The sequence below is a fragment of the Paraburkholderia youngii genome (assembly GCF_013366925.1).
Classification (GTDB): Bacteria; Pseudomonadota; Gammaproteobacteria; order Burkholderiales; family Burkholderiaceae; genus Paraburkholderia; species Paraburkholderia youngii.
In genome coordinates this window covers 3,950,917-4,181,602 of sequence record NZ_JAALDK010000001.1, presented here as the reverse complement: position 1 = coordinate 4,181,602, position 230,686 = coordinate 3,950,917, and the positions used below count along the sequence as shown (strand labels likewise).

General features: G+C 63.8%; 197 protein-coding genes, 4 tRNA genes, 1 pseudogene and 1 riboswitch (2 of these 203 running past the window's edge). Of the genes and pseudogenes, 81 read left to right on the top strand and 121 right to left on the bottom strand.

Annotated features, from left to right (window positions below):
- Positions 1-2,433 carry the 3' portion of a glycoside hydrolase family 31 protein gene (locus G5S42_RS19215; RefSeq protein WP_176108247.1) on the top strand. It extends 3 nt beyond the left edge of the window, so the window shows 2,433 of its 2,436 coding nt (coding positions 4-2,436); its start codon lies beyond the left edge, outside the window; the stop codon is at positions 2,431-2,433.
- Between the two features lie 97 nt (positions 2,434-2,530).
- Positions 2,531-3,715 (top strand): porin, encoded by a 1,185-nt coding sequence (locus G5S42_RS19210; RefSeq protein WP_176108246.1) that lies wholly within the window; start codon positions 2,531-2,533, stop codon positions 3,713-3,715.
- A 133-nt stretch (positions 3,716-3,848) separates the two neighbouring features.
- Here the strand turns inward: G5S42_RS19210 and G5S42_RS19205 are convergent.
- The 6 genes from G5S42_RS19205 to cysS form a co-directional block, all read right to left on the bottom strand.
- Positions 3,849-3,942, bottom strand: a tRNA-Ser gene (locus G5S42_RS19205).
- A 180-nt stretch (positions 3,943-4,122) separates the two neighbouring features.
- On the bottom strand, positions 4,123-5,373 hold the full coding sequence (locus G5S42_RS19200; RefSeq protein WP_018435472.1) for an aspartate kinase: 1,251 nt from the start codon (positions 5,371-5,373) through the stop codon (positions 4,123-4,125).
- Positions 5,374-5,788: 415 nt separating this feature from the next.
- Positions 5,789-7,264 carry a tRNA lysidine(34) synthetase TilS gene (gene tilS, locus G5S42_RS19195; protein ID WP_176108245.1) on the bottom strand — a complete coding sequence of 492 codons (1,476 nt, stop codon included), beginning with the start codon at positions 7,262-7,264 and terminating at the stop codon, positions 5,789-5,791.
- Positions 7,265-7,317: 53 nt separating this feature from the next.
- Positions 7,318-8,289, bottom strand: a complete 972-nt coding sequence (locus G5S42_RS19190) for an acetyl-CoA carboxylase carboxyltransferase subunit alpha (protein WP_090800690.1) — start codon at positions 8,287-8,289, stop codon at positions 7,318-7,320.
- A gap of 128 nt (positions 8,290-8,417) precedes the next feature.
- Positions 8,418-9,521 carry a DNA-3-methyladenine glycosylase family protein gene (locus G5S42_RS19185; protein ID WP_176108244.1) on the bottom strand — a complete coding sequence of 368 codons (1,104 nt, stop codon included), beginning with the start codon at positions 9,519-9,521 and terminating at the stop codon, positions 8,418-8,420.
- A 47-nt stretch (positions 9,522-9,568) separates the two neighbouring features.
- Positions 9,569-10,966, bottom strand: a complete 1,398-nt coding sequence (gene cysS / locus G5S42_RS19180; RefSeq protein WP_176108243.1) for a cysteine--tRNA ligase — start codon at positions 10,964-10,966, stop codon at positions 9,569-9,571.
- Positions 10,967-11,216: 250 nt separating this feature from the next.
- Between cysS and G5S42_RS19175 the strand changes: the two genes are divergently transcribed.
- The 4 genes from G5S42_RS19175 to G5S42_RS19160 all read left to right on the top strand — a co-directional run bounded on the left by G5S42_RS19175 (position 11,217) and on the right by G5S42_RS19160 (position 14,134).
- Entirely contained in the window at positions 11,217-12,008 is a 792-nt protein-coding gene (locus G5S42_RS19175) for a tetratricopeptide repeat protein (protein WP_176108242.1), read from the top strand.
- A gap of 50 nt (positions 12,009-12,058) precedes the next feature.
- Complete coding sequence (locus tag G5S42_RS19170) at positions 12,059-12,640, top strand: peptidylprolyl isomerase (RefSeq protein ID WP_018435468.1); 582 nt, start codon at positions 12,059-12,061, stop codon at positions 12,638-12,640.
- Between the two features lie 138 nt (positions 12,641-12,778).
- Positions 12,779-13,273, top strand: coding sequence for a peptidylprolyl isomerase (locus G5S42_RS19165; protein ID WP_013089755.1), 495 nt, complete (start codon positions 12,779-12,781; stop codon positions 13,271-13,273).
- A 63-nt stretch (positions 13,274-13,336) separates the two neighbouring features.
- Positions 13,337-14,134, top strand: coding sequence for a UDP-2,3-diacylglucosamine diphosphatase (locus tag G5S42_RS19160; RefSeq protein WP_176108241.1), 798 nt, complete (start codon positions 13,337-13,339; stop codon positions 14,132-14,134).
- Positions 14,135-14,179: 45 nt separating this feature from the next.
- Here G5S42_RS19160 and cysE read toward each other — a convergent pair whose 3' ends face one another.
- Both cysE and G5S42_RS19150 read right to left on the bottom strand, forming a co-directional pair.
- The gene (cysE, locus tag G5S42_RS19155; RefSeq protein WP_176108240.1) at positions 14,180-15,022 is read right to left on the bottom strand and encodes a serine O-acetyltransferase; all 843 of its coding nucleotides are present in this window, start codon (positions 15,020-15,022) and stop codon (positions 14,180-14,182) included.
- Between the two features lie 261 nt (positions 15,023-15,283).
- Positions 15,284-16,114 carry an RNA methyltransferase gene (locus G5S42_RS19150; protein ID WP_176108239.1) on the bottom strand — a complete coding sequence of 277 codons (831 nt, stop codon included), beginning with the start codon at positions 16,112-16,114 and terminating at the stop codon, positions 15,284-15,286.
- Between the two features lie 334 nt (positions 16,115-16,448).
- On the opposite strand from G5S42_RS19150, the gene G5S42_RS19145 reads away from it, so the two are divergent.
- From G5S42_RS19145 to G5S42_RS19130, 4 genes and pseudogenes are all read left to right on the top strand, one after another.
- Entirely contained in the window at positions 16,449-17,252 is an 804-nt protein-coding gene (locus G5S42_RS19145; RefSeq protein ID WP_176108238.1) for an inositol monophosphatase family protein, read from the top strand.
- A 214-nt stretch (positions 17,253-17,466) separates the two neighbouring features.
- Positions 17,467-18,765 (top strand): lysophospholipid transporter LplT, encoded by a 1,299-nt coding sequence (gene lplT / locus G5S42_RS19140; protein ID WP_176108237.1) that lies wholly within the window; start codon positions 17,467-17,469, stop codon positions 18,763-18,765.
- Positions 18,766-18,872: 107 nt separating this feature from the next.
- The gene (gene mutS / locus G5S42_RS19135) at positions 18,873-21,560 is read left to right on the top strand and encodes a DNA mismatch repair protein MutS (RefSeq protein ID WP_176108236.1); all 2,688 of its coding nucleotides are present in this window, start codon (positions 18,873-18,875) and stop codon (positions 21,558-21,560) included.
- Positions 21,547-22,960: pseudogene (locus G5S42_RS19130) on the top strand (hypothetical protein). Before mutS ends, G5S42_RS19130 begins: the two are co-directional and overlap by 14 nt.
- Here the strand turns inward: G5S42_RS19130 and G5S42_RS19125 are convergent.
- The gene (locus tag G5S42_RS19125; protein ID WP_129959440.1) at positions 22,940-23,482 is read right to left on the bottom strand and encodes an FKBP-type peptidyl-prolyl cis-trans isomerase; all 543 of its coding nucleotides are present in this window, start codon (positions 23,480-23,482) and stop codon (positions 22,940-22,942) included. The pseudogene G5S42_RS19130 and the gene G5S42_RS19125 sit on opposite strands and share 21 nt — an antisense overlap.
- 32 nt (positions 23,483-23,514) lie before the next feature.
- Between G5S42_RS19125 and G5S42_RS19120 the strand changes: the two genes are divergently transcribed.
- Together G5S42_RS19120 and G5S42_RS44365 are read left to right on the top strand one after the other, a co-directional pair.
- Positions 23,515-24,768 carry a cupin domain-containing protein gene (locus G5S42_RS19120; RefSeq protein WP_176108235.1) on the top strand — a complete coding sequence of 418 codons (1,254 nt, stop codon included), beginning with the start codon at positions 23,515-23,517 and terminating at the stop codon, positions 24,766-24,768.
- 231 nt (positions 24,769-24,999) lie between these two features.
- Complete coding sequence (locus G5S42_RS44365; RefSeq protein ID WP_035491217.1) at positions 25,000-25,248, top strand: hypothetical protein; 249 nt, start codon at positions 25,000-25,002, stop codon at positions 25,246-25,248.
- 201 nt (positions 25,249-25,449) lie between these two features.
- On the opposite strand, the gene yoaA is transcribed toward G5S42_RS44365, so the two are convergent.
- The 3 genes from yoaA to G5S42_RS19105 all read right to left on the bottom strand — a co-directional run bounded on the left by yoaA (position 25,450) and on the right by G5S42_RS19105 (position 29,147).
- Entirely contained in the window at positions 25,450-27,702 is a 2,253-nt protein-coding gene (gene yoaA / locus G5S42_RS19115; RefSeq protein WP_176108234.1) for a DNA repair helicase YoaA, read from the bottom strand.
- Positions 27,703-27,766: 64 nt separating this feature from the next.
- A complete protein-coding gene (locus tag G5S42_RS19110) occupies positions 27,767-27,985 on the bottom strand; it encodes a DUF465 domain-containing protein (protein ID WP_013089766.1) in 219 nt (72 codons plus the stop codon).
- Positions 27,986-28,136: 151 nt separating this feature from the next.
- Positions 28,137-29,147, bottom strand: coding sequence for a coiled-coil domain-containing protein (locus G5S42_RS19105; RefSeq protein WP_217709920.1), 1,011 nt, complete (start codon positions 29,145-29,147; stop codon positions 28,137-28,139).
- Between the two features lie 259 nt (positions 29,148-29,406).
- Here G5S42_RS19105 and G5S42_RS19100 point away from each other — a divergent pair, with 259 nt between their 5' ends.
- On the top strand, positions 29,407-31,758 hold the full coding sequence (locus G5S42_RS19100; protein WP_176108233.1) for a Tex family protein: 2,352 nt from the start codon (positions 29,407-29,409) through the stop codon (positions 31,756-31,758).
- Between the two features lie 153 nt (positions 31,759-31,911).
- Here G5S42_RS19100 and G5S42_RS19095 read toward each other — a convergent pair whose 3' ends face one another.
- The 17 genes from G5S42_RS19095 to ndk all read right to left on the bottom strand — a co-directional run bounded on the left by G5S42_RS19095 (position 31,912) and on the right by ndk (position 51,463).
- Positions 31,912-33,798 carry a potassium transporter Kup gene (locus G5S42_RS19095; protein WP_176108232.1) on the bottom strand — a complete coding sequence of 629 codons (1,887 nt, stop codon included), beginning with the start codon at positions 33,796-33,798 and terminating at the stop codon, positions 31,912-31,914.
- 234 nt (positions 33,799-34,032) lie between these two features.
- Positions 34,033-34,605, bottom strand: a complete 573-nt coding sequence (locus G5S42_RS19090; RefSeq protein WP_013089770.1) for a phosphoribosyltransferase — start codon at positions 34,603-34,605, stop codon at positions 34,033-34,035.
- A gap of 18 nt (positions 34,606-34,623) precedes the next feature.
- Positions 34,624-35,970, bottom strand: a complete 1,347-nt coding sequence (locus G5S42_RS19085) for an adenylosuccinate synthase (protein ID WP_176108231.1) — start codon at positions 35,968-35,970, stop codon at positions 34,624-34,626.
- Between the two features lie 220 nt (positions 35,971-36,190).
- A complete protein-coding gene (locus G5S42_RS19080) occupies positions 36,191-37,342 on the bottom strand; it encodes an ATP phosphoribosyltransferase regulatory subunit (RefSeq protein WP_176108230.1) in 1,152 nt (383 codons plus the stop codon).
- Between the two features lie 219 nt (positions 37,343-37,561).
- A complete protein-coding gene (locus G5S42_RS19075; protein ID WP_176108229.1) occupies positions 37,562-37,753 on the bottom strand; it encodes a DUF2065 domain-containing protein in 192 nt (63 codons plus the stop codon).
- 43 nt (positions 37,754-37,796) lie between these two features.
- The gene (gene hflC, locus G5S42_RS19070; RefSeq protein WP_176108228.1) at positions 37,797-38,702 is read right to left on the bottom strand and encodes a protease modulator HflC; all 906 of its coding nucleotides are present in this window, start codon (positions 38,700-38,702) and stop codon (positions 37,797-37,799) included.
- 15 nt (positions 38,703-38,717) lie between these two features.
- Complete coding sequence (hflK, locus tag G5S42_RS19065) at positions 38,718-40,121, bottom strand: FtsH protease activity modulator HflK (RefSeq protein WP_176108227.1); 1,404 nt, start codon at positions 40,119-40,121, stop codon at positions 38,718-38,720.
- A gap of 49 nt (positions 40,122-40,170) precedes the next feature.
- On the bottom strand, positions 40,171-41,358 hold the full coding sequence (gene hflX / locus G5S42_RS19060) for a GTPase HflX (protein ID WP_176108226.1): 1,188 nt from the start codon (positions 41,356-41,358) through the stop codon (positions 40,171-40,173).
- Positions 41,359-41,416: 58 nt separating this feature from the next.
- Complete coding sequence (gene hfq, locus G5S42_RS19055) at positions 41,417-41,653, bottom strand: RNA chaperone Hfq (protein WP_006051315.1); 237 nt, start codon at positions 41,651-41,653, stop codon at positions 41,417-41,419.
- Positions 41,654-41,828: 175 nt separating this feature from the next.
- A complete protein-coding gene (der, locus tag G5S42_RS19050; protein ID WP_013089777.1) occupies positions 41,829-43,166 on the bottom strand; it encodes a ribosome biogenesis GTPase Der in 1,338 nt (445 codons plus the stop codon).
- A 467-nt stretch (positions 43,167-43,633) separates the two neighbouring features.
- Positions 43,634-44,779, bottom strand: a complete 1,146-nt coding sequence (bamB, locus tag G5S42_RS19045; protein WP_176108225.1) for an outer membrane protein assembly factor BamB — start codon at positions 44,777-44,779, stop codon at positions 43,634-43,636.
- 78 nt (positions 44,780-44,857) lie between these two features.
- The gene (locus G5S42_RS19040; RefSeq protein ID WP_176108224.1) at positions 44,858-45,487 is read right to left on the bottom strand and encodes a YfgM family protein; all 630 of its coding nucleotides are present in this window, start codon (positions 45,485-45,487) and stop codon (positions 44,858-44,860) included.
- A gap of 66 nt (positions 45,488-45,553) precedes the next feature.
- Positions 45,554-46,894 (bottom strand): histidine--tRNA ligase, encoded by a 1,341-nt coding sequence (hisS, locus tag G5S42_RS19035; RefSeq protein ID WP_176108223.1) that lies wholly within the window; start codon positions 46,892-46,894, stop codon positions 45,554-45,556.
- A gap of 21 nt (positions 46,895-46,915) precedes the next feature.
- Positions 46,916-48,232, bottom strand: coding sequence for a flavodoxin-dependent (E)-4-hydroxy-3-methylbut-2-enyl-diphosphate synthase (gene ispG, locus G5S42_RS19030; RefSeq protein ID WP_176108222.1), 1,317 nt, complete (start codon positions 48,230-48,232; stop codon positions 46,916-46,918).
- An 85-nt stretch (positions 48,233-48,317) separates the two neighbouring features.
- Complete coding sequence (locus tag G5S42_RS19025; protein ID WP_176108221.1) at positions 48,318-49,454, bottom strand: helix-turn-helix domain-containing protein; 1,137 nt, start codon at positions 49,452-49,454, stop codon at positions 48,318-48,320.
- A 213-nt stretch (positions 49,455-49,667) separates the two neighbouring features.
- Positions 49,668-50,819: a dual-specificity RNA methyltransferase RlmN gene (gene rlmN / locus G5S42_RS19020; protein ID WP_176108220.1), complete on the bottom strand. Its 1,152-nt coding sequence runs from the start codon at positions 50,817-50,819 to the stop codon at positions 49,668-49,670.
- 218 nt (positions 50,820-51,037) lie between these two features.
- Positions 51,038-51,463 (bottom strand): nucleoside-diphosphate kinase, encoded by a 426-nt coding sequence (gene ndk / locus G5S42_RS19015; protein WP_008923116.1) that lies wholly within the window; start codon positions 51,461-51,463, stop codon positions 51,038-51,040.
- Between the two features lie 269 nt (positions 51,464-51,732).
- Here ndk and G5S42_RS19010 point away from each other — a divergent pair, with 269 nt between their 5' ends.
- On the top strand, positions 51,733-52,431 hold the full coding sequence (locus G5S42_RS19010) for a Bax inhibitor-1/YccA family protein (protein WP_018417558.1): 699 nt from the start codon (positions 51,733-51,735) through the stop codon (positions 52,429-52,431).
- A 145-nt stretch (positions 52,432-52,576) separates the two neighbouring features.
- Here the strand turns inward: G5S42_RS19010 and G5S42_RS19005 are convergent, their stop codons facing one another.
- The 10 genes from G5S42_RS19005 to G5S42_RS18960 form a co-directional block, all read right to left on the bottom strand.
- Positions 52,577-53,350, bottom strand: coding sequence for an MBL fold metallo-hydrolase (locus G5S42_RS19005; protein ID WP_176108219.1), 774 nt, complete (start codon positions 53,348-53,350; stop codon positions 52,577-52,579).
- A gap of 7 nt (positions 53,351-53,357) precedes the next feature.
- Positions 53,358-54,497: an NlpB/DapX family lipoprotein gene (bamC, locus tag G5S42_RS19000; RefSeq protein ID WP_176108218.1), complete on the bottom strand. Its 1,140-nt coding sequence runs from the start codon at positions 54,495-54,497 to the stop codon at positions 53,358-53,360.
- A 123-nt stretch (positions 54,498-54,620) separates the two neighbouring features.
- Positions 54,621-55,538 carry a 4-hydroxy-tetrahydrodipicolinate synthase gene (gene dapA, locus G5S42_RS18995; RefSeq protein WP_176108217.1) on the bottom strand — a complete coding sequence of 306 codons (918 nt, stop codon included), beginning with the start codon at positions 55,536-55,538 and terminating at the stop codon, positions 54,621-54,623.
- A 43-nt stretch (positions 55,539-55,581) separates the two neighbouring features.
- Positions 55,582-56,184 (bottom strand): class I SAM-dependent methyltransferase, encoded by a 603-nt coding sequence (locus G5S42_RS18990; protein WP_176108216.1) that lies wholly within the window; start codon positions 56,182-56,184, stop codon positions 55,582-55,584.
- A 28-nt stretch (positions 56,185-56,212) separates the two neighbouring features.
- Complete coding sequence (locus G5S42_RS18985) at positions 56,213-57,415, bottom strand: tryptophan--tRNA ligase (protein ID WP_176108215.1); 1,203 nt, start codon at positions 57,413-57,415, stop codon at positions 56,213-56,215.
- Positions 57,416-57,421: 6 nt separating this feature from the next.
- On the bottom strand, positions 57,422-58,084 hold the full coding sequence (locus G5S42_RS18980; protein ID WP_176108214.1) for a site-2 protease family protein: 663 nt from the start codon (positions 58,082-58,084) through the stop codon (positions 57,422-57,424).
- A 56-nt stretch (positions 58,085-58,140) separates the two neighbouring features.
- Entirely contained in the window at positions 58,141-58,776 is a 636-nt protein-coding gene (locus G5S42_RS18975; RefSeq protein ID WP_018435435.1) for an L-threonylcarbamoyladenylate synthase, read from the bottom strand.
- Between the two features lie 113 nt (positions 58,777-58,889).
- Positions 58,890-59,720: a 3',5'-nucleoside bisphosphate phosphatase gene (locus tag G5S42_RS18970; protein ID WP_176108213.1), complete on the bottom strand. Its 831-nt coding sequence runs from the start codon at positions 59,718-59,720 to the stop codon at positions 58,890-58,892.
- A 176-nt stretch (positions 59,721-59,896) separates the two neighbouring features.
- A complete protein-coding gene (locus tag G5S42_RS18965; protein ID WP_176108212.1) occupies positions 59,897-60,781 on the bottom strand; it encodes an alpha/beta fold hydrolase in 885 nt (294 codons plus the stop codon).
- Positions 60,782-60,853: 72 nt separating this feature from the next.
- Positions 60,854-61,756, bottom strand: coding sequence for a ferritin-like domain-containing protein (locus G5S42_RS18960; protein ID WP_176110568.1), 903 nt, complete (start codon positions 61,754-61,756; stop codon positions 60,854-60,856).
- A gap of 281 nt (positions 61,757-62,037) precedes the next feature.
- Here G5S42_RS18960 and G5S42_RS18955 point away from each other — a divergent pair, with 281 nt between their 5' ends.
- From G5S42_RS18955 to G5S42_RS18945, 3 genes are all read left to right on the top strand, one after another.
- Positions 62,038-62,562 carry a gamma carbonic anhydrase family protein gene (locus G5S42_RS18955; protein WP_176108211.1) on the top strand — a complete coding sequence of 175 codons (525 nt, stop codon included), beginning with the start codon at positions 62,038-62,040 and terminating at the stop codon, positions 62,560-62,562.
- 63 nt (positions 62,563-62,625) lie between these two features.
- Positions 62,626-63,576, top strand: a complete 951-nt coding sequence (gene hslO, locus G5S42_RS18950) for an Hsp33 family molecular chaperone HslO (protein ID WP_176108210.1) — start codon at positions 62,626-62,628, stop codon at positions 63,574-63,576.
- Positions 63,577-63,780: 204 nt separating this feature from the next.
- Entirely contained in the window at positions 63,781-64,143 is a 363-nt protein-coding gene (locus tag G5S42_RS18945) for a hypothetical protein (protein WP_176108209.1), read from the top strand.
- Between the two features lie 94 nt (positions 64,144-64,237).
- On the opposite strand, the gene ftsB is transcribed toward G5S42_RS18945, so the two are convergent.
- From ftsB to G5S42_RS18900, 9 genes are all read right to left on the bottom strand, one after another.
- A complete protein-coding gene (ftsB, locus tag G5S42_RS18940) occupies positions 64,238-64,675 on the bottom strand; it encodes a cell division protein FtsB (RefSeq protein ID WP_176108208.1) in 438 nt (145 codons plus the stop codon).
- A 113-nt stretch (positions 64,676-64,788) separates the two neighbouring features.
- Positions 64,789-66,072: a phosphopyruvate hydratase gene (eno, locus tag G5S42_RS18935; protein WP_176108207.1), complete on the bottom strand. Its 1,284-nt coding sequence runs from the start codon at positions 66,070-66,072 to the stop codon at positions 64,789-64,791.
- A 215-nt stretch (positions 66,073-66,287) separates the two neighbouring features.
- Positions 66,288-67,142 carry a 3-deoxy-8-phosphooctulonate synthase gene (kdsA, locus tag G5S42_RS18930; RefSeq protein ID WP_176108206.1) on the bottom strand — a complete coding sequence of 285 codons (855 nt, stop codon included), beginning with the start codon at positions 67,140-67,142 and terminating at the stop codon, positions 66,288-66,290.
- On the bottom strand, positions 67,139-68,800 hold the full coding sequence (gene pyrG, locus G5S42_RS18925) for a CTP synthase (protein WP_176108205.1): 1,662 nt from the start codon (positions 68,798-68,800) through the stop codon (positions 67,139-67,141). The genes kdsA and pyrG overlap by 4 nt, the downstream gene beginning before the upstream one ends.
- Positions 68,801-68,943: 143 nt before the next feature.
- Positions 68,944-69,747 carry an alpha/beta fold hydrolase gene (locus G5S42_RS18920; protein ID WP_176108204.1) on the bottom strand — a complete coding sequence of 268 codons (804 nt, stop codon included), beginning with the start codon at positions 69,745-69,747 and terminating at the stop codon, positions 68,944-68,946.
- 117 nt (positions 69,748-69,864) lie between these two features.
- Complete coding sequence (locus G5S42_RS18915; protein ID WP_176108203.1) at positions 69,865-72,495, bottom strand: DNA internalization-related competence protein ComEC/Rec2; 2,631 nt, start codon at positions 72,493-72,495, stop codon at positions 69,865-69,867.
- Between the two features lie 113 nt (positions 72,496-72,608).
- Positions 72,609-73,397 (bottom strand): TatD family hydrolase, encoded by a 789-nt coding sequence (locus tag G5S42_RS18910; protein WP_176108202.1) that lies wholly within the window; start codon positions 73,395-73,397, stop codon positions 72,609-72,611.
- A 115-nt stretch (positions 73,398-73,512) separates the two neighbouring features.
- Entirely contained in the window at positions 73,513-74,268 is a 756-nt protein-coding gene (gene lolD / locus G5S42_RS18905; protein WP_176108201.1) for a lipoprotein-releasing ABC transporter ATP-binding protein LolD, read from the bottom strand.
- The gene (locus G5S42_RS18900; protein WP_176108200.1) at positions 74,261-75,514 is read right to left on the bottom strand and encodes a lipoprotein-releasing ABC transporter permease subunit; all 1,254 of its coding nucleotides are present in this window, start codon (positions 75,512-75,514) and stop codon (positions 74,261-74,263) included. Before G5S42_RS18900 ends, lolD begins: the two co-directional genes overlap by 8 nt.
- Before the next feature lie 306 nt (positions 75,515-75,820).
- Here G5S42_RS18900 and G5S42_RS18895 point away from each other — a divergent pair, with 306 nt between their 5' ends.
- The 5 genes from G5S42_RS18895 (at position 75,821) to G5S42_RS18875 (ending at position 82,702) form a co-directional block, all read left to right on the top strand.
- Positions 75,821-76,939: a regulator gene (locus G5S42_RS18895; RefSeq protein WP_176108199.1), complete on the top strand. Its 1,119-nt coding sequence runs from the start codon at positions 75,821-75,823 to the stop codon at positions 76,937-76,939.
- Positions 76,940-76,955: 16 nt separating this feature from the next.
- A complete protein-coding gene (gene recJ, locus G5S42_RS18890) occupies positions 76,956-78,662 on the top strand; it encodes a single-stranded-DNA-specific exonuclease RecJ (RefSeq protein ID WP_176108198.1) in 1,707 nt (568 codons plus the stop codon).
- Between the two features lie 110 nt (positions 78,663-78,772).
- Positions 78,773-79,877 (top strand): peptide chain release factor 2 gene (gene prfB, locus G5S42_RS18885; RefSeq protein WP_013089810.1). Its coding sequence is split into 2 segments (ribosomal slippage): positions 78,773-78,853 and positions 78,855-79,877, totalling 1,104 coding nucleotides; the frame shifts between segments, so codons are not numbered across the junction.
- A 174-nt stretch (positions 79,878-80,051) separates the two neighbouring features.
- Entirely contained in the window at positions 80,052-81,608 is a 1,557-nt protein-coding gene (gene lysS / locus G5S42_RS18880; RefSeq protein WP_217709919.1) for a lysine--tRNA ligase, read from the top strand.
- Between the two features lie 344 nt (positions 81,609-81,952).
- A complete protein-coding gene (locus G5S42_RS18875; protein WP_176108197.1) occupies positions 81,953-82,702 on the top strand; it encodes a glycine zipper 2TM domain-containing protein in 750 nt (249 codons plus the stop codon).
- 111 nt (positions 82,703-82,813) lie between these two features.
- Here the strand turns inward: G5S42_RS18875 and iscX are convergent, their stop codons facing one another.
- The 10 genes from iscX to G5S42_RS18825 form a co-directional block, all read right to left on the bottom strand.
- Complete coding sequence (gene iscX, locus G5S42_RS18870; RefSeq protein WP_008922031.1) at positions 82,814-83,011, bottom strand: Fe-S cluster assembly protein IscX; 198 nt, start codon at positions 83,009-83,011, stop codon at positions 82,814-82,816.
- Positions 83,012-83,026: 15 nt separating this feature from the next.
- A complete protein-coding gene (gene fdx / locus G5S42_RS18865; protein ID WP_176108196.1) occupies positions 83,027-83,368 on the bottom strand; it encodes an ISC system 2Fe-2S type ferredoxin in 342 nt (113 codons plus the stop codon).
- Between the two features lie 146 nt (positions 83,369-83,514).
- Positions 83,515-85,386 (bottom strand): Fe-S protein assembly chaperone HscA, encoded by a 1,872-nt coding sequence (gene hscA, locus G5S42_RS18860; RefSeq protein ID WP_176108195.1) that lies wholly within the window; start codon positions 85,384-85,386, stop codon positions 83,515-83,517.
- 181 nt (positions 85,387-85,567) lie between these two features.
- Positions 85,568-86,095 carry a Fe-S protein assembly co-chaperone HscB gene (hscB, locus tag G5S42_RS18855; protein ID WP_176108194.1) on the bottom strand — a complete coding sequence of 176 codons (528 nt, stop codon included), beginning with the start codon at positions 86,093-86,095 and terminating at the stop codon, positions 85,568-85,570.
- A gap of 138 nt (positions 86,096-86,233) precedes the next feature.
- Positions 86,234-86,557, bottom strand: coding sequence for an iron-sulfur cluster assembly protein IscA (iscA, locus tag G5S42_RS18850; protein ID WP_129959361.1), 324 nt, complete (start codon positions 86,555-86,557; stop codon positions 86,234-86,236).
- An 81-nt stretch (positions 86,558-86,638) separates the two neighbouring features.
- The gene (iscU, locus tag G5S42_RS18845) at positions 86,639-87,052 is read right to left on the bottom strand and encodes a Fe-S cluster assembly scaffold IscU (protein ID WP_013089817.1); all 414 of its coding nucleotides are present in this window, start codon (positions 87,050-87,052) and stop codon (positions 86,639-86,641) included.
- Between the two features lie 72 nt (positions 87,053-87,124).
- A complete protein-coding gene (locus tag G5S42_RS18840) occupies positions 87,125-88,348 on the bottom strand; it encodes an IscS subfamily cysteine desulfurase (RefSeq protein ID WP_176108193.1) in 1,224 nt (407 codons plus the stop codon).
- Between the two features lie 83 nt (positions 88,349-88,431).
- Positions 88,432-88,962, bottom strand: coding sequence for a Fe-S cluster assembly transcriptional regulator IscR (gene iscR / locus G5S42_RS18835; RefSeq protein WP_013089819.1), 531 nt, complete (start codon positions 88,960-88,962; stop codon positions 88,432-88,434).
- Positions 88,963-89,160: 198 nt separating this feature from the next.
- Complete coding sequence (locus G5S42_RS18830; protein ID WP_176108192.1) at positions 89,161-89,658, bottom strand: low molecular weight protein-tyrosine-phosphatase; 498 nt, start codon at positions 89,656-89,658, stop codon at positions 89,161-89,163.
- A gap of 67 nt (positions 89,659-89,725) precedes the next feature.
- Positions 89,726-90,019, bottom strand: coding sequence for a hypothetical protein (locus G5S42_RS18825; protein WP_246392034.1), 294 nt, complete (start codon positions 90,017-90,019; stop codon positions 89,726-89,728).
- Between the two features lie 276 nt (positions 90,020-90,295).
- On the opposite strand from G5S42_RS18825, the gene G5S42_RS18820 reads away from it, so the two are divergent.
- Entirely contained in the window at positions 90,296-90,796 is a 501-nt protein-coding gene (locus G5S42_RS18820; RefSeq protein ID WP_176108191.1) for a hypothetical protein, read from the top strand.
- A 90-nt stretch (positions 90,797-90,886) separates the two neighbouring features.
- Here the strand turns inward: G5S42_RS18820 and G5S42_RS18815 are convergent, their stop codons facing one another.
- Both G5S42_RS18815 and G5S42_RS18810 read right to left on the bottom strand, forming a co-directional pair.
- Positions 90,887-92,302, bottom strand: a complete 1,416-nt coding sequence (locus tag G5S42_RS18815; RefSeq protein ID WP_176108190.1) for a lactate utilization protein B — start codon at positions 92,300-92,302, stop codon at positions 90,887-90,889.
- Between the two features lie 130 nt (positions 92,303-92,432).
- Entirely contained in the window at positions 92,433-93,155 is a 723-nt protein-coding gene (locus G5S42_RS18810; protein WP_176108189.1) for a (Fe-S)-binding protein, read from the bottom strand.
- Between the two features lie 179 nt (positions 93,156-93,334).
- On the opposite strand from G5S42_RS18810, the gene G5S42_RS18805 reads away from it, so the two are divergent.
- Positions 93,335-94,168, top strand: coding sequence for an IclR family transcriptional regulator (locus tag G5S42_RS18805; protein WP_018435412.1), 834 nt, complete (start codon positions 93,335-93,337; stop codon positions 94,166-94,168).
- Positions 94,169-94,319: 151 nt separating this feature from the next.
- On the opposite strand, the gene pbpG is transcribed toward G5S42_RS18805, so the two are convergent.
- On the bottom strand, positions 94,320-95,534 hold the full coding sequence (gene pbpG, locus G5S42_RS18800; protein ID WP_176108188.1) for a D-alanyl-D-alanine endopeptidase: 1,215 nt from the start codon (positions 95,532-95,534) through the stop codon (positions 94,320-94,322).
- 781 nt (positions 95,535-96,315) lie between these two features.
- Between pbpG and G5S42_RS18795 the strand changes: the two genes are divergently transcribed.
- A complete protein-coding gene (locus G5S42_RS18795) occupies positions 96,316-96,891 on the top strand; it encodes a phasin family protein (protein ID WP_013089827.1) in 576 nt (191 codons plus the stop codon).
- 320 nt (positions 96,892-97,211) lie between these two features.
- On the opposite strand, the gene lpdA is transcribed toward G5S42_RS18795, so the two are convergent.
- The 3 genes from lpdA to aceE form a co-directional block, all read right to left on the bottom strand.
- Entirely contained in the window at positions 97,212-98,984 is a 1,773-nt protein-coding gene (gene lpdA, locus G5S42_RS18790; protein WP_176108187.1) for a dihydrolipoyl dehydrogenase, read from the bottom strand.
- A gap of 131 nt (positions 98,985-99,115) precedes the next feature.
- Positions 99,116-100,780 carry a dihydrolipoyllysine-residue acetyltransferase gene (aceF, locus tag G5S42_RS18785; protein WP_176108186.1) on the bottom strand — a complete coding sequence of 555 codons (1,665 nt, stop codon included), beginning with the start codon at positions 100,778-100,780 and terminating at the stop codon, positions 99,116-99,118.
- Positions 100,781-100,863: 83 nt separating this feature from the next.
- The gene (gene aceE, locus G5S42_RS18780; RefSeq protein ID WP_176108185.1) at positions 100,864-103,569 is read right to left on the bottom strand and encodes a pyruvate dehydrogenase (acetyl-transferring), homodimeric type; all 2,706 of its coding nucleotides are present in this window, start codon (positions 103,567-103,569) and stop codon (positions 100,864-100,866) included.
- 275 nt (positions 103,570-103,844) lie between these two features.
- Between aceE and fixL the strand changes: the two genes are divergently transcribed.
- From fixL to G5S42_RS18760, 4 genes are all read left to right on the top strand, one after another.
- Positions 103,845-106,361 (top strand): PAS domain-containing sensor histidine kinase, encoded by a 2,517-nt coding sequence (fixL, locus tag G5S42_RS18775; RefSeq protein ID WP_217710116.1) that lies wholly within the window; start codon positions 103,845-103,847, stop codon positions 106,359-106,361.
- The gene (gene fixJ / locus G5S42_RS18770) at positions 106,358-107,002 is read left to right on the top strand and encodes an oxygen response regulator transcription factor FixJ (RefSeq protein ID WP_008922736.1); all 645 of its coding nucleotides are present in this window, start codon (positions 106,358-106,360) and stop codon (positions 107,000-107,002) included. The genes fixL and fixJ overlap by 4 nt, the downstream gene beginning before the upstream one ends.
- A gap of 438 nt (positions 107,003-107,440) precedes the next feature.
- A complete protein-coding gene (gene folD, locus G5S42_RS18765; RefSeq protein ID WP_176108183.1) occupies positions 107,441-108,304 on the top strand; it encodes a bifunctional methylenetetrahydrofolate dehydrogenase/methenyltetrahydrofolate cyclohydrolase FolD in 864 nt (287 codons plus the stop codon).
- A gap of 325 nt (positions 108,305-108,629) precedes the next feature.
- Complete coding sequence (locus G5S42_RS18760) at positions 108,630-110,735, top strand: M3 family metallopeptidase (protein WP_176108182.1); 2,106 nt, start codon at positions 108,630-108,632, stop codon at positions 110,733-110,735.
- Positions 110,736-110,809: 74 nt separating this feature from the next.
- Here G5S42_RS18760 and G5S42_RS18755 read toward each other — a convergent pair whose 3' ends face one another.
- A complete protein-coding gene (locus G5S42_RS18755) occupies positions 110,810-112,111 on the bottom strand; it encodes an amidohydrolase family protein (RefSeq protein WP_176108181.1) in 1,302 nt (433 codons plus the stop codon).
- A gap of 163 nt (positions 112,112-112,274) precedes the next feature.
- Between G5S42_RS18755 and G5S42_RS18750 the strand changes: the two genes are divergently transcribed.
- From G5S42_RS18750 to G5S42_RS18705, 10 genes are all read left to right on the top strand, one after another.
- Entirely contained in the window at positions 112,275-112,973 is a 699-nt protein-coding gene (locus G5S42_RS18750) for an aspartate/glutamate racemase family protein (protein WP_176108180.1), read from the top strand.
- 335 nt (positions 112,974-113,308) lie between these two features.
- On the top strand, positions 113,309-114,622 hold the full coding sequence (locus G5S42_RS18745) for a site-specific integrase (RefSeq protein WP_176108179.1): 1,314 nt from the start codon (positions 113,309-113,311) through the stop codon (positions 114,620-114,622).
- Between the two features lie 358 nt (positions 114,623-114,980).
- Positions 114,981-115,367 (top strand): helix-turn-helix transcriptional regulator, encoded by a 387-nt coding sequence (locus G5S42_RS43835; RefSeq protein ID WP_217709918.1) that lies wholly within the window; start codon positions 114,981-114,983, stop codon positions 115,365-115,367.
- A gap of 10 nt (positions 115,368-115,377) precedes the next feature.
- Positions 115,378-116,298, top strand: a complete 921-nt coding sequence (locus G5S42_RS18735) for a hypothetical protein (RefSeq protein WP_176108178.1) — start codon at positions 115,378-115,380, stop codon at positions 116,296-116,298.
- Positions 116,295-117,455, top strand: a complete 1,161-nt coding sequence (locus G5S42_RS18730) for a hypothetical protein (protein ID WP_176108177.1) — start codon at positions 116,295-116,297, stop codon at positions 117,453-117,455. The genes G5S42_RS18735 and G5S42_RS18730 overlap by 4 nt, the downstream gene beginning before the upstream one ends.
- A gap of 132 nt (positions 117,456-117,587) precedes the next feature.
- Complete coding sequence (locus G5S42_RS18725) at positions 117,588-118,334, top strand: hypothetical protein (RefSeq protein WP_176108176.1); 747 nt, start codon at positions 117,588-117,590, stop codon at positions 118,332-118,334.
- A 29-nt stretch (positions 118,335-118,363) separates the two neighbouring features.
- Positions 118,364-118,696: a hypothetical protein gene (locus G5S42_RS18720; protein WP_176108175.1), complete on the top strand. Its 333-nt coding sequence runs from the start codon at positions 118,364-118,366 to the stop codon at positions 118,694-118,696.
- Between the two features lie 15 nt (positions 118,697-118,711).
- Positions 118,712-118,903, top strand: coding sequence for a hypothetical protein (locus G5S42_RS18715; RefSeq protein WP_176108174.1), 192 nt, complete (start codon positions 118,712-118,714; stop codon positions 118,901-118,903).
- 146 nt (positions 118,904-119,049) lie between these two features.
- The gene (locus G5S42_RS18710; protein ID WP_176108173.1) at positions 119,050-119,595 is read left to right on the top strand and encodes a hypothetical protein; all 546 of its coding nucleotides are present in this window, start codon (positions 119,050-119,052) and stop codon (positions 119,593-119,595) included.
- A gap of 456 nt (positions 119,596-120,051) precedes the next feature.
- Positions 120,052-121,350, top strand: a complete 1,299-nt coding sequence (locus G5S42_RS18705) for a HEPN domain-containing protein (RefSeq protein ID WP_176108172.1) — start codon at positions 120,052-120,054, stop codon at positions 121,348-121,350.
- Between the two features lie 335 nt (positions 121,351-121,685).
- On the opposite strand, the gene G5S42_RS18700 is transcribed toward G5S42_RS18705, so the two are convergent.
- Together G5S42_RS18700 and G5S42_RS18695 are read right to left on the bottom strand one after the other, a co-directional pair.
- Positions 121,686-122,531: an HNH endonuclease gene (locus tag G5S42_RS18700; protein WP_176108171.1), complete on the bottom strand. Its 846-nt coding sequence runs from the start codon at positions 122,529-122,531 to the stop codon at positions 121,686-121,688.
- On the bottom strand, positions 122,518-124,161 hold the full coding sequence (locus G5S42_RS18695) for an AAA family ATPase (protein ID WP_446686556.1): 1,644 nt from the start codon (positions 124,159-124,161) through the stop codon (positions 122,518-122,520). Before G5S42_RS18695 ends, G5S42_RS18700 begins: the two co-directional genes overlap by 14 nt.
- 683 nt (positions 124,162-124,844) lie before the next feature.
- Between G5S42_RS18695 and G5S42_RS18690 the strand changes: the two genes are divergently transcribed.
- From G5S42_RS18690 to G5S42_RS18680, 3 genes are all read left to right on the top strand, one after another.
- The gene (locus tag G5S42_RS18690; RefSeq protein ID WP_217709917.1) at positions 124,845-126,389 is read left to right on the top strand and encodes a TM1812 family CRISPR-associated protein; all 1,545 of its coding nucleotides are present in this window, start codon (positions 124,845-124,847) and stop codon (positions 126,387-126,389) included.
- 12 nt (positions 126,390-126,401) lie between these two features.
- A complete protein-coding gene (locus G5S42_RS18685; protein WP_176108168.1) occupies positions 126,402-126,620 on the top strand; it encodes a hypothetical protein in 219 nt (72 codons plus the stop codon).
- Positions 126,621-126,745: 125 nt separating this feature from the next.
- On the top strand, positions 126,746-128,068 hold the full coding sequence (locus G5S42_RS18680) for an IS5 family transposase (protein WP_176108167.1): 1,323 nt from the start codon (positions 126,746-126,748) through the stop codon (positions 128,066-128,068).
- 136 nt (positions 128,069-128,204) lie between these two features.
- Here the strand turns inward: G5S42_RS18680 and G5S42_RS18675 are convergent, their stop codons facing one another.
- The 4 genes from G5S42_RS18675 to G5S42_RS18660 form a co-directional block, all read right to left on the bottom strand.
- On the bottom strand, positions 128,205-129,257 hold the full coding sequence (locus G5S42_RS18675) for a 5-methylcytosine restriction system specificity protein McrC (RefSeq protein ID WP_176108166.1): 1,053 nt from the start codon (positions 129,255-129,257) through the stop codon (positions 128,205-128,207).
- The gene (locus G5S42_RS18670) at positions 129,258-131,231 is read right to left on the bottom strand and encodes an AAA family ATPase (RefSeq protein ID WP_176108165.1); all 1,974 of its coding nucleotides are present in this window, start codon (positions 131,229-131,231) and stop codon (positions 129,258-129,260) included.
- A 365-nt stretch (positions 131,232-131,596) separates the two neighbouring features.
- Complete coding sequence (locus G5S42_RS18665; RefSeq protein ID WP_176108164.1) at positions 131,597-131,893, bottom strand: hypothetical protein; 297 nt, start codon at positions 131,891-131,893, stop codon at positions 131,597-131,599.
- A gap of 240 nt (positions 131,894-132,133) precedes the next feature.
- Positions 132,134-132,210 (bottom strand) — tRNA-Met (locus tag G5S42_RS18660).
- Positions 132,211-132,470: 260 nt separating this feature from the next.
- Here G5S42_RS18660 and xth point away from each other — a divergent pair.
- A complete protein-coding gene (gene xth / locus G5S42_RS18655; protein WP_176108163.1) occupies positions 132,471-133,247 on the top strand; it encodes an exodeoxyribonuclease III in 777 nt (258 codons plus the stop codon).
- A 51-nt stretch (positions 133,248-133,298) separates the two neighbouring features.
- On the opposite strand, the gene G5S42_RS18650 is transcribed toward xth, so the two are convergent.
- The 4 genes from G5S42_RS18650 to glnA all read right to left on the bottom strand — a co-directional run bounded on the left by G5S42_RS18650 (position 133,299) and on the right by glnA (position 139,889).
- Entirely contained in the window at positions 133,299-135,416 is a 2,118-nt protein-coding gene (locus G5S42_RS18650; protein WP_176108162.1) for a prolyl oligopeptidase family serine peptidase, read from the bottom strand.
- Between the two features lie 140 nt (positions 135,417-135,556).
- Complete coding sequence (ntrC, locus tag G5S42_RS18645) at positions 135,557-137,095, bottom strand: nitrogen regulation protein NR(I) (protein WP_176108161.1); 1,539 nt, start codon at positions 137,093-137,095, stop codon at positions 135,557-135,559.
- Positions 137,096-137,131: 36 nt separating this feature from the next.
- Positions 137,132-138,274: a nitrogen regulation protein NR(II) gene (glnL, locus tag G5S42_RS18640; RefSeq protein WP_176108160.1), complete on the bottom strand. Its 1,143-nt coding sequence runs from the start codon at positions 138,272-138,274 to the stop codon at positions 137,132-137,134.
- Positions 138,275-138,473: 199 nt separating this feature from the next.
- A complete protein-coding gene (glnA, locus tag G5S42_RS18635) occupies positions 138,474-139,889 on the bottom strand; it encodes a type I glutamate--ammonia ligase (protein ID WP_176108159.1) in 1,416 nt (471 codons plus the stop codon).
- A gap of 454 nt (positions 139,890-140,343) precedes the next feature.
- Here glnA and G5S42_RS18630 point away from each other — a divergent pair, with 454 nt between their 5' ends.
- Complete coding sequence (locus tag G5S42_RS18630; RefSeq protein ID WP_013089841.1) at positions 140,344-140,808, top strand: rhodanese-like domain-containing protein; 465 nt, start codon at positions 140,344-140,346, stop codon at positions 140,806-140,808.
- A 176-nt stretch (positions 140,809-140,984) separates the two neighbouring features.
- On the opposite strand, the gene G5S42_RS18625 is transcribed toward G5S42_RS18630, so the two are convergent.
- The 4 genes from G5S42_RS18625 to G5S42_RS18610 form a co-directional block, all read right to left on the bottom strand.
- A complete protein-coding gene (locus G5S42_RS18625; RefSeq protein ID WP_018435396.1) occupies positions 140,985-141,833 on the bottom strand; it encodes a competence/damage-inducible protein A in 849 nt (282 codons plus the stop codon).
- A 19-nt stretch (positions 141,834-141,852) separates the two neighbouring features.
- On the bottom strand, positions 141,853-142,686 hold the full coding sequence (locus G5S42_RS18620; protein ID WP_176108158.1) for an EI24 domain-containing protein: 834 nt from the start codon (positions 142,684-142,686) through the stop codon (positions 141,853-141,855).
- A 210-nt stretch (positions 142,687-142,896) separates the two neighbouring features.
- The gene (locus tag G5S42_RS18615; protein WP_176108157.1) at positions 142,897-143,895 is read right to left on the bottom strand and encodes a sterol desaturase family protein; all 999 of its coding nucleotides are present in this window, start codon (positions 143,893-143,895) and stop codon (positions 142,897-142,899) included.
- Positions 143,896-143,977: 82 nt separating this feature from the next.
- Complete coding sequence (locus G5S42_RS18610) at positions 143,978-144,997, bottom strand: YVTN family beta-propeller repeat protein (protein WP_176108156.1); 1,020 nt, start codon at positions 144,995-144,997, stop codon at positions 143,978-143,980.
- A gap of 580 nt (positions 144,998-145,577) precedes the next feature.
- Here G5S42_RS18610 and G5S42_RS18605 point away from each other — a divergent pair.
- Entirely contained in the window at positions 145,578-147,995 is a 2,418-nt protein-coding gene (locus G5S42_RS18605; RefSeq protein ID WP_176108155.1) for a YadA family autotransporter adhesin, read from the top strand.
- Between the two features lie 83 nt (positions 147,996-148,078).
- On the opposite strand, the gene hrpA is transcribed toward G5S42_RS18605, so the two are convergent.
- Together hrpA and G5S42_RS18595 are read right to left on the bottom strand one after the other, a co-directional pair.
- Positions 148,079-152,416 carry an ATP-dependent RNA helicase HrpA gene (hrpA, locus tag G5S42_RS18600; protein ID WP_176108154.1) on the bottom strand — a complete coding sequence of 1,446 codons (4,338 nt, stop codon included), beginning with the start codon at positions 152,414-152,416 and terminating at the stop codon, positions 148,079-148,081.
- Positions 152,413-152,553 (bottom strand): hypothetical protein, encoded by a 141-nt coding sequence (locus G5S42_RS18595; RefSeq protein WP_176108153.1) that lies wholly within the window; start codon positions 152,551-152,553, stop codon positions 152,413-152,415. Before G5S42_RS18595 ends, hrpA begins: the two co-directional genes overlap by 4 nt.
- A gap of 210 nt (positions 152,554-152,763) precedes the next feature.
- On the opposite strand from G5S42_RS18595, the gene argA reads away from it, so the two are divergent.
- The 3 genes from argA (at position 152,764) to proP (ending at position 156,763) form a co-directional block, all read left to right on the top strand.
- Positions 152,764-154,152, top strand: a complete 1,389-nt coding sequence (gene argA / locus G5S42_RS18590) for an amino-acid N-acetyltransferase (protein ID WP_176108152.1) — start codon at positions 152,764-152,766, stop codon at positions 154,150-154,152.
- 131 nt (positions 154,153-154,283) lie between these two features.
- On the top strand, positions 154,284-154,556 hold the full coding sequence (locus G5S42_RS18585; RefSeq protein WP_026228676.1) for an oxidative damage protection protein: 273 nt from the start codon (positions 154,284-154,286) through the stop codon (positions 154,554-154,556).
- 737 nt (positions 154,557-155,293) lie between these two features.
- Positions 155,294-156,763, top strand: a complete 1,470-nt coding sequence (gene proP / locus G5S42_RS18580; protein WP_176108151.1) for a glycine betaine/L-proline transporter ProP — start codon at positions 155,294-155,296, stop codon at positions 156,761-156,763.
- 67 nt (positions 156,764-156,830) lie between these two features.
- Here proP and G5S42_RS18575 read toward each other — a convergent pair whose 3' ends face one another.
- The 8 genes from G5S42_RS18575 to G5S42_RS18540 all read right to left on the bottom strand — a co-directional run bounded on the left by G5S42_RS18575 (position 156,831) and on the right by G5S42_RS18540 (position 164,621).
- Positions 156,831-157,319 carry a metallophosphoesterase family protein gene (locus tag G5S42_RS18575; RefSeq protein ID WP_176108150.1) on the bottom strand — a complete coding sequence of 163 codons (489 nt, stop codon included), beginning with the start codon at positions 157,317-157,319 and terminating at the stop codon, positions 156,831-156,833.
- The gene (locus G5S42_RS18570) at positions 157,316-158,134 is read right to left on the bottom strand and encodes a hypothetical protein (protein WP_176108149.1); all 819 of its coding nucleotides are present in this window, start codon (positions 158,132-158,134) and stop codon (positions 157,316-157,318) included. Before G5S42_RS18570 ends, G5S42_RS18575 begins: the two co-directional genes overlap by 4 nt.
- A 2-nt stretch (positions 158,135-158,136) precedes the next feature.
- Positions 158,137-158,712, bottom strand: coding sequence for a TMEM175 family protein (locus G5S42_RS18565; RefSeq protein WP_176108148.1), 576 nt, complete (start codon positions 158,710-158,712; stop codon positions 158,137-158,139).
- Positions 158,713-158,859: 147 nt separating this feature from the next.
- Positions 158,860-159,213, bottom strand: a complete 354-nt coding sequence (locus G5S42_RS18560) for a cupin domain-containing protein (RefSeq protein WP_176108147.1) — start codon at positions 159,211-159,213, stop codon at positions 158,860-158,862.
- A 28-nt stretch (positions 159,214-159,241) separates the two neighbouring features.
- Complete coding sequence (locus G5S42_RS18555; RefSeq protein ID WP_176108146.1) at positions 159,242-160,639, bottom strand: FAD-containing oxidoreductase; 1,398 nt, start codon at positions 160,637-160,639, stop codon at positions 159,242-159,244.
- 162 nt (positions 160,640-160,801) lie between these two features.
- The gene (locus tag G5S42_RS18550; RefSeq protein ID WP_008922008.1) at positions 160,802-160,990 is read right to left on the bottom strand and encodes a hypothetical protein; all 189 of its coding nucleotides are present in this window, start codon (positions 160,988-160,990) and stop codon (positions 160,802-160,804) included.
- A 135-nt stretch (positions 160,991-161,125) separates the two neighbouring features.
- Complete coding sequence (locus G5S42_RS18545; RefSeq protein ID WP_176108145.1) at positions 161,126-163,441, bottom strand: putative bifunctional diguanylate cyclase/phosphodiesterase; 2,316 nt, start codon at positions 163,439-163,441, stop codon at positions 161,126-161,128.
- Positions 163,442-163,724: 283 nt separating this feature from the next.
- Positions 163,725-164,621 carry an SH3 domain-containing protein gene (locus G5S42_RS18540; RefSeq protein WP_176108144.1) on the bottom strand — a complete coding sequence of 299 codons (897 nt, stop codon included), beginning with the start codon at positions 164,619-164,621 and terminating at the stop codon, positions 163,725-163,727.
- Between the two features lie 260 nt (positions 164,622-164,881).
- Between G5S42_RS18540 and G5S42_RS18535 the strand changes: the two genes are divergently transcribed.
- On the top strand, positions 164,882-165,475 hold the full coding sequence (locus G5S42_RS18535) for a lysozyme inhibitor LprI family protein (protein WP_176108143.1): 594 nt from the start codon (positions 164,882-164,884) through the stop codon (positions 165,473-165,475).
- A 66-nt stretch (positions 165,476-165,541) separates the two neighbouring features.
- On the opposite strand, the gene G5S42_RS18530 is transcribed toward G5S42_RS18535, so the two are convergent.
- Together G5S42_RS18530 and G5S42_RS18525 are read right to left on the bottom strand one after the other, a co-directional pair.
- Entirely contained in the window at positions 165,542-165,832 is a 291-nt protein-coding gene (locus G5S42_RS18530; protein ID WP_176108142.1) for a helix-turn-helix domain-containing protein, read from the bottom strand.
- Positions 165,833-165,879: 47 nt separating this feature from the next.
- A complete protein-coding gene (locus G5S42_RS18525) occupies positions 165,880-167,301 on the bottom strand; it encodes an aminotransferase-like domain-containing protein (RefSeq protein ID WP_176108141.1) in 1,422 nt (473 codons plus the stop codon).
- A gap of 140 nt (positions 167,302-167,441) precedes the next feature.
- Between G5S42_RS18525 and G5S42_RS18520 the strand changes: the two genes are divergently transcribed.
- Positions 167,442-169,778 (top strand): FdhF/YdeP family oxidoreductase, encoded by a 2,337-nt coding sequence (locus G5S42_RS18520; RefSeq protein ID WP_176108140.1) that lies wholly within the window; start codon positions 167,442-167,444, stop codon positions 169,776-169,778.
- 38 nt (positions 169,779-169,816) lie between these two features.
- Here G5S42_RS18520 and G5S42_RS18515 read toward each other — a convergent pair whose 3' ends face one another.
- On the bottom strand, positions 169,817-170,320 hold the full coding sequence (locus G5S42_RS18515; protein ID WP_176108139.1) for a M48 metallopeptidase family protein: 504 nt from the start codon (positions 170,318-170,320) through the stop codon (positions 169,817-169,819).
- 253 nt (positions 170,321-170,573) lie between these two features.
- On the opposite strand from G5S42_RS18515, the gene relB reads away from it, so the two are divergent.
- Complete coding sequence (relB, locus tag G5S42_RS18510) at positions 170,574-170,834, top strand: type II toxin-antitoxin system RelB family anti-toxin (RefSeq protein ID WP_376776883.1); 261 nt, start codon at positions 170,574-170,576, stop codon at positions 170,832-170,834.
- Between the two features lie 73 nt (positions 170,835-170,907).
- On the opposite strand, the gene G5S42_RS18505 is transcribed toward relB, so the two are convergent.
- A tRNA-Leu gene (locus tag G5S42_RS18505) sits at positions 170,908-170,992 on the bottom strand.
- A gap of 141 nt (positions 170,993-171,133) precedes the next feature.
- Between G5S42_RS18505 and G5S42_RS18500 the strand changes: the two genes are divergently transcribed.
- Positions 171,134-172,201 carry a LacI family DNA-binding transcriptional regulator gene (locus tag G5S42_RS18500; RefSeq protein WP_176108137.1) on the top strand — a complete coding sequence of 356 codons (1,068 nt, stop codon included), beginning with the start codon at positions 171,134-171,136 and terminating at the stop codon, positions 172,199-172,201.
- A 157-nt stretch (positions 172,202-172,358) separates the two neighbouring features.
- Here the strand turns inward: G5S42_RS18500 and G5S42_RS18495 are convergent, their stop codons facing one another.
- Positions 172,359-173,465 carry an IS5 family transposase gene (locus G5S42_RS18495; RefSeq protein WP_376776852.1) on the bottom strand — a complete coding sequence of 369 codons (1,107 nt, stop codon included), beginning with the start codon at positions 173,463-173,465 and terminating at the stop codon, positions 172,359-172,361.
- A 189-nt stretch (positions 173,466-173,654) separates the two neighbouring features.
- On the opposite strand from G5S42_RS18495, the gene G5S42_RS18490 reads away from it, so the two are divergent.
- From G5S42_RS18490 to G5S42_RS18455, 8 genes are all read left to right on the top strand, one after another.
- Positions 173,655-174,737 (top strand): ABC transporter substrate-binding protein, encoded by a 1,083-nt coding sequence (locus tag G5S42_RS18490; RefSeq protein WP_176108136.1) that lies wholly within the window; start codon positions 173,655-173,657, stop codon positions 174,735-174,737.
- On the top strand, positions 174,734-175,558 hold the full coding sequence (locus G5S42_RS18485; protein WP_176108135.1) for an ABC transporter permease: 825 nt from the start codon (positions 174,734-174,736) through the stop codon (positions 175,556-175,558). Before G5S42_RS18490 ends, G5S42_RS18485 begins: the two co-directional genes overlap by 4 nt.
- A gap of 14 nt (positions 175,559-175,572) precedes the next feature.
- Positions 175,573-176,502: an ABC transporter permease gene (locus tag G5S42_RS18480; RefSeq protein ID WP_176108134.1), complete on the top strand. Its 930-nt coding sequence runs from the start codon at positions 175,573-175,575 to the stop codon at positions 176,500-176,502.
- On the top strand, positions 176,499-177,545 hold the full coding sequence (locus G5S42_RS18475; RefSeq protein ID WP_176108133.1) for an ABC transporter ATP-binding protein: 1,047 nt from the start codon (positions 176,499-176,501) through the stop codon (positions 177,543-177,545). Before G5S42_RS18480 ends, G5S42_RS18475 begins: the two co-directional genes overlap by 4 nt.
- 55 nt (positions 177,546-177,600) lie before the next feature.
- Positions 177,601-178,425 (top strand): phosphodiesterase, encoded by an 825-nt coding sequence (locus tag G5S42_RS18470; protein WP_176108132.1) that lies wholly within the window; start codon positions 177,601-177,603, stop codon positions 178,423-178,425.
- 142 nt (positions 178,426-178,567) lie between these two features.
- The gene (locus tag G5S42_RS18465) at positions 178,568-179,767 is read left to right on the top strand and encodes an MFS transporter (RefSeq protein WP_176108131.1); all 1,200 of its coding nucleotides are present in this window, start codon (positions 178,568-178,570) and stop codon (positions 179,765-179,767) included.
- A 228-nt stretch (positions 179,768-179,995) separates the two neighbouring features.
- On the top strand, positions 179,996-180,427 hold the full coding sequence (locus G5S42_RS18460; protein WP_176108130.1) for an STM2901 family protein: 432 nt from the start codon (positions 179,996-179,998) through the stop codon (positions 180,425-180,427).
- On the top strand, positions 180,427-180,780 hold the full coding sequence (locus tag G5S42_RS18455; protein ID WP_176108129.1) for a DUF1493 family protein: 354 nt from the start codon (positions 180,427-180,429) through the stop codon (positions 180,778-180,780). The genes G5S42_RS18460 and G5S42_RS18455 overlap by 1 nt, the downstream gene beginning before the upstream one ends.
- 22 nt (positions 180,781-180,802) lie before the next feature.
- Here the strand turns inward: G5S42_RS18455 and G5S42_RS18450 are convergent, their stop codons facing one another.
- The 5 genes from G5S42_RS18450 to G5S42_RS18430 all read right to left on the bottom strand — a co-directional run bounded on the left by G5S42_RS18450 (position 180,803) and on the right by G5S42_RS18430 (position 183,260).
- Positions 180,803-181,234, bottom strand: a complete 432-nt coding sequence (locus tag G5S42_RS18450; RefSeq protein WP_176108128.1) for a response regulator — start codon at positions 181,232-181,234, stop codon at positions 180,803-180,805.
- A gap of 16 nt (positions 181,235-181,250) precedes the next feature.
- Positions 181,251-181,883 carry a response regulator gene (locus G5S42_RS18445; protein ID WP_062129555.1) on the bottom strand — a complete coding sequence of 211 codons (633 nt, stop codon included), beginning with the start codon at positions 181,881-181,883 and terminating at the stop codon, positions 181,251-181,253.
- A 181-nt stretch (positions 181,884-182,064) separates the two neighbouring features.
- On the bottom strand, positions 182,065-182,610 hold the full coding sequence (locus G5S42_RS18440) for a ferritin-like domain-containing protein (RefSeq protein WP_176108127.1): 546 nt from the start codon (positions 182,608-182,610) through the stop codon (positions 182,065-182,067).
- Positions 182,611-182,828: 218 nt separating this feature from the next.
- Positions 182,829-182,990 carry a DUF1328 domain-containing protein gene (locus G5S42_RS18435; RefSeq protein WP_006052455.1) on the bottom strand — a complete coding sequence of 54 codons (162 nt, stop codon included), beginning with the start codon at positions 182,988-182,990 and terminating at the stop codon, positions 182,829-182,831.
- 93 nt (positions 182,991-183,083) lie between these two features.
- A complete protein-coding gene (locus G5S42_RS18430) occupies positions 183,084-183,260 on the bottom strand; it encodes a DUF1328 family protein (protein ID WP_026225929.1) in 177 nt (58 codons plus the stop codon).
- Between the two features lie 40 nt (positions 183,261-183,300).
- On the opposite strand from G5S42_RS18430, the gene G5S42_RS18425 reads away from it, so the two are divergent.
- Both G5S42_RS18425 and G5S42_RS18420 read left to right on the top strand, forming a co-directional pair.
- The gene (locus G5S42_RS18425; protein ID WP_176108126.1) at positions 183,301-184,938 is read left to right on the top strand and encodes a sensor histidine kinase; all 1,638 of its coding nucleotides are present in this window, start codon (positions 183,301-183,303) and stop codon (positions 184,936-184,938) included.
- A gap of 218 nt (positions 184,939-185,156) precedes the next feature.
- A complete protein-coding gene (locus G5S42_RS18420; protein ID WP_013089876.1) occupies positions 185,157-185,294 on the top strand; it encodes an entericidin A/B family lipoprotein in 138 nt (45 codons plus the stop codon).
- A gap of 258 nt (positions 185,295-185,552) precedes the next feature.
- Here the strand turns inward: G5S42_RS18420 and G5S42_RS18415 are convergent, their stop codons facing one another.
- A complete protein-coding gene (locus G5S42_RS18415) occupies positions 185,553-186,353 on the bottom strand; it encodes a DUF4397 domain-containing protein (RefSeq protein WP_176108125.1) in 801 nt (266 codons plus the stop codon).
- A gap of 308 nt (positions 186,354-186,661) precedes the next feature.
- On the opposite strand from G5S42_RS18415, the gene G5S42_RS18410 reads away from it, so the two are divergent.
- Positions 186,662-188,704: an NADPH-dependent 2,4-dienoyl-CoA reductase gene (locus tag G5S42_RS18410; RefSeq protein ID WP_176108124.1), complete on the top strand. Its 2,043-nt coding sequence runs from the start codon at positions 186,662-186,664 to the stop codon at positions 188,702-188,704.
- Positions 188,705-188,739: 35 nt separating this feature from the next.
- Here the strand turns inward: G5S42_RS18410 and G5S42_RS18405 are convergent, their stop codons facing one another.
- From G5S42_RS18405 to G5S42_RS18380, 6 genes are all read right to left on the bottom strand, one after another.
- Positions 188,740-189,669, bottom strand: coding sequence for an EamA family transporter (locus tag G5S42_RS18405; RefSeq protein ID WP_176108123.1), 930 nt, complete (start codon positions 189,667-189,669; stop codon positions 188,740-188,742).
- A gap of 435 nt (positions 189,670-190,104) precedes the next feature.
- On the bottom strand, positions 190,105-190,353 hold the full coding sequence (locus G5S42_RS18400) for a pentapeptide MXKDX repeat protein (RefSeq protein WP_176108122.1): 249 nt from the start codon (positions 190,351-190,353) through the stop codon (positions 190,105-190,107).
- Positions 190,354-190,446: 93 nt separating this feature from the next.
- Entirely contained in the window at positions 190,447-191,250 is an 804-nt protein-coding gene (locus tag G5S42_RS18395) for a molybdopterin-dependent oxidoreductase (RefSeq protein WP_176108121.1), read from the bottom strand.
- Positions 191,251-191,325: 75 nt separating this feature from the next.
- Complete coding sequence (locus tag G5S42_RS18390; protein ID WP_176108120.1) at positions 191,326-191,976, bottom strand: cytochrome b/b6 domain-containing protein; 651 nt, start codon at positions 191,974-191,976, stop codon at positions 191,326-191,328.
- A gap of 49 nt (positions 191,977-192,025) precedes the next feature.
- Positions 192,026-192,889, bottom strand: coding sequence for a DUF1223 domain-containing protein (locus G5S42_RS18385; RefSeq protein WP_176108119.1), 864 nt, complete (start codon positions 192,887-192,889; stop codon positions 192,026-192,028).
- 108 nt (positions 192,890-192,997) lie between these two features.
- Positions 192,998-193,456 carry a hypothetical protein gene (locus tag G5S42_RS18380; protein WP_176108118.1) on the bottom strand — a complete coding sequence of 153 codons (459 nt, stop codon included), beginning with the start codon at positions 193,454-193,456 and terminating at the stop codon, positions 192,998-193,000.
- Positions 193,457-194,048: 592 nt separating this feature from the next.
- Here G5S42_RS18380 and G5S42_RS18375 point away from each other — a divergent pair.
- The 6 genes from G5S42_RS18375 (at position 194,049) to G5S42_RS18350 (ending at position 200,866) form a co-directional block, all read left to right on the top strand.
- The gene (locus tag G5S42_RS18375) at positions 194,049-194,450 is read left to right on the top strand and encodes a GreA/GreB family elongation factor (RefSeq protein WP_176108117.1); all 402 of its coding nucleotides are present in this window, start codon (positions 194,049-194,051) and stop codon (positions 194,448-194,450) included.
- Between the two features lie 141 nt (positions 194,451-194,591).
- A riboswitch (TPP riboswitch) is annotated at positions 194,592-194,709 on the top strand.
- Positions 194,710-194,797: 88 nt separating this feature from the next.
- A complete protein-coding gene (gene thiC, locus G5S42_RS18370) occupies positions 194,798-196,729 on the top strand; it encodes a phosphomethylpyrimidine synthase ThiC (protein ID WP_176108116.1) in 1,932 nt (643 codons plus the stop codon).
- A 150-nt stretch (positions 196,730-196,879) separates the two neighbouring features.
- On the top strand, positions 196,880-197,104 hold the full coding sequence (locus G5S42_RS18365; protein ID WP_176108115.1) for a YMGG-like glycine zipper-containing protein: 225 nt from the start codon (positions 196,880-196,882) through the stop codon (positions 197,102-197,104).
- 244 nt (positions 197,105-197,348) lie between these two features.
- The gene (locus tag G5S42_RS18360) at positions 197,349-197,828 is read left to right on the top strand and encodes a hypothetical protein (protein WP_176108114.1); all 480 of its coding nucleotides are present in this window, start codon (positions 197,349-197,351) and stop codon (positions 197,826-197,828) included.
- 218 nt (positions 197,829-198,046) lie between these two features.
- A complete protein-coding gene (locus tag G5S42_RS18355) occupies positions 198,047-199,645 on the top strand; it encodes an L-lactate permease (RefSeq protein WP_176108113.1) in 1,599 nt (532 codons plus the stop codon).
- Positions 199,646-199,936: 291 nt separating this feature from the next.
- On the top strand, positions 199,937-200,866 hold the full coding sequence (locus G5S42_RS18350) for a DMT family transporter (RefSeq protein ID WP_246392032.1): 930 nt from the start codon (positions 199,937-199,939) through the stop codon (positions 200,864-200,866).
- 83 nt (positions 200,867-200,949) lie between these two features.
- Here G5S42_RS18350 and bamC (G5S42_RS18345) read toward each other — a convergent pair whose 3' ends face one another.
- Positions 200,950-202,179 (bottom strand): NlpB/DapX family lipoprotein, encoded by a 1,230-nt coding sequence (gene bamC, locus G5S42_RS18345; RefSeq protein WP_176108111.1) that lies wholly within the window; start codon positions 202,177-202,179, stop codon positions 200,950-200,952.
- A gap of 399 nt (positions 202,180-202,578) precedes the next feature.
- Between bamC (G5S42_RS18345) and G5S42_RS18340 the strand changes: the two genes are divergently transcribed.
- Together G5S42_RS18340 and G5S42_RS18335 are read left to right on the top strand one after the other, a co-directional pair.
- Complete coding sequence (locus G5S42_RS18340; protein WP_176108110.1) at positions 202,579-203,043, top strand: DUF2844 domain-containing protein; 465 nt, start codon at positions 202,579-202,581, stop codon at positions 203,041-203,043.
- 70 nt (positions 203,044-203,113) lie between these two features.
- Positions 203,114-204,367, top strand: coding sequence for a DUF3443 domain-containing protein (locus G5S42_RS18335; RefSeq protein WP_176108109.1), 1,254 nt, complete (start codon positions 203,114-203,116; stop codon positions 204,365-204,367).
- Between the two features lie 50 nt (positions 204,368-204,417).
- Here G5S42_RS18335 and G5S42_RS18330 read toward each other — a convergent pair whose 3' ends face one another.
- Positions 204,418-204,861, bottom strand: coding sequence for a hypothetical protein (locus G5S42_RS18330; protein WP_176108108.1), 444 nt, complete (start codon positions 204,859-204,861; stop codon positions 204,418-204,420).
- A 145-nt stretch (positions 204,862-205,006) separates the two neighbouring features.
- Between G5S42_RS18330 and G5S42_RS18325 the strand changes: the two genes are divergently transcribed.
- Positions 205,007-205,624, top strand: coding sequence for a cadmium resistance transporter (locus G5S42_RS18325; protein ID WP_176108107.1), 618 nt, complete (start codon positions 205,007-205,009; stop codon positions 205,622-205,624).
- Between the two features lie 44 nt (positions 205,625-205,668).
- Here the strand turns inward: G5S42_RS18325 and G5S42_RS18320 are convergent, their stop codons facing one another.
- Positions 205,669-206,001: a hypothetical protein gene (locus tag G5S42_RS18320; protein WP_176108106.1), complete on the bottom strand. Its 333-nt coding sequence runs from the start codon at positions 205,999-206,001 to the stop codon at positions 205,669-205,671.
- Between the two features lie 330 nt (positions 206,002-206,331).
- Here G5S42_RS18320 and leuA point away from each other — a divergent pair, with 330 nt between their 5' ends.
- A complete protein-coding gene (leuA, locus tag G5S42_RS18315) occupies positions 206,332-208,038 on the top strand; it encodes a 2-isopropylmalate synthase (protein ID WP_176108105.1) in 1,707 nt (568 codons plus the stop codon).
- 128 nt (positions 208,039-208,166) lie between these two features.
- Here leuA and G5S42_RS18310 read toward each other — a convergent pair whose 3' ends face one another.
- The 5 genes from G5S42_RS18310 to G5S42_RS18290 form a co-directional block, all read right to left on the bottom strand.
- Complete coding sequence (locus G5S42_RS18310) at positions 208,167-208,946, bottom strand: amino acid ABC transporter substrate-binding protein (protein ID WP_176108104.1); 780 nt, start codon at positions 208,944-208,946, stop codon at positions 208,167-208,169.
- A 112-nt stretch (positions 208,947-209,058) separates the two neighbouring features.
- Positions 209,059-210,297 carry a benzoyl-CoA 2,3-epoxidase subunit BoxA gene (gene boxA, locus G5S42_RS18305; RefSeq protein ID WP_176108103.1) on the bottom strand — a complete coding sequence of 413 codons (1,239 nt, stop codon included), beginning with the start codon at positions 210,295-210,297 and terminating at the stop codon, positions 209,059-209,061.
- A 59-nt stretch (positions 210,298-210,356) separates the two neighbouring features.
- Complete coding sequence (boxB, locus tag G5S42_RS18300; RefSeq protein ID WP_176108102.1) at positions 210,357-211,784, bottom strand: benzoyl-CoA 2,3-epoxidase subunit BoxB; 1,428 nt, start codon at positions 211,782-211,784, stop codon at positions 210,357-210,359.
- A 97-nt stretch (positions 211,785-211,881) separates the two neighbouring features.
- On the bottom strand, positions 211,882-213,561 hold the full coding sequence (gene boxC / locus G5S42_RS18295; RefSeq protein WP_176108101.1) for a 2,3-epoxybenzoyl-CoA dihydrolase: 1,680 nt from the start codon (positions 213,559-213,561) through the stop codon (positions 211,882-211,884).
- Between the two features lie 116 nt (positions 213,562-213,677).
- Positions 213,678-214,679, bottom strand: coding sequence for a helix-turn-helix transcriptional regulator (locus tag G5S42_RS18290; protein WP_176108100.1), 1,002 nt, complete (start codon positions 214,677-214,679; stop codon positions 213,678-213,680).
- A 229-nt stretch (positions 214,680-214,908) separates the two neighbouring features.
- Between G5S42_RS18290 and G5S42_RS18285 the strand changes: the two genes are divergently transcribed.
- The 3 genes from G5S42_RS18285 to G5S42_RS18275 all read left to right on the top strand — a co-directional run bounded on the left by G5S42_RS18285 (position 214,909) and on the right by G5S42_RS18275 (position 217,911).
- Entirely contained in the window at positions 214,909-215,376 is a 468-nt protein-coding gene (locus G5S42_RS18285; RefSeq protein ID WP_176108099.1) for a DUF4863 family protein, read from the top strand.
- A 73-nt stretch (positions 215,377-215,449) separates the two neighbouring features.
- Positions 215,450-217,039, top strand: coding sequence for a benzoate-CoA ligase family protein (locus tag G5S42_RS18280; protein WP_176108098.1), 1,590 nt, complete (start codon positions 215,450-215,452; stop codon positions 217,037-217,039).
- Positions 217,040-217,050: 11 nt separating this feature from the next.
- Positions 217,051-217,911, top strand: coding sequence for an alpha/beta fold hydrolase (locus G5S42_RS18275; protein WP_176108097.1), 861 nt, complete (start codon positions 217,051-217,053; stop codon positions 217,909-217,911).
- A 51-nt stretch (positions 217,912-217,962) separates the two neighbouring features.
- Here the strand turns inward: G5S42_RS18275 and G5S42_RS18270 are convergent, their stop codons facing one another.
- Complete coding sequence (locus G5S42_RS18270; RefSeq protein ID WP_176108096.1) at positions 217,963-218,328, bottom strand: hypothetical protein; 366 nt, start codon at positions 218,326-218,328, stop codon at positions 217,963-217,965.
- Positions 218,329-218,464: 136 nt separating this feature from the next.
- On the opposite strand from G5S42_RS18270, the gene G5S42_RS18265 reads away from it, so the two are divergent.
- Entirely contained in the window at positions 218,465-220,582 is a 2,118-nt protein-coding gene (locus G5S42_RS18265; RefSeq protein WP_176108095.1) for a phosphocholine-specific phospholipase C, read from the top strand.
- A gap of 110 nt (positions 220,583-220,692) precedes the next feature.
- On the opposite strand, the gene G5S42_RS18260 is transcribed toward G5S42_RS18265, so the two are convergent.
- Together G5S42_RS18260 and G5S42_RS18255 are read right to left on the bottom strand one after the other, a co-directional pair.
- A complete protein-coding gene (locus G5S42_RS18260; protein WP_176108094.1) occupies positions 220,693-221,073 on the bottom strand; it encodes a DUF5594 family protein in 381 nt (126 codons plus the stop codon).
- Between the two features lie 49 nt (positions 221,074-221,122).
- Positions 221,123-222,799 (bottom strand): acyl-CoA synthetase, encoded by a 1,677-nt coding sequence (locus G5S42_RS18255; protein WP_176108093.1) that lies wholly within the window; start codon positions 222,797-222,799, stop codon positions 221,123-221,125.
- A 327-nt stretch (positions 222,800-223,126) separates the two neighbouring features.
- On the opposite strand from G5S42_RS18255, the gene G5S42_RS18250 reads away from it, so the two are divergent.
- Entirely contained in the window at positions 223,127-223,993 is an 867-nt protein-coding gene (locus G5S42_RS18250; RefSeq protein ID WP_176108092.1) for a hypothetical protein, read from the top strand.
- 10 nt (positions 223,994-224,003) lie between these two features.
- Here the strand turns inward: G5S42_RS18250 and G5S42_RS18245 are convergent, their stop codons facing one another.
- Positions 224,004-224,912, bottom strand: a complete 909-nt coding sequence (locus G5S42_RS18245) for a LysR family transcriptional regulator (protein WP_176108091.1) — start codon at positions 224,910-224,912, stop codon at positions 224,004-224,006.
- A 126-nt stretch (positions 224,913-225,038) separates the two neighbouring features.
- On the opposite strand from G5S42_RS18245, the gene G5S42_RS18240 reads away from it, so the two are divergent.
- From G5S42_RS18240 to G5S42_RS18230, 3 genes are read left to right on the top strand one after another with little or no spacing between them, the layout of a single operon-like run.
- Complete coding sequence (locus tag G5S42_RS18240; protein WP_176108090.1) at positions 225,039-227,159, top strand: 3-hydroxyacyl-CoA dehydrogenase NAD-binding domain-containing protein; 2,121 nt, start codon at positions 225,039-225,041, stop codon at positions 227,157-227,159.
- A gap of 30 nt (positions 227,160-227,189) precedes the next feature.
- Entirely contained in the window at positions 227,190-228,398 is a 1,209-nt protein-coding gene (locus G5S42_RS18235) for an acyl-CoA dehydrogenase family protein (protein ID WP_176108089.1), read from the top strand.
- Positions 228,399-228,410: 12 nt separating this feature from the next.
- Entirely contained in the window at positions 228,411-229,574 is a 1,164-nt protein-coding gene (locus tag G5S42_RS18230) for an acyl-CoA dehydrogenase family protein (RefSeq protein WP_176108088.1), read from the top strand.
- 101 nt (positions 229,575-229,675) lie between these two features.
- On the opposite strand, the gene G5S42_RS18225 is transcribed toward G5S42_RS18230, so the two are convergent.
- From G5S42_RS18225 to G5S42_RS18215, 3 genes are all read right to left on the bottom strand, one after another.
- Positions 229,676-229,752, bottom strand: a tRNA-Pro gene (locus G5S42_RS18225).
- A 76-nt stretch (positions 229,753-229,828) separates the two neighbouring features.
- On the bottom strand, positions 229,829-230,245 hold the full coding sequence (locus G5S42_RS18220) for a MerR family transcriptional regulator (RefSeq protein WP_176108087.1): 417 nt from the start codon (positions 230,243-230,245) through the stop codon (positions 229,829-229,831).
- Between the two features lie 43 nt (positions 230,246-230,288).
- A protein-coding gene (locus tag G5S42_RS18215; protein WP_176108086.1) for an integration host factor subunit alpha crosses the window boundary here: on the bottom strand, positions 230,289-230,686 show its 3' portion. The gene runs 13 nt beyond the window's last position; only the last 398 of its 411 coding nucleotides appear in the window; its start codon lies off the right edge, out of view — the gene reads right to left on this strand; the stop codon is at positions 230,289-230,291.

The window sequence follows — 230,686 nt, the reverse complement described above, 5'->3', positions numbered from 1 at the left end:
CGTTCACAGATCAATCTCAAACATCCGCCGCGCTTCGCACTCGCCTCCAACGCTGGCAACCCCGCGGCCAACCCGGTCGTGCTGAGCGCGCAGCCGAATTGCCGCATCGAGCTATTCGTGCTCGCCGAGGACATCATCCGCGTGCTCGTGCTGCCGGACGGCGAAACGCACGGTCCGCGCACGTGGGCGATCGCGCCCGGCGCGGACGACGTGCCGCTCGAAGGCCGCGAGCGCCGCGACCTGAGCGGCTTTACGCCGCCGCCGTTCACGGTGAACGAAGCAGCCGGCCACGTGGCGATCGAAACGGCGCGCGTACGCGTGAGCGTCGCGCTCGAAGGCGGCGCCTGCGCATGGGACATCCTGCACGAAGGCACGTGGCATCGCGTGATGAGCGATCGCAAGACCCAGGCGTACAACTTCGGCTGGTGGGACTCGCGCGTCTATCACTACGTCGAGCGGCGCCGCGACGAAATGTACGTGGGCCTCGGCGAGCGTGCCGGCTCGCTCGATCGCGCGCAGCAAAGCTACGAGATGCGCAACATCGACGCAATGGGCTACAGCGCACGCACCACGGACCCGCTATACAAACACATCCCGTTCTACGTGACGTGGCAGCCGCAGACGTCGACCGGCTTTGGCCTGTTCTACGACACGCTCGCCGATTGCCGCTTCGACATGGGCCGTGAGCTCGACAACTATCACGGTCACTATCGGCACTTCATCGCCGAGCATGGCGATCTCGACTACTACTTCATCGCGTCGCCCGGCTCGCCGCTCGACGCGGTGCGCCGCTTCACGTGGCTCACCGGACGTCCCGCGTGGATGCCGAAATGGGGCCTCGGCTACTCGGGCTCGACGATGAGCTACACCGACGCACCGGACGCACAACAGCAGATGGGCGAATTCATCGAGCGCTGCCGCGAGCACGACGTGCTGTGCGACTCGTTCCATCTGTCCTCGGGCTATACGTCGATCGGGCCGAAGCGCTATGTGTTCAACTGGAACCACGAGAAGTTTCCGGACATCGAAGGCTTCGTACAGAGCTATCTCGATCACGGCGTGCGTCTATGCGCGAACATCAAGCCGTGTCTGCTGCAGGATCACCCCGCGTTCGACGACGTCGCGCAGGCCGGCCTGTTGATCGAAGCGCCCGACGGCGAGCCCGCATGGGTGCAGTTCTGGGACGAAGTCGGCGCATATCTCGACTTCACGAATCCCGCGACGATCGACTGGTGGAAGGCGCGCGTGAAGGACGCGCTGCTCGAATATGGCATCGCGGCCACCTGGAACGACAACAACGAGTTCGAGATCTGGTCGCCGCATGCAATTGCGCGCGGCTTCGGCAAGCCGTATCCGGCACATCAGGCTAAGGTGCTGCAAACGCAGCTGATGATGCGCGCGTCGCACGACGCGCAGCGCGAGCATGCGCCGGATAAGCGTCCGTTCCTCGTATCGCGCTCGGGCGGCGTGGGCATGCATCGCTATGTACAGACGTGGTCGGGCGACAACTACACGTCGTGGGAAACGCTGCGCTTCAATCTGAAGATGGGCCTCGGGCTCGCAATGTCGGGCGTGTCGAATAGCGGCCATGACATCGGCGGCTTCTCGGGTCCGGCGCCGCAGCCGGAGCTGTTCGCGCGCTGGGTCGCGTTCGGCATTTTCCTGCCGCGCTTTTCGATTCACTCGTGGAACGACGACGGCACCGTCAACGAGCCGTGGATGCATCCGGAAGTCACTCGGCACGTGGCGGACCTGATCAAGCTGCGCTATCGGCTGATCCCTTACCTGTACGAGCTGCTGTGGCAATCGCATAGCGCATACGAACCGGTGCTGCGGCCGCTGTTCGCGGAGTTTCCGCGCGATCCGCGCTGCCTCGTCGACGGCGACGACATGATGCTCGGCTCGTCGATGCTGGTCGCGCCGGTGGTCGATCCGGGCCGGAGCACGCGCGACGTGTATCTGCCCGCCGGTTCGCGCTGGGTGTCGTACTGGAGCGGCGAAGCATTCGACGGCGGCCAGACCGTCACGCTGCCCGCGCCTATCGAGCGGCCGGTGTTCTTGCTGCGCGAAGGCAGCGTGATTCCGCTCAACATCGCCGAACAGCATTTCGGCCGCCCCGCCGACGAGCGCGCATTCCTCGCGGTGCCACATGCCGGCGCGGGCACCGCGCAAGGCGGCTCGATCGAGGACGACGGCGAGACCGAAGCCTGGCGCAATGGCGAGCAAGGCCGCTGGAACGTCACGCTGACGGGTGACGCAAACACGTTGCGCGTGACGCTCGAGCGTCCGCAATGGAAGCATCGCACGCAGCTCCGAGTGCGTGTGTTCGTGCCGATGCATGAGACACGCGCGATCGTCTGCACGAACGGCACGCTCGACGCCGACCACACCGCAAACGGCTGGCGCTGCCTGACGATTTCGCTGCCGCACTGACACACAAAAGCACCGACTCGCGCTACTAGGCACTGAACGACACACCGCACCGGCCTGAGGAATCAGGCCGTCCCTTCAGTCTGGAGACATCCCAATCATGAAAATCAGCCAGCGCGCGCGCACCCGCGCGTTCGTCCTCTGCTGCCTGCCGTTCGCGGGCGCCGCGTTATCGACCAGCGCGTCGGCGCAAAGCAGCGTCACGTTGTACGGCGTCATCGACAATGCGTTCGCCTATGCCAGCAACCAGAAGGGGCATTCGAACTTCTACATGAGCCAGGGCAATCTGCAGGCGAGCAAGTTTGGCTTCCTCGGCTCGGAAGATCTCGGCAGTGGCACGAAGGCGATCTTCCGGCTCGAGAGCGGTTTCAATTCGCTGACCGGCGCGCAAAGCACCGCGGGTTACCTGTTCAACCGCCAGGCCTACGTCGGCCTCGCGAACGACCGCTATGGCACAGTGACGCTCGGTCGCCAGTACACGCCCTACTTCCAGATGGTCGGCGCGCTCGGACCGACCGGCGTGCTGACCGGCGCGACCGGCGCGCACCCGGGCGATCTCGACGCCCTCGACACGACGCTGCGCTTCAACAATTCGGTTACCTATCTATCACCGACGATCGCGGGCCTGCAGGCAAGTGCGCAGTACGGTCTCGGTGGCGTGCCCGGCAGCGTCGCGAACGGCAGCCTGTTCAGCGCGGCACTGCGCTATGACTTCCAGCCGGTATCGCTCGCAGCCGGCTACGTGAAGCTGAAGGACATCGCGACGAGCGCGGCGCTCGGCAGCTTCGCGATCAACTCGCCGGTCAACAACGGTTATGCGAGCGCGCGCAGCGCGCAGCTGTTCGCCGCGGCGGGCCGCTACACGTGGCACGATCTGATGGTGGGCGTCAACTACTCGAATGTGCAGTACGCGCCGGGCCACGGCTCGCTGTTCTTCGACAAAGCCGTGTTCAACACGTACGGCGCGATCGCGACGTACCGGATCACACCGAGCGTGACCGTGGGCGGCGGCTATAGCTTCACGCAGGCAAGCCAGGCGAATGGCATCACCGACCCGGCGCACTATCATCAGATCTCGCTCGAACAGACCTATAGCCTGTCGACGCGCACCACGCTGTACGCGCTCGAGGCCTATCAGCATGCGGGCGGCAAGTCGCTGATCGCGTCGGGCAGCGGCGTGACCATCGCCGACGCGGTCGCGGTGGTCGGCGACTCGCAGAACACGACGCCGTCGTCGGGCCCGTCTCAGTTCGTCGGCATGGTGGGGTTGCGGCACGCGTTCTAAGCGACGCGGGTTCAGAGCGCCATGCAGTGATCAGGATGCCTGCATAACTGGCAGCGAGAGGAAACGAAACAGCGGTCGCCGAAAAACAAAAACCCCGCAGAGCCTAGACTCTGCGGGGTTTCACCACCATTGCTGGCGGAGACGGAGGGATTCGAACCCTCGATCCAGGTTTTGGCCCAGATGCTCCCTTAGCAGGGGAGTGCCTTCGACCTCTCGGCCACGTCTCCCAAACTTTCTGTCGCACAGGGAGTCAGTGCGACGAAGCCAAGATAATAGCGGGCCGGGCCGATAAGGTCAATGTCTCGCGAACATTTTTTGTGCCAACGAGGTGTCTCGCGACGCAAATCGTTCACATGAACGCCCCAAAACAAACGGGGCGCTCTAGAGCGCCCCGTTTTTCACACGATTTATGCCTGATCGAGTTCGAAGGCCTTATGCAGCGCGCGCACTGCGAGCTCCATGTACTTTTCGTCGATCAATACCGAAATCTTGATTTCGGAAGTCGAGATCATCTGAATGTTGATGCCCTCTTCCGACAGCGTGCGGAACATCTTGCTCGCGATGCCGACGTGCGAGCGCATCCCAACGCCGACCACCGACACCTTCGACACCTTCGGGTCGCCCAGCACCTGCTCGGCCTGCACGTGCGCCTTGACCGTGCCGGTGAGGATCTCCATTGCGCGCGCATAGTCGCCGCGGCCAACCGTGAACGTGAACGCTGTCTTGCCCTCGACGCTCTGGTTCTGAATGATCATGTCGACGTCGATATTCGCGTCCGCCACCGGGCCGAGAATCTGATACGCGATGCCCGGCTTGTCGGGCACGCCCATCACGGCGATACGAGCTTCGTCGCGCTGGAACGCGATGCCCGAGATGACTGCTTTTTCCATGGTCTCGTCTTCTTCAAAAGTAATCAGGGTGCCCGACTTCATTTCGTCGTCGAGCGGCATCAGCGGATCGGTCAGGCTCGACAGCACGCGCGTCTTCACCTGATATTTGCCGGCGAATTCCACCGAGCGGATCTGCAGCACCTTCGAACCCAGGCTGGCCATTTCCAGCATTTCTTCGAACGTCACGCGGTCGAGCCGGCGCGCTTCTTCAACGACGCGCGGGTCCGTCGTGTACACCCCGTCGACGTCCGTGTAGATCAGGCACTCGTCGGCCTTCAGCGCGGCCGCGACCGCGACCGCCGAGGTGTCCGAGCCGCCGCGGCCGAGCGTCGTGATGTGGCCATCGGGGTCGATACCCTGGAAACCGGTGATCACGACCACCCTACCGGCCGCGAGGTCTTGCTTGACGCGCTCGCCGTCGATGTCGCTGATGCGCGCTTTCGTGAACGCGCTATCGGTTTTGACCGGTACCTGCCAGCCTGCATAGCTGACCGCTTCGACGCCGGCTTCCTGCAGCGCGATCGCGAGCAGACCCGAGCTGACCTGCTCGCCGGTGGCGGCGATCATGTCGAGTTCACGCGGGCTCGGTTGAGTCGTGATTTCTTTCGCGAGGCCAAGCAGGCGATTGGTTTCGCCGGACATCGCCGAGGGCACGACGACCATCTGGTGGCCGGCCTTGTGCCATTTCGCGACGCGCTTGGCGACGTTCTTGATGCGCTCGACCGAGCCCATCGAGGTGCCGCCGTATTTGTGTACGATGAGTGCCATTGTCGTTCTGAACTGGAAGATAAACCGCGCTGGCGCGCTGGAGACGACCGCACAGAAAGCACAGGGGCGCAACGTCTCGTGAACGGCGGCAAAGTGTGTGGCGGCGTAGATGCAGCACGCGTGCAGCACGCGCGGATTTGCCCGGGATGAAATCGCAAATGGCTGATCGGATTTGAACGGCGACGACGGATCACGCACGCCTGCCGGCACTAACGACCGATGGCGACAAAAGCGACGGCGAAATCGGGTCGGGCAAACAAGCTAAAGTACCTGATTAGGCACAAAAAGACAAGACGCACAGAGCGTTCAAATGCGTCAAATCAGGCCCGCAATGGCCTGTTTTATCGTTGATTTGCACCCTATTTCACTATTACGACATGCGCCCGCGCGGCATGCGCGACTGCCCGACCGGCACTCAGGCGATCAGCAGATCTTCTCGCCAGGCGATTTTCACGCGCGTTTCGCGCTCGGATGCGTCGCGCACCGTCCGACGATTCACGCCGATCAGCGGCACGAACAGCAGTTCATCGCCGACGTAAAGCAATGGCACGTCGCGCTTCCATGCGGGAATGCCGCGCTCCTGAAACAGGTTCTTCAGCGTGCGGCTCGACGTGTTCGACGCACCGACGCGCATGCGCTCGCCGCCGCGGCGCGCCCGCACGCTTAGAGAAGCACGTTGCAGGACGCTGACGGGAACGGTATCCAATGCTTCGTCGCGTGGCGCTTCGTGCAATGCGTCGGCGACGTCGGAGGCAGCGGCGGCTGCATCCACCACCGCGAACACGAACGTGCCGCGCCATTGCGGCAGATGCCAGACCTCTTGCCCCTGCCACGCGAGTTCGCTGATCTCACGCTCGGCGAGCGCGGTTTCGTCGGCGGGCTCGCTGCTGTCGCCGGCCTCCCAGTAGACGAGGCCGCGATAACTGCGCAACGCATGCCCCGCATGATCGATACGCAGACGATGTCCGTCCTGTCCCGCACCGACTTCGCGCAACTGCCGCAGCGCATCCGCGACACGTGCGCTCGATGCCGCGACGAAGCCGAGCGTGCGCATCCAGTAGCGCAGCAGATTCAGCGCGCGATCGTCGTCGAGAGCGAGCAGCGCGTCGTGCGCGAGCGCGCGTCCTTCATCGCGCGCCGCGCTCTTCATGTCCGCGCGCGCGAGCGTATCGAGCAAGCGCTGCGCGGATGCTGCATGCGCGGCCGTGCGCGCGAGCGCATCGCGAAAGCCCGGAAAGTGCACCGCGAGCACCGGCATCACCTGATGACGCAATGCGTTGCGCGCGTAACGCGTGTCCGTGTTCGATTCGTCGTCGATCCAGCGAAGCTTGCGCGCGCTCGCATAATGTTCGAGTTGCGCGCGCAGCAAATGCAAAAGCGGCCGCATACGTGTCGTCGACGCACCCGTCGGCAGCGAGCCGGGCGCCATCGCCGCGAGCCCCGCGAGACCCGCGCCGCGCAGCAGTTGTAGCAGCACGGTCTCGGCCTGATCGTCCGCATGCTGCGCGAGCCATAGCGTGCTGATTCCGCGCGTTGCGCACATCGCGTCGAGCGCGCGATAACGCGCGTCGCGTGCCGCAGCCTCGATGCTCACGCCCGGCGCGCGCGAAACGTCCGCGCGTCGCGCGTCGAATTCCACGCCACGTTCGCGCGCGAATGCCTCGCAATGTGCGAGCCACGCATCGGCATTTGGACTCAATCCGTGATGCACATGCAGCGCGACACAACGCGATGCGCCGGCGACGCGCACCGCCGCATCGAGCAGCACGCTCGAATCGACGCCGCCGCTGAATGCGAGCGCAATCCGCGCGTTCGGATCGAGCCCGGACAGCGCCGCGCCGAGCGCCTCGATCACGAGGCGCTCGGCGGATGAGTCGGCGGTGGTGGTCACGTCGTTAGCGCGGCAAGCGCCGGTGGACGATGAAGACAGGTCAACGCGCGGGCTTATGCGCCCGGCGTCGTTTCCTTGAATTTGCCGTACGCCATCAGCCGTTCGAAACGGCGTTCGCGCAGGTCGTTGGTGCTCATGCCCTGGAACTGGCGCAGCGAATCGGCGAGCGCGCGGCGCAGCATCGCGGCCATGCCCTTCGGATCGCGGTGCGCACCACCGAGCGGCTCGTTGACGATCTTGTCGATCAAACCGAGCGCCTTCAGACGATGCGCGGTCAAGCCGAGCGCTTCCGCTGCTTCCGGCGCCTTCGCGGCACTCTTCCACAGAATCGACGCGCAACCCTCCGGCGAAATCACCGAGTAGGTCGAGAACTGCAGCATCAGCACGCTATCGCCCACTGCGATCGCGAGCGCGCCGCCCGAGCCGCCCTCGCCGATGATCGTCGCGATCAGCGGCGTCTTCAGCTCGGCCATCACGTACAGATTGCGGCCGATCGCTTCGGACTGGCCGCGCTCTTCCGCGCCGATGCCGGGGTACGCGCCCGGCGTGTCGATGAACGTGAAGATCGGCAGGCCAAACTTCTCGGCGAGGCGCATCAGACGCTCGGCCTTACGATAGCCTTCCGGACGCGGCATGCCGAAGTTGCGCAGCGCGCGCTCCTTGGTGTCGCGGCCCTTCTGATGACCGATCACCATGCACGCCTGGCCGTTGAACCGCGCGAGACCGCCGACGATCGACAGATCGTCCGCGAAATTGCGGTCGCCATGCAGTTCATGGAAGTCGGTGAACAGCTCGCTCACGTAGTCGAACGTGTACGGACGCTGCGGATGACGGGCGATTTGCGAAACCTGCCACGGTGTGAGGTTCGCATACAGATCTTTGGTGAGCTGCTGGCTCTTCTTGGACAGCCGCTCGATCTCTTCCGAAATATCGACGGCCGAGTCGTCCTGCACGAAGCGCAATTCTTCGATCTTCGCTTCGAGTTCAGCGATCGGCTGTTCGAAATCCAGAAACGTGGTCTTCATTGGTTGTAATCCTTGGACTTACCGGGCAGCGCGTATTCTAACCGCGCGAGCCGATGTCAAAACCATTTCTCAACTATCGACATGATATACACGATAGTCTTTGAAACGGCTTCGCCTCCTGTTCTTCTTCAGTAGTCGACCGGCAACGGATCGAGACTACGCCACATGTACCAGGTCGCCACGGTGCGCCACGGCTCCCAGTTCGCGGCAACTTCGCGCGCTTCACTGCGCGTGACGGGTTCGCCGCTGAAATAGTTGACGCTGATCGCGCGGATCAGGCCGAGGTCGTCGAGCGGCAGCACGTCGGGACGCGACAGGTTGAAGATCAGGAACATCTCCGCGGTCCAGCGGCCGATGCCGCGAATCTGCGTGAGTTCGGCGATCACCGACTCGTCGTCCATCGACGTCCATTTGCCGACGTGCAATGCGCCCGACACGAAATGCCGCGCGAGATCGAGCACGTACTCGGCCTTGCGTTTCGACAGACCGCACGCGGTCAGCTTCTCGAGACCGAGCTTGATGAACTGCTGCGGCACGAGCTTCGGACACGCGGCTTCGACCTTCGCCCACACCGCCTGCGCCGACGCGACCGAAATCTGCTGGCCGACCACCGAGCGCGCAAGCGTGACGAACGGATCGCCACGACTCAGAAGATGCACAGGACCGAACTTCGGAATCAGCTTTTTCAGAATGCGATCGCGCTTGACGAGGTCCGCACACGCCTTATCCCAATACGCGGGACGCGTGACTTCAGGCGCGAGGCCGCCGATCTGCACCGGCACCGCGACTTCGTTCGCGAGCGATGCGACACCGGCCGCTTCGCCGCCGGCGCTGACCGTGCTCGCCGAGGTGGCCGACACACGTGTCTTGCGCACGACTTCGCCTGCGTTCGTATCGCGTGCGAGTTCCTGCACGTCGCCGGCGAGCTCGGCCGGCACCGCGCCATTGCCCTTCGCCCGCGACGCCGTTTTCGCGCGCTTCGCAACCGGCGCGTGCGCGGCTTCAGCGCCCGCGCCGCACGCGCCATTGAGCGAGCGTTTGGCCGCGCTCTTCTTTGCCGCGGCCGAGCCGGCTTTCGCCGCCCCGCCCGCTATCGATGACGCTTTGTCTACCGCGCCATCGCCCGCGCGAGTCGACGCACGCGTCGACTTGGCTGCGGCAGCCGATGGTGCGGCTGCCGCACTGGTTTGAGACGCCGCGCGTTTAGCCGGCGTCTTCGTGGCCGTTGCCATCCTGCCTCCTGCCTGGCGAGTCGTTCAGAGGGAAGTACGAGGTGCGCTCACACGCGCCGCCACTCGGTCAACCCGCCGGGTTTGTCTTCGAGGGCAACGCCGGCCTCGAGCAATTCAGCTCGGATCCGGTCTGCTGCCGCATAGTCTTTTGCCTGCTTGGCGGCGATGCGCGCGGCGATCTTCGCTTCGATCGCGGCGGGCTCGAGCGCGCCTTCGGCTGCAGCACCCGCTGCCTGCTGCAGGTATGCACGCGGTTCGCGTCCGAGCAACCCGAGCACCGCGCCAAGCGCGCGCAATTGACGGGCCAGCGCGGGCTCGCGCGTGCGATTCACTTCAGTGGCCAGTTCGAACAGCACCGACACGGCCACCGGCGTGTTGAAGTCGTCGTTCATCGCTGCCTGGAAACGCTGCGCGTACGCTTCGTTCCAGTCGAGCGCGGCACTATCGGGTGACACGTCTTTCAACGCCGTGTACAAACGCGCGAGTGCATTGCGCGCGTCGTCGATATGCACGTCGCTGTAGTTCAGCGGCGAGCGGTAGTGCGCGCGCGCGATGAAGAAACGCACCACCTCTGCATCGTACTGCGCGAGCACTTCGCGAATCGTAAAAAAATTGTTCAACGACTTCGACATCTTCTCATTGTCGATCTGTACGTAGCCGTTGTGCATCCAATAATTGACGAATGTTTGTCCGGTCGCGGCCTCGCTTTGCGCGATCTCGTTTTCGTGGTGCGGAAACTGCAGATCCTGGCCGCCACCGTGAATGTCGAACTGTTCGCCGAGCAGCGTGCAGCCCATCGCCGAGCACTCGATGTGCCAGCCGGGACGACCGCGCCCGTACTTCGAATCCCAGCCGGTGTCGGCCGGTTCATCGGGCTTCGCCTGCTTCCACAGCACGAAGTCGAGCGGGTCCTGTTTCGCGTCGTTGGCCGCGACGCGTTCGCCCGCACGCAGGTCTTCGAGCGACTTGCCCGACAGCTTGCCGTAGCCTGCGAATTTGCGTACCGCGTAGTTGACGTCCCCGTCGCTCGCCTGATAGGCGTAGCCGTTTTTCTCGAGCGCCTCGATCATGCCGAGCATCTGCGGAATGAAGTCGGTCGCGCGCGGCTCGATGTCCGGACGCTCGATGCCGAGCGCGTCCGCGTCTTCATGCAGCGCGGCGATGAAGCGATCAGTCAGCGATTTGATGGTTTCACCGTTCTCGACTGCACGCTTGATGATCTTGTCGTCGATATCGGTAATGTTGCGCACGTAGGTCACGTTGTACCCAAGCGCGCGCAACCAGCGCTGCACGATGTCGAACACGACCATCACCCGCGCATGACCGACGTGACAATAGTCGTACACGGTCATCCCGCAGACGTACATCCGCACGACACCTTCGCGCAGCGGCACGAAAGTCTGTTTGTCACGCGCGAGCGTGTTGTAGATGCGCAGAGATTCCATAGAGAGCGGTGCGTGGGCCGAAAGAAGTCCGCATTGTGCTTCATGCGCGCCGCGACCCGCGAAACCAACAGGACAACGGGTGCGTCGCATACAGCTTAAACCGGCGCACCTCGTGCGGCGATCAGGCTGCAGACGATACTGCGAACCGGGCGGAGACGGCCACGAGTGGCGAAAAGACAGTCGGCGGTTCGACGGAACGCGCAGACCTTTTGTTAGAATGGCTCGGAGTATAACATCCTGACCTGAGCCTATGAAACACTCCAGCGGCCGCGCGCGCAGCGCTGCGACCCTCGCCGCGACTGCGTTTGGCGACGTTGTTGGTGGCGTTACTTTCGAAGCGGCGCGCGCCCTCGCGTGGCGTATCACCGTCGTTGCCGCGCTAGCCGCGGTGCCGGCTGCGAGCGCTTTTGCGCAGAAGGCGGCGGTGATGCCGCAAGGTCCCGCCGTGCGCGACAACACGCCGGAAATCGACGCGTCGATCGCGCAGAAAAACTGGCAAGCCGCGCTGACCCAACTCGATGCGCGCGTCGCCGCAAACCCGCGCGACGCACAAGCTAAATTCAAACGCGCAAACGTGCTCGTGCATCTGAATCGCGACGACGAAGCGATCACCGCGTTCACCGAACTCACGCAGTTGTATCCCGAGTTGCCCGAGCCGTACAACAACCTCGCCACGCTCTTCGCAAGACAAGGCCGCCTGACCGAAGCGCGCGCCGCGCTCGAAATGGCCACCCAGGTCAATCCGAACTACGGGCTCGCGTTCGAGAACCTCGGCGACCTCTATCTGCGCCTCGCCGATGCCGCGTACCGTCGCGCGGAAAGCCTCGGCAAGGCTGGCCCGAGGACCGCCCAGCGTCTCGCGGACATCCAGAAGGTCGTGTCGCCGGCGGCGCCCGCTGCCGCGGCGTCGCAGCCCGCCGCCGAACAGACGACCGGGCCCGCCGCGCACCCCACGTCGAACATCACGGACAGCCCGAGCTTCCAGTTCGGCGGCCCGAACGGCTCGCTCGCCATGCCGCCGTACATGGCGCCGTCGCGCTGAGCGCCGGGCTCGTTGCTTGCCGCACGTTTTCTCCAACCCCGAGGATTTTCATGAAATGGTTGATGTTGGCGCTCGGCAGCGCCGCCCTGATCGCAAACGCACCCGCCTTTGCACAGTCCGGTTCGCAGGCCGCTCATCCTTCCGTGCTGTTGAAGACGTCGGAGGGTGACATCCGCGTCGAGCTGTATCCCGAGAAGGCGCCAAAGACGGTCGCGAATTTCCTCGACTACGTGAAGGCCGGCCAATATAGCGGCACGATCTTTCATCGCGTGATTCCGGGCTTCATGATTCAGGGCGGCGGCTATACGCAGAGCTTCGCCGAGAAGCCGACGCGCGCGCCGATCCCGCTCGAGAGCCGCAACGGTCTGAAGAACACCGCGGGCACGATCGCGATGGCACGCACCAGCGACCCGAATTCCGCCACCGCGCAGTTCTTCATCAACACGGTGGACAATGCCAATCTCGACTACCCGAATCCGGACGGCAACGGCTACGCGGTGTTCGGCAAGGTCACGAGCGGCATGGACGTCGTGAAGCGCATCGAAGCCACGCCCACCACCACGCGCGGCCCGATGAGCGATGTACCGCAGAAACCGGTCGTGATCCAGTCGGCGACGGTGGTGAGCAAGTAACGACGAACCAGCGGGCGCACGAGCAAGCGAATCCGCGCGGCCGAAGCCCGGCCCCAACCAACGCCCCGGCGCGGCCTGTCGTCAGCGCATGACGACGCGACGCGCCTTTTACCCACCTGTTCATCAAAGGATTCCATCATGGTTGAACTGCATACGAACCACGGCGTCATCAAACTCGAGCTGAACGCCGAAAAGGCGCCGAAGTCGGTCGAGAACTTCCTGAACTACGTGAAGGCCGGCCACTACGACAACACGGTGTTTCACCGCGTGATCGACGGCTTCATGATCCAGGGCGGCGGCTTCGAACCCGGCATGAAGCAGAAGCCGACGGCCGAGCCGATCACCAACGAGGCAAACAACGGTCTGAAGAACGAGAACGGCTCGATCGCGATGGCGCGTACCAACGACCCGCATTCGGCGACCGCGCAATTCTTCATCAACGTGAACGACAACGACTTCCTGAACCACTCGTCGCCGACGCCGCAAGGCTGGGGCTACGCGGTGTTCGGCAAGGTCGTCGAAGGCATGGACGTGGTCGAGAAGATCAAGAAGGTCAAGACCGGCTCGAAGGGCTTCCATCAGGACGTGCCGGTCGATGACGTCGTGATCGAAAAGGCTGTCGTCGTCGGCTAAGCCGTGAGTGAGTCGCGCCCCATGCGGGCGTCGACTCGTTTGAACTGAAATCAGGCACCTTCAATGCTGCAAGAGACGCCGCTGCGAAGCATCGCCGCGGGCGTGCCAGGCGAGGGCCCACGCCCGCACGCCGCGCGCCCTTTTTTCTTCCTCTCCGATCTACATCTGAGCGAGGCGATTCCGCGCACGGTCGCCGCGTTCGAGCACTTCATCCGGGTGAACGCGGAAGCGGCCGACTCGGTTTTCATCCTCGGCGACCTGTTCGAATACTGGGTCGGCGACGACATGCTGAGCGAGCCGTTCGTCGCCCGTATTGCCGCATTGCTGCACACGCTGTCCGAGCGCGGCATCGCGCTCTACATCATGCACGGCAATCGCGACTTTCTGCTTGGCAAGCGCTTCATGAAAGCGGCCGGCGCGATCTGGCTCCCCGATCCATTCGTGATCACCGCGTTCGGCACGCGCATTGCGCTCGCCCACGGCGATGGGCTGTGCACCGCGGATCGCGGCTATCAGTTGTTCAGGTGTTTCGCGCGCAATCGACTCGCGCAGACACTGTTTCTCGCGTGGCCGTTTCGCTGGCGTCGCAAGCTCGCCGAGAATATGCGCTCGAAGAGCGAGCACGGCCGCACGCGGCCGATGTCGGTCAAGTATGACGTGACCCCGCGAGGCGTCGCCGCGCTGTTCCGGAAATCGAAGAGCGCGACGATCATTCACGGGCATACACATCTGCCCGCGCGGCATCGCGAACCGGGCGGCACGCGTTGGGTTCTGCCGGACTGGGATCTCGATCACGGCGAGCGCCGTGGCGGCTATCTGAAGATCGATGCCGACGGGATTCGGGCGTTGCCGCTGGATTGACGTGGTAAGTACGGCGTGCGCTTCGCGCTGTCGAAGCGCCGATACCTAGTGCTCCGCCGCCACCCCTTCCACCTTCCCCGCGATCGCCGCCGATAGGCGCCGCAGATCGAGCAACGCCGCATCCGCGCCTTGCAGCCCTTCGAGGCTCGTGCCGAGCCGCTCGAGCGCATCGACGATTTCATCGATACGCCGCGCCTGGGTAGCCGCATGATCGATCAGACCGTGAATCGCGAGCGAAACCGGATCGTCCGCATTGGGCGTGATGCCGTAGGCGCAAAACGCGCTGATTTCGCTGCCACGCTTCGCGTCACGCGCGGCGTTGTCCGCATTCGTGTTCGCACCCTTGGCGCCGTTCGCATCCGCGGCGACCGACGCCGGTACGATGATCCGCGCCGGATTGCCGACCGCCGTGCCACGCGCCGGTACCGGCTTCGTCACCACCGCGTTCGAGCCGATCTTCGCGTCCGCGCCGATCGTGAATCCGCCGAGCACCTTCGCGCCCGCACCGACGATCACACCACGCTCGAGCGTCGGATGCCGCTTCGCGCCGCGCGTGAGCGACGTGCCACCGAGGGTCACGCCCTGGTAGATCGTGCAGTCGTCGCCGATCTGCGCGGTCTCGCCGATCACGACGCCCATGCCGTGATCGATGAACACGCGCCGCCCGACGGTCGCGCCCGGATGGATCTCGATGCCGGTCATGAAGCGCGCCATCTGCGACACGAAACGCGCGAGCCAGCGGCGCTTCGCGCGCCAGCACGCGTGCGCGATCCGATGCAGCACGAGCGCGTGCAGCCCCGGATAACACGTGAGCACTTCCCATGCGCTGCGGGCGGCGGGATCGCGCTCCCGGATCGTGGCGATGTCTTCGCGAAGTCTCGTAAACATGGCTGGGACTGTGTTGTTTTGGGGGAAAAGAAAAACCGTCTGCGTGGGCGGGTCCGCGCGCTTAGTGCTCGCGCGGGCTTGTGCATTTCGCGCCGCATGTGACGGCATGCCTGCCGCTTAGCACGGCGGCAGCTTTGCTTCTAACGTTTCGTGGATTGTAGGGCGATTGCGCGAAACCTGCCGGAAGTCCCCGTCACCTACAAGGTTGTCGTCAGATGAACGCGGCGCAACAGGTGCGCCGCGACGGGCCGTCAACGAGCGTCAGCCGGTCCGCCCGGTCTTGAGCAGGATGTGCTTGGCGATGCCGCGCACGATATTGACCTCTTCGCGCTCGAGGCCCGAGCGCGCGAAGAGCCGCCGCAGCCGTGACATCAGCTTCTTCGGATTGGCCGGATCGAGAAACTCGAGCGCGACCAGCGCGCTTTCCAGATGCGCGAACATGCTCTCGATCTCGTCGCTCGCTGCCATCTGCGCGCGCGTACCGGCGGATTCGGCCGGCGCTACGCGTGCCCCTGCGGCGGGCGCACCGTCGGTCGCTTCATCGGCGCCGAGATACGCGGTGCGCAGCTCGTAGGCGAGCACCTGCACCGCCTGCGCGAGATTGAGCGAGCTGTAGGCCGGATTGGCCGGAATATGCGCGATGGCGCTGCATCGCTCGACGTCCTCGTTCGACAAACCCGTGCGCTCGTTGCCGAACACCAGCGCGATCTCGCCGTGCATCGCCTCTGCGTGCGCGGCGGCGGCAGCCGCACGCGGCGTCCATTGCGGCGGACCGTATTCGCGCAGCCGCGCGGTCAGCGCGATCGACCAGTGCACGCCGGTCAGCGAATCGGCAAGCGACGGCACCACGTGCACGGAGGCGAGCACGTCGTCCGCGCCGCTCGCCATCGCGATCGCTTCGGGATCGTTCTGCACGTTCGGCACGCGCGGCGACACGAGCACGAGCCGCGAAAAGCCCATGGTTTTCAGCGCGCGCGCCGCGGCGCCGACATTGCCCGGATGGCTGGGCTCGACCAGCACGAAACGCGTCGACGTGAAGCCGCCGCGCAAATCGGCCACGGCGGGGTCGGAGGAATGGTGGGTGTGATCCACGATGAAACTCGGCTGGCTAGAACTCAAGACGCGTATGGTAGCGCCAACGGGCGCCCGTGCGGCACATCCGCTCCACGTTAGCGAGCACCTGCGCGAGGGCGGCCGGACTCAGGTAAAATACCGCTTTTCGCGTCCGGCGCCGACGTTTGCTGAAGCCTTCGTCGAACCGGCCGCACCGTTCTTATTCAATTCGTCTCCGTCGACGGAATGCGCTCCGGCTGGATAGCCGGCTGCCGTTCCGTGCTGTTTTTGCGTCGTTGCGGCGCCCGTCAGCGCAGGTTTCGCGCTTATTTACCGGCCGGCAGCCGTGCTGCCCCGGCACAAGGATCAGTTTATGCATCCCATGCTCAATATCGCTGTGAAGGCCGCGCGCCGCGCAGCTCAGATCATCAACCGCGCATCGCTCGATCTCGACCTGATTCAGGTCAGCAAAAAGCAGCACAACGATTTCGTCACGGAGGTCGACAAAGCGTCCGAAGCGGCGATCATCGAAACGCTGAAGACCGCCTATCCCGATCACGCCATCCTCGCCGAAGAATCGGGCAAGTCGAACGACGATTCCGAATACCAGTGGATCATCGATCCGCTCGACGGCACCACCAACTTCATCCACGGCTTCCCGTACTACTGCGTGTCGATCGCGCTCGCGCACAAGGGCATCGTCACGCAAGCCGTCGTCTACGACCCGACCCGCAACGATCTGTTCACCGCATCGCGTGGCCGTGGCGCGTTCCTCAACGATCGCCGCATCCGCGTCGCCAAGCGTGACCGCCTCGCCGACTGCCTGATCGGCACCGGCTTCCCGTTCCGCGCGCAGGACAGCCTCGAATCGTACGGCCGCCAGTTCGCCGAGATGACGCAAGCTTGCGCGGGCCTGCGCCGCCCGGGCGCCGCCGCGCTCGATCTGGCCAACGTCGCGGCCGGACGCATGGACGGCTTCTTCGAGCAGGGCCTGAACGCATGGGACGTCGCAGCGGGCAGCCTGCTGATCACCGAAGCCGGCGGTCTGGTCGGCAACTACACCGGTGATTCGGATTTCCTGCACGTCGGCGAAGTCGTCGCGGGCAATCCGAAGGTCTACGCGCAGATGATCCCGATTCTGTCGCGCTACAGCCGCACGCGTCAGCAGTCGGCGTAAGGTGCACCGCCGTGGCCGGTCCGCGGCCACGGATTACAGTTGTGCGGAAAAGCGGCTTCGGCCGCTTTTTTGTTGGCGGCGCTGCGGCGCGTGCGCGGCGTCGCGCCAAAAAGCCGCGGTGACTCGGGACGGGACTCGGCCGGGACCGTTCTGTGCTCCATACCGCTTTGACCCTGTCCGACTTTCACCCCGGGCGCAGCCTCCAACCGGCCCCATGAAAAAAGGCTTCCATACGATCATCGCGGCGCAGTTCATTTCGTCGCTGGCCGACAATGCGCTGTTGATCGCAGCCATCGCGCTGCTTTCCGTGATGCGCTCCGCCGCGTGGGTTACGCCGCTCTTGCAGATCTTCTTCACGATCTCGTACGTGCTGCTCGCGCCCTTTGTCGGCGCGTTCGCCGATTCGATGCAAAAGCGCCACGTGATGTTCATCTCCAACGCGCTGAAGGCGAGCGGTTGCATGATGATGATCCTCGGCGTTCATCCGATGATCGCCTACGGCGTGGTCGGCTTCGGCGCGGCCGCGTATTCGCCCGCCAAGTACGGCATCCTCACCGAGCTGCTGCCCGCCGAAAAGCTCGTGCGCGCAAACGCGTGGCTCGAATCGGCGACGGTGCTGTCGACGATCGTCGGCACGATGCTCGGTGGCGCGCTGATCAGCACCGTCGTCGAGCATTTCGTCACGCGCATGCATCTGCCGCTGATGCACTCCGCCGCCGATCTCGCGATGTCCGCGGTCATGCTCACCTACGCGATCGCCGCCGCAATCAATATCTTCATTCCGGATACCGGCGCGCGCTATCCGAACCGGCTGACCGAGCCGAGCAAGCTGCTCGGCGATTTCCATCACTGCTTCCGCGTGCTGTGGGCCGACAAGCTCGCGCAGATCGCGCTGTGGGTGACCACGCTGATGTGGGGCGCCGCGGTGACGATGCAGCTGCTGGTGCTCAAATGGGCGAACGTGAACCTCGGGCTGTCGTTGTCGAAAGCCGCGGTGATGCAGGGCGTGACCGGCGTCGGTATCGCGATCGGCGCGGCGGGTGCGGCCGCGCTGATTCCGTTGCGACACTCGCTGAAGGTTTTGCCGGTCGGCGTGCTCACAGGTGCCGTGGCGATCGCGATGGCCTTCTACAACAAGAACCTGTTCCCGCCGGGCGCGGGCCTGCGCTTCGGCACGCACGTCGCGCCCTACTACATTCTGCTGGCCTATCCGCTGATGATCGTGCTCGGCGGGCTGTCGGGCTTTTTCATCGTGCCGATGAACGCGGTCCTGCAGCATCGCGGCGCGACGCTGCTTTCGGCCGGTCACTCGATCGCCGTGCAGAATTTCAACCAGAACCTCGCGGTGCTGCTGATGCTCGGCGTGTACACGCTGCTGCTCACGGCAAAGATGCCCGCGCAGTGGATCATCGTCGTGTTCGGCAGCTTCATTACGCTGCTGATGTGGCTCGCGAAACGCCGCAGCGCCACCAACGAACGCAGAGTGGACATGCGGGCGATGATCGAGGAATGAACGCATCCGGCTCCCGGGTTGGGCATCGTCCGTTCGGCCAGGGTCCGCTCGTCGCGCCGGCGGGTTAAACTCACGCCCTGAGCATCTACCGCAAAAAGACACGAAGGATGGGCATTCAAACCGCAGCGGCCAACGACGTCGCACAACACACGCCGATGATGCAGCAGTACCTGCGCATCAAGGCGGAGCATCCGGGCACGCTGGTGTTCTACCGGATGGGCGACTTCTACGAACTCTTTTTCGACGACGCGGAAAAAGCCGCGCGTCTGCTCGACCTGACGCTCACGCAGCGCGGCGCATCGGCAGGCAATCCGATCAAGATGGCCGGCGTGCCGCATCACTCGGTCGAACAATATCTGGCCAAGCTCGTGAAGCTCGGCGAATCGGTCGCGATCTGCGAACAGATCGGCGACCCGGCCACCTCGAAAGGCCCGGTCGAGCGCAAGGTCATGCGCGTGGTCACGCCCGGCACGCTGACCGACGCCGCGCTGCTGTCCGACAAGAGCGACGTCTATCTGCTCGCGCTGTGCGTCGCGCACAATCGCCGCGGCGTCGCGACGAGCGTCGGTCTCGCGTGGCTCAATCTCGCGAGCGGTGCGCTGCGCCTCGCCGAAGTCGCGCCCGATCAGGTCGCCGCCGCGCTGGAGCGCATCCGTCCCGCGGAAATTCTGGTCGCCGATGCCGCCGCCGACTCGACCAGCTGGACACCGCCTGTCAATGCGAGCGCGCTCAAGCGCGTGCCGGCCTGGCACTTCGATATCACGTCGGGCACGAAGCGCCTGTGCGATCAGCTCGAAGTCGCGAGCCTCGACGGCTTCGGCGCGCATTCGCTCGGCTGCGCGTGCGGCGCGGCCGGCGCGTTGCTGCTGTATGCGGCGTCTACGCAAGGCCAGCAGCTGCGTCACGTGCGCAGCCTGAAGGTCGAATCCGAATCCGAATACATCGGCCTCGATCCGGCCACGCGCCGCAACCTCGAACTCACGGAGACACTGCGCGGCACCGAATCGCCAACGCTGTGCTCGCTGCTCGACACCTGCTGCACGACAATGGGCAGCCGCCTGCTGCGTCACTGGCTGCATCATCCGCCGCGCGATTCGGCGGTGGCGCAAACCCGCCAGCAGGCGATCGGCGCGTTGCTCGACGCACCGCCAAGCACCGATCTCGATACGTTGCGCAGCGCATTGCGGCAGATTTCCGACATCGAACGGATCACCGGACGTCTCGCGTTGCTGTCGGCGCGACCGCGCGATCTGTCGAGCCTGCGCGATACCTTCATCGCGCTGCCTGCTTTGCGCGCGCAGCTCGCGGCGGTGGCAGCGAACGCGGATGCGCTCGCGCGCATCGACGCGGCGCTCGAACCGCCGCACGCGTGCGTCGATTTGCTGAAGCTCGCGGTCGCGCAGGAGCCGGCCGCGATGGTGCGCGATGGCGGCGTGATCGCGCGTGGCTATGACGCCGAGCTCGACGAACTGCGCGATATTTCGGAGAACTGCGGACAGTTCCTGATCGATCTCGAAACACGCGAACGCGCACGCACCGGCATCAACAATCTGCGCGTCGAGTACAACAAGGTGCATGGCTTCTATATCGAAGTCACGCGCGGCCAGACCGACAAGGTGCCCGACGACTATCGCCGTCGGCAGACGCTGAAGAACGCCGAGCGCTACATCACGCCCGAGCTGAAAACCTTCGAGGACAAAGCGCTGTCCGCTCAGGAACGCGCGCTCGCGCGCGAACGCGCGCTGTACGACGCGTTGCTGCAAGCGTTGCTGCCGTTCATTCCCGACTGTCAGCGCGTCGCACTCGCGCTTGCCGAACTCGATCTGCTGGCCGCGTTCGGCGAACGCGCTCGCGCGCTCGACTGGGTTGCGCCGACGTTCTCGGCGAACGCCGGCATCGACATCGAGCAGGGGCGGCATCCGGTGGTCGAGGCGCAGGTCGAGCAGTTCATCGCCAACGACTGCACGCTCGCGACCGAGCGCAAGCTCCTGTTGATCACCGGTCCGAACATGGGCGGTAAGTCGACTTTCATGCGCCAGACCGCATTGATCGCGCTGCTCGCATATGTTGGCAGCTACGTGCCGGCGCGGCGCGCGGCCTTCGGACCGATCGACCGTATCTTCACGCGCATCGGCGCGGCCGACGACCTCGCCGGCGGCCGCTCGACCTTCATGGTCGAGATGACCGAAGCCGCCGCGATCCTCAACGACGCGACGCCGCAAAGCCTCGTGCTGATGGACGAGATCGGCCGCGGCACATCGACGTTCGACGGCCTCGCGCTCGCGTGGGCAATCGCGCGTCACCTGCTATCCCACAACGGCTGCTACACGCTGTTTGCGACGCACTATTTCGAGCTGACGCAACTGCCCGCGGAGTTTCCGCACGCAGCCAACGTGCATCTGTCGGCGGTCGAGCATGGGCACGGCATCGTGTTCCTGCATGCTGTCAACGAAGGACCGGCCAATCAGAGCTACGGTCTGCAGGTCGCGCAACTCGCCGGCGTACCCAACGCGGTGATTCGCGCGGCGCGCAAGCATCTCGCGCATCTGGAACAGCAATCGGCCGCGCAGCCCGCGCCGCAACTCGATCTGTTTGCGACGCAGCCTGCCATGTTCGCCGAAGATGCGGACGACGACCTCGAGGCGGCGGGCGACGCAACGCCTGCGCCGCCCGCGATTCAGACGCTCGTCGAGCGTCTGCGCGGCATTGATCCGAACGATCTGCGGCCGCGCGAAGCGCTCGATCTGCTGTACGAACTGCATGAACTGGCCGTCGCGCCGGATGCGGACCACTGACATGCGCAGACGCCCGTCGCGACCGCGAGGGATTCGCGCGGCGCTGCGTCACGTGCTCGCACCGGCAGGGGGCATCGTCGTGCTCGCAATGGTGTGCGCTTGGGGCGCGCCGGCGCACGCCGAGGCCTCGCGCTTCGGATTCGCGGTGATTTCCGGCACGATGCACAGCCCCGCCGACGAAGCCGCCACACAACGGTTGCTCGATGCGATCGGCCGCGAGCGCGACGTGCGCTTCATCGTCTACGACGGCAATCTGAAGGGCCCGAAGGAAGTTTGTCGCGACGCGTTGTTCGAGCGCCGTCAGGCCTTGCTCGACAGCTCGCGCACTGCCCTCTTCTTTATCCCCGGCCAGCATGACTGGGCCGATTGCGGCACGGCGGAAGCCGGTGGCTTCGATCCAGTCGAACGGCTCGACCAGTTGCGTCAAACGCTGTTCGCCGATCCGACCTCGATGGGACAGAACCCGCTCGCGTTGACGCGCGAGAGCGAGGTATCGCGCTTCCGTCCTTTTCGCGAAAACGTGCGCTGGGTGGTCAACGAAAAAGCGAATACCAAAGGCGGCGACGTCGTCTTCATCGGTTTGAACGCGCCGGGTCCGAACAATCACTACCTGAGCGCGGGCGGCCGCAACGGCGAGTTCGAAGATCGCGTGATCGCCAATGCATTCTGGCTCGAGCACGCGGCCGAATACGCGAAGCGCCGCGACGCGCGCGATGGTCGTATTCATTCAGGGTGATTTCGACCCGGAGCGCTATGAGCGACCCGAACGGTTCGCCTGGCTGCACTTTGCGCACAGTCCGCGCCGCGACGGCTTTCTCGAATTCAAGCGCAGTCTGGTCAAGCTCGCGCAGATTTTCCCCGGACCCGTGGTCGTCGTTCATGCAGACGACGAACGGCAGGCCGGAGCTTTCGTCATCGATCAGCCGCTACGCAACGACAAGGGGATGGTCGTGACGAACCTCACGCGCATTGCGCTCGCGCCGCGTGATCGTCTCAACCAATGGATTCAGATAGAAGCGGACTTCGCCTGGAAGCCGCCGTTCAGAGTCAGCGTGCGCGACGTGCCGAAGCAGATGCCGCTGCCCACCACGCCGCCGGTCTTGCCACCCGTATCGCCGCGTGACGAATCCGGCGCGTCGATGCCGGCTGCACCAGAGATGCCGAATGTGGAAGGGTTCGGGCCGGGGTCAGAATTGCCGCCCGTATTGCAGACACCTGGAGAGTCGCAGGACCAGCAGCCGCACATCCCGTCCGACCAGGGCGGCGGCGACTACGGGCCCGCGATCTCGATGCCGCCGGGGTCGATACTGCCAGCCTCGCCGGCGTTGCCGGCATCGGTGCCGCCTGCCCCCGCGACGACACCTCGCACGCCCGCAAGCTCAGTGCAGGGTCGGTTTTGAGTTATCTTCTTCGTCCTCGTCTTCGTCGTCGTCGAGGACTTCGAGGCCGTCCGCGCCATGCGCGTGTTCGTGCTGGATTTCGTCTTCAGTTGCCGGACGCACGTCCTTGACGGTCAACGCGAAACGCAGCGCCATGCCGGCGAGCGGATGGTTGCCGTCGAGCACGACCTTGTCTTCGGCGACGTCGGTCACCACGTAGACCAGCGCATCGATTTCCTCGTCGCCATCTTCCGGGGTGCCTTCGAACTGCATGCCGACTTCAAGAGGTTCCGGGAAGCGATCGCGCGGCTCGATCTTCACAAGCTCGGGATCGTATTCGCCGAACGCGTCTTGCGGTTCGAGCTGGATCTGGGTTTCGAAGCCAGCCTCGTGGCCGTCGAGCTCTTCCTCGATCTTGGGGAACGTGCCATCATAGCCGCCGTGAAGATAGACCATCGGCTCTTCGCTTTCCTCGATCAGATTGCCTTGCGCATCCGACAGCTTGTACGCGACCGACACGACGGTGTTCTTTGCGATTTTCATTCGATTCTCCAGAATACAACTCACATTATACGATGCCCAGGCGGCCCACTCATCTCCCGGCCGATGCACATTCGGCAAGCAATTCGCCGTCTGCTGCAAAGCCGGCCACGCAGCCCATTCTTCCGCCCTCGCCCGACATTCCGACCGCACTGCTCGGCCATCTGAGCCCCTCGCAATTCATGCGCCGCTATTGGCAGAAAAAGCCATTGCTGATCCGTCAGGCGATTCCGGACGTCGAAGCGCCGCTGTCGCGCGACGAATTGTTCGAGCTGGCCGATCAGGACGACGTCGAAGCGCGCCTGATCACGCACTTCCGCAACAAATGGCAGCTGGAGCACGGCCCGTTTGCGCCCGACGAACTGCCGTCCGTCAAACAGCGCGCGTGGACACTGCTCGTGCAGGGCGTGGACCTGCATGACGATCGCGCCCGCGCGTTGCTCGACCGTTTCCGCTTTGTGCCGGACGCGCGTCTCGACGACCTGATGATTTCGTATGCGACCGATGGCGGCGGCGTCGGTCCGCACTTCGATTCCTACGATGTGTTTCTTTTGCAAGTAAAAGGCAAGCGCCGCTGGCGTATTAGCGCGCAAAAAGACCTGACACTGCAGCCTGGCTTGCCGTTGAAAGTTTTACAGCATTTCGAGCACGATGAAGAGTGGGTGCTCGAGCCCGGCGACATGTTGTATCTGCCGCCGCACATCGCGCACGATGGCATCGCCGAGGGCGAATGCATGACCTGTTCGATTGGTTTTCGCGCCCCGTCCGAGACAGAGCTGACCGCGCAGTTCCTGTACCACCTGGCCGAGCGTGGAGAGGCCACCCGCAAGGCCGGCACCCTCTACAGCGATCCACGGCAGGCCGCCGTCGAGCGGCCGGCCGAACTGCCCGCGGCGCTCGTCGAACGGGTGGGCGCGATGCTTGCTAAAGTGCGATGGAATGAGCAGGACATTGCGTCGTTCCTCGGTACGTATCTCAGCGAACCGAAGCCGAGTGTCGTCTTTGATCCGCCGCAACGGCCGCTCAACGAAGCCCGTTTCATCGGCGTCGCATCGAAATCCGGTCTACGGCTCGATCGCAAGACTAACCTGTTGTATGAACGTCGTTTTTTCTTCGTAAATGGAGAAGAAATGACGTGGAACGGTGCGAAAAGATGGCTGTTTGATCTCGCGAATCAGAGGTCCATGAGTGCGAAACGCTTTGTAACACTATCGCACGATTCATCTGTGACATCCCTGCTACACGAGTGGTATCGTGCGGGCTGGATACAGGTGGGCGAGCTTGCGTAACTCTGCCCACGTGCTATACCGTACAGTGAAATTTTGTATGAGAAAGACAACGTATTGACCCCGGATTTATCGACTGTCAGTACGAAAGTGCATATAATTTCCGCCCAAGCCGTAGGGAAGATTCCAGCTCTCGAAAGAGCATCTCCACCAGCGGCCCAGGTCGGTGTTGGAGCACATTACCGGTTTTATTTTGCGCTGTTGCTTACCTTTAAACCATAAAAGGACGTGATCATGAAGAAATCCCTCCTCGTAGCATCCCTGTTGGCAGCTGTGGCACTCGCTGCATGCAATAAGAGCGAACAAGCCGCTGCTCCGTCAGATGCTGCGTCCGCGCCTGCTGCCGCGTCCCCGGCAGAAGCAGCATCGCCGGCAGTCGCAGCATCCCCGGCAGAAGCAGCATCGCCCGCAGAAGCAGCATCCCCGGCTGAAGCAGCATCGCCGGCAGTCGCAGCATCGCCGGCTGCAGGCGCAAGCCAGTAAGCTGCGCTTGCTCGACGTTGCGACGGCTCCCGTCGCAGCTAACGTCGATGCGGGAGGCTGCTCAAACCGGCAGCCCCCGGCAAGCAGCATTAAAAAAGCCACGAATGCAAATTCGTGGCTTTTTTGTTTGCGATGCACCGCGCACGCGGCACACGTCGTTGGGTCGCTGCGTCACCCGAACGCAGCAACCGATCAAGATATTCAACCGCGTTCGACCGGTTCCTCGAAGAACTCCCGGACCACCTCTATCTCGCGGGTGCGTTTGAAGGGCGGCAGACTCTGCCAGATACGGCGGCCATACGGTTTATCGACGAGACGCGTATCGCAGATCATCAGCACGCCACGATCCGTCTCCGCGCGAATCAGTCGGCCCGCGCCCTGCTTCAGCGTGATCACGGCTTGCGGCAGCTGATGCACGGCGAACGGACTCAAGCCCTTCTTCGTCAGTGCGTCGAGCCGCGCGGCCAGCACGGGATCGTCTGGCGGCGCAAACGGCAGCTTGTCGATCACGACCAGCGACAGCGCGTCGCCGCGCACGTCCACGCCTTCCCAGAAGCTCTGACTGCCGACCAGAATCGCATTGCCGTACGCGCGAAAGCGATCGAGCAGTTCCGTGCGGCTCGCATCGCCCTGCACCAGCAGCGGATAGTCCCAGCCGCGCGACTCGATCGCGTCGCGCAGCTTCGCCGAGATACGGTCCACCGCGCGTAGCGTGGTGCACAGCATGAAGACGCCGCCACCCGATGCTTCGATCGCGGGCAATGCCGCATCGAACACGGCATCGGTGAACATCGGCGACGACGGCTGCGGCAGATTTCGCGGCACGTACAGAAGCCCTTGCGACGGATAGTCGAACGGGCTCGGCAAGGTCATCGAGCGCTTCGAGTTCAAGCCCATCTGCGCCGCGTAATGCGTGAAGTCGCCCCGCACCGACAGCGTCGCCGATGTGAAGATCCACGCGCGCGGCACGCCGGCGCGCTGCTTCGCGAAAATCGGCGCGACCGACAACGGCGTTTCGTGCAACTGCACCGTGTGCGAGAACACCTCGATCCAGCGGACCTTTTCGTTCGGATCGGTGCGCTCGGCACCTGCGTCGCCTTCGCGTGTCGCAACCGCGTCGCGTTCCGCGCTCGTGGGCGGCGTGGTCCAGCCGCTCAGCACGTCCTGCAGCTCGCGCGCGCGACGCAGACACGCGCCCAGCGATTCGGCTCGCTCGGCCTGCCCCGCCAGCGCCGAGGCCAATGCGTCGAGCTCGGCTTCGAGCGTGTCGAGCGCGGGGAATAGCGGATGATCGTCGGGCAACTGGCCGATCGACAGACGCACCGTGTCTTCCTTGAATGCGAGCCGCACGTCGCGCGCGGCGCGCTCGAGCGTCGCGCCGAGCTTGACCCAGTCAACCGCATCGCGTGCGTGACCGAGCCCTTCGGCCACCGAATCGCGCGCGAGCTCGAGGAACTGCGCGGTCGATAGCGTTTCGCCGAAAAACAGCGTGGCGGTTTCGGGCAGTTGGTGCGCTTCGTCGAAGATGACCGTGTTCGCAGTCGGCAGCAACTCCGCCATGCCAGTATCGCGCAGCATGATGTCGGCGAAAAACAGATGGTGGTTGACCACCACGATATCGGCCTGCTGCGCTTCGCGGCGCGCCTGCATCACGAAGCAGTCCTTGTAGTGCGGACACTCCTGGCCGAGACAGTTGTCGCGCGTCGAGGTGACCATCGACCACACTTGCGCGGTCTCCGGCACGCTCGCCAGTTCGGCCTTGTCGCCGGTGCGCGTGATCTTCGCGAAGCGCACGATGTCCTGCAGATACGAGGTTTCCTGGCGCGACGGCAGACGGCCGTTGTCCGCGGTGCGTTGCAGGTAGTAATGGCACAGATAGTTCGCGCGGCCCTTCAGCATCGCGACCGACACCGGCACCGCGAGCGCGTCGCGCACGGTCGGAATGTCGCGCTGGAACAGCTGATCCTGCAGATGCTTGGTGCCGGTCGAGACGATCACCTTGCCGCCCCACAGCATGGCCGGCACGAGGTACGCATAGGTCTTGCCGGTGCCGGTTCCGGCTTCGACGATCAGCGTGTTCTCACCCGCATCGACACCGTCGGCTTCGGCGTTGCTGTCGGTCGACTCAGAGGCGGCCTCAGCGCCCGTCTGCTGCAGGCGCCGTGCCGGGCGCTTCTGCGCCTCGAACATCACGGGCTCGGGCATCGCGCGACCCGAAGCCTCCATCGCCGCGGCAACCGCGCGCGCCATTTCGATCTGCGACGCACGGGGCCGATAACCGTCGATCTGCCGCGCGAGCAGACCGTTGTCGGCGAAGATGTCGTCGAGCTCGCTCGCGCGGCGCCGACTCAGCGACACACCTGGCACCGGTGCTGCCGCACGCGGCGAGGGCGTGCCCGAAGCAGATGCGTTGTCCGGCGCGGCCCGGGATGAAGTGTCATGCGATGAATTCAAGGCAAGCGTTCCTGCTAAGTCCGGCTCGCGCGCTGCGCGCCCCAGCACCTGCCAGGCCGCGAACTCAGGCGCGCGCGTCCGGTTCGAGCTGCAATTGCAGCAAGATGATGGTGTCCTTGACTTTGAGTTTGCGCTTTTTCAGGCGCTGCAACTCGAAGTCGTCGATGCCGGGTTCATCCGACATCCGGTCGATCAACCGGTCGAGTCCACTATGCTCCGATTCCAGTTGCAGAATGCGGTCGCGAAGTGTGTTTGCGTCGATGACATGATGACGATCGCGCATGCTCGCCTCCTCTGGTCGGCGGCACCAACCGCGTGCGCGCGGTCCGATGCCTGAGGTTGCTGTCCGGCTCAAAACGCATTACGGCGACTACGGCGGCCGTGGCCACGACCGCCACGGCTCACTCTACGGCACTGCCACTACAGCACGCTTACTATTGCTGTTGCTGTTGCTGCTGCTTTTGCTGCTCTTCGAGCTGTTGCTGCTTCAACTGGTCCTGACGCTTCTGCTCGGCCTTTTCGGCAGCCTGCTTTTGACGCGCTTCGACATCGAGCTTGTGCTGCGCGGCCTCGGCCTGCTTCCGCTCAAAATTCTCCTGTTTCTGCTGGCGCTCCACGGCCTGTTGCGCGCCCTGCCGACGCGCTTCCTCGAGCTTGCGCTGGTAGTCGCTCTGCTTCTGGTCGTAGGCCTTCTGATTGGCCGCCGACTGCGACGGCGTGACACCACGCTGCGCCTGGTCGAGCGCGTGCTGGCGCTGCTTCTCTTCGTAGGCCTGCGCATTGGCCTGGTGCTGCGGTGCCGCGGCGTTGCGCTGCGCCTGCTCGAGCGCGTGCTGACGCTGCTTCTCTTCGTAGGCCTGCGCATTGGCTTCGCGCTGCGGCGCCTCGGCGTTGCGCTGCGCCTGATCGAGCGCGTGCTGACGCTGCTTTTCCTGATACGCCTGCTCGTTACGCGCGTCTTCGGCGGCGCGTTGCGGCGCTTCCGCCTCGTTTTGCGCGCGCCGTAATGCTGTGCGTTCGTCGCGCTCGCGGGCGCGCTGCGCACGCTGCTCGGCGTCGAGCGCGAGCTGCTCCTTGCGGATGTCCGCCTGCACGCTGCGCATCGCGTCGCGCGCACGATTCAGACAGTGATTGACGAAGAAGCGGCTGTAGCAGTTGTGTTGCGCGACAGCGAATTGATAGTTGTTGTCGTCGGTGCGCTGGTTGAGCACCTGTTGCCGCTCGTCGAACGACTTGTCCAGCGCGGCTGCATCACTCGCGCTTTGAGGGCTGCCGGCCGTTGCGGCGACTTGCGGGCCCGAGGCCGCGACGGGCGCCGCACCTTGCGCGGGTGTCGCGCTCTGCGCCGCGGCCGGCACCGGCGCGGCAAGCGCTGCGGCGATCACGCACGACGCAGCCGCCGTTACGACCGACGGACTGAACCAGCGCAACGAAACCAGCGGCAATTGAGACGAACCCCGAGACGAACCCGGCAGCGAACCTGACGCCAGCGAAGAGACCAGGCGGTTGAGGGACAAGGAGATTGGCAACGTCGTAGAGGGTCAACGGAACATGCCCGAAATTCTAACACCCCGCGGTTGAGCCCTTTGGCATTTATGGCAAAATGCCCCGCTCTAGCAACCTGTTCGCGGCACACGCCCGGCCTGTCCCGAATTGCCGCCCGCGCGCGGCCCATCACTGAGTCCGCAGGAATACCAAGACCTTATGACGGAAACCGTAGCACTCAAGATCGTCCAGCGCATCGCCACCGAACTGTCCGTCCAGCCGCGCCAGGTCGCGGCCGCGGTGGAACTACTCGACGAAGGCGCGACCGTTCCGTTCATTGCCCGTTACCGCAAGGAAGTGACCGGCAATCTCGACGATACGCAACTGCGTAATCTCGAGGAACGCCTGCTCTATCTGCGCGAGCTGGAAGACCGGCGCGCGGCGATCATTGCGAGCATCGACGAACAGGGCAAGCTCACCGTCGAGCTGCGTAGCGCGATCGAAGGCGCCGACAGCAAACAGGTGCTGGAAGACCTCTATCTGCCGTACAAGCCGAAGCGCCGCACGCGCGCGCAAATCGCGCGTGAAGCCGGTTTGCAGCCGCTCGCTGACGCGCTGCTCGGCGATCCGCTGCTCGATCCGCAAACCGAAGCCGCGGCGTACGTGGACGCCGAGAAAGGCGTCGCCGATGTGAAGGCCGCGCTCGACGGCGCGCGTGACATCCTCTCCGAGCAGTTCGGCGAAACCGCCGAACTGCTCGGCAAGCTGCGCGACTATCTGTTCAACCAGGGCGTGGTGTCGTCGAAGGTCGTGGAAGGCAAGGAAACGGCGGAGGAAGAGAAGTTCCGCGACTACTACGACTACGCCGAAACGATCCGCACGGTGCCGTCGCATCGCGCGCTCGCGCTGTTCCGCGGCCGCAATGCCGGCGTGCTGATGATCAAGCTGGGTCTCGGCGAAGAGCTCGACGCGCAGGTGCCGCACCCGGGTGAAGCGCTGATCGCGCGGCACTTCGGCATCGCCAATCAGAACCGCCCCGCCGACAAGTGGCTCTCCGATGTGTGCCGCTGGTGCTGGCGCGTGAAGGTGCAGCCGCACCTGGAAAACGAGCTGCTGACCAATCTGCGCGACGAAGCCGAACACGAAGCGATCCGCGTGTTCGCACGCAATCTGAAAGACCTGCTGCTCGCGGCGCCCGCTGGGCCGAAGGCCGTGATCGGTCTCGATCCGGGCTTGCGCACCGGCGTGAAAGTGGCGGTGGTCGACCGCACCGGCAAGGTGCTCGCGACCGACACGATCTACCCGCACGAGCCGCGCCGCGACTGGGACGGCTCGCTCGCGAAGCTCGCGCGCCTTGCCGCGCAAACGCAGGCCGAGCTGATCAGCATCGGCAACGGCACCGCGTCGCGTGAGACGGACAAGCTCGCGAGCGAGCTGATCGCGCGTCACCCGGAGCTAAAGCTGCAGAAGATCGTCGTGTCGGAAGCGGGTGCGTCCGTGTACTCGGCGTCCGAACTCGCGGCGAAGGAATTCCCCGACATGGACGTGTCGCTGCGCGGCGCGGTGTCGATCGCGCGACGTCTGCAGGACCCTCTCGCCGAGCTCGTGAAGATCGAGCCGAAGGCGATCGGCGTCGGCCAGTATCAGCACGACGTGAACCAGCGCGAACTCGCGCGCTCGCTCGACGCGGTCGTCGAAGACTGCGTGAACGCGGTCGGCGTCGATGCGAATACCGCGTCGGTCGCGCTGCTCGCACGGGTCTCGGGCTTGAACGCGACGCTCGCGCGCAACATCGTCGACTATCGCGATGCGAACGGGCCGTTCCCGTCGCGCGAGCATCTGCGTAAGGTGCCGCGTCTCGGCGACAAGACCTTCGAGCAGGCCGCTGGCTTCCTGCGCATCAACAACGGCGAGAATCCGCTCGACCGTTCGTCGGTGCACCCGGAAGCTTATCCGGTCGTCCAGCGCATTCTCGCGAAGATCAGCAAGCAGGTCGGCGAAGTGCTCGGCAATCGCGACGCGTTGCGCGGACTGTCACCCACTGAATTCGTCGATGAACGCTTCGGTCTGCCGACCGTGCGCGATATCCTGGTCGAACTGGAAAAGCCGGGCCGCGATCCGCGCCCCGAATTCAAGACCGCGACGTTCCGCGAAGGTGTCGAGAAGGTCAGCGACCTGATCCCGGGCATGGTGCTCGAAGGCGTCGTGACGAACGTCGCGGCGTTCGGCGCATTCATCGACGTCGGCGTGCATCAGGACGGTCTCGTGCACGTGTCGGCGATGTCGACGAAGTTCGTGAAGGACCCGCACGAGGTCGTGAAGGCCGGTCAGATTGTCAAGGTCAAGGTGCTGGAGGTCGACGTGAAACGCCAGCGCATCGCGCTGACGATGCGTCTCGATGACGAACCCGGCGCGGCGGCCGCGCGCAGCGGCGGCGGTGCGCAGCAGGATCGCAGCGGCTCGGGCGGCCTCAACCGCGGCGGAGCGGGACGCGGCGCGCCGCAGCGCTCGCGCGAACCGGAGCCGGGCGGCGCGATGGCGGCCGCGTTTGCCAAGCTCAAGCAGAAGTGAGCGTATCGGACCGGTGCACGTCGTTGGACGTGCACCGGTCCGTTACATGACTGCGTCGCGCGCTCAACCGCTTACACGCACGCGCGCATGAATCAAAAGCCCACGCATTGCGTGGGCTTTTTGTTGGCGCTCCCGCACGTCACGCGCGGGCCGTCAAATCTCGATCTTAGTCCCCAGTTCCACGACCCGGTTAGCCGGGATGCTGAAGAAGTCGGTCGGCTTGGCGGCGTTCTGATGCATCCACGCGAACACACGCTCGCGCCACACCGACATGCCCGGCAATTGCGTCGGCACCACCGTTTCGCGCGCGAGGAAGAACGACGTGTCCATCAATTCGAACGTCATGTCGTGCGAGCGGCCGACGTCGAGCAGCACCGCCTTTACGTCGGGCGTTTCGTTAAAACCGTAGGCTGCCTTCACCAGCCACAGGCCGCCGTTCATGTCCTTCACGGTCACGCGATCGGAGTCTTTCACATACGGAATGTCGCGCGTGACGAAGGTCAGGAAGATCGTGCGCTCATGCAGCACCTTGTTGTGCTTCAGGTTATGCAGCAGGCTCACCGGCACCAGCGAATCGCTGCCGGTCAGATAGATCGCGGTGCCCGACACGCGATGCGGCGGATGCGCGAGCAGGCCTTGCAGGAACGGCATCAGCGGAATACCGTCGGCGGCCGTGCGTTCCTTCACGATCATCCTGCCCTTGAACCACGTCATCAGCAGGAAGAACAGCAAGCCGCCGATGCACAGCGGCAACCAGCCGCCCTCTTCGACCTTCAGCAGATTCGCGCCGAAAAAGCCGAGGTCGACCACCAGGAACACGCCGATGATGAGTCCGACGAGCAGTTTGTTCCAGTTCCACACCTTCACCATCACGACGCACGCGAGGATCGTCGTGATCACCATCGTTGCCGTCACCGCGATACCGTACGCGGCCGCCAGATTGTCGGAGCTCTTGAACGCGATCACGATGCAAAGGATGATGAACAGCAGCATCCAGTTCACGACCGGCACATAGATCTGCCCGATCGCGAGTTCGGACGTGTGCAGGACCTTCATGCGCGGCACGTAGCCGAGCTGGATCGCCTGGCTCGTCAGCGAGTACGCGCCCGAAATCACCGCCTGCGACGCGATCACCGTCGCAACCGTCGACAGCACGACGAGCGGCAACAGCGCCCAGTCCGGCGCGAGCAGGAAGAACGGATTTTCGATCGCCTTCGAGTCGTGCATCAGCAACGCGCCCTGGCCGAAGTAGTTCAGCACCAGCGACGGCATCACGAGCACGTACCACGCCATGCGGATCGGCTTCGCGCCGAAGTGGCCCATGTCCGCGTACAGCGCTTCGGCGCCGGTCAGGACCAGCACGACCGAGCCGAGCACCACGTAGGCCTGCAGCACGTGCGCGGCCATGAAGGTGTACGCGTAGTACGGATTGAGCGCGCGGATCACGTTCGGCGACTGCATGATGTGCCACAGGCCGAGCAAGGCAAGCACGAGGAACCACAGCATCATGATCGGCCCGAACAGACGGCCGACCGTGGCCGTGCCGTGCCGCTGGATCCAGAACAGCACGATCAGGATCACGATGGTCAGCGGAATCACCAGATGCGACAGATGCGGCGCGGCGATTTCCAGACCTTCGACCGCCGAGATCACCGAGATCGCTGGCGTGATCACCGCGTCGCCGTAAAACATGCAGGCGCCGAAGATGCCGAGCATCATCAGCAGGCCGGCCATTTTCGATTTCTGATCGGCCGAGCGCAACGCCAGCGCCATCAGCGCGAGGACGCCGCCCTCGCCGTTGTTGTCGGCGCGCATCACGAACAGCACGTACTTGACGCCGACTACGATCATGATTGCCCAGAACAGCAGCGAGATCACGCCCAGGATCGACTGATCGGTCAACGGGATACCGTGCGACGGGCTGAAGGCTTCCTTCAGCGAGTACAACGGACTCGTACCGATGTCGCCGAACACCACTCCGATCGCGGCAATCGCAAGGGAAGGAAGCGGCTGTTTGTGTTCGTGGTTGTTATCTGTCATGGACGCGAGGAAATCCGTTCCCGGGCGGAAAAAACGCCCGCTATTTTAAACTGCCCATCCGGTACCGCCCGGCTTGTTGTGGATACGCCACGTGGATGTCCGCGCAGTGTAGCACTGCGATATGGACGCGTCTGCCGCGGGGCGGGCGTCCCAGCGCGGCGTGTGGGGCGCATAAAAAACGGAGCCCGACTGGGCTCCGTTCTGTGACACCGCGATGCCGCGCGCGGCCTTGCGTTAATTGCCCGACGCCTCCTCGGCCTGGGCAATGCCGCGCTTGATCCACGCGCCGAGATTATGCGGACGCACCGTGTCCCACTCCTCGAACGGCTGATGAATCCACGGGTTGGTCGGCAGATACTGCACGTGATAATCGGGCTTAACCTTCGAGCAGCCCTTGTACCACAGCACCGCTGATCGCACCGCAGTGATGGCCGGATAGCGTTCCTTCAGATGCTGCTGCACGCGCGCGAGCGTGACACCCGAATCGACGAGGTCGTCGACGAGCAGCACGTTGCCGTGCAGTTCGCCGCGCGTCATCGTGATGTATTGCGCGATGTCGAGTTCGCCCTGCTGCGTGCCGGCCGCCTCGCGATACGAGCTCGTTGCGAGAATGGCCAGCGGCAGATCGTAGATGCGCGACAGCTGGTCGCCGACGCGCAGACCGCCGCGCGCGAGGCACAAGATCTTGTCGAACTTCCAGCCCGATTCGTGCACGGCAAGTGCGAGCACCTCGATCAGCCGGTGATATTCGTCCCAGCCGACCCACAGGTTCTTGTCGTCGTTACGCGGATCTTTCATCGCGATCATCGGTACACCTTGCATCACTTAAACCTTGAACGGATGACGCAGCAGAATCGTTTCGTCGCGATCCGGACCGGTGGACACCATGTCGATCGGAATGCCCGCGACTTCCTGCACGCGCGTCAGGTACGCACGCGCGTTGGCGGGCAGCTTGTCCCATTCCTTGATGCCGACCGTGCTTTCCTTCCAGCCCGCGAAGGTTTCGTAGACCGGTACGCAGCGCGCGACTTCCGTCGCGCCGCGCGGCAGCAGATCGACGTTCTGTCCGTCGACCGTATAGCCGACGCACAGCTTCACCTCGTCGAGACCGTCGAGCACGTCGAGCTTGGTCATGCACAGACCCGTCACGCCGTTGATCTGGATCGAGCGGCGCAGCGCCGAGACGTCGAGCCAGCCGGTGCGGCGCGGACGGCCGGTGACCGAGCCGAATTCCTTGCCGACGGTGGCGAGTTCGAGGCCGATCGGGTCTTGACGCGAGGTATTGTCCGCATCGTACAGTTCGCTCGGGAACGGGCCCGAACCAACACGCGTGCAGTACGCCTTGGTGATGCCGAGGATGTAGTTGAGCTTCTGCGGACCGACGCCCGCGCCCGCTGTCGCGGCACCCGCCACGCAGTTGCTCGACGTGACGAACGGATAGGTGCCGTGGTCGATGTCGAGCAGCGTGCCCTGCGCGCCTTCGAACAGCAGATTGCCGCCGTTTGCGTTGACGTCGTACAGGCGGCGCGACACGTCGGTGACCATCGGCTTCAGACGGTCGGCGTAGCTCAGCATCGTGTCGAGCGTTTGCTGGAAGTCGACCGCGGCTGCACCGAGGTACTGCGTGAGCACGAAGTTGTGGTAGTCGAGGTTTTCGCGCAGACGCTCGGCGAAGGCTGACGCGTCGAACAGGTCCTGCACGCGCAGGCCGCGGCGCGCGACCTTGTCTTCATATGCCGGGCCGATGCCGCGGCCGGTCGTGCCGATCTTGCTCGCGCCGCGGCGCGCTTCGCGGCCCTGGTCGATCGCGATGTGATACGGCAGGATCAGCGTGGTGGCTTCGGAAATGAACAGACGCTTCTGGACGTCGATGCCGGCGGCTTCGAGTTCGCCGATTTCCTTGAACAGCGCTTCCGGCGACAACACGACGCCATTGCCGATATAGCACGCGACGCCGGCATGCATGATGCCCGACGGAATCAGACGCAAGATGGTTTTCTTGCCGCCGATGATAAGCGTGTGACCGGCATTGTGACCGCCCTGGAAGCGAACGACGCCCTGAGCGTGGTCCGTCAGCCAGTCGACGATCTTGCCCTTGCCCTCATCACCCCATTGGGTACCCACGACGACGACGTTGCGCCCGGGGTTCACATTCACTGCGCTGGCAGACATGTTGTTTCGTAAGCTGGTTAAAAACGTATTTTACCTAGGTTCGCGGAAGCTTCCGGAATTTTTCCGTTTCCGCTCAACGGTATGCACGTTATGTTGAGTATTGCGAGGGATGCGCGGCCGCGAAAAGTCGCTCGACCGCGCCCGGTTCGGGCGATGGTTGCACCGCCCTGTAGCGAGCGCCGGAAACCTGTTCCCGGCGGAGTCGATCGGAACGCGCGGCTCAAGCGCGCGGTTCGACCACCCATGCGCCATTGCGCTCGACCAGCACGCGGTCGAACGCGAATTCATCGAGATCGTGCTTGTGGCCAGGCAGCGCCTGGATCACCACTTCGCCACCGTCACGCAATGCCGCGACCGCCACGCGCAACGCCTCGTCGTGCCGCCACGGCGCGAGGATCGCGCTGCTGCGCGCTTCGATCGGCGAGATCCGCGCGACTTCACGCAGATCCAGCGAAAAGCCGGTTGCTGCGCGGGCGCGGCCATAGGCCTGGCCGACGTGGTCGTAACGGCCGCCGCGCGCCACCGCGTTCGGCACGCCGTCCACGTAAGCGGAGAACATCACGCCACTGTGGTACGCGTAGCCGCGCAGATCGGCGAGGTCGATCATCACTTCGGCGCCGTCGACCTGGCTGGCGAGGAACGCGAGGTCGTCGAGCGCGCGGGCGATCGCCGGCGAATTCGGCAGACGCGCGCGGGCCTCTTCGAGCACCGAAGCGTCGCCGTACAAAGTGGGCAGCGCGCGCAGCGCATCGCGAATCACCGGCGAGAATTGTGCGGTCATCTCGACGAGGCGCGGCACGTCCTTGCCGGCCAGTGCGTCGTAGAGCGCCTGGCCGAGTTCCTCGGCGGCCGGCTCGGCTTCGATCAGCGCCGCCAGCACGCCCGCGTGACACAGGTCCAGACGCACCTTCGCGAGGCCGGCGAGACGCAGTGCGTCGAGCATCAGCTGCTGGATTTCGAGGTCCGCTTCGAGGCCCGCGTGGCCGTAGATTTCCGCACCGATCTGGATCTGCTCACGCGTCGCATGCAGGCCGCGCGGCCGCGTATGCGCGACATTGCCCGCGTAGCAAAGACGCGTGACGCCCTGGCGGTTCAGCAGATGCGCGTCGATACGCGCGACCTGCGGCGTGATGTCGGCGCGCAGACCGAGCGTGCGGCCCGACAGTTGATCGACGAGCTTGAAAGTGCGCAGATTCAGGTCCTGCCCACCGCCCGTCAGCAACGACTCGAGGTATTCGAGCAGCGGCGGCATCACCATCTCGTAGCCGTACGAGCGGAAACGGTCCAGCAAATGACGCCGCAATTCTTCGATCTTGCGGGCCTCCGACGGCAGCACGTCGGCGATATTCTCAGGAAGCAACCAGGTCGACATCGATACAGTCCTACGGCGTTGAACACGGCGTCTTGTAGCGCCGATGAATGAGTGTGAATGGCGTATAGCGGCTTGATTCTGGCGGCTGTCACCGACGCTCGGGCGGCGTTTTGCGGCTCGCGCGCGACGCGCTGCGGCCTGACCGGAACAGTCGGCGTTTCGCTCGGGCGGGTGAAACACGCCGCGGCACGCAGCGTTCGTCAGACAAGCAAGCCGGCTTCAGGTCGCGATGAACAGCAGAACCAGCCCGAGCAACATCACGATGAGACCACCGACACGAATCTGATGCGCCGGTCGTTCCGCTATTTTACGGAACGTGTCGCGCCAGGCGCTCGGAAAAACGAACGGAAACATCCCCTCGATAATCAGCATCAGCGCGATCGCGAGCAATAACGAGCCAGCTATGTCCATGCGAGTGAAGCGGCCGCGATGCGGATGCCGCGGCCTTCGGTAATCAGCGTTTGTGCGCAGCAGGCGCGGAAGCGTCCGGGGCGACGCCGCCGGTCGGGCTACGCATGAAGCGGAAGAACTCGCTACTGGAGTCGACCACGATCAGATCGCCCGGTTTGAAGGTCTTCCGGTACGCCTGCATGCTTTGATAAAACTGATAGAACTGCGGGTCCTTGCCGAACGCTTCGGCGGCGATCTCCGCGGCCTTCGCATCGCCTTCGCCGCGAATGCCTTGGGCCTGGGCGAGGCCGTCGGCGAGCACCGCCTGCTGCTTCGCGAGCGCGTCAGCGCGGATCTGGTTCGCTTCGGCGGCGCCCTTCGCGCGCTCGTCCGCTGCGACCTGCTGGCGCGCGGCGATCATGCGCTTGAACACCGAGTCGGCCACCGCCGCCGGGAAATCGACGCGCGTGAGCTGCACATCCACGACCGACACGCCGAGCGATGCCGCGCTCTTGTCCATCGCACCGCGCGCCTCTTCGGCGACCGCCTGCTGTTTCGCGAGCGCGTCGGATAGTGTGAACTTGCCGAACGCGTCGCCGAGCGCGCCGCGCGACAGCAGCGCGAGCCGGTCGGGCAGGCTCTGCGGATCGCCTTTCGTCTCGGCGATCAGCTTCAGCGGATCGGTCACACGGAACTTGACGACCGGGTTGACCAGCAGATCGGTTTTGTCCGACGTGACGTAATGATCTTCGTCGGGTGCGTCGAGCGACTGGATGCGATTGTCGACGAAAGTCACCGTTTGCAACGGCGGCGGCAGCTTCACGTGCAGCCCTGGGCCGAGCAGCGTGGGCACGGCGTCGCCGCGCGCGGACAGCACCGCCATATGCCGTTGATCGACGACGAACACCATCGACGATGCCGCGAACAGCACGATGACGACGGCGACGACGAGCGCAATGATTCGGTTCATATTCTCGTGCGCTCCTTATTGAACGTCTTCTTCGCGCATGCGATTGCGGAACGCTTCGCGCGAACGCAGCGACGCGGCGCTCGGCCGGCTCGCCGGCGCAGGCGCGGAAGCGGCGGGGCCGGATGCGCCCTCGGCGGCGGAGCCCGCCGCGGCACCGGTCTCAGCGGCCGACGCAGCCGACGGCGCAGCCGCGCTCGCCGCTTGTGGCGCGCCCGCGACAGCCGGACCCGAAGCGGCGGCACCCGCGGCCGCGGCCTGACGCTCGCGGTTCTGCTCGACGAGCCTGTCGAGCGGCAGATACAGCACGTTGTTGCCGTTTTTCGCGTCGACGAACACCTTGGTCGCGTTCGCGTAAATCTGCTGCATGGTTTCCATGTACAGGCGGAAGCGCACGAGGGCCGGCGCCTTCTCGTATTGCGCGTAGACCTGCTTGAAGCGCTCGGCCTCGGCCTGCGCCTGCGCGACCGTGCTCTGGCTGTAGGTCTTGGCTTCCTGGACCTGACGATCGACGTCGGCTTGCGCGCGCGGCACGAGCTCGGCGGCATAAGCCTGCGCATCGCGTTTCGCGCGTTCGTTTTCGTCGTGCACCTTCGCAGCGTCGGCGAACGCGGGTTGCACCTGCTCGGGCACCTGCACGCTCTGAATCGTCACACCCGTGACTCCGAGACCGGACTGATACTGATCGAGCGATTGCTGGATCGACGCGATCAGCTGCTGGCGCAGTGTTTCGTGATCCTGATCGAGAATATCGCTGGTGCTGTGCGCTCCGACGATGCCGCGCACCGCCGCCTGCGCGGCATGCATCACGCTCTGATCCGGATCGACGCTGCGAAACAGAAAGTCGTTGGGCTTACGCACCTGGTACTGCACGGCGAAGCGCACGTCGACGATGTCGCCGTCGTGCGTGAGCATCGATGAATCCTTCACGTTGGCGAGACGCACCACGTTGCTACGGCCGATCTCGACCTGGCGGATCTGGCCGACGTTGACGAACTCGTGGGACTCGAACGGATACGGCAGACGCCAGTGCACGCCCTGCGCCGCGGTATAGCGATACTTGCCGAACTGCAGCACGACGGCCGCCTGGCCATCCTGTACGACGAACACGCCGCTGCCGAGATAGATTGCGATCAGCACGCCGATTACGATGCCGACGCCGAGGCGAGCGCCGCGGCCGTTGTCCGGACGGCCGCCGCCGACACCGCCGCCCTTGCGCCCGAAAATCCGGGACAGACGGCGATTGAAATCGCGCCACATTTCGTCGAGATCGGGCGGACCCTCACCGTCGCGTCCCGGTCGCTTCGGATCGTTCGGCCGTTGCCGGTCGCCGTTGCCGTCGCCCCGGCCCCAACGCGGATCGTTCAGTGAAAGCAAGGCGCGCATACGCAGCCAGATACTCCGCTCGTTGTAATCGTTCACCTGTGTTCGTTCATCAGAGTAGACAGCGGGTCAGTGCAATTGGAACGGGTCAGTGCCCGAGTTCTGGAATCTTGTGGTCTTCGCGCAGTTGCGCCGAGCGGTCATCTTGCGACGCATCGAGCGGCATCTCGGCAAGCGGTTCGGCTGTAGCGATTTCAGCGATGGCAGCGCGCAACGCATCCAGCCCCTGCCCGGTGCGCGCGCTCAAAAAGACGCGCGAAATATTACCATACTCGTCCCGCTCGACCGCGTCCCCACGGGCTGCCAGCTCTGGCACCGCATCTATTTTGTTGAACACGAGCACCTGGCGGATCGTGTCCGCGCCGATCGCGTGCAACACCTCGTTCACCTGATCGATCTGATCGAGCCGCACCGCGCTCGATGCATCGACGACATGCAGCAACAGGTCGGCGTGAATGGTTTCCTCGAGCGTCGCGCGAAACGCCGCGACGAGCTGATGCGGCAGTTCGCGGATGAAACCGACGGTATCGGACACCACTACCTGCCCCGCTTCGTCGCCGAGATACACGCGCCGCGAGGTGGTATCGAGCGTCGCGAACAATTGGTCGGCGGCATACGCCTGCGCCTTGGTAAGAGCGTTGAAGAGCGTCGATTTCCCAGCGTTCGTATAGCCGACGAGCGACACCGACATCGTCTGGTTGCGATTACGCGCGCGACGCTGCGTGCCGTGCTGGCGGCGCAGCTTGTCGAGGCGGATCTTCAGTGCCTTGATGCGCTCGCCGATCAGCCGGCGGTCGGTTTCGAGCTGCGTTTCACCCGGACCGCGCAAACCGATACCGCCCTTCTGACGTTCGAGGTGGGTCCACGCGCGAATCAGCCGGGTCGACAGATATTGCAGCTGCGCGAGCTCGACCTGCAGCTTGCCTTCGTGGCTGCGTGCGCGCTGCGCAAAAATGTCGAGGATCAGACTGGTGCGATCGACCACGCGCCGATTAAGCGCCCGCTCCAGATTGCGCTGCTGCGCAGGCGCCAGAGCATGGTTGAAGATCACGAGTTCGATGTCGTTCGCTTCACAGGCAAGGCGCAATTCTTCAGCCTTGCCGCTGCCGACGAACATCTTCGCGTCGGGACTGGAACGGCGTCCGGTGAGGGTGACTACGGGGTTCGCGCCCGCGCTTTGCGCGAGCAGGCTGAGTTCTTCGAGACTGGCTTCGAAATCGATCTTGCCGAAGTCGATGCCAACGAGCGCTGCATTGATCAAATTGGAGGGTATCAAAATGACGCGACCGGGAGCGAATCGCCAACGGGCGACGCTGTGCCGGCCGCGGCGAGGGTTAGGACTGTTCGGAATCCGGGTGGAAATTCACCGGACGGGCCGGCACGACCGTCGAAATCGCGTGCTTGTAGACCATCTGGGTGACCGTATTCCGGAGCAACACGACGTACTGGTCGAACGATTCGATGTTCCCTTGAAGCTTGATGCCGTTGACCAGGTAGATCGACACCGGCACATGCTCTTTACGCAGTGCGTTCAAAAACGGGTCTTGTAACAATTGCCCTTTGTTGCTCATAGCAAACTCCGTATTTTTTTGCAGGTTGACTGAATTGACGACGAAGAAAAAGAGATCCGCCGCCAACCGCTACACTATAGCTGATTTTCATTTCGACGCGCGGGCCCGGGACCACCGGCCAAACCCAGCATACATGCGGGTTTCAGCCCAGGTTTAAGACCAGCTTCAGCCTGCTTCAGCCTTTGTCCGCGTAAGGGTTCGTCGACGATCTGAACTCTATTCGCAATGGAGTTCCCGTCAGCTTGAAAGTTTCCCGGAAGCGATTTTCGAGGTACCGCTTATACGTGTCGGTGATCGCGTCGAGCGCATTGCCGTGAATCACGATAATCGGCGGATTCTGCCCGCCCTGGTGTGCATAACGCAGCTTCGGACGCACCGGACCGCGGCGGCGCGGCTGCTGGAACTCGACCGCCTCGATCAGCGCGCGCGTCAGCTTCGGCGTCGGCAGCTTCGACATCGCGGCCGTGTAAGCGTCGTCGACCGAACGCATCAGCGGCCCAATCCCGGTTTTTTCCGCGGCGGAAATAAAATGGAATTTGGCGAAGTCCAGGAATTTTAGTTTGCGTTCGAGGTCGGCTTTGGTGCGCTCGCGCACATGCGGATCGAGACCGTCCCATTTGTTCACGCCAACCACCAGAGCGCGGCCCTGCTCGACGACGAAGCCAGCGATGTGCGCATCCTGATCCGAGATGTCCTGACGCGCGTCGAGCAGCAGAATCACGACGTTCGCATCGGAAATCGACTGCAGCGTCTTCACGACCGAGAACTTTTCGATCGCCTCGAACACCTTGCCGCGGCGGCGCAGGCCGGCCGTGTCGATCAGCGTATACGGCTTGCCGTTACGTTCGAAATCGACGTAGATCGAGTCGCGCGTAGTGCCGGGCATGTCGAACGCGATCACGCGCTCTTCGCCGACCAGCGCATTGATCAGCGTCGACTTGCCGACGTTCGGCCGCCCGACGATCGCGATCTTCACGCCGCGCGCTTCCTTGTCTTCCTCGCTCTCTTCCGGCTGACCGGCATACGCGACTTCGAGCGCCTCGTTGATCATGTCGGTGACGCCGTCGCCGTGCGCGGCCGAGATCGCGCGCGGGTCGCCGAGGCCGAGTTCGTAGAAGTCGGCTGCGACGTTGGTGTACTTCATCCCCTCGGCCTTGTTGACGACGAGGAAGATGGGCCGGCCGACCTTGCGCAGATAGTCGGCGATCGACTTGTCCTGCGGGGCGAGCCCGTTGCGGCCATCGACGATGAACACGACGACGTCCGACTCCTCGACCGCCTGGCGGGTCTGGCGCGCCATCTCGTGCAGGATGCCGTCCTTCGCGACAGGCTCGAAGCCGCCGGTATCGACTACCAGATAAGGCCGCTCGCCGGTGCGTCCTTCGCCGTAGTGGCGATCGCGCGTGAGACCGGGCAGGTCGGCAACCAGCGCATCACGCGAACGCGTAAGGCGGTTAAACAGCGTGGATTTCCCCACATTGGGGCGCCCAACGAGGGCAATAACGGGTTTCATCTGATGTTGTTCACGGTGAAACGCGGGATCGCAATCGATCGCGCGCTTAGCGACGCCAGGCAGCCGCCACGCGGCGGCGTTTTGACGAAATTATCACGAATTCAGCCTGCTCCGGATGCGCAATCGACACGCGCATCCAGGCGGACGGGAGTGGCTGCACAGACGCCACCGGGGGTCGCCTGCTTCAGACCGGGCTGCTCGGCGGCCGACGCTCGTGCGCGAGTGCTTCCGGGGTTCGCAAAGCCGCCGACCAAGCGCACGCACCGCCTTCGATGCCGGCGGGCGCAGCTTCGATCCGACTTGCCGGACCAGCCCGTCCGGCGATTTTTCTATTGAGCCTGCCCGATCACGCCACGGACGGAGTGGCAACCCGAGGCAGGAGCCGTGCGCCAAGGCCCACGCAGACTTCAACTAAAAAGCGCGCGGCCGGCAAAGCCGGCCTGCGCGCCTGACACCATCTATAGCGATCAGCGCGGACGATAGCCGAACAGGCCGCCATCGCGCGTCTGGATGACCAGCGTGTCGCCTGCCAGCACCGGTGCGGCGGTAATCGCGCTACCGTCGGTCTTGACCCGCGCGACGAGCGTGCCGTCGGCGGTCGACAGGAAATGCACGAAGCCCTTGTAGTCACCGAACACGGCCGCGCGGCCGAGCAGCATCGGCACGCTCAGTTCGCGGTTCTTCAGCGCCTCGTTCTTCCACAGCACCGAACCGTTGTTCACGTCGAACGCGGACACGACCGACCAGTCGTCGGCGGCGACCACGCTGCGCTCATCCTGCGCGAGGCCGCTCGTGCTCGAGAACGGCTTGCCCCACAGCGCGCGGCCCGAGTTCGCGTCGAAACAGCCAATCTGGCCCTGGAACGTCACCGCGCAGGTCTCCGAACCCACCAGCGTCGGCGGGCCGGTCACGTCGTTGATACGCTCGACCTCGGTCACGCCCTTCGGATACGACACCGGCGTCTGCCAGTAGGCGTCGCCCGTCTGCAGGTTGATAGCGGCGAACGAACCGCCCGGGAAGCCAGCCAGCACGGCCGCGTCGCCCGCGAACGTCATGCCCGATGACACGCGCAGGTTCAACGGCACCGCGCGGTTGCGGAAGTTCCACTTCTGCTCGCCGGTTTGCGCGTTGAACGCGACGATCTGGCCGTCGATCGTGCGCACGACCACGAGGCCGTTGCCGACGAGCGGCGGCGAAATGATCTCGCCCGGCGCCTTCGCGGTCCACAGCTCCTTGCCGTCCGCGCCGAGCACGTATACGTCGCCCTTCAGGCCGCCGACCGCGGTGAGCGTGCCATCGCTGCCGACGCCCGCCGACAGATCGTCATGCAGCTTGACGCGCCACACGTCCTTGCCGGTTTGCGCGTCGATCTTGGCGACCGTGCCGTTCGTGCCGGCAGCGTACACGGCATTGCCGACGGCAACCGGCGAGAACATGTAGCGGCCCGCCTTGCCGACGCTCGCCGACCAGGACTGCTGCACGTCGAGAACGGGTTTGAACTCGGTGAGCGGCGTCGGCACACGGCGCTCGTCTTTCGTGGACGAGCAAGCCGCCAGCGTGAGAACGGTCATCGCACAGATAACGGGCACGGCGTAACGTTTCAGCAGATTCATCGGTGGACGAAGCATTCAGGAAATGGATTAAGGGAGACCGTCTTGCGGTCGTGGCTCGCGGCGCGCCGCGCGGGACGCTCAGCCGCCAAGCGCATCCAGCTTGAACTGGATCAGCTGGCGCGCCGAACTGTCGCTCTTCGACAGCGAGTCGAGCGCGAGCTTGTAGGCCGCGCGCGCGTCGTCGCGCTTGCCTTGGGCGGCGAGCAGGTCGCCGCGGCGGTCCGCCACGACGCCCTTGAAGGCATCGGATTGCGGCTCCGCCAGAAGCGCGAGCCCCTGGTCGTACGCCTTGTCGTCGAGCAGCAGCGATGCCATGCGCAGCTTCGCGATCTGCTTGAACTCGTCATCTTTCGCGTGATCGATCGCCCATTGCAGCTGCGCCTTCGCGCCGGCTTCGTCGCCAGCGGTGTAGAGCGCCTTGGCGGCGCCGAGCGCGGTCATCTGAGCGTAGGCGGTGCGGCCGAACTTGTCTTCCATGTCGGCGGCGACGCGCGCGATCTGCGCCTTGTCGCCCGCTGCCGTGGCTTGTTGAACCTGGTCATACAGCACCGCGGCTTCCGCGGCCTGGCGACGCTGCCAGAAATTCCAGCCATTCCAGCTCGCGCCTGCCAACAACACCACCAGCACGATCCACGTGGTCGCATTGCCCCACTGCTGCCACCATGCCTTCAGACTTTCAATCGATTCTTGTTCGTCGTGGTAACTCATTGCCCGGCGATTTCCTCATTCTTGCTACGTGTGCGTGTCGAGCCAGCCGGCTCGACGACATCGCGATCAGTCGTCGCCGTCTTCGGCGGATGCAACCATCGCATTGATTAGATATTCGGTCAAGTCTTCGGCGGGCACGTTCTGTTGCTCGTTCTTACCGCCATGGGCCTGGGTATCGCGCAGCGGTTTCACGCCGACCGTGCCATTGGCGATCTCGTCCTCGCCAAGCACGACCGCAAACGCGGCGCCGCTCGCATCGGCGCGCTTCATCTGCGACTTGAAGCTTGCATACTGACCGTCCGCGCTGCAATGCAGGATCACGTCGAGACCGGTATCGCGCAGACGCTCGGCGATGATGAAAGCCTGCTCGCGCGCGGCGTCGCCCTGATGGACCACGTACACGTCGCAACCTTCGTCTTCCGGCACGAGCTGCTCTTCCTTCAGCAACTCGAGAATCCGCTCGATGCCCATCGCCCAGCCGCACGCAGCGGTCGGCTTGCCACCGAGCTGCTCGATCAGGGGATCGTAGCGGCCGCCCGCCGCGACCGTGCCTTGCGCGCCGAGCTTGTCGGTCACCCACTCGAACACGGTCAGATTGTAGTAATCGAGACCGCGCACGAGACGCGGATTGATCGTAAACGGAAGGTTGTTCGCCTTCAGAAGACGCTGCAGACCTTCGAAGTGCGCGCGCGATTCTTCGCCGAGAAAGTCGATCAGCTTGGGCGCGTTTTGCGCGACTTCCTGCAGCGCGGGATTCTTCGTATCGAGCACGCGCAGCGGGTTCGTATAGAGACGGCGCTTCGCGTCTTCGTCGAGCACGTCCATGTGCTTCTCGAGGTATGCGATCAGTTCGACACGATGCGCGGCTCGCTCTTCAGCGAGGCCCAGCGAGTTGATTTCGAGCTTGATGCCGGTCAAGCCGAGGTCGTCCCACAGACGCTGGCACATCATGATAATTTCCGCGTCCGCATCCGGACCCGCGAAGCCGAGCGCCTCGACACCGACCTGGTGGAACTGGCGATAACGGCCGCGCTGCGGACGCTCGTGACGGAACATCGGCCCGATGTACCACAGGCGCTTCGGGCCGTCGTACAGCATGTTGTGCTCGATCGACGCGCGCACCACCGCCGCCGTGTTTTCCGGGCGCATCGTCAGGTTTTCGCCGTTCAATGCGTCGGTGAAGCTGTACATCTCTTTTTCGACGATGTCGGTCACTTCGCCGATACCGCGCGTGAACAGCTGCGTATGCTCGACGATCGGCGTGCGGATATTCTGATATCCATACGAACGCAGCATCGACTTGACGGTGGTTTCGAAAAATTCCCAGAGCCCGGCTTCCTGCGGAAGGATGTCGTTCATGCCCTTCACGCCGGAAAGCTTCTCGAGCTTTTTCTTCTGTTCAGTCATCTGTGTTTCGATTGCCGGTATTTAGTTGAGCGCTTCGGCGCGGCCATAGCGGCGCTCGACGTAGTCGCTCACGATTTGCTGGAATTCTTGCGCGATGTTTTCGCCGCGCAGCGTCTTCACTTTCTCGCCGTCGATGAACACCGGCGCGGCCGGGTTCTCGCCCGAGCCCGGCAGGCTGATGCCGATATTCGCCTGCTTCGACTCGCCCGGACCATTGACGATGCAGCCCATCACCGCGACGTGCATCTGCTCGACGCCGGGATACTGGTCACGCCACACCGGCATCTGCTGACGCAGATAGGTCTGGATCTGCGACGCCAGTTCCTGGAACAGCGTGCTCGTGGTGCGGCCGCAGCCTGGGCAAGCGATCACCATCGGCGTGAACGAGCGCAGGCCCATTGTCTGCAGGATTTCCTGACCGACGATCACTTCGCCGGTGCGCGAGGCGCCCGGTTCCGGAGTCAGCGAGATACGGATCGTGTCGCCGATGCCCTGCTGCAGCAAAACCGACAGCGCTGCGGTCGACGCGACGATGCCCTTCGAGCCCATGCCTGCTTCGGTCAGGCCCAGATGCAGCGCGAAATCGCAACGGCGCGCGAGTTCGCGGTACACCGCGATCAGATCCTGCACGCCGCTGACCTTGCACGACAGGATGATCTGGTCGCGCCCGAGGCCGAGTTCGACCGCGCGTTCCGCCGAGCCGATCGCGGACTGGATCAGCGCTTCGTACATCACGCTTTGCGCTTCCCACGGAGTAGCGCGCGAGCCGTTTTCGTCCATCATCTTGGCGAGCAGGTCCTGGTCGAGGCTGCCCCAGTTCACGCCGATGCGCACCGGTTTGTCGTATTTGACCGCCGCCTCGATCATCTGCGCGAATTGCGTGTCGCGCTTCGCGCCGTGCCCGACGTTGCCCGGATTGATCCGGTATTTCGACAGCGATTCCGCACAGCCCGGATAGTCGCGCAGCAGCAGATGGCCGTTGTAATGGAAGTCGCCGACGAGCGGCACCATCACGCCCATGCGGTCGAGTTGCTCGCGGATAGCCGGCACGGCCGCCGCCGCTTCCGGCGTATTCACGGTGATACGCACCAGTTCCGAACCGGCTTGCGCCAGCTCCTTGATCTGGATAGCGGTGCCGATGGCGTCGGCGGTGTCGGTGTTGGTCATCGACTGCACGCGCACCGGCGCATCGCCGCCGATGGTCACGAGCTGGCCGCCCCAGCGGACGTTGACCGCATGCGATTTGCGCCGCATCGCGGGGCCGCCGAACACCGGCTCGTCTGAAACGATCTTGCTACAGGATTGGGATTGAGCTTCGGTTTGCATCGAAAAACCCATTTACGCCGCACGCGCTATGCAAAAACGCAGCGCCTCAATTGAAAAAGCGCCGCGGACCGGTTGGCCGCGGCGCGTACCGTATCTGTCAAGGCAGCGCAAACCGCGCCACATTGCCCTTGGCTGCCGCATATTTCGACGGATCGACCGGCTGGCCGTCGAGCGTCACCGACTCGAGACCCGCCTTGTTGCCGACCGTCACCTTGAACGGGCCGGCGCCCGTCACTTCCTTCGGATCGCCAGCATGCACGAGGCCGGAGAACAATTCCTTGCCGTTTTTGTCACGCACGCTGAACCAGCTGTCCTGCGTCACCCGCAGCGCGACGACCGACTCGCCGGGCGCTGGCGCAACCGCCGGTGCCGACGCGTTCGCCACGACCACCGGTGCACTTGGGCTCTCCATGGCGGCCTGTGCCTGCGCCTGCGAGCCGGCCTTCGCTGCCGCTGCCGCCGGCGCCGGCGTTGCCGCTGTATTCGCAGCCGGGGCCGAGCCCGGCGCGGTGCCGGTGGCAAGCGGTGCGGGCATCGGCGTTGCCGACGCAGACGCCGCATTATCCGCGCTCCCCGCGTTGTCCGCCGTGGCCGCCGCGTCCGGCGCCGATGCGCCTTCCGCCGTCGCCGGGCCTTGCGCGACTGGGCCCGACGCCGCCGTGTCGCTGCTCGTCGAACTATTTGCGCTGGCCTTCAGCCGCGCGAGCCACGCGGAGGAATCGCCGCCGTTAGTGCGCCACATGCCGAGCGCGATGACCGCGACGACGATCGCCGCAATGCCCCAGAGCCACGAACGGCTCTTGTGTCCGCTATCGCCGAGCGACAGCGAAACCTTGCCGCGGGGCAGATCCTTGCCGGATGACGCGGGCATCGACAGATTCGGCGCCGGCACTCCTCTTTCGCGACGCAGCGCCGCCGTAAAAGGCGCCGGATCGGCGCCGAGCATTTTCGCGTAGCTGCGCACGACGCCGAGTGCGAACGTCGTGTCCGGCAGATGGCTAATGTCGCCCGCTTCGAGCGCGCTCAGCTTGACGACCGACACCTTCAGCCGCGCCGACACGTCCTCGATCGCCCAGCCTTTCGACTCGCGCAACTGGGTCAAGCGCGCGCCAACCGCTGCCAACGAATCGAGGGCCGGCTGCACGACCGGCTGGACCACTGCCCTTGCAACGGGTGCCGGATGGCCGTCGTTCGTGTCTGTCTCGTGCGGCTGCGGGTGCTGCGGCTCACTCATCCCAAATCCTTTCGCGTCGATTCTTTTAATCGTGCGACTGGACGGGCTCGAGCCTCACGTCCAAATCGCAGACCGTTTATAACAAAATGTGCGGCTTTGTGTGCCGCTCCCGATCGATTCTGCAAACTTTCTTTTCAACCGCCGGTGGCATCAGGGCATTTTTGCGTTCGCAGTGCTTTCCACCGAACGCCGACGCCCTGCTGCCCCACGCGATTACACGGCGCGAACCTCGATCACCTTCGCCGCCTTCCCGGTGCGCTCAGCAAGACGCGTGCGGTCTTTCACCGCGCCGGCCAGCTGACCGCAGGCAGCATCGATATCGTCGCCGCGGGTTTTGCGCACGGTGGTGACGACGCCTGCGTCGATCAACACCTGCGCAAACCGCTTGATCTGTTCCGGTTTCGAGCGGATGAGGCCCGATTCGGGAAACGGATTGAACGGAATCAGATTGAACTTGCACGGCACGCTGCGCGTGACGGCGAGCAGCTCGCGTGCGTGCGCCTCACTGTCGTTCACGCCATCGAGCATGCAATATTCGAACGTAATGAAATCGCGCGGCGCGACTTTCAGGTAGCGCTCGCACGCCGCCATCAGTTCGCGCAGCGGATACTTTTTGTTGAGCGGCACCAGCACGTCGCGCAGCGCGTCGTTCGACGCATGCAGCGACACCGCGAGCGCCACGGGCAAGTCCGCGCCAAGCCGGTCCATCATCGGCACGACGCCCGACGTGGACAACGTGACGCGCCGGCGCGACAGGCCGTACGCATTGTCGTCGAGCATCAGACGCATGGCTGGCACGACCGCGTCGTAATTGAGCAGCGGCTCGCCCATCCCCATCATCACGACGTTCGTGACGACGCGCTCGCCCTTGCCGTCGCCGCCCATCGCGCGGCCGCCGGCATCGCCACGCGACGCGCGCAGCGCAAACTCGGCCATGCGCAACTGGCCGATGATTTCGCCGGTGGTGAGATTGCGGGAGAACCCCTGCTTGCCGGTCGAGCAGAATCGGCAGTTGACCGCACACCCCGCCTGCGACGACACACATAGCGTTCCGCGCGTTTCTTCGGGTATGTACACGGTTTCAACGGCGTTGCCATTACCGACATCGATCAGCCACTTGCGTGTGCCGTCCGACGAAATATGATCGCTGACGACGCCAGGCATTGTGATCGTGGCGCGCCCTTTGAGCTTTTCGCGCAATGACTTCGCGAGATCGGTCATGCCGTCGAAGTCGGCAGCGTTGTATTGGTGAATCCAGCGCTGCAATTGCTTGGCGCGAAACGGTTTCTCGCCCAGGCTGTCGCAATAGGCGACGAGCCCTTGGGCGTCGAGGTCGAGAAGGTTGACGGAGGGACTGCTCGTCATATCGAATCCTGCCATTTCAGTGCGAGACTACGTTCATGCAACAAGCTGCATGAACGCCGTGCCGTTCGCGCCCATTCCTGCTGCTTTTACCTTACTACTTTTGCCGTGCACCGCGCGCGATCCATGCGATAAAACAATTCGACCGCACGAAACGCGCCACGCGAAAGACGGCTTGCGATACGCGACTGAGGTCACTGCCCGACCTCAGCGCGAGGCGCTCAACGCGAGTAGACGTTGACTTGGGGGAAGAAGAAAGCGATTTCGACCGCAGCCGTTTCCGGCCCGTCCGAACCGTGCACCGCGTTGGCGTCGATGCTGTCGGCGAAGTCGGCACGGATCGTGCCCTTTTCTGCCTTCTTCGGGTCCGTCGCACCCATCAGGTCACGGTGCTTCAGGATCGCGTTTTCGCCTTCCAGCGCCTGCACAACCACCGGACCCGAGATCATGAATTCGACGAGGTCCTTGAAGAACGGACGTGCTGCGTGCACAGCGTAGAACTTCTCGGCGTCAGCACGCGACAGATGAACCATGCGCGATGCCACGATCTTCAGGCCAGCGTTTTCGAAACGGGTATAGATCTGGCCGATCACGTTTTTGGCCACTGCGTCCGGCTTGATAATCGACAGGGTGCGCTCGATCGCCATAAAAACTCCAAAAAATTAAGAGGTTACAGATTTAAATGAATCCGCTATTGTAGCATGTTCTCGTGTATCATTGCGATTGAACCCTTACAGACTTGAAAGGATCGAAGCAACGGGTGCAAAATACTGGTAGCGTAGGCCATAGGGGCGACTGGAGGGTATTGAAACTCCGTGCCGCCGCGCTAATCTTACGGATGAACGGTGCGCCCGCCGGCGCTTCGCAAATTTCCGTATCACCATCACGAAACACGCTTCCGAGGTAAGGAGAGACCATGAACGAACATCCATATATGTTTGGCCGCAACGGCGCGGTCAGTACGGTCGAAACACGCAACCGCGTGCTACGGAATACCTACTGGCTGCTCGCGTTGTCGATGATCCCAACGGTGCTCGGCGCCTGGGTCGGTCTTGCCACCGGCTTCTCGCTGTTTGCCGCCACCAGTCCCGCCATGAGCATGCTGGCGTTCTTCGCGATCGCGTTCGGCTTCATGTTCGCGATTCAGCGCACCAAGGACAGCGCCGTCGGCGTATTCGTACTGCTCGGCTTCACGTTCTTCATGGGGCTGATGCTGTCGCGCATTCTCGCGTTCGTGCTCGGCTTCTCGAACGGCCCGTCGCTGATCATGCTCGCGTTTGGTGGCACTGGTGTGATCTTCGCGGCCATGGCGACCATCGCCACGGTCAGCAAACGCGACTTCTCGGGCCTCGGCAAATGGCTCTTCATGGGCGTGATCGTGATCCTGCTGGCTTCGGTCGCGAACGTGTTCCTGCAACTGCCGGCACTGATGCTGACGGTTTCGGTCATGGCAATCGTGATCTTTTCCGCCTACATCATGTTCGACGTGCAGCGCGTCGTGAACGGCGGTGAGACGAACTACATCACCGCGACGCTAGCGATCTACCTGGATCTGTATAACGTGTTCGTGAACCTGCTTGCGCTGCTCGGCATTTTCGGCGGCAACCGCAATTAAGCTTGACCGGTCGCGAGGCGTGCCCTGCGCCGCCTCGACGCTCAAAGCAAAAGCCCATAACGATTGTTCGTTATGGGCTTTTTTCATTACCTGATCAGCTGACACACGCTGCGCGGCGCAACGGGAAGCCAGCCCCGCACCGCAGTCACAGAGTCAACCACCCGAAACCTTCGCTCTGCGACGCAACCACCACCTCGGTGGGAGCCGCGCCAACCACGCCCGCCAGCGCCGCCTGCGCGAGTTCCGGCAGATTGTTCTGCTGGCTCAGATGCGCGGCGACCAGATGCCGCAAACGCGAGCGGTCGAGCGACGCCAGGATTTCAGCCGCCGCGTCGTTGTTCAGATGCCCGTGATTGCCGCCGATACGCGCCTTCAGCGACGGCGGATAACGACTGCCCGCGAGCATCTGCACGTCGTGATTGCATTCGAGCACGAGTGCGTCACAACCACTCAGCACCGCGCTGATATGCGGGGTGGACGTGCCAACGTCGGTGAGCACGCCGAGCCGGCGCGCGCCGTTCGAGAACACGTATTGCAACGGTTCGCGAGCGTCGTGCGGAACGGTATAAGGGAGAACGCTGAGCTCGCCGATTGCTACCGCCTCGTCGCCCCACAGCACCTGCAGGTCGACATCGGTTTCGTCGGCGCCCACCGCGCGCGCGGTGCCCCAGCTCATGTACAGCGGAATCGACCACTTGCGCGCCAGCGTCAATGCGCTGCCGATGTGATCGCTATGTTCATGCGTAATCAGGATCGCATCGAGATGCTCGGCGCTCGCGCCGAGCCGCGCGAGACGCCGCTCGACTTCGCGCCCGGAAAACCCGCAGTCGAGCAGCACGCGCGTGGTGCTCGCGCCGCTGTGCGCTTCCACCAGCAGCGCGTTGCCTTCACTGCCGCTGCCGAGACTTGCGAAGCGCACGACCCGCCTAATTCAGTTGCGCGTGCAGCAGCGACACGATGCGCTGCGCGTCCGACGACGTATCGATCTGCCCGTTCGCGTCGACGACCGCAACCTGCGTCACGGCGTCGCCCTTCGCGCGCACGTTGACGAGGAATTCCTGGCCCGGCTTGCGCGTCGAATTGCCGCTGTAGAACAGTTTGCCGAACAGGCCTTCCCTCTTCAGCTCCTGCATCGAATCCGCGTAGCGTACATAGTAGATGCCCTTCTCGCGATCGCGGTTGTCGACCGTGAAGTTGGTGCGATCGAGCGCGAGGCCCACACGCAGCCAGGCGCGGTCGAACGACTCTTGCAAATCGAGCGTCGACGCGCCCGCGTTCTGCTCGATGGTGGTCGGCGCGCTGGCCGGGCGCGCGTCGGTCAGCAGCTGCTTCGACTGCGCTTCGGTCAGGCCGAACTTCTGCATCAGCTTGGCGAGGAACAGCGCCTCGAGCGCCGGGTCACGCGGACGCTCTTCCCAGCGCGAAGACGTCTTGTCCTGCCCGGTCATCACCTCTTCCATCGCGCTATGCGTGATCGAGATATCGGTGGCGCTGTCCGAACCGCGCGATACGAGCGTACGGAAACTGTCGCGGGTGCCCGACGAATAGGCGAAGTCGATCACCTTGCCGATCGTGCGGCGGAACCAGTCGTCCGGAATGTTCGCGCGGTTCTCCGCCCAGTCGGTCGTCATGATGCCGGTGGCCGGCGCGTCGGTCTTCAGCACGAAGCCGTTCTCCTGCCAGAACTCCTGCAGTTGCGGCCACAGCTGTTCCGGGGAACGGCCGTCTACCACCAGCCAGCGACGGTCGCCGTCGCGCTCGATATGCATGCCGAGCGGATCCTGTGCGGTCGGCTGACCTTCGGTCGCGTTGCCGGCGGCCGTGACAGCGCGCGTCGGCGTGCCACCGAGCGCCAGATTGGCGGGCGGCGCCACATAGCGCTGGTCGTTCGGCGACGTGCTCAGGTCGCTCGGCACGGCAAGCGGCGGTGCGCTCGAGGTCGCCTTGTAGTTGACGCGGTCGGAAGCGAACCAGTCGTTCAGCGTGTCACAGCCGGCGAGCGTCGACAGGGCAAGCGCCAGCGCCGCCATGCGGGTTGCGTGGAGGGAAAGTGCGGAACGTTTCATGAGGTCCTTCGTGATGCTGGAACGCGATGCCTCGTTCGGTCTGCCGGGAACGTGGGCTGAAGCGACGTCGGTTAATGAAATGCCGGTGGCGGTCTGGCGTGGGCGGCTGGACGGGCGGGCCGTTCAGCCGAGCAGGCCCGCTTCGCGCAGCGCGCCGCGCACCACTTCGTGGTATTGCGCGTCGAGCGGCGTGAGCGGCAGGCGGATGCCGCCCTGCACACGCCCCAGTTGCTGCAGCGCCCACTTCGCCGGAATCGGATTCGCTTCGGCAAACAGGTACTTGTGCAGCGACAGGAGTTTCAGATGAATCTCGCGCGCGGTCTTCGCGTCCGCGGCGAGCGCGGCCTTGCACAGCTCGCTCATTGCGCGCGGCGCGACGTTCGCGGTGACCGAAATATTGCCGTGACCGCCGAGCAGCATCAGCGCGATCGCAGTGGGATCGTCGCCGCTATAGATGCTGAAGTTTGCCGGCGCCGACTTGATCAGATGCGCAGCGCGGTCGATGTTGCCCGTGGCCTCCTTCACGCCGACGATCCCCGGCACCTGCGCGCAGCGCAGGATGGTCTCGTTGCTCATGTCGGCGACGGTGCGGCCCGGCACGTTGTACAGGATCACCGGCAGATCGACGCTTTCGGCGATCTTCGCGAAATGGCGGTAGATGCCTTCCTGGGTCGGCTTGTTGTAGTACGGCACGACCTGCAGCGTGGCATTCGCGCCGACGTCTTTCGCGTGCTGCGTGAGTTCGATCGCCTCGGCGGTGGAGTTGGCGCCCGCGCCCGCGATGACAGGAATGCGTCCAGCGGTGTGGTCGACCGCGGTCTTGACCATCAGCACGTGCTCTTCGACCGACAGCGTGGCCGACTCGCCGCTCGTGCCGACCACGACGAGCGCATTCGTGCCTTCCTCGACGTGCCAGTCGATCAGTTTGCGAAACGCCGGCAGATCAAGGCTGCCGTCTTCGAGCATCGGAGTGATGATGGCAGGAATGCTGCCGCGGATCTGAACGCCGTCCTGGTGACCGCTGTGGTTGCCGTTAGTCATGAAACGCCATGAATATGATCAGGTAAACCGCGATTGTAGCGGATTAGCCAGCCAACTCGTAACAAGGTGGAACTGTTGCTCGTGCGGGATCATCCGCAGGTGCCGCTTCCCGAACCGCGCAGATGCGCTGAACGTACGCCGGACGCGGCTCGGCGAGAAATCCGTCCTGAAATGCGATCACCCGCAATTGGCCCCGCACGATCTCGAGCAACTCGCCAGGCGCGAGCAAAAACGCCGGATTGGAGGGTTTGCCGACGCTTTCGTTTCCTTGCGCAAAGGTCTCGTAAACCATTACGCCGCCGGGCGCGAGCGCGCGCAGCAACTGCGGAAAAAGCGGTCGGTGCAGGTAATTGGTGACCACGACGGCGGCGAACACCGCATCGTCCGGCAATGGCCACGGCGCGCTTTCGAGATCGGCCACGACAGGGCTGACGAGCGGTGCGTCGCGCAGCCGGTCGAGGGCAGCGGCATCGCGATCGATCGCGGTAACCGGATGGCCGAGCGACGCAAAAAAGCGCGCGTGCCGCCCGGCCCCCGATGCCACGTCGAGCACCGCCCCGCCCGGCGCGATCAGGTGCGCCCAGTGACGCACCCAGCGCGACGGCTCACCGAGGCCATGCAAGCCAGGGATAGCCGGCGTGCTCATCGCTGCGGGGCGGCGCCTCGAGTGCGCATCAGTTGTACGAAAGCCCCATCGCCTCGCGGACGTCGCGCATCGTTTCGGTCGCGAAGCGGCGTGCCTTGTCGCAGCCATCGGCGACGATCGCGCGCAACAGCGACGGGTCGTCCATGTACTTCTGCGCACGCTCCAGCATCGGCTGCTGCTCGCGCAGAATCCCTTCGACGACCGGCTGCTTGCAATCGAGGCAACCAATGCCCGCCGAGCGGCAGCCCTTCTGCACCCACTCGTGGGTCGCTTCGTCGGTGTAGACCTGATGCAGCTGCCACACCGGACACTTGTCCGGATCGCCCGGATCGGTGCGGCGCACGCGAGCGGGGTCAGTCGGCATCGTGCGGACCTTCTTCGTGATCGTTTCCGCGTCTTCGCGCAAGCCGATCGTGTTGCCGTACGACTTCGACATCTTCTGGCCGTCGAGACCCGGCATGCGCGACGCCTCGGTCAGCATCGCCTGCGGCTCGACGAGGATGATCTTGCGCGAACCTTCGAGATAGCCGAACAGGCGCTCGCGATCGCTCATCGACAGGCTTTGCGATTCCTGCAGCATCGCCCGCGCGCGTTCGAGCGCTTCGTCGTTGCCTTCCTGCTGATACGCATTGCGCAGTTCGTGATACAGCTTCGAGCGCTTGCCGCCGAGCTTCTTCGCGGCTTCGTTCGCTTTTTCCTCGAAGCCCGGCTCGCGCCCGTACAGGTAGTTGAAACGACGAGCGATTTCGCGCGTCATCTCCACGTGTGGCACCTGGTCTTCACCGACCGGCACGAGCGAGCCGCGATACAGCAGAATGTCCGCCGCCATCAGCACCGGGTAGCCGAGGAAGCCGTAGGTGGACAAATCCTTGTCCTTCAGCTTTTCCATCTGCTCCTTGTAGGTCGGCACGCGTTCGAGCCAGCCGAGCGGCGTGCTCATGCCGAGCAGCAGCGCCAGTTCGGCATGCTCGGGCACCCTGCTCTGGATGAACAGCGTCGCCTGCGCCGGATCGATGCCGGAAGCGAGCCAGTCGATCAGCACGTCCCACACGTTCTTTTCGATCACTTCGGGCGTTTCGTAGTGAGTCGTCAGCGCGTGCCAGTCGACCACGCAGAAAAAGCACGGGTACTCGGACTGCAGCCGCACCCAGTTTTTCAGCACGCCGTGATAGTGGCCGAGGTGCAGCGACCCGGTGGGCCGCATGCCGGAGAAGATACGGTCTGGGAACATGGTTATTTAGAAAAGCGAAACAAGAGGAGTCAGAATTGCGGTGATCGCGCTATAGCCGAGCGTAACGAGTGGCCTCAACCAGAAACGCGTGAGCGTACCCGTCATCACGAGCGCCATCACGATGAAAAAGCCGTACGGTTCGAGCCGCGACAACGCGATCGATTGCTTCGGCGGCAACAGGGCCATCACCACGCGCCCGCCATCTAGCGGCGGCAGCGGAAACAGGTTCAGCACGCCGAGCACGAGATTGACGCCGACGCCCGCGCCCGCCATACGCGTAAAAAACGGTTCGTTGACATTGAGCACCGCCAGCACGATGCCAAGCACGCCCCACAGCAGCGCCTGGACAAAATTGCATACCGGCCCGGCGGCCGCGACCCAAAGGCTGCCCCAGCGCGGATTGCGCAGATTGCCGAACGCGACCGGCACCGGCTTCGCATAGCCGAACATGAACGCGCCGCTCGTCGCGAAGTACAGCAGCAACGGAATCGCGATCGTGCCGAGCGGATCGATATGCCGCATCGGGTTAAGCGACACGCGGCCGAGCACGTACGCGGTGTTGTCGCCGAGCCAGCGCGCGACGTAGCCGTGCGCGGCCTCGTGCAGCGTGATCGCGAAGATCACCGGCAGCGCGTACACCGCAATTGTCTGTATCAGGGAAGAATCCATAACTCGCTATTGTAACAATGCGCTCGCGCGTGTCTGTCCGCTTTCGCTCGGGCCGCTCACGCCGTTTCCTCGAGGCCGAACGGCTCGAGCGGGCCGCGCCCTGCCCGCACCAGCACCGGCTCCGAGCCAGTCAGATCGATCACGGTGGACGGCTCGCACACGCACGCGCCGCCGTCGATCACCAGATCGAGCTGCTTTTCGAGCCGCGCGCGGATTTCCTCGGGGTCGTTGAGCGGCTCGGTTTCGCCGGGCATGATCAGCGTCGTGCCGAGCAGCGGCTGGCCGAGCTCCTCGAGAATCGCGAGCGTGATAGCGTGATCCGGCACGCGCAGACCGATCGTCTTGCGCGACGGATGCGATACGCGTCGCGGCACTTCCTTGGTGGCCTGCAGCACGAACACGTACGGACCCGGTGTCACCGATTTCAGCAGCCGATATTGCCAGTTGTCCACCATCGCAAAATTGGCGAGCTCCGACAGATCGCGCACGAGCAGCGACAGCAGCTGCTTTTCGTCGAGTCCGCGAATACGCCGCAGGCGTTCGACCGCATCCTTGTCGTCGAGACGGCAGGCGAGCGCGTAGGTCGAATCGGTCGGCAAGGCGACCACGCCGCCGTCGTTGATGATCTGCGCGGCCTGCTTGACGAGGCGCGGCTGCGGATTGTCGGGATGGAGCCGAAAGTATTGGGACATGGGGACTCACGATGGCGGCAGACGAACTGCGGCGGATGGGCTGCGGCGAGCAGCGCGCGTGCCCCAGCCAGCCGGCCCGCGTGCGAGACGTGCCGTTCCGGCACGGCGTGCGGTCACAGCCAGCGTTCCCAGACGGGCTTCAGATCGGCGGGTAGCGGCGGCAGTGTGCCCAGTTCGATGCGGCCTTCGCCTGGCGCATGGAAGTCGGAACCGCGCGAGGCCTCGAAGCCATAGCGACGCGCGACATCCGCATATTCGCGGTATTGGTCGGGCGTGTGGCTGCCGGTCACGACCTCGATCGCCTTGCCGCCGAGGTCGATGAATTCGCCAAAGAATGCGTCGAATTCGAGTTGCGAATAGGCGTAGCGCCCCGGATGCGCGACGATCGCGACGCCGCCGGCGGCCTTGATCCAGCTGAGCGCGTCGGCGAGCTTGGCCCAGCGGTGCGCGACATAACCCGGCTTACCGTCGCCGAGATAGCGGTCGAACACTTCCTGGGTGTTTGCGCAGTGGCCGTGCTCGACCATGAAGCGCGCGAAATGCGTGCGCGACATCATGTCGGGATTCGATACGTAGTGCAGCGCGCCCTCGTACGCGTGTGGAATGCCGAGCGTGGCCAGTTGCTCGCCGATTGCCTCGGCGCGCGCGGCGCGGCCGTCGCGGGTGCGGGCAAGACCGTCGATCAGGACCTGGTTGGACGGATCGATGCCGAGTCCGACGATGTGCACCGTGCGCCCCGCCCACGTAACCGAAATCTCGACGCCGCTCAGGTAGTTCATGCCGAGCGCCTCGGCCGCGGTGCGCGCCTCTTGCTGGCCGCCCACTTCGTCGTGATCGGTGAGCGCCCACAGCGTCACGCCGTTCGCGTGCGCGCGGCGCGCGACGTCGGTCGGCGCGAACTGGCCGTCGGAAACGGTGGAGTGGCAGTGAAGATCGGCGTTCATCGTGGTCCTGGAAGGGTTCTGCGGTCATTTTACTGCAATGCAGTAAGGGTCCGCAGGGGTATCTGGCGACGCCGGTTGCACTTGCCCGGGTGCCGGAAGGTCAGGACGGGGCAGTGCCGAGACCAACGTCCGGGCGACCCGCGAGCGCCCTTTCGACCGCAGCTTCAGGCACGGCGTCAGGCGCAGAAACCCTCGATCAACGCGGCGACCTGCTCCGGCTGATCGTGATGCACCATGTGCCCCGCGCCGTCGATGATCTTCTCGCGCCAATCGGCAAACGCGTGGAAACGCGCCTTGAATTCGTCGAGCGGCACGTCGCCGGCGATTCGCGCGAGCGTCGGCGAGCCGGCGGCCTCGACGTGCAGCACCTTCGCGCTGACCTTGCGCCACACCGCCATCACCTCGTCGAGGTGATACAAGGTGGGGCCGCGGACCTTGTGCGCCGGGTCGGCGAGCAGCATGAAACGCCCTTCGCCATCCGGCTTCGACCAATGCTGCGCGAGGAACTGCGCGCGCCGCGGATCGAGGCGCGGATTGGTTTTGATCAGGCGCGCGGCGACCTCGTCGAGCGACGCGTAGCGCTTCAACTGCGGTGGATCGCGCAATTCGTCGAGCCAGTTCAGCAGACGTTTCGGCGCCTGCGCCGGATATGAAGGCGCGAGCCCGAAGCCCTCCAGATCGACCACCCGCCGCACCCGCTGCGGCCGCACGCCGGCGTACAGGCACACGACGTTCGCACCCAGGCTGTGACCGACCAGGTTCACCTCGCCGTCCGGCGCGTAGTGGTCGATCAACGCGTCGAGATCGCCGAGATAGTTTTGCACCCAGTAGGTGCCGCCGCCGTGCTCGGCAACCGGCCAGTCGGACAGACCGAAGCCGCGCAGGTCCGGCGCGAGCACCTGCCAGTCGCCGCCGAGCGCATCGACGACGAACTGGAACGACGCGCCGACATCCATCCAGCCGTGCAGCATGAACAGTATCGGCGCGTCGGGACGGCCCCAGCGCCGCACGTGCAGCCGGACGCCATGTGCGCTAACGAATTCAGAGTGGGAGGTATTCATCAACGGCGCACTCGCAAAAAAGAATGGTCGTTCGATTATAGGGTGGACGCCGCGAGAGGTGGTGATGGATTATCAGGGCGACGCCCGGTCGTCCGCAGCCCGTGTGGCTTGCAGCGTATCCTCGCGTGCGAGCGCGGCGAGTTCGGCGTCGTCGAAACCGGCGTCGCGGCGCGCTTCGAAATTGAACGGGCCACGCAGTTTCGGCGCGTGATACTGGTCGGCCAGACGCAGATACGTGTGGTGCGGATCGAGGTCGTGCGCGTCGCACAGGTGACGAAACCAGCGGTTGCCGATCAGCACGTGGCCGATTTCATCGCGCAGGATCACGTCGAGAATCGCCGCCGACGCGTGATCGCCGGCCTGCTGCAGCCGCGCGCGGATCGGCGGCGACGCGTCGAGGCCGCGTGCTTCGAGCGTCCGCGGCACGAGCGCCATGCGCGCGAGCACGTCGCCGCGAGTGCGCTCGCACATGTCCCACAGGCCGCCGTGCGCCGGGAAATCGCCGTATGCGTGGCCGTATTCGGCGAGACGCGCGGCGAGCAGCGAGTAGTGATATGCCTCTTCGGCGGCGACCTTGAGCCAGTCGGCATAGAACTCGGCGGGCATGCCGGAGAAGCGCCAGACGGCGTCGAGCGCCAGATTGATCGCGTTGAACTCGATGTGCGCAAGCGCGTGGAGCAGCACCGCGCGCCCCTGCGGCGACTGCATGCTGCGTCGGCCGAGCTGGCGCGGTTCGACCAGTTCCGGCCGTTCGGGGCGGCCCGGCAGGCCAGCGGGCTCGTCGAGGTCGAGGCCGGCGTCACAGAGCGCGCGGCCATCGAGTACCGCAGCGTACAGTTCGCGGGCCGCCGCGGCCTTCGCGGCCGGTTCCCGCTCGCGCAACGCGGCGAGCGCAGCGCGGCGCGCGCACAGCGGCTCGTCGCGAGAATTCGATGCGGGGGAAGCGACGGAAACGGGCGAAGGGGCGGGCATCATGACGAACGGATAGGCGATGGAAGCGGTGAAGCCGAAGGAGAGGCGGCGCCCGGCCCGCACGCGAGCGGCCGAGCGGTTCAAGCACACAACCGTTTACAATACCCGATTCGACCATCCGGCGCGCTTCCGGGCACGCCCGTCAGTTGGCCACGCAGAACCGCCAAACTCGCACCGCGCCGGGGCGCACGCCGCCCAGCCCATGCGAGGCAATCGATCAGACACCCATCGTGCACGGGATCGGAGCAGCCCCAAGGCCTGGCACCGACCGATAAGGAGACATTGTGACGATTTACAAGCTGGGCGAAGCCGCCCCGATCATTCATGAAAGCGTGTTCGTCGCGGATTCCGCGAACATCATCGGCAACGTGACGCTCGAGGAGAATGCGAGCGTGTGGTTCGGCGCGACGCTGCGCGGCGACAACGAGCCGATCAAGATCGGCGCCGGCAGCAACGTGCAGGAAAACGCGGTGCTGCACACCGACCCGGGCTATCCGCTGACGGTCGAGTCGAACGTGACGATCGGCCATCAGGCGATGCTGCATGGCTGCACGATCAAGGAAGGCTCGTTGATCGGAATTCAGGCGGTGGTCTTGAATGGCGCGGTGATCGGCCGCAACTGTCTGGTCGGAGCGGGCGCCATCGTCACCGAGGGCAAGGTGTTTCCCGACAATACGCTGATCCTCGGCGCGCCCGCGAAGGCGGTGCGCGAACTGACGGAAGCGGATATCGCCAACCTGCAGCGCGCCGCGGCAAGTTATGCCGGGCGTCGCGAGTATTTCAAGGCGCAGCTCGTACGCATCGGCTAGACGGCCGGCGCGCGGCGCGCAAAGGCGCGGCATCACGCCGCGTCATTCCAGCGAGGTAAAGTAGTGAGCGACCAGTTGCAAAAATTCATGTTCAGCGCGGCGCCGGTGCGCGGCGAGATCGTTTCCCTGCGCAATACCTGGCAGGACGTGCTGACGCGCCGCGATTATCCGGCGCCCGTGCGAACGATTCTCGGCGAAATGATGGCCGCGTGCGCGCTGCTGTCGGCGAACCTGAAGTTCGACGGCACGCTCGTCATGCAGATTTTCGGCGATGGCCCGATCAAGATGCTGGTCGTGCAGTGCAGCTCGAACCTGACGATGCGCGCCACCGCGAAGCTGTCCGGCGAAGCCGCCCATACGATCGACGACACGACCTCGCTGATCGATCTGGTGAACGCGAGCGGCCACGGCCGCTGCGTGATCACGCTCGACCCGACCGACAAGCAGCCCGGCCAGCAGCCGTATCAGAGTATCGTGCCGCTGTCGGGCGCCAACGGACCGCTGAAGTCGATCGCCGAAGTGCTCGAGCACTACATGCATCACTCCGAGCAGCTCGACACGCGCATGTGGCTCGCGGCGAACACCGAGCGCGCGGTCGGCATGCTGCTGCAGAAGCTGCCGGGCGACGGCGGCATCGTCCCGCATCCGGGCGCGCTCGACGCGGATACGTGGGAGCGCGTCTGCACGCTCGGCGGCACTCTGTCACAGGACGAGTTGCTGAAGGAAGAACCGGAGACGGTGTTCCGGCGTCTGTTCTGGCAGGAAAACGTCCAGCATTTCGAGCCTGTCACCGCGCGCTTCGAATGCACGTGCTCGCGCGAAAAAGTCGGCGCGATGCTGAAGATGCTCGGCCGCGATGAAGTCGACGGCGTGATCGAGGAACGCGGCCACGTCGAGATTCACTGCGAGTTTTGCAACCAGCGCTACGAGTTCGACCCGGTCGACGTCGCGCAACTTTTCGTCGCCGGCGGACTCTCACAAGGCGTGACGCCGGCGGCCGCGCAGCGGCACTAAAGTGCGCTTCCGCTGAAGCGGAGTGCGTGCCCGCGAACTGATCGCGCATTACGACGGAAGTCCTGACCGCGCCGCCCCATGCCTGTCACGGCTCGGGCGGCGCGTTGCATTTGAGCGCGGCGTTGATACATTGGAAGGATCCGTCACCACGTGTTGGAAGACGCCTGCTCGAGCCTCGGACCTCGGACCGATGGAGATTCGACCATGAAGCATACGCTTTCGTTGATCCTGGCCGTCCTCACGGGCTGCGCGGCGCTGGCCGCCTGCTCGATCGATCCGCCGGGCCCCGCGCCGATTCTGAGCCGTCTGCCGCCCGATCAGGCGGAGGCCATCAGCCATACACAGACGCTGACACCGGAGGAACGCGCGCGCTATGACGCGATCGAGCAACAGGTCATGTTCGAACAGAATCAGGCGATCGCCACGGACGCCGCCGCGCAAGCCTGGTCCCGCTATTACTCGCGCTCGCCGCCCGTGAGGTTTTCCTTGGGCTTCTCGAGCGGCGGCTGGGGACGTGGCTGGGGAACTGGGGTCGGCGTCGGGTTCGGGCCGTATTGGGGTTGGTAGCAGCGAATACGTCAGCCCAAAAACAAAAAGCGCGGTTCAAAGTGAACCGCGCTTTTTCGCCCTTCGTGGCGAAGCCGATGCGAGATATCGAACCTCAGTGCGCCGGCTTCTTCTCCTTCGCAGCCGCCGCCTTCCCGCCATGCTTGCGATCCGGTTTCGCGCGCGACTCCGGATTCGGCACCACGTGCAGCGGGGCGGCCGACACTTCCCCGCGCGTCGAAGTATCCGCCGACGGCGTGTTCGCCAACGGCAGCGGCTGGTTCGGCGACACGAACTGCACGAACACTTCGCCGTCCTTGACCATGCCCATTTCGTAGCGCGCCCGCTCTTCGACCGCGGCGGTGCCGTTCTGCAGATCCTGCACTTCGCCCTGGATGCGCTCGTTGCGCAGCTTGGCGTCGGCATTCTTCTGCAGTTGCTGCGCGAGCTGGCCTTGCAACTCATGCACGCGCAGCCAGCCGCCGTGCCCCCACCAGAGCGGGTACTGGATCAATGCCAGCAAAACGATCAGGACAGCAGTGACAAGCCGCATGAAGTAAGCGCAATAAATACGCGCCGCCCTGCGCTATACGCAGGGCGGCGAAGTCAATCAGAAACGAAGGATAACCGGCTCATCGATCGGCGTGAACAATCTGGCGAAAACGCTTAGCGCAGATTGTAGAACGCCGACTTGCCAGGGTAGCTCGCGATATCGCCGAGATCTTCCTCGATACGCAGCAGCTGGTTGTACTTCGAGATGCGATCCGAACGCGACAGCGATCCAGTCTTGATCTGTCCGGCGTTCAGACCGACGGCGATGTCCGCGATCGTCGAGTCTTCGGTTTCGCCCGAGCGGTGCGAAATCACGGCCGTATAGCCCGCGCGCTTGGCCATTTCGATCGCCGCGAAGGTTTCCGTCAGCGTGCCGATCTGGTTGATCTTGATCAGGATCGAGTTCGCGATGCCCTTCTCGATGCCTTCCTTCAGGATGCGCGTGTTCGTGACGAACAGGTCGTCGCCGACCAGTTGGACCTTGTCGCCGAGCTTGTCGGTCAGCGTCTTCCAGCCTTCCCAGTCGCCTTCGTGCATGCCGTCTTCGATCGACACGATCGGGAACTTGTCCGCCAGGTTCGCGAGGTAATCCGCGAATTCCGTCGACGACAGCTGCAGGCCTTCGCCCGCGAGCTGGTACTTGCCGTCGTGGTAGAACTCGCTGGCCGCGCAGTCGAGTGCGAGCAGCACGTCTTCACCGGCGCGATAGCCCGCTTTCTCGATGGCTTGCAAAATGGTGGACAGGCATTCCTCGTTGCTGCCGAAATTCGGCGCGAAGCCGCCTTCGTCGCCGACTGCCGTGCTCATGCCGCGATCCGACAGGATCTTCTTCAGCGCGTGGAACACTTCGGCGCCGCAGCGCAGCGCTTCGCGGAAGCTCGGCTGGCTGACCGGCACGATCATGAATTCCTGGATGTCCAGGCTATTGTTCGCGTGCGCGCCGCCGTTGACGATGTTCATCATCGGCACCGGCAGTTGCATCGCGCCCGAACCGCCGAAATAGCGGTACAGCGGCAGGCCGGCTTCTTCAGCGGCGGCCTTCGCGACGGCCATCGACACGGCCAGCATCGCGTTCGCGCCTAGGCGCGACTTGTTGTCGGTGCCGTCGAGCTCGAGCAGCGTCTTGTCGAGGAATGCCTGCTCGGAAGCGTCGAGACCCATGATCGCTTCGGAGATTTCCGTGTTGATGTGCTCGACGGCCTTCAGCACGCCCTTGCCGCCGTAGCGGCCGGCTTCGCCGTCGCGCAGTTCGATCGCTTCGCGCGAGCCGGTCGACGCGCCCGACGGCACGGCTGCGCGGCCCATCGTGCCCGACTCGAGCAGCACGTCGCATTCGACGGTGGGGTTGCCTCGCGAATCGAGAATCTCTCGACCGATGATGTCTACGATAGCACTCATGGTTTCCTCAAAGGATGACGTTGAATTCTTTACTCTGACACTGTATCGCGCTGTCGATCCGGAGTTGGTGCTTTAGCGCCTACTCCGGTCCCATGCAAAGCACCCGCCGGTCTCCCCGACAGACAACTCGCGCGCCGATACGTTCGACGACCATTATGCGAAAACGCCGCGGGTCGATTATCGAGAGCAATCGTGACACGCGGCGCACACCTGAATCAGTTGAAGTCGCTTTCGAGGAACGGGCCACGCTTGACGGCCTGGTCGAGCGTGACGAGCGTCTCGAGCAGCTCGGCCATGCGATTGAGCGGCACCGCGTTCGGCCCGTCCGACTTCGCCTGCGCCGGATTCGGGTGCGTTTCCATGAACAGACCCGCGACGCCGACCGCCACCGCGGCGCGCGCAAGCACCGGCACGAATTCGCGCTGGCCGCCCGAGCTCGTGCCCTGACCGCCCGGCAACTGCACCGAGTGCGTCGCGTCGAACACGACCGGCGCGTTGGTCTCGCGCATGATCGCGAGCGAACGCATGTCCGACACGAGGTTGTTATAGCCGAACGACACGCCGCGCTCGCACGCCATGAAGCGGTCTTCCGACAGACCCGCTTCACGCGCGGCGTCGCGCGCCTTGTCGATCACGTTCTTCATGTCGTGCGGCGCGAGAAACTGGCCCTTCTTGATATTGACCGGCTTGCCCGAGCGCGCGCACGCGTGGATGAAGTCCGTCTGACGGCACAAAAACGCGGGCGTTTGCAGCACGTCGACGACCGCTGCCACCTGCTCGATCTCGTGCTCGGCGTGCACGTCGGTCAGCACCGGCAGACCGAGCTGGCGCTTCACTTCCGACAGGATACGCAGACCTTCGTCCATGCCCAGACCGCGAAACGACTTGCCGCTGCTGCGATTGGCCTTGTCGTACGACGATTTGTAGATGAACGGAATGTTCAGCTTCGCGCAGATTTCCTTCAGGCGGCCGGCCGTGTCGATCGTCATCTGTTCGGATTCGACGACACAGGTACCGGCGATCAGGAAAAACGGCTTGTCGAGCCCGATTTCGAAATCGCCCAGTTTCATGCTTTCTCCTCGACCCTCGACTGCTGATGCGCGAGCGCCGCTTCGACGAACGACTTGAACAGCGGATGACCGTCACGCGGCGTGGACGTGAATTCCGGATGGAACTGCACGCCGACGAACCACGGGTGCATGCTGCGCGGCAGCTCCATCATTTCCGGCAGATCCTCGCTCGGGGTACGGGCGCTAATGATGAGGCCACCCCCTTCGAGCTGGGGCACGAAACGGTTATTCACCTCATAACGGTGACGATGACGCTCGTTCACGTCCGTGCCGTAGATCTCTTCGGCGAGCGTGCCGGGCTTGATCGGGCAGCGCTGCGAGCCGAGACGCATCGTGCCGCCGAGGTCCGATTCTTCGGTGCGCTTCTCGACGCGGCCTTCGCGGTCGTACCACTCGGTGATCAGCGCGACCACGCGATTCTTCGTTTCCTGATCGAACTCGGTGCTGTTCGCGTCCTTCAGGCCGACCACGTCGCGTGCGAATTCGATCACCGCGAGCTGCATGCCGAGGCAGATGCCGAGATACGGCACCTTCGCTTCGCGTGCGTAGCGGATCGCGGCAATCTTGCCTTCGGTGCCGCGACGGCCGAAGCCGCCCGGCACGAGCACCGCGTCGAGATGCTTGAGGCTTTCGACGCCTTGCGTTTCGATCTCTTCGGAGTCGATGTACTCGATGTTCACGCGCGTCGACGTATGCATCGACGCATGACGCAGCGCTTCGATCAGCGACTTGTACGACTCGGTCAGATCGACATACTTGCCGACCATGCCGATCGTCACTTCGTGCTTCGGGTTCTGCAGCTTCTCGACGAGGTCGGACCACATGGAAAGGTCGGCCGCCTTCGGCGTGAGCTTCAGCTCCTCGCAGATGATCGCGTCGAGACCCTGGTCGTGCAGCATCTGCGGAATCTTGTAGATGCTGTCCGCGTCCCACACGGAAATGACCGCGTCTTCGGGCACGTTCGAGAACAGCGAGATCTTCGCGCGCTCGTCGTCCGGAATGCGGCGGTCGGCGCGGCACAGCAGCACGTGCGGCGAGATGCCGATTTCGCGCAGCTTCTGCACGCTGTGCTGGGTAGGCTTGGTCTTGAGCTCGCCGGCCGTGGCGACCCAGGGCACCAGCGTCAGGTGCACGAAGCACGCGCTGTTGCGGCCGAGGCGCAGGCTCATCTGACGCGCGGCTTCGAGGAACGGCAGCGATTCGATGTCACCCACCGTGCCGCCCACTTCGACGATCGCGACATCCGGCTCGCCGCACGTTGCAGAAGCTGCGCCGCGTTCGACGAATGCCTGGATTTCGTTGGTGATGTGCGGAATGACCTGCACGGTCTTGCCGAGATAATCGCCGCGGCGTTCCTTGCGGATCACCGATTCGTAAATCTGGCCCGTGGTGAAGTTATTGGCCTTGCGCATCTTCGTGCTGATGAAGCGCTCGTAGTGGCCAAGGTCGAGGTCGGTTTCCGCTCCGTCTTCCGTCACGAACACTTCGCCGTGCTGAAACGGGCTCATCGTGCCGGGGTCGACGTTGATGTAGGGATCGAGCTTGAGGAGGGTGACTTTAAGACCGCGCGATTCGAGGATCGCGGCGAGGGAAGCGGCGGCAATACCCTTGCCGAGGGAAGATACTACGCCGCCGGTGACGAAAACATATTTGGTCATCGCTGGATGCTCGCGGGAAAAACGGATTATACCGTAAAGGATGGTCCCGACCCAGCAAAAAACGACCCGGCCGCCGCGCGCCGATGCCACCTCGCGTGGCAGCCGGCGCGGCAGTTTCGGGCCCGCTTCGTGCGCGCAGCGCGTCAGGCGGTTCGCTCCAGCTCGCGCAACATGCGTTGCACCGCGCGCGCGGTTTCGATCGGCTTTTCCATCGGATACAGATGGCTGCCCTCGATCCACTCGACGTGCCCGCCGGTCGCGCGCCGCGTCGCGTCGAGACCGACCTGGCGGATTTCCTTCGAGTGCGTGCCGGCGATGAACCCGACCGGCACCGCCGCGCCGCGCGCGAGCCGCGCGCCGAGCGTATGCGGCAAAGTTCGGTAGATCTGGTATTCGGTGCGCCGATCGAACGCGAGCACGCGGGTGCCGTCCGGCGAACTCTGCGGAATGCCGAAGTCGATGTAGTCGGACAGCATGCGCTCGTCCCAGCGCGCGAACGCGGGTTTCGAATGGAAGTGCCGCCAGGCTTCGTCGCGGCTAGCCCATTGCGTGCGGCGCTTGCGCGTCGCGGCGGCCGGCGACAGCCGCTCGTCGAGCCCGGTCCATTGCGACACGCGCAGCATGCTGCTGCGCCAGCCGGCGATCACCGGCGAGTCGAGCATCACGACGCCCCTCACCCACTGCGGCTTTTTCAGCGCCGCCATCAGCGACAGATAACCGCCGAGCGAATGCCCGACGAGCCACACTGGCTGCTCGTACTTGCGCGCGATATCGTCGAGCAGTTGGTCGACCAGATGGGGCCAGTCCTGCGTGACCGGAAAGCGCGAATCATGACCGATCCGCTCGATCGAGCGCACCTCGTAGTCGTCGGAGAGTTCGGCGAAGATGGTCCGGTAAGTCGAGGCCGGAAAGCCGTTCGCGTGCGAGAAATGGATGATGTTTTTCAACTGCGGCAATCTCCGTTGTGTTTTTTACGCGCGGGCGGGTGCTGCGCCTCTGCCGCTGCTTATACCGCTGCTTGCGCCCGTTGTCTGCGCCGTTGCGCTCATTAAGCGGCGACGCGCTCAGGGCTCCATCCAGTAGCGGCGCTGCGTGTCGCGATAGCGCTCGAGCGTGAGCGCGGCGCCCTCCTCACCGCGCGCGCCCGGATCGACGTCGACCCTGACGGCGCCATCCCGATCGCTGCGCGCGAGCTCGATATGACGCGCCACGTAGCGCGCGAGCACGCCCGCGTTCGGATGATGAAAACGATTTTCGTAGCCTACCTGAAATAACGCGATGGACGGATCGATAGAGTCGAGGAACGGTTCGGTCGACGAGGTCTTGCTGCCATGATGCGGCACTATCAATACTTGCGCGCGTAACATCTCGCGATCGCGTGCGAGCAGCGCGCGTTCGGTCGGCGCTTCGATGTCGGCGGTCAGCAGAGCCGCGAACCGCGGCGCGTTGACACTGACCAACGCCGCCTGGCCTGCATTGGTGGCGGGCAACGTGCTGACTCTCAACACGCAGCAATGTTCGTTCGCCTTGCCGGTGAGCGCCCCGGCGTCCGGCCACAATACGGCGAACTCGACACCGTCCCACTGCCAGCGCTGCCCCGCCACACACGGCAGCGTCCGCGTGCCATGCTGCTTCGCCTTCGGCCACAGCGGATTGTCCGGCTTCAGTCCGGCCACCAGCTGACGCACCTCGATCGCGTCGAGCACTGCCGGCGCGCCGCCCGAATGATCCGAATCGTCGTGGCTGATCATCAGCGTATCGAGCATCGTCACACCTTGCGCCTGCAGGAACGGCACCACCACTCGCTCGCCAGCATGCGTCGATTCCGGGCCGGGGCCGGCATCGAACAGCAACGCGTGATGCGCGGTCTGCACGAGCACCGACGTGCCCTGCCCGACATCGAGCGCAGTCAGACGGAACGCGCCCGATGGCTCGGCGAGAGCGCCGTTTGCGCTGGGCATCAGCAGCGGCAGCCACGTCAGGGGCGCCGCCCAGCGCAACGGCCAGCCGCGCGGCGCGAGACACCACAGCACACCGAGCGCCGCCGCGGCGAGCGCCCACGCATGCGGCTGCGGCAACCACCACAATGTCCAGCGCGGTCCCGACACCAGCTCCAGGCCGGCCACGAGACCATCGAGCAGCGTGTGCGCGGCGCGCCACGCGAACGCGTCGAGCGGCGCGGGCAATGCGACGCCCGCGAGCACCGCCGGCGTGACGAGCGCGCTCACCCACGGAATCGCGAACGCATTCGCGAGCGGACCGACGAGCGGAATCTGCGCGAACCAGTAGGCGGTCAGCGGCGCAAGCGCGACCGTCACCGCGAACTGCACGTGCGCGGCGCTGCGCAAGCGTTCGGCGAAGGCACGCAGATGCCGGATCAAGTCAGGACGCAGCGCCAGCCACCTACCATGCGCCGCGCCGCCCTCTTCGTCTTCATGCCGAAGGGACGCCTGTGGACCGCGCACGCGCGGCCGCCCCGCCATCGCGAACAGGATCGCGCCGACCGCGCAGAACGACAGCCAGAATCCGGCCGACACGACCGCCCACGGATCGACCAGCAGCACGAGCCCGAGCGCCCACGCGAGCACCGTTGAGCGCGCCAGTTGCCGGCCACCGACGAACGCCAGCGCGACGAGTGCGGCCATCCACAGCGCGCGTTGCGCCGGCACGTTGAAGCCCGCGAGCGCGGCATGCAGCGCGGCGAACAGCGCCCCCGCCGTCACGCCGACGAGCTGCGCGGGCAGGCGCAGCGGCCAGTTGCGGCCGAGCCAGCCCGAGCGTCGCCAGACTGCGGCCGCGAGCCAGCCGGTCAACCCCGCGACCAGGCCGATGTGCAAGCCCGAAATCGCCACCAGATGACTCGTGCCGGTGCCGCGCATCAATTGCCAGTCGGCGGGGCTCAGCTGGTCCTGCGCGCCGACCGCGAGTGCGACGACGATGCCGCGATGCGGCGCATCGGCGAGCACCGTGTCGATACGCGCGCGCAATGCGGCGCGCCAGCGGTCGACCAGCACGGCGAGCCCGCGCGCGCGACCGGCGAGGCGTCGCGCATGCTCCGGCACGCTCACGTAACCAGTCGCGCGGACGTTGCGCGCGAGCAGACTCGCCTCGGCATCGCGCACGCCAAAATTCGCGTTGCCGTGCGGGCGCTTCAGGCGCACGGTCAGACGCCAGCGCTCGCCCGGTTCGAGCCGCGGCGCCGGGGCGTCGCGCGCGATCCAGGCGAGTTGGACCACGCGCGGAAAAGCGGCGAGGCGCGCATCGTTCGACTCGATGTCGAACAGGAAGCGCGCGCCTTTGTCGTCGCGCGTTGGCAGTCCCTTGATAGCGCCGACCACCTCGATGTCGCGCCCTTCCCACTCATGCGGCAGACTTACGGCGAGCCGCGTATGAGCGCGCAGAGCCGCATAGCCGAAACCGACGCAGATCGCCGCGCACCACACGGCGCCCCAACCGGCGACCCGCCGCATGCGGACGTCGCGCCATGCGCGGCTAGCGAACTGGTTCGAAAAGCGCCGCTCGTATTCGAGGCGGTACGCCGCACCCACCCTATCGCCACGCAAACCCCACACGGCAACGCCAGCCGCCGTGGAGCCGGCCAGTATCAACGCCCACCATCCGCCCGCATCCGGCAACACCGCCTGCTGCTGCAGCCAGATCACGCCCAACGCAAACCCGCACCAGACTGCCCGCATCCGCCCTCCGCACCACTGGCGCCGGGTGTCGTCACGCGCCGGCGAGCAGGCAGCAGCGAGCCCGCCGGGCATGGGTGTCGCCCGGCGCGAACCCTTTCGATCAACGGAATCGATTATGCAGAGGAAAGCGCGAGTCGCGGCAGCGCGGCGAGCGCGTTAGCCGTTGTGCCAAGGGCTGCTGCGTCGGAAGTGACACCGCGCAGTTGCGCGAGACTCGCGCCGATCGCCGGAATCTGCTCCGGCGAATTGCGCTGCCTGTACATCCACGATGGCGCGATATCGGGCGCGTCGGTCTCGACGACCAGCGCGTCGAATGGCAGCTGTTCGGCAAGTCGGCGGATCTGCCGCGCGCGCTCGAACGTCAGGTTGCCGCCGAACCCAAGATGCAGGCCCTGATCGATATAAGCCCGAGCCTGCTGGAAACTGCCATTGAACGCGTGCGCGATGCCGCGATGGATCTGATGCCGGCGCAGTCCCGCGATCACCTGATCCTGCGATTTGCGCACGTGGCAGATGACCGGCAGATCGAACTCGCGCGCGAGTTGCAACTGCCCGTTGTAGAAAAATTGTTGGCGCGCATCGTCGAGACCGTCGACGAAAAAGTCGAGCCCAATCTCGCCAATGCCGACGAAGCGCGGATCGTCGAGACTCGCCTCGATCTCCAGGCGCAACAGGTCGAGGTCGGCGTCGACGGCGCCTGGCGTGTACATGGGATGAATGCCGAGCGCGTACGCGCCGCCGTCGACACGGTGCGCGAGCTCGCGCACCGCCGCGAAGTTCTGTCGCCCGATCGCCGGAATCACGATGCGCGACACCCCCGCATCGCGCGCGGACGCCGCGACCGCGTCACGATCGGCGTCGAACTCCGAAGCGTCGAGATGGCAGTGCGTATCGATCCACATGGGTTGTCTCGCTGGCAATGGAACCGAACCGAAGGTGGTCCGGCGGTTCGCGGCGGCGGTCGGTCATCCGCGGACCACCAGCAACGACCGTGCCGGGGTTTCGCTCAACCCGGGTTCAGACCGGCACCGGCGGTTCTTCGTGCAGCACGCCGTCGCGCAGCCGCATGATGCGATCGCAGCGCCCCGCCAGTTCGGGGTCGTGCGTGACGATCACGAAGCTCGTCTCGAGCGTGCGCGACAGTTCGAGCATCAGGCTGAACACGGTGTCGGCGGTGCCGCCGTCGAGGTTGCCGGTCGGCTCATCGGCGAGCACGCAGGCGGGCTTCGTGACGAGCGCGCGCGCGATCGCGACACGCTGACGCTCGCCGCCCGAAAGCTCGCCCGGCCGATGCTTCGCGCGATGCCCCATGCCGACGCGCTCCAGCACCGCCATCGCCTCACGGCGCGCGACTTCGGTCGTCTCGCGACGAATTCGCAGCGGCATCGCGACGTTATCGAGCGCGGAAAACTCCGGCAGCAAATGGTGAAACTGATAAACGAAACCGAGCGCGCGATTGCGCAGGTCGTTGCGCTCGCGCTCGGAGAGCTTCGTGAACGGCTTGCCGAGCACCGACACCTCGCCCGCGCTCGGATCGTCGAGACCGCCGAGCACGTGCAGCAGTGTGCTCTTGCCGGAGCCCGACGCGCCGACGATCGCGAGCTTCTCGCCGCGCCGCACGGCGAGCTCGGCATTGTTGAGCACCTGCACGTTCAGGCCACCCTGCACGAACGATTTGGAAATGCCGGTGGCTTCGAGCACGTACGGATACGATGCGGGGTCCTGAGCGTTCATGGATGAATCGGTTGAGGGATGGACGAGGCGGTCATTCATAGCGCAGCGCCTCCGCCGGACGGACCTTCGCGCCGCGCCAGCTCGGATACAGCGTCGCGAGCGCGGACAGCACGAACGCGATGATGCCGATGCGAGCGACGTCGGCCGGAACCAGCTCGGACGGCAGCTCGCTGATGAAGTACACCGACGGCGGCAGGAACTGCACGCCGAGCAGATGCTCGATCATCGGCACCAGCCACGGAATGCTCCACGCGATCAGGCAGCCGAGCGCGACGCCGGTCGCCGTGCCGATGAAGCCGATCGTCACACCCTGCACGACGAAGATCTTCATGATCGAGCCGGGCTGCGCGCCGAGCGTACGCAGGATCGCGATATCGGCCTGCTTGTTGGTCACCGTCATCACCAGCGACGACACCAGATTGAACGCGGCCACCGCAATGATCAGCGTCAGGATGATGAACATCATGCGCTTTTCGATCTGCACCGCCGAGAACCAGGTCTTGTTCTGCTGGGTCCAGTCGCGAATGTACAGATCGCCCGACAGCGTGCGCGCGAGCTGACGCGCGACTTCCGGCGCGCGCTGCATGTCGGTGAGCCTCAGCCGCACGCCGGTCGGCGCGGGCAGCCGGAACAGCGCCTGTGCGTCCTTGATGTTGATCAGCGCGAGCGTGCTGTCGTATTCGTAGTGGCCCGACTCGAAAATGCCGACCACCGTGAACTGCTTCAGGCGCGGCAGCATGCCGGCGGGCGTGATCGTGCCTTCGGGCGCGACGAGCGTGATCTTGTCGTTCAACTGCACGCCGAGGTTGGCCGCGAGATCGGCGCCGAGCACGATGCCGAAGTCGCCGGGCAGGAGGTCGGTCAGCTTGCCGCCCTTCATTTCCTTGCCGATATCGGACACTTCCGGTTCGAGCGTCGGCTCGATGCCGCGCAACGCGACGCCGCTCACCGCATCCTGGCGCGTGAGCAGCGCCTGGGCCTCGACGTAGGGCGCCGCGCCGATCACCAGCTGGTTCTGCCGCGCTTCCTTCGCGGTCAGCTGCCAGTCGGGCATCGACCCGGTCGGCGAAAAGATCTCGACGTGCGCGAGCACCGACAGCATGCGGTCGCGCACCTCTTTCTGAAAGCCGTTCATCACCGACAGCACCACGATCAGCGCCGCGACGCCAAGCGCGATGCCCGACATCGACACCAGCGCGATGAACGAGATGAAGCCGTTGCCGGTCGTGCGTTTGCCGGCGCGTGTGTAGCGCCAGCCAATCTGCCATTCGTAGGGAAATTTCAAGCGAATCCTTTTGTGCGTTCTTCGACTGTGTGTCGGGAGCGGCGGACATCGAGCGTGCGCCGAGCGGCCCGAGCGTCGTGACCGTTGGGCTCGCGGCGGCGCGGATCGTTCCTCGCCCGCCCAGCCGCCGTGCGGCTCCGCTGGCGCATGGAGGCGTGGCTGCACGGTGCGCCGCCCCTGCCGCGCGCAGCGATCAAGCGCGAAGTTTGCCACACAATGCCGCCGGCTCGCGCAAAGCTCATGCCTCGGTTCGCGATCGACAAACCGACCGTGCTTCGTCGAAATACTCGCACCGTTTGCCCTACAATGCGCAGCATCATGCCTGCCGACCGCCTCCATCTTCTGCTGCCCTTCGCGCTGCCCGCCGCGGCCGACGCCTCCACCGCGCTTCACGACATCCAGAGCCCCGCCCTCGACAGGCTGATCGCCCGCGCGACGCTGATCGAACGCGTGATCGGCGAAGATTTTCAGCGCACGCTGCCGCACGAGCGCTGGGTCGCGCGACAATTCGGCGCGCTGCCCGATGGCACGGCGGGCGCCTCGGCCGCCGCCGACGAAGCCCCGCTCGCGCCCTACATGCTGCGCGCCGACGGCGGCGAACCCGGCAGCGCGACGTGGGCCTGCGTGCAGCCGGTGCACGTGCACATCGCGCACGACCACCTGGTGCTGATCGATCCCGCGTCGCTCGATCTGTCGGACGACGAAGCGGCCACGTTGCTCGCGCTTGCGCGTCCGCTGATCGAGGAACTCGGCGTGCGCATCGAAGCGCCGAAACCGACCCGCTGGTATCTGTCGAGCGACGCGTTCGGCACGCTCGCGGGCGCGTCGCCGTTGCGCGCGAGCGGCCGCAACATCGAGATCTGGCTGCCCCATGAAGCGCATTCCGGCGAACGCTCGCGTGCATGGATGAAGCTGCAGAACGAAGTGCAGATGGCATGGTTCGAGCATCCGGTCAACGAGGCGCGCGAGGCACGCGGGCTGCCGGCCGTCAACTCGATCTGGTTTTACGCGCAAGGCGCCGCGCGGCCGGTGCGCAGTCCGTTCGCGCAGGTGCTGTCCGACGCCGCCGCGACGCGGGGCCTCGCGCTCAGCGCGGGGATCACGCCAGGCGCGCCGCCGGCGTCGTATCGCGAACTGCCGGCGGCGCTGCGCCGTGCAACCAACGGCAGCGGCGCGACACTCGTCGAACTCGATCCATTCTCCGCGCCCTACATCGAACAGGACTGGGCGCGCTGGAACCAGGCATTCGCCGCGCTGCAGACGGACTGGTTCGAGCCGGCGCTCGCGGCGCTGCAGGCGGGCGAACTCCCCGAACTCGGCCTCACGCTGTGCGGCGACACCGGCTCGGTGACGCTGACCGTCACGCGCGGCGATCTGCGCAAATTCTGGCGGCGGCGCGTGCTGGCCTCGCTTTTCATCGAATGATCCACGGCCCTTCCGCATGACCCGAATCGTTACGCGCCCCTGCTCCCCCGTCGATGCCGAAGTACTGATCCGCTGCGGCATGCATCCGGTGCTCGCGCGCCTGTACGCATCGCGCGGCGTCTGCCTGCCCGAAGAGGTCGAGACCGGCCTCGCGCGGCTCGTGCCGCCCGTCGAGCTGAAGGGCTGCGACGCGGCCGCCGCGCTGCTCGCCGACGCGCTCCAGCAGCAGCGCCGCATGCTGGTCGTCGCCGACTACGACTGCGACGGCGCGACCGCCTGCGCGGTCGCGGTGCGCGGACTGCGCATGTTCGGCGCGCGCATCGACTATCTGGTGCCGAACCGCATGGAGCACGGCTACGGACTCACGCCGGACATCGTCGAGCTGGCGGCGCGCGGCGCTACGGGCAAGCCCGATCTGCTGATCACCGTCGACAACGGCATCGCGAGCGTCGACGGCGTCGCCGCCGCCAACGCGCTCGGCATCGACGTACTCGTCACCGACCACCACCTGCCCGGCGACGAACTGCCCGCCGCGCGCGCGATCGTCAATCCGAACCAGCCGGGCTGCAGGTTCCCGAGCAAGTGCCTGGCCGGCGTCGGCGTGATGTTCTACGTGCTGCTCGCGCTGCGCGCCGAACTGCGCCGCCGCGGCGCGTTCGGCGATGCGCTGCCCGAACCGCGCCTCGACGGCCTGCTCGATCTGGTCGCGCTCGGCACCGTCGCCGATGTCGTCAAGCTCGACGGCAACAACCGCGTGCTGGTCGCGCAAGGTCTGCAGCGCATCCGCAAGGGTCGCATGCAGCCGGGCATCGCCGCCCTCTTTCGCGCCGCCGCGCGAGACGCGCGCAACGCGTCCGGCTTCGACCTCGGCTTCGCACTGGGACCGCGCCTGAACGCGGCGGGACGGCTGTCGGACATGTCGCTCGGCATCGAATGCCTGACCACCGACGACGTCGGCCGCGCGTGGGAACTCGCGCAGCAGCTCGACACGATGAACCGCGAGCGCCGCGAAATCGAGGCCGGCATGCAGCAGCAGGCACTGGACGACCTGTCGACGGTCGATCCCGACGGCGCGACCACGATCACGCTGTTCAATCCGGGCTGGCATCAAGGCGTGATCGGCATCGTCGCCGGACGGCTGAAGGAGAAATTCCACCGCCCGTCGTTCACGTTCGCACCCGCCGACGATACCGGCGTGCTCGTCAAGGGCTCGGGCCGCTCGATCGCGGGCTTCCATCTGCGCGACGCGCTCGATCTGATCTCGAAGCGCGAACCGGACCTGATCGTCAAATTCGGCGGCCACGCGATGGCCGCGGGCCTGACGATCGCCGCCGCGAACGTGCCGCGCTTCACGGCCGCCTTCGAGGCGGTCGGCCGCGAATGGCTGTCCGCGGAGGCGCTCGCGCGCACGGTCGAAACCGACGGCGAGCTGGAAGACGCGTACTTCACGCCGCAATTCGTCGAGATGCTCGATGCGGCCGTATGGGGCCAAGGCTTTCCGGCGCCGGTGTTCTCGGGCGAATTCGAGGTCGCGTCGCAGGCGCTCGTGAAGGACAAGCACCTGAAGCTGCAACTGTTGCGCGGCCGCCAGCGCTTCAACGCGATCTGGTTCAATCACACCGATACGCTGCCCGCGCGCACCACCGTCGCCTACCGGCTCGCGAGCGACACATGGAACGGCGTGTCGCGCGTGCAATTGATCGTCGAGCACGCGGCGAGTTGAAATCTTCCGCAAAATCAATTGCGAACACGCGCCGGATCGCCCGCGGGGCTCCGGCGCGGCGTGCCGATCGGCTATAATTTCTCCTTTTTACGAAGCTATAAAAGATCGACATGGAAGCGGAACGTCTCAACGCGATCGAAGCCTCTCTGGCCGACCTGCGCAAGCGCGCGGACGACCTACGGGGGTATCTTTGACTACGACGACAAAGCACTGCGTCTAATCGAAGTCAACCGGGAACTCGAAGACCCGGACGTCTGGAACGATGCGAAGCACGCCCAGGCACTCGGTAAGGAAAAGAAGCTGCTCGACGACACGGTCGGCAAACTCACGTCGATCACCAACGACGTGAACGACGCGCAAGACCTGTTCGACATGGCGCGCGAAGAAGCCGACGACGAAACGCTGCTCGCCTGCGAAGCCGATGCCCAGGCCATCGAGGCGCGCGTCGCCGACATGGAATTCCGCCGGATGTTCGCGAACCCGGCCGACCCCAACAACGCCTTTCTCGACATCCAGGCCGGCGCCGGCGGCACCGAAGCGTGCGACTGGGCGTCGATGCTGCTGCGCCAATATCTGCGCTACTGCGAGCGCAAGGGCTTCAAGACCGAAGTGCTCGAGCAGACCGAAGGCGACGTCGCCGGCATCAAGAATGCGACGATCAAGATCGAAGGTGAATACGCGTACGGCTTCCTGCGTACCGAAACCGGCGTGCACCGCCTCGTGCGCAAGTCGCCGTTCGATTCATCGGGCGGCCGTCACACTTCGTTCTCGTCGGTGTTCGTGTACCCGGAAATCGACGACTCGATCGAAGTCGAGATCAACCCGGCCGATCTGCGCATCGACACGTACCGTGCTTCCGGCGCGGGCGGTCAGCACATCAACAAGACCGACTCGGCGGTGCGTATCACGCATATGCCGTCGGGCATCGTCGTGCAGTGCCAGAACGACCGCTCGCAGCACCGCAACCGCGCCGAAGCAATGGCGATGCTGAAATCGCGCCTATACGAAGCGGAAATCCGCAAGCGTCAGGCCGAGCAGGACAAGCTCGAAGCCGGCAAGACCGATGTGGGTTGGGGCCATCAGATCCGCTCGTACGTGCTCGACAACAGCCGCATCAAGGATCTGCGCACCAACGTCGAAATCAGCAACACGAAGAGCGTGCTCGACGGCGATCTCGATCCGTTCATCAGCGCGAGCCTGAAACAGGGCGTCTAAGCGCGCACGGCGCGGCCACGTTCAGCGATCGGGGCCGCGCCTTCTTCGTTGCTGCTTTTGCGTTGCTTCTAGCTGTCTCTTTGCCGTTTTTTCAGTACCGCCTGAGGTTTCTACACTGACTGGCTTCCCGCTTTGCGGCGCACGCCGCGGCGGGCCACCGAATACCAAATCATCATGACTGAACCGACCCAGCCGAATGCGGCCCAGCGGAATGCCGCCCAGCCGACTGTCGTGCCCGAAGTGGACGACAACAAGATCATCGCCGAACGCCGCGAAAAGCTGCGCGAGCTGCGTGAGCAAGGCGTCGCCTATCCGAACGATTTCCGTCCCACGCACCACGCCGAAGATCTGCAGTCGCAGTACGAGCACGCCGACAAGGAAGCGCTCGAAGCGAATCCGCTCGAAGTCGCGATCGCCGGCCGCATGATGCTCAAACGCGTGATGGGCAAGGCGAGCTTCGCGACCGTGCGCGATGGCTCGGGTCAGATCCAGTTCTTCATCACGCCAGCCGACGTGGGCCAGGAAACCTACGACGCGTTCAAGAAGTGGGACATGGGCGACATCGTCGCCGCGCGCGGCGTGCTGTTCCGCACCAACAAGGGCGAGCTGTCGGTCCGCTGCACGGAGCTGCGTCTGCTGTCGAAGTCGCTGCGTCCGCTGCCGGACAAGTTCCACGGTCTCGCCGACCAGGAAATGAAGTACCGCCAGCGCTATGTCGATCTGATCGTCACGCCGGAGACGCGCCGCACGTTCCTCGCACGCACCAAGGCGATTTCGTCGATCCGCAAGTACATGGCCGACGCGAATTTCATGGAAGTCGAAACGCCGATGCTGCACCCGATTCCGGGCGGCGCGGCAGCCAAGCCGTTCTCGACGCACCACAACGCGCTCGACATGCAGATGTTCCTGCGCATCGCGCCGGAGCTGTATCTGAAGCGTCTGGTGGTGGGCGGCTTCGAGCGTGTGTTCGAAATCAATCGTAACTTCCGCAACGAGGGCGTGTCCGTGCGCCACAACCCGGAATTCACGATGATCGAGTTCTACGCGGCCTACACCGACTACAAGTGGCTGATGGACTTCACCGAGCAGTTGATTCGCCAGGCCGCGATCGATGCGCTCGGCGCGGCCACGATCACCTATCAGGGACGCGAGCTCGATCTGTCGAAGCCGTTCCATCGCCTCACGATCACGCAGGCGATCCAGAAATACGCGCCGCAATACACGAACGAGCAGCTCGCCGACAGCACGTTCCTGCGCGCCGAACTGAAGAAGTTCGGCGTCGATGCCTCGCAGCCGCAGTTCCTGAACGCGGGCATTGGCTCGCTGCAGCTGGCGCTGTTCGAAGAGACCGCCGAGTCGCAACTGTGGGAGCCGACCTACATCATCGACTACCCGATCGAGGTGTCGCCGCTCGCGCGTGCGTCGGACAAGGTGGAAGGCATCACCGAGCGTTTCGAGCTGTTCATCACCGGCCGCGAAATCGCCAACGGTTTCTCCGAGCTGAACGATCCGGAAGATCAGGCCGCGCGCTTCAGGAAGCAGGTCGATCAGAAGGACGCCGGCGACGAGGAAGCGATGTTCTACGACGCGGACTACATCCGCGCGCTCGAATACGGCATGCCGCCGGCGGGTGGCTGCGGTATCGGCATCGACCGTCTGGTGATGATGCTGACCGATAGCCCGAGCATCCGCGACGTGATTCTGTTCCCGCATCTGCGTCGCGAAGATTGAGCGACGCGAAGCGCGAGTAGGCGTTGCGCTTCGCGTGCAATGTGATGGTTTTGAAGAGCGCCCGGTCGATGCCGGGCGTTTTTTTATGCGCGTTTTCGCTTGGCGGGACCGGTTTCTGCGAGCGGTCGTTTTGTAACCGGCGGTAAAAGCCGCGCCAGTGCGCGCAAGTCGCCGTGGTCGCAACGGTCTTGAAAGCTTGCTGACACAAGGCGCGCCGCGCAGAGGCCACCGGCCCACGCCCGAAGCCGCCATCGAGCCGGTTACAAATGGAAACGCTGCCGGGATCGAATTGCCCGACACTCAGTCTCATAGCCAGTCGGCTCTGTCAGAAGTGGAGGCCCCACATGGACACCCCTACTCATCAACCCACGCAGCCACGTCGTCTTCATCCGTTGATCGCGGTTGCCGCCGGCGCGGTGCTCGTTGCAAGTCTCGTCGCTACCGCCGCGATCACCGGCGTGTTCCCGAAGGCGTCGGGCAACGGCGCACAGAACGATCAGACACAGGCCGCGCAGGTCAGCACGCAAGTGCCGGGCGTCGTCGATTCGGCCGCACCGGTCAATCCATCCGCGCAACAGCAGCAGGTTCAGGCTCAGCAAGCTGCGCAGCCCGCCCCAGCCCCGGCCCCCGCTCCGGCGCAGCAACAGCAGTACGCGCAGCAGCAACAGGCGCCGGCCGCACCTCAGGCGCAGTACGCGCAACAACCCGGGCCGCAAGCAGCGCCCCAGTACGCGCAGCAGCCGGCGCCACAAGCCGCTCATTGCTCGACTTGCGGCACGGTCGTCGCGATCTCGGCGGTTCGGCATGAAGGACATGGCACCGGTATTGGCGCGGTCGGCGGCGCGGTGGCCGGTGGCGTCGTCGGCAACCAGTTCGGGGCCGGCGGCGGGCGTACCGCGATGACGCTGCTCGGCGCGCTCGGCGGCGGGCTCGCCGGCAACTCGGTCGAAAAACATTTGCGCAGCACCACGTCGTATTCGGTGCGCGTGCACATGGAAGACGGCAAGACGCGCTACTTCACCTATCACGAGGCGCCGCCGTTCCACGACGGCGAGCGCGTGCGCGTCCAGAACGGCGGTCTCGTCGCCGACTGAGATCGGCCGCGTCACTCTGGCGCGCCACTCCCGTCAACGCAGCCATGAAAAAGGGCGATTCCATCGGAATCGCCCTTTCTTTGCAGTTCATGAACCAGTTCGAATGCGCGTTCAATAATCCGCGTCTTCGATCCACGCCGCCTGAATCGCTTCGAGGATCTTTTCGCTGGAGCGGTTCGGATCGTCGTCGAAGCCTTCGAGCTCCATCACCCAGCGATGCAGGTCGGTGAAACGCACCTGCTGCGGATCGACATCCTGATGCTTGTCGGTCAGAGCCATCGCGATTTCTTGCGTATCGGTCCACTTCATGGCGGCGCCCTCCTGTTAGTGGTTTTCCTTCGCGTGATTGATCGAGTAACGCGGAATTTCGACGACCAGATCCTGCTCGTCCGGCATGATCGCCTGGCACGACAGGCGCGAAGCCGGTTCGAGCCCCCATGCCTTGTCCAACAGATCGTCCTCGTCTTCCTCGGACGGCGTCAAGGCGGCGAAACCCTCACGCACGATCACGTGACAGGTCGTGCATGCGCACGACTTCTCGCACGCATGCTCGATTTCGATACCGTTATCGAGCAGGTTGTCGCAGATGCTCTTGCCGGGAACGGCGTCGATCAGCGCGCCTTCCGGGCACAGTTCGACGTGAGGCAGCACAACGATTTGAGGCATACAGTTTCCGTTTGGGTCTGAGGCACAGCGGCTGCCAGCAATGCCGCGTGCAGGCTCCGTACCATTTTACTGGCGCCGCGCGGACTTTTTAAGTCCAGCCGGCGCGCTCCGGTGATTCGTGCGACGTTCGCGGTTCGTTCGCCCGTTCAGATCTCGTCGAGCTTGCGGCCCGACAGCGCGCGGCGAATCCCCTTGTTCATGCGGCGCGCGGCGAATTCGTCGGTGCCTTCGGCGAGCGCCTTCGTCGCGGCTTCGATCGCGCCGACGTCCTCGCCCGGGGCGACGTTGCGCAGCGCGGCGAGCAGCGTGTCGAGTTCGGCGCGTTCACTGTCGTCGAGCAGCTCGGCGTCGGCGGCGAGCGCCGCGTCGGTCGCTTCGACGAGACGCTGCGCTTCGACCTGCGCCTCGCGCAGAGCGCGCGCCCGCATATCGATTTCAGCGGTCGAAAAGCTGTCTTCGAGCATGCGCGCGATGTCGTCATCGGCGAGCCCATACGAAGGCTTCACGACGACCGACGCCTCCACGCCCGACGCGAGCTCGCGCGCGAACACGGACAGCAGGCCGTCGGCGTCGACCTGATAGGTCACGCGAATGCGCGCGGCGCCCGCGGCCATCGGCGGAATGCCGCGCAGCTCGAAGCGCGCGAGCGAACGGCAATCGCTGACGAGCTCGCGCTCGCCCTGGACGACGTGAATCGCCATCGCGGTCTGACCGTCCTTGAAGGTCGTGAAATCCTGCGCGCGCGCGACTGGAATCGTCGAGTTGCGCGGAATGATCTTCTCGGTGAGACCACCCATCGTCTCGACGCCGAGTGACAGCGGAATCACGTCGAGCAGCAGCCACTCGTCGCCTTCCGCGCCGCGATTGCCGGCCAGCAGATCGGCCTGGATGGCCGCGCCGAGCGCGACGACCTGGTCCGGATCGAGATTGACGAGCGGCGCCTGGCCGAAGAACGCCTCGACCGCGCGGCGGATCACCGGCATGCGCGTCGCGCCGCCAACCAGCACGACACCCTTGATCTCCTTCGTGGTGACCTTCGCGTCGCGCAGCGCCTTCTTCGTCGGACCCAGCGTGCGTTGCACCAGCTCGGCCGTGATGGTCTCGAAAGTGGCTTCGTCGATCGTCAGATCGAGCGCGGTGCCGTTGGAAAGCGCGAGCTTGAGATCAGCCTGCGGCGCGCTCGACAACGCCTCCTTGGCCTCGCGCACGCTATCGAGCAGCAGGCGCACGTCGTGCGGCGCGAGCGTCTGCGGCGCGATGCCGGCCTGTTCGAGCACATGGCGGTACAGCGCATGATCGAAGTCGTCGCCGCCGAGCGCGGAATCGCCGCCCGCCGCCAGCACTTCGAACACGCCCTTGGTGAGCTTAAGAATGGACAAGTCGAAGGTGCCGCCGCCGAGGTCGTAGACCGCGTACAGACCTTCGGCGCCGTTGTCGAGACCGTAGGCGATCGCGGCCGCGGTCGGTTCGTTCAGCAGACGCAGCACGTTCAGCCCCGCGAGGCGCGCGGCGTCTTTCGTCGCCTGGCGCTGCGCTTCGTCGAAGTATGCGGGCACCGTGATCACCGCGCCGACCAGTTCGTCGCCGAGCGTGTCTTCGGCGCGCTGGCGCAGCGTCGCGAGAATTTCAGCCGATACTTCCACCGGGCTCTTCACGCCGTCCACAGTACGGATCTGCACCATGCCGGGTGCATCGATGAAGTCGTACGGCGCGTTTTCGGCGCCCTCCACCTCGGCCTTGCCGCGGCCCATGAAGCGCTTGACCGACACGATCGTGTTGCGCGGGTCGCTGGCGGCCTCGGCCTTCGCCCGGCGGCCGATGCGACGGCCGCCCTGTTCCAGGTAGCGCACCACCGAGGGCAGCAGCACGTGCCCGTCTTCGTCGGGCAGCACATCGGGCAGGCCGCTGCGCACGGCGGCGACGAGGGAGTTGGTGGTGCCGAGATCGATACCGACCGCCAGACGCCGCTGGTGAGGCGCCGGTGCCATGCCGGGTTCGGAGATTTGCAGTAAGGCCATCTGGATCTTCTCGGGGACGTTGTGCCCCGTCCTGAATGTTCGCGTTGCTGGGGGTGATGCCACGGCTCGCGGCCGCTCTGGTTTTTGTTTGTCGCTTGCTACATCGCTGCCTGCCGGTGCTGCTTCGGCGTGTTGCTGCTTGCCGGCGCCGCGCTTTTTGCGCGCGCCGCACGAAACCGGGCTAGCCTTCGAGCCGCTCGATCTGCGCGTCGATTTCCGACGCGACGCGTTCGATGAACATCATCTGCCGCACCGCCTCGGCCGCCGCCTGATTCGCACCGCTATCGAGCGATGCGCCGAGCTTGTCGAAGCGCTGACGTTCCTCGTCGCGCAACTCGATGAGCAACGCGTCGAGCGCGTCGACGTTCTTCGCCGCGGCCGCGTCCTCGATGTTCTCGCGCCACTCCATCTGCTGCATCAGGAACGCGGGCTCCATCGCCGTGTTGTTCTCCGCGCCGACGTTGATGCCGCGCAGCGACAGCAGATAGGTCGCGCGCTTGAGCGGATCGCGCAGCGTCTGATACGCCTCGTTCGCGCGCGTCGCCCATTGCATCGCGATACGCTTTTGCGCATCGCCGGCCGCCGCGAAGCGGTCCGGATGCACCTGCGCCTGCACGGTGCGGTACGCGTGATCGAGCGTGCTCGCGTCGAGCGCGAATTGCGCCGGCAGACCAAACAGATCGAAGTGGCTGTCGTTCAGCGATGCCATCGGATGAAAGTCCGTTGATGAAAACCTGGTGTGGAAACGTTGGGCCGTGTCAGGCGTGAGCGCTTCACGCGCGCACGGATCAAACTAAAAAGGCGGCCCGCGCCGCCTTTGATCCGCCGCACGCGGAAAGTAACGAATCTAGACTCGGAACGACTCGCCGCAGCCGCATTCGTCTTTCACGTTCGGGTTGTTGAACTTGAAGCCTTCGTTCAGCCCTTCGCGCGCGAAGTCGAGCTCCGTGCCGTCGATATACGCGAGACTCTTCGGGTCGACCACGACCTTCACGCCGCCTGTCTCGAACACCTGATCTTCCGGCGCGAGTTCGTCCACGTACTCGAGCTTGTAGGCGAGGCCCGAGCAACCGGTGGTGCGCACGCCGACGCGCAACCCAATGCCTTTACCACGGCGGGTCAGATACTTCTGGACGTGCTGTGCTGCCTTTTCGGTCAACGTAATTGCCATAACGTTTCTCAGTTGCCGGTGTGCTTGGCGCGCGTGTTCGCGCCGCGCTCACCGGTCGCTTCGTTCTTACCTTGTTGCTGCTCAGGCGGCCTTGCCGTCTTCGGCGACCGCCGCTTCGCCGTGGCGCTGCTTGTAGTCGGCGACTGCTGCCTTGATCGCATCTTCCGCGAGGATCGAGCAGTGGATCTTCACCGGCGGCAGTGCCAGTTCTTCGGCGATCTGCGTGTTCTTGATCGACATGGCCTGGTCTAGCGTCTTGCCCTTCACCCACTCGGTGACGAGCGAGCTCGACGCAATGGCGGAGCCGCAGCCGTAGGTCTTGAACTTCGCGTCTTCGATGATGCCGTCCGCGCCGACGCGGATCTGCAGTTTCATCACGTCGCCGCAGGCCGGCGCACCGACCATGCCGGTACCGACCGTGTCGTCGTCCTTGGCGAAGGAACCGACGTTGCGCGGGTTTTCGTAGTGGTCGAGGACCTTGTCGCTATAAGCCATGATTACACTCCTTGATTCGTTTCAACCTGCAATCCGATGAACGTTCGATGTCGGTTTCGTTCAGCGGGCGCGTCAGTGCGCGGCCCACTGGATGGTCGACAGATCGATGCCGTCCTTGTGCATTTCCCACAGCGGCGACAAATCGCGCAGCTTGGAAATCTTCGTCTTCAGCAGGTTGATCACGTAGTCGATTTCCTGCTCGGTCGTGAAGCGTCCCACCGTGAAGCGGATCGAGCTGTGCGCCAGTTCGTCGTTGCGGCCGAGCGCGCGCAGCACGTACGACGGCTCCAGCGACGCCGACGTGCACGCCGAACCCGACGACACCGCGACGTCCTTCACCGCCATGATCAGCGATTCGCCTTCGACGAAATTGAAGCTGATGTTCAGGTTGTGCGGCACACGCTTTTCCATGTCGCCGTTCACATACACTTCCTCGATTTCCGACAAGCCTTTGAGCAAACGGTCACGCAGCATGCGGATGCGCTCGTTTTCGGTCGCCATCTCTTCACGCGCGATACGGAACGCTTCGCCCATGCCGACGATCTGGTGCGTCGCGAGCGTGCCCGAACGCATACCGCGCTCGTGGCCGCCGCCGTGCATCTGCGCCTCGATCCGGATGCGCGGCTTGCGACGCACGTACAGCGCGCCGATGCCCTTCGGGCCGTAGGTCTTGTGAGCCGAGAACGACATCAGGTCGACCTTCAGCTTCTGCAGATCGATCTGGATCTTGCCGGTGGCCTGCGCCGCGTCGACGTGGAAAATGATGCCCTTTTCACGCGTGATCTCGCCGATCGCCTCGATGTCCTGGATCACGCCGATCTCGTTGTTGACCGACATCACCGACACCAGAATCGTGTCCGGGCGCAGCGCCGCCTTGAATGCGTCGAGGTCGATCAGACCGTCGTCCTTGACATCCAGATAGGTGACTTCGAAGCCTTCTCGCTCGAGTTCGCGGGTGGTGTCCAGCACGGCCTTGTGCTCGGTCTTCACCGTGACGATGTGCTTGCCCTTGCTCTTGTAGAAGTGCGCGGCACCTTTCAGAGCGAGGTTGTCCGACTCCGTCGCACCCGAGGTCCAGATGATTTCGCGCGGATCGGCGTTCACGAGCGCTGCGACCTGCTCGCGCGCTTCCTCGACCGCGCGTTCGGCGTTCCAGCCATAAGCGTGGCTACGCGACGCGGGGTTACCGAACTGTTCACGCAGATACGGGATCATCTTGTCCACCACACGCGGATCGATCGGCGTCGTGGCGCTGTAGTCCATGTAGATGGGCAGATGGAGAGAGTCGTTGTTCATCAATTGCTCCGGGGACGTCATGTGCTCTGGCTTCTGAATTCGATATGGGGCTGCGGCGAAGGATTTTTATCGCGTGCCGCGCTTCACGAACCGGCCATGTTGAAAACGGAATTGGGACCCTTGGGCGCCACGCGGACGGGTTCGACCGCCGGCGCGTCGCTGCGCCTGTCGCGCAGCACCGCCGGCGCGCCTTCGCGCGAACGCTGCTGGTCGACCAGATCCTTTAGCGAAACCGAATCGAGGTATTCGACCATTTTCTGGTTCAGCGTCGACCACAGCTCATGCGTCATGCAGTGGCCATCGTGCTGCTTGGTGCCTTCGCACGTGCCCTTGCCGCCGCACTGGGTGGCGTCGAGCGGCTCGTCGACCGCGATGATGATGTCGGCCACCGTCACCTCCTCGGCACGGCGCGCGAGATTGTAGCCACCGCCCGGTCCGCGCACGGACTCGACGATTTCATGACGGCGCAGCTTGCCAAACAGCTGCTCGAGATACGACAGGGAGATGTGTTGGCGCTGGCTGATACCCGCAAGCGTCACCGGGCCCTGCTCCTGGCGCAACGCCAGGTCGATCATCGCCGTGACGGCGAAACGGCCTTTCGTGGTGAGTCTCATATGATGTGGGAACCGCAATTCTCGACAAGTTTTGTCAAGTATAAATACATGACCGATTTAGTCAAGTATGGGCGGCAAATTTTGTGTCATCTGCTTAATTGATCACCATACTTCGACGCCAGATTCATATGCGCGGCACACGCGGCATGAGGCTGCCGTTGTCACCCGAGGCATTCGCCCGCGCTCTTCGCCCGATACCTACGCGAGCAACTGCGGGCGCAGCGCGGCGATCAGCCCGCGGCAGGCTGCTTCGCACTGATCGAGCACCAACTCGAAGCCTTCCGCGCCGCCGAAATACGGATCGACGACCTCTCGCGCGCCGCTCCAGCGGCCATCCGACTCCGGCACGAACTCCATCAGCAGACGGATCTTGTCACGCTGAGAAGGCGGACACAGTTGCCGCAACGCGGCGACGTTGCGGTCGTCCATTGCAATCAGCAGATCGAAGCGCTCGAAGTCCGCGACCGTGATCTGTCGGCCGCGCAGCGCGTCGAGGGCATAGCCGCGCTGGCGCGCCGCGTGTTGTGCGCGTTCGTCGGGCGGCGCGCCGATGTGCCAATCGCCGGTGCCGGCCGAATCGATCAGAATGCGATCCGCGAGCTTTGCCTCGTCGACCAGATGACGCATCACGCCCTCCGCCGTCGGTGAACGGCAGATATTCCCGAGGCAAACGAAACAGATGGACACAGTTTTCATCAGGGATTCTTCGGCGCTCCAGGCGCCGCGCGTGAGGTCATCAGACAGTCAGCAGACTGCGCCGCGATTATACAAACCTCGACGGATTCGCGCCGGGCGTGGTACAGCCGCCGCGGCTGCCTACGATGCCTTCGGCCAGCGGGGTCGCCGCGGCGGCAGGCATCGGTTTAGCCGGCAATGCCGACGCTGTGTCGATCATGCCGTATGACACCGCGCGTGCGAGTTCGGCGGTCAGATGGTTGGCATCGAGCGGCATCTGCGAAGCGCGCGAAGAGGTTTGGCCGCTGACGTGCAGATAGGCGAGCACCGCGAGCGACACAACGATGGCCAGAGGCCAGTACACCGATATTGTCTTTTTCATGATGTGTTTTCCAATTAGGGGCGCATGAGCTTTTGGCCCACTATGCCCAGCCGAAATGCTATAGGAATTCACAATCAGGAAAAACCCGCGCCCAAGGGATACATCGTTGCTCGAAATGGAACAGTCAATTGACAGGTCTTCCACGAGCGATTGCGCAATCGCTGGCACGAAAAAGAAGACCTTACAAACTCATACAAAGCCGCCGCGACGGAAAGCGATAATGATGGTCTTATTCTTACATCGACATTTCTTTGCACTTGCAACTGGTCCCACAAAATGAAACACATTGCACCTCTCGCTGGCCTCGTGGCCGCCGCGCTGCTCGGCGGCTGCGCGGTCTATCCCGACGGCACGCCGATGTATGGCAACGGCTACGGCGCCTATAGCGGCTATGACGATTACGCGCCGGGCGTAGCGGTCGTGCCGCAGTCCAATGTGTACCTCGGCTACAGCGATTACGGTCCGGGACACTACTACGGCCCGCCGCCGGGCCGTGGCTTCCGCGGTCATCCGGGCGACAACGACCACGACAATCACGGCAACGATCGTGGCAACAATGGTGGCGGTCCTGGACAGCCGCACGGCGGGCCACCGCCGCAGGGCGCAGCGGGCGGTCCGCACGGCCCGAGCGGGACGAATGGCGGCCCGCGCCCCGGCGCAGGGAGCTCGCCGCCGGCGCAGCCGCAGCCGCAGCCGCAAGCAGGCAACGGCGGACGGGGCAACGAGTGGGTGAGAAATGCGCCTGCCCGTCGCCCGGGGCAACCGACGGAACATTGAGGACCGTCCGACGTCGAGCTAGTCCCGCCCACGCCCACGATGACAGCTGTGTGAGCGCGCAGCCGTCAAACCACTCCCACTGCCGCCGGCTCAGCCAATATGGCTGCGCTGCGCCGCATACAACTCCCGGAACGTACGACCCACCGGCGCCGGCATGTCGCGCGTATCGGTCCAGCCCGCGCCGCCGAGCGGCAGCTTTGCAATCGACCGGTTGCGCCCACCCATGCGCTCCAGCACGCGCACGGCGAGTTTCGTAAAGAGCGCATAGGCATCGGGATGCAGCGCGAGCCAACCCCACACCGCCAACCCGGCGCGCTCCTTCCACGGCCGCAGGTGTCGCTCCATCTGCTTTTCGCGCAGCTTGCGCAACAGGTCGGACAATGGGATACCGACCGGGCACACGCTGTTGCATTCGCCGCACAACGTTGCTGCTTGCGGCAAATCGAGCGCCTTGTCGATGCCGACATAGCTCGGCGTCAGCACCGAGCCCATCGGCCCCGGATACACCCACCCGTACGCATGTCCGCCGACCTTCTGATACACCGGGCAATGATTCATACACGCGCCGCAGCGGATGCAGCGAAGCATCTCCTGAAAGTCTCCGCCGATCAGCCCAGTTCGGCCACCGTCGACGAGCACCACGTACATATGCTCTGGCCCGTCCTGATCACCCGCGCCACGCGGCCCGGTCAGCACCGAAAAATAGTTCGAGGTGGCCTGGCCGGTTGCCGAACGCGGCAGCAGGCGCATCGCTGTCGCGAGATCCTCGAGCGTCGGCAACACCTTCTCGATGCCGGTGACAGCGACGTGCACGCGCGGCATCACCGTGCACATGCCCTCGTTGCCCTCGTTGGTCACGACCACCACCGAGCCCGTTTCCGCGATGATGAAATTGCCGCCCGTCACGCCCATGTCCGCGCTCAGAAAATGCGGCCGCAGCATCTCGCGCGCCTCGCGCGTCATCTCGGGAATCTCGGTGAGCCGCGGCCGGCCGTGGGTCTTCGCGAACAGATCGGCGATCTCGTCTTTATCCTTGTGAACGACCGGCGCGATGATGTGGCTCGGCGGCTCGTTGTCGTTGATCTGCAGGATGTATTCGCCGAGATCGGTTTCGATCGACTGCACGCCCATCTGCCCGAGCACTTCGTTCAGGCGCATTTCCTCGGTGACCATCGACTTGGTCTTGATCACCTTCTTTACGTCGTGCTTGCGCGCGATGTCGCCGACGAGCCGCGCAGCCTCCTGCGTGGTCTCCGCGAATAGCATCGTCACGCCGCGCCGGGTCGCCTCGCGCTCGAAGGTTTCGAGCCACACGTCGAGATTCTCGAGCGCGCGATTGCGACGCTCCTTGAGCGCCGCGCGGGTCGTGGGAAAGTCGATCGCGGTGATCGCGCTGGCGCGCGCCGACACGAACTTCGTAGACAGTTTGGTCAGGTTCTGCTGCAGGCGCTGGTCGGCGAGTTTCTGACCGGCGCGAGCCTTGAACTGCATCGATTGGACTTGCATGGCGGCCCTGAGGAGATCGGATTGAAAACGCGCGGCGCATCCGCGCGCGACGCAATGCGTGAAAGACGCGAGAGACGCGAGAGACGCGAGAGACGCGACGCGAACAATCGCCGTGTTCGCCGCGCGGGGCTTACACGTCGCCGGCCAGCACCTGCGCGATATGCAGCACGCGCGTCGTGGAGTCGCCCTGGCGGCGCAGCCGCCCTTCGATATTCAACATGCAGCCGAGGTCGCCGAGCACGACCGTACCGGCACCGCTCGCGGCGATGTTGGCGCACTTTTCGTCGACGATCGCGGTCGAGATATCGCCGTACTTGACCGCGAACGTGCCGCCGAAGCCGCAGCAATGCTCGCAGCCGTTCATTTCGGTGACCGCGACGCCGACCTGCGCGAGCAGTTCGCGCGGCTGCGCCTTCACGCCCAGTTCCCGCAGGCCCGAGCATGAGTCGTGATAAGTCACCTGTCCTGCGAACTCGCCCGGTTGCAGCTGCACCTTCGCGACGTTGACGAGGAAGTCCGTCAGTTCGAACACCTTGCCGCGCAGGCGGCCGAAACGGTTCATCAGTTCGGGATCGTCGCGGAACAAGTCGCCGTAGTGCGCGCGGATCATGCCGCCGCACGAGCCCGACGGCACGACCACGTAGTCGAACTGTTCGAACTCGCGCAGCGTTTTCTCAGCGAGTTCGCGCGCGAGCCGGCGGTCTCCGGAGTTGTACGCGGGTTGCCCGCAACAGGTTTGCGCAGGCGGCACCATGACCTCGAAACCGGCGCCTTCGATCAGCTTGATGACCGAAAAACCGATCTCGGGACGCATCAGGTCGATCAGGCACGTGACGAACAATCCGACTCGCATGAGCCCTCCTTTCGGGGAAACGTCCCTGATTATCCGCTGTTTGCTGGTGCAATACCAACGGCCGGAAGGCATAGGAAGCAGCACCGTCGGATTGGAAGCGCGCCTCGAGGCGCGTTCGCTTTTTTCACAATACGAGATACAATCAGTTTTCGCTGTTTGACGCATCCACCGATTCTCATATGAGCGATACGAACCCGGATCCCAAAACCTCGATCCAGGTGATCGAACGCATGATGCGCCTGCTCGACGCACTGGCGGCACATAGCGACCCGGTCAGCCTGAAAGAATTGGCCCTCCGCACGGAGCTGCACCCATCCACCGCGCACCGGATCCTGAACGATATGGTGATGTGCCGGCTGGTCGACCGTTCGGACCCCGGCACCTACCGTCTCGGCATGCGCCTCCTTGAACTCGGCAATCTCGTCAAGGCGCGCCTGTCCGTGCGCGACGCGGCGCTCACGCCGATGCGCGAGCTGCACCGTCAGACCGGGCAGACTGTGAACCTGTCGGTACGTCAGGGCGACGAAATCGTCTATATCGAACGCGCGTATTCGGAGCGCTCGGGCATGCAGGTGGTGCGGGCGATCGGCGGGCGCGCGCCGCTCCATCTGACTTCGGTCGGCAAGCTGTTCCTCGCCGCCGACGAAGCCACCCGCGTGCGTGCCTACGCAACCCGCACCGGTCTGTCGGGCCACACGCAAAACAGCATCACCGATCTCGCGAAACTCGAGCGCGAGCTGTCGCATGTGCGCCAGCAGGCCTGCGCGCGCGACAACGAGGAACTGGAGTTGGGCGTGCGCTGCATCGCCGCCGGCATCTACGACGATACGGGCAAGCTGGTCGCGGGGCTGTCGCTGTCGGCGCCGGCCGATCGCTTGCAGGATTCTTGGCTGGGGCAGTTGAGCCAGACCGCGTTGATGATTTCGGAGTCGCTAGGCTACCGGCCGCAGGCGCAGCAGGATCATTCGCACGGCTCGCACGGCTCGCACAGTTCGCACGGCCAGCATTCGTAGGCCGCACGCACAGGGGCCGCCTGACCGCCGTTGCACCGTTGCGCTCGCCGTTTTCGACACCAACGAAAAAAGCCTCGCATCCGCGAGGCTTTTTCTTGGCACCACAACTGCAGGCGGCCAGAATACGATCGGCTGACTAATCGTTCTGGCTTCAGGTACCGGGACCGCCGGCATCGGCGCTCGTGATACGCGTCTGGTCGCCGCCGTTGTCGAGCCATGTACGCAGACGCGTCGCGTCCGCGAAACGCGAGTACTTGCCCGACGAATCGAGCAGCACCAGGATCATCGGCCGGCCGTGGATGGTCGCCTGCATCACGAGACACTCACCCGCTTCGTTGATGAAGCCGGTCTTCTGCAGACCGATGTCCCACGTCGGGTTGCGCACCAGCGCGTTCGTGCTGTTATACGCGAGCGTGCGCTTGCCGGTGTACACCTCGTAGCTGTGATCGGTCGAGAACTTGCGGATCAGCGGGTACTGATACGCCGCGTTGACCATCTTCACCAGATCGCGCGCGCTCGACACATTCATGCTCGTCAAACCGGTCGGGTTCTCGAAGTGCGTGTCGTTCATGCCGAGTTGCCTGGCCTTCGCGTTCATGGCCGCAAGGAACGCCGGGCGGCCGCCCGGGTAGTAGCGCGACAACGCCGCCGCCGCGCGGTTTTCCGACGCCATCAGCGCGATGTGCAGCATGTCTTCGCGCGACAGCACCGAGCCCACCGCCAAACGCGAACCGGTGTTCTTCTCGTAGTCGCGGTCTTCGTCGGTGACTTCGAGTTGGTCGGTCATCGGCTCTTTCGAATCGAGCACCACCATCGCGGTCATCAGCTTGCTGATCGATGCGATCGGTACCACAGCACGCGAGTTCTTGTCGAACAGCGTCTCACCGCTGTTCTGGTCGATCACGTAGGCGACGCTCGAGCGCAGCATCAGCGCGTCCGGCGTCTCGTGCAAACCAAACGCCTGGCCGACGCTCGGCTGGCGCGGCTCGTACGCGACGCGTCGCATCACCGAATGGTGCCGGCCGTTCGCCGCGAACGTCACGCGCTTGCGTTTGACGCCGGCGCGCGGCGCATCTTCGTCTGCGGCAGCGGCTTTCACGGCCTCGCCCTTGCCGGCTTTCGCTGCCTCAGCTTTGCCGGCTTTCGCCGCACGGCTCGACACTTTGTCGGTGGCGGCCGCTTGCGCCGGCTTTTTGGCGGTTTTTGCGTGTGTGGAAGTTTTTGCGGATGCAGCAGACGTAGCTGCAAAAGTGCTGACAGGCGTAGCGAACGCCGCTGCGACGGCCAGCGAGACGGCCACCGACAGAGCGGTGCTGCGCGCCGCGCCGTGGAGCGCCTTTAGCGACGAAAACATGTCGGTTTTCATGGGTGTTCGATAGGGAGCGGCGAGAGGTTTCCGCAAGTGTAGTAAAGCAACGAAAAATTAGCAATTTGAAGCACTTATACGCGGTCCTTAAACCGGCTTGTCAGGTCCGATCGCGAAAACACGAATAAGTGCCGCGCCTCGATCGAAAAAACGATCGTCGCCAGCAAGCCTCGCCATTGCTGCCGCCCAGCCCAACCGAGCAGATCCTTGCAGGATAACGGCAATTTTGAGACAACCTTGATCCGGGGAAATACTGTCAGAGCGCCGGCGGAAACTACTGCGCTGCGCCATGAGGGCGTTGCGAGCGGGCGAGAGACTTTTAAGTGTCTGACGAAAGTCGCCAACGCGCGTTCGACTACCTTCGTTCTTTAACGTTCCTTGCCATCGGGTGGTTTACATCGAATTGATGATGATCGGTTTTTTCAGGGGCGAATCGCTGCGATGCACCCCCTCTCAGCCCCGCATAAAGGCTTTGACGGCGAAAAATAATTTCCCGACCGCCTCTTACGGGGGTCGTTTATCTCGCACCAGCTAGGTGCAGCGACTCAATCGTTCCGCGTCATATTAATGACATGCCTACTGCATAACCTCTTGTTTTATCGGCGTTTTCTTAACATTGTGCGACGCACAAAAAACGCTTGACATTCCTTGTGGCCATCCTAAAATGGGAACCATTGCTGCGATGCACAATACATCGCGGCCCAGGCGGACGATCAATCGGCGTCTTGCCACCCACCCAATGCGGTCCGCACAGACCGGCCGCGATCCAGGAGCGTAAACCATGACTCTGCTGACCCCTGAGCAATTCGCCGCAGCCCAGAAAGCCAACTTCGAAACCCTGTTCGGCCTGACGACCAAAGCATTTGAAGGCGTCGAAAAGCTGGTAGAGCTGAACCTGCAAGTTGTGAAGTCGACGCTCGCCGAAAGCCAGGAAAATGCCCAACGCGCGCTGTCCGTGAAGGACGCGCAGGAACTGCTGGCACTGCAAGCAAGCCTCGCGCAGCCGGTGGCTGAAAAGGCGCTGTCGTATGGCCGCCACGTGTACGAAATCGTTTCGGCAACGCAAGGTGAATTCACCCGCGTCGCGGAAGCGCAATTCGAAGAGCAAAACCGCAAGGTTCAGGCGCTCGTCGAAAACGTCGCCAAGAACGCACCGGCTGGTTCGGAAACCGCTGTCGCCGTGATGAAGTCGGCTATCACCGCCGCCAACACCACGTACGAAACGGTCCACAAGGCAACCCGTCAGGCTGTCGAAATCGCCGAAAGCAACTTCAATGCAGCTGCAACGGCCGCTTCGAAGGCAGCTTCGCAAGCCGCTGCGCAAGCATCGCGCGCTGCCGCCAAGAAGGCAGTCTAAGCTTCACGCATCAACACGCCAGGCGTTAAACACCTGGCGTCGTTTCACGCCGGCCCAGCCTACGCGCTGCGCCGGCGTTATCGCAAGCAACAGCGTCGTGCCGTTGCCGCTTATACGGTTTGATTGGCCGAACGCTCCGATACGTTGCAATGGACGTATCGTTTGCCCGGCCGCCAAGCCGGGATTTTTTTGCCCGCCTACCGGCCGCCAGGAAAACAGAAACGGCGCGCTCCGACATGGAGCGCGCCGTTTTTCTTTGCGCCACAGCCTGACGCACTTCGCCGGGCCCGCATGTCGCCATGCATTCCCGGCGCACCGCTTTACTTCTTCTTGACGGGCGGCAGATCGGTACAGACGCCTTCATACAACTCGGCCGCCATGCCGATCGATTCGCCGAGCGTCGGATGCGGATGGATCGTCTTGCCGATATCCGTTGCGTCCGCGCCCATCTCGATCGCGAGACAGACTTCGCTGATCAGGTCGCCCGCGTTCAGACCGACGATACCGCCGCCGATCACGCGATGCGTCTCCTCATCGAACAGCAGCTTAGTGAAGCCTTCGTCGCGGCCGTTGGCGATCGCGCGGCCCGACGCGGCCCACGGGAATACCGCCTTGCCGAACTTGATGCCTTCGGCTTTCAGCTGGTCTTCCGTCTTGCCGGCCCATGCCACTTCCGGATCGGTGTATGCCACCGACGGAATCTGCATCGCGTCGAAGTACGCCTTCTCGCCATGCGCGGCTTCCGCCGCCACGTGGCCTTCGTGCACGGCCTTGTGCGCGAGCATCGGCTGACCGACGATATCGCCGATCGCGAAGATGTGCGGCACGTTCGTGCGCTGCTGATTGTCGACTTCGATGAAGCCGCGATCCGTCACCGCGACCCCGGCCTTTTCCGCGCCGATCCGCTTGCCGTTCGGCGAGCGGCCCACGGCCACCAGCACGAGATCATAGCGTTGCGGCTCGGCCGGCGCCTTCTCGCCCTCGAACGACACGTAAATACCGTCGTCCTTCGCTTCGGCCGCGACGGTCTTGGTCTTCAGCATCACGTTCGCGAACCGCTGGCTGTTGTACTTCTCCCAGACCTTGACCAGATCGCGGTCCGCGCCGGTCATCAGGCCTTCGAGCATTTCGACGACGTCGATCTGCGCGCCGAGCGTCGAGTACACGGTCGCCATTTCGAGGCCGATGATGCCGCCGCCGATCACCAGCATGCGCTGCGGAATCTGGCGTAGTTCGAGCGCGCCGGTCGAATCGACGACCCGCGGATCTTCCGGAATGAACGGCAGCTTCACCGCTTCCGAGCCCGCGGCGATGATCGCCTGCTTGAACTTGACGACCTTCTTGCCGCCCTCGGTCTGCACTTCCATGTGGTTCGGATCGACGAACGCGCCGGTGCCCGTCACCACTTCGACTTTGCGCATCTTGGCCATGCCCGCGAGACCGCCGGTCAGCTTCTTGACCACGCCCGATTTGAAATCGCGCAGCTTGTCGAGGTCGATCTGCGGCTTGCCGAACGTGATGCCGTGCGACGCGAGATCAGCCGCTTCGTCGATGACGAGCGCGGTGTGCAGCAGCGCCTTCGACGGGATACAGCCGACGTTCAGACACACGCCGCCGAGCGTCGGATAACGCTCGACCAGCACGGTCTTCATGCCGAGGTCGGCGGAGCGGAACGCGGCCGAATAGCCACCGGGGCCCGAACCGAGCACGAGCATGTCGCACTCGATGTCCGCACTGCCCGAATAGCTGCCGGCCTGCGGCGCCGGTGCGGCGGCCTTCGGCGCGGCAGGCGCCGGCGCGGGCGCCGCCTTTTCAGGTTCCTTCGCTGCCGGGGCGGCCGCGGCCGCGCCGCCCGCCGCTGCCTCGACGAGCGCGATCACCGTGCCCTGCGAAACCTTGTCGCCCGGCTTGATGCGCACTTCCTTGACGGTGCCGGCGGTGTCGCTCGGCACTTCCATCGACGCCTTGTCGGATTCGAGCGTCAGCAGCGACTGCTCCTGCTCGATGACGTCGCCCGGCTTGATGTTGACTTCGATAACGTCGACGTCCTTGAAGTCACCGATGTCCGGCACTTTTACTTCGACGAGACTCATGGTGTCCCCTTCTCTTATTGATCGATGATGAGCGGCGCGTTCGGCGCGCCTGGCGCACGCGAACGCGCGGACGGCGCGACGCGGATCGTTCGGAACTATCCGCGCCCGCGCCGGCGGACCTCATCAGCCGGTCAAAGAATCACACGCCGGAAATCGGCAAGAATCGAACCGAGGTATGCGTTGAAGCGCGCGGCTTCCGCTCCGTCGATCACGCGATGGTCGTACGACAGCGACAGCGGCATGGTCAGGCGCGGCTCGAACTGCTTGCCGTCCCACACCGGCTTCATCGCGCTGCGCGACAGGCCGAGAATCGCGACTTCAGGCGCATTGATGATCGGCGTGAAGTGCGTGCCGCCGATACCGCCCAGCGACGAGATCGAGAAGCAGCCACCCTGCATCTGGTCCGGCTTCAGCTTGCCTTCGCGCGCGGCCTTCGACAGGTCGGCCATTTCCTTCGCGATGTCGACGAGACCCTTCTTGTCCGCGTCGCGAATCACCGGAACGACGAGGCCGTTCGGCGTGTCCGCGGCAAAACCGATGTGGTAGTACTGCTTGAACACCAGGTTGTCGCCGTCGAGGCTCGCGTTGAAAGTCGGGAATTTCTTCAGGGCCGCCACGCAGGCCTTGATCACGAACGCGAGCATCGTGAACTTGACGCCCGCCTTTTCGTGTTCCTTGTTCAGCTTTACGCGCAGCGCTTCGAGCTCGGTGATGTCCGCTTCGTCGTTGTTCGTGACGTGCGGGATCATGACCCAGTTGCGATGCAGGTTCGCGCCCGAGATCTTCTTGATGCGCGACAGCGGCTTCGGATCGATCGGACCGAACTTCGTGAAGTCGACCTTCGGCCACGGCAGCAGATTCAGTTCGCCACCGCCGGCGGCCGGCGCGGCGGCTCCTGCCGGCGCCGCGCGCTGGCCGGTCATCACGCCCTTCACGAACGCGGTCACGTCGGCCTGCGTAATGCGGCCCTTCGGACCCGTGCCCTTCACCTGGCTCACGTCGACGCCGAGTTCGCGCGCGAACTTGCGCACCGACGGCGAAGCGTGGCTCGGATGACGCGTGCCGCCTTCGCCGGCCGGGATCAGCGGCGCCTGCGCGAGCGCGGACGGCGCGGCCGGTGCCGGGCTCGGCGTGGCCGGCGCGTCGGACGGCTTTTCGGCCGGTGCCTTCGCGGCCGGCGCCGGCGCGGGTGCCGGGGCAGCGCCGCCTTCCGCTTCGATCACGACGATGACCGAGCCTTCCGACACGGTATCGCCAACCTTGACCTTCACTTCCTTGACGACGCCGGCGGCCGAGCTCGGCACGTCCATCGTCGCCTTGTCGGATTCGAGCGTGACGAGCGACTGTTCCTTCTCGACGCGATCGCCGACCTTCACCGCGATCTCGATCACGGGAACGTCTTTGTAGTCGCCGATATCCGGCACCTTGATTTCCTGCACGCCGCCGCCTGCCGCCGCAGGCGCCGCGGCGGGAGCTGCCGCCGGCGCCGGTGCCGGTGCCGGTGCCGGTGCGGGCGCAGGAGCTGCCGCCGGCGCGGGCGCCGCGGCAGCCGCGTTGGCGCCTTCCAGCACGACGATCAGCGTGCCTTCGGACACCGCATCGCCGACCTTGACCTTCACTTCCTTGACGACGCCGTCAGCCGAGCTCGGCACGTCCATCGTCGCCTTGTCGGACTCCAGCGTAACGAGCGATTGCTCTTTTTCGACGGTGTCACCCGCCTTTACCAGCACCTCGATCACAGGGACGTCCTTGTAATCGCCGATGTCCGGCACCTTGACTTCGATCGCTTGACTCATTGTTAGTGTCTCCTGGGCCGCGCACGCCGCCTGCCCCTCGCGACGAGGAGCAGGCGCGTGCATCGTGGCACACGGGTGATGCCTTAGACGGTCATCGGGTTGGGTTTGGCGGGATCAAGGTTGTACTTCTTGAGCGCCTCGGCGACCACCTTGCGTTCGATCGTGCCTTCGTCCGCCAGCGCGTTGAGCGCGGCGACCGTGACCCAGTAGCGATCGACTTCGAAGAAGTGACGCAGCTTCTCGCGCGTGTCCGAACGACCGTAGCCGTCGGTGCCCAGCACCACGAACTTCTGCGGCACGAACGCGCGGATCTGCTCGGTCAGCGCACGCACGTAGTCGGTCGATGCGATGACCGGACCCGGCGCATCCTTCAGCAGCTTCTCGACGTGCGACAGCTTCTTCTCTTCGGTCGGGTGCAGCAGGTTCCAGCGCTGCACTTCGTGACCTTCGCGCGCGAGCTCGGTGAAGCTCGGCACGCTCCACAGGTCGGCGTTCACGCCCCAGTCGTTCTTCAGCAGGTCGGCCGCGGCGATCACTTCGTTGAAGATCGTGCCCGCGCCCATCAGCTGCACATGCGGCGCCTTCTTATCGGCAGCGGTCTTGCTGAACGAGTACATGCCCTTGATGATGTCGGCCGCCACGCTTTCCAGCCCCGCGCCCTGCGGGATCGCCGGGTGCTCGTAGTTCTCGTTCATCACCGTGATGTAGTAATACACATCTTCCTGGTCGGCGACCATGCGGCGCAGACCGTCCTGCACGATGACCGCGAGTTCGTAGCCGAAGGTCGGGTCGTAGCTGATGCAGTTCGGCACCGAAGCCGCCCACAGCAGCGAGTGGCCGTCTTCGTGTTGCAGACCTTCGCCGTTCAGCGTCGTGCGGCCGGCCGTGCCGCCCAGCAGGAAGCCGCGCGAGCGCATGTCGCCAGCGGCCCATGCGAGGTCGCCGATGCGCTGGAAGCCGAACATCGAGTAGAAGATGTAGAACGGGATCATGATCTCGCCGTGCGTCGAGTACGACGTCGCGGCCGCGATCCAGTCGGCCATGCCGCCGGCTTCGTTGATGCCTTCCTGCAGGATCTGACCGGTTTCCGACTCACGGTAGAACATCAGCTGGTCGGAATCTTCCGGCACGTACTTCTGGCCGTCCTGATTCCAGATGCCGATCTGCCGGAACAGACCTTCCATACCGAACGTACGCGACTCGTCCGGCACGATCGGCACGACGCGCTTGCCGAGCGCCTTGTCCTTCAGCAGGATGTTCAGGATCCGCACGAACGCCATCGTCGTGGAGATCTCGCGGCCTTCGCCCGTGCCCTTCAACAGCGGCTCGAATGCCGACAGCTCCGGCACCGGCAGCGACTCGGCCTTCTGACGACGCGCCGGCAGATAGCCGCCGAGGTCCATGCGCCGCTGGCGCATGTATTCGAGTTCCTTCGAGCCTTCCTCGAAGGTCAGGTACGGCACGTCGACGATCTGCTCGTCCGTGATCGGCAGACGGAACTGGTCGCGGAACTTCTTCAGCTGCTCCACCTGCATCTTCTTCTGCTGGTGGGTGATGTTCATCGCCTGGCCGGCTTCGCCCATGCCGTAGCCCTTGATCGTCTTCGCGAGAATGACGGTCGGCTGGCCCTTCGAATTGGTCGCTTCCGTGAACGCCGCGTAGATCTTGTGCGGATCATGGCCGCCGCGGTTCAGATTCCAGATGTCGTCGTCGGACCAGTCGGCGACCAGCGCCTTCAGTTCCGGCGTGTTGAAGAAGTGCTCGCGCACGAACGCACCCGACTCAGACTTGTACGTCTGGTACTCGCCGTCGACCACTTCCATCATGCGGCGCATCAGCGCGCCCGACTTGTCGCGCGCGAAGAGGGCATCCCAGCGGCTGCCCCAGATGACCTTGATCACGTTCCAGCCGGCGCCGCGGAATTCGCTTTCGAGTTCCTGGATGATCTTGCCGTTGCCGCGCACCGGACCGTCGAGACGCTGCAGGTTGCAGTTGATCACGAACACGAGGTTGTCCAGCCGCTCGCGGCCGGCCATGCCGATCGCGCCGAGCGATTCCGGCTCGTCGGTTTCGCCGTCGCCGAGGAAGGCCCAGACCTTGCGGCCGTCGGTCTTCGCGATGCCGCGCGCCTGCAGGTACTTCATGAAGCGCGCCTGGTAGATCGCCATGATCGGGCCCAAGCCCATCGACACGGTCGGGAATTGCCAGAAGTCCGGCATCAGCCACGGATGCGGATACGACGAGATGCCCTCGCCGCCGACTTCCTGGCGGAAGTTGTCGAGCTGCTTGTCGGTCAGCCGGCCGAGCAGGAACGCGCGCGAGTAGACGCCCGGCGACGAGTGGCCCTGCACGAACACGAGGTCACCGCCGTGCTCGGCCGACGGTGCGTGCCAGAAGTGGTTGTAGCCGACGTCGTACAGCGTGGCGGCCGACGCGAACGACGCGATGTGACCACCGACGTTGGTTTCCTTGCCGGCGCGCAGCACCATCGCCATTGCGTTCCAGCGGGTGTACGAGCGGATGCGGTGTTCGATGTCCTGGTCGCCGGGGTTCTTGGCCTGGCGCGCGACCGGGATCGTGTTGATGTAAGGCGTATTGGCGGAGAACGGCAGATGTTCGCCGTGCACGCGTGCAAACTCGATCTGCTTTTCGATCAGGTAGTGGGCACGGTCAGGGCCTACAGCAGAAATCACGCCATCCAGCGCTTCCAGCCATTCGCCGGTTTCCTGGGGATCGTCGTCTTTCTCGGCGGCGACATATTTCATGACTTCGTCGGGTACAGCGGACATGCTCGTCTCCTGGATATGGGGAACGCACTTTGAACAGACCACGCGGACGCAGGATAGGCCGCGGCAGCACCGGCCGATTGTAATAAGGGTCCCGACGTCAACGCAATCAAATTTTCAAATTACGAGATCAATTCTCACAATGCGGAAAATTGCTGCAACGCAACCTGGTTTGACTGCCGTTAGACTGATCCGTCGGCTAGTTTGCGCCGATTAACTGCACTTTCCGCGCTTTTTTGCGCCATTTGTCGGGGACGTGCTGAGCTACAATGCCACGCATGTTGACCGAACGGCTTTTCTCTCGCTCGGCGCGCACCGCGGGTTCGCCGGCGGATTCGTCGCCGTCCCCGCGCTGGCACCACGGACCCTGGTGGTCGAATTCCTATTTGCTGACGCCGCTGCTGTCGATCCTGGTATTCCTGGTCGTCATGAGCCTGATTCTCTGGAGTCTGAACCGGCGCGAACAGCAGCAGCAGGAAGACACGCTGTACCGCAACGTCGCGTGGGCGCAGCAGCAGATCCGGCTGTCAATGACAGGCGCGCAGGAACAGATCCAGGCGCTCGCGCGCGACCTCGCCGCCGGCCATGCCGACGAGCATTCGTTCCAGGTGAACACCACGGACATCATGCAGGGGCACCCCGAGATCCTCTACATGAACTGGTACACCGCTCAGCAGCAGCCGCGCTGGCCCAATGCCGCGCCGCCGGTGCTCGGCCAGCGGCTCGCGCGCCCCAACGACGCGCAAATGGACGAAGCGGTCAAAGCCGGTTTCGCCGAAGCGCGCAACACGCGCCGCCAGGTGTACTCGCCGCTCATCTACGACGACCTCGGCAACGGCTTCATCACGCTGCAAACGCCGATCTTCCGCGACCGCGATTTCCTCGGCACGATCGCCGCGGTGTTCTCGGTGGAAGGCATTCTGAAGCGCGACATCCCGCCCGAGCTGTCGGCCAAATACAAGATCTCGATCATCGACGTGAACAACCGCGAGTTGACGACCACGTCGACCCGCCCGCGCCTGCCGCGCGACATGTTCTACGACCTGCCGCTCGACCCGCCGGGCCAGGGCATCTCGGTGCGCGTGTACGCGTTCCCGCAGATCACCAACTTCACGAACAACACGCTGGTGTGGCTGGTGGCCGGCCTGTCCTGCTTCGTGCTGTGGAGCCTGTGGAGTTTGTGGAAGCACACCCGGCAGCGCTTCGAGGCGCAGCAGGCGCTGTACGCGGAAGCGTTTTTCCGCCGCGCGATGGAAAACTCGGTGCTGATCGGCATGCGCGTGCTCGACATGCACGGCCGCATCACGCACGTGAACCCGGCGTTCTGCCGCATGACCGGCTGGGACGAAAGCGACCTCGTCGGCAAGAGCGCGCCGTTCGCCTACTGGCCGCGCGACGCTTACCCCGAGATGCAGCGCCAGCTCGACATGACGCTGCGCGGCAAGGCGCCCTCGTCCGGCTTCGAGCTGCGCGTGCGGCGCAAGGACGGCTCGACGTTCCACGCACGGCTCTACGTGTCGCCGCTGATCGACAGCTCGGGCCGTCAGACCGGCTGGATGTCGTCGATGACCGACATCACCGAGCCGAAGCGCGCGCGCGAAGAACTCGCCGCTGCCCACGAACGCTTCACGACCGTGCTCGAAAGCCTCGATGCCGCGGTGTCCGTTCTGGCCGCCGACGAAGCCGAGCTGCTGTTCGCGAACCGCTACTACCGGCATCTGTTCGGCATCCGCCCGGACGGCCACCTCGAACTCGCGGGCGGCGGCTTCGACAGCTCGCAGGCGTCGTCCGATTCGATCGACATGGTCGACACGTTCGTCGGCCTGCCCGCCGCGGCGCTGACCGAAAGCACCGCCGACGCGCAGGAAATCTACATCCCCGGCATCCAGAAGTGGTTCGAGGTGCGGCGCCAGTACATCCAGTGGGTCGATGGCCATCTCGCACAGATGCAGATCGCGACCGACATCACGACCCGCAAGCGCGCGCAGGAACTGGCGCGCCAGCAGGACGAAAAGCTGCAGTTCACGAGCCGCCTGATGACGATGGGCGAAATGGCCTCGTCGCTCGCGCACGAGCTGAACCAGCCGCTCGCCGCGATCAATAACTATTGCTCCGGGACCGTCGCGCTGGTTAAATCCGGTCGGACGACACCCGACAATCTGCTGCCGGTGCTCGAAAAGACCGCACAGCAGGCGGTGCGCGCCGGCATGATCATCAAGCGCATCCGCGAGTTCGTGAAGCGCAGCGAGCCGAAGCGTCAGGCCACGCGGGTCGCGGATATCGTCGCCGACGCGGTCGGTCTCGCCGAAATCGAGGCAAGGAAGCGGCGGATTCGCATCGTCACCGATCTGCGCTCGCGGCTGCCGGTGATCTACGTCGATCCGGTGCTGATCGAGCAGGTGCTGGTGAACCTGCTGAAGAACGGCGTCGAGGCGATGGCCGAAGCGCGCCCGAATGCGGTCGACCCAGTGATCCGGGTGGTCGTGCGGCTGGAGAGCGGCTTCGTTTGCATCAGCGTCGTCGATCAGGGGCCGGGCGTCGACGAAACGACCGCCGAGCGTCTGTTCGAACCGTTTTACAGCACCAAGTCCGATGGTATGGGCATGGGGCTGAACATTTGCCGTTCGATTATCGAATCGCACCGCGGGCGTCTGTGGGTGGTCAATAATGTCGAATCCGACGGCCACATCACGGGCGCCACGTTCCATTGCAGTCTGCCTATTGGGGAGCCTGACGGCCCGAGCAACGGCGGGTCCGAGGCGCCGACACCACAAACCGTTACGGGAGAGCTATGAACAGCCCAGTCACCACCCAGGAAACCGTCTTTGTCGTCGACGACGACGAGGCCGTGCGAGATTCGCTGCGCTGGCTGCTGGAGGCGAACGGCTACCGCGTTCAATGCTTCCTGAGCGCCGAACAGTTCCTCGACGCATGGCAGCCGCATCAGCATCCAGGCCAGATCGCGTGCCTGATCCTCGACGTGCGGATGTCCGGCATGAGCGGGCTCGAGTTGCAGGAACGCCTGATCGCCGACAACGCTTCGCTGCCGATCATCTTCGTGACGGGTCACGGCGACGTGCCGATGGCGGTGTCGACGATGAAAAAAGGCGCGATGGACTTCATCGAAAAGCCGTTCGACGAAGCCGAACTGCGCAAGCTCGTCGAGCGCATGCTCGACAAGGCGCGCAGCGAAAGCACCAGCGTCCAGCAGCAGCGTGCCGCGGCCGAGCGCCTCGGCAAGCTGACCGCGCGTGAGCATCAGGTGCTCGAGCGGATCATCGCGGGCCGCCTGAACAAGCAGATCGCCGACGACCTCGGCATCAGCATCAAGACGGTCGAAGCGCATCGCGCGAACATCATGGAAAAGCTGAACGTCAACACGGTCGCCGATCTGCTGCGACTCGCGCTGTCGAACAAGCCGCAAACGGCGCAGTAACGTCGGTATGGGCGGCCCTTCGCCCGGAGGGCCGTTTCTGCGTGACCGCCATGAGTGGCAGTTGCGTCGCCCGTTCGTGACGGCGTGAGCGTCGCTGGGTCCGGCGTGGCGTGGCGTGCGAGCGGCCTGCCCCGCCGCCCGCGTTGCGCTTTCTGGCCGTCACACGGCCCCCCCCCTCCCCTCCCGTACGCTTCCACGCGCGACACGGGCCCCGAATCCACTGCGGAAGCGCGCCTTACGCGCCGGTATAATGTCGGACTTTGCAGCGGCGCCTTGCCCGAACCGGTAACGCGCCTGTCGCAGGGCGACCCGACTTCGTCAAGCAGCCGAAGCACGCCGTCGCGCGCCCCCTCCGCGCGAGCGCTTCGCCCCGCCAGCCAAAACCGCCTGCCCCGAATCGATTCCCGATCCCAACCTCGACTCAACGTTCGACCGACCATGACTGCCAAACTGATCGACGGCCTCGCCCTCTCCAAGACCCTGCGCGCCGACGTCGCGGCGCGCGCCGCAGCCCTGACCGCCCGCGGCCATCAGCCGGGCCTCGCCGTGATTCTGGTCGGCGACAATCCGGCCAGCGAAGTGTATGTGCGCAACAAGGTGAAAGCCTGCCACGACAACGGCCTCGGCTCGTCGTTCGACCGCTATCCGGCCGACCTGCCCGAAGCCGACCTGCTCGCGCGCATCGACGAGCTGAACCGCGACCCGGCCATCCACGGCATCCTCGTGCAGTTGCCGCTGCCGAAGCACATCGACAGCCACAAGGTGATCGAGGCGATCGCGCCCGAGAAGGACGTCGACGGTTTCCACGTCGCCAACGCGGGCGCGCTCCTGACCGGCCAGCCGCTGTTCCGTCCGTGCACGCCGTACGGCGTGATGAAAATGTTCCAGGCCTACGGCATCGAGCTGAAGGGCGCCAACGCGGTGGTCATCGGCCGCTCGAACATCGTCGGCAAACCGATGGCGCTGCTGCTGCTCGAAGCGGGCGCGACCGTCACGATCTGCCACAGCAAGACCCGCGATCTGTCCGCGCACACGCGCAACGCCGATGTCGTGGTCGCCGCGACCGGTCTGCGCAACATCCTGACCGCCGACATGGTGAAGCCGGGCGCGACCGTGATCGACGTCGGCATGAATCGCGACGACGCCGGCAAGCTGTGCGGCGACGTCGACTTCGCGGGTGTCAAGGAAGTGGCCGGCCATATCACGCCGGTGCCGGGCGGCGTCGGCCCGATGACGATCACGATGCTGCTCGTCAACACGATCGAAGCGGCCGAGCGCGAGGCGGACGCGGCCAAGGCGTAAGCGCCGGGCGATAAGTGCGAGGCGGAGTGAGGCGACTCATCCGTCTCGTCCACGGGCTCATCACCCACCCTCCCTCTCTCGCAGCCCGCCCTCATCACGGCGCCGCCAGATCCCGCGGCCGACACCCCGCCCCAACGCGCGCCAGCGCACCGCAACATCTGTTAATTTGTCAGCCGATGGATTGGAATCGGCGCCTCCCGCCCCAATACTGTCCTTTGCCGGTGCCGCCGCGCGCCGTGCGCCGATCGTCGAGCGACACGCCACGAGACGGCTCGCGCGAGCGCCCCCGCACCGCCCCCTTCACCCGCGTCAGACAGGAAGCCCTATGTCCACTACCGCCACGCCTCAAGACAACCCGCTCCTCGATTTTTCCGATCTGCCGCGCTTTGGCTCCATCCGACCCGAGCATGTGACGCCCGCCCTCGACGTGCTGCTCGCCGACGCGGCGGCCGCCGTCGAGCGTGCCGCGCTGCCGGTCACGCCCGCGTCGTGGGCCGACGTCGTCGAACCGGTCGAGCGCGCCACCGAGCCGCTGTCGCGCGCGTGGAGCGTGATCGGCCATCTGAATGCCGTCGCCGATACGCCCGAGCTGCGCGCCGTGTACGGCGACAACCTGCCGCGCGTGACCGAGTTCTGGTCGAGCGTCGGCCAGAATCTCGCGCTCTACGAGAAGTACAAGGCATTGAACGCGAGCGACGAGTTTGCATCGCTGAACGGCGAACGCAAGAAGATCCTCAGCAACGCGCTGCGCGACTTCCGCCTGTCCGGCGCCGAGCTGCCGGAAGACCAGAAGCCGCGTTTCGCGGAATTGCAGGAGCGCCAGGCGGCGCTGTCGAAGGCGTTTTCGGATCACGTGCTCGATGCGACCAACGCGTATGCGTACATCGTCGATGCGGGCGACGATGCGCAACTGGCGGGCCTTCCGGAAGACGTGATCGAAGCCGCGAAGGAAGCCGCCGAGCGCGACGGCAAGACCGGCTACAAGTTCACGCTGCACTTCCCGTCGTATTTCCCGGTCATGCAGTACTCGGAAAACCGTCCGATGCGCGAAGCGATGTATCGCGCGTACGTGACCCGCGCGTCCGAGCTCGGCGCGCAATACGGCAACGGCAAGACCGAGTGGGACAACACCCAGGTGCTCGCCGACGAACTGAAGCTGCGCGCCGAAGAAGCGCAGATGCTCGGCTACGGCAACTTCGCCGAAGTGTCGCTCGCGCCGAAGATGGCCGAATCGCCGGCTCAGGTGATGGCCTTCCTCGAAGACCTCGCGACGCGCGCGCGTCCGCATGCGGAGCAGGACTGGAAGGAGCTGCGCGAATTCGCCGCGAGCGAACTCGGCATGACCGATCTGCAGCCGTGGGACATGACGTTCGCCGCCGAGCGTCTGCGCCAGAAGCGCTATTCGTTCTCGGAAAACGAAGTGAAGCAGTACTTCCCGGAAGACGCGGTGTTCAAGGGTCTGTTCAAGGTGACCGAGACGCTGTTCGGCGTGCGCATCCGCCGCGACGAGGCAGCGGTCTGGCATCCGGACGTGCGCTTTTTCCGCGTCGAGAATCAGGACGGTGGCCTCGTCGCGCAGTTCTATCTCGACCTGTATGCACGCGAAGGCAAGCGCGGCGGCGCCTGGATGGACGATGCGCGCGGCCGTCACAAGCTCGCGCACGGCGCGGTGCAAACGCCGGTCGCGTACCTGACGTGCAATTTTTCAGCGCCGGTCGGCGGCAAGCCCGCCTGCTTCACGCACGACGAAGTGATCACGCTGTTCCACGAGTTCGGCCACGGCTTGCATCACATGCTGACGCGCGTCGATGAGCTCGGCGTGTCGGGAATCAACGGCGTCGAATGGGATGCGGTCGAACTGCCGTCGCAGTTCATGGAGAACTTCTGCTGGGAATGGGACGTGCTGTCCGACATGACCTCGCACGTCGATACCGGAAAGTCGCTGCCGCGTGATCTGTTCGACAAGATGCTAGCCGCGAAGAACTTCCAGAGCGGTCTCGGCACGCTGCGGCAGATCGTGTTCTCGATGTTCGACATGCAACTGCATACCGGCTTCGATGCGAACGGTGCGAAGAGCGCCAACGACCTCGCGCGCGAAATCAACGAACGCTTCCACGTCGTGCCGCAAGCGCCGTTCTCGCGCTGGCCGAATACGTTCAGCCATATTTTCGCGGGCGGTTACGCGGCCGGCTACTACAGCTACAAGTGGGCGGAAGTGCTGTCGGCCGATGCGTACGCGGCATTCGAAGAAGCCGCGCAAGCCGCGGGCAGCGTGCTCGATCAGTCGACCGGCATGCGCTATCGCCGCGAGATTCTCGAAGTGGGCGGCAGCCGTCCGGCGATGGAATCGTTCAAGGCGTTCCGCGGCCGCGAACCGAATATCGATGCGCTGCTGCGGCATAACGGCATGGCGCCGGGTGCCGCACACTGAGCGATGCCAATAGAAAAACCGGCGGTCTGCGCGAGCAGGCCGCCGGTTTTTTCATTCATCCGCGAAACACCGCGCTACGCGCGATGCAGCTTGAAATCGACCTGTTCAGGCCGCCCTTCGAGCGATAACGACGCGCGCGCGGCCGGCGCGCGGCTCACCACCCTGCCCCGGCTCACCACCGCGAGCCGCGCGGCGCGCAGGCGGATCGCCTCGATCTCGTCGCGCGCATCGAGCACGACGAGATTGGCCGCGCATCCGGGCGCGATGCCGTAGTCTTCCAGACCGAGAATGCGCGCGGCGTTCACGGTCACCGCGTCGAAACAGGCGTGCATGCCGTCGACGCTGGTCATCTGCGCAACATGCAGGCCCATCTGCGCGACTTCGAGCATGTCGGCCGAGCCGAGGCTGTACCACGGGTCCATCACGCAGTCGTGGCCGAATGCGACCGTGATGCCCGCTGCCAACATTTCCGGCACTCGCATCATGCCGCGCCGTTTCGGGTACGTGTCGCTGCGGCCTTGCAGCGTGATGTTGATGAGCGGATTGGCGATCGCCGCGACGCCCGACTCGCGCATCAGCGGCAACAGCTTGCTCACGTAGTAGTTGTCCATCGAATGCATCGACGTAAGGTGCGAACCGGTGACGCGCCCGTGCAAGCCGAGCCGATGGGTTTCGGCCGCGAGCGTTTCGATGTGGCGTGACAGCGGATCGTCCGATTCGTCGCAATGCATGTCGACGCGCAGACCCTGCCCGGCCGCGTACTCGCACAGCATGCGCACCGACTGCGCGCCGTCGGCCATCGTGCGCTCGAAATGCGGAATGCCGCCGACCACGTCGACGCCCATGCCGATCGCGCGCTTCAGGTTGTCGAACGCGCCGGCGCTGCGCAGCAGACCGTCCTGCGGGAAAGCGACCAGTTGCAGATCGAGATACGGCGCGACGCGGCGCTTCACTTCGAGGAGTGCTTCGACCGCGAGCAGACGCGGATCGCACACGTCGACGTGGCTGCGGATCGCGAGCAGGCCGCGCGCGACGGCCCAGTCGCAATACTGCATCGCGCGTTCGATCAACGCTTGCTGCGTGAGTTCGGGCTTCAACTCGCCCCATAGCGCGATGCCTTCGAGCAGCGTGCCCGACTCGTTCACGCGCGGCAAACCGTAAGACAGCGTCGCATCCATATGGAAATGCGGATCGACGAAAGGCGGCGTGACGAGCGAACCGGCCGCGTCGATTTCGTCGCGCGCGCTCGCGGCCAGGTCCGGCTCAACCGCGACGATGCGACCCGCGGCGATGCCGATGTCGACTGGGGACGGGTGATGCGGGGACATCTGTGCGGCACTGCGCGGCAGCGCCGCGCGGCGGATGATCAGATCCATGTTCGCTCCGGTTGATCGCGTTTGGACTCGCTACGATTCTATCGGCGCCAGAATAATGCGTGCGCCGATGCGTACCGGCGCACGCGCGGCAATCCGTATCGGCTGCGTGCGATGCGACGCGCCTATACTCGCCGTTTCGGCCATGCATTGACGGAGCGTCCAGATGAAAACGATCGGCGTGATCGGCGGAATGAGCTGGGAGTCGTCCAGCGAGTATTACCGGCTGCTGAATCGCCACGCGAAGGTGCGGCTCGGCGGTCATCACAACGCACGCAGTCTGCTGCTGACCGTCGATTTCGCGTCGATCGAGGCGAATCAGCGCGCCGGCGACTGGCACGCGCTCGGCGAACAGATGGCCGACGCCGCGCGCCAGCTCGAACGCGGTGGGGCCGATCTCGTGATTCTTGCGACGAACACGATGCATCGCGTGTACGAATCGATCGAGCGGGCGATCACGGTGCCATTCCTGCACATCGCCGATCCGACCGGCGCCGCGTTGCGCGCGGCGGGCATCGAGCGCGTGGGCCTGCTCGGCACGCGCTACACGATGGAGCAGACGTTCTATACGGGCCGGCTGCGCGAACGCTATGGACTCGACACGCTCGTGCCTGATGACGATGAACGCGCGGACGTGCACCGCATCATTTACGATGAGCTATGCCACGGTAACGTGGACGACGCGTCGCGCAAGGTCTATCAACGCGTGATCGAACATCTGGCCGCGCGTGGCGCCCAGGCGGTCATACTCGGGTGCACGGAGATCACGCTGCTGATCAAGCCGGAAGATTCGGTGCTGCCTGTGTTCGATACGACTGCGTTGCATGCGCAGGCCGCGGTGGAGTGGGCGATTGGAGCTGAGTGATGATGGGTTAGAGGCTTCGATCGCGCGCGAATCCTGTTGCGTCTGTTCACGCGCGCGTGCGCCATACGCAGCGAGCACCACAAGCGAAACGAAGCGCTGAAAGTCAAAAAGCCCGCATGGCTTGCGCGATGCGGGCTTTCAACAATGCTTTGGTTGCGGGGGTAGGATTTGAACCTACGACCTTCGGGTTATGAGCCCGTTTTGCCTCGTTTCCATGTATTCTCTGACGTTTCTTATCGCCACAAAATCAAAAGCTTAGGTGTATATTGGGTGCCTTGCGTTTCTCGCAGTTGTCTGCGGGTATTGCCCAAAATGTGCCCAAAGGAGCCTAAGCCGTGCCCAAAGCAAGTTCGCGCGTCGAAATCAACCGTGATTTTCTGCGTTCCCTTACCCCGACCGGGAAGTTTCAGGATTACAGCGACGGCACGCTAAAGGGCTTCGGCGTGCGCGTGACACCTGTCGGCACGGTTCAGTTTACCGTCCGCTTTCGCCGTCCTGATGGCACGTTCGGGCGCAAGCGCATCGGCAGCTATCCCGAAATGATGCCCGGGGCCGCCCGCGACGCCGCGAAGGCTGAGCTTGATCAGACCCCCACAATCAGCGACACGACCGCGATCATCGAAGAAAAGAAGCGGCGGCGCGTAGAAAGCGTGCGGCGTGCGCACGGCGTTCCGACGCTGCGCGCTTTCCTCGAAGGCGACTACACGACCTACCTCGAAGCGAACGGCATCAGCACGGCGAACGCTGCGCTTGTGAAGTCGTCGTTTCCTGAATTCCTTGATCGTCCGCTTGACGAAATTACGCCTTGGCTTATCGAAGGCTGGAAGTCGCGCGTCGCGAAGACGGGCGTCAAGCCGAAAACAATCGCGAACAAGCTTCATGCCTTGCAAGGCTTGCTTCGCGTAGCGACCGACGCCGAACACATTTCGGATAACCCGGCCCGCAAGGTCAAACGCAATGGTAAGGCCGATGTCGTCGTGCGCTACCTGTCTGCTGACGAACGCGCTCGGCTGTATTCCGCGATGGAAGCCCGCGAAGAAGCAAACCGCGACGCACGGCACCGGACCATTGCGCACCGCCGTCTGCGCAAGCTGACGCCGCCACCATCGCTGCGCAATGTCCGCTATACGGATCATCTTCAACCGCTTGTCGTTTGCGCGCTTAATACGGGCCTACGTAAGGGCGAACTTCTCGCTCTGCAATGGGATGACGTGGATTTTGAACACCGCACGATTCACGTTCGGCGCGGCACAACCAAGGATGACGAACGGCGCGACGTGCCAATAACCGACGAACTGTTCGAATGCTTCAGCGCGTGGAAGCCGCTGGCGCATCGGGTATTCGTGTTCGGCAACCCGGAAACCGAGTCCGCGCTGACCGACTTCGGCAACGCGTGGGATGCATTGCTTGAAGCGGCGAAAATCTCAGGCTTCCGGTTTCACGATTGCCGCCACGACTACGCGAGCCGCCTCGTCGTCGCGGGCGTTGACTTGAACCGTGTGCGCGCGCTGCTCGGGCACTCCGACATCAAGACGGTGTTGCGGTATGCGCACCTTGCGCCCGATCACCTTCACGATGCGATCAACGTCGCCTTCAACGCGCCGCGCCGTGACAAGGCGAAGCGCGCCCGCACGTCTGACGTCGTCTGATCTGAACGGCAAGCCGATTGCCACGAAAAAAATGGCGCTCGGTCCTAGGTGCATATACCTAGCCCACGCGACCCCCTGAAAAAATTACAACGCCGTCGGCACGCTCAAGACGACAACGCATGCGGTTCTCTCGCCTGAAAATTCTTCGCCGTTAAACCTCGCCAAATCCCGCCAAGAGATTTTAGCTTTTCAAGGGTTCAGGTCATGTCACGTCGATGCGCGATTACCGCGTTGAGTTGATGCTTCCGGGCTGACTTCAAGTGCCTGAATCCCTGTAAAACAGGCGCTTGCGGACGCGTCGTCAATCAGCGTTAATAGATCATAGGCAAACCAAAAATACATGAGGAATCCTATGAAAATGGATGAGAACAAGATGCTAGTCGCGCCGACGCTTCGTGTGCTGCTCGACGCAGTGTGCGAGGCACTCGACGGCACGGCCGAATCGAACCATGGTCCGCGCACCCGTCCGCTGACCGAGGCCGAAAAATCCACCGTGCGCGAAATTCTCGAACGCTATCTGACCCGTGTGCCGCCCGTTTCCACGCAGCAAGTCGGCGCGATGACGATGGAGGAATTTTGCCGCCTCTATCACCTGAACCGCGCGACCGTGTGGAAGCTGCGCCAAAAGGGTAAGGGGCCGAAAGTCCTTCAGGTTGGCCGCCGCGTGCTGATCCCATACGAAGCCGTGCGCGCGTGGGAGCAGCGCATGATGAGCGGCGGCGTGGGCGACGCTGACGCCGCATAGGGGCGACGCCGTGGCCGAATTTGACTTCAACACATGCCGGGCCGAACGTCACGCCCATCGCGGATTTATCAACAACTGGCGTCCGCATGCCACGACCGAGGACCTGATCGTCCATATCAAGGAGGTACTTTTCGAATACCGCGAACACCTTCCGCTGACGTGTCGTCAGGTTTTCTATCGCCTGGTGGCTGCGCATCGCTATCCCAAGACCAACAACGCATACAACAAGTTGTGTGCGCACCTGGCTAATGCGCGCCGCGCTCGTGTCATTCCGTTCGACGCGATCCGCGACGACGGTGTAGATCGTACGGGCGCACAGTGCTACGCGGGCACGGGACACTTTATCAAGGCTTGCCGCCATACCGCGAGTGAGGCGTTTCGCCTGGACCGTCAGGATGGCCAGGCTCAACGTTTGTATGTGTGGTGCGAAACGGGCGGCATGGTCCCCCAACTTGCGCGCGTGTGCGATCCGTTCGGGATTGATGTTGTTAGCTCGGGCGGATTCGATAGCGTCTCCGTCAAACATTCGCTTGCGCGGGAGTTTTCTGAATCCGACGTGCCCGTTCGTGTCTTGCATCTCGGCGATCACGACCCCAGCGGCGTTCACCTCTATCTGGCACTTCAGGAGGACATAACAGCGTTTTGCGAAACCTTCGGCGGCGAAGTCACGTTCGAACGTGTCGCCGTATTGCCCTCCCACGTCGATATGTTCGGCCTCGACACTGCGCCCCCCAAGTCGACCGACCGCCGCCGCTTCGAAGGCGAGACCGTGCAAGCTGAAGCGTTGCCGCCCGATACCCTCGCGGAAATTCTGGGGCAAGCCGTGAAAAGCCACCTCGACGTCTCGATCTACGACCAGATCATGGCCGAGGAAGCCACGCAGCGTATGCGACTGATCGAGATTTTCGACAGCCTGGGGAGCAAAGCATGAGCGGCGCGGCGATGAAATGGGCGATGCCCGAAAAGGGCACGCCGCCGAAGTTCACTGACATGCACCCTGAGAAAAAGTGGTTCCTAGCGTGCCTTGCATGGGAAGCCAACCGCTTCGATAACCGCATTTGCTCGGAGGAAGGCCGCGACATCACCACGCTCGCCATTGAGGCGGGCGTAAGCGTGCGAGCGGCCCGTCGGTATGTAAAGGCGTTCGTAGCCGAAGGCATCCTTCAGGCGGTCGGGCGCACCGGCTATCACAACCGCGTCACCATCTTTCTGCTGACGCTACAACGCTCCTGCGTTGCAGCAAAAGCCCCCGCGAAACGTGCCGGCGTGAGCACTATTCAAGGCCGGTCGAATGGTGCCAGCAACAGCACCATTCAAGGCGCGCGATACGCGCAAGAAGCGACGTTGAATGGTGCCAGCAATGACACTCGAAACGTGTCAGTAGTTGCGTTGAATGGTGCCAGCGGCAGCATTGTTCCGCCGCCCTCTATATATGGTTTACAAGAACTTCTACAAGAAGAGCACAACGCTCATTGGCGCGCGCCTAGTCCCGTTTCGCAAGCGAAGCCGCGACCGGATGATGACGCTCGCAACGTGACCGGTAGCGCTGCACAAAAGGCAATCGCGGCGGCGATGATCACAGTGTTCTTCGGCGAATGCGAAGCAAACGTTCGCGACGAAGTCGAAAGCGGATGCGTGCATTTCGCGCGGGAAGGGTTGAACAGCGACGACATGGGCTGGGCGATCTGCAAGGCGAAGCAGCAGGAGAAGAAGCTAGATCGCAAGCCAAGGTGGACAAGCGTGCGCAGCGTTCTCGACGGCGTGCTGAGAACACGCACGTCAGTTCTTGGCGTGGCGCAGACAACCCGCCACACCCAGGAAACGATTGATGGCGCGCACGCACTCGAAGCGATCTTTTCACGGCATATCGAAAAGCCTGCATGGACCGCAACCCGCGCGCGCTGCGACCTTGCTGACTGGCTCTGCCGGTGCGTGGCACTCCACCGGGTTGACGGAGCGATGTTCGAAGCGGCGTGCCGCGCCGCGAAGCAACAGGCGAACGGCACGCTGGCGACTTGGAGAACCGTTCGCGACGCGCTGGCTACGCAGATTGAAGCGCGCAAGCATGCCGTGATACCGCCCGGCTAGGACAAACGTTTTTTTTGACCGGCCCGCCGTGGCGGCGGGCTCTTTCATCGCGCAAGGCAACGCCACACTGCATCAATCTTCACGACAGTCGTCGTGATAACGCACTCTGACTTTTCACTGGAGACATAGGCCATGACGAAGACAGGCAAGATCGAAACTGGCGGGCTAGAGGAAGCGGCTGGACGCGTAAGCGCCGCGTGTGCCGAGCTCAAGCGGCTGCGCGCCGAATTCGCGCGTTGCACCGCAGCTGCGAGCACGGGCGCGCAGCACACGGCAGCACTGGAGCAGTTGCGCGAGCAGCGTCACGAACTGCTGGCTGAAGCATTCGCAGATGACGTCGCCGCCGATACGGGCGAAGTCGACACACGCATTGCGGAGCACGAGCGTGCACACTCCGAGGCCATCGAGGCGGCTGCGATCGCGCGCGATGCCACGGTTGTGATTCAGGCACGCATCGAGGCGCAGCATGACCTGATAGAGCCGCTGCTTGCCGATTGGCGCGAGCAAGCACAGCAGGTCCTCTTACAGGCGCTCGATGCGGCTGAGTCGGACTTTGGCCGCGCGGTCTCGGCACTTGGCGATCCCGTTGCGCGTCTCACCGCAATCGCCTCGATGTGGACGCAGATAACGGGCAAGTCTGTCCCTGCCGATGGCCGTGAAGGTTTGCTCGAAGGATTGCGCGGCATGGGGGCGCTTCGCGTGCGCTGGGACTTCTCACCGCTTAAGCGCGCAGACGTTGCGGCGCACTACGCGCCTGAAAGCTACCAGGGCGCGGGCCGGTTTGTGGTCGCATGGCTCGATCCCAGCTTGGCGGACTTCGGTGCGCGCGAACTCAAAGACCTGCGTGCACTGCTGAAAGTCGATGAAGTGCAGGTGTAAGCGTGACTTGACTTGAACAGGAGAGCAGAATGTGGACCGACGAACAATGCGAAGAAAATGGGCTTGTGCGCGCGATTGTGGCGCGCGGGCGCAGTGTACAGACTTCTGTTCCCGGCTCTGGCAAGCCGGACGCCGATAACCCGCGCCGCGTGACCGGTACCGTCTCGCGCCGATTTCGTCCCGGCGAAGTCGTATGGCTGGAGCCGGGCGAGGCGCAGCGTCTGCGTGGGCTCGGCTTCGTGCTTGACCTAACGGACGAAGGTGACGCTGCAATCGTCGCGGCAATGCTCGCACCGTCGCAGACAGATGCCCCGCGCCGCGTGACACCGGAGCCGCAGCAGACGCTGCGGTTCGACAAGTGATTCAGGAGGTAAGTCATGTCCCCGAAGTCGACACCTGTCGGACCCGCGAAGTACGGTCACTTACTGACCGCGCCGCTCGATACACGCATTGCAATGAGCGAGGGCCGTTTGGTCGGCGAGCCTTCGCCCAAAGCGCTCAATGATGCCCAAGCGCGTGAACTCGCGCGCAAGGTCATCTCGGCGGCGAAGCGTGCTGGCATCGCCTGAAGGAAATCCGGGGGCTCCCGAAAGGGATTCCCCGGAGACCCCAAAGGTAGGGCGCGGGTCCTTCCTAGCCCCTCCTGAAATGCGGGCATTGCGCGCGCGCGTTTTTCCTGTAGCCATGACTCGTGAAAACTTGTCCGCCAACCCCGATGACTGAACGCCTGAACGCCACGCAGTTCGCGGCCCGCGCGGGCTGCGACGAAAAGCAGGTAAGGCGCGCACTCGCTCGCGGCACGCTGCACCGGGACGTCGACGGGCTGCTCGACGCGGCCCAACTCGCCACACGTTGGCGCTCGCCAAACGTCCGCACGCGCGAACGTCTGCCACTCCGCGCCATGAACGACGAACTCGCGGCGGCAGCGCTCGCGAAGGAAAGCGCGCTCGCGGCGTTGCGCCGCCTTGAATTCGAGCAGCGCAGTGCGGCGGTAATCGCGGCGATCGACGTTGATCGCGTCATGCACGAGCTATGGCGCGAGGTGCAGGATTCTTGGCGAACGTGGTCCGCGTATGCTGCGCCACAACTTGCTCGCGAACTTGGCATTGGTGACGTCGAGAGGGTCGCACGTGTGCTCACGCATCACGTCGAGCGCAAACTCGATACGATGGACGAGCCGGAACCTGACTTCTTAATCGAGCCGACATCAAACCTCCGGCAAGCTTTGCCGCGACTTCGCGTGACTCGCGACCTCGCGTGACCTCTGGCAAATTTGCCGGGTTCGACTTCAGGAAGACTTATCCGAAAGTTCGCCCGGTTCAACATGTGACGATGTTTCACATGTGGCTGGACGGGACAGGTGATTGGGCCGCCAGATTCGCTGAGTCTAGGCATGGGAGCCCGCTCGATGAGGTCAATAGATCGGCCAGTTGTGAACGCGCGAGAGGTGGCCGAGTTCGGGCCATCAAGCGCCATCCGCGAATAACGCAGTTCCGCCCATCCAAATTTCTGTTGCCCATCCCGTAAGCTGTCGTTCGAATGAAGATGTCTGCCAGTGTCGAGTAAGATCGTACGATACTGTGCGTGGGTGGGGAGCGCGTGCGTTGAGGGCCTGTTCGGCGTTCTCCTCCCGGTGCCGAAGCCATTTCTACTTCGACGCGACAACGACCGAGACCTAAAATCGCGCCTTGAATCTTTTGAACTCCCGGGAACGCCAATGGACGATCAAAGCCACGACGATGCAGCGCCAGAAGACTGGCTAGCGGCGGCACTTGATGCCGCTCTGAAGGATGTCGTTGAAACACATTTCGGACAGGTGCCGCTAGCTGTAGCATTGAACTCCATTGACCCAGACATCTGGTTTCCCGCGTGTCTGAAGTTCGACACGCTCAGCAAGGAAATGGTCCCTCATGTCACAAGAGACACGCGGTTTGCAGGGACCACTAGACTCTTTATGTACACCGAAAACGGTGGCGTCCCGTGCTATCCAGATTCGGCACCGCGCGCACTATTCAATCGCGCCCACGAGGTCGACGACGTTCATGCTGCAATCGAGTGGTACAGCCGCATTCTCAAAGTGAAAGGCGCGACGGGGCGCATTTGCGAGGCGCTTTGGGGAGTAACAGTATCGAACGAGGTGCGTCTCACAGACACGATTTCGATACTTCCTATTCGTGATCTGAGGAACAGCGCCATCAAACGATTCCTTATGGGGGTCTCGCGGTCGATAGGCGATGTGCTGTTCCGGACGCCGTATGAGTCCGAATTGGCATCCTCCGTTCTGACTATTCGCTCGGACGTTGAGAAAGTTCTTTTCACTGCGGAAGAGGCTGAAAAACGTCAGGTCAATAGCGATCAATACGTCGGCAAATGCGATGAACTTGCTGATGTTGCTCGGGTTCTTACGCTGATTGGCCCAAGGGCGCTCGTTTCTGCCGGGATATGGTACGAATTCGATGACGAAGACCTGTTCGGCTACACCTCACAGATCCTCAGCAGAAGCACCCGATTCGTTGACATTCTGCCAATCACGGGACAGCGCTATCCGGTGTTAGACGCTGACGCCGCCAAAGAGGTGGTCCCACTGTTCTTTGGCCTTGACCTGCAGACACAGAAGAAAATTCGCGTCGCACTTCAGCGGCTCAATATGGCGCAACGGCGGCACAATCTTGGAGATAAAGCAATCGACCTTTCCATCTCTCTAGAGTCGCTCTTAAGCACAGACAGCAATGAGGTAAAGCACCGCGTAACAACGCGTGCCACACGATTATTAGCCGGTTTGGAAACAGACAGGGTTCGGAACCGCGATGTAATCGGCGCCATGTACGATTACCGAAGCAAGATGGTCCATCAAGGAGAAACGCCACAGCGCAGTAAGAACATCGCCGGAGTGCCTACAACACCTGCAGAAATCCTCACTTCGGCGGTGAATCTGTGCGTGGATGTCATTACGTCACTTCTTCGCGCGCAGAAGATACCTGACTGGGCCATGTTTGACATACAGGCGAACGCGTGACCTCGCTCAGGAGGGCTGCAGAGCGAGGTCCTAGTGACTCACGGTACCATCTTGGCCTGTGCTATGCGTACTGACGAGTACAACGCAATCGGCGAGCGCTGGAGAGCGATGAGATGCGGCTTTCCGCAGCGCAAAGGGCGAGTGGTGAACAAATCAAAGCGGCCGTTAGACTTTCTGTACCACGAGTGACCGCTCAGGGCCGCTATCTGAGCCGGTCGCGGCTCGGCGAACCGTATCGGGCGGTAGTCGCCCAGTAGGGGGCGCTTGCAACGAGTGGTGTGGGGTCGGCTCGCATGCGGACATGAGAAGTTCGTATGCGAGCACGTGTGGCACATTCAAGTCGGATTGGCACGCATCCATTCTAAAATTGCTGGCTCGAAAAGCAACCCTCTCAAGAAACTTGCCGTCCAATTGTTCGCCCCACCAGCCTCCATCTCGGCTTTCAACTCGTCCGCAACAGCTGCCTGAAGCAGATCCAGAGTTGCATATTTTGCGGCCTTAGATCTCCACACACCCCAGCGGTTTTTGATCCATTTTCTGAATGCCTTCTGGCTGACGCATTTTTGTAGATGGTTGCTCAGTCGTGGGAAAAACGGATCAGCCTGCGGAATGATCGGCACTAGCTTGAATGCAGGAATCGCATAGGATGTGACCCCGGCGCGAAGTAGTCCGGTGATCATTACACGGACGATTGGAGCGTTCAGTTGGGATCCTTCGAAATATGGATGAAGTAAAGAAAGAGCTACCCCGGGCGCGTTTGCAGTGTTCCCACGCTTTGTATTACAGGAAGTGCACGTTGGAATCAAGTTGAACGACAACAGTGCAAATTCTGGATAGTGCGACTCTGGAAGGTAATGCTCGATAGCTTCGTATCCAACATTCCCGCACATTGGGCAGTACGACGTATCATCGCCGTTCCTAAGTTCATAGATCCAATTCAGCGAGTATTTGTCGCCCTTCAAATACTGGTACGTGGTTCTGTAAAGTCCTAGGAGCTGTTCTTTTTGGGAGTTCGTGACCTGAGTAAGAGGAGAAATGACCGACGGACTGCCCGCATGCTTTCGGTAATCAGCGTAGCTACGCCGAATTGCATCTTTTATGGGTACCAGTTCGGGCCTCTCCGTGTCGAAAGTCGAAAGAGTTTTACTGTTCCTAGAGCGCGGGGGATCAATCTTTATCAAGATCGTCCTCCTTTTCCATTGCTGCGCGAATTTCAATCAGGAGCTCTGGGCTTAGAATAGGTTCATATTTTTCTAGAATTTCATCGGGTGAATACTCTGACTCACCAATTTCTCGTGCAATTTGTTCGTGGTATTTTTCCACCGTGGCGTCACCGAACACAGCTTGAGATATGCTATCGATACTTGCGCCTAGCGTTTTCAAGCGAACGCGGCCAATTTCAACCTGCTTGGAATTCTTTGAAACATTAAAAACATGAACGCAGTGAGTCGGCATCTCTCGAACTACGTATGCTGAATGCGTGGCAATGATTGCGATGGACTTCATTTGAGTCAGGACGTTATAGAGAAGGGAGGCAACGTCGCAGATTAAGTTGGGGTGAAGATGTGTTTCTGGTTCGTCCACCACGACCAGAGTCCCTTGATCGATACTACTTATGAGCCGCAGGGCAAACCTGAAAAACATCTTTTGCCCGCTGCTCAAATATATCTGGCGTATAGCGGAGCCATTCGCATTTTCCGTAAAAAAAGCGATCTCTGCTTCCTCGTCAACTAAGGCCGACAGTTCTAGGAGTCGTTGCTCGTTCATCTTGAGGAAATCAAGTGCCCGCACCCACTTGTTGCCGCTTTCGTCCTTCACAACTCCGTAAGTCGATTGATCTTGAGAGGCTTGGAGCGGCAGGTACAACGCGTCCATATCAACATGATTGCGCATCACTTCTCGAAGAAGTTCGAAACGGTTTCGTGTCACCCCATCTTTTGTTTTTGTGAAATTTTCCTTGTCTCGAAGCAAGTCTACAACGACGCTTCCCAAAAAAGATACCTGGTTTCGAACGTCAGTGCCAGATACCCAGCGGTCACCCATCTCTATGCCGTTGGTGTTCGTGAGATTGAAATGTTGATATTCAAATGACGTGTCGTTCCGCGTAGCTGGCGGAAACCTCATCTCGCTGTCGGATGAGAACACAATGATTCGATTGAAGATTGGCCCTGAGTAAGCGTTCGTGCTTATCGCTTCGGTAGCATCGTCCTCCGTAAAAACTCGAGTACCTTCTAACTCTTCGAAATGTCGCCCTTGAGTGAGTATCAATTCTCGCAGTAACCGTGTTTTGCCAGAGCCATTCACTCCAATCAGGCTGTGAATACGGTCTTCAAACAATCCGCTTTCCGTGAATTGAACCTTGAGATCATGAATTCCTTCGTCGTATCCGTGCAATTGACTGGTCAAATGAAACTCACTCCGAGCATCGGAGAGCGAATCGACAGCTTCTGCCTGAACGCTGCGCCAGCCACGGCGGAGCGCCCGATACGCGGTCGCGGATCTGAGCACTCCGAGCCGAAAACTAGGTCGCGCAAGAATATCGAATAGTTTCTGTTTTTGATAGCCGAAATTTCTGAGGAAAACTATATCATTCAAGGCAGTCAGGATAGCGTATCGCTCCTCCTGACTTCGCGACCATGATGTCAGTTGCTGATATTTTCCGTAATCATCAAAGAGAGTCAGAAATATAGGATTACCATTTTCATCTAGGGCAGGACTTGAACGGAATGATAATGTCTGAGGATCCGGGCATTGGCTTGATGCAATCCAAGTATTTAGTCGCTGTGCGCTTTTTTCCGTTGAAGTCGGCATTACGTACGCCGATGCGAGAAATGGATCTCGCTCGTCAGCAGGCGCGATTTCAATAAGTGCTTGAAAGTTGAACAGAAAGTCGTTCCAGTTCGGCGAACCAGTCGCCCGTATTTTTATATATGGCTTTGGAGCAGGTTCGGGGCCTTTCCCGGAAAAATAAATTGTGTATTTATTAGTGGACATTTTTTATTCGATTGATAGCTGATAAATATCCATCTAAAAGATGAATGCAAGTGACAGGCGAAGTCTCCGGATAAACGCGCAAGACATATTCTACTTGCGTCCGGTACGTTAATTTACCTCCTAATGCACTAGCTCTGGAAGCCCTTGGACGTCCAACGGCGGCTTTGCGCGAAACAGAAGACATTCGTAGACGAGCGCGAAAAGACCATGTCGGGTCGTCCTATGCGTTTTGCATGATGTGAGCCTCGGAACGATCGCCCACCAGCTGCGTGAGGTGCAGTGCGATCATGAGGCGTTGCTCGCTCGACGGTGACACGGCTGAAGTTCGACGCGTTTCGGACATTCGAGCCATTTAATGTCGGCTGCGGTCACGTGCTGATCTTCGACGTCAGGTTCCCCCTGTCAGACGGCTCCGGAGAGGTAAAGGTGGCCATGAAGTGACCCTTCCTTTGGCTATTCGATATATCCTGCGAAGCATCGATACTAACGGGGGATTCAGCATGCGCCCACCGAAGCATGTTTGGCCAGAAACAGATGGTAGTCGTGGGATTTTGATTTTTGCGCAGTTAATGCGAGAGATGTTGACCGCGACAACCTTCGAGAGCTTTCGCGTCTATTCACTCGATACCATCGCTCGTCTGCGCGAGGCACTCATATTGCTCGAAGACGTGAAACGCGGGCGAGTGCCCTCTATAGCGTTGACGCCAGTTGTCGAGGAGTTGCGATGGTCATTTAGCAAAGACACTGCAGCAAAAGAATTTGCAAGCGACGAAATCTCGTCACTTGAAAAGCTAACAAGAGATAAAAAGTCATTTTCTGTTGAAGCCTTTGAGTCACACATAAAACTTATACAAAAATTAATTAGTGATCGCTATAAAGAAAAGCTCGAAAATCTAATTCTTTCAATATTCAATGATTCAAAACAAAGAATTGAACTCAGAAAGTTGGCCGGATTTTACTGTAGCCACATCGTGAACCTCGGTTATGCCAGAAGATATATACTCGGACTGGTCGAAGAGTTTTTTTTCGAAAATGAAATACATCGAATTGGTAGAGCGACATTGGGCCGCTTCTTCCGCGAATTCGACGGCAAGAAACGTCGATTTATTGTTCACGCAGCCGTAACTCATGATTTGGGCGCATATTTGGGTGATCTTGATTATCATGTGCGAAGTATCGATAATTTGACTGAAGAACAGTCAGCCTCCCTGCTGAGCAATCCCAACCATCAAAATATTCCAGAAGCAATCGAGGTAATAACAGAACAATTTGATCCGCATGGAGCAATGAATTTTGTCTATCAAAACCTTAGTTCGCAACGAGCAATTGCGTATCTTGATCCGCGAGGCATGCATTGCGAATGGGGTGACACAATGCACGTCACTCTTTCTCGCGCTCAATCTGGCGTACGAATCACACGAGGCGATTTTCTCTTTAGCGCGCCAGCAGCCTCAACTGCACAGTCTGGAAATCGGCTAAAAAGCATTCGGAATTATGCGAAATTCATAAGTTCCAGCTTTGATAGCAGTTCCACTGAACGCCTAATTAGTTCGATCAATACAGCTGCAATTGCTCGAAATTCGGTGAATCCGGAAAATCAACTTATCTCCTTTTGGTCAGCAATCGAAGTATTGCTTAGCGACCCTCAAGACGAATCGAGGATCACGCACTACGAAAAATTGATAGTACCTTGCATCGCACTTCGCCACGCCCGACGGCAGATTATTGCCGTTTACGAGGGGTTACTTGTTTCATATCGAAGTCGGTTCAAAAAATTAATCTCCAACGCGGTAACAGAGGAAGCTGGAAATCAGGCAAAAGCGTTTGCTCGCATGATGTTTTTACCAGAGTACGAGGAGCTACGCAATTCTTTATGCAGCATGCTTGAACGGAATCCACTCGCGTTGCATCGAGTTTGGAAATTGAACAATGACTACAAAAGCCCGAAAGACGTATTTAGATCAATATCTGATCACGAAAATAGATTGCAGTGGCAAATTCATAGAATCTATCGTGCAAGGAATCAACTTGTACATTCTGGATGAATGCCGACTTATTTGGAATCTCTGATTCTTAATTTAGCCGAGTATTTCAGATCTGCAACTGCAACGATAATACGGAAAGCAAACGCTGAAAATGAACGTGCCAATATCGACCAAGTCGTGGCTGAAATTGGCATCAAATATGCCATTTATAAAGACAAATTTCAGGTGCGCGGCGGCACCCTTAGTGCAGACGACATAGATATCCTATTAGATGCACTTCGAATGAACTGAAGTAGTCGAACCTGAACAATTCGAAGCGCCTTTTGCGGCAAGAGTTTGAAGCGGAAAGTTGTTGATGCATTTGCAGGAACCTGGCATTTTATGGGTAATTTCCTGCAAATTCTGTCGAGGTCTGGATGGGTCCGAAGGCAGTGGTGAGCGAAGGCGATTTGTTCCGGCATCCTCTGCGCGAGCAGATCAACCTGAAGCATCCGCTGGTGCGTCTGACCGATCTGATCAACTGGGATGGATTGAATGCGTCGATGAGCGCGAGCTTCGTCTCACGCAAAGGTCGGCCGGCCACCTCACCGAGGTTGATTGCTGGTTTGTTGTATCTCCAGCATGCGTTCGATCTGTCGGACGAGGAAGTGGTCTGGCAATGGGTGGAAAACCCGTATTGGCAGGTCTTTACTGGCGAAACGTTTTTGCAGACCGAGCCGCCGATCGATCCGTCGAGCCTGACCCGCTGGCGCAAGCGCCTGGGTGAGGCCGGAGTTGAAGAACTGCTGGCCGAGACGATCGAAGCGGCGAAGCGCGCGGGCGTGATCAAGGCCTCAAGCGCAAAGCGCGTAATCGTTGACACGACGGTCATGCAAAAGGCGGTCGCCCATCCAACCGATTCGCGTCTGCTCGAACGGTGTCGCGAACATCTGGTGAAGGCTGCGGCACGGCACGGGTTGAAGCTGCGGCAGAACTACAACCGCGAGGCGCCGCACCTGGCGCGTCAGATTGGCCGCTACGCGCATGCGAAGCAGTACAAGCGCATGAAGAAGGCGCTGCGCACGTTGCGCTCGCGCGTTGGGCGGGTGATGCGTGATGTCGAGCGTCAGCTCGATTCAGTCGCCGACACTGGGCGCATCGCGCTGCAGGAATTGATCAGCCGCACGAGGCGGATCCTGTCTCAGAAGCAGAAGGACAAAAACAAGCTGTACGCACTGCATGCGCCAGAAGTTGAATGTTTGGCGAAAGGCAAAGCCCGCACGCCCTACGAATTCGGTGTGAAAGTGTCGATCACGACGACACACAAGGAAGGGCTTGTGGTTGGCGCCCGCTCGATGCCCGGTAACCCATACGACGGTCACACGCTGGCTGAAGCGTTGGAGCAAGCGGCGATCTTGAGCGATGTGAAGCCCGACGTCGCCATTGTGGATCGCGGTTACAAGGGTATCGCTGTCGAGGGAGTGAAGATCTACCACCCGGGATTGCGGCGCGGAATCACGAGGGGCCTGCGCGCGATGATCCAAAGGCGAAGCGCAATCGAGCCTGCCATTGGTCACATGAAGGCCGACGGCAAACTCGACCGGAACTGGCTCAAAGGCGCACTCGGCGATGCAATACACGCCGTGCTGTGCGGCGCTGGCCACAACCTGAGGATAATCCTCAGAAAGCTGAGGCTTTTTTACGCCCTTGTTCTGATTGCCTGGCTTAGCCGGTCAATCACCGTCGACTTCCAGGCTTGAGGGCAAGCGCCGACCAAAACGAATTATTCAGACCCGACGAAGTAGCGACCACCAGTCCGGGCCATCCCGCTGTACGGAACGCGCATGTGCTGACTGCATCGCCATCACCGTGCCGCGGTCACGCCTTATCAGTATTTTATCGGTCGATTAAGACCTGACTACCCGAAACTAACGCTCCTAGGTCGGACCGGATACCTTCCCATGGCTGAGCGAGGTCCAGCGTCATGACTCGGAGTTGTCGGCCCTTTATTCGATAACGTGCATCGATACGGTGCGTCGCTGCGGGATACAGCAGAATCGCTTCTGGTACGGGCCGGTTTTCCAAAGTGTTGGCGGCAGCCTGTTGCTCCAGATATGTGAGCACCTGATACAGATGTTCCGATCGTAGCGAGGACTTTTCAAAGTAGGTCTGGAAGAGCGTCTTGGTATATTTAATTTCAATAATCAGATGGCGATCCTTTCCGATCAGCGTAACGTCAGTATTCATTCTCGGAAGCAAATCTGTATCGCTCCCCGATTCGACGTCCCATTTTATGGTCGCCCGATTTACCTTGAAACCGCCAGCCTCAAGTCTGAGATAGTTGAACACAAAATTCTGGAACAGGCGCCACATCCTCTTTTCATCTCTAATGAACTCCAGGGCCCTAAAACGATTGCCACCCTGCTCGGGCACCAGGCTATGATACGCAAGATATGAGACATTGATCAAAAATCTGGATAGCGGGTCCATGCACGCATGGGCTGCGGCATTGAGAGTTGGTTCCGAGAGAGTTATAGGCGAAACACCCGACAGTTTTGGTAGTAATTTCCGTAAGCTAGCACGAAGCATCCCATCAATTGACTCGCATTGAAGCAAATTTTTTGCCGTTTGCTTAATGACTTGATTGGGGAGCACATCTTCCGACAGCTCATCGTACGAACACGCGATCAGCCCTCGCTCAAACAGCGCACGTTTGAGGGACGTTCCGTAGTCGATCCTGCCACGCAGTGTCCTGAGTTCATCATCCCGAGTGGCATACTGCTTGTGAAGACCGCGTCTAACCAGCGGCTGCAACCCGTTGATCAGCATCATCGCCAGCAGATTTTCGACGTTTTCGCCTTGTATTTTTCCCGCATCAATGACCCAATCGAAATGTAGGGCATTCCAGGCATAACAAAGCAGGTGGTACAAATTTCGAATGGGTATCATCTATTGAAGATCGTCACTGATCAGTTTCAGTTCGTCACCTGATTTGTCAAACCAATACTCATGGAGCAACGGGACAATCTCTGTTTCGATAATTTCCTGATAATAGTCGTCGTCGGTTAGATGCGGTGGGCGGGCACAGCAAAAATAACTATGGCCAATGCAAAAACCCTCACCGAGTTCTGGGTCATCTGCGATCTTGCTGTTAACGGAGTTAAGCCTGTTTACTATCTTGACGGCATATTGTTCGGACCAGCCAAGCTTTTTCAGATAGGATTTAAAGACGTCGTGATTGAATCCGGGCCTGACTGCGGAAAATGCGAATCGTCTGCGCAATGCGTAGTCGATTGTAGACAACGACCGGTCTGCAGTGTTCATCATGCCAATGATGTAAAGATTGTTCGGCACGTAAAACTTGCTTGCCGTTTCGCTTGAATACGCGAGCTGCAATGCCCATTCTGGACTACGCTTATCAGCCTCGATAAGCATTAATAACTCGCCAAAGATCTTTCCGACGTTACCGCGATTGATTTCGTCAATGAGAAACACAAACTTCTCATCAGGATTGTCTCGGGCTTTTTCGCAGAATCTGTAGAAGATACCATCTTTCAGGGCAAAGCCATTCCCATCGATCTTCGGCCTAAAGCCTTGGATGAAATCCTCATAACTGTAGGCTTGATGAAACTGTACAGTTTCGACACGATCTGGAGCTTTGACGCCGATGGTCGCGTATGCCAGTCGCTTTGCAATAAAGGTCTTGCCTACACCTGGCGGCCCTTGAAGAATCAGGTTCTTCTTTGCAAGCAAGAGTCGTGATGCCTTGACGAACTCATGGCGATCGATGAACAGATCGGCAACTGCGTCGTCAATCTCATACTGTTCGATCGGGGGCGCCTCAATCTCTTCGTGTTCCAGGTGAGCGAAACCAAACGCGTTTTGATTAAGAAGACTCGATGACTTCGACCAGGGAGGGACGGCCGAGAAGGCGTCGATGCTCAATGCTGGCTCGAGTTCCTCCACGGCCCGCACGAGTAGCCAGGTTTTGAACACTTCGCTTTGTTTTGCGCCCGCACGACGTTGGCCCCTCTGGGTACTGGGTGTGTGGTCCGGCCAAGGGCTGACGAGACCCTCCAAGCCTGCCGAACTGACATAGGTTTCGCACGTGAGGCGATGCGTAATACGCCCATAACCGGCGTTGATGTATAGGAAGAAAGGGGCGGGGAGGTCTTGACCCGCAGCCTCGGGAATTCGAAAGCTCCACCAGGATGCAAAGGCCCCAGTGGTACGAATCAATTCTTGCGCGGTAGACAGCCAGCTAAGTGTTTTCGATGTACCGATGAGACAGAGCTTGTCCGGTTCAGGCAATCCAGATTCGCTGACGATTTTTTTTTCGACGTGATCCCCCACGTCCGACGAAGAGTCGTGGTTCTGTGGGATGGGGGCGCCAACAGGCGTCGTAGGGGCGAGCAATGCCTTACCAACAAATTCATCGAGCGATCCGTATGCGGCGAGGATATTTGCAGTGTTTTCATTCCCAACGCGCGCGAAGCCGAAGAACTGTTTGGGCAGGAACGACGTCAAACTGGACAGGGCGACATCGACGGGAGTCGGTTTCGATAGAAAGAACATGTATTGCCATGTCTTCCCGTCATCCGTTTGGCCCCACAGTGCGCGTGCGAGATTGATGCTGTCCAGTTTGTGTACTACGCGAGCGACGAATCTGCACCGGCCGCCGAAGACGCACAGCATCCAGTCGCCAATCTGCAGAGATGGATAGTAGCGATCATTCATCGTTCCGGGCACCGCTCCCCATGCGTAGATGCCGTCGGTGGCCGCCAGCTCTTCTAATTTCGCGAGTTGCTCGTGCGGAACGCACTGACGAACGATTGTGATGTCTACTGGACGCGTTATCGAAACGTCCAGATGCTTGCGCGCCTCGGGATCGCCCGCGGTAAATGCAAAAATGTTCTGCGCCAATGTTTGCTCCGTCTTGTTTGCGGTGTTGCCCGTAGCATGCCACAACGTAACGGATTAGCTTGCCACTGGTAGTGGCTTAGCATCAGAGGGTGCTATTGATTCGGGCCGCCCAACAGGGCCAAGCATGCTGGATCAGCAGCAGATGACGTTAATCCGGCAAACGCAGGGACGCGAACTGTTGGCGAAGGTGAAGCCGAGTGTCGGCGGGCGCCCAGCAGAAATTGGAGAGGGTGACCGTCCTAGTTGCTCGCCGATAACGGCGGCGACCGATGTGAGCCTGTCGGCGCATCACCGGAAGACCGAGTTGTACGTCGCGGCGGTCGCGCACAGGGAATCCGACGTCGGCGCCACGCGCACGCCAAACACTAATCCTTGAAGTCCACCGAGGCTCCGTCCGAGAGATAGCCATCACCGGTGTCGATATACCAGACTTGCCCGCGAACCTCAAAGTACGCATAGAACTTGGTGACAGCTCCGCGGCCAGCCCCAAAAGTCAGGACAAATCGACACGGCGCGCCATTGAGGAAACCATCGACCCGTCGTTGCCCCGTCGGCGGCATTTCGCTCCAGGTCTTTGCGACGGCGGTTCGGGTGCGGCCCGCTTCTGTAATGGAGGCCCTGCTTTGCATGGTGCTGACGATGTGGAAAGAGGGATGCGTCATGAGACCCGGCAGGCCAAGACGAACCCCAGTCCTGTAGCGGGCATCATGAGGGCGACGTTGGGTAGAGGATAGCCTGAACGCGCCAGAGGCCCGGAAAACAAAAAACCCGCTCGAAGGCGGGTTCATTGGTGCGACGGGATTCTTGCCGGATTTTCGCGGTTTTTGCCCACCTATTGCCCAAAAACGCAAAAAGAAGGTTCTACCTGAAAGCCTGAAATCCGGGAAAGCCTTAAGGGGCTTTGGTTGCGGGGGTAGGATTTGAACCTACGACCTTCGGGTTATGAGCCCGACGAGCTGCCAGACTGCTCCACCCCGCGTCAGAGAAAGAAGATTATATAAGCTTGCTAGCAAAACGTCAAACCTATGAGCGGAACATTTATCGAACGACGTCGTCGCGATGAGATTCGAGCCCCGATGAACACGCATGAGCATGCGCCGTGAGCGCAAGACATGCGGCGCAGCCTCGTATTCCACGCATGGCGCGACGCACACAGCAAGTAGAATGTCGCCGACTTTGACCGGCGAGGCCCCCGCTATAATCGGCCTCGCTCTCATCACGCACGCACCGGATATTTTCGTGAAAATCGCCACCTGGAACGTCAACTCCCTCAAAGTCCGCCAGCAGCACGTCGTCGACTGGCTCGCGAGCAGCGGCACCGACGTGCTGTGCCTGCAGGAACTGAAGCTCCCCGACGAAAAGTTTCCGCGCGCCGAACTCGAGGCGGTCGGCTATCGAAGCTGGTACGCGGGTCAGAAAACGTATAACGGTGTCGGCATTCTGGTGCGCGAAGGTTTGAACGTCGACGAAACCAGCATCGTGCGCAACATCCCCGGTTTCGAGGACCCGCAGCAGCGCGTGATCGCGGCGACCGTCGACGGCGTGCGCATGATCTCCGCGTATTTCCCCAACGGTCAGGCGCCCGGCACCGACAAGTTCGCGTACAAGCTACGCTGGCTCGACGCGCTGCACGACTGGCTCGCAACCGAGATGACACTGCATCCGAAGCTCGCGCTGCTCGGCGACTACAACATCGCGCCCGAAGATCGCGATGTGCACGACCCGAAGGCATGGGAAGGTCAGAATCTGGTGTCGCCCGAAGAGCGCGCCGCGTTCGTGCGGCTGATCGGCCTCGGTCTGCTCGACGCCTTCCGCCAGTTCGAGCAGCAGGAAAAGATCTATTCGTGGTGGGACTACCGGATGATGGCCTTCCGTCGCAATGCGGGGTTGCGCATCGATCACATCCTGCTGTCGAAGGCGCTGTCCGACATCTGCAAGGCGTGCGACATCGACAAGGTGCCGCGCAAATGGGAGCAGCCGTCGGATCACGCGCCGGTGTTCGCGCAGCTCGGTTGATCCGGAACACAGCCACGAAGCGAGGCAGTGCGGCCTCGCTCCCCTATTGCTTCAAGCGTCGCCCAGCACACCCCACAAGAACTCGAACACCATCGCATCATGCTCGGCCTGCTCCAGCTCATCGGAGCCGCCGTGTCCGCCTTCCGTATTCTCCCGGTACCACACGTTCTGCGCGCCCAGCGCCTGCATGCGCGCGGCCATCTTGCGCGCGTGGCCGGGATGCACGCGATCGTCGGCGGTCGACGTCATGAATAGCACCGGCGGATACGCGACGCCCGCCGCGAGGTTGTGATACGGCGAATACGCGGCGAGCGTGCGCGCTTCATCGGGTTCGTCCGGGTCGCCGTACTCGTCGATCCACGATGCGCCCGCGTGCAGCAGGTGATATCGGCTCATATCGAGCAACGGCACCTCGCACACGACCGCGCCGAATAGCTCCGGCCGCTGCACCATGCAAGCGGCCACCAGCAGACCGCCGTTGCTGCCGCCCTGAATGCCGAGCTGCGCGGCGCTCGTCACGCCTCTCGCGATCAGCGCTTCGGCGACCGCGATGAAATCATCGAACGCGCGCTGGCGATTTTCTCCCTGCGCCGCCGTGTGCCAGCGCGTGCCGAACTCCCCGCCGCCGCGAATATGTGCGACCACGTACACGCCGCGGCGTTCGAGCCAGCCGATGCCCTGCCCCGTCAGATAGCTCGGCAACAGCGGAATCGCGAAGCCGCCGTAGCCGCTCAGCAGACACGGACGCGTCGGTTGTCGATCGCCCGGCGATGACAGTGCTTCCTTCGGCCCAATCACCGTGTACGGTATGCGCGTGCCATCGGCCGATACCGCATGGCCGCGCGTCACGGCAACGCTCGTCGCGTCGAACTGCGTCGGCCAACGGTCGAGCAACTCCCATTCGCCGGGCTCGTCGCGCGCGAGATCGGAGAGCCAGTAGGCAGGCGGTTGCAGATAATCGTCGGTGTCGACGAACACTTCGTCGTTCAGCGTCGACTCGACCGGCGACACATCGACCTGCGCATCGCCGCGCGCCGCAAACACGCGCTCGCGCCAGTGCCACGTGCCGTCCTCGCGCTGCGAAGGCGTCCAGATCAGCGTCTTGGCGCGTACGTCGTCGAGATACGACACGATCAGATGATGGCGCGTGTGCGACCAGTCGCAGGCCGAGGTCAGCGGTGTCGGCGTGAAAAGCGGCGTCACGTCGCGCTCGCCGCGCAAAAACGCGTCCTCGCGAATCGCGAGCAGCGCGCCGCCAGGATAGCGCGCGCGATTGCCGTCCCACTCGCAGTCCCAGTCGAGCCGTGGCTCTAGCAGCAGCCAGCCCTGCCACGCCCCCACCGCGACATGCGACGGCACCTCGTAACGATGCCAGGCATCGCTGACGTGGTCGAGGTAATAGGTGTGCGAATCGAAAAAGTCGACGCTGCTCGTCACCGTATGCCGGCGATCGAGCGGATCGTAATTCGCCTCCACGCCGATGTCGTCAAACTCGCCGCGAAACACGACGGGCGCGTCGGCGAGCGCGGTGCCACGGGTCCAGCGCCGCACGTCGCGTGGATAACCGGAACGCGTCAGCGTCTTGCGCCCGCTGTCCCAGCCAACGTACAGCGTATCGCGATCGATCCACGACACCGTGTGCTTGCCCGCCTTCGCTATCGCGAAACCATCGTCAATGAAACGCCGCGCGTCGAGATCGAACTCGCGCACGACGAGCGCGTCCGAGCCGCCCGGCGACATCGTGATCAGCGCGCGGCCGCCGTCCGGATAGAGGATGTCGAGATCGACGCACACCCACGGTGTGCCTTCGGCCGCGCCGAGCGCGTCGAAGTCGAGCAGGTTCTGCCACACCGGCGCGCCGGCGCGCCATGCGGCCCACGCGGTGCGTCGCCAGATGCCGCGCGGATTGCTCGCGTCCTGCCACAGATCGTAGGCCCAGTCCTTCCAGCGATCCGGAATCACCGGGCGCTCGCGCGGCAGATAGGCATCGGCGAGCCGGTGTCTGAGCGCGTCGAACGACGCGCCGCTGCACCACGCCGCACGGGTGCGCGCATTCTGCGCGTCGACCCATGCGAGTGCGTCGGTGTCGTACAGCTCTTCGAGCGACAGGAAAGGATCGGGGGAAAGCGGCCACTCGAACGGGGCGGGAGAAGCGGGAGAAGCTGGCATCGTCGGCTGTCGGATCGGAACAGCGTTGATTATGCCTCGTGCACGACAGTTGCCGGTTTGCCGCAACGCGCGATGCAAAAACGACGAAGGCGGCCTGAGCCGCCCTCGCCTGCGATGCAGGATCGCTCAATACGACCGCATCAAGGCTCGAGATTGAGCTCCTGAATCTTGCGCGTAATCGTATTGCGCCCGATACCGAGCCGCTCGGCCGCCTCGACCTTGCGGCCGCGCGTGAAGTCGAGCGCCTCGCGGATCACGGCCGCTTCGAAGCGGCGCGCGAGTTCGTCCATCACGTCGGCCGCGTTCTCGCGCAGCATGCGCGCGACTTCGGTGCGCAGGCCGCCTTCCCATGCGCTCAGCGCGGTGGCGACCGACGCACCGCCCGCACCGACCGGATGCACGAGCGTGCTGGCGTTCGCTCCAGCGAGCGGCGCACCGACCGTGAATCCCGTATTGATCGTCACGGCGCCATCCGTCGTCGCGCCCGCGGCGGCGCCCGCACCGGGCTCGCTCCCGCCGCTGTGCGCGGGCCCGAGATCGGGCGGCAGATCCTTGATTTCGATCGTCTGCGCGGGCGCCATCACCGTAAGCCAGTTCGCGAGATTCTCGAGTTGCCGCACGTTGCCCGGAAACGGCAGCGACGCCAGATACGCGAGCGCCTCGTCGGACACGCGCTTCGGTTCGACGCCGAGATCACGCGCGCTCTTCTGCAGGAAATGTCGCGTCAGCAGGGGAATGTCCTCGCTACGCTCGCGCAACGCGGGCAAGCGCAAGCGGATCACGTTCAGACGGTGATACAGGTCCTCGCGAAACAGCCCCTGCCGCACGCGCGCTTCGAGATTCTGGTGTGTCGCCGCGATCACGCGCACATTCGCGCGCAGCGGATTGTGGCCGCCCACGCGATAGAACTGTCCGTCCGACAGCACGCGCAACAGGCGCGTCTGCAGATCGAACGGCATGTCGCCGATTTCGTCGAGAAACAGCGTGCCGTTCTCGGCCTGTTCGAAGCGTCCCTGGCGCATCGCCTGCGCGCCGGTGAACGCTCCACGCTCATGACCGAACAGTTCGGACTCCAGCAGATCCTTCGGAATCGCGGCCGTGTTCAACGCGATGAAGGGGCCGTTCGCGCGTGGGCTATGTCGGTGCAGCGCACGCGCGACCAGTTCCTTCCCGGTGCCTGATTCGCCGGTAATGAGCACGGTGGCCGCCGAATGCGACAGGCGACCGATCGCGCGAAACATGTCCTGCATCGCGGGTGCCTGGCCGAGCATCTCGGGCGCTTCGGCGACGCGCTCGTCCCACGTCTGCTCGCCACGCATGCTTTCGTCGACCGCGCGGCGAATCAGCTCGACGGCCTTGTCGACATCGAACGGCTTCGCCAGATACTCGAACGCACCGCCCTGGAATGCGGCCACCGCGCTATCGAGATCCGAGAACGCGGTCATGATGATGACCGGCAAGCCTGGCACCTTGTCGCGGACGGTTTGCAGCAACTCCAGCCCGGAGCCACCGGGCATGCGGATATCGGAGACCAGCACCTGCGGGCTGTCGTGATCGAGCGCGGCCGACGCTTCGCGCACGTTGGCGAAGCTGCGCGTCGCGAAGTTCTCGCGCGCCAGCGCTTTCTCGAGCACCCAGCGAATTGATTGATCGTCGTCTACTATCCAGATCGGCTTCATATGGTTCGGTCAGAAGTCTTGAGGTGCTTGTGGTATCTAGAGGTCGAGCGGCAGCAGAATCTGAAACTCGGTATGGCCCGGCCGGCTGTCCACCTCGATCAGACCTTCGTGCTGCTGCACGAAGGTCTGCGCAAGCGTTAGACCGAGACCGCTGCCGTCCTCGCGCCCCGATACGAGCGGATAGAAAATGCGGTCGCGAATCTCTTCCGGAATGCCTGGGCCGTTGTCGACGATATGCAAGTCCAATGCCAGCTTGCACAGGCGTTTTGAAATCGTGACCTTGCGCGCGATGCGCGTACGCAACTCGATGCGCGCATCGCCCTGCGAGATCCGCTCGCGCAACGCCTCGGCCGCATTGCGCACGATGTTCAGCAGCGCCTGGATCAGCTGCTCCTTGTCGCCGCGCAGATCCGGCACGCTGACGTCGTAGTCGCGCTCGATCGTCAGGCCGCGCGGAAATTCCGCGAGAATCACCTGACGCACACGCTCGCACACCTCGTGAATATTCACGTCGCCGACGATATGCGGATGCCGGTGCGGTTCGAGCAGGCGGTCGACCAGCGTCTGCAGCCGGTCCGATTCCTTGATGATGACCTGGGTGTACTCGCGCAACTCGTCGCGCTGACGCTCGCCGAGTTCGAATTCGAGCAGTTGCGCGGCGCCGCGAATGCCGCCGAGCGGATTCTTGATCTCGTGTGCGAGATTGCGGATCAGATGCTTGTTGACGGCCGTCAGGTCGTTGATGCGCTCTTCGCGGTCGGTGCGCAGATGCCGCTCGTTCTCGAATAGTTCGAGCAACACGTAGTCCTGCGCGCTTTCCAGAAAGCCGACGATCGCATGCGCGTGCAGTGGCTCGTGGCCGGGACGCTCGAGCACGGCGTCAAGATGCGTCGCGTGAAAGCGGTGCGCGGCGATCGCGGTGATCGTCGCGACCAGTTCGTCCGCATTCGAGAAGATGTCCGGCCACGCCATCTGCGTCAGTTGCTTGCGCGACATCTCCAGCATCGACTCCGCCGACGGATTCGCGAACGCGACGCGCAGCGTGCGCTTCTCGAGCACCAGCACGACGGTGGGCAACGCCTCGAAGCCTGGCAGCAAGCCAGAGCTCACGAGCTGCGCGTCATCCGACAGCGTCTGTTCGTGTCCTTTCCTTGCCTTGATCAGATTCTTGAGAACCATCTTGCAGTGTGGCCGGTAGGAGATGGTGATAAATCAGGAGTGCGGCCTATTGGTGATTCGTCGCAATGCATGTCGCCCGCGCGCGGCCGGCCGTGCGTACGGCCTAACGAAAAAGGGACGGCGCCGCCGTCCCTTCGTGACCGATCGCGAGCGTCGGGCAAAGCGCTTCGCCGCGTGAAGGGCGAAGCGCCATCGCCGCTTACAGCGAGTAGTACATTTCGAATTCGATCGGGTGCACCGACTGACGATAGCGTTGCAGCTCGCCCGTCTTCAGTTCGATGTACGCGTCGAGCATCGAATCCGTGAACACGCCACCGCGCGTCAGGAACTCGCGGTCCGCGTCGAGTGCGTCGAGAGCCTGGTCGAGGCCGGCGCACACGGTCGGGATCTTTGCATCCTCTTCCGGCGGCAGGTCGTACAGGTTCTTGTCGGCAGCTTCGCCCGGGTGAATCTTGTTCTGTACGCCGTCCAGACCCGCCATCATCAGCGCGGAGAAGCACAGGTACGGATTCGCCAGCGGATCCGGGAAGCGCGTTTCGATACGGCGGCCCTTCGGGTTCGACACGTGCGGAATACGGATCGATGCCGAACGGTTGCGAGCCGAGTAAGCCAGCTTGACCGGCGCTTCGAAGTGCGGCACGAGACGCTTGTACGAGTTCGTACCCGGGTTGGTGATCGCGTTCAGCGCGCGAGCGTGCTTGATGATGCCGCCGATGTAGAACAGCGCGAATTCCGACAGACCTGCGTAACCATTGCCCGCGAACAGGTTCTGGCCGTCCTTCCAGATCGACTGGTGAACGTGCATGCCCGAACCGTTATCGCCGACGACCGGCTTCGGCATGAACGTCGCCGTCTTGCCGTACGTGTGCGCGACGTTGTGGACGATGTACTTCATCTGCTGCAGCCAGTCGGCGCGCTGCACGAGCGTCGAGAACTTGGTGCCGATTTCGTTCTGGCCCTGGCCCGCCACTTCGTGGTGGTGCACTTCGACCGGAATGCCGATCTGTTCGAGCAGCAGACACATTTCCGAGCGGATGTCCTGGAACGTGTCGACCGGCGCGACCGGGAAGTAGCCGCCCTTGGTGCCCGGACGATGGCCGGTGTTGCCGCCTTCGAATTCCTTCGCCGACGACCACGGTGCTTCTTCCGAGCCGATCTTGATGAAGCAGCCCGACTGGTCCGTGTTCCACTGGACCGAGTCGAAAATGAAGAATTCCGGTTCCGGACCGAAGTAAGCGGTGTCGCCGAGGCCGGAGCTCTTCAGGTACGCTTCGGCGCGCTTCGCGAGCGAGCGCGGATCGCGCTCGTAGCCCTTGCCGTCAGCCGGTTCGACGACGTCGCAGGTCAGCACGAGGGTCGATTCTTCGAAGAACGGGTCGATGAAGGCCGTGTTCGCGTCCGGGACCAGCAACATGTCCGATGCTTCGATGCCCTTCCAGCCGGCAATCGACGAACCGTCAAACGCATGGCCGCTTTCGAACTTGTCTTCATCGAATGCCGACACCGGCACCGAAACGTGTTGCTCTTTGCCGCGCGTGTCGGTGAAGCGGAAGTCGACAAACTTGACGTCTTCGTCTTTGACGAGTTGAACGACGTCGGCCACGGATTTACTCATAACCTATCTCCTGATTAACAATTTCGGCGGATTTCAGCCGCCGCCCAATCTAGCTGACCCGTCCCGGAACGTCCACTTATACGGCGTCGCGGCCGGAAAATTCTGCGGGACAAATCGATCGGCACCAATAAAGCAGATAGCGTGCCACCTTTCAGCCCAGTATGAGCCAATTCGGCGCACATCGTTACTGCGCTTGCGTTTGCGGGCTACGCGTGGAGCGCGAGCAGCGTCACGAAGAAACGCCTTAGCATCCTCACGCACCAGTTTCGTGCATTCACCGCTTTGGAAATCGGGTTATCTTCAATTTTGGTGCATTCCGACGAAAGTGCACCATATTTGCGCATCGAGTTTGGGGCAGCGCCCGCCGATCGCCCCCCACGCCCAGTCTACCCAGGTCTGCGCGGTGCCTGGCGCGCGCTAGAATGATCATTTGGTCCGAAGGAGATTGACGCTCATGAGCACGCTCGAACAGCTTTACGCGAAGGCGGACGCCCGTCGCGCCGAGAACCAACTGCCCTACGCGGGCGCGGTATCGCCGGCCGAGGCGTTCGAACTGCTGGAACTCGATCCGCGCACGCGTCTCGTCGACGTGCGTACCCGCGCCGAACTCGACTGGGTCGGCCGGCCGGTGATCGGTGATGGCCAATACGCGCATGTCGAATGGACGCGCTATCCGGGCGCGGTGCCCAATCAGGAGTTCATGCAGCAACTCGCGCAGGTCGCCTCGCCCGACACGCCGGTGCTGTTCCTGTGCCGCAGCGCCGCGCGCTCGAAGCTCGCCGCGATCGCCGCGACCCAGGCCGGCTTCACGAAGGCGTACGACCTGCTGGAAGGCTTCGAAGGCGACAAGGACGGCCAAGGGCATCGCAAGACGGTGTCGGGATGGTGTTTTCGCGGCTTGCCGTGGATCGGCGCCTGATGGCGGACTGGCGCACTGCCCTCACATGCGCAAGTCCTGTCTAGCGGGGCTGAGGCAGGCTAATCGAAACAGGACGCGCCGACCACGCACTGATTGCATCGTCGGCGCGGGTTGTGACACTGCGATGTCGCGGCTCGCGCCAACCCAACCGTCCGGCGCGAACCGCTGTCGCCTTCTCAGCTTCGCGGCTTACCCGTGGCGGCCGCCGCCGCTGCCGCGACTTCAGGCTCGACGATGTCGCCACCGAGCAGATGCACCCCTTCGCGCAGCTTCACGAACGCCGCGGCGACGGCTTCCGGCTCACCCTTCACCCCGAGATCGATGTGATGCCGCGCATACACGCCGCCGCGCTCCGCATCCCCGACGCTCGGCAGGCTGAACACCCGCACGCCCGGAAAATCCCGCTCGATTTTCTCCATCAGCGGCGTCACGCGCGACTCCGGCAGCTCGAACACCAGCAGCGACTTTTCGGCGTGCGGCGTGGTGTGGTGCAGATGCGCGTACTGCGTGTCCAGCACCCACTCGATCATCGGCCAGGCCATCACCGGGAAACCCGGCACGAAATGGTGCTGGCGGATCGAAAAACCCGGAATCTTGTTGTAGCCGTTCGGAATGATGTCGGCGCCCTGCGGATACGTGCCCATGTTCAGGCGATGCCGGTTCTCGGGCGAGTTCAGATCGAGCGGCGTCGTCGAAGTCGCCGGATACATGTCGCGGATGCGCTCCTGGATCAGCTTCGCGGCCTCCGGATGCAGCTCGAGCGGCACGCCGAGCGCGGCCGCCGCGCATTGGCGCGTGTGGTCGTCAGGTGTCGCGCCGATGCCGCCCGTCGAGAAAACGATGTCGCCCGACGCGAACGTCCGACGCAGCGTCGCCGTGATGCGCTCCGGATCGTCGCCGATGTACTCCGCCCAGCCGAGCGACAGCCCGCGCGCCCGGAGCAACTCGATGACCTTCGGTAGATGCTTGTCGACGCGCCTGCCCGACAGGATTTCATCGCCGATGATGATGACGCCAAATGCCATTGCCGCCTCTTTCGTTTGATCAATAGGGAACCGGCGCGACCTCGCGCGCGCCGCCAGACGCTTCCGCCCGCATACGCTGCAGCGCGCGCAGGCAGTAGTTGCCGAACCATAGCGCCGAGAACACCAGGATGAACGCGTAAATCCAGATCGTCACCGTGGTAATCACCGGGAACAGCACGACCAGCCAGACCGACGACGCCCACAGCAGCGTCGGCAGCGAGCCTAGGAGGCCGCTCACGACCCCGATCAGCAGTAGCGGCAAGCGGTGGCGCCGCACGAGTTCGCGCCGCTCGTCGCGCGTCGCATGCAACGCGAGCGCGTCGTAGGTCATCACCCGATACGTGAGCCAGCCCCACAGCAGCGGAGGAATCAGCGCGAAGAACGGCGGTACGAGCCACAGCGGCAAGGTGACGATCAGCAGCACGAGACACAGCAGCGTGGTCCAGAGCGCCTGACCGAGGCTACCGTACCATGTTCCGCCGCGGCGTATCTCCAGCCCGGCGAATTGGCGCGCCGCGAGAAAGCGGATCACGGCCGGCATCGACAGCATGGCGATCAGCAGCAGCACCGTGACGACGATCAACGGGATCGCCATTGCAATTACGATGAACGGTGCGATGACCGCGTGCAGCGTCGAGAAACCGAGCACGTCGAACAGATGATAAAGCGTGGCGGTGAAAGACCAGTCGTCGAGCCAGGTGCGGGTCGCGCCGGTCACCGTTTGCCAGAAGAACCACAGGAGCAAGCCCCAGCCGACCGTCGCGACGATAAACGGTTTGAAGGTCAGCCAGAGCATGCGCGGATGCAACGCGCTTGCGAGTGCACGCCCAAACGAGCGCAACAGATCATTCATGCGAGCCAATGCCTGCGAACGAAACGATGGACAGGAAAAACGCGCCGCGCGCCGGCCTGGCATGCTGGTGGGGCACTGGAGGTGCGCACGAACGTGCACAGCATAAACCAAGGGACACGCCGCCGGCGGAAGTGGGCGGCGCGGCGGAGCGCGTGCTCGAGAGGATCCGCAATGGACTCAGAATGAACTCTGAATGGACTCTGAAAGGACTCAAACGGCAGCGGTGTCGTTGCCGGTTGCGCGGCGCTTCGATACCAGGCGATGCGCGATGCGCACGAAGGCGAACCAGTGCTGCGCCCAGAAGCCATCGCCATAGCGGCGGCCTTCGAGCTGATCGCTGATACCGGTCGGCTCCACGTCGCGGCTCCACGACGCGCTGCGGAACAGCATGTCCCACCATGGGAACAGCACGCCGAAATTGCAGCCGTACTTGAGCCCTTCATGACCTAAGCCGATTGCGTGGTGACGGCGATGGAATGCCGGACTGACGAGCAGCCGCTCGCCGAGCCAGCCGTAATACAGCCGGATGTTCGCGTGCTGCACGCTCTGCGCGAGGTTCGTGATCGCGACCAGCACGACGAACTGCGACGGCGGCACACCGATCGCGAGCGAGATCACCGCGAAGAACGACGCCTGCAGCAAATCATCGAGCAGATGGTTACGATCGTCGGACCAAAGCGACATCTGCCGCTGACTATGGTGTACCGCATGCAGTTCCCACCACACGCCGAAGCGGTGCTGCCCGCGGTGATACCAGTAGCCGGCGAAATCGAGCACGAGCAGATACATGACGAACGTGACGAGCGGCTGCGTGGTCACGCCGGGCCACAGGTTGTCGAAGTTCAGGTTCGCGATGCCGTGAAGCCTGAGCCAGCCTTGCACGTTGTCGAAGAATGGCTGCAGTGCGAAGAAAAAGAAAAGATTCAAAATGCCGAGCTTGGCGATCCACGTGTACAGCACGTCGACCCGCACTGCCTTGCGGTTCTCCCATTGCTCGACCGGACGCAGCGCCTCGAGCGGACGCAGGATCGCGTACATCGCGAGCACCTCGAGCACACCGACGATGACCCAGTACAGGCTGTCGTAGGTGTCCTCGTCGTAGTCCATCAGATTGAACCGGAACAGCAGCGGCTGTACCACGTCGACGTACAGCCACGTCTGCGTGGCTGAAACGAAGCTGTCGAGTGTGGAGAAAATCAGATGGAACATGATGCTGGCCTGTTACTTCATCCTTGGTGGCTCGTGGCGCCGGGGCTCTGCTGCGTTGCTCCCAGGCACCCCCTGAGACCCCTCAAGCACCGTTCGGCGCCGTGACCGGCGCGCGGTTGAAGAAATAGATACCATGCGGCGAGCGGCCGACCGCAATCGTCTGGATCAGCTTGCGCGTGTTGAGATCGATGATGCCAATGTGCTTCGCGAAGCGGAAGGTCACCCACAGATAGCGCTTGTCGGCGGAAAGCTCCATGTCGTCCGGTCCCGGCATCAGGCCGGTGATATCGCCGACGTTGGTGAGCGTGTCTTCGTCGATGATGCTGATCGTGCTAGCGACGCGGTTCGACACCGCGACATGCTTGCCGTCGGCGAGCGAGCGGAAGTTGTGAGCGCCCTTGCCCGTATGAATCGTCTTGACGACTTTCTGGTTGCGCCAATCCACGACGGCGACGTAGTCCTCGCCGGTCATGCCGACGAGCAGGTACTTTTCGCCCGGCGTCATCCACAGGCCTGCGGGCACCTTGCCGACCTTCATCTTCCATTTGACGGTTTGCGTGGGCAGGTCGATGGCGGCGAGTTCGCCCGAGATCTGCAGCGAAACGAACACCGTCCTGCTGTCATTCGTGAACGCCATATGGCTGGGCATCACCGCGAGCGGCAGCCGTGAAGCCAGCGTCATCTGGTTTTTCTGGTTGTCGTAGTGGTAGATGTCGAGGCGGTCGAGCCGCAAGCCCGTAGTGACGAGCCACTTGCGATCCGGCGAAAAACCGATTTGATAGGGATCTTCGATGTTCTCGACCCAGCGCTGCAACTGCCCCGTTTTCGGATCGACGAACATCAGGCTGTTCGACACCGAATTGGCGACGATCAGCGAGGAATTGTCCGGCGTGGCCATCAGGTGATGCGGTTCCTTGCCCGTGGGCACGGTGCCGATGACCTGGCGGCTGTTCTCGTCGATCAGGCTCAGCGTGGCCTCACCGGAATTGAGCACGATCACGTTATTGGCGTGCGCCGCCGGAGAAAAAAAGCCTGCGGCGGCGACCAGCACCGCAGTTGCGGCGAACGTGGCAGTCAAGCCGGGAAGAAGAAATTTACGCATGAAAACTCGCTTCGGAGAACAACGGTCATTGTAGAACGTTTGCCGGTCCGAGCGGTTGACGTAAGTCACCGGGCGACGAGCGAAAAATGACGGATGCGATGAAGTGCGGCCGCGCGCGGGAAAGTTCGTCTGCCACGTCCCGTTTTTGATGCTCGGGCCGCGGGTTTTCGAGTGAGGAATCAATGTGCTCTCCTTGCCAGAATCAATCATGCATCAGCCACACGCCAATATCGCCCAAAGCAATAACTAAAACAATAGGAATATTCTTTTTTTCGCGCCAATAAATCTACCTGTATTAATATATTTTTTAGCCCAATTGAATTTCGGAGTTCGCTGATATCTGAATTGCGCGCGGGCACCGGAGAATTCTTCCTGCGCGTCGTCCCGCCAGCGCCTCATCCGTGGGAACCACGCGTATAACGCGGGGACGACGCGCGCTCGACCAAATAGCGCAAGCTTCACCAATGGCCAGCGTTTTTATTTTCGAGATTTTCAAACTTAGCTGGGCAATAACGTCACACCAATCTCGAATTACGCACTACACGCCACGAACTAAAATAATGCGGAGGATTTTAAATTGATGAACAAGAATATTTCGATAATTGGCCGTACCACATCTCAAAGAAAAGTCGCAGCGGCGCAAACTGCCTGCCTGCAAATACACCGTGCTTCCGCGTGCCAGAAAAGCATCGCCCGAGCAGTTCGACGTACTGCGGGTGTTGCCATAGCGGCGGCCCTGTGCGTCACGGAAGCGAACGGCGCCGGCGTCGATTCGGTCGAGGTAGGCACGGCCAGCGCGCCCGGCGACGCCGCGGTCGCGATAGGCGCACAGGCCATCGCAAGCGGCAACTCATCGCTGGCGATCGGCTCGCAAGCGAACGCGCAAAACGACGGCGCGCTCGCGGTAGGGGCAGGCGCCACGGCGCAGGGCGACAGCGCAGTCGCCGTGGGTCTCTCCTCTTCCGCAAAAGGCGAAGGCGCAGGCGCCTTTGGGCCCTATGCGAATGCGCAGGCGGAACGCGCGACCGCGGTCGGTCTGGACGCGTCGGCGCTCGGTGTCGACTCGGTCGCAACGGGCTCCGGTTCAATGGCGGCGAATTCGGCCGCCTCCGCGTTTGGCTCCCAATCCACGGCAACCAGCGTCGGTTCGACCGCGCTCGGCTATGTCGCGCAGGCCGGAGGCACCAACTCGCTCGCCGCCGGAGCATGGGCCTCGGCACTGGCGGACTCGAGCGTCGCGCTTGGTAGTAACACCCTCGTCAGCGGTGTCGGCGCCATCGCCCTCGGCGTCGCTGCGCAGGCGAGCGGCGCCTATGCCAGCGCAATCGGCTTCGGCGCAACGGCGGCGGGAGCCGGCGCGATCGCCCTCGGCAGCAACGCAAACGCGAGCGCCGACAATAGCGTCGCGCTGGGCGCCAATGCCAGCACCACGACGGATCTGTCGCAAAGCGCATTTGTGCCCGGGGGAGCGGGCGCTACCCCGGTCGTGGCCCCCATCGCGACAGGCGAAGTCTCACTTGGCTCGGCGAATAATGAGCGTCGCCTGACCAACGTCGCCGCGGGCGCTGCGCCCACTGACGCGGTCAACGTGAGCCAGTTGAACGCGGTCGACAACAAGGTCGATGCACTCGCTGAAAGCAGCGCGCTGCACTACCTCAGCGCTGCCGACCCGGCCGACGGCTCCAACAACGCGCTCGCAGAAGGCACGCACGCGCTCGCCGTGGGCAGCAACGCCAGCGCCGTCGGCGCCAACGCGAGCGCATTCGGCACGAGCGCCAGCGCGAGCGCAACGGATTCGACCGCGATAGGCGCGGGCGCCGTCGCCGGCACGGCCGGCGCGACCTCGCTGGGCGCGTCGGCCGACGGCTCAGGGGCCACGGCGCTCGGGGCCAGCGCGACGGCGAACGGCGACGGCACGCTCGCGATCGGCTCCGGTGCCAGCGCAGCCGCCGACAACGCCCTTTCGCTCGGCTATCAGTCGAGCGCGCTGGCCGCAAACGCCGTCGCGCTTGGTCAGGGCTCGATCGCCGATCGCGCGGGGACCGTATCGGTCGGGTCGGCGGGCAACGAGCGTCAGATCACCAACGTCGCGGCCGGCACCGCGGACACCGATGCGGTCAACGTCGCCCAGCTGAAAGCGGTGAGCGATCAGAGCAGCGCGAGCGCGGCGAAACTCGACGGCGCGGTCATGTACGACACGAACGCCGACGGCAGCATCAATCGGAACAGCATTACGCTCGGCGGCGATACCACGGAGGGCACCGTCATCCACAACGTCGCGAACGGCGTGCTGGCGTCCGACGCGGTCAACCTCGGTCAGTTGAACGCGGCGCTCGAAGGGGCGATCAATGACGCGGCGATCGGTTCGGTCGGCGCGTTATTCAGTGCTGCGGGTGAAAGCGCGACTGAAACCGCGCAAGCATCCGGTGCACACGCGATTGCGGCCGGGGCGAATGCGCGGGCAAGCGGCGCCAACGCGACAAGCATCGGAGCGAACGCCATCGCCAGCGGCAACAACGCGACGGCGGTCGGCGCCGCGGCCAGCGCGAGCGCCGACAACTCGGTGGCCTTGGGCCAGGGCTCCATCGCAGACCGAGCGAACTCAGTATCGGTTGGCTCGGTGGGCCAGGAGCGCCAGATCACCAACGTCGCAGCCGGCGTGCGAGGCAGCGACGCGGTCAACGTCAATCAGTTGCAGCAAAGCATGAGCGGCGCGATCAGCGCGGCGAATCGCTATACGGACGATCAGATCCGTTCCGCCCGCCGGGACAGCTACGGGGGCACGGCATCGGCGCTCGCGATGGCAGGCTTGCCGCAAGCGGTCCTGCCCGGACACGGCATGGTCGCGATGGCGGCCGGCACGTACGGCGGTCAATCCGCGCTCGCAATTAGCGTGTCGCAATTGTCGGACACCGGCAAATGGATCTACAAGGCCCAAGGCAGCGCCGACTCACGCGGGCAGTTCGGCGCATCGATCGGCGCGGGGATGCATTGGTGAAATCAGCTCGGGCGATCGTGTCGGGCAAAGCCCGGCCGCCGTGCACACCCAGTGTCCCGCGTCCGCGTGCGAGCGGCCTGACTTTACCGCTGCATCGACTCCCACACCTTGTACAAGCGCTTCACCGAAACCGGCATTGGGGTGCGCAGCTCCTGCGCAAACAGCGAGATGCGCAACTCCTCGAGCAGCCAGCGGAATTCCGCAAGCCGCGGATCCGTGACGCCGCCGCGCTGCGACACCGCCCGCTGATAGTGCTGCAACAGCGGCTGGAATTCGGCGAACTGCCGCGCGTCGCGGGTGGCGTCCGCGCGCAGCTTGTCGATACGCAGCGCCATCCCCTTCAGATAACGCGGGAAATGTGCGAGTTGGGCATACGGCGTATCGACGACAAAACGCTTGCCAATCAGCGCATCGAGTTGATTCTGCAGATCGGTGTACGCGGCCGCGAATGGCTTCGCCTGCAGAAGCTTCTTCGTCAGGCTCGCGTACTCGCCGAGGATCTGGCCGACCAGCCGCGAGATTTCCTGCGCGAGCAACGTGAGGCGGCTACGCCCTTCGTCACGTCGGGTATGGAAGCTCGCATCGTCGTCGGGCAGCGGGTCCTGCAGACACGCGCGGTCGAGTGCGGTGTCGATCAGCTGATCGCGCAGTTCTTCCTGCGTGCCGCGCGGCATGAACTGCATGGCCATTTCGCGCAGGCCCGGCAGATTCTTCTCCAGATACTTGATCGGCTCCTTCAACTGCAGCGCGAAAAGCCGACGCAGGCCCGCCCGATGAATCCGCGCGGCTTCTTCGGGCGAATCGAATACTTCGACGTCGCAGTGCGTGCCACGGTCCACGAGCGCCGGGTAGCCAAACAACGTCTGGCCACCGCGGCGAATTTCGAGCAATTCGGGCAGCTTGCCGAAATTCCACGTGGTCAGGTTTTCGTACAGCGCGGTGGCTGGCGCGCCATCCGGCGTCGCGGGTTGTGGCGCGGCCGCGCCCTTGCCGCGCGCCGGGCCGCTCGCAGCCAGATCCGGAGACCGCGCAGGTGTCGCGACACCGCCGCCTGCATCGGCCAGGGCGGCGCCTGCCGCGCCCGAAACGAGCTTCTGGAAATGCTGCTGCGCCTGACCGCCGAGTTCTGCGCGCAGTTGCGACAGATTGCGTCCCATCGCGAGCTGCCGGCCATGTTCGTCGATGACCTTGAAGTTCATGAACAGATGCGCGGGCAGCGTCTCGAGCTTGAAGTCGGACTGCTTCATCGCGACCTGGGTCTGCTCGCGCACGTCGGCGATCAGCGCTTCGAGCAAGCCGCCTGCTCCGAAGCGCTGGGCGCTGTGCCGTTCGGCGAAACCTGCCGCGTATTCAGGGAGCGGCACGCAATGCCGACGCAGCTTCTGCGGCAGCGACTTCAGCAGCAACTGTGCCTTCTCTTTCAGCATGCCGGGCACGAGCCACTCACAACGGCGCGCGTCGACCTGGTTCAGCGCATACAGCGGTACCGCGAGCGTTACGCCGTCGCGAGGCGTGCCCGGCTCGAAGTGATAGGTCAGCGCCATCTCGATGCCCGCCATCGTCAACCGCTTCGGGAACAGATCCGTCGTGACACCCGCCGCTTCGTGCCGCATCAGATCGTCGCGGGACAAATACAACAGCCGCAGCTTGTCCTCCGCCTGGCCGCTCTTTTTGACTTCGTCGCGATACCAGCGCTCGAACGACGCGCCGGTATAGACGCCATCCGGCAGCGCCTGATCGTAGAACGCGTAGATCAATTCGTCGTCGACCAGCACGTCCTGGCGGCGCGACTTGTGCTCGAGCTGTTCGATGTCGGCAAGCAGCTTGCGGTTGTGCGCGAAGAACGCAAGCTTCGTGTCGAACTCACCTTCAACAAGCGCACCGCGAATAAACAGCTCGCGCGCCCGCGCCGGGTCCTGCTTGCCGAATGCGACGCGCCGCCGGTGATAAATCGGCAGGCCGTACAGCATTGCGCGCTCGAACGCGGACACCTGCGCCGCGCGCTTTTCCCAATGTGGCTCCGAGAGCGACTTTTTCAGCAGATGCGCGCCGACCTTCTCGACCCACTCCGGCTCGATTTTCGCGATACAGCGCGCGTAAAGCCGGCTCGTTTCGACCAGCTCGGCAGCCATCACCCACTTGCCCGCTTTTTTCACGAGCGCAGAGCCCGGCCACAAATAGAACTTGATGCCGCGCGCGCCGAGATAGTACGGCTCATCGTCGGCTTTCAGGCCGATGTTGCCGAGAAGGCCGGTCAGCAGCGCAAGATGGATCTGCTCGAACGTAGCCTCCGCCTCGTTCAGGCGCCAACCGTGCTCCCGCACGACCGTCAGCAGTTGCGAATGGACATCGCGCCACTCGCGCAGCCGCAACTGCGACAGGAAGTTCTTGCGGCACTCGTCCTGCAACTGCCGGTTCGATTTCTTGTGCGCGATCGCTTCGTCGAACCAGTTCCAGATCTTCAGCCACTGCAGGAATTCGGAGCGCTCGTCGGCGAACCGGCGATGCGCCTGGTCGGCCTGCTCCTGGGCGTCGATCGGCCGATCGCGCGGGTCCTGCACGGACAGCGCGCTCGCGATGATCAGCACTTCCTTCAGCGCCTGCTGGTCGCGCGCGGCGAGGATCATGCGGCCGACGCGCGGATCGAGCGGCAGTCGCGCGAGTTCACGGCCGAGCGGTGTCAGGTGATTGTCGTCGTCGACGGCGCCGAGCTCGTTGAGCAACTGGTAGCCGTCGGAAATCGCACGGCCCGGCGGCGGCTCGATAAACGGGAACGTTTCGATCGCCGTCAGGTGCAGCGACTTCATGCGCAGAATCACCGAAGCGAGCGAAGAGCGCAGAATTTCCGGATCGGTGAAGCGCGCGCGGCCCTGGAAATCGCTTTCCTCGTACAGACGAATGCAGATGCCATCGGCAACCCGTCCGCAACGCCCCGCCCGTTGATTCGCGGCGGCTTGAGAAATCGACTCGACCTGCAGCTGCTCGACCTTGTTGCGATACGAGTAGCGCTTCACGCGGGCGAGGCCCGTGTCGACCACGTAGCGGATGCCGGGTACCGTCAGCGAAGTTTCGGCGACGTTGGTCGCGAGCACGATGCGGCGCGCGTTCGACGCGCGGAACACGCGCTCCTGCTCGGCCGCCGAGAGCCGCGCGAACAGCGGCAGAATCTCCGTATGGGGCGGGTGATGTTTGCGCAGCGCCTCGGCGGCGTCCCGAATCTCGCGCTCGCCGGGCAGGAACACCAGCACATCGCCGTGACCCTCGCGGCACAGTTCGTCGACGGCCTCGACGATCGCCTCCATCAGATCGCGATCGGTTTCGCGCTGCGTCTTCAGACGCTCGCGGCCAGACGACGCCACACCCGAGGTCCCTTGCGCCGCCTTGACCGCCGGGCTGTCCTCGACCACCGGTCGGTAACGCACCTCGACCGGATAAAGTCGCCCGCTCACTTCGATCACCGGTGCGGGCTTATCGTCGCTGCCGAAGTGGCGCGCGAAACGGTCGGCGTCGATCGTCGCCGAGGTCACGATCAGCTTCAGGTCGGGACGCTTCGGAAGAATCTCCTTCAGGTAGCCGAGCAGAAAATCGATGTTCAGGCTGCGCTCGTGCGCTTCGTCGATGATCAGCGTGTCGTAGGCTTTCAGCAGCGGATCGGTCTGCGTTTCGGCAAGCAGAATGCCGTCGGTCATCAGTTTGACCGATGCGCCCGGCGCGAGGTTGTCGTTGAAGCGCACCTTGTAGCCGACCACTTCACCGAACGGCGTGCCGAGTTCCTCGGCGATACGGCGCCCGGTCGCCGACGCGGCGATCCGGCGCGGCTGCGTATGGCCGATCAGACCATTGCCGCCTGCGCCCAGACCACGGCCGAGCGTGAGGCAGATTTTCGGCAACTGCGTGGTCTTGCCCGAACCGGTTTCGCCCGACACGATCACGACCTGATTCTCCGCGATCGCCCGCGCGATCTCGTCGCGACGACCGGAAACGGGAAGTGCTTCGGGGAACGTGATCGGTGGAATCGGATTCGGCTCGACGATCCGCGGCGGTCGCGGTTCGCGCGGCGCGCGAGGCTCCTTGCGCGGCTCGCCCGATTGTTGTTTGTCGTGCGAGTGCGTGGCGCGCGGACCGTGACGTTGCTCGTCACGTGGTCCGCGCTCGTCCTGTTCGTTGCGAGGCGCACGATGCCGTTCAACGCGCGGCGTGTCCGAGCGCGCGTCGCGGACTTCGCCACGCTGCCCGCTTTGCCGCGCACCACCTCGCTCATCGCGAGCCTGGCGGCCATGCGCACCGCGAGGCGCGGTCGAAGGCGTACTGCGGTGCTCGCTTTGCGGTCCGTCCTGTTGCTCGCTTTGCGGCCCACCGCTCTGCTGCTCACGGGCCGCGTTTTGAAGCGCGGAACGGAATTGGCCAAGCTGCTCGCTCAACGAAGCGCCACGCGGCTCGCCACGAGCCCCACCGCCCCGCTTGGCACCGGACGCTTCACCCGATTCAGCGCGAGATTCACCGCGCCGTTCATCACGCGCCGCGCCTCGCGCGCGAGCGTGCTCTTCGCGATCTTCACGACCCGCGCCGCCACCTTCCGGCGACACTGTTTGCGCAGACGCGCCCGCCTCCCGACGCGCGTCACGCGCCTGCTCTGGTCTCGCATCCTGCGCTGGGCGGCGCATCGTGTCGCCGGGCCTGGCCGGCTCACCGGCCGGCGCCGGTTTCTCGTTCGCCCCAGCGGGACTTTTGGGTACATTCGACATGGGGGCGCATTATAATCCCCGGCATGAATTCCCAAACCGACCTCGTCCCCGCGCCCGCGAGCGTTCCGGCCCCGGCCGACTCGCCGGAAACCCTCGCCCAGCACGCGCAATTCGTCGACTGGATGCGTTCAGTCGCTCCGTATATCCACGCGTTCCGAAACAAGACATTCGTCGTCGGTTTCGGCGGCGAAGTGGTGCATCAGGGGCTGCTGAATGCGCTCGTGTCCGACATCGCGCTGCTACAGGCAATGGGCATCCAAATCGTTTTGGTGCATGGCTCGCGCCCGCAGGTCGAGGAGCAGATGAGTCTCCACGGCGTCGAATCGGAGTTTTCGCACGGCATGCGCATTACCGACGCGCGCGCGCTCGAGTCCGCGAAGGAAGCGGCCGGCGAAGTGCGTCTCGACATCGAAGCCGCAATCAGCCAGGGTCTGCCGAACACGCCGATGGCGCACGCGCACATCAGCGTCGTGTCGGGCAACTTCGTAACGGCGCGCCCAGTCGGCATTCTGGACGGCGTCGACTTCCAGCACACGGGTCTCGTGCGCAAGATCGACGCGGATTCGATCCGACATTCGCTCGCGAGCCGCAAGCTCGTGCTGCTGTCGCCGCTCGGCTTCTCGCCCACCGGCGAAGCGTTCAATCTGTCGATGGAAGACGTGGCGTCGGCCGCGGCCATCGCGCTGCGCGCCGACAAGATCGTGTTCCTGACCGAAACCGCGGGTCTGATGGAGACCAGCGAAAGCGGTACGGAGCTGATCCGCGAACTGTCGCTCGACGACGCCTACAAGCTGCACGAAAGCGGCGAAGTCACCGGCGACGCCGGCTTCTACCTGAAGCATTCGATCCGCGCCTGCCGCGGCGGCGTGCCGCGCGCGCACATCATCCCGTATGCGCTCGACGGCAGCCTGCTGCTCGAACTCTTCCTGCACGATGGCGTCGGCACGATGATCTCGTACGAGAACCTCGAAAGCCTGCGCGAAGCGACGCCGGACGACGTCGGCGGCATTCTCGCGCTGATCGAGCCGCTCGAAGCCGACGGCACGCTGGTACGGCGCGGCCGTCACCAGATCGAGCGCGACATCGACCATTTCTCGGTGATCGAGCACGACGGTGTGCTGTTCGGCTGCGCGGCGCTGTATCCGTATTCGCAGGAGCGCATCGGCGAGATGGCGTGCCTGACGGTCGCGCCCGAAGCGCAAGGCACCGGCGACGGCGAGCGTCTGCTCAAGCGGATCGAGCAGCGTGCGCGGGCACGCGGCCTCACGCGCATTTTCGTGCTCACCACGCGCACCGAACACTGGTTCCTGAAACGCGGCTTCGTCAAGGCTACGGTCGACGACCTGCCTGAAGACCGCCGCCGACTCTATAACTGGCAGCGAAAGTCGCTCGTGCTGATGAAACAGCTTTGAGTATCTGCGTGATCGTCCCCATCTGATCCGAACTGGCGTTTGTCCGCCCCACGTTGATACAGTAATTATTTTTCATGGGACCGGAGTCAGTGCTAAAGCACTGACTCCGGTCGACACAGGAGAAGCACAGCATGACTCGTATGGTTCAATGCGCGAAGCTCGGCAAGGAAGCCGAAGGCCTCGATTTCCCGCCGCTGCCGGGCGAACTCGGCAAGCGGATCTACGAAAGTATCTCGAAGGAAGCCTGGCAGGCCTGGTTGAAGCAGCAGACCATGCTGATCAACGAAAACCGCCTGAACATGGCCGATCCGCGCGCGCGTCAGTATCTGATGAAGCAGACCGAAAAGTTCTTCTTCGGCGAAGGCGCGGATACCGCATCGGGCTACGTGCCGCCGTCGGCTTGAGCTTGCCACGTCGAGAGCGACACCAGCACGCGTCGCCCGAACCGGGCGAACACACGCCTAAAAATCCGCGCCGCGAGCGCGGATTTTTTTCGCCCCGACATCGGCCGCGCATTGTGTCGGCATTCATCTCGTCTGCACGTCAAAAAATCGCCCCCGCGAATCTTCTAAGCGGTCCGTTTTCAAACCCGTTTCGACCCCGCCAGAATCCCCGCCCCGCAATGGATTGAGCCACACCGGCGGCCTTCGCCCGCACCCCCGGTTTGCACGATCCTCTGTCATCGTGCTAATATGTGCCCCGTTTCAGCTGTAATTCACCTTCATTCGTGTTCTTTTCAGATTGGCTTGTCGTGCCTTTTCCGCGCGTGCGTCATCCTGAATCGAGCTGTTTTTAAACAAGAAGGCTCGTCGGTCGTTTCCCCGCCTAACGCGGATAAATTCAAGACCGGCCTTTTTCGTTTCAAGCCTTCAGTGGCGCATGGGTCGGCTTCCGCAGCCCCGCGTCCTTCATGCACCTGCCCCCCTTCCACGGCCACGCAGGTGCAACTGTCAGCACAATCTAGACGAGTGTTTTTTCGCGAACTTATCGCGAGGCACTGGCGTTTGCTTCATTTCGCCAACTGTTCCGCCGCCGGATAACCGGCACCGCGGATACCCTCGCCACGCTCACGAAATTGCACTTCCAGCAACCGAGGCGGAACGCATCACGAGTTTCGTCGCAGTCATTGGAGTTTTTAACCTTGACCGCTTCCAGCAACGGCTTCTGGCGACATCACAAACAAGAACAACGCCTTACCCTCGACGACATCACCGTCGTCGATCACTCCCTCCTGAAACGGGCCGTCGGCGCAATGGCGCTCGGCAACGCGATGGAATGGTTCGATTTCGGCGTGTACAGCTATATCGCGGTGACGCTCGGCAAGGTGTTCTTCCCCTCGTCGAGCCCGTCGGCGCAGCTCATCGCGACCTTCGGCACGTTTGCCGCGGCGTTTCTCGTGCGGCCGATCGGCGGCATGGTGTTCGGGCCGCTCGGTGACCGTATCGGCCGTCAGCGCGTGCTGGCGATGACGATGATCATGATGGCCGCGGGCACCTTCGCGATCGGCCTGATCCCCAACTACGCGACGATCGGCATTCTCGCGCCGGCGCTATTGCTGCTCGCGCGCCTCGTGCAGGGCTTCTCGACCGGCGGCGAGTACGGCGGCGCCGCGACCTTCATTGCCGAATTTTCGACCGACAAGCGCCGCGGCTTCATGGGCAGCTTCCTCGAGTTCGGCACGCTGATCGGCTATGTGCTCGGCGCGGGCACGGTCGCGCTGTTGACGGCGACGCTGTCGACCGACGCACTGCTGTCCTGGGGCTGGCGCGTGCCGTTCCTGATCGCCGGTCCGCTCGGCCTCATGGGTCTCTACATCCGTATGAAACTCGAGGAAACGCCCGCGTTCAAGAAGCAGGCCGAACAGCGTGAAGCCGAGGACCGCGCGCTGCCTAAACAGTCGTTCGGCCAGCTGCTCGCGCAGCAATGGAAGCCACTGCTGCTGTGCGTCGGCCTCGTGCTGATCTTCAACGTGACCGACTACATGGCGCTGTCGTATCTGCCGAGCTATCTGTCGGCGACGCTGCACTTCAACGAAACGCACGGCCTGTTCCTCGTGCTGCTCGTGATGATCCTGATGATGCCGATGACGCTCGCCGCCGGCCGTCTGTCCGACGCGATCGGCCGCAAGCCGGTGATGCTGCTCGGCTGCGTCGGTCTGTTCGCGCTGTCGATTCCCGCGCTGCTGCTGATTCGCATGGGCACGGTGCTGCCGGTGTTCGCCGGTCTGATGATTCTCGGCGTGCTGCTATCGTGCTTCACCGGCGTGATGCCGTCGGCACTGCCGGCGCTGTTCCCGACCCGGATCCGCTACGGTGCGCTCGCGATCGGCTTCAATGTCTCGGTGTCGCTGTTCGGCGGTACGACGCCGCTCGTGACCGCATGGCTGGTCGACCGCACCGGCAATCTGATGATGCCCGCGTACTACCTGATGGGCGCATCGCTGATCGGCATCGTATCGGTGCTTGCGCTGCGCGAAACCGCGCGCAAGCCGCTGCTCGGCTCGGGCCCGTGCGTCGCGACGCGCGCCGAAGCGCACGCGGTGCTGCGCGGCGAACGCGAGGCCGAGGAGATGGATGAACGGTTCGCGGCGGCTGCGACCGCGCGTGCCTGATCGGCGCAGTCATCCCTCGCTAGAGTAGTCTCGAAGCGGGCCGGCGAGATTCGCCGGCCCGCTTTCTTTACGTCAGCAGCGCATCGAACGTCGCGCTGACCTGCGCGCCTTCGACGATCAGTCTGCCCGCGCACACCGGCAGCTTGAAGCGCCGTGGCCCCGCGCTGCCCGGATTGACGTACAGCACGCCGTCGCGCTCGGCGATCGACGGCTTGTGCGAGTGGCCGCTCACCACGACGCGAATGCCTTCGTCGTGCGGTACGCAGCCCAGCTCGGCGATATCGTGCACGACCAGAATCGTCACCTGCTGGACGGTCAGCCGAGCATGCGTCGGTAAAGACGCCGCCCATTCACCGGTATCGTTGTTGCCGCGCACCGCGGTCAGCGGCGCGATCCGCGCGAGCGCGTCGAGCACGTCCGGCTTGCAGATATCGCCCGCGTGAATGATCGCGTCGCAGCCGTCGAGATAGTGCAACGCTTCGGGACGCACGAGGTTGTGCGTATCGGAGACGAGCCCGATGCGGGCAGCAGTCGATCGTGGGCGACGTGAAGTCATGCGCAGTCCTGCTCAGTCTGCGGCTGCGCAAACTCGCGCGCCGCCGCTGGGGCGCGCCGCTGCCCAGCCAGCATGCGCCGCGTCAACCCCTGCACGACGACCGACACCACCGCCGCGCACGCAAAGCCCGTCGCCACACCGTACTGTGGCAACAGCAACGCCGTCACCGCGAAGAACGCCGCGAACGAGCCGCGCCCGACCACCATGCCGCGCATCAGCAGCGCGACGAAGTCCGCGCCATGCGCACGCTGCGCCGATACCGCGAGCACGATGCCGAGCAGCGGAAACACCGACAGCACGCCACTCCACGCCGCGCCCATCGATGCCGAGGCCGTCGTCACCGCGAGCGTCAGCAGCGCGCCCGCGAGCATGCGTACCGCCAGATCCGCGCGCCCGACGCGCGCCGCCGGTACATGACCGGTCGCGCGCGGCAAGCTGCTCTGCGACACCGCGACGCCCACGCACGCCGCCGCCAGCGCCCACCCGGCCGAACCGGGCAGCCGCACGATCAGCAGCGCCGCGCCGAGCCAGCCGGCCACCCCCACGACCAGTGCAAGGGGCCAGTCGAAACGCCGGCAGGTCCAACCATAAGCAAGATTGAACGCCTCCAACGCGGCGATCGCCGCAATCGACGCCGCCGACGCCTGCGCCGCGAACGCCGGCCCTCGCTCGAGCGCGAGCAGCAGCATGATCGGTCCGGCGACGACCGGCAGCCCCGCGAGCCATCCCGCGACCGATGGTCCCCAGACGCGCGCGGCCACCGTCAGCGCGGCGAGAAAGGCCGGCACCAGCACGAGCTTCAGCGCGAGCAGCATGCTCAGACCTCCAGCACGTGTTCGATGCGCCGGTCCGGCACGAACCACCACGCGGCCGCGAGCGCGTACAGCGCCGCCGACGCCCACGGCACGACGAACGCGAGCCCGATGCCGGTCAGGTAAATGACGGCCGAGACCTTACCCTTGAAGTCGTTGCCGAGCGCTTTGGCCAGTGCCGAATCGCGTCCATGCTGAGAAATCAGCGCACGCGTCAGGATGAAATACGCGATCGCCGACATGAACAGGACGATGCCGTACATCGCGGTTGGCCACGCGGCCAGATGGTTTCGGCCGACCCAGTGCGTGACGACCGGCAGCAGCGACAGCCAGAACAGCAGATGCAGGTTCGCCCACAGCACCTTGCCGTTGACCGTCTGCACCGCATGGAACACGTGATGGTGATTGTTCCAGTAGATGCCGACGTAGATGAAGCTCAGCACGTAAGCGCAGAACACCGGTACGACCGGGCGCAGCGCCGCGAGATCGTAGCCCTCGGGCACCTTCAGCTCGAGCACCATGATCGTGATGATGATGGCGATTACGCCATCGCTGAAGGCTTCGACGCGTCCCTTGCCCATGCTGCGTTGTCCCGAAGATGAATGCGGTGGGGCGCACAGCCCGCCCGCGCGTTGCGCCCGGGCCGCGCCGCTGCCGATTATCCGTGATGGCGTGAGGATTTGTCGATGCGCGGAGCCGGCCGCGCGAATGGCTCTATGCGCCGGGGCTCACGGGTAGTAGACGGCGAGCCACACGCTTGGCTCGGTGTCGCTCGTATATGCGACGCGGTGCCGGCAATGCGCTTCGATCAGCACATGATCGCCTGGCTTCAGCGGGTGCGGCTCGGGGTCGCCGTCGAATTCGAGCACCGCCGCGCCGCTGAGCAGCACGACCCATTCGGCGCGCGGGCTGTCGTACCAGAAGCCCGGCGGACTCGCCTGCCCTGTCGAGACGATCCGCTCGATCGTCACGCCGCCCCGTTCGACGAGCGCGTCGACCTGCTCATCGGCCGTCGTCCTCGACCGCGCGACGGCGTCGAACAGGTTGCCGCTGCTACGTGCGGGTTGGAGCGAGCTTCTCATGGGCGTGTCGCGCCGGTGTCAACGCAGTTCATTGCATCGGCTTGAGTCCATCGAGCAGCGTCGGCACGAGTTCGCTGATGGTCGGATGCACGTGCATCGCGTATTGCAAAGTGGGATATGGCGCGGCCGCCGTCATGATGTCGACGAACGTATGGATCGCCTCGTCGCCCTCGACGCCGTGAATCGCCGCGCCCAGTATCTGTTTGCTGTTGGCATCGACGAGCGCCTTCATGAAGCCGTCGGTTTCGCCACGCTCGCGCGCACGGCCCACGCGCGACATCGGCATCGTCGCGATCAGCGCTTTGCGGCCGCTCTTGCGCACCTCCTCTTCCGACATGCCGACACGCGCGAGCGGCGGATCGACGAACACCGCGTACGTCATGATCCGCGTGTCGACGCTGCGCGCGCCGCCGTCGAGCAGGTTCGCCGCGACGATCTGGTAGTCGTCGTAAGACGTATGCGTGAACGCGCCGCGGCCGTTCACGTCGCCGATCGCCCACACGCCCGGCACGCTGGTGCGCAGCTGGCCGTCGACGACGATCGTGCCGTGCCGGTCGGTCTCGATGCCCGCGACATCGAGACCGAGGTCATCGGTATTCGGCGTGCGGCCGGTCGCGATCAGCAGATGCGATGCCTCCATCGCCGGAATGTTCTGCTCGAAGCCGATGCACAGGTCGTTTGCGCGATGCGGATGCGGCTCGACGCGCGTCGGCTGCACGCCGAAATGAAACTCGACGCCCTCGCGCGCGAGCACCTTCTGCACCGATTCCGCGAAATCGGCATCCTCGCGGTTGAGCACGCGCTCGCCACGCACCAGCACGCTGACGCGGCTGCCGAAGCGGCGAAACACCTGCGCGAATTCGAGCGCGATATAACTGCCGCCGACGATCACCAGATGATTCGGCAACGTGGTCAGTTCGAGCAGCGTCGAGTTCGTGTAGTACGGAATCCGCTGGATGCCTTCGAGCGGCGGCACGACTGCGCGCGTGCCGGTGTTGATGAAGATTTCGAACGCGCTGAGCTCGTCCAGCAGTTGGCCGTCGCGCCCGATGATCGACAGCGTGCGCGCGCCGGTGAAGCGCGCGTGGCCATTGAACACCGTGATGTTTTCCGTGCCGCGCAGCCATTTTTCGACGCCGCTGCGCGACTGTCCGATGATCCGGTCCTTGCGTGCCTTGACGGCCGCCATATCGACGCTGACCGAACCCACCTGCACACCGAGGTCCGCCGCATGGCGCGCCACGTGCGCCGCGCGGGCGCTCGCCACATAAGATTTGGTCGGCGTGCAGCCAACGTTTACGCAGGTGCCGCCGAAGTCCGCGCGTTCGATCACCGCGGTACGGCGCCCGCTTTGAGCGAGCCGCACTGCGAGCGGCGAGCCGCCTTGCCCCGTACCGATCACGACTGCGTCGAAGTGCTGTGGCATGGCAACTCTCCCGGGTCTGGGTGCAGGTCGTAGCATCTTACGCTTAGTGCCCCGGGCTGCCATGCGATGTCGGATTGCGCGGGCGCTTTGGCGACGGCCCGTTTCGCCGCGCGAGGCGGCGCCAATCAGTCTGGATTACTGGGTGGTACTTCGCGGGACTTCTCAGGCGTGGCAATGAACCGCGCAAATCAACTCGCGCGAACGCTGCAATGCGGCCTGCGCGCCGCGCGCCGCGAACACCCAGCCGACCTGGCCGAGATTGAAGTCTTGCGACACCATCACCTGCATCAAGGCGACCATCGGCAACACGACCGATGGTCGGTAAAGCTGGTTTCTGATCAACTCTGACATCACGACCCCCATTGCGGAGCGCCGCTTCGGCACTGCGCACCAATAACGTTTCGATGGGGGAATTCTAGGGAGCGCGTCGCCGCCGATAAATAGCGGCAACGCGAAGTCACTTGTTCGGCAAACTGAACAATCGCATCAGGACGCCTTCGCCATGCCGATCAATTGCGCGTCGTACAGCGTGCGCGCATAGGCGCTGGCCCCGACCGGCCGGCTGTACAGGTAGCCCTGCTGCTTGTCGCAATCGATCGCGCGCAGAAACGCCGCCTGCTCGGCGGTCTCGACGCCCTCGGCGGTCACGTTCATGCCGAGCGAGTGCGCCATCGCGACGACCGCCTGCGTGATCGCGATCGAATCGCGATGATCCGGCAGCCCCGCGACGAACGACCGGTCGATCTTCAGGTTGTGCAGCGGAAAGCGCTTCAGGTACGACAGCGACGAATAGCCGGTGCCGAAATCGTCGACCGACACGCGCACGCCCATTGCGCTCAGCGCGCTCAGCATCGGCAGCACGGTGTCGCTGTCGCTCATCAGCAGCCGCTCGGTGATTTCGAGTTCGAGCGCGGCCGGTTCGAGCGCGGACTGCGCGAGACAGCGCTCGATGCGCTCGAGCAGCCCGTCGTTGAACTGCCGCGGCGACAGATTCACCGCGACGACCAGATGCGGCGCCAACGTGCGCCGCCACTGCGCGACCTGCTGGCAGGCGTGTTCGAGCACCCAGTCGCCGATCTCGACGATCAGCCCGGCGTCCTCGGCGACCGGAATGAATTCGCCCGGCGACACGTTGCCCAGTTCGCTGTTGTACCAGCGCAGCAGCGCTTCCGCGCCGATCGTGCGGCCGCTCTGGCTATCGACGATCGGCTGGTACACGAGGCTCAGCTCGTTGCCCGCGAGCGCGCGCCGCAGCGACTGCTCGATCGTGAAACGCCGCTGCAGATGCTGGTTCAGCTCCGCGGTAAAGAACTGGAAGTTGTTGCGGCCGCGCTGCTTCGCGTGATACATCGCCGAGTCGGCGTTGCGCATCAGCGTCGCGACGTCCCGGCCGTCTTCGGGAAAGAGGCTAATGCCGATCGACGCGCCCAGGTAGTACTCGTTGCCCGCCACTGCGAACGGCACCGCGATCATGTCGAGAACACGATGCGCGAGGCCGATCAGCTCGCTGGTATTACCGCACGCACTGGAGACGATCACGAACTCGTCGCCGCCCACCCGCGCCAGCGTGTCGCTGCGCCCGACGCAGGCCGACAACCGCTCGGCGACGCTGCACAGCAGGGCATCGCCGGCTTCGTGACCGGCGGTGTCGTTGACCTTCTTGAAGCCGTCGAGATCGACGAACAGCACGGCGACGCTGGCGAGTTCGCCGCCATGCTCGCCGCCGGCGCGCGGCGCGAACAGGTCGCGCATCCGTTCGGTCAGGTAGGCGCGGTTGTAGAGGCCCGTCAGCGAATCGCGCGTGGCGAGGTACTTCAGCTGGCGCTGCGCCTCGCGCACCGGCCCGATGTCGGAAAACGAAATCAGCACGGAGTCCGGTTCGCTGTCGCCCGGGCGCAGGATCGGCACGACGTTTTCCGTGATCCACACGACTTCGCCGCTCATCAGCTCGAGGCCGATCGTCACGCCCAGCATCGGCTTGCCGGTCGCGAAGACCTGGGTGACCGGACGGTTGGCGTCGCCGATCACCGAGCCGTCCTCGCCGAACGCGCGTGTCATCACGGTCTGCATGCTGCGGCCGACGACCTGCGGCGTCACGTGCAGCATGCGCTGCGCACTCGGATTGCAGGCGAGCACGATGCCGGTGCGCGACTGCACGACAATGCCTTCGCTCAGATGATCGACGACCAGCCGGTGACGCTCCTCGCTATGCGCGAGGCGCTGCGCCATCGCGTCCTGATGGACGGCGAGGCCGACGCTGCTGCCGATGTCGCGCAGCATCGCCTCTTCCTCTGGGGTCGGACGGCGCGTGGTGCGGTAGTAGACCGCGAACGCGCCGAGCACGTTGCCGGCATCGTTTTCGAAGGGCACGGACCAGCAGGCGCGCAAGCCGTGCGGCAATGCGAAAGCGCGGAAGTTTTCCCACAGCGGATCGGATTCGATGTCGTCGACGATCACCAGACGGCGCTCGAACATCGCCGTGCCGCACGAGCCGGCGCGCGGTCCGATCGCGGCGCCCTCGATCGCGGCGCTGAACGGGGCCGGCAGCGACGGCGCGCCGCCGACGCGCACGTGCAAGCCGTCGGGGTCGAGCAGCAGGATCGAGCAGCACGCGCCGTCGCCGAGCAGCGCCTCGGCGCGACGGCAGACTTCGTCGAGCAGCTCGGGCAGCGGCGTGTTGCGCGTGATCAGCCGCAACACGCTGCGCTCGGATGCGAGTACTTCCTCGGCCCGTTCCGGGCGATAGCGGGCGCCCTCCGGTGCGGCTGTCGTCGTGCCACGTGATGTCGCTTCGCAAATCATAGTTGCGCCCCCCAACCCAACAACGGCAAGTTAGTGTACGCGGCACACCGGGGTTTACGCTAAGCACGGCGTGAAAATCTGCCACGCATCGCGTGCGGACGGCTACGGGTGTGGTGTGCAAGCATCGGTTGACGCGGGTACGACGGGCGACAACAGGTCTGAGGCCGTCGGTTCGTGGCCCGCAGGCGCCGCAGCGGCTCGATGCCCGGCCGCTGCGGCACGTTGCGGCGACCCGATCGGCACCACTGTCTTCAGTGCTGTGGCGGCGTCAATGTCTCAATTGTCAATTGTTGCCGCCGCCTCCTGGTGGCCGTGTTCCGCCGCCACCACCGCCTTGGGGTCCGCCTTGATGACCGCCTTGAGGTCCGCCTTGACCACCTGGGGGACGATTGCCGCCGCCCTGCTGAGCGCCGCCCGGCGGGCGACCGCCTCCGCCGCCTTGCGGTCCGCCGCCCGGTGGCCGGCCAGCCCCACCGCCCTGCTGCGCGCCGGGAGGACGGCCGCCGGCGCTGCCCGGAGGCGGGCCACCCGGTGGGCGGCCGCCCGCGTTGCCCGGTGGTCGGCCGCCCTCGTTACCTGGAGGCCGTCCGCCTGCATGGCCCAGCGGCGGCCCACCCGGAGGACGGCCACCCGCGTCACCCGGCGGCGACCCACCCGGAGGACGGCCGCCCGCGTTGCCCGGCGGCGGCCCGCCCGGAGGACGCCCGCCGACATGCCCCGGCAACGGCCGCCAGTTCGGCGGCGGATGCCCGGCGCCCGGTCGCGGCGGCGGGGGCGGCGCATGACGCGCCCAGCGCGACCGCTGGCCGTACCACGGCTGGCCGCGGTAGTAGTTGCCCCAGTAATCGTTGATCGAGAACGCGAGGATCGGCAGGCCGAGTGTGGCGCCGTAGTTCAGCGGCATGTTGTAGCCCTGGTACGGCGAACTGAGCCGAGACGCATACACCCAGCCGCGCAGATTTGGTGTGGCGACGTCGCACCACTGGTAGTTGCTCAGGCACCCCATCACCGTCACCGGAACGCCGCCCGGTAGCTGCGCGACGATCGGGTAGTCGGACGCCGGGCCCGCGCGCAGGTTTGTGCCGCTATTCGTATAGGCCTGCGACTGCGCGCTGGCCACGCCGGGCAAAATCAGCAGGCCCGCTGCCATGTAAAGACCGATCACGAGTTGTCGTTGCATTCGTTGTTCCTATTTCGATGGCCACCTTTTGACCACGCCGGCCTATGTACCCCCACTTCCAATATATAGACATTGCGCCTTCTTCATGACACGCGAACGTGCGCGCGCCGTACTCGCGCACGGCACATGCCGGCCGGCAAGCCCGTGCGGCAACATCTGGTAACGACCCGCCCGAACTCCCGCGTTGTTCGGACGTCCGCGAGGCGCACGACCGGTCGATCATCGGCGGCATGATCAATCGATGCACCGCCGGGACCCTGATGACCCTCTTCCGCCCCCTCCTGATCGCCGGACTGCTGCTCGCGCATCCGTACGCCAACGCCACCAGCTTCGACTGCCAGCGCGGCCGCTCGCCGGCCGAGCGCATGATTTGCGGCGACTCCGCGCTGTCGGCGCTCGACGACACGTTGGGCCAACTCTACTGGCAAGCGCGTCGACGAGTCGCCCAGCGCCGCGCGTTCATCGACGACAGCGACAGCAAGTGGGCCTGGCGCGAAGCGAACTGCCGTGACGCCGCGTGTCTGCGGACGTGGTACGCGACGCGCATCGACGAATTGCAGCGGCTGCTGGCGAGCTTGCCGGGCGGCTCGCGGCACGCGACGTCCGCGGGTGGGGATGTGGACGCGCACCCGGACCCGTCGACGCTGCAATGCACGGCCGCGAAGCCCGGCCTCGTCGTCAACGAGCAGTGTGCGAGCGTGATCGGACAGTCGGGCAAGCGTTGGAAGTATCAGCCGCACGATGGCGACTGGTTTTGCGGCGTGGCCACGCTCGAGGCTGTGGACATGGCGCCGCCGCAAGCACAAGCGCCGATGCCGATGCAACCGCAGGTGCAGGCGAGCGTTGGGCAATGAGACGGCGAAACACACTGGCCACGACGGCGATCAACCTGCGCGCCGGGTGAATTGCGCGCGCAAAGCTCAGTCAGCGGCCGACGGCTCACCGCCCTCGCCTGTGCCGAACAGCTCCGCGCAAAGCTGCGCGCCGATTTCGCTCAGCGACGCGGCTCCGGTGCCATCGTCGTGGAACATCGTATCGACGAGACCGCCGCCCGATAGCGCCGTCAATTGCCGCCGCAAGCTGCTCATCGGCACGCCGGCCTGCTTCGACAGCTTCGCTAGCGACCATGCGCGCCGGGGTGTCTCGCGATGCGCGCGCCATAGCTGCGCGAGTATCGCGGCGAGTTGCGGGTCGATGTCGTCGTCGTTCATGTCGGTCTCGCAGTTGTGAGGTGTCGGTCGTATCGCGGTTGCGCCCTTCACGCCATCGCCGTAGCCAGCTCGCCGAGCGTCTTCAACGCCGCCTCGGCCTGCGCGGTCCACGGATAGCTGTAGTTGAGCCGGATGAAGTGCCGATAATCGTTGCGCGTCGAAAACATCATCCCCGGCCCGACCGTGATACCGCGTTCGAGCGCGGCCTGATAAAGCCGCATCGAGTCGATCGCAACCGGCAGCTCGACCCACAGCACGTAGCCGCCGCGCGGCGTCGACACGCGCGTGCCGACCGGGAAGAAGCGCAGCACCAGCGCACTCATGATGCTCGCCTGCTGCCGGTACACGCGGCGCAGATGCCGCAAATGCCGGTCGTAGCCGTCCTGACGCAGATAATCGGCGACCGCGACCTGCGGCACCGACGGCGTCGTCAGCGTATTCAGGAACTTGAGCTTCTCGACCTGCGCGCGATAACGCCCCGGCAGCGCCCAGCCGATTCGGTACGACGCGCTCAGGCTTTTCGAAAACGACGCACAGTGCAGCACGAGCCCTTTGGTGTCGAACGTCTTTAGCGTCGATGGCCGCGCGTCGCCGAAATACAGCTCCTGGTAGACGTCGTTTTCGATCGCCGGAATCTCGTGCGCGGCCAGCAGTTCGACCAGCTGCCGCTTGCGCTCGTCGGACATGCAGAAACCGAGCGGATTCTGGAAGTTCGGCATCACCATGCACGCGGCGATCTTCTGCCGCGCGATCACCTTCGCGAGCGCGTCGATGTCGATGCCGTCGACCGGATGCGTCGCCACCTCGATTGCGCGCATGCCGAGGCGCTCGATCGCGTGCAGCATCGCGTAGAAGGTCGGCGATTCGACCGCGACGGTGTCGCCCGGCTTCGCGACCGCCTGCAGGCTCAGGTTGATCGCCTCGGTCGCGCCGAGCGTGATCACGATTTCGCCCGGATCGACCGGCAGACCGTTTTCCGCGTAGCGCCGCGCGATCTGGCGGATCAGCTCGGGGTTGCCCGGCGGCAGATCGTCGATCAGATTCCAGCTCGCGTGCCGCCGCGCAACCGCGTTCGCGTACTGGTTGATGCGCCTCCAGGGGAACAGCGACGGATCGGGATACGGCGAGCCGAACGGCACGGCGTCGTGCGCGCGGATGCTGCGCAGGGTCGACAGCACGAGCCGGCTCACGTCGACTGTCGCGGGCATCGGCGGCGGCGCGGACTTGCGGCCGGCGCGCGCCGAGGCGGGCACCGGCGCGGCAGCGTCGCGCACGAAATAGCCCGACTGCGGCCGGCTCTCGATGATGCCGCGGCTCTCCAGCAGCGCATACGCATGCAGCACCGTCTTGATGCTGACGCCGTGTTGCTGGCTCGCCTGCCGCACCGACGCAATCCGCTCGCCGGCCGCGAATACGCCGCGGCGCACGGCTTCGGTGATTTCGTCGGCGAGTTTTTCGTAGAGCTTCATGCGATTTGGGCGGTTCAGGGATCGTCGCGCAACTGTACTCCTATTCTTTTCGATTTTCTGTATCCGACGTGGATTGTGGAACACAGTACGCTTGCGGGCATTGGTCTGCAAAATCTGTCGAATCTGTCCATCGTCACGTCATGAAGAAGAACGAAGCACAAGCCGAACCCCGCATCGAGCCGTACAAGCACCCCGCCGCCGGCTGGGGCGCGCTGAAGTATGTCGCCATCAACCTGCTCAAGGAAAAGGTCGCGGGCGGCAACTACCGCACGCTGCTCAAGCAGAATCAGCCTGACGGCTTCGACTGCCCCGGCTGCGCGTGGCCGGATCGCGAGCACGCGTCGACGTTCGAGTTCTGCGAAAACGGCGTGAAGGCGGTGGCCGCCGAGGCCACCGGCAAGCGCGTGACGCCGGCGTTCTTCGAGCAGCACAGCGTCGCCGAGCTGATGACGCAATCCGACTTCGAGCTCGAGCAGCACGGCCGTCTGACCGATCCGCTCGTCTACGACGCCGCGCGCGACCGCTACGTGCCGATCGGCTGGGACGGCGCGTTCGAGCTCATCGCAAGCCATCTGAAGCGCCTCGACGATCCGAACCGCGCCGCGTTCTATACGTCGGGCCGCGCGAGCAACGAAGCCGCGTTCCTGTACCAGCTGTTCGTGCGCATGTACGGCACCAACAATTTTCCCGATTGCTCGAACATGTGCCACGAGGCGACGAGCCGTGGCCTGCCGCACACGGTCGGCGTCGGCAAGGGCACGGTCACGCTCGACGACTTCGAACACGCGGATACGCTGCTGATCTTCGGCCAGAACCCGGCCACCAACCATCCGCGCATGCTCGGCGAGCTGCGCGAATGCGCGAAGCGCGGCGCTACGATCGTGTCGATCAATCCGCTGAAGGAGCGCGGCCTCGAACGTTTCGCGAGCCCGCAGCATCCGGTCGAAATGCTGACGATGGGCAGCACGAAAATCAGCTCGGTGTTCATCCGTCCGAAGGTCGGCGGCGATTTCGCGCTGATCAAGGGCGTCGCCAAACGCGTGCTCGAACTCGACGACGAAGCGCTCGTGTCAGGCCTCGAGCGCGTGCTCGACGTCGACTTCATCGCCCAGCACACGGTCGGCTTCGCCGCATTCGCCGATGATCTGCGCGCCGAGCGCTGGGACACGATCGTCGCCGAGGCCGGCGTGCCGCTCGACGAGGTGCTGAAGCTCGCCGATATCTACGTGAAGGGCCGCGCGGTGATTTCGACCTGGGGCATGGGTCTCACGCAGCACAAGAACTCTGTCGCGACGGTGCAACTGCTGTCGAATCTGATGATGATGCGCGGCAATATCGGCCGGCGCGGCGTGGGGCTGTGCCCGGTGCGCGGCCACTCGAACGTGCAGGGCGACCGCACGGTCGGCATCGAGGAAAAGCCTACCGAAGCGTTTCTCGACAAGCTTGGCGCAGTCTACGATTTCGCGCCGCCGCGTGAGCACGGTCTCGACGTCGTCAACACGATTCAGGCGATGCTCGATGGCAAGGTGAAAGTGTTCATCGGCCTCGGCGGCAATTTCTCGATCGCGACGCCGGATACGCCGCGCACGTGGGACGCGATGCGCGCATGCGAGCTGACCGTGCACGTGACGACGAAGCTCAATCGCAGCCACCTCGTGCATGGCCGCGACGCCCTCATCCTGCCCACGCTCGGGCGCACCGAGATCGATATTCAGAACGGCGTGGCGCAAGGCGTCAGCGTCGAGGATTCGATGAGCATGGTGCACATCTCATACGGGATGAACAAGCCGGCGTCGGACAATCTGCTATCCGAAGTGGCGATCGTCGCGCGCATGGCGCATGCGACTTTGGGCAGCGGCAAGGTGGACTGGCTCGCGCATGCGGCCGACTATGCGCTGATTCGCGATGGCATCGCGAAGGTGATCGACGGTTTCGACGACTACAACGAGCGGCTGAAGAAGCCCGGCGGTTTCCATCTCGGCGTCGCGTCGCGCGATCGCATCTGGAAAACGCCGAGCGGCAAGGCGCAGTTCATGGTCCACGCGATCGCGCTCGATACGCCCATTCATCAGGCGAAGAAGCGTCACGGCGAACGCCTGATGACGCTGATGACCACCCGCTCACACGATCAGTACAACACGACGATTTACGGTCTCGACGATCGCTATCGCGGCGTGTACGGACAGCGGCGCGTGCTGTTCGCCAACAAGGACGATCTCGCGATGCTCGGGTTCGCGGCCGGTCAGCGTGTCGATATCACGAGCGTGTGGGCCGATGGCATCGAGCGACGAGTGGACGGTTTTCTGCTCGTCGAGTACGACATTCCGCGCGGCTGCCTCGGCGCTTACTACCCGGAGACGAATCCGCTGGTGCCGCTCTCCTCGGTCGCGGATGGCGCGGGTACGCCGACGTCGAAGTCGATTCCGGTGTTGTTGAGCGCGTCGGCGGCGGAGAATGCCGCTGTTCTGGCGGCTTGAACTCAGCTCTATCTTCCGCGGCGTGCGCGCGGCGTCCCTCACACCGGCTTCTTCGCCAGATCGCGATGCGTAAGATACAGACGCAGATCGAATTCGATCTGGTGGTACCCCGGCTGCATGAACTCGCACAGACGATAGAACGCCTTGTTGTGATCGCTCTCTTTCAGATGAGCGAGTTCGTGCACGACGATCATCTTCAGAAACTCGGGCGCCGCGCCCTTGAATAACGACGCGATGCGGATTTCCTTCTTCGCCTTCAGCTTGCTGCCTTGCACGCGCGAAATGCTCGTATGCAGGCCGAGCGCGTGGCGCATCACGTCGAGCTTGCTGTCGTAAGTGACCTTGTCGATCTGCTCCGCGTTGCGCAGGTATTCGCGTTTGAGTTCGCCGCAGTACTCGTACAGCGCGCGGTCGGTTTGCACCTCGTGCGTGTTCGGGTACTTCTGCGCGAGATAGGAGCCGAGCTGATCCTCGGCGATCAGCATTCTCACCTTCTCTTGCAGAGGTGCGGGGTAGCCGGTCAGGTATTTGAGCGAAGACATGAAGATGGATCGAGGTTGGCGAGGTGATATTACGCAGGGTCGCGCCGATCGACAAGGTTGGGCGTTTGTCCGAATTTACGCCGAGTTCTGGGGGCTCATCGCGTTATGCGGCGTGACAGTTTCTCACTCAATTTTGTCCGCATAGGCCAACGAGTTTACTCGCTTCCGTGCGATGCACCGCAGATTCGAGCAGCACGCTGCCGCCAGTGATACGTAAAAAAATATTGACCTGTACTTTCTAGCGGATGCTACGGTGCGATTCGTCTGTTTGACTGAGCGCAATGTGGACCGAAACCTGATTCCGAACGACGTCGTGAGCCGCACGGTTGACGGCGCTTCACCCGCACGCGCATGGCGCGAACATCTCGATTTCACTCAGGCGGACCTTGCGGCGCGTCTTGGCATCAGCCAGTCTGCTTATGCACGACAGGAAAACAGCGATCGCGTGCGCAATTCATCGCGCGAAAAGATCGCGGCTGCGCTCGCTATCAGCGCGAAGCAACTGGATTTCTGATCGGGAAAACTGGAGAGCGAGATCGGCACGGCGATGATCGGCGTGCGCGCATCGTGCCTGTGATTTGCAACACTGGTGCCGGGGACCGGACTTGAACCGGCAAGCCCGAAGGCGGCGGATTTTAAGTCCGCTATGTTTACCAATTTCATCACCCCGGCAAGGGTCGCAATCGCGCGTGGTCGCGAATTCTACCATCGCCTCGCCGGAGCCCCAAGAACGCCCGACACCACGTTCATCCCCAAGTCACAAACCTTGCCGATAATCCGCTCACGAAAACGATTACAGCGGGCCGCAAACCGATGACGCCGACGATCAAGGATGTCGCCGCCCACGCGGGCTTTTCCATCGCCACGGTATCGCGCGCGATCAACGCGCCGCATACCGTGAACCCCATCACGCTCGACAAGGTGCGTCAGTCGATCGACGCGCTGAACTTCCGCCCGAGCCCGCTCGGCCGGCAATTGCGCGGCGAGCGCACGCGCCTGATCGGCGTCGTTCTGCCGACGCTCGCGAACCCGGTGTTCGCCGAATGCCTGCAAGGCATCGACGATCTCGCGTCGGCGCAAGGCTACCGGCTGATGCTGATGACCACGCAGTACGACGTGGATCGCGAACGCCACGCCATCGAAACGCTGCGCGAGCATCGCGTCGAAGGCCTGATCCTGACCGTCGCCGATGCCGACACCCATCCGCTGCTCGACGAACTCGACCGCGACGGCCTGCTGTACGTGCTGATGCACAACGACACGGTGCGCCGCCCGTCGGTGTCGGTCGACAATCGCCTCGCCGCCTACGACGGCGTACGCCGGCTCATCGCCAACGGCCATCGCCGCATCCTGATGTTGGCCGGCTCGTTCGCCGCGTCGGATCGCGCGCGTCAGCGGCATCTCGGCTACACGCAGGCGATGCAGCAAGCCGGCCTCACGGCCGCGCCCGCGCTCGAAGTCGATTTCAACGCCGACGAACTCGCGCCGTCCGTGCTCGCGCACCTGACGCACGGCGCAAACCGTCCGACCGCCCTCTTCTGCAGCAACGATCTGCTCGCGATGGTCGTGATGCGCGGCCTGCGTCGCGTGCGTCTGAAGATTCCGCAGGACATGTCGATTCTCGGCTTCGACGGCCTCGCGATGGGCGAACTGCTGTCGCCAGCGCTCGCCAGCATCTGCGCGCCGAATCGCGAGATCGGCTGCGCGGCGTGGCAGCGCTTGCTCGCACGCATCGGCGGCGCGCGCGACGATCGCGCATTCCCCGCCACCTCACTCGCGTTGACCCTTCCGCACAGCGTGCGCGAAGGCGCGACGATCGCGGCGCTCGGGTCCCACGCAGATTTCGACAGGGCATCACCAACGCAAGGGCTGACCACCTAGCAGGCTGTTGAAAAGCGCCCCGTCATGACGACCGAAGCTATGTTCAGGAGACTTGCGCGTGCGATATTGCGCTGAATTAACGGTTCACCGCGCGATCTGCGCGGGGCAGGCGCACGCATGCGGCTCGTCTGGCGCGCAGTCTTCGCGCATTGGCGGCTCATCGCGTCGCTCCTCGCGGCACCATCCCTGGCATTCGGGCCATGCGGGTCAGATTGCTCGCAACCATCGTCAGCTTGAAGTGCTGGTCGACGCGCTTGAGGCCGCGATAGACCGTCTGCCGGATCCGCCCGATGGTTTTGCCCCAGCCGAAATGCTCTTCGATTCGTTTGCGGATGATCTGGCTAGTCCGGTAGCCCGCATGCCGCGAAGTGCGACCGTCGATGGCGCTGCCGCCCCAACGCTCATCGTTGCGCGCGACATGCGGTGTCACGTTGCGAGCGCGGCAATCGTTCACGAAGTCACGGGTGTCATACGCCTTGTCGGCGCCAACTGTCTTCGCATGAGTACCTGGCACGCAATCGAGCAATTGCAATGCGCTGGCCCGCTCGGCAAAACCATCTGCGTGACTAACCACGGCGCCGACCACCAGCCCCGAGCGATTCTCCATCAGGATGTGCCCGTGGTAGCACAGGATGGCCGGGCTCTTGTGGCTCTTCTTGAACAATCGCGCCTCCGGATCAGTAGTCGACTCGTGCGTGGCATTGCTACGTCGCTCGCCTTTCCAGTCGGTGTCGGCGTTGCGGCCACCGCCGGCTGGCGGACCATCGTCCGGGCCGTCCTTGCGGCGGAAGCTTTTGTGACTGGCCCACGCCTGAATCAGCGTGCCGTCCACCGAGAAATGCTCTCTCGACAGCAAGCCCCGCTTGTCCGCCAGGCTCATGACTTCGGTGAAGAACGCTTCCACGACTTCATGCTCCAGAAGCCGGTCGCGGTTCTTCGAGAACACCGAGTGGTCCCACACGGCGTCCTCAATCGCCAGCCCGACAAACCAGCGGAACAGCAGGTTGTAGCGCATCTGCTCCATCAGCATGCGCTCGCTGCGTACGGAGTAGAACACCTGCAACAGCAGCGCCCGCATCAGCTTCTCAGGCGCAATCGAGGCACGACCGGTGTCCGCGTAGATGACGCTGAACAGCCCGTTGAGCCGTTTCAACGCATCATTCACCAGCAACCGGATCGGTCGCAACGGGTGATCTGCCGGGACGAAGTCCTCGAGCTTGACCGTCGTGAACAGGGGTTCCTGCATCTCGTCCATTCCGCGCATCGCATCCGCTGCCAAAGATCATGAACACGATATCCATAACGCCCGTCCTTCAAACCCCGTTTACACGGGATCCAAATTCAACAGCCTGCTAGGCAGCCCTCGCGCACTACAACCGCTTGCAACCACCACCTTCTACGGGCCCGGCGTGAGTGCGCAAGCACTTGCACCGATCGACACAGGAGACCTGCAGTGACCCGCTCGACCTCACGCTTCGCATCCTCGCTCAAACCGCTCCGGCAGAAACTGTCGCTCGTCGCCGCGACCGTGCTGCCGGCGAGCCTGCTCGTCGCCGGCGCGGCGTTCGTCACGCTCGCGCCGCAAACCGCGCGCGCCGATGAAACCGCGATCTGCTACAACTGCCCGCCCGAATGGGCCGACTGGGCGAGCCAGATCAAGGCGATCCAGCAAAAGACCGGCATTCGCGTGCCGTTCGACAACAAGAACTCGGGCCAATCGATCGCACAGCTGATGGCCGAGCAGAAAAGCCCGGTTGCCGACGTCGTGTATCTCGGCGTGTCGTCGGCGTTCCAGGCCAAGGACAAGGGCGTGATCCAGGCGTACAAGCCCGCGCACTGGGACGACATTCCCGCCAGCCTGAAAGACCCGCAAGGCTACTGGTTCACGATCCACTCGGGCACGCTCGGCTTCTTCGTCAACAAGGACGCGCTCGAAGGCAAGCCGGTGCCGCGCTCGTGGGCCGATCTGCTGAAGCCCGAATACAAAGGGATGATCGGCTACCTCGATCCGTCGAGCGCCTTCGTCGGCTATGCGGGCGCGGTCGCGGTGAACCAGGCGCTCGGCGGCACGCTCGATAACTTCGCGCCGGGCCTCGACTGGTTCAGGAAGCTCAAGGCGAACGCGCCGATCGTGCCGAAACAAACCGCGTACGCGCGCGTGCTGTCCGGCGAAATCCCCATCCTGCTCGACTATGACTTCGACGCGTATCGCGCGAAGTACAAGGATCATGCGAACGTCGAATTCGTGATTCCGCAGGAAGGCACGATCTCGGTGCCGTACGTGATGAGCCTCGTGAAGGGCGCGCCGCATGAAACGAACGGCAAGAAGGTGCTCGATTTCGTGCTGTCCGACGAAGGCCAGAAGCTGTGGGCGCAGGCGTATCTGCGGCCGGTGCGCGCGAGCGCGATGAATGCCGAGACCGCCGCGCAGTTCCTGCCCGCGAGCGAATACGCGCGCGCGAAGCCGGTCGACTTCGCGAAGATGGCCGAGAAACAGTCGGGCTTCGGCGAGCGCTATCTGCAGGTGATGCATTGAACGACGTCACGTTCCCGTTGCGCTGGCGCATCGCGTTGCTCGCGCCGGCGCTCGCGGTGTTCATCGCGTTCTGGCTGCTGCCGATGGGCGCGCTCGCGCAGCTCTCCGGCGGCGGCCACGCGTTCGCGACCTATCGCGCGATGCTGACCAATCCGCGTTATATGTCGAGCCTCGGCGCGACCGTCGTGCTGTCGGCGGCGGTCACGGCGGCCACCCTGGTGCTGTCGGTGATCGCGGGGCTGCTGCTCGCGCGCCGCGAGTTCGCCGGCAAGCGTACGCTGCTCGCGCTGCTGACGTTTCCGCTCGCATTTCCCGGTGTCGTCGTGGGCTTCATGGTCATCATGCTGGCCGGGCGTCAGGGGCTGATCGGCGCGCTCTCGCTGAAACTCGCGGGCGATCGCTGGGTATTCGCGTATTCGATGAGCGGCCTGTTTCTCGGCTATCTGTACTTCTCGATTCCGCGTGTGATCGTCACCGTGATGGCCTCCGCGACCAAGCTCGATCAATCGCTCGAAGAGGCCGCGCGCTCGCTCGGCGCATCGCCGTGGCGCATCATACGCGACATCGTGTTGCCGGCGCTGTCGCCCGGTCTGATCGCGGCAGGCGCCGTGTGCTTCGCGACCGCGATGGGCGCGTTCGGCACAGCGTTCACGCTCGCCACCGACATCGACGTGCTGCCGATGACCATCTATACCGAGTTCACGCTGAACGCGAACATGGTGACCGCCGCGGGGCTGTCGATCGTGCTGGGCATCGTCACGTGGGCGGTGCTGGCGATCGCGCGCAGCGCGAGCGGTTCGGGCGTGGCGGCGAGCGCATGAACGACAACCCATCCATGAACTCAGTCACGGCCTCCTCGGCCTCATCGTCCTCCTCGCCGTCGCAACCGGCAGCGGGACCGCGCGCGCGACGCGCGTGGCCTTCCTCGCGAACCTGGCTCGCCGCGGGTCAATGGTTCGTCACGCTGCTGCTGTGCGCGTTCCTGATCGTGCCGGTCATCATGTCGATCGTCGCGGGGCTGACGGTCAACTACTTCAAGGGCGTGTCGAGCGGATTCACGCTGCGCTGGCTCGTCGAAGTGTGGGGCCAGTATCACGGCTCGGTGTGGCTGTCGCTCGAAGTGGCCGCCGCGACGCTCGTCGTCACGCTGTTGACCGGCGTACCCGCGGGCTACGTGCTCGCGCGCAGCAAGACAAGCTTCACACGCATCGTCGAGGAGTTTCTGGTGCTGCCGATCGCGCTGCCCGGCCTCGCATCGGCGCTCGCGCTGCTGGTGATCTACGGCGGCTTCACGGCGTTCCGGATGAGCGCGGCGTTCATCGTGGTCGGGCATGTGGTATTCACGCTCCCGTTCATGGTGCGCGCGGTCGCGGCGGTCTGCGCGAGCAGCGATCTGCGCACGCTAGAAGAAGGCGCGGCAAGCCTCGGCGCGGGCTTCTTCACGCGCTTCGTGACGATCGTGCTGCCGAACGCGCGGCCCGGCATCGTCGCGGGCGCGCTCGCGGTGCTGACGCTGTCGATCGGCGAATTCAACCTCACGTGGATGCTGCACACGCCCGATACGAAGACGCTGCCGGTCGGCCTCGCCGATACCTACGCGTCGATGCGCATCGAGATCGGCAGCGCGTACACGATCCTGTTCTTCATCATGACGATGCCGCTGCTCGTCGCGATGCAATGGCTCGGCGTCGATGCGACCGGCCAGCGCAGCGCGTCGAACAGGCACGGCGCCGCCTCTTTCGCGAAACCCATCGACACGCCATGAAACTCACCTCGGTTCCCATCACGCTCACGCAATGCGCCAAGACGTTTCGCGGCACGCGCGTGCTCGAACCGCTCGACCTGTCGATCGGCGCGGGCGAAACCCTCGTGCTGCTCGGACCGTCGGGCTGCGGCAAGACGACGACGCTGCGCCTGATCGCGGGCCTCGAAACCCCGGACGCGGGCGGCCGCATCGCATTCGGCGACGACGACGTGACCACGCTGCCGATCGAAAAACGCGCGGTCGGCATGGTGTTCCAGAGCTACGCGCTGTTTCCGAACCTGACCGTGCGCGGCAACATCGGCTACGGTCTGAAGATCAGGCGCGTGCCGGCGGCAACTGCCCGCCAACGCGTCGACGAACTGCTCGGCATGATGCGGCTTGCCGCGCACGCGGACAAACCGATCGATCAACTGTCGGGCGGCCAGCGTCAACGTGTGGCGCTCGCTCGCGCGCTCGCGGTGCAGCCGCGCGTGCTGCTGCTCGACGAACCGCTGACCGCGCTCGACGCGCGTCTGCGCGACGCATTGCGCACGGAAATGAACGCGCTGTTGCGCGAGCTCGGCATCACCACCGTCTACGTGACGCACGATCAGGCCGAGGCGATGGAGCTCGGCGATCGGATCGTCGTGATGAGCGCGGGACGCATCGAGCAGATCGGTTCGCCGCGTGACATCTACTATCGTCCGGCCAATCGCACGGTCGCGCAGTTCGTCGGCACGATCAACCGTATCGCGGGCGAGCCGCGCGACGGCATGCTGACGACGAGCGGCGGCGCCGTGCCGGTGCCCGCGCATGCATCGAATGCGACCGGCCCGCACGAAATCTTCTTTCGCCCCGAGGACGCGCGGCTCACCGACCCCGCGCTCGCGCAGCTGCGCGGCCTGATCGAAAGCACCGCGTTCCTCGGCGAACGCACGCGTCTGACGATTGGCGGCGCCGCGCCCGAGCCGCTCTTCGTCGACGTCGCGGGCCGTATCGAGCTTGCGCGTGGCACGCCGGTCGGCATTTCGATCGAGCGGGACGCACTGATTGCGCTATCGTAGGTACAAACAGCGCCGCAGCCTGGCGCTCAACACGAAGCAACCCGAAGGACCTCTCATGCTGCTGGCTCAAATTAGCGACCTGCATATCAAGCAACCCGGCGCACTCGCGTATCGCCGCGTCGATACCGCTCCCTACCTCGCGCGCTGCATCGACGCGCTGAACGCGCTCACACCGCGCCCCGACGCGGTGCTGATGACCGGCGACCTCGTCGATCAGGGCGACCCAGAGCAGTACGCGCACCTGAAGGCACTGCTCGCACCGCTCGAGATCCCCTACTTCCTGATGGTCGGCAATCACGACGAACGCAACGCGCTGCGCGCGGCGTTTCCCGAGCGCGAGGAATTGCAAAGCGGCGGCGAGTTCGTTCAGTACGCGGCCGACGTCGGCCCGCTGCGCGTGATCGCGCTCGATTCGCTGGTGCCCGGTTCGAGCGCCGGCATGCTGTGTGACACGCGGCTCGCGTGGCTCGCGCAGCAGCTCGATGCGGCGCGCGGCACGCCGGTCGTGGTCGCGCTGCATCATCCGCCGTTCGCGTGCGGCATCGGACATATGGACGAGATCCGGCTCGACCCAGCGGCATCGGACAAGCTCGCCGCATTGATCGCCCGCTATCCCAACGTCGAGCGCGTGCTCTGCGGGCACGTGCATCGCTCGATGTTCGTGCGCTTCGGCGGCACGATCGCGAGCGCGATTCCCGCGCCCGCGCACCAGGTGGCGCTCGATTTTCGCGAGGAAGGACCGTCGGCGTTCGTGATGGAGCCCCCCGCTTACGCGCTGCATTACTACGCGCCGGCGACGGGCATCGTCACGCATCACGCGTATGTGGATCCGGCCGACGGCCCGTATCCGTTCTACGATGCTGGCGCGTTGATCGACTGACAGGAGCGGCAGATCTATCTGCAACCGGATGGCGGCCGCGCGGGCGAGCGCTCGCGCGACCGTCAGCAGGAACCCCGCCGCTCCGGTATGATCGGCACGCTTGAGGACCGCGCATGGGCCGGTCCGTCGATCCGCCTCTGTCATGTCCACTTCCGACGCTTCCACTTCCGCTTCCTCCGCCCGGTCGTTGCGCGGCGTGTTGCTGCTGCTCGCGACGATCGCCGGTGTCTCTGTGGCGAACATCTACTTCAATCAGCCACTCCTCGACAATTTGCGCCAGTCGTTTCCGGACAGCGCGTCCTGGGTCGGCGCGGTGCCTGCCGTCACACAGCTCGGCTACGCCGCCGGCATGCTGCTGCTCGCGCCGCTCGGCGACCGCTTCGACCGGCGTTTGCTGATCCTGCTGCAGATCGCCGGCATGTGCGTCGCGCTCATCGTCGCGGCGTCGGCGCCGACGCTCGCGGTGCTGATCGTCGCGAGTCTGGCGATCGGCGTGCTCGCGACGATCGCGCAACAGGCGGTGCCGTTCGCGGCCGAACTCGCGTTGCCGTCCGAGCGCGGCCACGCGGTCGGCACCGTGATGAGCGGCCTGTTGCTCGGCATCCTGCTCGCGCGGACCGCGGCGGGCATCGTCGGTGAATACTTCGGCTGGCGCGCGGTGTTTGGCGCATCGGTCGTCGCGCTGCTCGCGCTCGCGGTCGTCATCATTTTGCGTCTGCCGAAGAGCCAGCCGACCTCGACGCTGCCGTACGGCAAGCTGCTCGTGTCGATGTGGCATCTGGTGACCGAGCATCGCGCGCTGCGCGAGGCGTCGCTGACCGGTGCGGCGTTGTTCGGCGCGTTCAGCCTTTTCTGGTCGGTGCTCGCGCTGTTGCTCGCGGGTGCGCCGTTTCATCTTGGGCCGCAGGCGGCGGGGCTGTTCGGTATCGTCGGCGCGGCTGGCGCGCTGGCCGCGCCGCTGGCCGGCAAGTTCGCCGACCGGCGTGGCCCGCGCGCGATCATCACCGTGTCGCTCGTGCTGGTCGTGATCGCGTTCGTGATCTTCGGCGCATCGGCGAAGAGCATCGCGGGACTCGTGGTCGGCGTGATCATTCTCGACATCGGCGTGCAGGCCGCGCAGATTTCCAATCAGTCGCGCATCTACGCGTTGAAGCCCGACGCGCGCAGCCGCGTGAATACCGTGTACATGGTCGCGTATTTCATCGGCGGTGCGCTGGGCTCGGGTGTCGGCGCGATCGTGTGGCCGGCGTTCGGGTGGATCGGCGTCACTATCGCGGGGATCGGGTTTGCCGGGCTCGGCGCGTGGAATCATTTGCGCTTGCCGGCGCGGACGGGGCATTGATATCAATGCTGACCAGGGCCGGATAAGAATCGTCTTGTCGATTTGCCACCGCTGGCGGAGCCTGGTAACGCCTGTCGCATTCCGTCGCGCGGAATCATCCTTCGCCCATTTCATTACCGTCGTTACTTGATAGCTTAACGGACTGATGTGGCACGAGTCGAAGACTCGCGCCATTGTTCATCGACGCGTTATGCGTTGTCCCCTGCCCGATCAAGTCCACACGCCGGTATGTCGAATAAATATAACTATGGAATACACAGCAATCTAACCGCGACGCAACTGTTCCTTCTAATCTCCGTGGATGAAACCATGGCCCAAATCGGTATCAGCGATGCCGTGGGCGCCTCCATGATCGTCGCAGGCTCGCGCTTCATTCCGACGCGAGGCAAATTTGGCGGCGCGGTAAAAGGCACGTCAGTGGCGTCGAAGCTGTCCCGCTCGCTATTGCCCTTCGAGTTAAAGCATCGGATTCTGCCTACATTCACGTCATGGACGAGCGTCGTGCTACTGCGCGTGAAGTTGACGAGCCATCTGGGCGTATTCGTCGGTCGAGCAATTCCCGGAGTCGGGTGGATAATCACCGCATCTGACGTGGCAATAATCGGCTACAAAACGGTCAATGCCTATAACCGCCTGGTCAAACCGGAGGATCGCCTGTAATGAACGACACTTGGCTCGATCTCACTCGGTTCATCCGCGAAATGCGCACGCCCGCCGGGCTGCCCCTCGACGACGAGCTGACCCGCGACATGGATCTGTATCACGATCTGGAGTGGGAGCCGGCGAGAATCCTCGACGTGATGCAGGCATGGGCTCAACGCTTCCAGGTGGACCTGCGCGATTTCGACGTCGCCTGCTACGTTCCGTCCGCCAATATGCGAAAACTCGACATCGTCGCGGCCGCGCTGAAGTCCCCGTTCAGTGCCAGCGCGCGAGAATTACTCGGTGGACGTTCGCTTACCCTTGGGATGCTCGAAGAAGCCATGAAATGCGGATCATGGAAAACTGACTAGAAACGTCCTCCCGCGCAGACTCTTACTCGCCGCCCCCCCGCCCCAACGCATACTCATGCAGCGCGTCGAGCACACGATCGAACTCGAACGATTTGTCGTAAAAGTGCCGCACGCCGTACTGCTCGCAGCGCGCTCGATACGCGGGCAACGCATGATTGGTCAGCACCGCCGCGAACATCGAATCGATCAGCCCCTCGCGCTGCAGATACGCGAGCACCGGCACACCCGAGCCCCGCTTCAGCTGCAAATCGACGATTACCGCGTCGAACGCTTCGTCGCCGAGCAACGCGATCGCCTGATCGGCGGAATCGGCATAAGCGGCCACGCGCAGCAAGCCCGAAGCATCGATCGCCTCGACGAGGCTGCGGCGGATCAGCGGCGAATCCTCGATCAGCAGCACGCGCAACGGCGCGCGGCTGGCTGGATCGGTAGCAGGGTTCGATTCGCTGTTCATCAGGATGTCTCGATCGTCATTCGATCAGACCATTCTTGATCGCGTAGTACGTGAGGTCCGCGTTGTTCGCGAGTCGCATCTTCTCGAGCACCCGCGCGCGATACGTGCTCACCGTTTTGACCGACAGATGCAGCTCTTCCGCGATCTCGGTCGGCAACTGCCCTGCCGCGAGCTTGCAGAAGATCTGGAATTCGCGCTCCGATAGCGCTTCATGGGGACGCCCGGCGGCGGGCTTGTCGAGATTGTCGGCAAGCGTATCGGCGACCGCCTCCGACAGATAGCGGTGACCGCGCGCAACCGAGCGGATCGCGCGCACGATTTCCTCCGGCTCGCAGTCTTTGTTCAGATAGCCGTTCGCGCCCGCGCGCAGCAGATTGATCGCGTACTGGCTCTCGGGGTAGCCCGACAGGATCAGCACGCCCTGCTCCGGACGCACCTGCTTGATCACCCGCAACGTATCGATGCCGTTCTTGTCCGGCATCGCGATGTCGAGCAGCACCACGTCGAATGCCTGCTCGCGCACGAGGACGATCGCTTCCTCGCCGGTCGCGGCCTCGGCGGCGACGCACATATCCGGCTCGTCGGCGACGAACTGTCTGAAACCACCTCGAACGATCGCATGATCGTCAGCTATCAGCACTCGAATCATCGGTTGGGTGTCCGTGCAAAGGTAGTCGCTCCTAAGCCGACATTGTAATGATCCGCGGCCACGGCAGAACGTGGACTGCGAGGGCGGCTTCGCACCGCAGCCGCCGGCATTCCCGAGTTCGCTGGCGCCCGGTCAACACTATTGCGCCGCGTCTTTGTCGCTTCCCTGTCACTTTGGCGCGCTACTCACGCCCCGCGAGCAGATCCGCCATATCGTCGGCGTGCTCTTCCTCGACCGCGAGAATCTCCTCGAACAGCCGGCGCGTGGTCACGTCCTTTTCGCCGAGATAGCGGACGATCTCGCGGTACGTGTCGATCGCGATACGCTCCGCGACCAGGTTCTCGCGAATCATGTCGGTCAGATCGGTGCCTTCCTTGTATTCCGAATGCGCGCGTGCCTTGATGCCGTCCGGCGCGAAATCGGGTTCGCCGCCAAGCTGCACGATGCGCTCGGCGATGCGATCGGCGTGTTCCTGCTCCTCGCTCGCGTGCTGGGCGAATTCCGTCGCGACCGCTTCGGAGTTGATGCCCTTCGCCATGAAGTAGTGACGCTTGTAACGCAGCGTGCAGACGAGCTCGGTGGCGAGCGCGTCGTTGAGCAGCTTGAGCACCGTGTCGCGATTCGCGCCGTAGCTCGGCGTGACCGGACCATCCGACATATGCTTGCGCGCGTCCTCGCGGATCTTTTTGATGTCCATCACGAACGTGTCGCCAGATTGCTTCGTCATCGAACTTCTCCTTTATCCGGTATTGGGGGAATCGCGCATCAGCACGAATCGCGCCTGATGCGCCGACGGTGGAATGACGGCGCGCTTCGAACGCGGGCGCCTCGATCGAGGATTCAAACGCCGCGCGTTCCCGCGCCTTGTTGACTACCTGTACCTACCTATACGTATTGCGTACTTCGCTGCCGATCTCGTGTTACGTTCATCCAGGGCTCGCGTGGCTAGGTTCGAAACACGCCGAGCAGCAACGTGACCACGAACACGACGAGGAAGATGTAGAACAGGATCTTCGCGATTTCGGCCGCGCCGGCCGCGATGCCGGTAAAGCCGAACACCGCCGCGATGATCGCGATCACGAAAAAGACGATGGCATAGTGAAGCATGGCATTTCTCCCTTTTGTTGGCCCTGCAATCGACTACCAGCAAACCCCTCGCCTGCTATGAAGGCGCGGCTTGCCGCCACTGCGATGGCCGCGCTAATCGATCGTTTTCTTCGTCACGACGAAGCCGAGCACGAGGAACACCACGCACAGCACGACAAACACGAAGAACAGGAACTTCGCGATCGCCGCCGCGCCGGCCGCAATGCCGGTGAAGCCGAGAAGACCCGCGATCACCGCGACGATCGCGAAGAACAGCGCCCACTTCAGCATGATGGTTTTCTCCCGAAACATTGAATGAACGATCGGGTCCATGCTATCGATGCGCGGCGCCGCGCGCATTCCGACGCTCGCCGTTTTTCGTGTGAGAATCCGCTTACATTGGATTACGACGACGTTACGCGCGGCTTCGCTCGATGCCGAAGTCGACGCCCGAGTCGATGCCCTCTTTCCGGAGCAGCAAGTGTCGAATCTGCAGAACCCGCCGAAACAGCCTGGCGCGCGCGCCACGGCGCGGCTCGCCGACTGGATGCGCAGGCGCAGTTGGGCGATCGCGATGACGGTCGCGATCGTGATCACGGTGGGCGGCCTCGTGATTCTGGAGAGCGCGCGTGAGCGCATCGCCGCCGAGTACGAGACCGCGCTCGAAGCGCGCGACGTCACCGTGCAACTGAGCACGCTCGCGAGCGACCTGTCGCGCCTCAGCGCACAACAAAACCAGTTTCTTCTGACGAAGGACGACGCATCCGCCCAAGCGTTCTGCGCGAGCGCCGCGCGCATTCGCGAGACCACCCGGCAGTTGGACCACTTCTATCGCGGCGGCCGCGCGGACAGCGCGGAGCTCGCGAGCTTTACGCAGATTCTCGCGCTGATCGACGCGCGCATCGGCGCGGGCGCCGCCGCGATGCAGCACGCGGCGCCGCATCCGCTCGAACTCGGCGGATGCGGGCCCGCGAGCGACGTCAATCCGGCGGACGCGTCGTTGATCGACAGCACGCTCACGCTGCTGCGCGACAACGAGGAGCGCCGCGCGCAGCACGCGCTGGCCGCGAGCCGCGCCGATCAGCGGCTGTCGACGCTGTGCGCGGCGGGGCTGTCGGCGCTGAACATCGTGCTGTTCATTCTGCTGTTTCGCAATCTCGGCATCCAGATCGACCGGCAGGCGCGCGCGCAGCGTCAGCTGATTACGCAGCAGGAGGAACTCGACCAGCTGGTGGGCGAGCGCACGCGCCAGCTCGAAGCGCTCGGCTGGCATCTGCAGGCGGTCAGCGAAAACGAAAAGACCCAGCTCGCGCGTGAGCTGCACGACGAGCTCGGCGCGATTCTGACCGCATGCCGGATGGACGTCGCGTGGGCGCGCCGCAAGCTGAAGGACAGCGAGCCAGACATCGCCGACAAGCTGCAGCGCGCGCTCGCCAATCTCGACCAGGGTATCGCGTTGAAGCGGCGCATCATCGAGGACATGCGGCCGACCGTACTCGCCAATTTCGGGCTCGTCACCGCGCTGCGCACGCTCGCCGACGAAGCCGCGCAGCGCAACAACTGGACGCTCGAACTGCACCTGCCCGCCGACGATGTCCAGCTCGATGAGCAGACCAAGATCGCGCTCTTTCGGGTCGCGCAGGAGTCGCTGACGAACGCCGCCAAGTACGCGCGGGCCTCGAAGGTCGGCATCGCGCTGCGGGTCGGCGATGGCGAGGTCGCGCTGCATATCGCGGACAACGGCGTCGGCATCATGCCGGCCGATCTGAAACGCACGCATACGCATGGCCTGCTCGGCATGCGCCAGCGCGTGGCCGCGCATGGCGGACGCTTCGACATCCGCCGTGGCGCGCAAAGCGGCACCGAAATCGACGTCGTGATGCCGAGCGCAAGCACGGCGACGCCTTCGATCGATCAGCCGCCGGCGTCGCCGGCCACACCGACCACTTCGTCGCAAAGCCCCGTCTGACGCGTGCTGGCCGTGGCACCGCAAAGCCGTTGTAGGAGTGCGCCGACGCAAACACCGGAGCACGCCTACAACAAAATCGCGGCACGGCCGACAGCGCCGCCCCCACCCTTTTTTTACCATGCAATCAGGCCGGTTCGAAACCGGATCGAAACCTGATCGACTGGCATGGCCCCGGTCGGACGACATCAACCGATGCATTCTCGACAAGGAGAAGTTTCATGACTCGACTGATCGCTTTGCTTGTGCTCGCAGGAACCGCCATGCTCGTCACGGGTTGCAACACGATGGCGGGCGCCGGCCAGGACATTTCGAAGGGCGGCCACGCCATCACGAACGAGGCGGAAAAGGCAAAATAAGCCGGCACATGGCAGCAGGTTTTGCAGAGCCCGTCGCGGGATGCCGCGGCGGGCTTTTTTTTCGTGCATGCTGGCTTGCTGGCTAGCGATGCGACGCGTTTTCGGAGCGCCATCAAAGAGAACGGCGACCCACTGTCGTGGATCGCCGTGTCGTCCTCCCCACTTTCCGACCATCGGAGTCCTTGATTGTCCGGCTGGCGCGAGCGGCTCATCGATGCTCGCGCCGCGCGAGGCTCATCCGGTGATCGGCGGCCCTCGTCATTGCCCGGTCAACGTATTCGACAGTTCCACGCTCGGCGTGCTCGTATTGCCGTTCTGTACGATCAGCAGATGAATCTGCCCAGGCGCCAGTTGGCTCAACACGCCCGCGATCGGCACCGAGGTGATCAGCCAGTCGGCGTTGTTCGCCAGCGAGAACGAGTTCGACTGGAAGATCGGCGTCTTGCTGCCGGCCACCGTCGCGATCAGCACGTACTGGCCACCCGACACGTAGATCGAATCCTGGCCGCTCGCCGGCACCGCGTTCTTGAACGACACGCCGGCGAGCGTCGGCGACACGTTGGTGATGCTGGTGGCGGTGGCCTGCACGAGGTAGAGGTCGAGGTCCGGCGCGTTCGCCGACGCGTTGAAGCCGCGCACGCGCGCGTCGTTGGTCAGCAGGCCCTTGTCAAACGGATCGTCGATCAGGCCGATGTCGGGCGCCGACAGACCTGGCAACGCGAGCACCGTGTACACGTGGCCCTTCGCGACATCGGGGAAGCTGCCGCTCGCGAGCGCGTTCTTCGTGCCGGTCGCCGCATACGCGACGGTCGTCGGGCCCGTGTCGATATTGGTGAGGTTGGTCACGCCTTTATACGAGATGTTGGTCTGTCCGGAAGGCGCGCTGCCATTGACAAGGAAGTCGACCGCGGGGCCACCCGGAAGCGCGTGAACGAAATGGATCTCGGGATTGGTCAACCCCAGCGTCTTGCCCGCATCGCTGCCATCACCACCGCCGCCGCACGCGCTCAGTACCGCCGCGGCCGCAACGACCGCCACCATGATTCGGATAATTTTCATTGTGTTCACCTGTCTCGATATAGGGCTTGACGCTCAGCGCCCATTGATACGCGGGCGGCCGCGGGAAGCCTCGCGGTCGCCCTCCTCCCATCCGTGCCGCACGGCGCGCTGGTTTTGTCGGTGGCGCGTCCGTGTCGATGGACGCTCAAAATCAGCAATGGGTGTGCCGTGCCCCAAATAGCTGGCCTGAGACAACCGACCCAGGTCTTGCGAATCAATGGATTGCTGCGATTTAGAATTTTTCCTCGGCGGTCTGGTCCGGCGCGCGGTGTATCGTTCGTGCGGCCCCCCACTTACACGGTCCCTGCATGTCTTACCAACACTTACTCGCCGATCTCGACCTGGGCTTCACACGTCTGTCCAACCGCGTCGTGATGGGCTCGATGCACACGGGCATGGAAGACCGCTTCTGGCATTACCCGCAACTGGCCGCGTACTTCCGGGAGCGCGCGAAAGGCGGCGTCGGCCTGATCATCACGGGCGGCATTTCGCCGAATCGCGAGGGCTGGCTGCTGCCGTTCGGCGGCACGCTCAACTCGGTGTTCGATCTGCGCAATCACCGGCTCGTGACCGAGGCCGTGCACGCGGAGGGCGGCAAGATCGCGCTGCAGATCCTGCACGCGGGCCGTTATGGCTATCAGCCGTTCGTGGTGTCGGCGTCGGCGTTGAAGTCACCGATCTCGAAGTTCAAGCCGCGCGCGCTGACGCTCGCCGGCATCGACCGAACCGTGCGCGACTACGCGCGCTGCGCGCGGCTCGCGCAACGCGCGGGCTACGACGGCGTCGAGATCATGGGCAGCGAAGGCTATTTGCTGAACCAGTTCATGTGCCCGCGCACGAACCGGCGCACCGATCGATACGGCGGCAGCATCGAGAATCGCACGCGGCTCGCCTGTGAGATCGTCGAGCGGGTGCGTGCCGAATGCGGCGAGCGCTTCATCGTCGTGTACCGGCTGTCGCTGATCGATCTGGTCGAGGGCGGCAATACGTGGGAGGAAACCGTGCAGGTCGCCCAGGCGCTCGAAGCGGCCGGCGTGACGATCTTCAACACCGGCATCGGCTGGCACGAGGCGCGCGTGCCGACCATCGTGACCTCGGTGCCGCGCGCGGCGTTCGCCTCGCTGACCGCGCGCCTGAAGGCATCCGTCAACGTGCCGGTGATCGCGTCGAATCGTATCAACACGCCCGAGGTGGCTGAAGCGCTGATCGCCGACGGCTCCGCGGATCTCGTGTCGATGGCGCGGCCGCTGCTCGCCGATCCCGACTTCGTGCTGAAGACCGCCGAGGACCGCGCGCACGAAATCAACACCTGCATCGCGTGCAATCAGGCCTGCCTCGATCACACGTTCAGGAATCAGCGCGCGAGCTGCCTCGTCAATCCGCGCGCGGGACGCGAAACCGAGCTCGTCTACCGGCCGCTAGCGAGCGTGCGACAGGCGCGCTCGATCGCGGTGGTCGGCGCAGGGCCGGCCGGGCTATCGGCCGCGACGGTGGCGGCCTCGCGCGGGCATCGCGTGACGGTGTTCGAGGCCAGCGACACGCTCGGCGGCCAGTTCAATCTCGCGATGCGCGTGCCGGGCAAGGAAGAGTTCAGCGAAACGATCCGCTACTTCCGCAGCCAGTTGCAACGCCATCGCGTCGAGGTGCGGCTCGGCACGCGCGTCGATGCCGCGCTGCTCGCCGCAGGCGCCTACGACGACGTGATCGTCGCGACCGGCATCGTGCCGCGGCGGCCGGCGATTGCCGGCATCGACGGGTCCAACGTGCTGTCGTATGTGGACGTGCTGCGCGGTGCGCCGGTCGGCGCGCGCGTCGCGGTGATCGGCGCGGGCGGGATCGGCTTCGACGTCAGCGAGTTTCTGCTGCATCGCGCGGGCGAGCCGCTGCCGGTGCCGCGCGATACGTGGCTCGACGAATGGGGCGTCGACCTCGCGGTGCGCGAGCGCGGCGGCCTGAAGCCGCCCGTTGCCGCGCAACCGGCGCGGCAGATCTGGCTATTGCAGCGCAAGGCCGGCAAGCTCGGCGCGGGGCTCGGCAAGACGTCGGGCTGGGTGCATCGCGCGGCGCTCGCGAGGAACGGCGTGCAGATGCTAAGCGGCGTCGAATATCGGGAGATCAGCGCGCGCGGTCTAAGGATCGCGCGAGACGGTGCCGACGAATGGCTCGACGTCGATACGATCGTCGTGTGCGCGGGGCAGGAATCGTTGCGCGAGCTGTTGCCGCCGACCGTCGATGGCAAGCACGGCAGCGGCGGCCCGCGTTTTCATGTAATCGGCGGCGCGAAGCTCGCCACCGAGCTCGATGCGAAGCGCGCGATCCGCGAGGGCGCGGAGCTGGCGGCGGCGCTTTGACAACGGCGGCGCGGTTCGACGAGAACCGACCGCGCTCAGGCGCTGCCCTTCTTCTGGTAATCGAACCAGAACGACAAGCCGACGCTGCTCAGGATCACGATCGTCGCGATCACCGTCGAGCGTGTGACCGGCTCGCCGAGCAGCAGCGCACCCAATGCAACCGCGACGATCGGATTCACGTACATGCAGCTGCTCGCGATGATCGGGCTCGTGTGGCGAATCAGATAACCGTACGCGACGAACGCGGCCATCGTGCCGATCAGCATCAGATACAGGAACGCGACGAGCGGCAGGAAATGCAGCTCGAGCATCCGCTCGCCCGCCGCCCACGCGACCAGCGTCGAGATCGCGCCGCCGAGGCCGATTTGCAGCGAGGTCGATAGAAACAGGTCCGACGGCAGCTTCAACACCCCGGCCAGATGCGCGCCGCCGGCCCAGAACAGCGCGCCGCACAGAATCGCGAGACTGCCTGCCACCGAGCCCGGCGTGCTGTCGCCGTGACTCAGAATCACGATGCCGGCGAGCCCGAGCCCGACCGCGAACCATTCGCCGCGGCCGATCTTCTGTCCGGCGACGGCCGCGATCACGGTCGCGAACAGCGGCACGGTCGCGACCATCACGGCCGCGGTGCCGGTGCCGACCGTGCGCATGCCGTACGCGAGCATGCCGCTCGACAGACCCACCAGCATCGTGCCGACGAGGCCCGCGTTGCGAATTTCGGCGACGCTCGGCCAGACCGGCTTGCGGCGCGCGGCGAACACGAACAGACCGATGCCGGCGAACAGGTTGCGCAAGCCCGACATCAGCAGCGGCGGGAACGAGCCGAGCGCGACGTGCACGGCGAGATAGGTCGAGCCCCACACCAGATAAACGACGGCAAGCGCGAGCGCGACCCTCCCTTTGCGCGACTGCGGCAGACGCAGCGGCCAGCCAGACGGAGAAAAAACCGAGCGTTGCAGCGACATGCGTTCAGCCCGCCGTCGCCACTCGACCCGCGCGCTGCGCTCGATGCCCGCGAGGCGCCGCGCCTGCGTCGATGCCTTTCGGACGGGATGGCGGGCACCGCATCGGCGATGCGGTCTGACGGGTGAGGCTGGCGGACATGTCGGTGGAACAGTAAGACGATGGGCGGCGCAGGAAGCGCCAGAAACGGCTGTGGCGGCGGAATCGGTCAAAACGACCCCATGCAACGCGGCCGCGATGCGCGGCGACGCCGCGGGCGAAAGCCACGGCGCGCAACGCATTATGCAGTAAGCGCCGAGTGCGCCGCGCGACAGAATCGTAACTTTTTGGTGTTCCCGCAACAGAAAAGCCGGGGACGCATCCCCGGCTTGCATTCGGTGTCGAATCCGTTCGATGCTCCGCGCATCGGCAGGATCGCTAAGCACCCTGGCGCCGACTCAGTTGCCCATCGCGCCCGACGCCTCGTGCTTCATGCCCATCGCGCCGCCGCCCTTTTTCATCGAATCGTGTTTCATTGCGTCCTTTTTCATGCTGTCCTTCGACATGCTGTCTTTGGACATCGAATCTTTCGACATCGCGTCTTTCGACATCGCATCGTTCGACATCGCGCCGCTTGCCTGCGCGAATGCGGCGCCGCCGCTTGCCAGCATCAGCAGTGCGATCGTGGTGATTGCAATCTTCTTCATGGGATGACTCCGTTGGTGGTGGATGAATCGAAACCGGCCCGTGCCGGCGTGCTTCCGAAGCCGCTGCCGCAAGCGCGCGTGCGCCCGCATGCGTCAGGAGCCTCCGAACCAGTTGTAGCCCTGGTCGACCCAATAGCCGCCGGGATACGTATTGGTGACGAATATCTCGACGATGTGCTTCGGATTCTTGTAGCCGAGCTTGGTCGGCATGCGCAGCTTCATCGGGTAGCCGTATTTCGCGGGTAGTCGCTCGCCGTCGTAAGAAAACGTCAGCAGCGTTTGCGGATGTAATGCGGTCGGCATGTCGATGCTTTCGTAGTAGTCGTCCGCGCATTTGAAGCCGACGTACTTCGCCGTCGTATCCGCGCCGACACGCCGCAGAAAATCGCCGAAGGGCGTGCCGCCCCAGCGGCCGATCGCGCTCCAGCCTTCGACGCAGATATGCCGCGTGATCTGCTCGGCATGCGGCAGCGCGTACAGTTCGGGCAGCGTCCACACGCGCTTGCCGGTCACGAGCCCGCTCAGCTTCAGCTGATAATCGGAGCCGTCGACGTGCGGCACGTCGTCGATGCCGTAGTACGCGTTGAAGGGAAACGGTCGCGTGATCTGCGCTTCCGTGTAGGTCGGCGCGAGCTGCTTGGGGTCGAACAGCGCGGCCTGGGCGCGATCGTTCAGCCGCGACACGGCGGTGAGGAAGCGGTTCACGGAAGCGTCGTCGGTCAGCGAGCAGCCGCTCAGCATCGATAGACCGCCGAGCGTCAATAGCTGCTTGCCGAACAGGCGGCGCGACGGCATCGCGAGTTCGCGCTTCACATCGAGCAGGATCGATGCGCGGTCGAGCGTGTGGCCAACACGCTGCGTGGGTTGGTCTGCTGGTTTGTCGATCGGCTTGTTCATGATTCGGTATCCATAGGGGGTTCGGGTGGCGCGTCGATGAGCGTGAATATCGGGATGGCCGTGAGCAGCCGCGGCTCAACGTCCGCGCAGCATCGCGAGCAACGACCGCGGCACGAGCGCGACCATCGCCAGATGCACCGCAAGAAACGCGGCCAGCAGCGACATCGCGGTGAAGTGCACGACGCGTGCGTTGTCGTAGCCGCCCATCAGGTCACGCAGCAGCGGAAACTGCACCGACTTCCAGATCGCGAGCCCCGAGAGCACCAGCACGATCAGATCGGCGATCGCGAACAGGTAGGCGAATTTCTGCACCGCGTTATAGACGCGCAGATCGTCGTGCGACAGCTTCCCGCGCAACGCGGCGATGAAATCGCGCAGCACCGCGCGCGGCGTCAGCGGCAGGAACTTGCGCACGAAACGCCCGCTCGCGAGATTCAGCGCGATATACACGAGGCCGTTGAACACCAGCAGCCACATCGCCGCGAAGTGCCATTGCAGCGCGCCGCCGAGCCAGCCGCCCAGCGTGATCGCGGTCGGAAAGCTGAACGCCGGGAAGATCGGCGACGCGTCGTAGATGCGCCAGCCCGACAGCATCATCACGATCGCCGCGAGCGCGTTCAGCCAATGCGTGATGCGCAGCCACAGCGGGTGAATGACGCCGCGCTTGGGTGCGGCTGGCGCGGAGGGCGCGCCGGGGCGCAAGGCGTGCGGTGTGGGTGTGGACATGGCGGCTCTCCTCGGGCAGCGGTAGAGAATGCGGCGCGTGCGATGTCGATCAACGGCACGCGGGAAGATCGGCCGCTTGCAGCACGTCGCCGCTCGCGTCGTTTTCGACGAACGCGACCACGCCGAAGCGGTCGGCGGCGTTGTCGATCGGATCGGCTTTCGCGTCGACGCTCGCTTCGCGTAGATCGATGTCCTGACGAATCCGCGCGTGACCGGCGACGAGTGGCACGGGCCCGAACCAGGCACGGACGACCCGTTCGTGATGCAGCGTCGCGCCGCGGTTTTCGCCCGCGCCGACCTGCGTCGTCAGCGCGTTCTCGTAGACCGCAACATAGGCGCTCGACGGACCCGTGATGGCGGCGGCCGTCGTGCTGAACTGCGCATCGACATCGAACGCGCCGGGCGCACGCGGGCTCAGCGCGAGCGCGACATTGGCCTGCGCGGGTGCGGCGACGAGTTCGTCGATGCGGCGCTCGAAACTGTCGCGTTGCGACCAGTCGCGCAACTCGCGGCCCGCGACGAACACTTCCGGCGTATAGATCGTGTGCGCACCCGCGAGATGCGTCAGCGTCTCCTGACGTTCGGTGAAGCGATGCTGGGAAAACCGGTCGCTCCAGCCGAGGCTGTTCCAGTAGTCGACGTGCAGTGCGAGCGGCACGATGCCGTGGGCGACGCCGTTGCTTTTCCATTGACCGAGCCAACGGTCGGCGGGCGGGCAGCTATCGCAGCCCTCGCTGCTGTACAGCTCGACGAGCGCTAACCGGTGCGCGGGGCTGTGCGTCGCGCATAGGGGCCCGGCCGCATCGGCCGCACGGATGCCCGAAGCGCTCAGCACAACGAGCGCGAGGCCGGCGGCGGCCCTGGAAAAAGTCGCAAAGCGCTGAAGTAGCGAGCGATTGTGCGCGGTCGACATGACGTGCTCCGATCGTAATCTGCACGTTTGTCGAACCGCGCGGCCGGTTATGACAAGCCTCTTTTAATTTTTTTCCGGCATGGGTAGCGAGCCAAGGCTCGCCGCGACTCAGTCGTAACTAACCACTACCGTCACGCGCGTGTCCGTAACGGTGCGCCGCGCGTTCAGCGACAGCACCCCGCCCGCGCGATCGACCGCGTAGTGGCCGTCGCGGGCCACCACGCCGTGCCCGGCGCCATCGACGAAACGCGCTGCCACCCGATCGCGCGACTGCGTGCCGCCGTTCACTTCGAGCGCGACATCGGCCCCGCTGACGACGCCCGGCGGCGCGCTGAACGTCACCGTGCGCGAGAAGCGCTGACCGGCCACGCTCGCGCTATCGACGGCGATGCCAGTGGGCGCCGTATCCGCGCTGATCTGCAGCGGCGGTGCGACGATCATCCCCACGAACCGGATCACGCCGCCCGTCACCGCCGATGCCGCCGGCGCCGCCAGCGGCGCGGCAAGCAATGCCACCACCGCGGCTGTGCGACCGAACGTTCGCCACCGCATTGTTTCCGCTTTCATGTGCACCTCTCTGTCAATCGGCGCGAGTCGCGTCGCGCCATTCACGCGCCATCCCGCGAATCGCTTCGCTGGAGTGCGGCCTTCGCTGCACTTTGTTTAACGGCAATCCTTTGACTGGCTTGAACGCAATGCGGATCACGTCGCTTTCTTCTGGCACCGCACAAAGACGGCCGATCGACGGAGCGCGATGTCGCCAACGGAAGTGCCCGAGACAGCGTGCTAACATCAAGCTTTCGTCGCTGGTGTCGCGGGCTTCACGTTTTGCTGCGCGGCAACCGGCCGTTCGCTATTCCCATCACCTGGTCGTTTTGCCCGTGACTTCGCTGCGTCGTCCGACTTTCCGTGCTCTCGCCCGCTTGCGCCCATGCCGCGCAGGCGGCTGCGCGCGCGCGGGCGTCGCGCCGCACGGCCCCGGCGAGACGTCCCGAATGCTCCCGCTTCACGCCGCCCGGCGCCCTCGCTGACGCAGCCTGCCGATACCCGGGGGCCGCGTCGCCGGGCTCCGGGCTTTCCCATTCGCACTCATCCGCCGACCACCCGCATGGGATCGTCGCACGCGGCCATCCTTCACCGCCTTATCGGAGTCCTGATGATGAAGAAGATCAAAACCTGCTATCTGACCGAACTCGACGTGACCCGCCTCGAGAAACATGCGGCCGCCAACGCCAAGCTGCAGCACATGCTCGACGACGTGCTCGAACGTGCGGTAATCGTCGACTCGCACGACATCCCGGCCGACGTCGTCACGATGAACTCGCAAGCAACGCTGATCGATTCGGCGAGCGGCGAACAAATGACGTGGACCGTCGTCTATCCGCCCAACGCCGATTTCGCGCAAGGGCGGCTGAACGTATTCTCGCCGGCTGGCCTCGCGCTGCTCGGCGCGCGCCGCGGCGAGAGCATCAGCTTTACGCCACCCAGCGGCGATCAGCAAGTGCTCAAGATCGACAAAATTCTGTATCAGCCCGAAGCCGCCGACGATTTTTCGCTGTAAGCCGGCTGTTCAATTGCTGTAAATTGCCCTGTCTGATGCGGTCTCGAAATTAGCATAGGAGATGTCTGGATTCATCTGGACCAGTTTTTTGAATCACTCAGACAGGTTGCCAAACCGCGGGCGGGCGGTGTATCGTGTGCGCTGCTAACGCGGGGGTCCTGCGTAGCGCGGAGCTGGAGGTCCGTGTTGCGTGGGTGAGAAATACCCTTTGAACCTGATCTGGATAATGCCAGCGCAGGGAAGCGTACGGATCTCGCACCAGCCTCGACAGCCTTACCTCTTAGCGATTTCCGACCACTTCCATCTCAGTCTCCTGCTTAGCCGCCCCACTTTGTACGGAGACTTACATGAACGCCAATCCGAAGTTTATTTCCGCCGAAGCCCATGTGGACGAGGCCGCCGTCGCGCCGCTGCCGAATTCGCGCAAGGTCTACGTGACCGGCTCACGCCCCGACATCCGCGTGCCGATGCGCGAAATCTCGCAGGCAGACACGCCCGACAGCTTCGGCGGCGAAAAGAATCCGCCGATCTACGTGTACGACACGTCGGGCCCCTACTCCGACCCGGACGCGAAGATCGACATCCGCGCGGGTCTGCCCGCGCTGCGTCAGGCGTGGATCGAGGAGCGCGGCGACACCGAGCCGCTGACCGGTCTGTCGAGCAGCTTCAGCCGCGAGCGCGCCGCCGATCCGGCCACCGCGCAGCTGCGTTTCCCGGGCCTGCATCGCACGCCGCGCCGCGCGATCGCCGGCCAGAACGTGACGCAGATGCACTACGCGAAGCAAGGCATCATCACGCCGGAAATGGAATACATCGCGATTCGCGAGAACCAGCGTCGTGCCGAGTATCTGGAGACCTTGAAGGCGAGCGGCCCGAACGGCGCGAAGCTCGCCGCGATGATGGGCCGCCAGCACCCCGGCCAGGCATTCGGCGCGAGCGCGTTCGGTCCGAACGGTCTCAGCGAAATCACCGCGGAATTCGTGCGCGAGGAAATCGCGCGCGGCCGCGCGATCATCCCGAACAACATCAATCATCCGGAGAGCGAGCCGATGATCATCGGCCGCAACTTCCTCGTGAAGGTCAATGCGAACATCGGCAACTCGGCGGTGACCTCCTCCATCGGCGAGGAAGTCGACAAGATGACGTGGGCGATCCGCTGGGGCGGCGACACGGTGATGGATCTGTCGACCGGCAAGCACATTCATGAAACGCGCGAATGGATCATCCGCAACAGCCCGGTGCCGATCGGCACGGTGCCGATCTACCAGGCGCTCGAAAAGGTCAACGGCAAGGCCGAAGATCTGACGTGGGAAATCTTCCGCGACACCCTCATTGAACAGGCTGAGCAGGGCGTCGACTACTTCACGATCCACGCGGGCGTGCGTCTGCAATACGTGCCGCTCACCGCGAACCGGATGACCGGCATCGTGTCGCGCGGCGGCTCGATCATGGCGAAGTGGTGTCTCGCGCATCACAAGGAAAGCTTCCTGTACGAGCACTTCGAAGAGATCTGCGAAATCATGAAGGCCTACGACGTGGCCTTCTCGCTCGGCGACGGCCTGCGTCCCGGCTCGATCTACGACGCGAACGACGAAGCGCAACTGGGCGAGCTGAAGACGCTCGGCGAGCTCACGCAGATCGCATGGAAGCACGACGTGCAGGTGATGATCGAAGGTCCGGGCCATGTGCCGATGCAGCTGATCAAGGAGAACATGGACCTGCAGCTCGACTGGTGCGACGAAGCGCCGTTCTACACGCTCGGGCCGCTGACCACCGACATCGCGCCGGGCTACGACCACATCACGTCGGGCATCGGCGCCGCGATGATCGGCTGGTTCGGCACCGCGATGCTGTGCTACGTGACGCCGAAGGAACACCTCGGTCTGCCGAACAAGGACGACGTGAAGACCGGCATCATCACGTACAAGCTCGCGGCGCACGCAGCGGACCTCGCGAAGGGTCATCCGGGCGCGCAGGTACGCGACAACGCGCTGTCGAAGGCACGCTTCGAATTCCGCTGGGAAGACCAGTTCAATCTCGGTCTCGACCCGGACAAGGCGCGCGAATTCCACGACGAGACGCTGCCGAAGGATTCGGCCAAGGTCGCGCATTTCTGCTCGATGTGCGGCCCGCACTTCTGCTCGATGAAGATCACCCAGGACGTGCGCGAGTTCGCCGCGCAACAGGGCGTCAGCGATAACGAAGCGCTGCAGAAAGGCATGGAAGTCAAGTCGATCGAATTCATGAAGCAAGGCGCGGAGATTTATCAGCGGCAATAAGCGGCTTGCGCGACGCGCGCGCGACCTAGCGCCCTGCAGTATCGAAGCCCGCCGGCATGGCGGGCTTTTTTTATTCCGCCGCGTCGAGCAGGCACGTTGTGTGCTGACAGAAAGAAACAACTACTTCCAACAACGAAGGGAGTCAGCATCATGAAATCGATCCGTCAACTCGGTACTCGTCTTGGCACGGTCGCAGTCGCGCTTGCGCTCGTCGCGGGTGTGGCGGCGTGCGGCGACATGTCCCCACGCACACGCGATACCGCGATCGGCGCGGGTGTCGGCGGCGCGGCCGGCGCGGCGATCGGCGGCAGCGGCTTGTCGACGTTGGGCGGCGCGGCCGTGGGCGGTGTCATCGGTAACCAGATCGGCAAGTGAGCGGCAAGCGAGCGTTGCGTCCGATGATGCGTCTGACGATTCATACAGGACAGCCAACCATTTATTCCGACCACGCACTGGACTGACGAGGGCCGCGAATGCGGTGCGCCCTCGTCCCGACAGCGCGCGTGGAAATAGACTGAAATATGCGGTTGCGGTTTTGCCACAGCGCTGCCGCGGCAGAAGCGTAAGCTCCTCATAACGACGTCGCGCGAGGCGGCATCGGTTCATCGAGGAGCGCGTTATGAAGTCCCGCGTCGTCACCCATCTTCGCGCGGTGCGCCTCTCGACGCCACGCGAGGCATCCAGTTTTTCCGCAAGGTTCGCGCGGCCCGCCGCCGCGATTTCCGCGCTCGCCTCCAGTCTGTTTTTAGCCGGCTGCTATTACCCCGTCGGCTACTATCCCGCGGGCTATTACACGTCGTACTATTCGACCGCGCCCGCGACCACAGCGGACCAAACCGCACCGGCCACCGATCCACAGCAGACGCCTCAAGCCCAGGCGCAAATGCAGGTCGCGCCGCAGGACATGCCGCCCGGTTATGCAGCCGCCGCGCCCGTGTATGTGGCGCCGCCGGTGTATCCCGCCTACTATCCGCCGCCCGCTTATCCTTATCCCGCCTATTACGGCTATCCCGCCTACTATGGACCGTCGATTGCGATCGGCATTGGTGGCTACTGGGGGGGCCATGGGGGCGGCCATTGGGGCGGCCATTGGCATTGACCTGTCTTTCGTTCGCCCGCCACCGCGCACACCCGCCCGTACTTTCCCGGCTTGACTCGCCGATATGGCGCTCTATTCTTGAAAGGTTGCACGCAGCACCCGCTTAAATCAGGCGCCGCCGCTTGGTCGAGGCCACTCGCGAGCGTCCGCCGTGCCAGAGCGACGCGCCGTCATGCGCAATCTCCCGCGTCGAATTACACAATAACGAAGGAGAGGTGATGTTTCATCAACTGCTCACTCCAGTCGGTAATTCGCTTGTTGCGTCGTTTATCGTCGCCGCGCTGCCGATCATCGTCGTGCTCGCGCTGCTCGGCTGGGCGCGCAGGCCAGCGTGGCAGGCGTCGCTCGCGGGATTGATCGTCGGTTTGATCGTAGCGATTTTCGTCTGGCAGTTTCCGCTCGGGCTCGCGTTCAACTCGGTCGCGGCCGGCGTCGTCTTTGCGATCTGGCCAGTGATGTGGATCGTGTTCACCGCGATCCTGCTGTACAACATCGCGCTGCGCTCGGGACGCTTCGAGGCCTTCCGCCTGTGGATGATCGACAACCTGCCGAACGACCGGCGCATCGTGCTCGTCGTGGTCGGCTTTTCGTTCGGCGCGCTGCTCGAGGGCATTTCGGGCTTCGGCACTCCGGTCGCGATCACGAGCTCACTCTTGATCATGCTCGGCTTTCCAACGCTCGAAGCGCTGGTCTTCACGCTGATCTTCAATACCGCGCCGGTCGCGTTCGGCGCGCTCGGCGTGCCGATCACGGTCCTCGGCGCGGTCACGCATTTGCCGTCCGATGTGCTCGGCAAGATGGTCGGGCGGCAATTGCCGTTCTTTGCAGTCCTGCTGCCCTTCTATGTGATCGGCGTGTACGCGGGCTTTCGCAACATGCTGCGGATCTGGCCGGTGCTGCTGGTGTCGGGCCTGAGCTTCGCGCTGACCCAGTTCGTCGTCTCGAACTTCGTGAACTACAGCCTGACCGACGTGCTGTCTTCGCTGGTTTCGCTGATCCTGACCGTGGCGTTCCTGCGGGTCTGGAAGCCCGTCGCCGATCCGAAATTTGCGATCAACGTCGATCGCATCAACGAGGTGCGCGGCAAAATCGGCGGCGTGCAGGGCTGGTATCCGTGGATCATCGTGTCGGTTGTCGTGATCGTCTGGACGGTCGCGAGGATCTTCACGATCGGCGACGTCAAGGTATCGTGGCCGGGTCTCGACAAGGCCGTGTTCATCACGCTGTACAACACGCCGTACGGCGCGATCTGGGACTTCCAGCCGCTTGCGACCGGCACCGCGATCCTCGTCGCGGCGCTCATCACCGCGTTCGTCGTGCGGCTCTCCCCCGCCGAGTTCGGCAAGGCGATCTCCGACACGTGGGTGCAAACGCGCATCGCGATTCTGACCGTGGCGACGATCGTCGGCCTCGCGTATCTGATGAACTACTCGGGCCTCAACTACACGCTCGGCCTCGGAGTCGCGTCGGTCGGGCCGGTGTTTCCGCTCGTGTCGGCATTCCTTGGATGGGTCGCGGTGTTCCTGTCGGGCAGCGATACGTCGGGCAATGCGCTGTTCGGCAATCTGCAGGTGGTGGCGGCCAAGCAGCTCAATCTGAATCCGGTGCTGATGGCGGCGACCAACTCGTCGGGCGGCGTGATGGGCAAGATGATCTCGCCGCAGAACATTTCGACCGGCGTCGCGACCACCGAGTTGAAGGGCAAGGAAGGCGTCGTGTTCGCCAAGACCTTCAAACATTCGATTCTGCTCACGGTGCTGCTCGGCGTGCTCGTGTGGGCGCAGCAGAACTTCCTGCAATGGATGATTCCGCACTGAGCTCGCGCCGCTGACGGCGCAACGCAGTTCACATTGTTTCGGACGGCGCCCGCGCATCGCAGGCGCCGTTTGCAATTCCGTCCCCGCTACCGCTCCGCCCCATCGCAATTTTTCTCACATATCGGTGAGAATTGCTCGTTTGGCGCGCACCCTCGCGGCGTTTACGATCGACCTACCCGGACGCGGCCGTCTCCCGGATCTTGCCGTTTCATCCCGCATTGAAACGAATCGCGCGATCGCACTGTTAGGATGAGCTGGCGTCTCGACTCAACTGCGCGCGGCGCCATTCCAATGAAAGCCAGAAACCTTCTGCAACTGCTGATCCTCGCCGCCCTGTGGGGCGCATCGTTCCTGTTCATCCGCGTCGGCGTGACCGACTTCGGCGTCGCGCCGCTGATGGCGCTGCGCGTCGGCATCGGCGCCCTCTTTCTCGCGATCGTGCTGATCGCGCGACGGCCGCTGCAACAGTCCGCCACGGTGTTGCGCACGCATGCGTTGCCGCTGCTCGTTGTCGGCATCCTCAATTCGGCGGCGCCATTCTGCCTGTTCGCGTATGCCGAGCTGACGCTGTCGGCGGGCGTCACGTCGGTGATCAATGCGTGCGCGCCGCTGTGGGGCGCGCTGGTCGGCTTTCTGTGGCTGCGCGACCGGCTCAGCGCGCTGCGCACGCTCGGCCTCGTGGTCGGCTTTCTCGGCGTGCTGATGCTCGTGTGGGACCAGATCGCGGCGCCGGACGGCTCGGCCGCCTCGCCGCTCACCGTCGCACTCGCGGCCGGCGCCGCGCTCGGTGCCACGCTGCTCTATGGCATCGCCGCCAATTACACGAAGCGTCACCTGACTGGCGTCGACGCGCTCAGCGTCGCGACCGGCACGATGATCGGCGCGACGATCGTATTGCTGCCGCTCGCGGTGGTCTACTGGCCCGCCGCGCCGATCTCGCTGCGCGCGTGGGGCGCGGTGATCGCGCTCGGCGTCGCCTGCACCGGCATCGCGTACATGCTGTTCTTCCATCTGATCGCGGTCGCCGGGCCGACACGCGCGATCACCGTGACCTTCGTGATTCCGATCTTCGGCATTCTGTGGGGCGCGCTGTTTCTGGGCGAGACGGTGTCGCCCGGCATGCTTGAGGGGTGCGCGGTGATTCTGGTCGGGACCGCGTTGGCGACCGGCGTGATCAAGCGGCTGCCGTGGGTGGGCACCCGGCGGCGCGCGGATACCTGAGGGCGCGGTCGAAAAAAAACCGCCCGGATTGCTCCGGGCGGTTGTTTCGTCGAACCGGCGGCGTTGGCCGCGAGGCTCTCGTATCAGCGCAGCTGATAGGCCATCAGGCTCATGATCTGCTTGGCCTGCGAGCTTTCGTCGACTTGCCCCTTGTCGTCGACCACGGCCACGCGGGTCTGGTTCGGCGTCACCGCGCGCACGTTCACGCGATACTCCTTGGCGACCTTCTCCTTCCGGCCGTGGAAGACCTGGCTCCAGAAGCCCTGCTCGGCCGACGACATATCCTTCGGATCAACGTAGCGCACGAAATACAGGCCGCGGCTCACGTCGCGGTCGTCGACCGTGAAATTGCTGCGATCGAGCGCGAGGCCTACGCGCAGCCACGCACGGTCATACGGCTCGCCGAGCGTGAGTTCGGTCGATGACAGCTGCGCCGACGTATTGTTGGCCGAATCCACGTCCGGCGTCGACGGCTGGGCCGCCAGCGCGACGTTCTGCGCGACAACGGCGGCCGTCGCCGACTTCGCACCCGCCGTCGCCGCGTTCGGCGCGATCTGCGTGCCCGCAGGCGACAGCTCGGCGTTCTGCGTGCCACCCGCACCCGATTCAGCCCGCGCGAGCGAGGCCATCAGGCGCTTCAGATATTCCTGCTCGAGCGCCGGGTCGTTCGGCTTGGGTTGCCACTGGGTCGACTCGTTGTTCGTACCGGTGATCGCCTCACGCATGCCTTTCTGGCTGACGAACACGTAGGTGCCGCCCTTCGGCGCGGCTTCGAGACGCGTGCGGAACTTGTTGCGCTCCGAGCTCACGTAGCTGTTGCCCATCGCCTTCGACAGCGTGTTGCGGATAAAGCCGTCGTTGATCTGCGCGTGGGTTTCGTTCCAGTCGGTTTCCATCACGCCCTTGTCGCGCTGGTCGACGACGAGCAGGAAGCCCTGCTCCTGCCAGAAGCGGCGTATTTGCGGCCAGGCCTGATCGGGCGTTTTGTTGTCGATCACGAGCCAGCTTTCGGTGCCGTCGCGCTGGATGTGGATGCCCTGGACGGGCGGCACGACCGCAACCGCATCGCCGGCCGGCGCCTGCGCCTGCACCTGTTTCAGCGTGGACAGCGAGGTTTCGCCGCCCTGCGGCGGCAGCGAACGCTGATCGGCCGTCTCGTCGATCATGTTCGGCGGTACGGCAAGCGATACCTGCTTCGAACGGGAGTCGCTCCTATAGTCGATTTTGGTCGGCGACGAGGTACCGCAGCCGGCGACCAGCCCGCCTGCCATGAGCATTACTGCAAACCGCTTGGTGAGACGAAAATCAGTCATGTTCGGGGAATCCTTCCGCTACGCCACGGCAAGTTTCCGTGGATCAACCCAACATTTTACCGGTCCCGGCGAGGCGTGTGCAAAAACTGGGGTTTGCCCGGGACTCGCCGCATGCCATGGCGACGCAACGGCCTTGGGAAAAAAGGCCGCGCCCGTCACGCTATTTGCCCTCTTATGAGGTAAATTTAACACTCAATGACACTTTCGAGTTGACCCTTGGGAGTATTACCAAGTCTTCGCCGGAGGCCCGCCGAATAAGGGCTTCCGGTCTGCATGCGGCTTGTTTTTCAACATGGCGTGCGGTCCTGTCCGCCGCAATGTGCAAAGACCAGAAGAAAACCGGTGCTACGTTAATCGAGTTATCTCAATAAAAATCCGGCACCAAACGAGGAAGGCCTCATGTCCAAGTGCAGTCTCCATTCATCCGCGATCGCCTCGGTGATCGCCGTCGTCGCGTGCTGCGCGAGCTTCGGCGCGCATGCCGAATTGGGCGGCACGATGCCGAGCCAGGCGGTGGTGGGCGCGAGCGCGCCGCGCACGCTGCTCAATGGCGCACTGCGCGAGCGCACGTGGACCGACGCCGGCAATACCACCATCAACGAATACGCGACCAGCACCGGCCTGATCGTCGCCTACGCATGGCAAGGCCCGACGATGCCGGATCTGCACGCGCTGCTCGGCAAATACGGCGACTCGTACAAGACCGGCGCCGCGGCGGCGGCCGGCAGCGGCAATCTGCATTCGTCGCGGGTCGCGCGCTCCGACGTGATCGTCGAGTCCGGCGGACCGATGCGTGGCTACGTCGGCCGCGCGTGGCTGCCGGCGGCTTTGCCCGCCGGCGTCACCTCGGACGACATCCAGTGACGCGCGCGCCCCGCACGCGTCGGTCGCGCCCCCTTTCACGCCTGAGTTCCACCAGACGGACCGCCACGCCATGAAATCCGCCTTGCGTTTCCATGCCCTGCTTATGATCGTCTGCGCGGCCCTGGTCGGCTGCGGCGGCGGAGGCGGCAGTTCGTCCGGCTCGTCCGGCTCCGGCTCGACGCCGTCCGCGAGCGCGCCGACCAGTTCCGCGAGCGCGCCGACTCCCAGCGCGAACGTGCCGCAATCGACCACGCCCAACGTGCAGCCGGTCACGGTCGGCGTATCGCCCGGCAATACGCGCAACATGCTGATGACGAGCGTCACCGTCTGCCAGGCCGGCACCGGCAACTGTGCGACGATCGACGACATCCAGGTGGACACCGGCTCGAACGGCCTGCGCATCCTCGCATCGGCGCTGCCGACCACCCTGTCGCTGCCGACCATCGCCGCGGGCAGCGGCGTAAGCGCCGAATGTGCGGTATTCGGCAGCGGCTACGCGTGGGGCTCGATTCACACCGCGGACGTACGCATGGCTGGCCAACAGGCGTCATCGATTCCGATCCAACTGATCGCCGACAGCGCGCTGCCCGGCGCACCCGCCGACTGCGCGAACTCCGGCGGCGCGTCGCTGCTGACCGTATCGAGCCTGCACGCGAATGGCATCCTCGGCGTGGGCCTGTTCCCGGTCGACTGCGGCAACGGCTGCGCGAACTCCGCGTTGCCGCGCTGGTACTACAGCTGCACGACGAGCGGCTGCAGCCCGACCGCGCAGCCGCTCGCGCAGCAGGTGACCAATCCGGTCAGCAGCTTCCCGCTCGATAACAACGGCGTCGTGATCGACCTGCCAGCCGTCGCCGATGCGGGCGCGGCGAGCGTGTCAGGCTCGCTGATCTTCGGCATCGGCACCCAGTCGAACAATATGCTCACGGGCACGAACGTTCTGAGGGCGAACTCGGCGACCGGTTACGTGACGACGAACACGGGCGGCCTGACCTATGCGGTGAGCTATCTCGACAGCGGCTCGAACGGCCTCTTCTTCCACTCGACGCAGTTCCCGTTGTGCGGCTTCTGGTACTGCCCGACTTCGACGCAGTCGGCAAGCGCGTCGATCAGCGGCATCGATGGCGTGTCGAGCACGGTTTCGTTCGACATCGCCAATTCGAACACGCTGTTCTCGTCGTCGAACAACGCGTTCGACAATCTCGCCGGCAATTCGAGTCTGGGTTTCGGCTGGGGCTTGCCGTTCTTTTACGGCAAACGCATTTACACGGCGATTGCGACGCGCAATACGTCGGCCGGCCAGGGACCGTATTACGCGTTCTGAGGGTTGCCTGGGTTGGATGCGCAGCGACGGTGCGGCGCGCGGCTGCGAACTCAGCCCGCCGCGCTGGCCGGTTGTGCTGCCGGCGTGGCCAGCTGCGGCGGCGCGAGCCAGCGGAATACGTCGAGCTGTTCGCCGTGGAATGTGCACTCGGCGGCGGCCGGCGTGCGGACTCTCGACGGCTGGGCCGGCTTCGCGGCCACCTTGGCCTCGGAGGCCGCTTGCGACGCCGATGCCGTGAGCGGCGCGGAAGCCGCGGTCGCGGACGCGCTCACCGCATGCTCGATGGTCCCCTCCACCACGACCCGCGAGCCGCGAATCGCGGCCCCGCGATGCGTGACCCGCAGCCGATCCGACGACATCCCCGACGACGGCTCGGCCAGCTTGCTGCGCATCAATTGTTCACAGGCGCTCGAGTTGCGGGTGACGATGGTGCAGGCCGGCAGCAGCGCCGCGGCGCTCGCGAGACAGGCGACAGAGAGAAGGCGAATCTTCATCGATATTCCGTTGTTCGAGGTCCCGGCCATTGTAGCCGCTTGACCTTGACGCGGCGCATCGGCATCGTGTTGGCCGGCCGCCCGGTTGCCCACATGGCGCGGCGAATTCCAAGCGACTCCCTCCGGTAACGATTCCGGCTTCTTCATGCTCAGCCTCGTCCTGCTCGCAATCGTCGCCTATGCCGCGACCAATATCGACAACCTGTTCGTCCTGCTCGGCTTTCTGGCCGAAGCGGGCGCAAAACGGCGTCGCGTGGTCGCGGGACAGTACGCGGGATCATTGATCCTCGTCGCCGCGGCGCTCGTGCTCGCGGCCTTGCTCACGCGCCTGCCGGCCGGGTATGTCGGCCTGCTCGGCTTGCTGCCGATCGTCGTGGGACTGCACAAGGCGTGGCAGCGCTTCGGTTCTGGCCACGCACTGAATAGGGATAGCGAGGACGGCCGTACAAGCGCTCCGCCATCCATTCGCGGCTCATCGAGCTGGACCGTCGCGAGCGTCGCCATCGCCAACGGCTCGGACAACCTCGCCGTCTACGTGCCGCTGTACGCCAGTCATACACCCGCCGAGAACGCGCTGGTTTCGCTCGTGTTCATCGTGATGATCGGGCTGTGGGGCGCGGGCGCGGCATGGCTCGTCGACCATCCGTTGCTCGGCGGGCCGATCCGGCGGTACGGCTCGGCGGTGCTGCCGCTGATCCTGTTCGCGATAGGCGTATCGGTGTTGTTGAACAGCGATACGCTGCGGCTTTTGTCCGGCGGGTGAGCAACGCGGGGCTCGGTCGAAACACTGTCCAGGCGTCGACGAAGTCAATTTGCCGGCCGCAGCGGTTGCACGTAAGTACGCACGCCGGCCAGCGGCGCGCCATAGCCGCCCGCGCTCGGGTTGTTCGGCAAGCCGTTGACCAGTTGCGCGCGAGGATCGGTCGGATTCAGATTCAACTCGCCCGCCTGCTGGTTGCCGTGCGTCGGATACTCGCTGCCGAGCGCCGCATGTGGCATCAGGCGCGTGCTGTTCTGCGGCGCGTGCATGTCGTTCTGCGCGCTGAGCCCCTGCGCGCCGGCCTGCCCGACGAACCCGCACGCCAACGCCGCGCACGCGCCGATCCTTGCGACAGCGGATATCCGCGCTACTCGTTTCATGTTCGCCTCCTGCTCAGTGAATTGACGATGCCTCGTGAGCTCACCCGTGAATCGAACGCGGCACGAGCACACTGCGTGCCCTTGACGCAATCTCAATAATATGTTCCCATTGCGCACTATGTACCGCGCCCAGACCACCCTATCGCTACTACTAGCCCGCTCTACCGGGCTAGGTCTGCTGCTGCGCGCGTCCGCTTCTCTCTGATACACCGAAGCATCGCTTGAATCCCCAGTAACTGACCCAGCCCCGGTTTCCGACCGGCGGCCCAGTATCGCGTTTTCGTCGTCCGGTCGACACCCGTTCCACGGTCTCTCCCTCGGATGATGAAAATGTTGAAAAACCCCGCTACCAAGTACCGTTCGTTCAAGCCGATCAATTTGACGGATCGCCAGTGGCCGTCGCGCACCATCACGCGCGCGCCGATCTGGATGAGCACCGACCTGCGTGACGGCAACCAGGCGCTGTTCGAGCCGATGAACGCCGAGCGCAAGATGCGCATGTTCAAGACGCTGGTGCAGATCGGCTTCAAGGAAATCGAAGTCGGGTTTCCGTCAGCCTCGCAGACCGATTTCGACTTCGTGCGCGAGCTGATCGAGGGTAGCCATATTCCCGACGACGTGACGATCGAAGTGCTCACGCAGGCGCGCGACGATCTGATCGAGCGTACGTTCGAATCGTTGCGCGGCGCCCCGCGCGCGATCGTCCACCTGTACAACGCGACCGCGCCGGACTTCCGCAAGATCGTGTTCGGCCTCGAAAAGAGCGGCGTGATCGAACTCGCGCAGAAGGCCGCGCGCACGGTGAAGCGCCTCGCCGACGCGCAGCCGGAAACGCACTTCACGCTGCAATACAGCCCGGAAGTGTTCAGCGGCACCGAACTCGAATTCGCGAAGGAAGTCTGCGACGCGGTGTTCGACATCTGGCAACCGACGCCCGAGCATAAGGCGATCGTCAATCTGCCGGCCACCGTCGAAATGGCCACGCCGAACGTCTACGCGGACCAGATCGAATGGATGCACCGCAATCTCGCACGCCGCGATTCGCTGATCGTCTCCGTCCATCCGCATAACGACCGTGGTACGGCCGTCGCCGCCGCGGAGCTCGCCGTGATGGCGGGCGCGGATCGCGTCGAAGGCTGCCTGTTCGGCAACGGCGAGCGCACCGGCAACGTCGATCTCGTCACGCTCGCGTTGAATTTGTACACGCAAGGCGTCGATCCCGAGCTCGATTTCTCGAACATCAACGAAGTCGCGCGCACGGCCGAGGAATGCACGCAGTTGCCGATCCATCCGCGTCACCCGTATGTCGGCGATCTCGTCTTCACCGCGTTCTCGGGCTCGCACCAGGACGCGATCAAGAAGGGCTTCGCCGCGCAGAAGCCGGACGCGATCTGGGAAGTGCCGTACATGCCGATCGATCCGAGCGACCTCGGCCGCACCTACGACTCCGTGATTCGCGTGAACAGCCAGTCGGGCAAGGGCGGCATCGCATATCTGCTCGAGCAGAGCTACGGCGTTGTGTTGCCGCGCCGCCTGCAGGTGGACTTCAGCTCGGCCGTGCAGCGCTTCACCGACAACAGCGGCCAGGAAGTCACGCCCGCGCAGATCTGGGAACTGTTCCAGCAGGAATACGTGCGCACGGCCGAGCCGGTCCGCTACATCGGCCACAGCCTGTCCGAGCATGACGGCCGCGAGCACATCAAGCTCAACGTCGAAATCAACGGCACGCCGCGCGTGCTGACGGGCGCAGGCAACGGCCCGCTCGACGCGCTGATGCACGCGTTCGACGTGCCCGTGCGCATCCAGCACTACGAGGAACGCGCGCTCACGCAGGGCGCCGATGCGCGCGCGATCGCGATCGCCGAAATGGCGGGCGCCGATGTGGCCGGCAGCGCGTTCGGCGTCGGTGTCGATGCGAACCTGATCACCGCGTCGATTCGCGCGGTGATCAGCGGCGTGAACCGCGCGTATGCACGCGTGAACGCGGATGCACAGGAGCGTTTCTTCGACGCCGCGCTGAGCGACGCGACGGTGTGAGTCCTGAGTCTGCCGCGTTGAACGCGCGTCCCGCCACATGTTCAACGGGCTGATGGCAATGAAGAAGGGGTGTCTCGACGACACCCTTTTTTTTTCGTGAATTTGTCCGCGTCACCGCAGGCCGAGATTCAATGAAACACGTCGCGGCCGAAGTACTTCAGCGAAATCCGCTGATAGGTACCGTCTTTTCTCATGCGGGCGAGCGCGTCGTCGATCGCGACGCGCAGCTTCGGATTGCCCTTGCGGATCAGTACCGCCGACTTGTCGCTGCTATCGGGCGACGTATCGACCGCGACGACCTTGATTCTCGCGTCGGGCACGCGCTTCTTATAGTCGAGAAACGACAATGAATCGTTGACGGTCGCATCGACGCGGCCCGTGACGAGCAGATCGATCGATTCGTCGAAGCCCTGCGCCGGAATCACCTGCGCGCCGTGCGCTGCCGCGATCCTGCCGACGTTGCTGGTCAGCGTATTGGCCGACTTGCGGCCGTTCAGGTCATCGAAAGATTTGATCGTTGTATTGTCCGATGCGACGATCAGCACCGCGTGCGACGTGATATACGGGTCCGAGTAATCGTATTTGAGCTTGCGCTCGTCGGTGATCGCGACCTCGTTGATCACCGCGTCGTAGCGGTTGACGTCGAGACCGGCGATCAACCCATCCCATCTGGCTTCGATGAATAGCGGCTTGACCCCGAGACGCTGCGCGATCGCGCGGGCGAGTTCGACGTCGAAGCCGGTCAGCTTGCCCGTGTCGTCGTGATAAGTGAACGGTGCGTACGTGCCTTCGGTGCCAATCCGGAACACGCCCGCTGCCTTGATCTGCGCGAGGTCGTCGGCGCTCGCCGGATGCGCCAGCACGGCCTGCAATAGCGCGAGCATCGCGAGTGAACGAATCGGCTTCATCGGACGGCTCCGTCTGAGTGGCTGCGCAGGTGGCGGCCGGCTGCGTGGGCCGACTGTAGCAAACCGTCCGCGATTTTCAAAGCGTCGCGCGCGCGATCAGTCCGTCAGTACGTCAGTACGTCTCCAGATGCAGCCGCCCTTCCCGCTTCAGCTTCGCCCACAACGCTTCCCAATCGAGCTGATGCTGCTCGCCGATGTCTTTGAGCGCCTGCAGCACGCCGTCCTCCATGCCTTTGAGGCCGCACACGTAGATATAGGTGTTGTCGTCCTTCAGCAGGTTCGCGACGTCGGCCGAACGTTCGCGCATCGCATCCTGCACGTAGCGCTTCGGCTGTCCCGGCGTGCGCGAAAACGCGAGCGTGGTGTCGATGAAGTCCTTTGGCAGATTCGTCAGCGGTCCAAAGTACGGCAGCTCCTCCTTGGTGCGCGCGCCGAAGAACAGCATCAGCTTGCCGGTCGCGCCTTTGAGGCGCTTGCGCCGGCGGTACTCGGTCATCGCGCGCATCGGCGCGGAACCGGTGCCCGTGCAGATCATCAGCAGATGCGAGTTCGGATGATTCGGCATCAGGAAGGTGCTGCCGAACGGACCGATCACGTTGACGACGTCGCCCTTCTTCAGATCGCACAGATAGTTCGAACAGACGCCGTCGATCGCGTCGCCGTGCTGCTGCGACACGCGCTTCACAGTCAGCGACACGTTGTTATAGCCGGGCCGCTCGCCATCGCGCGGACTCGCGATCGAGTACTGGCGCGCGTGGTGCACGCGGCCGTCGGCGGCGGTGCCCGGTGGCAGAATGCCGATCGACTGGCCTTCGAGCACCGGAAACGGCATCGAGCCGAAGTCGAGCACGATGTGATGGATGTCGCTCGACGTCGCGCTGTCGGTGAGCCGGTAGTTGCCGACCACCGTCGCGGTCGTCGGCGCCTTGTGCGTGTACAGATTCACGTACGGCTTCGCAGCCGACCACGGCGGCACGACCGCGCCGCGCACGGTATCGACTTCGAGGCCGTCCGCTTCGTCGGAACTGTCGCCCGCGGCGGACGGGGCCGCCGTTTCTTCAGCCGGCACCGCCATCGTGTTCTGCTCCGGCAGCACGTCCCATGTGAACTGCTCGTCGATCGGATACGCGTCGGCCTTCAGCACCGTGCGCCAGTTGTCGATCGCACCGGTCGGGCAAGGCGGCACGCAGGCCATGCAGCCGTTGCAGACGTCGGCCTTCACGACGTAGTTGTTGTCGTCGTGCGTGATCGCATCGATCGGACAGGTCTCTTCGCAGGTGTTGCAGCGAATGCAGATCTCCGGATCGATCAGATGTTGCCGCAGCACTTCGACCGATACTGGGCCGTTCATGACTTCCTCCACCTGGCAATACGGCGCGCGCGTGGCGTGCCATTCGTGCTTCGCTTGCTTCAGTTGAAGCGCACGTATTCGAAATCGACCGGCTGACGGTTCACGCCCATCGCAGGCGGCGCGATCCAGTTCGCGAACTTGCCCGGTTCGGCAACGCGCCCCATCAGCGAAGCGACGAACGCGCGGTCTTCCGGCGTGGCGAGCCACTTCGCTTCGTTGGCGGCCCATTCGGCTTCGCTGATGACGCGCCCCTCGGGCGACACCCGAGTGCCCGCGAACGTGCCGATCTGCCGGTTGAACGCCTTGTGCGGCACCGTCATGCGAAAGTCGATGCCGGCCTTCTCGAGCACCTTGTTCCAGCGCCCGACGCCGGAGACCGAGTCCTTGATGTAATCGTCGCGCAGCACTTCGTTCATCGCGTTGAGCATCGGCACTTCGCGCTCGACGAGCTTGCCGTCCTGCACGTCGAGCAGCTTGTAGCTATGCTCGTTCAGGCGATGATCGTCGTCGCGCTTGCCTTCCTCGTAGCGCCCCTTCAGGCCGGAGCTATAGAACGTCGCCGCGTTCGACGAATGATCGGCGCCGAACAGGTCGATCGTGACCGAGTAATGGAAGTTCAGATAGCGCTGGATGGTCGGCAGATCGATCACGCCGGCTGCGCGGATCCTGGCGACGTCGTCGGTGCCGAGTTCGTTCATCACCTGCGCGGTGCGCTGGATCACGCGCGACACGCCCGATTCGCCGACGAACATATGATGCGCTTCCTCGGTCAGCATGAACTTCGTGGTGCGCGCGAGCGGATCGAAGCCCGACTCCGCGAGCGCCGACAGCTGGAACTTGCCGTCGCGGTCGGTGAAGTACGTGAACATGTAGAACGCGAGCCAGTCCGGCGTTTTCTCGTTGAACGCGCCGAGAATGCGCGGATTGTCTTCGTCGCCCGAGCGGCGGCCAAGCAAGGCTTCGGCTTCCTCGCGACCGTCGCGGCCGAAGTAGCGATGCAGCAGATACACCATCGCCCACAGATGACGGCCTTCCTCGACGTTGACCTGGAACAGGTTGCGCAGATCGTACAGCGACGGCGCGGTCAAGCCGAGGTGACGCTGCTGCTCGACCGAAGCCGGCTCCGTATCACCCTGCGTGACGATGATGCGGCGCAGGTTCGCGCGATGCTCGCCGGGCACGTCCTGCCACGCGGCCTCGCCCTTGTGCTCGCCGAAGTGGATCTTGCGATCCTGTTCGCCCGGCGTGAGGAAAATGCCCCAGCGGTACTCCGGCATCTTCACGTAGTCGAAGTGCGCCCAGCCGCCCGCGTCCACGCTGACCGCGGTGCGCAGATACACGTCGTAGCTGTGCGAGCCTTCCGGGCCCATATCGCACCACCACGACAGAAAGTTCGGCTGCCACTGTTCGAGCGCGCGTTGCAGCGCGCGGTCGTCGGCGAGGTTGACGTTGTTCGGAATCTTTTCGCTGTAGTTGATCGAGGACATGGTCGGTTCCCTGGGTCAATTCCCTGTTCGGAAGCTGCAGTGCGAAAGGCGCGTATCGGCAGGCGGCGTCGTTTAGTCGGTGTGAGCGCGATGCCGATTACACGCGCGACACATCGAATTGCGCCTTGCTGCCCTTGCCGTACACCTTGAGCGCACCCTTGTCGCCCACTGCGTTCGGCCGGTTGAAGATCCAGTTCTGCCAGGCGGTGAGACGGCCGAAGATGCGCGTCTCCATCGTCTCCGGCCCATTGAAGCGCAGATTCGCTTCGAGGCCGGTCAATGCATCGGGCGACATCGCCGCGCGCTCTTCGAGCGCGATGCGGATTTCGTCGGCCCAATCGATATCGTCCGGCGACGCGGTGACGAGACCGAGGCGCTCGGCGTCGAGCGCCTTGACCGGCTGGCCGATCAGCGCGCGCACCGCGTCGAGGGGCCCGGCTTCCTCGTAGAAGCGCCGCGCGAGCCGCGATTGATGCGTGACCATCGGATACAGACCGAAGTTGACTTCCGACAGCGTGATCGACGGCTCCTCGTCCTCGTTGTCGGGCAGCGCCGCCATGTAGGTGCGATCGGCAGCGAACGCGAGTTCGGCGAACGTGCCGGCGAAGCACGAACCCGGCTCGATCAGCGTGAAGATGGAACGCGACGACACGTCGAGGCGCGCGAACGTGCGGCGCAGCATGCCGATCGTTTCGCGCACGAACCAGTGATCCTTGTGCCGCAGCAGCGTCGCATCGACGGCGAGCAGGTGGCGGGCGTCGCCTTCGGTCTTGAACACCCAGGTGCCGATGTCGAGCGCGTTGGTGCGCATCGACAGGATCGCGTCGTCGAGTTCACGGGCGAATTGCAGCGGCCACCAGTTGGCGCCGGCCGCGACGATTGCGGCCAGGTCGGTCGGTTGCTCGGTGCGCGGCGCGCGCGCGGTGAAGGTCGCCACACGTTTCGCGCGATCGATGGTCACGTCCACGGTTTGATAGCCGAGGCCGTCTTCGCGATCCGTGCGTTCTATGCGCGTGAGCGCGACGCCCTTGGCATCGGCCGGACGATCGCTGTGCGCGCCGAGTTCGAGCGCGCGCGCCTGAATCGCCTTCTCGAACTGGTTCGGCTTCACGACTTCGTCGACGAGACGCCATGCCTTCGCACGCTCGCCACGCACACCCTCGACCACCGTGCAGAAAATATCCGCGCGATCGTGGCGCACCTTCCGTTTATCGGTCACGCGCGTGAGGCCGCCGGTGCCGGGCAGCACGCCGAGCAGCGGCACTTCCGGCAGTGACACCGAAGAGGAACGATCGTCGATCAGATAGATTTCGTCGCAGGCGAGCGCGAGCTCATAACCACCGCCCGCGCATGCGCCGTTCACCGCGGCGAGAAACTTCAGCCCCGAATGGCGCGACGAATCTTCGAGCCCGTTGCGCGTTTCGTTCGTGAACTTGCAGAAGTTGACCTTCCAAGCGTGCGACGACAGTCCCAGCATGAAGATATTCGCGCCCGAGCAGAACACCCGGTCCTTCAGACTCGTCACCACCACCGTGCGGACTTCCGGATGCTCGAAGCGAATCCGCTGGATCGCATCATGCAGCTCGATGTCGACGCCGAGGTCGTACGAATTGAGCTTCAGCTTGTAGCCGCCGCGAATGCCGCCGTCCTCGGCAATGTCGATGCCGAGCGTCGCAACCGGGCCGTTGAAGCTCAGCTTCCAGTGCTTGTACTGCGACGGCTCGGTGCGGTAGTCGACCGGCGCGGCCTCGGCAACGACGGTAGGTGCTGTGGACATGGGGCGTCTCCTGACTGGACGATGCAATCTGTTTTTTTTGAACAATAGTGCATCAGCATACCAGCGTAAAGCACTTTAGTGCATTTTTACGGGGAAACCCTGGCGCTCCCGATCGGTCAGTTCACGCGCGCTTCGTCGGGCGCTTCCGCCGCGAGACGCGCGGCGAGACGGTCGCGCAACTGCAGGTACGCATCGGCGAGCGTCTTTTCGCTGGTGTCGAACGTCATGTCGGCGCGCCCGTACAGCTGCGCGCGCCCGGCAAGGATGCGTTTCAGGTCGTCCATCGCCTCGCGGTTGCCGGACATCGGCCGCAGATCGCCTTGCGCGACGACGCGGCGCATATGTTCTTCGGGCGTCGCCTGCAACCACACGGTAAAGCAGTGCGACAGCAGCACGTTGAACGTGCCCGATTCCGACACGAGCCCGCCCGGGGACGCGATCACCGCGCGCGAATGTTCCTGGATCACCGCCTCTAGCGCGCGCTGCTCGTAGCGTCGATACGCGCTCGCGCCGTATAGCGAATGAATCTCCGACGGCGGACAACCCGCGAGCTGTTCGATCACGCGCGTGAGTTCGATGAACGGCACCTTGCGCTCCTGCGCGAGCATGCGTCCGAGCGTCGACTTGCCCGCGCCGCGCAGACCGATCAGCGCAATCCGGTCCTTGCGATGTGGGTCACGCGGCGCCTGCGCGAACATCTCCGCGAGCGCGATGCGCGCGCGCTGCAGCGCCGCCTGGTCGCGCCCCTGCAGCAGTTCGCGAATCAGCAGCCATTCGGCCGACGCAGTGGTTTCGTCGCCGATCACCTCGGCGAGCGGGCAGTTCAGCGCGGCCGCGAGCTGCCGCAGCACCAGCACCGACGCATTGCCGACGCCGGATTCGAGATTCGCCAGATGCCGCTCCGACAAACCGGTTTCGGCCGCCAGCGTCTTGCGTGTCATGCCGCGGCGAGCGCGCAGCAAACGCACGCGCTCGCCCATCGCGGTCAGGAACGGGTCGCGTTCTTCGCGATCACCGCCGCGTTCGGCCGCGCGGTCACCCGCGCGCTCGGTGCGTTCGGCGCGGGCCGCGTCGCCGTCGGTTGCGTCCAACGGTGCGGGGGGGTACTTTTGGTTCATGTTTTCCGAGCTCGTGACTACGACATATGTACTATAGTGCTTGACACGCACCAGATGAACGGTTTAATTTTCGCCAAAAGCTGATCCAATCACAAACAGTCGCGCGCCGCCCTGGCATTCCGGCCGCGTCACGGAGACGGCGCCGCACCACGCATGCACCAAAGTTCAGGGGGCCGGCCATCCGGGGGCCGGCCAACCGGCCTGCGTGAGCGCGCTTCTGGAGGCTCGCATGTCCGCACAGGAATTCCAGCGCCTGATCGCAGGCGTCACTGGGCAACTCGCCGGGCGGCCGCTCGACGCCGCGCTCGCCGACTGGCTGAACGACACCTGGCCCGCCGACAGTCCCACCTTTCACGAACTCGCGAACGCATGCCGCACAGGCGTCGCCGAAGGCTGGCTGTGCAACCGCGAGGCCGGCGGCATCCGCTACGGCCGCATCTTCAAGGCGTTGCCCGACACGCACGGCTTTTCCGTCGACGTCGTCGACATGCAGGACATTGCCGGTCCGCACCACGTCCATCCGCACGGCGAGATCGATCTGATCATGCCGCTCACCGAAGGCGCGACGTTCGACGGCCATCCGGCCGGCTGGTGCGTGTACGGCCCCGGCTCCGCGCATCGGCCGACCGTCGCGAACGGCCAGGCGCTGGTGCTGTATCTGCTGCCGCAAGGGGCGATCGAATTCACGCGCGCTTGAGCCGCGAGCGGCCAGCATCGAGCGGATCACGCGCACACAAAAGCCGGACCGCGTCCACGGACGGAGGAGACATATGGAAGCCCTGCTGGAAACGAGCGCGCGCGAGCCGGTTGCGCCGCCGCCCCCACTGTTCAACTTCGCGAGGCATCTGTTCCAATTGAACGAAGCTCGCGCGAGCAAAGTCGCTTATATCGATGACCACGGCGCGACGACTTACGGCGAACTCGAACAGCGCGCTCGGCGCTGCGCCAGCGCACTGCGTGCGCTCGGCGTGCATCCCGAGGAGCGCGTGCTGCTCGTGATGCTCGACACCGTATCGTTGCCGGTCGCGTTTCTCGGCGCGCTGTACGCGGGCATCGTGCCGGTCGTCGCGAACACCTTGCTGACCGCCGCCGACTATACGTGCATGCTGACGCACAGCCATGCGCGCGCGGTGATCGTGTCGGAACCGTTGCTATCCAACGTGACGCAGGCGCTGAGCAGCATCGACGACGACGGCTGCCACCTGATCGTCTCGCAGCCAGACGCTTCCACCGGAAAGCCGCTCGGGGCGCCCCACTTCGAAACGCTGGTCGATACCGCCACACCGGCCGTTAAAGGCTGTGCGAGCAACGCGGACGACATCGCCTTCTGGCTCTATTCGTCGGGCTCGACCGGCAAGCCGAAAGGCACCGTCCACACGCACGCGAATCTGTACTGGACCGCCGAGCTGTATGCGAAGCCGGTGCTCGGCATCGTCGAGAGCGACGTGGTGTTTTCGGCGGCGAAGCTGTTCTTTGCGTATGGGCTCGGCAACGCGCTGACGTTTCCGCTGTCGGTCGGCGCGACCGCGATCCTGATGGCCGAGCGCCCGACCGCCGACGCGATTTTCACGCGCCTCGTCAAGCAGCGCCCGACCGTGTTCTGCGGCGTGCCGACCTTGTACGCGAACATGCTGGTGTCGCCCAATCTGCCCGCACGCGCCGACGTCGCGATCCGCGTGTGCGCGTCGGCCGGCGAGGCGTTGCCGCGCGATGTCGGCGAACGCTTCACCGCGCACTTCGGTGCCGAGATTCTCGATGGCATCGGCTCGACGGAAATGCTGCACATCTTCCTGTCGAATCGCCCGGGCGAAGTCGAATACGGCACGACCGGACGCCCCGTGCCGGGCTACGAAGTCGAGTTGCGCGACGAAGCTGGGCGGCCAGTGCCCGATGGCGAAGTCGGCGATCTGTTCATCAAAGGGCCGAGCGCGGCGCTGATGTACTGGAGCAATCGCGAGAAAACGCGCGCGACGTTTCTCGGCGAATGGATCAGAAGCGGCGACAAGTATCGGCGTCTCGCGAACGGCTGTTACGTTTACGCGGGCCGCAGCGACGACATGCTGAAAGTAAGCGGCCAGTATGTGTCGCCAATCGAGGTCGAGATGGTGCTCGTCGCGCATCCGGCGGTGCTCGAAGCGGCGGTGGTCGGCGTCGATCATGGCGGACTCGTTAAAACGCGCGCATTCGTCGTACTCAAGCGCGACTTCATGCCGTCCGATCTGCTCGCAGATGAACTGAAGGCCTTCGTCAAGGAACGGCTCGCGCCGCACAAGTACCCGCGCGATATCGTATTCACCGACGATCTTCCGAAAACCGCCACCGGCAAGATTCAACGCTTCAAGCTGCGCGAACTGTCATAGGTGTTTCATTGATGCAGAACCGAGGTACCGCTCCTGCCACTTCCTCCGCGGGGGCCGCGGGAGGCTTCGCCGAACTGCAGGCGACTGCGTCGCATGGCTCGCTGCACATCGAGTATTGCTGGGTCAACGAGCAGGCGAATGCTCAACAGGACGATGCGCCGATCGCGGTCTTCCTGCACGAAGGTCTCGGCTCGATCGCGATGTGGCGCGACTGGCCACAGACGTTGTGCGAGCGGCTCGGCATGCGCGGGCTCGTCTATTCGCGGCCCGGTTACGGACTCTCGACCCCGCGTGCGCCTGACGAGAAATGGCCGGTCGATTTCATGACCGCGCAGGCGCGCGACATTCTCCCCGCCTTGCTCGACGCGCTCGATATCGACTTGCGGCAACGCCAGCGGATGTGGGTGATCGGCCATAGCGACGGCGGCTCGATCGCGCTGCTGTACGCGGCGCTGTATCCCGATGCGCTCGCGGGCGCGGTCGTGATCGCACCGCACGTATTCGTCGAAGACATCTCGGTGCAAAGCATCGCGCAGACGAAGCAGCTTTACGAAACCACCGATCTGCGGGCGAAGCTCGCCCGCTATCACGCGGACGTCGATTCCGCGTTCTACGGCTGGAACGATATCTGGCTCGATCCCGAGTTCAGGCAGTGGTCGATCGTCGAGGCGCTCGCGCCGATCCGCCGACCGCTGCTCGCGATCCAGGGCCACGACGACGACTACGGCACGATGGCGCAGATCGACACGATCGCCGCGCGCGTGCCACACGCGCAACTCGTGAAGCTCGACGCATGCGGACACTCGCCGCATCGCGATGCGCCCGCGGCGCTCAACGACGCGATCGCTGCGTTCGTTCGCGCGCAGCGATAAGCGGCGCCCTGGCTGTTACCGATACTTCATAAAAATTACACGGATCGGCGATTATGCTGCGGCATCGCTGACCTCGGCACATCGATGGCGAGGCATCCCTTCCCCGCCCGGAGACAGTGCCATGCCTTTCGTGTCGAAGCCGGTTCGTGCGCCGTGCCGCAAACGTTTGACCGGCGCCGTGACGGTCATCGCGCTGTGCGCGCTAGCGGGAGCATGCAGCAACGACGACCCGCCCGCGAGCACGAATACGATCAGTTCAACGGAACATTCCGCCGCTAACCCCGGCGCCCCGTCGATCGCCCAGCCGCCGGCCGACTTCGCGCCGCCGACACTGACGATCCAGACACCGGCGGCACCGGCATCCGAAGCCGGCACGGCGCTGTCCGCCGCCTCACCGCCGCTTGCCCGCCCCGTCATCCATACCGTCGATTGAGAATTGCGCCGCGCGCGGAGACTAGCCTGCCTTCGCGCGTCCGCCGCAACATTGCCGTTTCAGTACCGCAACTCGTCTTCCCCGTGCCTTTTTCCTCCACCGAAGATTTGAGCCACAACCATGACTTCAACAGATCGCCGTGATTTTCTGCGCTCGGCCGCGCAAGCCGCCGCTTCCTTCACCGCGTTGAGCATGCTGCCGCCCGGCATCCGCAATGCGCTCGCGCTTCCGGCCAACAACCGCACCGGCACGATCCGCGACGTCGAGCACATCGTCGTGCTGATGCAGGAGAACCGCTCGTTCGACCACTACTTCGGCACGCTCAAGGGCGTGCGGGGCTTCGGCGACACGCGTGCGATCAACCTCGCGAACGGCCAGCCGGTGTGGTATCAGCCGCTCACCACCGATACCACCGGCGCCAGCCACGTGCTGCCGTTCCGTCCGAGCGCGCCGAACCTCGGCCTGCAATTCCTGCAGGATCTCGCGCACGACTGGGGCACCACGCACGCCGCATGGAACGGCGGCCGCAACGATCAGTGGGTACCGTCGAAAGGCGCGACCACGATGGCCTACCTGACGCGCGACGACATCCCGTACCACTATCAGCTCGCCGACGCATTCACGATCTGCGACGCGTACCACTGCTCGCTGATGGGTCCGACCGATCCGAACCGCTACTACATGTGGAGCGGCTGGGTCGGCAACGACGGCAGCGGCGGCGGTCCGGTGATCGACAATTCGGAGCTCGGCTACGGCTGGTCGACCTTCCCCGAAGTGCTGCAGAACGCGGGCATCACGTGGAAGATCTATCAGGACATCGGCACCGGGCTCGACGCGAACGGCTCCTGGGGCTGGACGCAGAACGCGTATATCGGCAACTACGGCGACAACTCGCTGCTCTATTTCAACCAGTATCGCAACGCGCAGCCGGGCAACCCGCTGTATGACAACGCACGTACCGGCACCAACGCGGCGAACGGCGACGGCTACTTCGACATCCTGAAGCGCGACGTGCAAAACGGCACGCTGCCGCAGGTGTCGTGGATCGTCGCGCCCGAAGCGTACAGCGAACACCCGAACTGGCCGACCAACTACGGCGCGTGGTACATCGACCAGGTGCTGCAGATCCTCACGTCGAACCCGGACGTGTGGAGCAAGACCGTGCTGCTCATCAACTACGACGAAAACGACGGCTTCTTCGATCACATCGCCGCGCCGTTCGCGGCCGCGTCGAGCGCGAACGGTCTGTCGACCGTCGAGATCGCGAATGAAATCTATCCGGGCGATCCGAAGAACGTCGCCGGGCCGTACGGGCTTGGACCGCGCGTGCCGATGCTGGTGGTGTCGCCGTGGTCCAAAGGCGGCTACGTGTGCTCCGAAGTGTTCGACCACTCGTCGGTGATTCGCTTCATCGAAAAGCGCTTCGGCCGCGAGCACAATCTCGGCGAATCGAACATCACGCCGTGGCGTCGCGCGGTGTGCGGCGATCTGACCTCTGCGTTCAATTTCGCGAATCCGAACGCGTCGGTGCCGTCGCTGCCGAGCACGAGCGGCTACGTGCCGCCCGACCAGAACCGTCACCCGGACTACGTGCCGCAAGCGCCGACGGTGCAGACGGTACCGAAGCAGGAAGCGGGCGTGCGCCCGGCACGCGCGCTGCCATACGAACTGTTCGTGCGCGTCGACGAAGGCTCGAGCGGCAAGCTGACGATGCGCTTCGTCAACACGGGCCGCGCGGGCGCGGTGTTCCTCGTGTACGCGGCCGATAGCGCCGACGCGCCGCGCAGCTATACCGTCGAAGCGGGCAAGCATCTGCAGGACACGCTGATGCTCAACGCCGATGGCAGCTACGACTTCAGCGTGCACGGACCGAACGGCTTCCTGCGCCGCTTCGCGGGCAAAGTGGTTGCGCGGAACTGGTGGAATGGTTCGGACACCGCACGGCCGGCCGTCGTCGAAGGCTACGACGTCGCGAACGGCAATCTGCAACTGCGGCTCGAGAACGTCGGCAGCGCGCGGTGCCAGTTCACGATCGTCAACGCGTACGACAAGGACCATGTGATCAAGCATTCGGTGCGCGGCGGCGACACCGACAATCTGTACCTCGATCTGCGCAAAGCATACGGCTGGTACGATCTCGCGATCACCGTCGATACGGACCCGACGTTTGCCCGCCGCATCGCCGGTCACGTCGAGACGGGCACTGACAGCATCAGCGATCCGGCGCTGGGCGCCTGAACATCGCGCTCACCCAACGCTGCAAAAGCAACGGCCGCTGGCTCTTCGAGCACAGCGGCCGCTTTTTATCCAGCTATCTCGAGCGCAAACCCGCAAACGCGCGCGAGCGTCTACGCTTCGAAATCGAGGCCGCCGATCAACGTAACCGGTTCACCCTGCGTGTGCGTGGAGAAATCGAGTTCGCGCGCCTGGGTCCACGCGTTGAGCTTGCGCGGCAACGCGGCCAGATATCTGGCGAAACGCGTCGCGCCTTGCTCGCCCATCAGTCTTTCTATTTCATCGCTGTCCCAGGTCAGATACAGATTCAATGGATGCGGGTAATGACCGAGTTCATCGAGCGGCGTTGCGTGAATCCGCACGCGGGTGGGCTGCCCCGGTTCACCATGCGGCAGCACGTCGGTGTGAACGGTCTTCCCGACACACGCGGCGATCGCCTCGGCAATGCGCGGCGCGAACTCCTGGTCGAAACGAATTGCACTCTCGGGGCGCATCCCATGTCTCCGCTGTGACTCTCATCGTGGGTGGGTCATCGTAGCAGACTCAGTTTTTCGCCGGTGGGATCGCGTCCGGGTCGCGCGCGCCGGTATCCCCCAGCGCCTCGCGCAGCGCCTTGCGGATCACCTTGCCGGTGGCCGTCATTGGCAGACTTTCGACGAAGCGAATCTCGCGCGGATATTCGTGCGCAGCCAGACGCGTCTTTACGTGCTGCTGGATCTCGCGCACCAGCGCATCGTCGCCGACGAAGCCCGCTTTCAGCACGACGAACGCCATCACGATTTCGGTGCGGTCGCGATCGGGCGCGCCGACCACGGCGGCCATCGCGACGGCCGGATGACGCAGCAGCGAATCCTCGATCGACGCGGGCCCGATCCGGTAGCCGGCGCTCGTGATCACGTCGTCGCCGCGGCCCACGAAGCGAATGAAGCCGTCCGCGTCGCGCGTGCCGAGATCGCCGGTCAGCAGAAACTTGCCGCGAAATTTCTCGCGCGTCGCCGCCTCGTTGCGCCAGTAGCCGACAAACATCACCGGATCGGGCGCGGCCACCGCGATATCGCCGATCGCGCCGGGCGGCAGTTCGCTGCCGGCGGCATCGACGATCGCGACATGGTGCCCCGGCACCGCGCGCCCGATCGCGCCGAAGCGCGGCTCGAACAGCGCCGCGCACGACGACACCACGACGTTGCACTCGGTCTGCCCGTAGAACTCGTTGATCGTCACGCCGAGCGCATCGCGCCCCCAGCCGATCAGTTCCTCGCCAAGGGATTCGCCGCCGCTCGCGACCGATCGCAACGCGAGCCGCAGATGAGCGGGCCGCTCGACGCCGCGCATCATCTTCAGCGCGGTCGGCGGTAAAAACGCATGGGAGACCGCGTGACGCGCGAGCAGATCGAAAGCGGCGTGGCCGTCGAATTTTGCAAAACGGCGCGCGAGCACCGCGACGCCGTGATGCCACGATGGCAGCAGCACGTCGAACAGACCGCCGATCCACGCCCAGTCCGCGGGTGTCCACATCAGCGTCGCGTGCGCGGGAAAGCCCTGCTGCGACATCTCGACGCCGGGCAGATGCCCGAGCAACACGCGATGCCCGTGCAGCGCGCCCTTCGGTTTTCCGGTCGTGCCCGACGTATAGATGATGATCGCCGGATCGTCCGCGGCGGTATCGGCCGGCGTGAACTCAGCGGAAGCGCTATGCAACGCCTGCCAGAACGACCTCACGGGCGCGTCCGATGCTTCGTCATCCTGCTCGATATCGACGCTGAACACGTGTCGCAACTCCGGCAGCGCGCCGCGGATTTCGTCGATCTTTTGCACGCCGGCGTGATCAGTGATGAGTGCGACCGCACCGCTATCGCCGAGCCGATGCTCGATCGCGTCGACGCCGAACAGCGCGAACAACGGCACCGCGACCATGCCGGCCTTGTAGGCCGCGAGATGCGCGATGGCCGTTTCGATCGATTGTGACAGGAAGATGCCGACGCGCTCGCCGCGCCGTGCGCCCGCCGCGAGCAGCGCATTGGCGAAGCGGTCGGACAGGGCTTTCAGTTCGTCGAACGTATAGCGGGTCGCGCGGCCGTCGGCATCTTCGTAGATCAGCGCGAGACGCCCCGAGCCATCGGCCCACTTGTCGCATGCATCGACGCCGATGTTGTAGCGCGGTGGAATGCGCCACGTGAAATTGGCCGTGAGCGAATCGTAAGTCTCGCCGTCGAGGTTCATCGCGTTCTCCTGAATATCGTCGCTATCGCTGCATGGAGTAATGCATGGCCCATTGCTTGCTTCTACTGCGCGCGCATGGCCGGTGTTCCGCAGTTTAAGCCCACGATCTTGCCTGTCCCGTTCGCCGCGTCGCCTTGCGCAATTGGATTTGCCAAATACGACATAGTCCCGCACATAATCGCCGACACGTCGCGCTGAACTCAACGTTTTGCGACAACTCCTGTGTGATTCAAGCCCTTTAGATCTGACCAGTGTCGTCCCCGTCTAGGATCGTTACACAGGTTCGGTGCCTATGTTGCGCCGCATGATCGCTACCCCGGATGACATATGCGCAAGGCAAGATTTGCATCGTTCTGGCACGGTCCGGAACTATCTCCCTATGAAGTCGCCTGTCTAAGTTCGTTCACGCAGTACGGCAGCGAGGTCGCGCTTTATAGCTACGAGCCGATCGCTGAATTGCCGACCGGCGTGAGTGCGAAAGATGCGACCACGATACTGCCGCGCGATTCGCTGAACGACTTCCCGATTCGCGGGGTGCCGTCGATGCAGCATTTCACCGACTATTTCCGCTTCGTGATGTTCACGAAGACCGACGAGATCTGGGTCGACACGGACATGCTGCTGCTTCGTGATTTCGACCTCAACGCCAAGGGCGACCTGATCGGGCGGGAGACCCAGACGAGCATCTGCAATGCGATTCTGAGGCTCGATCCGGATCAGCCGCGCTTGCACGAGGCGATCGAACGGGTCGAAGCGATGAAAGGCACCGCACTGAAGTGGGGCGACACCGGCCCGCGTCTATTGACCGCCGTCTACGGCGTGAAGGCCGGTCTTCCCGAAAGCCTGTTCTACCCGGTGCACTTCAACGATTACTACAAGGTGTTCCTGCCGCGCTATTTCGAAGAATGCGCGGCGCTCTGTTCCGACGCGTACACGCTGCATCTGTGCAACAACCGGGTCGTCAAGATGGGGCTCTTCAAGCGCATCGGCCCGCCCGTTGGGTCGTTCCTGCATCACGTCTTCGAGCAAACCGGCGCCAACGAGCTGTTTCGCGAGTTTTATCCGGCGAGCGTGATGCAGGCGATGATCGACAACGCGGTGGAGAAAGTCGGCAGCGACGAAGGCGTGCGCAAGCTGCTGCGCGTCGGCGTGCCGATGGTCACGACGGCCATTGCGCGCAGACTCGGCGCCTGAGTTCGTCGCTTCAGTTCGCGCCGCCCCTGCCCGAGCCCTGCGCCTGCTCCAGCACGAAGTCGATGAACGTCGCGGCCGCGCGCGTGTGGTGCCGGTTCGGCATGTACAGCATGTACATGTGGGTGCCGAAGATGCTGAGCCGCCAGGCATCGAGCGCGCTCAGCACGGCGCCGCGCTTCAGATCGTCCTGCACCACGTAGTCCGGCACGAGTCCGACGCCCAGACCGGCCAGCACCGCCTGCCGCAAAAATAGAAAGTTTTCCGAAATAATCGTCGGTTCGAGCAGCACTTCATGACGCTCGTCGCGCAGATACGCGGCGAGCCGCAATTGCTTGCCGATCACGGCCGCGGTAATCAACGGCGCGCTGCGCAGGTCGTCGAGCGTCGCGGGCATGCCGTGCGTCCGCGCGAATTCGGGGGATGCGCAGGCCACGTACCGGACCGCCCCCATGTCCCGAGCGACGAGGTTTTGCGGCGGCTCCGACATCACGCGCACGGCGATGTCGATCTCGTCGCGCATCAGATCCTCGACGCGGTTCTCGAACATTACGTCGAGCACGATGCCCGGATACAGCCGCTTGAACGCGATCAGCCAGTCGGACATCACGAGCTGGCCATAGCCGCTCGGCACGCTCAGCCGCACTCGCCCTTGCAGGCTTTGGCCCAGCGTCGTCACCGACTCGCGCGCGGCCAGCAATGCGTTGCGAATAGTACGGCCGTGCTCGTAGAGCCGCAGACCGATCTCGGTCGGCTCGACGCGGCGCGTGGTGCGCCGCACCAATTGCAGGCCCACCGAACGCTCGAGCTGGTTCAGATGATAGCTAACGTTCGCGCGGCTCATCTTGAGACGGCGCGCCGCTTCGCTCAGATTGCCGGCATCGAGGATGTCGACGAGCAGGGTCAGCGAGTTGACGTCCATTGGCATGCCGTTGTCAAAGTAATTTTGACAGTCTGTCAATCAGCCATGTGATTGTCAATGAACGTTGACCACTCCAGAATGGGGCGATCCGGCGCACTTCGCCACCCTCATACGGAGACACCCACGATGAACCATTCCCCCACAGCAGACGTCGTCATGCGCGAATTGCGCGGCAAGGTCCTGCTCGTCACGATCGACCACGCGCCGGTCAACGCGCTCTCTGCCGACGTGCGGCGCGGCCTGCTGGCCGCGATCGAAGCCGCCGACGCCGATCGCGACGTCGAAGCCGTGCTGATCGTCGGCGCGGGGCGCAATTTCATCGCCGGTGCCGATATTCGCGAGTTCGGCAAGCCGCCGGTGCCGCCTTCGCTGCCGGACGTGTGCAATCGCATCGAGGCCTGCGGGAAACCCGTGATTGCGGCGTTGCATGGCGCCGCGCTCGGCGGCGGGCTCGAAGTGGCGCTCGCCGCGCATTACCGGATCGCCGTCGAGGGCGCGAAGCTCGGCCTGCCCGAAGTGCAGCTCGGCCTGCTGCCCGGCGCGGGCGGCACGCAACGCACGCCGCGCCTGATCGGCGCGCCGGCCGCGCTCGATCTGATCCTGAGCGGCCGTCATGCGAGCGCGAAGGAAGCGTTCGCGCTGGGCTTGATCGACCGTCTCGGCGACAGCGACGACATCCTCGCCGAAGGACTCGCCTACACGCACGAATTGCTCGCCGCGCATGCGCCGGTGCGCCGCACGCGCGACGCCGCCGCATTGAACGATCGCGCCGCGAGCCTCGCCGCCGTCGCGAAAGCGCGTGACGAAACCGCGAAGAAAGCGCGCGGCCTGTTCTCGCCGCTAAAAATCGTCGACGCCGTCGAAGCCGCGATCGAACAGCCCTTCGACGAAGGCCTGAAGTTCGAACGCACGCTGTTCCTGCAATGCCTCGACAGCCCGCAGCGAGCCGGTCTCGTGCACGCATTCTTCGCCGAGCGCGAAGTGCTGAAAGCGCCCGAAACGCGCGACGCGAAACCGCGCGCGCTCGAGGCGATAGGCGTGATCGGCAGCGGCACGATGGGCGCCGGCATTGCGGTCGCGCTGCTCGACGCTGGTCTGCCCGTCACGATGATCGAACGCGACGAAGCGTCGCTCGCGCGCGGCCGCGCGCACATCGACAAGGTCTACGACGGGCTGATCGCCAAAGGCCGCCTCACCGCCGAAAAGAAAGCCGCGACCATGGCGCGCTGGAGCGGCGGCACGTCGTACGATGCGCTTGCTCACGTCGACCTCGTGATCGAAGCCGTGTTCGAAGATCTCGACGTCAAAAAGGCCGTGTTCGCCGAGCTCGATCGCGTCTGCAAGCCCGCCGCGGTGCTCGCGACCAACACGTCGTATCTGGACATCGAAGCGATCGCGGCCAGCATCCCGCGCGCCGCCGATGTGATCGGCCTGCACTTCTTCTCGCCCGCCAACATCATGAAGCTGCTCGAAGTCGTGGTGCCGAAGCAGGCAAGCGCCGACGTCGTCGCGACCGCGTTCGAGCTCGCGAAGAAGCTGCGCAAGACGCCGGTGCGCGCGGGCGTGTGCGACGGTTTCATCGGCAATCGCCTGCTCGCCGTTTATCGCGCCGCCGCGGACGCGCTGATGGAAGACGGTGCGTCGCCGTATCAGATCGACGCGGCCGTGCGCGCGTTCGGCTTGCCGATGGGCCCGTTCCAGGTGGTCGACCTCGCGGGCGGCGACATCGGCTGGGCGGCGCGCAAACGCCGCGCGGCCACGCGCGACCCGAACGCACGCTACGTGCAGATCGCCGACCGCCTGTGCGAGCGCGGCTGGTTCGGCCAGAAGACGGGCCGCGGATTCTATCTGTACCCCGAAGGATCGCGCGGCGGCATGCCCGATCCCGAAGTCGAGGCGATCATCGACGCCGAACGTAAGCGCGCGGGCGTCACGCCGCGCAGCTTCACCGACGAGCAGATCATTCGCCGCTATATGGCCGCGATGATCAACGAAGGCGCGAACGTCGTGCACGAAGGCATCGCGCTGCGCCCGCTCGACGTCGACGTGACGCTGCTGTACGGCTACGGTTTTCCGCGCTACCGCGGCGGTCCGATGAAATACGCGGACAGCGTCGGCCTCGCGACGATCCTCGCCGACATCCGCGAGTACGCGAAGGAAGACCCGCTGTTCTGGCGGCCGTCGCCGCTGCTCGTTGAACTGGTCGAGCGCGGAGCGGATTTCGCGAGCCTGAACACGACGGCCTGAGCCGCCACGAACCCGGACGGTACGACTGCGATGGATCTGAACTTCACCCCTGAAGAAGAAGCGTTTCGCGCCAGCGTGCTGGCGTTTCTGCGCGACAAGCTGCCGCAACGCCTCGCCGGCAAGGTGCACGCCGGCCGGCGTCTGACGCGCGACGACATGGCCGAGTGGCACGCGATTCTGAACGCGCAGGGCTGGCTCGCGAATCACTGGCCGAAGGAATACGGCGGCCCAGGCTGGAATGCGGTGCAGAAGTTCATCTTCGAGAACGAATGCGCGCTGGCCGGCGCGCCGCGCGTCGTACCGTTCGGCGTCAACATGCTCGGGCCCGTGCTGATCAGGTACGGCAGCGAAGCGCAGAAGCGTCACTGGCTGCCGCGCATTCTCGATGGTTCCGACTGGTGGTGCCAGGGCTATTCGGAGCCGGGCGCGGGCTCCGACCTCGCGTCAGTCAAAACGACGGCGGTGCGCGGCAAGGATGCGCAGGGCGAACACTACATCGTCACTGGCCAGAAGACGTGGACCACGCTCGCGCATTACGCGAACATGATCTTCTGTCTCGTGCGCACCGCGACCGACGTGCGCAAACAGGAAGGCATCAGCTTTCTGCTGATCGACATGAATACGCCGGGCGTCGAAGTGCGGCCGATCATCACGCTCGACGGCGAGCACGAAGTCAATGAAGTGTTTTTCACCGACGTGCGCGTGCCTGCCGCAAATCTCGTCGGCGAAGAGAACAAGGGCTGGACCTACGCGAAATATCTGCTCACGTACGAGCGCACCAATATCGCGGGCGTCGGCTTTTCGGTCGCCGCGTTCAACCGTCTGCGCAAGATCGCCGCGAAACAGCTGCGCAATGGCCGGCCGCTCGCCGAGGATCCCGCGTTCGCGGCACGCATGGCGCGCGTCGAGATCGATCTCGAGAACATGAAGACGACCAACCTGCGCGTGATCGCGGCAGTGGCGGGCGGCGGCGTGCCCGGTGCCGAGAGTTCGATGCTGAAGATTCGCGGTACCGAAATCCGTCAGGAAATCTCGTCGCTGACGCGGCGCGCGATGGGCGCTTTTGCGCAGCCATTCGTCGAGGAAGCGCTGTACGAAGGTTTCGACGGCGTGCCGGTCGGCCCCGACGAAGCCGCGAGTGCCGCGTCGCAGTACTTCAATAATCGCAAGCTGTCGATCTTCGGCGGCTCGAACGAAATCCAGAAGAACATCATTTCCAAAACGATCCTCGGACTGTAAGAGGCGCGCGTCATGAATTTCCAGCACACCGAAGACCGCCGCATGCTGGCGGATACGCTGAACCGGTTTATCAGCGAGCAGTACGGCTTCGCGACGCGCGACCAGATCGCGCGCTCGACGCAAGGCTTCAGCACCGAATTGTGGGCGCGCTTCGCGGAGCTTGGCGTGATCGGCGCACTGTTCGACGAAGCGAGCGGCGGTTTTGGCGGCGGCGCGTTCGATATTTCCGTGGTGTTCGAGAGTATCGGCCGGGGCCTCGTCGTCGAGCCGTTTCTCGATACGCTGATCGTCGGCCGGGCGATCGCTCGCAGCGGCAGTGACGCGCAAAAATCGGCACTGGATTCGTTGATCGACGGCTCGCGAATCGTTGCGCTCGCGCATGGCGAACCGGACAGTCATTACGAACTGGCTCGTGTCGCAGCGACGCGCGCGCGGCGCAGCGTTGAAGGCAACAGGGGCGCGTGGACTTTGTATGGCGCGAAGGCCGTCGTTCAGCATAGCGAGCATGCTCAGGTGTTCCTCGTCTCGGCACGCACGAGCGGCGAAGACGATGCCGAAGCCGGCATCACGCTGTTTCTGGTGCCGAGGGACGCGGCGGGCGTGAGCGTGCGCGGCTATCGGAAGATCGACGGGGGACGCGCGGCCGAAGTGACGTTCGACAATGTCACGCTCGACGACGACTCCGTGCTCGGCTCAGTCGGCCAGGGCTTTGCGACGCTCGAATATGCGATGAGCTGCGGCGTGCTCGCGCTGTGCGCGGAAGCGGTCGGCGCCATGGACGTCGCGAAAGACTACACGCTCGACTATCTGCGCACGCGCAGGCAGTTCGGCGTGCCGATCGGCAGCTTCCAGGCGTTGCAGCATCGCATGGCCGATTTGCTGCTCGAAATCGAGCAGGCGCGCTCGGCGGTGATCAATGCGGCGGCGGCTCTCGATGGTGAACGCAATGCGCGCGAGCGCGCGGTGTCGGCGGCGAAGTACAGCATCGGCCGGATCGGCACCCGGGTCGCAGAGGAATGCATCCAGATGCACGGCGCGATCGGCATGACATGGGAGTTGCCGCTTGCGCATTACGCGAAGCGGCTCGTGATGATCGATCATCAGCTTGGCGATGAGGATCATCATTTGGAGCGGTTTGTGGCGCTGGGAGCTGCGGCGTCGCTCGCGCAGGCCTGATCATCAGGCGCCCTGCTTGTCGGAGACGCGGAGCGTCGCAGTTATCCGCGACGGGCAAGAAAAAAGGACTTACAGCTTTCACCGTAAGTCCTTTTTGATCTTGGTCGGGGCGAGAGGATTTGAACCTCCGACCACCTGCACCCCATGCAGGTACGCTACCAGGCTGCGCTACGCCCCGAACAAAAGAAAAATTATAACAGACACTTCATTCGATTAGAACTGCCCGACACGAACAAAGCGAACGAGCCCATTAACTAGTGGCCCAGCAGATCGATTACGCTCTGCAGTTCCTCGCGCAACTTCTCGACATCGACAGCAACCGTTGCCGCCGATGCCTGGACCTGCCCTGCGGCTCCGGCGGCAGCCTCACCCTCTTCGATGACGGCATCCGGCCCACCGCTGCCATGCGAATCGAGCCGGTTGCGGGCGCCGTTGATTGTAAAACCCTGCTCGTACAGCAACTCTCGAATCCGCCTGATCAGCAGCACCTCGTGATGCTGATAATACCGACGATTGCCGCGCCGCTTGACCGGCCTCAACTGGGTGAACTCCTGCTCCCAGTAACGCAGCACGTGGGGCTTCACGCCGCAAAGTTCGCTGACCTCACCAATCGTGAAGTATCGCTTCGCCGGAATCGGAGGCAAGACGACTTTTTCGATCGTCGCTGTCATCGTCAGTTAGCCGTGATGGGTTGCCCGAAAGCGCGCCAGTCGATCAGCGCGCGAAGCTCGCTTCGGCGCCGTTTTCGACGAGCGCCTTCAGCTTTTGACTTGCATGAAACGTCACCACGCGACGCGCGGCGATCGGAATCGCCTCGCCCGTCTTCGGATTTCTGCCGGGACGCTGCGGCTTATCGCGCAACTGGAAGTTGCCGAAGCCCGACAGCTTGACGCTGTCGCCGCTCTCGAGCGCATCGCGGATCACCTCGAAGAACGCCTCGACCATGTCCTTCGCTTCCCGCTTGTTGAGCCCGACATTGTCGAACAGCAACTCGGCAAGTTCCGCCTTGGTGAGCGTCGGCGTTTCATTGGAAACGACGGCGGGTGATGTCGGAATTTCTCGAATCATGGCGCTGCGTTGCGCCGTAAGAAGGGCTTCGAAATCACTCGAGT

Coding starts and splice junctions, on each gene's coding strand:
- G5S42_RS19210 (WP_176108246.1), top strand. CDS start 2,531: ATGAAAATCAGCCAGCGCGCGCGCACCCGCGCGTTCGTCCTCTGCTGC.
- G5S42_RS19200 (WP_018435472.1), bottom strand. CDS start 5,373: ATGGCACTCATCGTACACAAATACGGCGGCACCTCGATGGGCTCGGTC.
- G5S42_RS19190 (WP_090800690.1), bottom strand. CDS start 8,289: ATGAAGACCACGTTTCTGGATTTCGAACAGCCGATCGCTGAACTCGAA.
- G5S42_RS19185 (WP_176108244.1), bottom strand. CDS start 9,521: ATGGCAACGGCCACGAAGACGCCGGCTAAACGCGCGGCGTCTCAAACC.
- cysS (WP_176108243.1), bottom strand. CDS start 10,966: ATGGAATCTCTGCGCATCTACAACACGCTCGCGCGTGACAAACAGACT.
- G5S42_RS19175 (WP_176108242.1), top strand. CDS start 11,217: ATGAAACACTCCAGCGGCCGCGCGCGCAGCGCTGCGACCCTCGCCGCG.
- G5S42_RS19170 (WP_018435468.1), top strand. CDS start 12,059: ATGAAATGGTTGATGTTGGCGCTCGGCAGCGCCGCCCTGATCGCAAAC.
- G5S42_RS19165 (WP_013089755.1), top strand. CDS start 12,779: ATGGTTGAACTGCATACGAACCACGGCGTCATCAAACTCGAGCTGAAC.
- G5S42_RS19160 (WP_176108241.1), top strand. CDS start 13,337: ATGCTGCAAGAGACGCCGCTGCGAAGCATCGCCGCGGGCGTGCCAGGC.
- cysE (WP_176108240.1), bottom strand. CDS start 15,022: ATGTTTACGAGACTTCGCGAAGACATCGCCACGATCCGGGAGCGCGAT.
- G5S42_RS19145 (WP_176108238.1), top strand. CDS start 16,449: ATGCATCCCATGCTCAATATCGCTGTGAAGGCCGCGCGCCGCGCAGCT.
- lplT (WP_176108237.1), top strand. CDS start 17,467: ATGAAAAAAGGCTTCCATACGATCATCGCGGCGCAGTTCATTTCGTCG.
- mutS (WP_176108236.1), top strand. CDS start 18,873: ATGGGCATTCAAACCGCAGCGGCCAACGACGTCGCACAACACACGCCG.
- G5S42_RS19125 (WP_129959440.1), bottom strand. CDS start 23,482: ATGAAAATCGCAAAGAACACCGTCGTGTCGGTCGCGTACAAGCTGTCG.
- G5S42_RS19120 (WP_176108235.1), top strand. CDS start 23,515: ATGCCCAGGCGGCCCACTCATCTCCCGGCCGATGCACATTCGGCAAGC.
- G5S42_RS44365 (WP_035491217.1), top strand. CDS start 25,000: ATGAAGAAATCCCTCCTCGTAGCATCCCTGTTGGCAGCTGTGGCACTC.
- G5S42_RS19110 (WP_013089766.1), bottom strand. CDS start 27,985: ATGCGCGATCGTCATCATGTCATCGACGCAAACACACTTCGCGACCGC.
- G5S42_RS19100 (WP_176108233.1), top strand. CDS start 29,407: ATGACGGAAACCGTAGCACTCAAGATCGTCCAGCGCATCGCCACCGAA.
- G5S42_RS19095 (WP_176108232.1), bottom strand. CDS start 33,798: ATGACAGATAACAACCACGAACACAAACAGCCGCTTCCTTCCCTTGCG.
- G5S42_RS19090 (WP_013089770.1), bottom strand. CDS start 34,605: ATGATCGCGATGAAAGATCCGCGTAACGACGACAAGAACCTGTGGGTC.
- G5S42_RS19085 (WP_176108231.1), bottom strand. CDS start 35,970: ATGTCTGCCAGCGCAGTGAATGTGAACCCCGGGCGCAACGTCGTCGTC.
- G5S42_RS19080 (WP_176108230.1), bottom strand. CDS start 37,342: ATGTCGACCTGGTTGCTTCCTGAGAATATCGCCGACGTGCTGCCGTCG.
- G5S42_RS19075 (WP_176108229.1), bottom strand. CDS start 37,753: ATGGACATAGCTGGCTCGTTATTGCTCGCGATCGCGCTGATGCTGATT.
- hflC (WP_176108228.1), bottom strand. CDS start 38,702: ATGAACCGAATCATTGCGCTCGTCGTCGCCGTCGTCATCGTGCTGTTC.
- hfq (WP_006051315.1), bottom strand. CDS start 41,653: ATGAGCAACAAAGGGCAATTGTTACAAGACCCGTTTTTGAACGCACTG.
- der (WP_013089777.1), bottom strand. CDS start 43,166: ATGAAACCCGTTATTGCCCTCGTTGGGCGCCCCAATGTGGGGAAATCC.
- bamB (WP_176108225.1), bottom strand. CDS start 44,779: ATGAATCTGCTGAAACGTTACGCCGTGCCCGTTATCTGTGCGATGACC.
- G5S42_RS19040 (WP_176108224.1), bottom strand. CDS start 45,487: ATGAGTTACCACGACGAACAAGAATCGATTGAAAGTCTGAAGGCATGG.
- hisS (WP_176108223.1), bottom strand. CDS start 46,894: ATGACTGAACAGAAGAAAAAGCTCGAGAAGCTTTCCGGCGTGAAGGGC.
- ispG (WP_176108222.1), bottom strand. CDS start 48,232: ATGGGTTTTTCGATGCAAACCGAAGCTCAATCCCAATCCTGTAGCAAG.
- G5S42_RS19025 (WP_176108221.1), bottom strand. CDS start 49,454: ATGAGTGAGCCGCAGCACCCGCAGCCGCACGAGACAGACACGAACGAC.
- rlmN (WP_176108220.1), bottom strand. CDS start 50,819: ATGACGAGCAGTCCCTCCGTCAACCTTCTCGACCTCGACGCCCAAGGG.
- ndk (WP_008923116.1), bottom strand. CDS start 51,463: ATGGCGATCGAGCGCACCCTGTCGATTATCAAGCCGGACGCAGTGGCC.
- G5S42_RS19010 (WP_018417558.1), top strand. CDS start 51,733: ATGAACGAACATCCATATATGTTTGGCCGCAACGGCGCGGTCAGTACG.
- bamC (WP_176108218.1), bottom strand. CDS start 54,497: ATGAAACGTTCCGCACTTTCCCTCCACGCAACCCGCATGGCGGCGCTG.
- dapA (WP_176108217.1), bottom strand. CDS start 55,538: ATGACTAACGGCAACCACAGCGGTCACCAGGACGGCGTTCAGATCCGC.
- G5S42_RS18990 (WP_176108216.1), bottom strand. CDS start 56,184: ATGAGCACGCCGGCTATCCCTGGCTTGCATGGCCTCGGTGAGCCGTCG.
- G5S42_RS18985 (WP_176108215.1), bottom strand. CDS start 57,415: ATGTTCCCAGACCGTATCTTCTCCGGCATGCGGCCCACCGGGTCGCTG.
- G5S42_RS18980 (WP_176108214.1), bottom strand. CDS start 58,084: ATGGATTCTTCCCTGATACAGACAATTGCGGTGTACGCGCTGCCGGTG.
- G5S42_RS18975 (WP_018435435.1), bottom strand. CDS start 58,776: ATGTCCCAATACTTTCGGCTCCATCCCGACAATCCGCAGCCGCGCCTC.
- G5S42_RS18970 (WP_176108213.1), bottom strand. CDS start 59,720: ATGAACGCCGATCTTCACTGCCACTCCACCGTTTCCGACGGCCAGTTC.
- G5S42_RS18965 (WP_176108212.1), bottom strand. CDS start 60,781: ATGAATACCTCCCACTCTGAATTCGTTAGCGCACATGGCGTCCGGCTG.
- G5S42_RS18960 (WP_176110568.1), bottom strand. CDS start 61,756: ATGATGCCCGCCCCTTCGCCCGTTTCCGTCGCTTCCCCCGCATCGAAT.
- G5S42_RS18945 (WP_176108209.1), top strand. CDS start 63,781: ATGAAGCATACGCTTTCGTTGATCCTGGCCGTCCTCACGGGCTGCGCG.
- ftsB (WP_176108208.1), bottom strand. CDS start 64,675: ATGCGGCTTGTCACTGCTGTCCTGATCGTTTTGCTGGCATTGATCCAG.
- eno (WP_176108207.1), bottom strand. CDS start 66,072: ATGAGTGCTATCGTAGACATCATCGGTCGAGAGATTCTCGATTCGCGA.
- kdsA (WP_176108206.1), bottom strand. CDS start 67,142: ATGAAACTGGGCGATTTCGAAATCGGGCTCGACAAGCCGTTTTTCCTG.
- pyrG (WP_176108205.1), bottom strand. CDS start 68,800: ATGACCAAATATGTTTTCGTCACCGGCGGCGTAGTATCTTCCCTCGGC.
- G5S42_RS18915 (WP_176108203.1), bottom strand. CDS start 72,495: ATGCGGGCAGTCTGGTGCGGGTTTGCGTTGGGCGTGATCTGGCTGCAG.
- G5S42_RS18910 (WP_176108202.1), bottom strand. CDS start 73,397: ATGTGGATCGATACGCACTGCCATCTCGACGCTTCGGAGTTCGACGCC.
- lolD (WP_176108201.1), bottom strand. CDS start 74,268: ATGAATGACCGCCTCGTCCATCCCTCAACCGATTCATCCATGAACGCT.
- G5S42_RS18895 (WP_176108199.1), top strand. CDS start 75,821: ATGCGCAGCATCATGCCTGCCGACCGCCTCCATCTTCTGCTGCCCTTC.
- recJ (WP_176108198.1), top strand. CDS start 76,956: ATGACCCGAATCGTTACGCGCCCCTGCTCCCCCGTCGATGCCGAAGTA.
- lysS (WP_217709919.1), top strand. CDS start 80,052: ATGACTGAACCGACCCAGCCGAATGCGGCCCAGCGGAATGCCGCCCAG.
- G5S42_RS18875 (WP_176108197.1), top strand. CDS start 81,953: ATGGACACCCCTACTCATCAACCCACGCAGCCACGTCGTCTTCATCCG.
- iscX (WP_008922031.1), bottom strand. CDS start 83,011: ATGAAGTGGACCGATACGCAAGAAATCGCGATGGCTCTGACCGACAAG.
- fdx (WP_176108196.1), bottom strand. CDS start 83,368: ATGCCTCAAATCGTTGTGCTGCCTCACGTCGAACTGTGCCCGGAAGGC.
- hscA (WP_176108195.1), bottom strand. CDS start 85,386: ATGGCCTTACTGCAAATCTCCGAACCCGGCATGGCACCGGCGCCTCAC.
- hscB (WP_176108194.1), bottom strand. CDS start 86,095: ATGGCATCGCTGAACGACAGCCACTTCGATCTGTTTGGTCTGCCGGCG.
- iscA (WP_129959361.1), bottom strand. CDS start 86,557: ATGGCAATTACGTTGACCGAAAAGGCAGCACAGCACGTCCAGAAGTAT.
- iscU (WP_013089817.1), bottom strand. CDS start 87,052: ATGGCTTATAGCGACAAGGTCCTCGACCACTACGAAAACCCGCGCAAC.
- G5S42_RS18840 (WP_176108193.1), bottom strand. CDS start 88,348: ATGAACAACGACTCTCTCCATCTGCCCATCTACATGGACTACAGCGCC.
- iscR (WP_013089819.1), bottom strand. CDS start 88,962: ATGAGACTCACCACGAAAGGCCGTTTCGCCGTCACGGCGATGATCGAC.
- G5S42_RS18830 (WP_176108192.1), bottom strand. CDS start 89,658: ATGAAAACTGTGTCCATCTGTTTCGTTTGCCTCGGGAATATCTGCCGT.
- G5S42_RS18825 (WP_246392034.1), bottom strand. CDS start 90,019: ATGAAAAAGACAATATCGGTGTACTGGCCTCTGGCCATCGTTGTGTCG.
- G5S42_RS18820 (WP_176108191.1), top strand. CDS start 90,296: ATGAAACACATTGCACCTCTCGCTGGCCTCGTGGCCGCCGCGCTGCTC.
- G5S42_RS18815 (WP_176108190.1), bottom strand. CDS start 92,302: ATGCAAGTCCAATCGATGCAGTTCAAGGCTCGCGCCGGTCAGAAACTC.
- G5S42_RS18810 (WP_176108189.1), bottom strand. CDS start 93,155: ATGCGAGTCGGATTGTTCGTCACGTGCCTGATCGACCTGATGCGTCCC.
- G5S42_RS18805 (WP_018435412.1), top strand. CDS start 93,335: ATGAGCGATACGAACCCGGATCCCAAAACCTCGATCCAGGTGATCGAA.
- pbpG (WP_176108188.1), bottom strand. CDS start 95,534: ATGAAAACCGACATGTTTTCGTCGCTAAAGGCGCTCCACGGCGCGGCG.
- G5S42_RS18795 (WP_013089827.1), top strand. CDS start 96,316: ATGACTCTGCTGACCCCTGAGCAATTCGCCGCAGCCCAGAAAGCCAAC.
- lpdA (WP_176108187.1), bottom strand. CDS start 98,984: ATGAGTCTCGTCGAAGTAAAAGTGCCGGACATCGGTGACTTCAAGGAC.
- aceF (WP_176108186.1), bottom strand. CDS start 100,780: ATGAGTCAAGCGATCGAAGTCAAGGTGCCGGACATCGGCGATTACAAG.
- aceE (WP_176108185.1), bottom strand. CDS start 103,569: ATGTCCGCTGTACCCGACGAAGTCATGAAATATGTCGCCGCCGAGAAA.
- fixL (WP_217710116.1), top strand. CDS start 103,845: ATGTTGACCGAACGGCTTTTCTCTCGCTCGGCGCGCACCGCGGGTTCG.
- fixJ (WP_008922736.1), top strand. CDS start 106,358: ATGAACAGCCCAGTCACCACCCAGGAAACCGTCTTTGTCGTCGACGAC.
- folD (WP_176108183.1), top strand. CDS start 107,441: ATGACTGCCAAACTGATCGACGGCCTCGCCCTCTCCAAGACCCTGCGC.
- G5S42_RS18760 (WP_176108182.1), top strand. CDS start 108,630: ATGTCCACTACCGCCACGCCTCAAGACAACCCGCTCCTCGATTTTTCC.
- G5S42_RS18755 (WP_176108181.1), bottom strand. CDS start 112,111: ATGGATCTGATCATCCGCCGCGCGGCGCTGCCGCGCAGTGCCGCACAG.
- G5S42_RS18750 (WP_176108180.1), top strand. CDS start 112,275: ATGAAAACGATCGGCGTGATCGGCGGAATGAGCTGGGAGTCGTCCAGC.
- G5S42_RS43835 (WP_217709918.1), top strand. CDS start 114,981: ATGGATGAGAACAAGATGCTAGTCGCGCCGACGCTTCGTGTGCTGCTC.
- G5S42_RS18730 (WP_176108177.1), top strand. CDS start 116,295: ATGAGCGGCGCGGCGATGAAATGGGCGATGCCCGAAAAGGGCACGCCG.
- G5S42_RS18725 (WP_176108176.1), top strand. CDS start 117,588: ATGACGAAGACAGGCAAGATCGAAACTGGCGGGCTAGAGGAAGCGGCT.
- G5S42_RS18720 (WP_176108175.1), top strand. CDS start 118,364: ATGTGGACCGACGAACAATGCGAAGAAAATGGGCTTGTGCGCGCGATT.
- G5S42_RS18715 (WP_176108174.1), top strand. CDS start 118,712: ATGTCCCCGAAGTCGACACCTGTCGGACCCGCGAAGTACGGTCACTTA.
- G5S42_RS18710 (WP_176108173.1), top strand. CDS start 119,050: ATGACTGAACGCCTGAACGCCACGCAGTTCGCGGCCCGCGCGGGCTGC.
- G5S42_RS18705 (WP_176108172.1), top strand. CDS start 120,052: ATGGACGATCAAAGCCACGACGATGCAGCGCCAGAAGACTGGCTAGCG.
- G5S42_RS18695 (WP_446686556.1), bottom strand. CDS start 124,161: ATGCCGACTTCAACGGAAAAAAGCGCACAGCGACTAAATACTTGGATT.
- G5S42_RS18690 (WP_217709917.1), top strand. CDS start 124,845: ATGCGCCCACCGAAGCATGTTTGGCCAGAAACAGATGGTAGTCGTGGG.
- G5S42_RS18680 (WP_176108167.1), top strand. CDS start 126,746: ATGGGTCCGAAGGCAGTGGTGAGCGAAGGCGATTTGTTCCGGCATCCT.
- G5S42_RS18675 (WP_176108166.1), bottom strand. CDS start 129,257: ATGATACCCATTCGAAATTTGTACCACCTGCTTTGTTATGCCTGGAAT.
- G5S42_RS18665 (WP_176108164.1), bottom strand. CDS start 131,893: ATGACGCATCCCTCTTTCCACATCGTCAGCACCATGCAAAGCAGGGCC.
- G5S42_RS18650 (WP_176108162.1), bottom strand. CDS start 135,416: ATGCCAGCTTCTCCCGCTTCTCCCGCCCCGTTCGAGTGGCCGCTTTCC.
- ntrC (WP_176108161.1), bottom strand. CDS start 137,095: ATGAAGCCGATCTGGATAGTAGACGACGATCAATCAATTCGCTGGGTG.
- glnL (WP_176108160.1), bottom strand. CDS start 138,274: ATGGTTCTCAAGAATCTGATCAAGGCAAGGAAAGGACACGAACAGACG.
- glnA (WP_176108159.1), bottom strand. CDS start 139,889: ATGAGTAAATCCGTGGCCGACGTCGTTCAACTCGTCAAAGACGAAGAC.
- G5S42_RS18630 (WP_013089841.1), top strand. CDS start 140,344: ATGAGCACGCTCGAACAGCTTTACGCGAAGGCGGACGCCCGTCGCGCC.
- G5S42_RS18625 (WP_018435396.1), bottom strand. CDS start 141,833: ATGGCATTTGGCGTCATCATCATCGGCGATGAAATCCTGTCGGGCAGG.
- G5S42_RS18620 (WP_176108158.1), bottom strand. CDS start 142,686: ATGAATGATCTGTTGCGCTCGTTTGGGCGTGCACTCGCAAGCGCGTTG.
- G5S42_RS18615 (WP_176108157.1), bottom strand. CDS start 143,895: ATGTTCCATCTGATTTTCTCCACACTCGACAGCTTCGTTTCAGCCACG.
- G5S42_RS18610 (WP_176108156.1), bottom strand. CDS start 144,997: ATGCGTAAATTTCTTCTTCCCGGCTTGACTGCCACGTTCGCCGCAACT.
- G5S42_RS18605 (WP_176108155.1), top strand. CDS start 145,578: ATGAACAAGAATATTTCGATAATTGGCCGTACCACATCTCAAAGAAAA.
- argA (WP_176108152.1), top strand. CDS start 152,764: ATGAATTCCCAAACCGACCTCGTCCCCGCGCCCGCGAGCGTTCCGGCC.
- G5S42_RS18585 (WP_026228676.1), top strand. CDS start 154,284: ATGACTCGTATGGTTCAATGCGCGAAGCTCGGCAAGGAAGCCGAAGGC.
- G5S42_RS18575 (WP_176108150.1), bottom strand. CDS start 157,319: ATGACTTCACGTCGCCCACGATCGACTGCTGCCCGCATCGGGCTCGTC.
- G5S42_RS18570 (WP_176108149.1), bottom strand. CDS start 158,134: ATGCTGCTCGCGCTGAAGCTCGTGCTGGTGCCGGCCTTTCTCGCCGCG.
- G5S42_RS18565 (WP_176108148.1), bottom strand. CDS start 158,712: ATGGGCAAGGGACGCGTCGAAGCCTTCAGCGATGGCGTAATCGCCATC.
- G5S42_RS18560 (WP_176108147.1), bottom strand. CDS start 159,213: ATGAGAAGCTCGCTCCAACCCGCACGTAGCAGCGGCAACCTGTTCGAC.
- G5S42_RS18555 (WP_176108146.1), bottom strand. CDS start 160,639: ATGCCACAGCACTTCGACGCAGTCGTGATCGGTACGGGGCAAGGCGGC.
- G5S42_RS18550 (WP_008922008.1), bottom strand. CDS start 160,990: ATGTCAGAGTTGATCAGAAACCAGCTTTACCGACCATCGGTCGTGTTG.
- G5S42_RS18545 (WP_176108145.1), bottom strand. CDS start 163,441: ATGATTTGCGAAGCGACATCACGTGGCACGACGACAGCCGCACCGGAG.
- G5S42_RS18540 (WP_176108144.1), bottom strand. CDS start 164,621: ATGCAACGACAACTCGTGATCGGTCTTTACATGGCAGCGGGCCTGCTG.
- G5S42_RS18535 (WP_176108143.1), top strand. CDS start 164,882: ATGACCCTCTTCCGCCCCCTCCTGATCGCCGGACTGCTGCTCGCGCAT.
- G5S42_RS18530 (WP_176108142.1), bottom strand. CDS start 165,832: ATGAACGACGACGACATCGACCCGCAACTCGCCGCGATACTCGCGCAG.
- G5S42_RS18525 (WP_176108141.1), bottom strand. CDS start 167,301: ATGAAGCTCTACGAAAAACTCGCCGACGAAATCACCGAAGCCGTGCGC.
- G5S42_RS18520 (WP_176108140.1), top strand. CDS start 167,442: ATGAAGAAGAACGAAGCACAAGCCGAACCCCGCATCGAGCCGTACAAG.
- G5S42_RS18515 (WP_176108139.1), bottom strand. CDS start 170,320: ATGTCTTCGCTCAAATACCTGACCGGCTACCCCGCACCTCTGCAAGAG.
- G5S42_RS18500 (WP_176108137.1), top strand. CDS start 171,134: ATGACGCCGACGATCAAGGATGTCGCCGCCCACGCGGGCTTTTCCATC.
- G5S42_RS18495 (WP_376776852.1), bottom strand. CDS start 173,465: ATGCGCGGAATGGACGAGATGCAGGAACCCCTGTTCACGACGGTCAAG.
- G5S42_RS18480 (WP_176108134.1), top strand. CDS start 175,573: ATGAACTCAGTCACGGCCTCCTCGGCCTCATCGTCCTCCTCGCCGTCG.
- G5S42_RS18475 (WP_176108133.1), top strand. CDS start 176,499: ATGAAACTCACCTCGGTTCCCATCACGCTCACGCAATGCGCCAAGACG.
- G5S42_RS18470 (WP_176108132.1), top strand. CDS start 177,601: ATGCTGCTGGCTCAAATTAGCGACCTGCATATCAAGCAACCCGGCGCA.
- G5S42_RS18465 (WP_176108131.1), top strand. CDS start 178,568: ATGTCCACTTCCGACGCTTCCACTTCCGCTTCCTCCGCCCGGTCGTTG.
- G5S42_RS18460 (WP_176108130.1), top strand. CDS start 179,996: ATGTCGAATAAATATAACTATGGAATACACAGCAATCTAACCGCGACG.
- G5S42_RS18455 (WP_176108129.1), top strand. CDS start 180,427: ATGAACGACACTTGGCTCGATCTCACTCGGTTCATCCGCGAAATGCGC.
- G5S42_RS18450 (WP_176108128.1), bottom strand. CDS start 181,234: ATGAACAGCGAATCGAACCCTGCTACCGATCCAGCCAGCCGCGCGCCG.
- G5S42_RS18445 (WP_062129555.1), bottom strand. CDS start 181,883: ATGATTCGAGTGCTGATAGCTGACGATCATGCGATCGTTCGAGGTGGT.
- G5S42_RS18440 (WP_176108127.1), bottom strand. CDS start 182,610: ATGACGAAGCAATCTGGCGACACGTTCGTGATGGACATCAAAAAGATC.
- G5S42_RS18435 (WP_006052455.1), bottom strand. CDS start 182,990: ATGCTTCACTATGCCATCGTCTTTTTCGTGATCGCGATCATCGCGGCG.
- G5S42_RS18430 (WP_026225929.1), bottom strand. CDS start 183,260: ATGCTGAAGTGGGCGCTGTTCTTCGCGATCGTCGCGGTGATCGCGGGT.
- G5S42_RS18425 (WP_176108126.1), top strand. CDS start 183,301: ATGCTATCGATGCGCGGCGCCGCGCGCATTCCGACGCTCGCCGTTTTT.
- G5S42_RS18420 (WP_013089876.1), top strand. CDS start 185,157: ATGACTCGACTGATCGCTTTGCTTGTGCTCGCAGGAACCGCCATGCTC.
- G5S42_RS18415 (WP_176108125.1), bottom strand. CDS start 186,353: ATGAAAATTATCCGAATCATGGTGGCGGTCGTTGCGGCCGCGGCGGTA.
- G5S42_RS18410 (WP_176108124.1), top strand. CDS start 186,662: ATGTCTTACCAACACTTACTCGCCGATCTCGACCTGGGCTTCACACGT.
- G5S42_RS18405 (WP_176108123.1), bottom strand. CDS start 189,669: ATGTCGCTGCAACGCTCGGTTTTTTCTCCGTCTGGCTGGCCGCTGCGT.
- G5S42_RS18400 (WP_176108122.1), bottom strand. CDS start 190,353: ATGAAGAAGATTGCAATCACCACGATCGCACTGCTGATGCTGGCAAGC.
- G5S42_RS18395 (WP_176108121.1), bottom strand. CDS start 191,250: ATGAACAAGCCGATCGACAAACCAGCAGACCAACCCACGCAGCGTGTT.
- G5S42_RS18390 (WP_176108120.1), bottom strand. CDS start 191,976: ATGTCCACACCCACACCGCACGCCTTGCGCCCCGGCGCGCCCTCCGCG.
- G5S42_RS18385 (WP_176108119.1), bottom strand. CDS start 192,889: ATGTCGACCGCGCACAATCGCTCGCTACTTCAGCGCTTTGCGACTTTT.
- G5S42_RS18380 (WP_176108118.1), bottom strand. CDS start 193,456: ATGAAAGCGGAAACAATGCGGTGGCGAACGTTCGGTCGCACAGCCGCG.
- G5S42_RS18375 (WP_176108117.1), top strand. CDS start 194,049: ATGAAGAAGATCAAAACCTGCTATCTGACCGAACTCGACGTGACCCGC.
- thiC (WP_176108116.1), top strand. CDS start 194,798: ATGAACGCCAATCCGAAGTTTATTTCCGCCGAAGCCCATGTGGACGAG.
- G5S42_RS18365 (WP_176108115.1), top strand. CDS start 196,880: ATGAAATCGATCCGTCAACTCGGTACTCGTCTTGGCACGGTCGCAGTC.
- G5S42_RS18360 (WP_176108114.1), top strand. CDS start 197,349: ATGAAGTCCCGCGTCGTCACCCATCTTCGCGCGGTGCGCCTCTCGACG.
- G5S42_RS18355 (WP_176108113.1), top strand. CDS start 198,047: ATGTTTCATCAACTGCTCACTCCAGTCGGTAATTCGCTTGTTGCGTCG.
- G5S42_RS18350 (WP_246392032.1), top strand. CDS start 199,937: ATGAAAGCCAGAAACCTTCTGCAACTGCTGATCCTCGCCGCCCTGTGG.
- bamC (WP_176108111.1), bottom strand. CDS start 202,179: ATGACTGATTTTCGTCTCACCAAGCGGTTTGCAGTAATGCTCATGGCA.
- G5S42_RS18340 (WP_176108110.1), top strand. CDS start 202,579: ATGTCCAAGTGCAGTCTCCATTCATCCGCGATCGCCTCGGTGATCGCC.
- G5S42_RS18335 (WP_176108109.1), top strand. CDS start 203,114: ATGAAATCCGCCTTGCGTTTCCATGCCCTGCTTATGATCGTCTGCGCG.
- G5S42_RS18330 (WP_176108108.1), bottom strand. CDS start 204,861: ATGAAGATTCGCCTTCTCTCTGTCGCCTGTCTCGCGAGCGCCGCGGCG.
- G5S42_RS18325 (WP_176108107.1), top strand. CDS start 205,007: ATGCTCAGCCTCGTCCTGCTCGCAATCGTCGCCTATGCCGCGACCAAT.
- G5S42_RS18320 (WP_176108106.1), bottom strand. CDS start 206,001: ATGAAACGAGTAGCGCGGATATCCGCTGTCGCAAGGATCGGCGCGTGC.
- leuA (WP_176108105.1), top strand. CDS start 206,332: ATGTTGAAAAACCCCGCTACCAAGTACCGTTCGTTCAAGCCGATCAAT.
- G5S42_RS18310 (WP_176108104.1), bottom strand. CDS start 208,946: ATGAAGCCGATTCGTTCACTCGCGATGCTCGCGCTATTGCAGGCCGTG.
- boxA (WP_176108103.1), bottom strand. CDS start 210,297: ATGAACGGCCCAGTATCGGTCGAAGTGCTGCGGCAACATCTGATCGAT.
- boxB (WP_176108102.1), bottom strand. CDS start 211,784: ATGTCCTCGATCAACTACAGCGAAAAGATTCCGAACAACGTCAACCTC.
- boxC (WP_176108101.1), bottom strand. CDS start 213,561: ATGTCCACAGCACCTACCGTCGTTGCCGAGGCCGCGCCGGTCGACTAC.
- G5S42_RS18290 (WP_176108100.1), bottom strand. CDS start 214,679: ATGAACCAAAAGTACCCCCCCGCACCGTTGGACGCAACCGACGGCGAC.
- G5S42_RS18285 (WP_176108099.1), top strand. CDS start 214,909: ATGTCCGCACAGGAATTCCAGCGCCTGATCGCAGGCGTCACTGGGCAA.
- G5S42_RS18280 (WP_176108098.1), top strand. CDS start 215,450: ATGGAAGCCCTGCTGGAAACGAGCGCGCGCGAGCCGGTTGCGCCGCCG.
- G5S42_RS18275 (WP_176108097.1), top strand. CDS start 217,051: ATGCAGAACCGAGGTACCGCTCCTGCCACTTCCTCCGCGGGGGCCGCG.
- G5S42_RS18270 (WP_176108096.1), bottom strand. CDS start 218,328: ATGACGGGGCGGGCAAGCGGCGGTGAGGCGGCGGACAGCGCCGTGCCG.
- G5S42_RS18265 (WP_176108095.1), top strand. CDS start 218,465: ATGACTTCAACAGATCGCCGTGATTTTCTGCGCTCGGCCGCGCAAGCC.
- G5S42_RS18260 (WP_176108094.1), bottom strand. CDS start 221,073: ATGCGCCCCGAGAGTGCAATTCGTTTCGACCAGGAGTTCGCGCCGCGC.
- G5S42_RS18255 (WP_176108093.1), bottom strand. CDS start 222,799: ATGAACCTCGACGGCGAGACTTACGATTCGCTCACGGCCAATTTCACG.
- G5S42_RS18250 (WP_176108092.1), top strand. CDS start 223,127: ATGCGCAAGGCAAGATTTGCATCGTTCTGGCACGGTCCGGAACTATCT.
- G5S42_RS18245 (WP_176108091.1), bottom strand. CDS start 224,912: ATGGACGTCAACTCGCTGACCCTGCTCGTCGACATCCTCGATGCCGGC.
- G5S42_RS18240 (WP_176108090.1), top strand. CDS start 225,039: ATGAACCATTCCCCCACAGCAGACGTCGTCATGCGCGAATTGCGCGGC.
- G5S42_RS18235 (WP_176108089.1), top strand. CDS start 227,190: ATGGATCTGAACTTCACCCCTGAAGAAGAAGCGTTTCGCGCCAGCGTG.
- G5S42_RS18230 (WP_176108088.1), top strand. CDS start 228,411: ATGAATTTCCAGCACACCGAAGACCGCCGCATGCTGGCGGATACGCTG.
- G5S42_RS18220 (WP_176108087.1), bottom strand. CDS start 230,245: ATGACAGCGACGATCGAAAAAGTCGTCTTGCCTCCGATTCCGGCGAAG.